The organism is Pedobacter paludis (genome assembly GCF_003173575.1).
In the GTDB taxonomy this organism is placed as follows: Bacteria; Bacteroidota; Bacteroidia; order Sphingobacteriales; family Sphingobacteriaceae; genus Pedobacter; species Pedobacter paludis.
In genome coordinates, this window is record NZ_QGNY01000005.1 from 1 (window position 1) to 230,686 (window position 230,686).

Below are 230,686 nucleotides of genomic sequence, written 5' to 3' on the forward strand. Positions count from 1 at the left end.
TTTTCCCTTCGTTTCCGTTGGGAGTGCAAAGGTAGGAATCTTTTCGCAACTTCCAAATAAAATATTTTTTATTTTTCGGCGCCTCTTTTTTCCTCCACTACTTTCAGTACCGCCCCTCCCGGGGCTTCCCGTCCCTTCCGGACAGGGTTGCAAAGGTAACAACTTTTTCCCTCTCTCCAAGAACTATTTCAAAATAATTCCCTTCCCCCTAATACCATGTAACCGTCTCCTCCGAAGCGGGATGCAAAAGTAGAAAAAATATCCGCCAAGGCAAATACTTTAAAGCTTTTTTTACCGATAAAATCGTAAGTGTATGATTTACACTAAGAAAAAAAGCAACTGGTTAGTTATTGGAAATGAATTATTGTGGAAATATTAAGGTTTTTACTTTGGGCAGGAATGCTGAAAGCTAAATTTTAGAACAGAAAGAAGTTAAATAAACCCGACCTGAATGAAAAACCCGCAGGCGAAGTATGAGCCGAGGATTTGAAATGGAGGGCGGGACTACCAAATAATAGCAGCACAGCCCCTGCTTTTCTAAACATTTTAATATTGTCCTGTACTTAAAAGCACTAGAGTACATGCTTCAATTGGCTCAATGCCGTGTTGATCTAATAATTTTTCCAGTTCATAATTTTCTGTACCTGGATTAAAAATTACGCGTTTTGGTTTTGTTTCTAGGATATAATCGTGATACTGCGCCTGAAGCGCAGGGCCTATATACAAGGTTACGGTATCTATATCATTATGTATTAGTTCGGGTTTCTCGATTTCGATCCCGGCAACCTCTCCTTTTTTAATCCCGACATTAACAATATCGTGATTGAAACGCTTTAGCATATGAGCAGCTTTATATGAATATCTTGATGGATCTGGAGATGCGCCTATTATAAGTGTCTTTTTCATGATGAATTGTTTTGGAGGTTAAAATTTGGACAGGAGCGCAATTTGTCCGGAGTGATAAGCGTGATGTTGAACTAAGCCATTTACCAGTTCTATATTAGTAACACGAATACCCAACGCTGGGTTTCTTTCATCCTTTAGATTATCATTCCATTGACTATTTGCTATAGATTCGCATAGACGAATTAGTTCTTCGTTGGCTATTTTAAAATTAAAGATAATCTTTTCCCAAGCCTGTGGTGTTTTTTCTTCGGGTTCAGGCCAATCGCCCAAAGCTGGTTTGGAGGGTAAATTGCCCAATAATCTAGAGCTTACTTCCTCTGTCCAGCTGGTTAAGTGTAGGGCAATTTCGGCAATAGAATGTGCATTTGGAATAAAATGCTCGAAAGCATTTTCTGGTTTTACATTATTAAGGGTTTGCATAACATGATTGCCATGCCATGCATCGCCATTAAAAGCTTTTTGAATTTCGTTTGTAATGTTAAGCATATCGACATAACAAATGGGGCGATGTAAAGTTTTTTAGCTGGTTGCCAATATTGCGTTGGCACAGTTTATTCCGTCGATAGCGGCCGATACAATTCCGCCGGCATAACCCGCTCCCTCTGCACAAGGGTACAAACCGCCAACTTGTGGGTGCTGAAAAGTTTCCTTGTTTCTAGGAATTCTTACTGGAGATGAGGTACGGCTTTCTACTCCAACCAAAATGGCTTCGTTGGTGTAATAGCCTCTAATTTTTTTCCCGAATAATGGTAAAGCTGCTTTGAGACTTTCGGATACAAAATCTGGCAGAATATTATCGAGCATGACACTTTTAGTACCCGGCAGATAAGAGTTTTTTGGCAAATCGAGAGATAGCTTATTGTTCACGAAATCCATCATCCGCTGTGCGGGTGCGACAAGGTTACCACCACCGGCTTCGAAAGCAAGCTTTTCTATTTCGGACTGAAAATTTAGCATTCTTAACGGATCATAGCCCTGAACATCATCCAAAGTAACCTGAACAACGGTACCGGAATTTGCGAAGGGGTTATTTCTTTTGGAAGGCGACCAACCATTAACAACAATTTCGTTCTCTCCGGTTGCACAGGGCGCAATGATTCCGCCAGGACACATACAGAATGAGAATACACCACGGGGACCGACCTGTTCTACCAAACTATAATATGCTGGTGGTAAAAATTCTGAACGGATATCGCAATGGTATTGAGCTGAATCGATTATTTCTTGTGGATGTTCTATGCGTACACCAAGAGCGAATGGTTTAGCCTCGATTAGTATGTTTTTTTTATTTAATAATTCATATACATCCCTAGCGGAATGGCCAGTGGCAAGAATAATATGATCGGCATATAATTTATCTTCAAAATTGATCTCTACACCTTTTATTTTGCCAAAATCAATAAGAATATCGGTCATTTGGCTATCGAACATCACTTCTCCGCCTGCATTTAATATGGTATCTTTTATAGATGTTATAATTTGAGGAAGCTTGTTTGTACCGATATGTGGTCGGGCATCGATTAAAATATCCTGCTCGGCTCCATGATCTACAAAAACCTGAAGCACTTTATTAATATCGCCACGTTTATTTGAACGCGTATAGAGTTTTCCATCAGAATACGTACCAGCTCCGCCTTCTCCATAGCAATAATTAGATTCTGTATTTACTACGCCTTCTTTATTTATAGCGGCTAAATCTCTTCTGCGCTGTTTTACATCTTTTCCGCGTTCAATAATTATTGGTTTCAATCCATTTTCGATGCATTGCAAGGCGGCGAATAGGCCTGCTGGACCCGCTCCAATAATAAGAACGGGTTTACTATTCCTTACATTTTGATATTTAACATTATGGATTTCTGGAACAGGGTCTTCATCAATGAAAACCTTTATCTGGAGGCGAAAAATAACCTTCCGTGAGCGTGCATCGATAGAACGTTTCAGAATCTGGTAAGCTTTAATTCTGTTTTCTGGAAGTTTTAAGGCTTCGGCTAGTTTCTGATTGATCACCTCAGTTTGCTCAACCTGGTTTGGGAGCAGAGTAATTTCGATTTCCTTTTGCATGTTATGTCAGGTTTTTATCCCGAATGGTACAAAGGTACATTCAAAATTATAAATATGGTAATTTATGAATGGGGTTGCACAAACTGGCAGAGATTTTGCAAAATGTAACAAAGGCATACAATTTGATATCTAATTTGTAAATTGACCATTATTCAATTTGATTAACATAAGACAAAATCATAAAGATGAAAAAATTAGTATTTGGAATTTTAGCTGCTGTAATTGCAGTTAGCACCTTAAGTTCATGCGGATACAATAGCATGGTTAAACTTGATGAAAATGTAAAATCTAAATGGGGAACCGTACAAACTCAATATCAACGCAGGGCAGATTTGATCCCGAATTTAGTAAGTACTGTTAAGGGAGCCGCTAAATTTGAGCAGGGAACACTAACAGCAGTTGTTGAAGCCAGAGCGAAAGCAACTCAAATGACGGTTAAAGCAGATGATTTGACTCCAGAAAATATTCAAAAATATCAGGCAGCACAAGGTCAGTTAAGTCAGGCTTTGGGTAAATTGTTATCAATTACAGAAGCTTATCCAGAATTAAAGGCTACTCAACAATTCAGCGATTTATCGGCTCAATTAGAGAGTACAGAAAATAGAATTACAGTTGCCCGTAAAGATTTTAACGATGCCGTACAGGAATACAACGGAAAAATAAGATCGTTTCCGACAAACTTAACAGCAGGAATGTTTGGTTTTAAGGCTAAAGGCTATTTTGAAGCTGATGCAACTGCCAAAGATGCACCAAAAGTAGAGTTTTAATATTCTAACGATAACATTTAAGGGTAGTGGGTGTTTATTTAACTGAACACTTATTACCCTTTTTACTTCATATAAAATAAGACATGTCGTTATTTTCAGAGATTGAACAAGACAAGATTGCTAAAGCCATTTCGGATGCAGAAAAAGCAACTTCTGGTGAAATTAGAATTGCCATAGATAAACACTGCCCAGGCGACCCTTATGAAAGAGCAATAGAATATTTTGCAAAACTGGATATGGATAAAACCGCACAGCGTAATGGCGTATTGATTTATCTGGCGCACGCCGATCATAAATTTGCAATTATCGGCGATGCCGGAATTAATAAAGTAGTACCTGATAATTTTTGGGAAACTACAAAAGTTGCCATGACAGCCCACTTTGCAAAAGGCGATTTGGCAGATGGCATAGTTGCAGGCGTTTCCCTAGCAGGAGAAAAATTAGCTTTATTTTTTCCTTATCAAATGGGAGACATTAATGAATTGCCAAACGATATTGTTTACATGGATAATCAGGATAACTAATAAGCAATGAAAAAATTATTCCTTTTATCGTTTTTAAGCTTAATTTATGCATTTGCTTTTGCACAGGATTTCCCTGAGAAACCCACTACACTTGTTAATGATTATTCGGGTGTACTTTCATCCACTCAAAAGCAATCTTTAGAAACCAAACTGGTTGCTTTTAACGATTCCTCTTCTACCCAAATAGCCATAGCAATATTAAAATCGGTTGGCGATTATGATATAAATGAATATGCAGTAGAGCTTGGCAGGAAATGGGGCGTTGGCCAAAATGGCAAAAACAATGGAATTATGATTGTTGTGGCTGTTGGCGATCGGAAAATATCCATTCAAACAGGCTATGGGGTTGAAGGTGCCTTGCCTGACGTTTATGCCAAAAGAATAATAGAAAGTGATATTAAGCCGTTTTTTAAAGCTGGCGATTATTACGGTGGCTTGGATGCGGGTACAACATCTATTATTAAGTACACCAAGGGAGAATATAAAAATGATAATCCAAAAACCTCTGCAAGTAAAAAAGGAGGTACTGGAAGCATTGCCATAATCATTATTATTATTGTGATCATTATTATATTTATGAGAAAAGGCGGAGGTGGAAATAGTGAAGTTATAGGCGGAAGAGGTGCATCAAATGCATTATTCTGGGCAATGCTTTTCGGTAGCGGAGGCGGTGGCCGAGGTGGAGATAGTGGCTGGGGAAGTGGTGGCTTTGGAGGTGGTTCTTCTGGTGGCGGTGGTGGATTCGGAGGCTTTGGCGGAGGAAGTTTTGGCGGTGGCGGATCTAGCGGAAGCTGGTAATTTGAATTACGATTTTAGATGGATGAATTACGATTTTAACTGCAGGCATTTTAAAATTAAAACCCTTTCACCCAAATGGAACCAATTTAGTGAGCCAATTACCTAATGAATATATACTAAACGATGTATAGAAAAGATTTAATTACAGCAGAGATTCAAAAACTGGCAGAAGTTTTAGCCAAAATAATGGGCTTAAAGTTGGAAGGTAAACTTAAAGAAGCTGAAAGCATTTTTAACGAAACGATGGAAAAGAGTTTCGTACTTCCACAAGAAATACTGTTATCTAATGATCCATTAGTATTTGAAAATTGGCTTAATGAGAATGATTTATCTCCTGAAAAACTCGATTCTTTAAGTGAGTTTTTATATTACGAACTTGGTGTAAGCGAGAACAGGAATGAAATTATTGCTCCAAAACTTAATCTTATTTATCAGCAATTGGCCGATAAGCATAAAATTGTTCACTTGGTAAATCTGCATCGCCAGAAAACAATCCAACAGTATTTAAAATAAAATTAATAAAAAATCGATTATAGATGATTATAGAGAAGTGGCGAAAACTTGCCTCTAAATATTTAGTGAGAGAGAAATGGGCAACTTTAAGGGTTGATACCTGCGAGTTGCAGGGTGGCATTATTAAGGATGATTATTATGTTTTGGAGTATCCAAATTGGGTAAATGCCATCGCTTTAACTGAAGAGGGCAAGGTAATTATGGTTCGGCAATACCGCCACGCGGCAGATATAATTTCTCTAGAAGTTCCTGGCGGAGTAATTGATGGTGACGAAGAGCCTGAATATGCCATTAAACGCGAACTTTTAGAGGAAACGGGTTATAGCTTTAAAACCTGCAAATTTGTTGCAGAACTTTATCCAAACCCTGCCACCTCAAACAATAAAACCTTTACTTACGTGCTTACTGGCGGAGTAAAAACACATCAACAGCATTTAGATGAGCATGAAATTTTAAATGTAGAGGAATACTCGGTTGAAGAAGTTAAACATTTAATAAGGGACAATAAAATTGCTCAGGCTTTACATGTAGCGGCTTTGCTTTATGGATTGGCTGAGGTAGAAAAGATGTAATTAGCGTTTGCCATCAATATGTTGCCTCCAAAAAAGCACAAGTTATCCCATCATAAAAAGGCCTGATTTGAAAATCAGGCCTTTACAGTTTTAAGATCATTTTAGATTAATGGCTATAATTTGCCATCTAAACGCTTCTTAGCTCATTTTCAATTTCTTTTGAATATCGTGCACGTAAGCTTTAAACTTTTTATCCGTATCGATTAAATCCTCTACCGTTTGGCAAGCATAGATTACCGTACTGTGATCGCGGCCACCAAAGAAAGCACCAATGGTTTTTAAAGATGATTTGGTGTGGCTTTTTGAAAGATACATGGAAATCTGGCGGGCCTGAACAATTTCTCTTTTGCGGGTTTGCGATTTAACCATATCAACAGGAACTTCGAAATACTCGCAAACCAATTTCTGAATGTATTCCATCGAAATCTCTTTTGAAGTATTTTTGATGAAGTTTTTCAGCATTTGTTTCGCTAGGTTCAAATCGATCTCCTTTTTGTTCAAAGTAGCTTGGGCGAGCAAAGAAACCATTGCACCTTCAAGTTCACGAACATTATTATCGATATTGTGTGCAACGTATTCTACAACTTCTCCCGGTAACTCAATACCATCGGCATACATTTTCTTTCTTAAGATGGCGATACGGGTTTCCAAATCAGGAATCTGCAAATCGGCAGATAGGCCCCATTTAAAACGACTTAACAAACGCTCTTCTAAACCAGCTAAATCTTTCGGTGCTTTATCAGACGTTAAAATAACCTGTTTTCCCGATTGATGCAAATGGTTAAAAATATGGAAGAAGATATCCTGAGTTTTTTCTTTACCAGCAAAATTGTGTACATCATCCATAATGATCACATCCATTGCCTGATAAAAGTTAACGAAATCGTTAATGGTATTGTTCTTTAATGAATCAACAAACTGCTGACAGAATTTCTCACAGCTTACATAAATAACCAGTTTATCTGGCATGCTGCGTTTTATCTCGTTTCCAATCGCCTGCGCCAAGTGGGTTTTTCCCAAACCAACGCCACCATAAATCATTAATGGGTTAAAAGAAGTACCACCTGGTTTTGCTGCTACCGCATAACCTGCAGAGCGGGCCAAACGATTACAATCTCCTTCTATATAGTTTTCGAAAGTATAATTAGAGTTTAATTGTGGATCTACATTTAATTTTTTTAATCCAGGGATAATAAATGGATTTTTGATGTCCTTATTTATCGAAACAGGAATTGGCATGGATTGAACCTTTGCCTCTGCCCCATTTCCATTTGAAGGCATATTTGTTGTATACGGATTACCGCTGTTAGATGATTTATCTACAACGATGTTATATTCCAACCGGCCATCCTCTCCAAGTTGTTTTTTTACAGTTTTACGTAATAAGCCTACATAGTGCTCTTCAAGCCATTCGTAAAAGAATAAACTCGGTACCTGAATGGTTAAAACCTTACCTTCCAATTTAAGGGCTGTTATTGGCTCGAACCAGGTTTTAAAACTTTGGTTCGGGATGTTATCCTTAATAATTTGAAGACAGTTCTTCCACACTTCTGTACAAGTTTTTTCCATTGCGATTTCTATAATTTATTGGTTTTCAGTGCCGATTCGAATTTACGGGATGGTCCGTTTCGGGACTACGAATATTGACAAAATTATCAACATTTTAAACAAAAATTTCAAATAATTTGTAACTCATTCATAAGCAAGAACCTATCTCGTTTAACCTGAATTTTTAGTGTGGATAACTATTTATTAACATGATTTTAATATTCTCCGAAGGTATTTCGAAGTACATCGGCTATTTCACCTAAGGTTGCATAATGCTCAACAGCATCAATAATTAATGGCATAAGATTAATATCTGCCTTAGCGCCCTCTTCCAAAAGATTCAACGCATTTTCTACCGCTTTGTTATTTCGCGTTGCCCTTAAATCTTTGAGTTTTTCTGTTTGTAATATACGAATTGAATCATCTATATTAAATACCTCTGTAATCCCCTCTTCCGTTTGAGTAAACTTATTAACACCCACTAAAACCCGTTCGCCACTTTCTACCTCAGTTTGATACTGGTAAGCGGCGTTAGCAATCTCGTTTTGCATGTAATCGCTTTCTATCGCATTTACCGATCCGCCCATTGCATCTATCTTATCAATGTAAACCCAGGCTGCTTTTTCTACTTCATCGGTAAGGTTCTCTACAAAAAAAGATCCTGCCAGGGGATCAACTGTGTCCGTTACGCCGCTTTCAAAGGCAATGACCTGTTGCGTACGCAACGCGATTTTTGCAGCTGATTCGGTAGGAAGAGAAAGCGCCTCATCATACCCATTGGTATGTAATGATTGTGTCCCGCCCAAAACGGCTGCCATTGCTTGGTTACTAACCCGGATTACATTGTTTAAAGGTTGCTGCGCAGTCAAGGTAGATCCACCTGTTTGAGTATGGAAGCGAAGCATTTGTGCTTTTTCATCTGTTGCGCCCAGATCTTTGGTAATTTTAGCCCACATCCTTCTCGCCGCTCTAAATTTTGCAATTTCCTCAAAAAAGTTATTATGGCAATTGAAGAAGAACGATAATCGCTTAGCAAAAATATTAATATCCAACCCTTTATTTAATGCGGCCTTTAAGTATGTTTTGCCGTTTGCCAACGTAAAAGCCAGTTCCTGTACCGCCGTAGAACCTGCCTCTCTAATGTGGTAGCCTGAAATAGAGATGGTGTTCCAATTTGGAACTTCTTTGCTACAATATTCAAAAATATCAGTAATTAAACGCATTGAGGGTTTTGGTGGATAAATATAAGTTCCTCTTGCTGCGTATTCTTTCAAAATATCGTTTTGAATAGTTCCGGAAATTTGCTTTAAATCTGCACCTTGCTTTTTTGCCAATGCGATATACATGGCCAGCAAAATAGAAGCGGTTGCATTAATGGTCATTGAGGTTGTGATGTTTTTCAGCTCAATACCATCAAATAAAATCTCTATATCCTTTAGTGAATCTATGGCAACGCCAACTTTCCCAACTTCGCCATCAGACATTTCGTGGTCGGAATCGTAACCAATTTGAGTAGGCAAATCAAAAGCAACTGATAAGCCTGTTGTACCCTGAGCCAATAAATAATGATATCGTTTATTGGACTCTTCAGCGGTCGAAAAACCGGCATATTGCCGCATTGTCCATAAACGCCCCCGGTACATATCCTTCTGAATCCCTCTGGTAAATGGAAATTCGCCGGGTTTTTCTTCCATCGGCTTTGCAGAAGTATAAAGTTCTTTTATTTCTATGCCAGATGTGGTGGTACGTTTTTTATCGCTCATGTTTGGTTAGTTCATTGGTTATTTGTTCGTTAGTTGCGCTCATAAAGGTTGCGAACTATGCAATTAATCAATTTAAACAATTACCGATTAATCTTTTTTAAACTTAGCCTATTAAAACAGTTTCTGAATATCCTTTTTAACCAGCTCTATTGTCAAATCGTAAGGATTTTCATCAATACTGGCCATGTGCTGCAGAATTGCTTTGCTCAATTCTATTCCATTGGCATCTGCAGGCAATCCTTTAACAGCATTATTAATCATTGCAATGGTATCATCTTTAAGTTTGCGAACCACACTCCAGGTTACACTATCAACATAAAGTTGTTGGGTAATGTTATGCTGGTATTCTGACCGAACTTCATTTAAAATTCCCGCCTGCAACGTCGATATTCCAATTCCCTGCTGATGAAGCCGAACAAGTAAGTTTGCTGGATTAATTCGATCGGTAAAAATAATTAGCCTTTCATGCGCCTGTAACCTCAACGGCAGTAAATGCGCCCTACTTTCTTTATTTAATTCGATGGTTTTTAAGTTGAAGAAACGATGGATATCATTCTTTAATAAGTAATAAATAGCGAAAAGGGCTAAAAAAACGCCTAAAAATAAGACAGCTATATCAATAACGATTTGTTGGACATTCATTTGTATTGTTTTATTAAGGTAATATTAACGAGTAGATAAAAGCAAAAATGTGCATTATTATTTATATTTGTAACAGTTAAAATTTAAATAACATGAGCACAACAGTTGATACAGCATTTGCACCGGTTACTTTTTCAGAAGGAGCGGCAAAAGAGTTATATAAATTAAAGGATCAGCAAGAAATTGGTGAGGATTATGGTTTACGTGTTGGCGTAGAAGGTGGTGGCTGTGCCGGGATGAATTATATTTTAGGTTTTGACCAGAAAAAAGATGGAGATCAGGAATATTTTATCGATGGAATTAAAGTTTTCATGAACAAGGCGCACCAAATGTACCTTATGGGCATGATGATCGATTGGCAAGATGGCTTAAACTCTCGTGGCTTTACCTTTGTAAACCCTAATGCAACCAGCACTTGTGGCTGTGGTACCAGTTTTTCTGCATAAAGAAAATAATATTGTAACATATCTAGTAGTCCCCTTGTCTAAACATCGGGACTTTTTTATTTTTATAGGATATGTAAGTTTGGGCGGTATCTTTCGCTCCGAAACAACTATTTCATACAAACGCTTAAATGAATTACAGAGAAAACATCAGGCTTGCACTAGAATCGATTAAGGGCAATAGACTTCGTACTATGTTAACTGCTTTAATTATTGCCATTGGTTTAATGGCTTTAGTGGGCATTTTGACAACGCTTGATGCTGTTAAAAAAAGCATGACCGAAGCTTTTAGTAGCATGGGTGCCAATTCATTTACAATAAGAAATCGCGGAACGGGAATCAGAATTGGCGGACAAGGAAAAAGACCAAAACCTTTCAAAGCCATTAGATATGAAGATGCTGTTAGATTTAAAGACAGCTTAAACACCCCAGCAACTGTTGCGGTAAGCGTTTTTGCAAGTGGGGGCTCTACAGTCAAGTTTGGTAGTTTAAAGACCAATCCAAATATTAATGTTCAAGGTATTGATGAAAATGGCTTAGCGTCTCAAGGATTGAATCTATCAGAAGGGAGAAACTTTAGTGTTTCCGAAATCCAGCTTGGAAGTAATGTTTGTATTGTTGGTGGTGAAGTAGTTGACAAGCTTTTTAAAGGTTCTGATCCAATGGATAAGCTCATTAATGTGGGCAACAACCGGTTCAAAATTGTTGGTATTTTAGCTAAAAAAGGATCTAGTATGGGCTTTAGTGGAGATAGGGCGGTTTATGTACCACTCCTAAAAGCAAAACAGATTAATGCAAATGCAAATCCATCATATACCATTACCGTGATGGTTCCTAATAATGATATTCAGGATAATGTTATAGGCGAATCAACTGCTTTATTTAGAAACATCCGCAAGGTTAAGGTTGGAGAAACAAATAATTTCGAGATTACTAAAAGTGATGCAATTGCCCAGACTTTATTCGAAAATTTGGCATTTGTGGCTATTGGCGGTGTCGCAATTGGGATTATAACCCTAATTGGAGCATCAATCGGGCTGATGAATATTATGCTTGTATCGGTTACCGAAAGAACCAGAGAGATTGGAATTCGGAAAGCAATTGGAGCAAATCCTCAAGTTATTCGTCGCCAGTTTTTAATTGAAGCTGTTGTGATTTGCCTTATGGGCGGAGCGCTGGGCATATTTTTAGGAATTTTGCTTGGAAACTTAATATCACTAGCAATGGGAGGTTCATTTATTATCCCTTGGTTATTTATTTTGGGTGGCTTCGTTTTGTGCGTATTAGTTGGGATTGGTTCTGGATATTATCCTGCAAAAAAAGCATCGAAATTAGATCCAGTTGAGGCATTACGATACGAATAAAGGTTAACTGGTTAATTGTGGTAATCTATTTCTATAGTTAAAATTGGTTAATTGTCCATTTCACAGAGTGAACAATTAACCGATTAAACATTTCGAACACTTAATCCTTTTAAAGCAGTACGTTATTTAATTGATGCTGGGTAAGCAATTGATGCATCCCTGGAGTTGTCAAACTGTCTTCTAAAGCGATGGCATGTTTTAAGTGGTGCATATCGCTTCCGATAAAATCTACCAGATGATTTTCTACCATTTCCTCTGCTACTTTTTTTGCTCCTGCGCCATAGTAACCCGTTAAAGCAATGGAATTGAGCTGAAGCAAACAGCCAGTTTCTCTTATCTGCTGATAATTTTCTACAGAATTATAAAAATATGGATAACGCTCGGGATGTGCCAAGACTGGTTTATACCCAGCATCTTGCATAATTTTAATAAAATCAAATAGGTTTTGGGGCGTATTTATATAAGATAATTCGAAAAGTAAATACTGATTGCCAAAAGTGAGTACTTCTTTTTGTTTTACTTTCTTCTCCAACGTTTCATCAAGATAATATTCAGCAGCTGCGCTTACCTCTAAGTCTAACTGAATATCCTCCAGACCCTTTCTTAAAACATCTAAAGCCTTATTGATTGTATCTGGAGTATTTCGATAATAATCTGCCATAATATGTGGCGTAGCAATAAGTTTTTTAAAACCAAGTGCCTTAAATTTTTTCGCTAAAAGTAAAGAATCGTTTATGGTTTGTGCCCCATCATCAATGCCGGGAAGTATATGCGAGTGCATATCGGTTCCAATATTTGAGAAATTAAATTCGGGCAATATTTTTTTCTTTTTAAATAGTCCGAACATAACGACGGGATCTTGGCTTAACTTATTTCCTTAGGCAAATTTGATGCCTCGGCTTCAACAGCTAATTTAGAAGAATAAATCCTGTCTAACAAATGATTTAAGTTTTCTGAAAGATCGAATTGTAAATCTTCGTGAAGCTTTTTAAATTTATTAATGGTAACCGATACAGTTTTAATGTAATAAGCGGAGAACAAAAAACTAAAATCCCGATAGCCAAAAATAGATCTTTTGTATTCTATCGGGATAATGTTTAAAATATAAATCTTCAGTTCTACTTCTCCTAGAACATCCTTGGTTACTTTATAAAAGTGATTTACCGAAGTAATCATCTTTCTTACCTTAACCAAAGCTTCTTTAGCATTTAGCTTTTTAAGCTCAGAGATTTGCGCTTCAGCATCTGCTTTTATTTTTTCTTTTCTTTCTTCTAAATCGATTTCACTTTCCAACAATTTATAGTGAAGATGTTCGGTGAGCACTTTATCTTTAGCAACAAGCCTTAACAACAACCTATCTTTTTCTTTGACAGGAAGATCTGTTATAGCAACTTTTAAATCCTTGTGCTCCGCTAGCTTCATTTAAAATGGATTCGCTTTGATGTACTTTTCCCATTCCCAAGCCGATCTCATCATTTCATCGATATCAAGATCTGCTTTCCAGCCCAGCACATCGTTCGATTTCTGAACATCGCCGTAAACCTTTTCTACATCTCCGCTTCTTCTCGGGCCGATCTTGTAATCCAGCTTTTCTCCGGTTGTACTTTCAAAGGCAGAGATAATTTCAAGAACCGATGATCCCTTTCCGGTACCGATATTGAAAACCTCGTAATTGCTTTCGGCCTTCTTTTCTTCCATGCGCTTAACCGCGGCAACATGTGCCTTGGCTAGGTCTACTACGTGGATGTAATCGCGTACCGCAGAACCGTCAACCGTATCGTAATCGTTTCCGTAAACCGTTATCGGTCCGCGTTTGCCAATGGCCGACTGGGTGATAAACGGAACCAGATTGGCCGGAACCCCGTTTGGAAGCTCACCAATCAGTGCGGTTTCGTGTGCGCCAACCGGATTGAAGTAGCGCAGTGCAATTACGTTCAGGTCTGGTGTTACCGCAGCGGTTTCCTCCAGAATCTCCTCGGCAATCTGCTTGGTGTTTCCATAAGGCGACTCGGCTTTCTTTACAGGTGCCGATTCGGTAACGGGCAAACTGTCTGGCTGGCTGTAAACCGTGCAGGACGATGAAAACACAAGATCGATCTTTCTGTTGAAAGAGGTAAGCAGATTGATCAGGCTGTAAAAGTTGTTCCTGTAATATTTCAGGGGCTGGGCAACCGATTCTCCAACAGCCTTATAGGCCGCAAAATGGATAATCCCAGTGATGTCTGTATGCTGCTCCGCAAATTCCTGAACAGCGCCGGCGTCCTGAAGGTCGATTTCCTGAAAATCGAACCATTTTCCGGTAATCGCGTGGAGCTGAGTTAGGATTTTGATGTTCGAGTTGGAAAGATTATCAACGATAACCACTTCGTAACCCGCATTGTGGAGTTCTACAACCGTATGCGAACCGATATAACCCGTACCTCCGGTAACTAATATTTTAGACATCTTAACGATTAAATGTTGTAAAGTCTTTATGCTCAATCTTTGCCAGAGCTTCTTCCGGTAAAGATTTGAAATAATCATAAGTAATTTTCAAACCTTCTGCACGCCCAACTTTTGGTTCCCAGTTTAACAACGCTCTTGCTTTAGTAATATCTGGTCTTCTTTGTTTAGGGTCATCCTGTGGAAGTTCTCTGTAAACAATTTTTTGTGATGTACCTGTAAGTTTGATAATCTCTTCACAGAATTGTTTAATCGTAATTTCGTCCGGATTGCCAACATTAACGGGCTGAGCATAATCAGACATTAACAAACGATAAATTCCTTCAATCAAGTCATCAACATAGCAGAAAGATCTGGTCTGACTTCCGTCTCCGAAAACAGTTAAATCTTCGCCTCTAAGTGCCTGACCGATAAATGCAGGAAGTACCCTTCCGTCATTTAATCGCATTCTCGGACCATAGGTATTAAAAATCCGCACGATTCTGGTTTCAACACCATGGAATGTGTGGTAAGCCATAGTAATGGCTTCCTGAAAACGTTTAGCCTCATCGTAAACGCCTCTTGGGCCTACCGGATTAACATTTCCCCAATATTCTTCTGGCTGTGGATTTACACTTGGATCTCCGTAAACTTCAGAAGTAGAAGCAATTAACATCCTGGCACCTTTAGCTCGAGCCAAACCCAGTAAATTATGGGTACCCAATGATCCAACTTTTAAGGTCTGAATTGGAATTTTTAAATAATCTATCGGACTTGCAGGAGATGCGAAGTGAAGGATATAATCCAGTTGACCTGGGATATGTACAAATTTCGAGACATCGTGATTATAAAACTCGAAGTTTTCTAAGCTAAAAAGATGTTCGATATTGGCTAGATCTCCTGTGATCAGGTTATCCATTCCAATTACATGATAATTTTCCTTTATAAATCTATCGCACAAATGAGAGCCCAAAAAGCCGGCTGCTCCAGTAATCAGTATTCTTTTACGTTCCATCTTAATCAATTAGTTTTCTTCCGATACTGTTATAATAGTAGCCCAAGTCAATCATTTTCTGAAGATCGTATAGGTTACGTCCATCAAAAATTACTTTGTTTTTTAAAATATTCTCAATTTTATCAAAATCAGGATTACGGAATACAGACCATTCAGTCGCAATTAAAAGCGCATCTGCACCTTCCAAGGCTTCGTATTGGTTTTGTGCATATTTCACCTTATCGCCAATAACACCTTTTACATTTTCCATTCCTTCTGGATCGAAAACAGTAACGGTAGCGCCATTTTTAACAAGTGCATCTATAATATATAGTGCTGGTGCTTCACGGATATCATCTGTTTCAGGTTTGAAAGCTAAGCCCCAAAGCGCAAAGTGTTTCCCCTGAATATCGTTTTTATAATATTTTAGAACTTTATCTACAATGATGGTTTTTTGTCTTTCGTTAACTTCCATTACCGATTTAAGGATCTGGAAATCATACGTATTTTCATCTGCAGCCATTACCAGTGCCTGAACATCTTTAGGGAAACATGAACCGCCGTAACCAATTCCAGGAAAAAGGAAACGTTTACCAATTCTATCGTCTGATCCGATACCTTTTCTTACTGCATCTACATCCGCACCAACAAGCTCACAAAGATTTGCAATCTCATTCATAAAGGTGATCTTAGTTGCAAGGAAAGAATTTGCCGCGTATTTGGTAAGTTCAGAAGAACGTTCATCCATAAACAAAATCGGGTTTCCTTGACGTACATAAGGGCCGTAAAGTTCTGTCATAAGTTTTTTGGCACGCTCACTGGTTGTTCCTAAAACCACGCGATCCGGTTTCATGAAATCCTCTACAGCTACACCTTCACGCAAAAACTCTGGATTTGAAACCACATCAACTTCTATTGAAGTATTGGCAGCAAAAACAGCTCTCACTTTATCCGCAGTACCCACAGGAACAGTAGATTTATTTACAATAATTTTATATTCTGTAATCAGCTTTGAAATATCCTTCGCTGCACCTAAAATATAAGAAAGATCTGCAGCACCGTCTCCACCTGGAGGCGTTGGAAGTGCCATGAAAATGATTTGCGCATCTTTAACCGCATCAGCAAGATTTGTAGTGAAGGTTAATCTTCCTTGTTCAATGTTCCTGTGAAACAATAGATCAAGACCTGGTTCGTAGATTGGAACCTCGCCATTCTGCATTTTTTTTACTTTTGCATCGTTAATATCAACGCAAATTACATCGTTTCCTGTTTCAGACAGACATGTTCCTGTCACTAAACCAACGTATCCTGTACCAACTACGGCTATTTTCATATATTTAATTAGGGAGTTTTAAATATTTTCGTTTTATCTTGCGACGAAGATAATAAATTACATTCAATGCTTTGGCTTTACTTATTAGGAATTAGATTATACTACGTAATTATTTGCTTTTTGTCAATTTTCCATGCCAAAGCAAAGCTATTTGTTAATGGACGAAAAGATATTTTTAAAAAGATTGCAAAAAAAGTAAATCCGTTAGAAAAACACATTTGGTTTCATTTTGCATCCCTGGGTGAATTTGAACAAGGAAGACCTGTATTAGAAGAACTGAAAAAGAAATTTCCAAGCAAAAAGATTGTGGTTACCTTTTTTTCACCTTCGGGTTACGAAATTAGAAAAAATTATGCGCTTGCAGATGTTTTCTATTTGCCAATCGATACCCCTAAAAATGCAAAGCGATTTATTGACAGTATAAATCCAGAAATGGCAATTTTTACCAAGTATGAATTTTGGTATTTCTATTTTACGGAACTTAAAAAGAGAGAAATCCCATTATATCTAATCTCAGGCATTTTTAGAGAAAATCAAGGATTTTTTAAATTGTATGGCGGTTTTTACAGGGCAATGCTAAAATGTGTTACTTATTTCTTTGTTCAAAATCAGGAAAGCGTAAATCTCTTAAATTCTATTGGGATTGATAACTGTACGCTTAGTGGCGATACACGTTTTGATCGAGTGTTTGAAAACGCCCAAGCGCCAAAAATACTCCCAGAAATTGAAAGCTTTATCGGTAATTCTCCGGTATTAATTTGTGGCAGTACATGGCCCGAAGATGAAAGAATATTATCTGCTTTGCCAGAAAAATATCCTGATTGGAAATTTATAATTGCTCCGCATGAAATTGATTCCAATCATATAGAAAGCATAGAAAAGCAGTTTTCAGGTAGTTTAAGGTTATCGACTCTAAGTGCAACAGAAAATACGCAAGCACAAATCCTTATCATCGATAACATCGGTATGTTATCTTCTTTATACCGATATGGAAAATTGGCTTATATCGGTGGTGGATTTGGTGCCGGAATCCATAATACTTTAGAGGCGGTAGCTTTTGGATTACCAGTAATTTTCGGACCAAAGTATGAGAAGTTTCAAGAAGCAAAAGATTTAATTGCTTTAGGTTCTGCACAGAGCATTTCCGATACTAACGGGCTAGAGGTCGCTTTTAATAAGTTTAAGGATAATACTTCTGCATCCGAAAAGGCTAAAAAGTATGTTCAGGAAAAAAAGGGATCAACGGATCAGATCATTGAAATGATCACAAAACCTGATCAGATTTAAGAATTTCGTTGGTAATTTCGGAAATGCTTTGGTTAATTTCAACTGTTACAACATCAGTTTCTTCACTTCCTGGTTCTTCCAAAACATCAAATTGACTTTTCAATAATCCGGAAGGCATATAATGCTCTTTTCTGGATGCTAATCTAGACTCGATTAATTGAAAGCTTCCTTTCAGATAAACGAACATTATATTCTCATTTTCTGCCCTTATAATATCTCTATAAGATTTTTTCAAGGCTGAACAGGCAATGATACAATTCATATTATTCTCAACACCCTTTTTCCCAACTCCACCAATCAGTTTAAGCCAATCATATCTATCTGTATCCGTAAGGGGAATTCCAGAAGCCATTTTATCAATGTTATGTTGAGAGTGGAGATGATCACCATCAATAAATTTTGCATCTATTTTTTGAGCTAGTGCTTCACCGATTGAGGTCTTACCACTTCCAGAAACGCCCATCAAGATGATTAATTTCGTCATTAAATTATTTGATCATCCCAGCTAATGCCTCAATAAATACCGGACTATCATTTAAGCTTTCAACCAGCTGAACGTGTTCACCTCCTAGAGCTTTAAATTCTTCGTGGTATTCTACAGTAATTTCATACAAGGTTTCCAAGCAATCGGCCACAAATGCTGGACTAAAAACCAATAAGCGTTTTTTGCCTTCGCCGGCCAATTTCTTTAAAACATCTGTTGTATAAGGTTGTACCCAAGGTTCTTTTCCCAATCGCGATTGAAAACAAACCGTATAATTTTCTCTAGATAAATTTAGTTCCTGGGCGATTAATCTTGCTGTATCATGCCCTTGGGCTGAATAACAAAATTTATTTGTATCGTTAAGGGTTTGACAACAATCTGCATTTTTCAAACAATAGCTTCCAGTATGATCGCATTTTAACAACTGTCTTTCCGGTAATCCGTGGAAACTAAACAGAACATGATCATAACTTTCTACATTATGCTTTCTTGCATTTTCAGCAAAAACTTTGATCATTAACTCATTCTCATGAAAAGAGTTAATAAATGAAATTGGAGGAAGTGTTGGCCATTTGCTTACCAATTCCATTACCAATTGCATTACCGAACCTGTACTCGCCGATGCATACTGCGGAAACATTGGAATCACCTGGATACTTTCTACCAAGCCAGCTTTTAGGTTTGCCAAAGCCGAGGCTATAGAAGGGCTCTGGTAACGCATTGCCAATTCTACATGGTAATCTTCTCCAAGTCTTTCTTGAAGCATTTTGGCTTGCAATTGGCTATAAAACAAAAGTGGAGAGCCATTTTCATTCCATATTTCTTTATATAGTTTCGCTGTTTTCGGGCTTCGAAAAGGGACAATAATACCTTTTACTAATAATGTACGATTAAAAGCAGGAATATCGATTACCCGTTCATCCATTAAAAACTGATCTAAATATTTTTTAACATCAGATACTGCAGGACTATCGGGTGTTCCTAAATTAACCAGTAAAATTCCCTTTTTGCTCATTTAAATAAAGAATATGTTTTGTGGTGCAAATATCGCTTTTTTATTGTTTTCAACCTATCTGAAAAACATGACAGAAAACATTTTTAAGTCAAATTTGAATCAGATTTAGTTTTATACAATTGCCACCAGGGCATTTTTGGTTGTTGATGGTGCTCTAAATGATAACCAAAAAAATAACAGGTTATGAATGCCACAAAGTGATTTTTATTTAGAGTTGAAGCCTGATATTCATTATCGTGCTCACCCTTATGCGGAAGATAAGTACCAAAATAGAATAATTGGAAAGTGCTCAACAGTGAGGGCAAAACCCAAAACAGCAATAAGTTTTTTTCGGCAACCCAAACTTTTAAAACATTATAAGCAATTGCCATAATTACAAGTTGAATAACAGTTACATAATTCATCATAAAACTGAAATACCATTTCCAAAATCCATGCGGTGCAAAATCAGGATCATCTTCGGTATGTACGTGTCTGTGATGCTTGTGGTGTTTATCGTAAAGTTTATTGTAAAAAAAGCCTGCATAGAGAAACACAGACAGGTATCCGAAAAAATTATTCAACTTTTTATCAGATGAAATTGTTCCATGCATGGCATCGTGAGCAGTTATAAACAAACCCGTGTATAAATGCATTTGAATAAAAATCATCAGATAAACCAATGGATTACTCCATTCGAAATTCCAACGCAATAAGAAATAAATTGAGGTAAACCAGCAGATGATTACGGCTGAGGCAACAAGTATTCCAATATGTGATTGGTTAATTTTCAATTGGCTTTTTCTTATTAACAGTTTTAATAGAAAATTGATTTGCCTATGGAAGATTAATATTGTTCTAAGGCTGATTTTACTTTTTCCATCAACCACATCGGTGTAGATGTTGCACCACAAATTCCAACCTTATCATTTTCGGAAAACCAAAATTGATCTAGTTCTTCTACATTGGAAATGAAGTATGAATTATCATTATACTTTTTGCAAACATCATAAAGTACTTTTCCATTAGATGATTTTTTACCTGAGACAAAAACAATTTTATTATAATTTGCTACAAACCTTTCCAACTCATCGTAACGGTTAGAAACCTGTCTACAAATGGTATCATTTGCTTTAACATCGTAACCCCGACTTAATAATTGATCTTTAATGTGATAAAATTTATCGGTACTCTTGGTAGTTTGGCTATACAACGTAAATTTCGAAGGCAGTTCTATTGTATCCAGTTCGGCCAAATCTTGGAAAACAATTGCTTTTCCATCAGTCTGTCCTTGCAAACCAATTACTTCAGCATGGCCATGTTTACCGAATATTAAAATCTGTTCGTCATCATCATGCGAATTCTTAATGCGATTTTGAAGCTTCAAAACCACTGGACATGATGCATCAATAAGAATTAAATTATTTTCTAAAGCAAGTTGATAAGTAGATGGTGCTTCGCCATGTGCTCTAATTAAAACCTTTTCGTTTTTAAGCGTTTTTAAAACCTCGTGATCGATAATTTTTAATCCTCGGGCAGTCAATCTTTCTACTTCCTCGTCATTATGAACAATATCACCCAAACAATATAGATAACCTTCGTTATCTAAAATATCTTCGGCCATTTCTATAGCGTAAACCACACCAAAGCAAAAGCCTGATGATTTATCTATGGTGACTTGTAAGTTGTAACTCATTGTGTTGCAAAATTAAGCAAAAATATTTGTTCGGGTTGTCATGTACAAGACAACAAAAAATATTAATTGGGCTAAAAACATTGCGCTTCCTATATATTTTTGCTGTTTTAAGCCCAATGCGTAATAAAATTTTAATAAGATAATGGAAACTATAAACCAGGCTATATAATTTTGAAGGGGAATTATATGCCAATCCCAATGCCAATAATCAAACTTCATGGCTACCGGCTCTAAAAAGAAATCGAAAATTACCAAAGCTATTGAGCCTAAAAAAGAAGCTAGAATACTATTTCTGATTTTAAGGTTTTTCATCATTTGCCCAATACTGAAAATTAAGATTACCCAGTTTACGCCCATCAACAGTGGAACCGCAGCAATTTTATATCCCAATGTATTTCCATAATAATAACTCCCAAAAATCTTTCCGGTATGAATGCCCAGCACTTCTACTAAAAAACCACAAAGAAAAACGCCTGAAACGAAGAGTAACAGTCTTTTAATGTCTCCATTATAGGAGAACACGATAACGGCAAACATTAAAAGGAGGTGGAAAGGAACTAACCTAATAAAATAGGGTTGCGCAGCAGGGATTAGGAAACCCAATAAACCAACCAAATGAAAAACGATAATTACAGCTACTGCTGTTTTTTTAACTTTTAAATCTGTTTGATCGTTCTGCCCTTCCATGTGCCGGTTTTAAAGATGTACTTTTTTATAGAGATTAAAGAAATAATTAGGAAGAACAACATTTGCAATGGATGCAAAATCAGATTCATCAGAACATTTTGTCCCGATAAAAAAGAGATCATTATTCTACCTAACACAATTAATGTAATTGGTAATACAAGTAGAGCTATATTAAAGTTTAAAATTAAAATAACTGGCCCTACAATTACCAAAAGCAGGTAAAGTAATAATATTATGATGTTATTACCAAAACCTGCAAGTAAATTTTTACTAAAGCCATTTAAACTTTCGTTTAAGTTCTTGTACATTCTACAGTAAATCATACCATTAGCCAGCAAGGCTTCAGCATTATATTTTTCCTGCTTAACAAGTTTCATAACCTCAACGTCTTCTACAACTTGATTTTTTACACGTTCATGCCATAAATTTTCTTTGTAATTGGAAGCATTAAAAAACATGCATTGTCCGCTCGCTGCGGAAAATGCAGGGTTAGCAGAAATCTTAACCAATCTTAGCGGAAGCAAATTCAACAGAATAAAATGCATTAAGGGAACAGTAAGCTTTTCCCCTATGGTGCTCATTTGTTGATTGGTAAAAACGCTAAGTAAGGCCAGGTTACCAATCTCCATTCTGTTTATTAAACTGTTTATTAGTCCCCGTTTTATGGATTCATCAGCATCAATAAATAAAAAGTATTTGCCTGTTGCCATTTTACTCAGCTGATGACAGGCAAAGTTTTTGCCAAGCCAACCAGTTGGAAGCTGATCTCCTTTTACAACCCTAAATCCTATATTTTTTTCACAGAATTTTTGAACAAGAGAAAACGTATTATCTGTACTATCATCATCCAAAACAATCACTTCATAATTAGAATAATCCTGTTCTTTTATAGATTGAAGCAGGGAAATAATATTTTCTTGCTCATTTCTGGCAGGAATTAAAATGGAGACTTTATCGTGAAAGTGCTTAATTACCCTTGGAAGTTTTGGATTGGAAAGAAAGTTAAAAACGGTAACCGAAAACCTAATCACCAAAAAGATAAGAACTGCGTATATAAAAATGGTCATTCGGTAATATGGCTTTGTTTTATAACCGAATTTTCATAATGTTTATTGTACGCACTTTTTAATAACTGCAAACTTACATACTCTTCTGTTTCCCAATTTTGAAGATAAGTATACGCAGATGCTTTTCTTTTGCCAAAATAATCTATAAATGTAGATGAGAATACAATATTGATTTTTTTCTGGCTGGAATTGATCATTTGCATTACTCCTTTTTCAAAATTTATGCTTTTGACATGATTGGAATAAAGTTTTCCCTGTGGAAATACCAAAACGAGATTCTGAGAATCATTCAGCAAATTGCCGGCATAATTTAAAGTATCCAACACGTCTTTCCCCTTATTTTCCGCTGCAAAAGCCCCAAGATATTTTAAGAAAAAAACCTTCTTATAGTTATCTGCATTTACCAAAACATGAAAAGTTTTTTTGAATACTTTTTTGTTGATGTAAAATAGAAAGAAACCATCCCACCAGCTAAAATGATTGGCCAAAACAAGAATCGATGAATCTTCTTTGAGTTCTATTTTATCGTAACTAAAAAGCGAGAAATCTTTTTTGATAATGTATTGAATGTACCAAGAGAAAAAGTTATAGATTATTGTATTTTTTCGGGGCTGATACATTGTGGAAAATTGCAAAAAAATACCATCATTTGCAAGTGGAGGTTTCTTTGATAGGTTAACTCAAATAAACGCGATCTTCTTCTCCATCAACATCCATAACTACATCTACATGCTCCTTTAAAACGGTAGCAAGTTCTAGTCCTACAAAATCAGTTGCAATAGGAAAAATTTTATGGCTTCTATCAACCAACACCACTGTACGAATTTTTTTATGTGGGGTATTTAAAAAAACGCCCAAACCATAAGCCAATGTTTTTCCACTGTTTAAAACATCATCCACAAGAATAATAACCTTATTTTTCCAATGGCTTTCATCAAGATCTGTTGATGCGATAAGCTTACTACTTTCTCTTTCCAAATCGATTCGAAGTAGGGTAACCTTCAAAGCGCTTATTTTCTTTAAAACTTTTTCAAGTCGTATTGCAAGTTTATAACCACGATCCCAAATACCGGCAAGTACAATTTCTTTCTCGTTTAGGTTATCTTCCAAAATTTGGTAGGCAATACGATCTATTTTTTGTTGAATCTGCTTTTTGTTAAGAATGAGTAATTGCGATGTGGCCATTGTAAAACGATTGAATACAAAAAGAACGATTTTAAGGATGAAATTCAAACTATTTTAAAAATAAATTCAGTTTTCTGCAACGTTTTTGGCCAGTTTGCGTCTAATCAATAACCTAAATACAAAATCATGAAAAATTTAATCAGATCGTTCGCTTTACTATTTATAGTTACGAGCAGCTTAATGGTCAAAGCTCAAGAAACTAAAAATGTTTCCGTTAAAAATTTTAGTCGCATTGGAATAAGCAGTGGGATAGATTTATACTTAACGCAAGGAAATAGCGAAAGTGTAAGCATTAAAACCGATGCAGAAACAATGAAAGATATTGTTGTAGAACAAAAAGGCGACAATTTAACCATCAAATTTAAGGATGGTATTAACTGGAGTGGCTTATTTAAAAACAGAGTAATAAAGGCTTATGTGAATTACAAAACATTAACAGGTTTGGCCGCATCTGGTGGATCTGATGTTTTTACACAAAATACGATGAAAGTGAGTAAGCTTGCAATTCAATCATCAGGCGGATCAGATTTGAAACTGAACATCATTTGCACAGATCTTACGATTCAATCTAGCGGTGGAAGTGATTTGGATTTAACTGGTAAAGCAGAAAATATGACCTTACAATCTAGTGGAGGAAGCGACATTGATGCTTATGGTTTAATAACTCAATATGCTAAGGTTTCAGCTTCAGGCGGATCGGATGTAAACATTTATGTAGAAAAAGGTTTAGAAGCTAGTGCAAGCGGCGGCGGTGATGTAAATTACAAAGGTAATGCTTCACTTAAGAAAACATCAAACTCTAAAAGTGGAGATGTTAACCACGTAAAATAATTTTTAGTTTAGTTAATGATAAACGCTGTTCTGTAGATTCAAAACAGCGTTTTTTTTTAAAATGATTACACTGATTTAAAAATTGCACAGATTTCCAAACCTGATTTCATCTTTGTTTCTTGTTCTTTTATCTTTAAACTTTCTTATAAGGATAATATATAAAGTTTGCTCCTTCTGGAACGATTACAAAAACACACATATAATTTTCGGGCTTTTTATAAACCTTCAAAAATGGCTCGTATTTTTCTTTATTGATAATACCTTTTTCTACAAATTCTTCTAAAGTAGAGGCTTGAATGGTCCAATCGGTATTTAATTCCTCCTTATTTAAAATAATTTCGCCAATGCTCACTTCGTGTTGATGTGCGATAAATATTGGATGCGAAGAAATTCCTTCGACCATAATTTCTATCGCTACTTCTTTAATTGCATCTGCATAAAACTCCAAGTCCTTTTCTAAACTAACCAGCGGACTCTGCTGTTTTTTTTGTGGCTCACCACTACCTTCTGGTGTAGCGCTTAATAATTCTTCTCTATCCATGTTATTAAATTATTGAATGATTGAGTGAATGAATGTTTAAAGGCGCTTGCCATATTCTATCATTCGCTCATTCAAATTCAATCATTGTATTCTTTCAATCTCAACAAAACAACATTCTCCACATGCTGCGTGTGCGGGAACATATCCACAGGTTTAATTCGCACAACATTGTATTTTTCATTAAGTAATTCTAAGTCTCTTGCTTGTGTAGCCGCATTACAGCTTACATAAACAATTTTTTCTGATTCCATTTCCAACAAACGCTTTACTACATCTGCATGCATACCTGCTCTTGGTGGATCGGTAATGACAACATCAGGTTTACCATGGGCCAAAATAAATTCTGATGTTAGAATATCTTTCATATCGCCTGCATAAAAGATCGTATTATCGATTCCGTTCAATTGTGAATTGAATTTTGCATCTTCGATAGCCGTTGGAACGTACTCAACCCCTACCACCTGTTTTACATTTTTGGCTATAAAATTTGCAATTGTTCCTGCGCCGGTATATAAATCATAAACCAGTTCATCGCCTTTAAATTCTGCGAAATCCCTTGTTATTTTATAAAGTTCAAATGCCTGTTCAGAATTGGTTTGATAAAATGATTTAACACCAATTTTGAAACGGATGTCATCCATTTCTTCAAAAATATGATCGCGACCTGCAAATGTGATTACATCCTGATCAAAAATTGTATCGTTTTTCTTTTGATTGATGATGTATAATAGTGAAGTGATCTGTGGAAATTCAGCTTTTAGGAAATTCATCAATCCATCTACCTGTTCTTGATCTGGATAAGCAAAAATCACCGCCACCATCACTTCTCCAGTGGTAGAAGTACGGATAATTAGATTACGCAAAGCACCTTCGTGGTTTCTTAAATCGTAAAACGACAATCCATTTTCCAGTGCGTATTTACGAACAGAATTTCTAATTGAATTAGATGGTTCATCTTGTAAATAGCAATGCTCGATGTCTAAAATTTTATCAAAACGTAAAGGAACATGAAAACCTAGGGCATTCATATCGAAATCTTCGTCGCGTTCTACATCTGTTCTTTCCAACCAACGTTTATTCGAAAAAGTAAACTCAAGTTTATTGCGGTAATATCTATTTTTTGCTGATCCTAAAATAGGTTCTGCCGATGAAGTATCGATTTTACCAAGACGCTGTAAGGCAGCCTCCACATTTTTCTGTTTAAATTTTAATTGAGAATCATAGCCCATGTGTTGCCACTTACAGCCACCACAGGTACCAAAGTGAGGACAAAACGGATCGGTACGCAGTGCAGATTTTTCATGAAGTGTTTCTATTATTGCTTCGGCAAAGTTTTTTTTCTTTTTAGTCAATTTAACATCAACCACATCACCAGGAACGGCTTTATCAACAAAAATAACCAGTTCATCGGCTTTGCCAACGCCCTTACCTTCTTCAGCAATATCAATTATGTGTACGTTTGGAATTATAGTTACCGTACCGGGTTTTCTTCTACTCATTATGCCACAAAGATAAAAAAAAGAGGCTAAAGCCAAGCGTAGAAAGACTGAGGGCTTAGAAAGCTAGTTTTAGGAAAAATTAGACACTATACTTTTACTCGAACAAGAAATGCCCGGCAATAAAAACTTCGATTTAAAAATTATTTTCCAAAAAATTTAAATGCTGCGCCCCAAAAGCCGTCTAACCAATTAAAATTTAGGTCAAATTTTTCATCTACTTGTACAGAAAACTCTAATATTTCTTTGCTCATGATAAAAAACCTATCTATTTGTACAATAATACAAAATTCATACCGAAAACCGAAACGGTACATATTAAATTTAAGTTAATTTTACATCAATTAAGCATAAGAGTTTCTTCAACATTAAAATTATTTAAAAGACATTGATGATCAGATTGTTATTTGAATAATCGATATATAATTGTAACTTAATATATCATTTCACATAAAAGAGGAGGTTCATCATGAACGTAATCCGTAAAATTGAACATTGGGGAGATGTTCATCATTCAAAATGGCTGGATTTTCTTAGAATTTTACTTGGCCTAATTATTTTTGCTAAAGGTATTTCATTTATAAGTGATACCTCGGTTCTTCAAAATTTAATTACACAAAACAATGTCTTCGGTTTTTCCAGCGTAATGATTACCGTTGGGATTCATCTTGTAGCATTTGCCCATTTGGTTGGTGGCTTACTTATTATTTTGGGCTTGGTAACACGGTTTGCAGTTGTTATTCAGATTCCAATTTTAGTATTTGCCGTGTTTTTTATTAACCTAACGCCGGGTTTCTCCATGCCTAATTCAGAATTGTGGCTATCTGTGCTGGTTTTATTTTTACTCATTTTATTTTGGGTAATTGGTTCTGGTCCGCTTTCGGTTGATGAAGGATTAAAAAACAAAACTGGAAAGCGTTACGCCTAACCAGATTAATTATTCTTAGTATCTTTCGGCTTGATATTTTGTACATGAAAACGAAGATACTTTTTGCACTGCTTTTGGCGGGATTAGCAAGCTACGCCCAAAGTCCAAGCGACCAATATTTCAATTTAACAAGAGCTGGTTTCAAGGAAAAAAATGCTTTTGAAACTACTGCGTTTGTAGAGAAGTATTTTCGGGTTCCAGGCAATACAGGCTTTAATGCCAGTATTCATTATGTAGAAAACCTTTTAAAAAAAGCAGGATTTGTAGAGCAGAAGCAAAATGAATCAGAATTGCCACTTACTTATCGAATCGAAAAAAGGGCGATGAAGAATAATACCTGGGAGCCGGTTGACGCGAACATTGACATTATTGGGGAATCAAAGCCATTAATCAGCTATAAGACCAACCGCAACATGATTCCTATAAATTGCGGTTCTACCCCTGTTTCTGGAGTAACGGCAGAAGTTGTTTATATAGAAAAGATTGTTCCATCGGAACTTGAAAAAATGGACTTAAAAGGCAAAATTCTTTTTTCAGAAAACAACCCTTCAAGATTATTATCGATTGCGACAAAAGCTGGTGCTCTAGGTGTTTTAGGGTATTCAATGCCGAAATATACACAGCCAGAAAAACATCAGACTTCAATTCAATTTGGAAGCATGAAAGCCAATAGCGAAGTTTGGACTTTACTCCTATCTTACGCAGCAAAAGAAAAATTAAAAGCAAATTGTTTAAAGGGTATAACCAAACTTAAAGTTAATATAGAAACTAAAATTTATCCCTCTGAAGAACTCACCATAGTTGCAAACGTTAAGGGAAGCTTAAAACCTGATGAAAGATTTGTTTTTAGCGCACATGTGCAAGAACCAGGAGCCAACGATAATGCAAGTGGTGTTGGAACTTTGGCAGAAATGGCTCGGTTAACAGCAGAACTTTATAAATCAAAGAAAATTGACCCTCAACGCACTCTTACTTTTTTGTGGGGAGATGAGATTGTTTCGACCAGGCGCTACATTACAGAAGACACGCTTCGATCAAAAGGGATTTTATGGGGCATGAGTTTGGATATGGTTGGTGAAGACACAAAAAAAACTGGCGGATCTTTTTTAATTGAGAAAATGCCAGATCCTTCTGCAATTTGGACAAGAGGTACAGATAAGCATACCGAATGGGGCGCTGGCGATGTTCAGGAGAAAGATCTTTTTCCTCATTATTTTAACGATTTTATATTTGACATCTGCAAAGCACAAGGCAAGTTTGCCAATTGGACAGTAAATTACAATCCATTTGAAGGCGGAAGCGATCATACTCCTTTCCTTCAAAATAAAATTCCAGGATTATTGATGTGGCATTTTACCGATGTTTTTTATCACACGGATAACGATAGAATAGATAAGGTATCTCCAACTGAAATGAAAAATGTAGGCGTAAGTGGGTTAACTGCAGCCTATACTCTAATTTCTGCCGATGAAAATACGGCTACAGCAACAGTTACTCAGGTTAAAAATGATGCCTTGGTTCGACTTAAAACAGAATTTGAATTAAGTAAAAAGGCAATATCTCAAGGAAAATCTGCTCCAGAAGAAAAACACATTGTAGAGGTTTGGAGCAAATGGTATGTTAATGCACTGGCTACAATTGCTTCAATGCCTGTGAAAAAAGAAACCACAAAGGTTGGCTCTGCAATTAAACTTGCAATTCTGGAAATTGAAAAGCAAACAAAGTTGTATTTGGATGAGTTGAAGTAATTTTAAGTTTGTTAGTTTTTATAATTAATCAAGTTGACACGGTGTTTATAAGCTTTACAACCTGTTTTAATTCCTCTAACTGTTTACTTTGTTCTTTAAGTTTCTTGTCGTTTAAAACATAACCATTTATCAAATAATCTTTTAAAATTTTATTAGCCCATATACGAAATTGTGTTGCTCTAGCAGAATTAACTCTATAGCCAATAGATAAAATCATATCAAGATTATATACTTCAACTTTTCTTTTGATGTCTCTTTTACCTTCTTTTCGAACTATTTCCAAATTGGAAATAGTTGATTCATCTAGTTCCCCACTATGAAAAATATTACCAATATGTTTGTTGATAGCAGGAGTTTGAACTCCAAACACAGTTGCAATCTGCTTCTGAGTTAGCCAAACTGTATCGTTTTGCAGCGCAACATCAATAGCTGGCTGGCCATCTCCTGTTTTATAAAAAATAATTTCACCCTTGTTCATTGCTTTAAGATACTATAATATTTGAAATAATTTATTTATCCTATTTTAGTGCCATGCCTAAACCTAAAGCAATAATTATCGGAGCAGGAATTGCTGGAATCGCTTCTGCAATAAGAATGGCAACAAAAGGTTTTGATGTTGATATTTTTGAATCAAATGCTTTTCCTGGTGGTAAGCTTGCCCAAATAAAGTCTGAAGTATTTAGATTTGATGCCGGCCCTAGTCTTTTTACGATGCCTAAATATGTTGATGAACTTTTTGAATTGGCGGGTAAAAACCCTATTGATTATTTTAAATATGAAAGATTAGAGGAAATCTGCAGATACTTTTATGAAGATGGCTTAAAACTTACCGCAAGCGCAGATTTGAATAAATTTGCCGATGAGATTGAAGCCAAAACAAATTCTACAGCCAAAGAGGTAAGTGCCTATCTAAAAAAAAGCGAGACCATTTATGAAGTAACACATAAGGTTTTTTTGGAAAGAACGCTTCATAAAATAAAGAGCTATATCCATTGGGATACTTTAAAATCTGTTTTAAAATTTGGGCAGATTGATGCTTTTAGAACTCAGAGCAAAGCAAATAGTTCATTTTTTAAGGATGAAAGAATTGCACAGCTTTTTAATCGATACGCTACTTATAATGGCTCAAATCCGTATCAAGCCCCAGCAACACTAAATGTAATTCCTCATTTTGAATATCATTTCGGTGCATTTTTGCCAACTGAGGGAATGTATAGCATTACAACTTCTTTGGTAAAACTGGCAGAAGATCTTGGTGTAAAATTTCACTACAATAAACCAGTTGATGAAATAAAGTATTCAGCAGAAAGCAAACTTAAGATTGAGGGAATTATCTGTGATGAGGAATTAATAAAAGCAGATGTTGTGATCTCAAATCTGGATATTTGGTTTACCTACAAAAATCTGTTAAAGAATTTCCCAGCTCCTAAAAGACTTCTGCAACAAGAGCGAAGCAGTTCTGCCTTGATTTTTTATTGGGGGATAAAAGGTATCCATCCAGAACTGGGATTGCACAATATCCTTTTTGCCGAAGATTATAAAGCCGAATTTGATTCTATTTGGAAAGAGAAGACCATTTATAAAGATCCTACGGTTTACATTAACATATCATCGAAACATATTAAAAATGATGCGCCAGAAAATTGCGAAAATTGGTTTGTGATGATTAATGTTCCGTCCAACAGTGGGCAAAATTGGGATATATTAATTGCTGAGGCAAGACAAAATATCCTTAACAAAATGGAACGAATATTAAAAAAAGAGATTGCCAGCTCCATTATCTTCGAACAGATTCTAGACCCTAGAAGTATTGAAGCTAAAACCAGTTCCTATCAGGGCGCTCTATATGGTAATAGTTCAAATAACCAATTCGCGGCTTTCTTAAGGCATCCTAATTTTAGTTCCAAAATAGAAAATCTGTATTTTTGTGGCGGAAGTGTTCATCCTGGTGGGGGGATTCCGCTTGCATTGCTTTCAGCCAAAATTATTGACGAGAATTTGAACATTCCTAAATCTATAAAAGATACATTTGCCAATCATCACATTTAAATTAAAACTATGAATTTTCACACACGTAAATGGATCAAGCCCGAAGATCTCAATCCTAATGGTGGATTATTTGGCGGAAGCTTATTAAAATGGATTGATGAGGAAGCCGCAATTTATGCAATCGTTCAACTGGAAAATCCGAAGGTTGTAACCAAATATATGTCTGAAATTAATTTTGTAAGCTCAGGGAAACTTGGTGATATTATAGAAATGGGCATTACAGCTACTGCTTTCGGCACAACTTCTATTACCATGTGCTGTGAGGTTAGAAATAAAATCACCAGAAAAAGCATTTTAACAATTGATAAAATTGTTTTCGTAAACATTAACGATTATGGTGATCCAACGCCACATGGAAAAACAAAAATTAAGTACATAGAGGAACAGTTTGCCCAAGAAGCCGAGAAAGAATAATTCGATTAAAGTTCATATTAGTGAACTAATGATCAATAAACTACTGACTAATTAACCAATTTAGCTTCGAGCTTTTCAGCATCTAAATCGAATGCATTAACAACTACTCTTGCCTGTGTGTAAAAAGGATCACGTTCAAGAAGTTTTAATTTTATAAACTCCAAAAGTTGTTCATCATCCATATTGGCAATTAATGGCCGTTTTTGTCTGTTATGTAATCTAGAAACCAATTGTGCCGGTTCCATTTGTAGATAAACAGTTTCGCCATTTGCATTCATCCATTCCATATTATTAAAAAAACATGGCAAGCCCCCTCCGGTTGCGATAACGCAGTTTTCTGGATAAGGATAGGTTTTAAGCATTTCGCTTTCGTAATTTCTAAATCCAGCTTCGCCAAATTCGGCAAAATATTCGGCAATGGTTTTACCTGTTTTTGAAACAATTTCCGCATCCAGATCGATAACCGGGCAATTTAACCGATGTGCCAATTGTTTCGCTTTTGTGCTTTTACCGCATCCCATAAATCCGATTAAGAAAACTTTCATAATTGATGCTCTCGTTTTAACATAATATAATCTGTTACCGGCGGATAAATTCCACTTCCCTTAAATAAGGTTGCAATTTGCGCCCGGTGATAGGTGGAATGATTGGCTACATGAAACAAAATATCCTGTACAAGGTTGGTAAATTCGCCTCTAGAATTTCTGTAAGTTATTTCTTCATCCAACGGAACGGTATCGAATATAGTTTCAAATAATTTAAAGTTTTCTTCAGAAATCTTTGCAAAAAGACTAGCCTCAATTTCATCCCAAACACCAAATTTCGGCTTTTGATTTAAAATTCTATTTGCCCAAATGTGCTGTGCATTTAAAACATGACTGAAAAGAGCAATTGCTTTTAAAGAGATATCTTGCTCGCTCTGAAAAATTCCGATCAGTTTTTTATCTGCAACTTGAGTATAATGTAAAATTTCCCTTAACATAATTAAGCCAATTTAACTCTTGGATCTACATAGGCATATAAAATATCGACCAAAATGTTGATGACCACAAACACAAAAGCTATAAATAATATGGAGCCCATTACCACAGGAAAATCGGACATTTCCAAAGCAGTAACTGTTGTTCTGCCCAAGCCATTGTAGCCGAAAATATATTCAACAAAGAAAGAACCTGCAAGTAAAGAGGCAAACCAACCAGAAATTGCGGTAATAACCGGGTTCATTGCATTTTTCAGAGCATGCTTGTAAATTATAGCATTTCTACTCAATCCTTTTGCTCTGGCTGTACGAATATAATCTTGCGCCAGAACATCTAACATTGCACTCCTGGTAAGCTGAACAATAATTGCCAAGGGTCTTAAGCCTAAAGTAATCATTGGCAACCATAAATTTCTGAGGGTTAATATTTCGCCATTAAAAGGATCATAACTGTACAAACTTCCACTCATTTTTAATCCTGTATAGTTACTTAAAACAAATCCGAATAACCAGGCAATGATAATCCCTGCAAAAAAAGAAGGGGCAGAAATACCTAAAATTGCAAATGCGTTCGATGCCTTATCAATCCAGCTGTCTTTATAAACGGCAGAAACCACACCTAAAAATACCCCAATGATTGTAGCAAAAATCATTGCAGTTAAAGCAAGGATAAAAGTATTTGGAACAGTTTCAGACAGGATTGAGGTAACATCTCTTTTGGTTTGGTAAGAGCTTCTCAAATACGGCCACTTCAAAACCAAAGCTTTTTTATCAAATGAAATGAGTTTAGCGAAGTGATATTTATTTTGAGTTGTACTATCGTTATTCAAAACACTAATTGGCGATAAATCATTAACATACAGCACAAACTGTACAGGCTTAGACTTATCCAATCCAAATTCTTTTCTCACAGCCTCTAGCGATTGAACATCAGCTCGTTGACCCATTGTCATCCTCGCCGGATCGCCTGGTAAAATATTAAAAAGCACAAAAACCACGAATACCACACCGGCCATAACCAGCAAACCGTACAAAAGTTTTTTTAGTGCGTATCCTAACATTTATTTACTGAAATATTTTTTCGATAGTTGATCAAAACTGGGCACATTATGAAAGTGCCACTTATTAATTACGACGCCGTTTTTCAGAAGCAAAACACCTGGATTTGCCCGGACCATACTTTTTAACGGAACGGCATCAGCATAAAAAACTTCAGAAAAAAGGTTGTTTTTCTTGATAAACACTTCAGCGTCTTTAGCAGAATTGGAAGTTAAAAGCACACTTCTAATGTTAAATTGTTGTGTAGCATTTAGGGCAAGCGCATTCAAATTACCTATGACATTTTGATTGGCATCTTTTAAACTATAAGCAACAAATACAAAATTATAGTATGGGTTTTCGATAATTTCTTTCGTATAATCTGTACCAGAAGCATCGGTAATAATTAAATCTTTGATTTTTGGCTCAAAACCTTTTTTTACCAGTCGCTTGGTAGGTTCACCGATGATTTCCCAATTATTATCTTTCCAGATTTCCGTTTTTAGGTAATCCTTATCGCTCATGTCTTTTTCTTCCTTGGTTTTTTTATTTTTAAGGTGATACATGATTTCGAATTCATCGGGCTTTTCTCCTGGAGGAATTACCATTAAAGAAGGAATATGTGCGCCAACTTTGTAAGGAAGAAAATCAATGATGGGGAGAAAATTGTACGTGTATAATCCGAAAACCAATGAAATTATGGTTACCGTTATGGCAATGTTTTTTTGAGCCAGTGCGTGATTGGTAACAGGCTTAATTAAATCTTTCTTGAGGAAAATATAGATAATCAGTACCAGTAGAATTAAATCTTTAGTAAAAGATTGCCAAGGTGTTAACGGAATTGCATCGCCAAAACAACCACAACTTGTAACCACCTTAAATGCGGCCGAAATAAATGTTAAAAGGGTAAAAAAGATGATTAGCAATAATAAACCCCAGGCAACTTTTTTGCTCCAAAATCCTAACAACAGTAGGGCACCGAGAATAATTTCTAATGTACAAAGCAAAATAGCGATGCCTGTGGCTATTCCATTAAGAAAATCCATATGGAAAACCTCAAAATATTCTTGAAGCTTATAACCGAATCCTAAAGGATCGTTCGCTTTTATTAATCCAGAAAAGATAAATAATGCCCCAACAAAAATTCTTGCGAAACTTAAAAGTTTATTTTTCATCTATTATTTAACGCCTAATTTAATTAATGCAAAAACAGAATAATTTAACATGTCTTGATAATTGGCCTTAACACCTTCTGATGCCAAGGTTTGCCCCTCATTATCTTCAATTTGTTTAACCCTAAAAATCTTCATCAAAATTAAATCAGTTAAAGAACTGATTCGCATATCTCGCCAAGCCTCTCCATAATCGTGGTTTTTGGCAAACATCAAATCTTTGGTTTCTGTAACTTTTTCTTCAAAAATCTTCTCTACCAATTCGTATGGCATCTCATTTGCGTCGCGATCCGATAGTTCCAACTGCATCATTGCAATAACGCAATAGTTCACAATACCGATGTATTCTGAAGTAATGTTCTCTCCTACTTTGCTCACTTTTTTTTCTTCGAGTGTACGGATGCGCTGAGCCTTGATAAAAATCTGATCGGTGATGGAACTTAGCCGTAAAATGCGCCACGCGGTGCCATAATCTTTAGTTTTTTTTAAAAACAATGATCTGCAAACCGCAATCACTTCATCAAATTCTGTAGAGGTATTTGTTTGTGCCAAAGCCAATATTTATTTAGTTTTTAGTGTATTTTTGTGTCTAAAAAACAAAAGCTAAAGATACATCTTTAAAGCGAAACTCAAATCCCGAATGGGTTTATTATGGCAGAAAAAACCTTTTTTGAACTAAAAAAAAGCCTGAATGTTAAAGGCAAACTTATTGATTTGAGTACCCCAAAAGTTATGGGGATTTTAAACATTACCCCTGATTCCTTTTATAGCAACAGCAGAACAAATTCCATAGATCAAGCCCTAATAAAAGCCGAACAATTTATAAATGAAGGCGCAACCTTTATAGATATTGGTGGTTATTCATCACGACCTGGTGCCAAAGATATTTCTGAAGAAGAGGAGCTTAATAGATTGGTGCCTGTAATCGAAAGGCTTAGTCGTGAGTTTACTGAAGTTATAATTTCTGTAGATACTTTTAGGGCGAGGGTTGCCGAAGAAAGTATCCAGGCCGGCGCTCACATTATAAATGATATTTCTGCTGGAGATATGGATCGAAACATGTTTGATACCGTTGCTCGCTTAAACGTCCCATACATTATGATGCACATGCAGGGAACTCCACAGACGATGCAAAATCAACCTTTTTATAAAAATGTCTTGCTTGATGTGATTGATTATTTGGCTAAAAAAATATCACAATTAAAAGCATTGCACGTTCATGATGTAATTATTGATCCTGGTTTTGGCTTTGGAAAAACAATTGATCACAATTACGAACTTTTAAATCAATTAGAAGATTTCAAGATTTTTAAATTGCCCGTTTTAGTTGGCTTTTCAAGAAAAGGAATGATCCATAAAGTACTGGAGACATCTGCAGCCGAAGCATTAAATGGAACAACAGTACTTAATACCATCGCTCTGCAAAAAGGAGTTTCTATCTTGAGGGTTCATGATGTTAAGGAAGCCGTGGAGTGCATAAAATTGGTAGAGCGGTTGTTTGTTTAATTGTAGAATTGTTTAAATTGGTTAACTGTTTAAAATGGTTAACTGTAAATCGACTTAAAATCTCTGTTGTTAAAGACTGAACATGATTAAACCCAACGTTTAATTATATGCACATTTATTCTTTTGAAAAACTAGAAACCTGGCAAAAAGCACGAGTGTTTAGAAAAGAGATTTATATTCTAGTAAGAAAATTCCCCAAAGAAGAAATCTTCGGATTAACGAGTCAGATTAAGAGATCGGCAAGCAGCATTGGAGATTGCCTAGCAGAAGGATCAGCCAGAATTACAGCAAAAGATAAGGCACACTTTGTAACAATGTCTTATTCAAGCGCTATTGAAACTGTAAATCATATTATTGGCGCACATGATCTTGGATATATTGATTCAGACGATTATAATTCCTTCAGATTAAAGTTAGATGAATTGACAAATAAATTAAATGCTTTAAGAAAATCAATTTTAAAATAGGTTTTCCAAAACAGTTAACCAATTTATACAGTTCAAACATTTAATCTGGCAGAATTTAACGAACAGTTAACCGGTTTGAACAGTTAACCCAATAACTTTACGAACAATTAAACATTTTAACGTTTCAAACCCTTAACCTTTAAGCAAACATTTCTTATCTTGCCCTAAATGAAAGGTTTTGATTTCGATTTCTTAAAAATTACCGTTACAGATGTTGTAGATATTGTATTGGTAGCCTTATTAATCTACTATGTTTACACTTTAATCCGGAATACACTTGCTGTAAATTTATTGGTGGGTATGTTTATCATCGCAGTTTTTTACTGGGTTGTAAAGATGTTGCACATGGAATTGTTAACCGCAATCATAGAGAAATTTATGAGCGTAGGGATTATTGCCCTAATCATAATCTTTCAGCAGGAAATTAGAAGATTTTTACTGCTCATTGGAAAAAATGCGTTTCTGCAGAAAAACAAGGCCTGGTGGGGTTATTTATTCGGAAGAAAGGAAATTGAGAGAAATAATCTTGCCCGTATAAAACCCATTATTGATGCTTGCAAAAGCATGAAAAAAACCCGTACCGGAGCATTAATGGTTTTTGTTAAATTCTACGATGAACAGTTCTTTGCAAATAGCTGTGAAGTTGTTGATGCTAAAATTTCTAAGCGATTACTGGAAAGTATTTTTCAAAAAAACAGCCCATTACATGATGGTGCAGTGGTTATTTCTGAGAATAAAATAAAAAGCGCTAGCTGTATTTTACCTTTAACCGATAACGACAAGCTTCCTTCACAATTCGGATTAAGGCATCGTGCAGGAATCGGTGTTTCTGAAACCACAGATGCAGTAGCTGTTATTATTTCGGAAGAAACCGGAGAGATTTCTTACGCCAAACAAGGGAGGGTAAGAATGAACGTTTCTTTTGGTGAGCTGGAGAAACTGTTGAATAAAGACTTTTAGCAGGAGCAAAGAGCAAGGATAAAAGAACAAAGATAGAGAAACGAAGAATAAAGAACTCTTTCTTAACAAATTCTAGATGGAAAATTTCCAAATAAAAAAGGAGCAAGGAATTAGACAAATTGTCTTTATTCTTTGCTCCTTATTCTTTTATCTAATCCTATTAGCAGTATTGCTCAAAAGCACCAATTAGGTTATCAGCAATCATTTGTGCTGGTCTGCCTTCAATTTGATGACGTTCGATCATGTGAACCAACTTACCATCTTTAAATAATGCCATTGCTGGTGATGATGGAGGAAAAGGCATCATATAATTTCTAGCTTGATCTACCGCTTCTTTTTCCATGCCTGCAAAAACTGTTACCAATTTATCTGGATGTTTTTCGTGGGCTGCCGCTGCTCTTGCTGCCGGACGAGCATTTGCTGCCGCACAACCACATACAGAGTTTACGACAACTAAAACTGTTCCTTCACCTTTTATAGCTTGATCAACCTCTTGTGCATTTTTTAATTCTTCAAAACCTACGTTGGTTAATTCCTTACGCATTGGCTCTACTAAATATTCTGGATACATTATCTTGAGTTTTTTATTTACAATTTGAATGCTACAAAAATAAGAAAATCGAATGGCTCACCGCCATTCGATTTATATTTTAAAGGTAAAATTAATTACTGCAAGCCTTTCTCTCTCAATAACTCTTTCATTAATTGAGGATCTCTTAATGCTGCCCATCCAAAAAATGCAATCATCGCAATTAAGCAAATAATATAAAGTAAACTTAAAATTGCGCCAATGATACCGCAAATTTTACCCGCTTTAGTGTTCTTATAAGATGATATTGAATAAGCATTTGGATCCAAATTATATTTTTTGATATCGCTACCTGCTAAAACCCAGGCAATAATTCCGAAAATTAATCCTATCCCGTAGCAACAGCAGGCCGGAATAGAAAGAATCCCTAAGATTAAAGCAATTGTAGCATTCGGCAAATTTGGCTGGGCCATACCTCCAAATTGCTGAAAAGGTGGCGCTGGCTGAAATGGAGGTGGTGTGCCCGGAGTGTTATAAACAGGCTCTTTAGGCGCATCATCTTTTTTCGAAAGATCTATAGGTTGATTTTGCTGAGGGGTTTCTTGTTCTTCGGACATAGTCGATTTAGATAAGTTGGTGATTGTATATTTTGTAAATGTAGTTGATTAAGATAATTGATGCAATACCAATAAAAACGATTTTTATTAATGATGCCCCAAATTTAAAATCTACTTTTAAATGGATGATTGTAAATAGCACAATAAATATTAATGGAATTGTTGCTGGATAAAATTTAAAAGAATCTATAAAATCTCCTTTTAAAAGCGATAAAATCGAACGCTGTAATCCACAACCCGGGCAATCAATCCCAAAATAAGATTTAAATGGGCAACTTAATAAATGGTGACTAACCCAATCAAAAAAACTATTGTGCTGTTGAGCCATCTATATCTTCAATAAGTTTAATTTGGCTCTCTTTCCATATTTTATACTTCTCCAAATCTTTAAGCACTTGCTTATAAACCAGGTTAAGAACAAAAATATCATCAATAAAGCCCAAAACGGGCACAAAGTCAGGTAAAACATCAATGGGAGACAAAAAATAAACCAAACCACCAACAATCGCGATGATAGATCGTTTTGGAATTTCAGTGTAATCACCATTTACATAATCCTTAGAAACCGCAAAAAGCAAGAGCAATTTAGACCAAACACCTTCCAGCTCGCCTTTATTGGTTACCGCTTTTCCTAAAGCATCTTGTATGGTTTCGCCAGCCTTAGTTTTATCGTTAAGAATTACTGTAGCTCTATTCTGAGATTTTTTAAAGAAATCCAGTATTTTTTGCCTGTTTAATTTCATAGTATGATTCTAGCAAATTACCGACCAAAAGCATCATAATTGTCTTCTGCGTATTTCACAAAGCGATCTATTAGTTTTATGTTTTTATTTTCAATGGAAGTTAAGTCATTATCAACATTGCCCGCAATTGGAACATACCATTCTACCGGATCAAAAAATTGCCTGTAAGTACTCTTTTTAAACGCGTAACCATGTCTGGCGAATATGGTATTCTTTATGATCTGTAAATCTAATTTCCTTAAGTTTTTCAAATCTTTTTCTTTAAGAATTGTCGTCGATGCATTTAACTTAAAAATTTCATCTGATGCACTTCTGTAAAAAGGATTTCCAATGGTATCAATTTTACCATTTTCAAGCGTATCATACTGATCTACATTTTTTGATTTGCTCCAATCCACATAGCTTGTCTCGGTAGGGAGCATTAAATTCGCATTATAAACAAACTGTTTTTTCAGCAATTTATATTCTTTTGCCGGCCATTTTAATTCGGTTTTGTAAGCTTTCCATTTTCCTTTTAAAGTGTCGTTATTTAACTCCATTTCAAAACGTCCATCGTATTTATCTGAACCGGGTTCATCCAAAACGAAGGTTATTTTACCACCATCATCTGATAGTTTACCTAATAAAGGACGACTATTTCCAGATACTACACTTTGAGCAATAACCGTATCCTTGGTTATTTTTTTGATGATGATGTTGAGTTTACTCGGTGCATCAACCATATCGCCTTCATATTCTTCTGTTCCCTCTTCTATAAAATCGCCAACCCAAAAACCATACAATTCCTTATGAATTTCAGTTTGGGCTGGAACAGTAGAATTTCCAGAAGAAGCTTTTTTCTTATCCTTACAAGAAAATATAAAAAGGGAGATTAGAGCAATTAGAAAGATTTTTTTCATTGAATAGGTTTTCTTTTGATGAGCCATTCGGCAATTAATAAATTTGGTATCCACCCCAACCACGCTATAATTTGATAGACATCCATTGGAGCGGGATGAAATAAATATACTAAAATTACTTTCCACAAGCGCAAGGTAATTGCTGATGTTGCCAAAGCAAAACTCCGATACATAAATTTCTTATGTTCTGGAATATCCCTTTTAAGAATTAATAATATTGCTTTCAACGTAAAAAGAAACCATAAAATCCCGAGAATGATGAATGAGGTCTTTGCGATTAATCCTCCGTTTGCGAACCAACCAATAAAAATTCCCGATGGAGAGGCCAACAATAAAACGAAGCCCACATACAAGTAGCCTAAAGTTTTATGCACTCTTGGATAGTTTACTAAAATTTTGGAGTTGAATTGCGTAAAACCAGCCAGCAGAACAAAAATTGCACTGTATACGTGTGTGTAGAAAATTGGCAGATAAGCCTTGATTTCTGAGACTTCGGTCTGTTTGATTTGTAGAAATGAAACTTCGCGATCAAAAGGAATATAACGCAAAGTAATTTGAAGCATTAAGATAAAAAAGTAAGCAAAAAATAAAAGCCAAGCAAGGCGTTTGTAGTTTAAGCTTTTCATTATTTCTTACTAAATATCGCAAGCAGTTTTTTATCAAATGCAATCGGAATCAATTTATCGTTAGCGGTATCCTCATCGTATAACTGTTTTTTTACTGGATCGAAAACGAATCGAGCTATAATCGGCATCCTATCTGGATAACTCTCGTGAAGGTTAAAATTATAGGTTTTAGAATAGCCTTGAGAAAGGTCTTTTTTAGGGTCTGGACTAGTTTCTAGCATAATCCCATATGATGTACCCCCATTTTTTATGACTCTTTCATATAAACCTTTAGTGTATTGTTTACATTTTGGAGCAGTTTCTACAATTTTATAGGCTACCTGTGCCTTTTTACTTTCTTTAATTTGAGCAAATGCAAAATTAACCTTAAAACCTAAAATAAGAAAAATGAGGATTTTGTTTTTCATAAATCAATTCGATATTTTAAGACGCTTTCATCATTTCCAGAATATCATCCACGTATTTCCGTTCGTTGGCTAAACGAGGTACTTTATGCTGTCCGCCTAATTTATCCTTCGCTTTTAACCAATTGTAAAAAGTATTTGCAGGTGCATTGTGAACTTTTGGTCTACATAGCGCCATATCTTTAAAACGCTTGGCATCGTAATCCGAATTTACTTCACGCAAGGTTTTATCCATTACATCGATAAATTTTTCAAAGTCGTTAGGCTGTTTATCAAATTCTATAATCCATTCATGCCCACCAGCCTTTTCGCCCTTAAAATAAATTGGCCCAGCGGTGTAATCTTTAATTTCAGCGCCTGTTTCTGCACAGGCTTTGGTTAATGCCTGTTCTGCATTGTCAATAATCACTTCTTCGCCAAAAGCGTTTATAAAATGCTTGGTACGGCCTGTAATTTTGATTCGGTATGGAGAAAGTGAAGTAAATTGGATGGTATCGCCAATCATGTAACGCCACAAACCGCCATTGGTAGAAATTACAATAGCATAATTTTTATTCAACTCCACCTCACCCAATAAAAGTGCTTTTGGATTTTCATCTCCAATATTTTCCATTGGAATGAATTCGTAAAAAATGCCGTAATCCAACATTAAAAGCATTTCTTCAGAATTATCCTGATCCTGAATCCCAAAAAAGCCTTCCGATGCATTATAGGTTTCCAGATAATACATGTCATTGGATGGAATGAGCTGCTTAAATTGTTCGCGATATGGCGCAAAGTTTACAGCACCATGCACATACAATTCCAAATTTGGCCAAACTTCTAACAGATTTTTTTTGCCGGTTAGTTCTAACACCTTTTTAGCCAGAACGATTGTCCATGTGGGTACGCCAGAGATACTGGTTACGTTTTCCTGAATAGTAGCTTCTGCCATTCTATCCATTTTGATTTCGTAATTATCCATCAAGGCGATAGACATGTCTGGAGTACGATAAAATTCTGCCCAAATCGGTAGATTCTTAATCAGCACAGCGGATAAATCACCGTAAAAGCAGTCTTCGTTAAGTTGATTAACCTGATGACTCCCGCCTAAAACCAATCCTTTCCCGGTAAACATCTGATTATCGGGCCGATTGTTGCAGTAAATGGAAAGCATATCCTTTCCACCTTTAAAATGGCATTCTTCTAAAGATTCTTCTGAAACCGGAATAAATTTACTTCTATCGCTTGTAGTTCCTGATGATTTTGCAAACCACTTTATATCAGATGGCCAGAGAATGTTCTGTTCGCCATTAAGCATCCTTTCGATATATGGTTTGAGCGTGTCGTAGTTTTGAATAGGAACACGTTCCTGATATTGTTGGGTAGTTAAAATAGATTTGTAATCATACAATCTGCCCCATTCGGTATTTTCTGCACTGTCAATTAAAGTATGAAACCATTCTTGCTGAACATCATGAGGATATTTCATGAAAAGCTCAATCTGATGGATTCTCTTTTTCATTAACCACGTAAAAATTGAATTTACAAATGCCATAAGTTTTCGGGAAGATTAAAAATTCTTACGCTTTAAAACGAAGTTAGAACCCAAATAAACTTTTCTAACCATTTCATTTTCTGCCAAAACCTCTGGAACGCCTTGTTCTAAAATTTTCCCTTCGAAAAGTAAATAAGCTCTATCGGTAATGGAAAGTGTTTCCTGCACATTATGATCGGTAATTAAAATACCAATATTTTTGTGTTTGAGTTTGGCAACAATACTTTGAATTTCTTCTACTGCAATTGGGTCAACACCCGCAAAAGGCTCATCCAGTAAAATGAAGTTTGGGTTAGCGGCTAACGCACGGGCAATTTCTGTACGACGACGCTCGCCTCCAGAAAGTAAATCGCCCCGGTTTTTACGCACTTTGTGTAAACTAAATTCATTAATCAATTCCTCTAATTTATCTTTTTGCTCTTCTTTGCTCATGGTACTCATTTCCAAAATGGCCAAGATGTTATCTTCAACTGTAAGTTTTCTAAAAACTGAAGCTTCCTGAGCTAAATAACCAATTCCCTTTTGGGCCCGGCGATACATTGCATCTTCGGTAATGTCTTCATCTTCCAAATAAATCCGACCTTCATTAGGCTTAATTAATCCAACAATCATATAAAATGAGGTTGTTTTGCCTGCACCGTTTGGTCCTAAAAGGCCAACGATTTCGCCTTGACTAACGTTGAAGGAAACATCATTTACAACAGTGCGTTGTTTATATTTTTTAACCAGATTTTCGGCTCTTAAGATCATTCTGTATATTTTATAGATTAAGGAATATAGAACAAGGATAAAAGATAAGGCTGCCATATTTTCGGTTTCCCACTTTGCCCCTTTTTCTTTGTTCTTTTATCCTTGCTCCTTTATCTTTATTCCTTTAATATTTAATTGCAAACGCTTTTTATCTCTCCAAACGTTTTCTTCTATGGTATAACAAACAGAAAACGGCACTTTTGGTTGCAAAAGATTTTCATATTCTGCCAAGCCAAATGCAATGCCTTCAAAAATAGGCGAATTTTGTTGTTTTATATTAACTTTCAAATGATTTGCTCCAACCACCATTGCGTGTTGCGCCAAATATACATTGTGTGTAACAAAAACCGGGGCCATATTTTCTGGTCCAAATGGTCCCATTTGAGCTAACACCCTATGAAATTTGCCATCAATTTGAGCCAGCTCTATTTCCGAATCAATTTTAATCATAGGCGTTAAAAGCTCTTCGGTTATTGTTGCAGAAACAATTTCTTCAAATTTATCTGCAAGAGCTTCTACATTATGTTGTTGCATGGTTAAACCTGCGGCGAATTTATGACCGCCATACTGATCCAGTAAATCGGCACAGCCACTTAATGCTTCATATAAATCAAAGCCAACAACCGATCTGCAAGAACCTGCAACTAAGCCATTTGATTTGGTTAAAACAATTGTTGGGCGATAATACTTTTCGGTTAAACGCGAAGCTACAATACCAATTACACCTTTATGCCAGTTTTCGTTAAAAACAACCGTTGTTTTTTTGTTGATCAAAATTTCACTTTCGCCAATTAAAGCCAAAGCTTCGCGGGTAATGTCCTGGTCGTATGTTTTACGTTCTGTATTTTTTAAATTGATTGATTCACTTTGCTCTGCAGAATTTCCATCCACCTCGCATAGCAACATCGCTACCGCATGTTTGGCATGGTCTATCCTGCCCGCAGCATTAATCCGCGGACCTAAGGTAAATACAACATCGGTAAGTGTATAGGTTTCTTTTTTGCCCGAAACCTCCATTAAAGCCCGAAGGCCCTCGCAAGGATTGTTGTTTAATTTCTTTAAGCCGTGATAAGATAGGATTCTATTTTCTCCTACAACCGGAACAATATCCGCCGCGATACTCACCATCACTAAATCAAGATATTGCAGATAAGTATCTTTAGGTAAATGGTGTTTTTGAGAATAGGCCTGCGCCAGTTTAAAACCAATTCCGCAACCTGCCAACTCCTTAAACGGATAATCGCAATCGCTTCTCTTAGGATCTAAAACAGCAATGGCTTTTGGTAGTTCATTACCAGGCAAATGGTGATCGCAAATGATAAAATCGATTCCAAGAGTATTTGCATAATCAATTTTGTCAATTGATTTTATACCACAATCTAAGGCGATAATTAGCGAGAATCCGTTTTCGTTGGCGTAATCTATACCTGTTGTGGAAATTCCATAACCTTCCAAATAACGATCTGGAATGTAATATTCTATGTTTTCAGTAAGCAGATGAAAAAAACTATAAGCCAATGCTACAGAGGTTGTTCCATCTACATCATAATCTCCATAAATCAAGATTTTTTCGTGAGAAGCCAGTGCTTTTTCAATTCTTTCCACGGCTACATCCATATCCTTCATTAAAAAAGGATTATGAAGATGATCCAAATCTGGCCGAAAAAAATCCTTTGCCTGATCGTAATTACAAACGTTTCTCTGCACTAGTATTTGAGCAAGCGAGCGATCTATATTGAGTTGTTCTGCTATTGTTGTTATGGTATCATCATTGCAATTTGATGCCTGCACCCATCTTTTTTCCATTATCTTTGTTTCCGAACAGTAAATATACATTTTAATTTTAATCCCCTGTACAGTGCAAGTTCATACCTTATTTGAAGGAACCTATTCTGTTGATGCAACGAAAAAATTTGTTCCTTTTGATTCTACAATTCATAATTTTAAAGATAGGCCGGCTTCTTTATTTATAAATGTTCAGCCTTTTTTGGTTGAGCTGAAAAATGATTTGATATTATTTGATACCGGCTTGGGATTCAGCGATGAACAGGGTGAATTGATTTTGCACAAGAACATCCGTAACGCTGGCTTTGATCCAACTGATGTGACGAAGGTTTTGATGTCTCACTTACATTACGACCATTCTGGAGGCATGATTCATGAATGTGGAAATGATAAGGTAGAATTGAGCTTTCCAGATGCTGAGTATATAATTAATCGAGGGGAATGGGAAACCGCTTTTAGCAGCACTTCATCTTCCTATCATACCGATATTTTTGAACACCTGCAACGCAATGCTCAAATGAAATTTGTGGAGGGTAATGGAAATTTAGATGAAACTATTGCCTACCAATTTACTGGTGCACATTGCCCAAACCACCAGGTTTTTCTGTTAACAGAAGGTAATCAGAAGGTATTTTTCGGTGGTGATGTTTTACCAGAACCCGAAGAACTGGTTAAGAATTTTATTGCAAAATATGATTTCGATGGTCGCAAGGCGATGGAGTTGCGAAAAGAATTCGGCAAAAGAGCTACCGAAGAAAATTGGGAATGTTTATTTTATCATGGCAAGAGCGCTGCAACAGGTTTTGTAGATGCTGTTGAAGGCGGATTTAGGATTAGGTAAGGGTAACCTATAACCGTTGACTGAAGTCAACGGCAATGAAACTAACCCTCCGCAAAAATATTTCGCCAATACGATCGCTATATTCTTTGCCTTCTGCTTCAGCAGACGGAGGATAAATAAACACAGAAATTCTGCATTTTACAACCCCTGTTTCTTATTGGTGAGAAGTTTCTAAACCCGATAGCAGTGGCAGCCTCCGATTTTTTTTATCGGAGCTATAACGGATAGCGGGAACAAACTTTAATTGTTGAAGTGCCCCTGCTTTCCAAAAACTTGATAAACTGATACCATACATTCGTGGCAAGCGCATTGAGATTGCTTTATAATTCGAAATGACTGAATACAAAAATAGGCTTGCTCAAATGAGCAAACCTTTCTTAATTCCGAGACGGGAATATTTATTTTTTAGCTACTAATTTAACTGCAAGTTCGAATTCATCGTAGATTGCTTTGTCGCCAATGCTTTCGAAGAATGATTTTGAACCATATTTAATGTCATATTTAGTTCTATCTACTACAATTTTAGCTGCAGTTGCAGTGATTGTACCATCACCATTTACCGCTACAGTTGCAGGGAAAGTTAATGGTTTGGTAATACCTTTAATGGTTAAGTTACCTGTAACCGTTACGTTTGCGCCTGAACCAGCAACTTTAGTAATTACGAAATTTGATGTAGGAAATTTATCTGCACCGAAGAAATCGTCTGCTTTTAAGTGACCTTCTAATTTTGCACTTCCATCAGCATCTTTAATTGAAGTCATATCGATGATGAAACCACCACCTGTTACACTTTTACCATTAACATTTAATGTTCCTGATTTTAAAGCAATTGTTCCATTGTGCGATCCTGTTACTTTTTTACCAACCCAAGTAATGGTAGATTTTGAAGCATCTACAGTGTAAGTTACTGGCTTAGTAGAGTTTTTAAAAGCTGACAATGCTACTACTGCCACTAATAAAAAAATTGAGCTAATTTTTAATTTCATTTTCTGGTTTTTTAAATTATGATACAAAGATATAATTAAGGCCGACCCTTTGTTATTGACCTATGTTAAGTTTTTCAAAAATAATCGGATTTATTTAATATCGTTCTATTGACAAAGAAATTATATCGAAGGTTTAATTTGTTTATGTTTTTTGTGAGATGCATTTAAACGTCTTTCCAGGTTTCTAGTATAGCGAATTATTTCAGACTCTATTTTCAAGGTATATGTTTAAATCAAAATGAATAATTTCACTAAAAACTGCAGTAAGTTAAATAATTATTTATTTTTAGCATTACCAACATTCTAAATCAAAAACAATCTTAAATTCCACATGAAAACCAAATCTTTTATTTCTCTAGCCTTGTTATCTTTATTATTCGCCTTATCGAGTTGCAATTTCAACAGCACTTATTTAAACCGAGAAGAAGATAAAAATGAAGCACAAAAAGTTGCCGATAGTTTTTATAAACTGTTGCAGAAAAACGAATTTCAAAAAATAAATCCTTTTCTGAGTGAGCAATTCAAGGCTGTTACAAGCTCTGAAAAATTAAACGATTATTTAAGAGGTGCTTTGAACAAATTAGGCGAAATAAAAAGCGAAAAACTTGATCATTGGGAATCTAAAATAGTAAAAGGCACAAACCCTTCGGCTATTTATGTACTTTATTATATTGTGGAGAGAACAAAATATAATTCGAAAGAAACGGTTACCCTAGTTGGAGAAAACAATCAGATTAAAATTCAGGGTTACAATGTAAATTCTGATGGTTTGTTTAAGTAGCAAAATCTTTAACTGCACATTAACTGAACGTTAATCTTATATCATATGCGAAGATTAAATACGAACATCAATTTGATTATAAAACAAACTGTAGATCAAATGATTTCCATACTCATCTTTTCGCTTGAATCCATAAATATTCTTTAAAAAAAATCTGCAAGTTTTTGTGCTATAAATTCACAAAAACTTGCAGATAATTTGGTCTCACCCAATGAAAGTTCGTGGGGTTGGCAAGTACTTTATAATACCTCTTCAGAAGAGAGGATATTTGAGGGAACAACATTAAACTTAATGGTTCAAACCACAATCCTTTGTTTCCCTCTCCTCTGGAGAGGGACTTGCAAAAAACAATTACCTCAAACTTTAATAGGGTGAGGCTCCTTTAAGGAACAATTTCTTCCAAATAACTTTCAACCGGTGGACAAGCACAAATTAATGATCGATCTCCATGGCTGTCGTTAACACGACCAACTGATGGCCAGAACTTGCGCTCCAACACATAAGGAAGTGGGAAAGCAGCAGTTTGGCGGCTGTAAGCATGATCCCATTCGTTTGCCGTAATTACCGCAACAGTATGTGGTGCATTTTTTAAGGGATTATCAACCTTATCTAAAGTACCGTTTTCTACTTCGGTGATTTCATTTTTAATCGCGATTAAAGCATCACAAAAACGGTCTAACTCGTGTTTAGGCTCAGATTCTGTAGGCTCAACCATTAAAGTTCCTGCAACCGGGAATGAAACCGTTGGAGCGTGGAAACCATAATCCATTAAACGTTTTGCGATATCCGTTACTTCGATTCCGAAAGCTTTGAATGAACGGCAATCTAAAATCATCTCGTGTGCACAACGACCCTGAGCGCCTGAATAAAGCACTGGATAATGTTGCTCTAAGCGAGCTTTCATATAGTTGGCATTTAAAATCGCATATTTTGTTGCATTGGTTAAGCCTTCGGCGCCCATCATTGCGATGTAAGCATGAGAAATAATCAAGATTGATGCAGAACCCCAAGGCGCAGATGAAACTGCAGAAATTGATTTTCCTTTATCGATATCTACCACTGCATGACCAGGAAGATAAGGAACTAAATGTTTCGCCACGCCAATTGGGCCCATACCAGGACCACCACCACCGTGAGGAATACAGAAAGTTTTATGCAAATTTAAGTGGCAAACATCGGCCCCAATATTGGCTGGGCTTGTTAAGCCAACCTGAGCATTCATGTTTGCCCCATCCATGTAAACCTGTCCGCCGTTAGCGTGAATGGTTTCACAAATTTCTATAATGCTTTCTTCGAAAACACCATGCGTTGATGGATAAGTTACCATCAAACAAGAAAGGTTGTCTTTGTGTAATTCTGCTTTTGCTTTTAAATCTTCAACATCGATATTACCGTTTTCTAAAGATTTTACCACAACAATTTTCATATCGGCCATTGCTGCAGATGCAGGGTTTGTACCATGAGCAGAAGCAGGAATTAAAGCTACGTTACGGTGGAAATCGCCTCTATCATGGTGATAAGCACGAATAACCATTAAACCTGCGTATTCGCCTTGCGCTCCCGCATTTGGCTGTAAACTCATCGCAGCAAAACCGGTAATTTCGCTTAACCATTTATCCAATTCGTTAAAAACCGAATAATAACCTAATACTTGATCGGCTGGAGCAAATGGGTGAATGCGACCGAAGTGAGACCAAGTAACCGGAATCATTTCTGCCGTTGCGTTTAATTTCATGGTGCAACTGCCCAGAGCAATCATCGAATGGCAAAGCGATAAATCTTTTGCTTCCAAAGATTTAATATAACGCAACATTTCATGTTCTGAATGGTGCGAATTAAAAATTGGGTGCGTTAAATATGCCGAAGTACGCTGTAATTCCGTTGGAATAACAATTTCTACATTTTCTACAACTTCAACCTGATCTGCAGCTACGGCTTTAACTTTAGCAAAGATTTTAGAAATTAAAACAACATCCTCAAAAGTAGTTGTCTCATCAAGAGAAATGGTAACTACGCTACCGTTATAATTTAAATTGATCTCGTTATCAATACAACCCGATTGAATGCCACCTTTTAAATCGCCCAATTCGAAACGAATGGTATCGAAATAAACTGAACTCAATTGTTCGAAACCTAAATTTTTTAAAGTGCTGGCTAAGCTTACTGCCAAGCCATGGGTACGTTCTGCAATTGCTTTTAAGCCTTTCGGACCATGGTAAGCAGCATAAAAACCAGCCATAATGGCCAATAAAGCCTGTGCTGTACAGATGTTCGAAGTTGCTTTATCTCTACGGATGTGCTGCTCGCGGGTTTGCAAAGCCATACGTAAAGCATAATCGCCATGGCTATCAATGGTTACACCAATAATACGACCTGGGATTGAACGTTTATATTCTTCTTTAGTTGCGAAAAAAGCTGCATGCGGACCGCCAAAACCCATCGGAATACCGAAGCGTTGAGTCGTACCCACAACAATATCTGCACCCCATTCGCCTGGAGGGGTTAATAAGGTTAAGCTTAAAATATCAGCAGCAACTGTTAATTTAATATTTTGGTTATGCAGTTCCGAAGCAAAGTTTTTGTAGTCAAAAACCTCACCATTGCCAGCCGGATATTGAACAATTGCGCCGAAGAAATCTTCTGTTGCAACAAAATCCAAATGACTTCCGATAACCAATTCAATACCGTAAGGATTGGCACGTGTTTTTAAAATATCTATCGTTTGAGCGAAAACCAACTCCGATACAAAATACTTTTTGGCCGCTTGGTTTTTACGCGTACTGTACTGCATAAACATTGCCTCAGCTGCCGCTGTTCCCTCATCCAATAAAGAAGCATTTGCAATTTCCATCCCGGTTAAATCGATAACCATTGTCTGGAAATTTAACAAAGCCTGCAAGCGGCCCTGAGCAATTTCTGCCTGATATGGCGTGTATTGCGTGTACCATCCCGGATTTTCGAATACGTTACGCAAAATTACTCCAGGTGTAATTGTATCATAATAACCTTGACCAATAAAGCTTTTAAAAACTTTATTCAACAAAGAAGTTTGTTTTAAAGCATTAAGATATTCGGTTTCTGATTTTGCTGCAGGCAAATTTAAGGCCTGTTTTAACCTAATTGTTGCCGGTACAGTTTGTTCAATTAATTCATCAATCGAATTTACGCCAACGGTTTGCAACATCGCCTCAGTATCTTCCTGATTTGGCGCAATATGTCGGTTTTGAAACTCTTCTTTGTAATGGATGTTTAAGCTCATGCGGTGTGAATAATAAGATGCCGCAAAGGTAGGAAAAACGAACCTGTTTTTTACTATAAATCAATGTAAAAAAGGTGTCTTATTTATGCTTAAAAGCGACTAAAAAAGTAGATTTTAAGCTATGGTTTCAAGACAAACGCTTGAATAACATCCCGAAGAATTTAATTTATTTGGAAAGCAATGACTGTATAGAAATTAAAGTCTGTTCCCGCCATTTGCTACAATCTTTTTGTTGGCTAGTGTGATATTTAGGGCTATTGCAAACAAAAAGTATTTTCGCGGCTGTCGGGTTTAGAAAATCAGGAAACTGCAAAAAAACATAGTTTGCAAAGCGCCAATTTTGGCTAAAGCCTAACGTGCTTTATTTATATTCCGTCAGTTGAAACTGACGGCAATGACAAACAAAATGGCTTTTGAAATTCATGCCCGTTCGGCTTTAGCCAACGGAAACCTAAAGCAGACAGCATGAATGTTAGTGAACCTAACCAAATTAAGCCTAAAGCACAATGCTTTTTTTATTTGCACTTAGATCTTAATTCTTTACTCCTTATTCTTTGTTCTCTAACCTACTTCTGCACCTTCCATCCTTCATCTTTACTCAACTTTAATTTATACGTTTTGGTAATGAAGTTGCTGTTTTCGTTTGCATCCTTATCAAATGGAGCAAAGTCGGTGTTTACCTTTTTTAATGATACGGTAACTTTTGCCGTACTCGAATTTACCTGAGAAAAATCTACAGGTTTTTCATCTGATAAAAGATATTCGACAACTTTAACAGTAGCTTTATCATCATCCTGCTTTAAAACCAGTGGGCTAGCCTTATCTGTTAAAGTAATTTGATAAACAAAACTGCTGTCTTTAGAAAGGAACTTTTTTTTCGCCTCTTTTAAATTGATTGAAACCACGCCTTTGCTTTCTAGTGTTCTGTATTTTCCCAGTTCAACCTTATCGCTTGTACTGCTAAATTTCATTTCTCCAAAATTAAAGCGTGTGGTTTTATATTCAGGATTCGCTTTCAGATAATCTGTAATCACTTCACCAGCCTCACTTTGGTTAATGGTTGTTTTATTTTTACATCCGGCAAAGCCGATAACAATTATAGATAAAATATAAATGGTAAGTTTTTTCATGTCTTTATGTTAAGCTTTTTAAAGATATTTAATTTTTTTATAAGTCCGAAGCCTGGAGTCCGAAAGTCGGAAGATATTAGTCAATTAAAACCTTACACCCTAAACCTCTTACCTTAAACCCTTCTTCAAACACTTTAAATTGGGCAAAACCATAGCGGATAAAATTACGGCAACACCAACCCAGCGCAAAAAAGAAACCTGTTCTTGTAATACAAAACCAGCCATCATTACGGCAACAGGCAATTCAGCGGCGCTTAAAATAGAACTTAAAGCCGTCCCGATTCTTGGAACACCTTCTGCATAAAATAGCGGTGGAATTACCGTTCCGAAAACTGCAATAATTAATCCCCATTTTAAGAGCGATCCATTAAGTGCTCCATCAAACAAAAATGTGGGCGGAAAAATGATAAATATTAAAACGCAAGCACCCGTAATCATTAGCGCACTTTTCTTTAACGGTGGATATTCATTTCCAATTCTTCCGCTCAGCATTAAAAAACCCGCATAAGATAGTGCAGCCAATAATCCAAAACCAATTCCCTTTAAACTGATGGATTGAATGCTTGCTTCTACCATTCCACTGGCCAAAACCGTTCCGCCCAAAACTAAAAGAATAGCCATGAATTGCAGGCCCGTTGGTTTCTTTTTAAAAATGATGAATTCCATTAAAATGCTCATCCATATAAACTGCATCAACAAAATTATGGCAACTGAATTGGGTACAAGTTTTACGCATTGATAATAAAACACACTAACCAAACCAGTACAAGTTCCGGCTAAAATCATTTTCCACCAAGGTGTTTTAATTTCGATTTCTTTAATCTTGTATTTTGAGGTTCGACTTTGAAAGAAGAATAAAATCCACAGGATTACAGCGCCAAAAAAAGCCTGCGCTCCAGTTACATCGCCAAGTGTATAGCCATCGTGGTAAGCCAGTTTTACAAAAGTAGAAAGGATGCCGAAACTACAGGCACCGAAAAAAACAAGGAGAATTCCTTTTAACATAATAAAGTTCAGAGTGAAAAGTTTAGAGTAAAAAGTTAATTGTATAAAGTGTCCAGACGTGTACCAAAACTTTCAACTTTATACTCTAAACTTTTCACTTAAATAAGTTGTTGTAAATATTTCTGAACAGTAGTCTCCAAACCCAAATAAAGTGCGTCGCTAATTAGCGCATGGCCAATAGAAACTTCCAACAAACCTGGGATGCTCTGCGCAAAGTAATGCAGATTATGCAAATCTAAATCATGACCAGCGTTTATACCCAGGCCTAATTTATTGGCATGGTGCGCAGCCGCAATGTAACTCACTATCGCTTTCTCACGGTCGGCAAAATAGTTATGCGCATACGTTTCGGTATATAACTCAATTCTATCTGTTCCGGTTTCGGCAGCACCTTCTACCATTTCAACTACAGGATCAACGAAAATAGAAACACGAATGCCTTCCTTTTGGAAAACAGCAACCATTTCTTTAAGATAATCTTTGTATTTTAGGGTATCCCAACCATGATTGGAGGTAATCTGACCTTCAGCATCGGGCACCAAAGTAACCTGAGCGGGCTTGTTAGCCAAAACCAGATCGACAAATTTATCTTCTTTACAATTGCCTTCAATGTTAAACTCAGTTGCAATTACTGCCTTTAAATCGTAAACATCCTGATAACGAATATGGCGTTCGTCTGGGCGAGGATGTACAGTAATTCCTTGCGCTCCAAAACGTTCGCAATCTAATGCAACTTTAACTAAATCAGGATTATTACCTCCACGACTGTTACGAAGCGTAGCAATTTTATTGATGTTAACCGATAATTTTGTCATACAGCAAAGATAATGCTTTGGGTTTGTTAATCGGAAACCATAAATAAATTTGACTTTTTTTTGCTCATATTTGTTCAGACTTTAATGAATTTGAAAGATCAGCTTTTATATAAAATCCTCCTAGTTTTAATTGTTGCCGTAAGTGCCTTAGCGCTATTTGGCGGAATTATGGAACCCGACTCGGCATTGTACGCTTCTATAGCTAAAAACATGGTATTGCGAAACGATTATATAAATATTTATGTTCGCGGTGCAGATTGGCTAGACAAACCACATTTAACATTTTGGTTCGCAGCGATGTCTTTCAAGCTCTTTGGGGTTACAGCTTTTGCCTACAAACTTCCATCCTTTTTATTCGGATTATTGGGTGCTTGTTATATTTATAAACTGGCAAAAGATATCTACAACAAAGAAATTGGATTAATCAGTTCGTTAATTTTTTTAAGCTCGCTCCATGTATTGATTTCTACTTTTGATGTTCGAGCGGAAGTTTACATCACCACTTTTACATTCGCAGCCATTTACCATTATTATAAAGCACATCAAGGTTCTTTTTGGCATATTGTTGCCGGATCATTGTTCGCCGCATGCGCCATAATGATTAAAGGAATTTTTGTTTTGATTCCTGTTTTCGGTGGCTTTATTATTTATTGGCTATCCACCAACCAATGGAAACAGTTGTTGAAACCAAAATGGTGGCTGGCCATTGTTTTAATTTTCATTTTCATCATTCCGGAACTTTACACACTGTACGTTCAGTTTGATTTACACCCAGAGAAAATAGTATTTGGCAAAACTCATGTTTCAGGGTTAAAATTTTTCTTTTGGGATAGCCAATTTGGACGTTTCTTTAACAATGGCCCGATAAAAGGCAAAGGCGATATTTCATTTTTTCTGCACACTACGCTTTGGGCTTTTTTACCCTGGTCTATTTTATTTTATACGGCAGTATTCAACCTTTTCAAAAGGGAAAACAGAATAAATCTACCATCAGAAAGCATTTTTATTTGGGTAAGTGCGGCGATTACTTTCCTATTGTTCTCGCTTTCCAAATTTCAGTTACCGCACTATATTCTTATTATTTTGCCACAATTTGCAATAATTACGGCCATCTACATACAGAAACTAAAAGACAGAAGCCTGAAAATTTTTATTACGATTCAAAACGTATTGGCCATTTTAGTAATCTTAATTCTTTCTTCAATAGCTGTGTTTTTTAAGTTTGATTATAATTACATCGCATTGGTTATTTTAGTTGGATTATTAATTATCTCATTTATATTTTTTAAAGGATTAAGCACCAGAATACTTTTGGCTAGAAGCATTTTTATCTCTATTGGGATGATGATCTTTCTATCAGGGTTTTTCTATCCCTCGGTTTTAAAATATGAAGCGGGAATGGAAGCTGGAAATTGGTTAAAGAAAAACTATCCAAAGGCAAAAGCATCCGTTTTAATGTATCCTGATACTTATTCTTTTGATTTCTACGCCAATGGTGAACCGAAATATTTCTGGAGTTACGAGGAACTTACCAAGGTTAAAAATAAAGAAGATTTAATTATTTATACGCCAGAGGCTGAACTGGCAAGATTACAAACCGAATACCATACTGAAGTGTTAAAATCATTTGAGTATTATCACATTACAAAACTGACCGGAAAATTTATCAATGCTAAAACACGCCCTCAGGTTTTAGAACATTTCTATTTGGTTAAAATACATTAGCATGGAGTTATTCTTCCGCATTATAAAATTTGGATTAACCGGCCTACTGGGTATGGCGATCGATTTTGGTGCCACCTGGCTTTTTAAGGAAAAGATAAAGGTAAATAAGTATCTGGCCAACGCCATTGGTTTTACCCTAGCGGTAACCAATAATTATTTAATTAACCGAGTGTGGACTTTTCAAAGTACCAATGCACATTGGGGCACAGAATTTACTAAGTTTTTGGTCGTAAGTTTAATCGGCTTGGGTTTAAATACCTTTATTATTTATCTTTTCCATCAAAGAAAAAATGGAACTAATTTTTACATAGCTAAATTCTTTGCTATTGTAATTGTTTTTATTTGGAATTTCTTAGCGAATATGCTGTTTACGTTTAAATAAGCGGTTTTGAAACACTTTGAGAAAGATCAAGCCTAATGAACCAATAACCAGTGAACAAATAAACGATCTAAGTAACATTTTTGCCAATAAAATAGAACACCACAAGCCAAATTATCCCTTTAATCAGGAAGAATAAAAACCCAACTAGCCCTACCCGCTTAAACCATAATTTTACTTTTTCTTTGTTCATTGCGCCGTTTGGTAAAGATAACGGATTTGAACTTAATTAGAAAGATTTTAAATAAGGAATTTTATTTTTTTGCTTAAAACTGATGCTACTGATACTACCTTTTCCATCCTTATTATTTGCAGTAACAATTTTAGCAACGATCTGATCATTGGAATAGATATCGGTCTTAATTGTTTGATTAACAGCCAACTTCCTTTGTTCTAGTTTAAAGTTGAAATTCTTAATGAGATCTTCTTTTAGACTCGCAACTTCATCTATTTGATTGGTTAGGCAGGTTAGCTCGGTAATATTGTTTTCTACGGCTTTTAGCGAGATCAAACGATCACCTTCAAATTCGAGCATGGTTATACTTTGCGGAAGTACTTTATTTTCTATTTTACGACTTAGTTTATATCCTTTTTGAATTAAAAAATTAGCACCATCAGAAATTGATTTTGCCTGATAAGCTTTTAAAAGGATAGAAGAAATAGATTCTGGTTTGCTAGAGCCTGTATCGCTACAACCAATAGATAGAAACAATAAAAAGAAAAAATAGAGCGATTTTTTCATAGAATATCTTAGCTTCCTAATTCAAATATAAGATTATTTTTGACTGTTGAAACTTTCGTATTATTTTTAACAATATGAGATACAAATTTCTACTTCTTATAATCCTTTTAGCATCAAGCAGTTTTGCACAAAACTTCGAAATAATTAAGCGATATAAAGTGAGTTATGCTATGGCATCTCAGAATCAAGAAAAACTGATTGCTTTAAGAAGTTTTGTAAGTAACAATCAGAAATATCTGCTTTTAGTAAACCCAAACAGCTTAGAAACTAAAATAGAAGTTGCCAATAAATACACCTTAAATAGTTTAGAATATTCAAATGTATTGGCCATTTTTAAAAGCACAGCATATGTGAAATCACTGGAAGCTGCATCAGCAAAAGATCTGCAATTGCAAAATGCAGGTATAGATCATGCCATTCCAAACGAAAAAGGCATTACCCTAACCATCGATCTTTGTCCATCGCACAAAGGTTTGGACAGAATTATTTTTCAATCTGTTTTTGATGAATTTAAAAAGATAGAACAACCTGCGCCATTGGCCGTATCAGTTTCTGGGAAATGGATGCTCAAACATCAGGATGATCTGAATTGGTTGAAAAGTTTGGTTGATAAAAAAGAATTGGATATTACCTGGGTTAATCATTCTTTTAATCATGAAGTAAACAGTTTGCCCTTGGCTGAAAACTTTTTGCTTGCCAAAGGAACAGATTTGGACGTTGAGGTTTTGGAGAATGAAAAGTTGATGCTGAAAAATGGATTAACGCCATCGGTGTTTTTTCGTTTCCCGGGTTTGGTTTCCGATAAAACAATAGTTCAAAAAATTGACGCGTATGGCCTAATTCCAATTGGCAGCGATGCATGGCTGGCTAAAGGTCAACAACCGAATGCGGGAAGTATTGTCTTGATTCATGGTAATGGCAATGAAGAAATCGGCGTTAAGGATTTTATCAAATTGTTAAAATCCAAGCAAGCGGATGTTATGAATAAGCAATGGCTTTTGTTTGATTTAAGGCAGGGTTTGGAAAAGGAATTTGAATAATTTTCCGGAGATAAAAAAAGCAGATTTATATTGGTTCTTCATTTCCATCGGAGTGCAATGATGTGGTGAAACCTACCTTCAAAGATTTAGCGTCATTGCTTAGCACTTGGTTTTCCAACACAAGCGAAATGACGAAGTATCGCAATGACGCTACTTTTTTGTTGGCAACAACTTTATCTCCTTTGCCTTAAAGCGGTTATTTACAATTTCGCCGGTTACTTCTGCTTTGCTTACGGCGTTGCAGAAACCGTGTTCGCCATGGGCATCACCAAAATCATCGATGCTTTTACCATCAACGAAATAAGGCTTGCCATCAATTTTCACTGCAAGTTCACAATCTTTACCCTTCATTTTAAATTGACATTCGCCACAAGCAATATCAACAACTTGTTTAGTAACCACTTTTGATGATGCCGCTTTTTTAGGTGCGGTTTGTGCGCTTGCACCAATTGCAAATACACCAAAAACCAAAGCCAAAATTATATTTTTCATGATTGTAAATTGTTTATATACTTGCCACATATCCTAATGTATAACTTTGCCTAGAGATAAATGGGATGAACAAATGTAGGTTTTTTGGTTCAAAAGCGCTTCAATTCTTTTTAAATAAACCTGATTGTAGTGAGCACGAAATGCAATGGAGTAAAACGGAAAGCAGGACTACAGTTAACCAAGCATTACAGAACCAAGATTTTCAAAAACTTTTTAAAAATATGTTTCCTTAACACAACAATCAAAAAACCTAAGCTTGAGTATGTTTCTTCTTTTTGGGAAAGATGAGTGATGCCACAATACTAATAACCAATATGCTTAGAATTACAATTAAGGAATGTTCTGTGGTGAAACCCCATTTTTCTAGGTATACATGCCCCAGCATTTTAACGCCAATAAAACTTAACAAAACAGCTAAGCCCGTTTTTAAATAGTGGAATTTATGGATGATGTTGACCAATAAAAAAAACATGGAACGCAAACCCATAATGGCAAAAATATTGGAGAAAAAGACGATATATGGATCTTTGGTTACTGCAAAAATTGCGGGGATGGAATCCACTGCAAAAAGTAGATCGGTAAATTCTACAATTAACAGAACCAAAAATAGCGGTGTAACCATCCGTTTGGCATTAATTTTTACAAAGAAGTGCTTGCCTTCGTATTTGGGATGTATGGAGAATATTTTTGATGCCCACTTTACTACAGGGTGATTTTCGGGATCAATCTTATCATCGCCTTCCTTACTAAAAAACATCCTTATTCCGGTAAAAACCAGAAAAGCACCAAATAAATAAAGAATCCAGGCAAACTTTGCAATTAAGGCGGCGCCAACAAAAATGAAGATGAATCGCATAACAATTGCGCCTAAAATACCCCAGAATAATACACGGTGATAGTACTTTTCTTCGACAGCGAATGCGGAGAAAATTAGAACGATTACAAAAATGTTATCTACAGAAAGTGCATATTCTATAACATAGCCGGTAAGAAATTCGAGGCCAAGGTTTTGCTTGTAGAGCATTAAGCTCTCTTGAAAATTATTTGGTATAAGGCTAATGTTGTGCTGATGCCTAACTACGATTTCTTTTAGATGCGCAAAATCTTTAATTCCGTGGAGTTCTTGCCCTTCGGTTATTAGGATGAAATAAAAGCCGATGGCCATTGCCACCATAATTAAACTCATTACGCCGGCTTGCTTTAAGCTTACAACATGCTCTTTCCTGCTAAAAAGACCTAAATCTAATGCAAGAATAAGGGCAATAAATAAAAGAAATCCGATGCTGAAGATTAATTCGTTACTCATTTATTTTTTACGTTCCGTAGTGTAGAGTACGAGTTGTTCTAATCCCGTTCTTGCTTCTCCGGCTTCAAATTGGTGTAAAATATCAAAGGCATCTTTTTGATACTCCTGCATTTTTTTATTGGCGTAAAAAACACCTTCTTTTTCGTTAACAAAATCTATTATCTGCTGAATTTTAACTGGATCATCCTGATGGTTCTTAACCAGGTTGATGATTTTTTTCCGTTCAGATTTTTCGGCTTTGTTAAGTGCATAAATTAATGGAAGGGTTACTTTTTTCTCCTTAATATCTATACCCAGAGGTTTACCAACATCATCGGTTCCAAAATCGAAAGTATCATCTTTAATTTGAAAAGCGATACCTACTTTTTCTCCGAATAAACGCATTTTTTCAATCGTTGCATCGTCGGCGCCGGCCGATGCCGCACCCGCAGCGCAACAAGATGCGATTAAAGAAGCTGTTTTCTGCCTAATTACATCGAAATAAAGTTCTTCGGAAATATCCATCCGCCTAACTTTTTCAATCTGCAAAAGTTCGCCCTCACTCATCTGTTTAACTGCTTCTGATACAATTTGTAACAAACGGTGCTCGTTATTGTTTACCGAAAGCAGTAAACCTTTGGCTAAAAGATAATCGCCTACCAAAACGGCAATTTTATTTTTCCAAAGCGCATTAATGGAGAAAAAACCACGGCGCTCATAAGCGTTATCCACCACATCATCGTGCACCAAAGTAGCCGTATGTAAAAGTTCTACCAAAGCTGCCCCGCGATGGGTAGACTCGGTAATGCCACCGCACAGTTTTGCTGCAAAAAACACAAACATGGGGCGCATTTGTTTTCCTTTTTGTTTAACGATATAATGTGTAATCCGATCGAGCAGTGGTGCATCGCTGTGCATAGATTCTTTAAAGGTTTTTTCAAACGCTTTAATGTCAGTTGCTATAGGTTTTTTTATTTGTTCGATTCCCGGCATTATTGGAAAAAAAATTGATTGCAAACTTAGGTTAAATTCCTATAAAACTTTACATTTAATAAAAACATTGCATTGAAAAAACGCTATAAAATCTTAATTGGCCTTTCTGTTTTAATTATCGGGGTTTATTTGGCCGGACCCAAGCCAAAAAAACCACTTTACAGCGATGAACCGAGCAAGGTTCCAGATTTAAAGGACCTAGATAATTATGTTCAAACAATAGAAAGTGCGCATAAGCTAAAACCAGGCAATGAAGCTGAAATTATCTGGGCAGATTCTACCCACCGGCAAACTGAATATGCAATTGTTTATTTACATGGCTTTTCTGCATCAAAAATGGAAGGAAATCCCATCCATTTAAACCTAGCTAAAAAACTTAATGCCAATTTATATTTAGCCCGTTTGGCTGATCATGGAATTGACACCATTTCGCCGATGCAATATTTTACGGCTGACAAACTTTGGGAAACGAGCAAGCAAGCTTACGCTATTGGAAAAAAATTAGGCAAAAAGGTAATTTTGGTCGGCACTTCTACCGGTGGAACCGTTGCCCTAAAGTTGGCTGCAACGTATCCCGAGATCAACAGCTTAATTTTATTATCGCCAAATGTAGCAATCAATGATAAAAATGCCTGGTTGCTGAACGATCCATGGGGATTGCAAATTGCCAGAAAAGTTGTGGGCGGTGATGAGCGTAAAGTTGACGGCAGAACTGAAGAATATAAAAAATATTGGTACACCAACTATCGCTTAGAATCGCTTGTAGAACTGCAGGAGTTTATAGAGAGCACCATGTTAAAAAGCACCTTTGAAAAAGTAAAGCAACCCGTTTTAATGCTGTACTTTTATAAAAATGAACTCGAACAGGATCCAGTTGTTCGGGTTGATGCTATGCTCAAAATGTTTAATCAGCTGGGAACTCCAATAGATTTAAAACAAAAAATAGCCATTCCAAATGGCGGAAACCATGTTTTGGGATCTTACATTACTTCAAAAGATTTACCAAGCGTTGAAACTTCTATCGATAGTTTTGTAGGAAATGTTTTGAAGGAAAATATTCATAACCATTAAAAACGCTCAGTTAATTTTTCAGATCATTATTTACATACTCTTTATAAATGAAATATTTTTGCTCCCTTTGCTTCCTTATCATCAGTTTTAACTTATTTGCACAAGAGCCTTTTACATTAGGAAAAATTGAAAAAATACAATCTTCTGTTTTAAAAGAAAGCCGAACATTGAATATTTATCTGCCAGAGGGTTATGCTGTAGATTCTGCGAAAACATATCCAGTAATTTATCTTTTGGATGGCTCTGCGAATGAGGATTTTATTCATATTGTTGGTTTGGTTCAGTTTTTAACGATGATTGAAACCATGCCAAAATCGATAGTTGTGGGCATTGCAAATGTAGATCGCAAAAGAGATTTCACTTTCCCGACAACTATTAAAGAAGATTTAAAAGATTACCCGACTACGGGAAAATCTGAGAAATTTATTTCGTTTATAGAAAAAGAACTCCAGCCCTTTATCCAAAATAATTATAAAACCAACGAAAGTAAAACCATAATTGGGCAATCGCTGGGTGGTTTATTGGCAACAGAAATTTTATTAAAAAAACCACAACTCTTTGACAATTATATGATTATCAGCCCGAGTTTGTGGTGGAATAATGAATCGCTTTTAGGCGAAGCTCCCAAATATTTAGAACAACAGACCAAAACAAACCTAAGAGTTTATCTTTCGGTTGGCACAGAAGGAAAAGTAATGGAAGGTGATACAAGAAAACTTGCAGAAATTTTAAAACAGCGCACAAATTTAAAATTGGATTTTTTGCCTCTACCGGATGAAAGTCATTTAACTATTCTACATAATAGTATTTACAAAGGCTTTGGTATTCTTTGTCAAAAAAAGAAATAAGATTTATAAGTCAATGCAAATTAATTATCAAACTAACGAAGTTCTGTCCTAACAACACCTTAAGAAACTTAGCAAGTTGATTAATTTAGAATATTCTTAACAATCATCTCGGCATGCACTCTAGAGTTTTCGATAAAAAGCTTGTGCGTATCTAGTCCACCGCAAACTACCCCGGCGAGATATAAACCTTCAACATTGGTTTCCATGGTTTCTTCGTTGTAAACAGGGCAAAGACTTTTAGGCAATTCAATTCCAAATTTTCTAAGCATCGAAAAATCGGGTTGGTAGCCCGTCATGGCGATAACGAAATCGTTTGGTATGGTAACGATTCCCTCAAGTGTTTTAATATCAACTTCTCCAGCTCTGATTTCAATCAATTCAGCATTGAAAAGTGCTTTAACTTCTCCTTCCTTGATTCTATTCTGAATATCCGGTCGCACCCAATATTTTACATGCGGACCAAGATCTCCACTTCGTACTACCATGGTTACATTTGCGCCTTTTCTGTAAGTTTCTAGAGCAGCATCTACGCCCGAATTATTTGCGCCAACCACCACTACATTTTGAAATGCATATAAATGTGGATCTTTATAATAATGTGTAACTTTTGGCAAATCTTCTCCCGGAATATTCATCAATAGCGGAACATCATAAAAACCTGTAGAAACAATAACGTTATTGGCCGTGTAGCTGGTTTTTGAAGTTGAGATTTCAAAAATATCATCATCTTTTTTTACAACCTGATTAACACTTTCGAATAGATGAATATTTAAATTAAACTTTTCTGCAACGCGACGATAATACTCTACAGCTTCATTCCGATTTGGTTTTGGGCTTATGGTTACAAAGGGCACGCCACCAATTTCGAGTTTTTGAGATGTAGAAAAGAAAGTCATAAACACTGGATAATTGAATAAGCTATTAACCAATGCGCCTTTTTCTATGATAACATAAGAGAGATTGGCTTTCTGTGCTTCAATTGCACAAGCCATGCCGATTGGGCCAGCACCGATTATTAAGACATCGTAATGATTTTCTTTCTGAGGCATTCTAAAAATATTTAATAACTTAAGAGGTAAATATTCACCACCTTAGACATCTAAGATCACCTAAGTTATTTTAATAATGCTTTAATGAACGTAGCCTAAGATTTTCTAAGGTTTCTCAGGTGGTTAAATTATTTAAACTTTCATCGCTTTACTTGGGCAAGCGAAGTCGGTTCTTTTTAAACCTGTATTTTTAATTGCACCATACCCACCAGCAATATCAATTACGTTTTCTACACCCCGGGATTTTAAAATTGATGCCGCAATCATAGAGCGATAACCGCCTGCACAATGAATATAATAAGTTGATTTTGGATTGATCTCCCCTGTCCATTCGTTAATAAAATCCAATGGCCTACTTAAAGTAAACTCCAGATGTTCAGATTCGTATTCTCCAGGTTTACGGACATCAAGTGCAATAATTTCCGAATCGTTTGCAATTGTTTCAAAAACCTCGGCAGAAATAGATTCAATGGTATCAATTTCTTTTCCTGCATCTGTCCACCTTTCGAAACCACCATCTAAATAGCCGATTGTACTATCGTAACCAACACGGGTTAACCGGGTAATGGTTTCTTCCTCCTTACCCTCATCGGTAATCAGCAAAATGGGTTGTTGTAAATCTGTAATTAAGGCTCCAACCCATGGTGCAAACTGTCCATTTAATCCAATGTTTATTGAATTTGGAATAAATCCTTTTGCAAAAACCTGTGGATCACGGGTATCTAGCATAATTGCTCCAGTTTGGTTCGCCGTATCTTCAAAAGCTTGAGGAGTTAAAGCATTTAAGCCTTTTTCGTAAACCTCTTCAATGCTTTCTACACCACCTTTATTTATTGCGGCATTCTTAGCAAAATATTGTGGCGGAGGCAGAATCCCATCTGTCACCTCTGCAATAAATTGTTCTTTGGTTTCGGCCTTAAGAGCATAATTCACTTCTTTTTGATGACCTAAAGTATCGAAAGTTTCTTTACTCATACTTTTACCACATGCAGAACCCGCACCATGTGCAGGATAAACAATTACATCGTTTGCCAAAGGCTTTATTTTATCATTCAATGAATCGTAAAGCATTCCGGCTAAATCTTCCATTGTTAAATTTCCCTTTTGGGCTAAATCCGGACGGCCAACATCGCCAATAAAAAGTGTATCTCCACTAAAAATGCAGTGATCCTTGCCATTTTCATCGGTTAACAAATAGGTTGTAGATTCTAAAGTATGACCAGGAGTGTGTAGTGCGGTTATGGTTACCTTTCCAATTTTAAATTGTTCACCATCTTTAGCAATGTGCGATTTAAATTCTGTTTTAGCCGTTGGACCATAAATAATTTCAGCTCCAGATTTCTCGGCTAAGTCTACATGACCAGAAACAAAATCAGCATGAAAATGAGTTTCGAAAATATATTTAATTACAGCTCCGGCCTTTTCTGCTTTTTTTAAATAAGTAGAAACTTCTCTCAGTGGATCTATTATTGCCGCTTCGCCATTACTTTCTATGTAATACGCAGCTTCTGCTAAACAACCTGTATATATTTGTTCTATTTTCATGATTTTCTCTGTTCGTCACCCTGAATTTATTTCAGAGCCTTATTAAATAGATGCTAATCGAGTTCCGTTCCAAAGGAACCCCCTTGGGGCATGACGAATATGTTTAACAAAAATAGAGCTAAATACGAATAACCGAAATGATGATGGTCATAATTGCAGAAGTTTTACCAACCGAGGAGCTTTGCGAAGGATTAAGACCCTAAAATTATTTTGAAAACGAAAGATTGTAGCGTTTGGCTAGAATAGTCCCGCCATTTACTTCAATCTTTTACTGCACCATTTTGGTTTACCTTTCTAACGTATCATTAAAACCAAAAGGTTTGCAAAAGGATTTTCGTTCTGTCGGGTTTATTAATGAAAGGCAGTTTTGCAGGGTTTAATAAATAACCCAGCAGGTTTTAAAAACTTACGGAGTTTCTTAAACATTTTAATCTTTTGTAAGTTCTCCACGAAGCGATTCTTCCATGAGCTGGCGATTTTCTTCATTGCTTAAACCTAAGCCCATTACAAACATCAATTTGGTTACGGTTGCTTCAAAAGTCAAATCATAACCACTTAAAACACCCATTTTTTGAAGTTCTCTACTGGTTTCATAACGCCCTAACTGAACCGATCCTTTTTTACATTGAGAGATATCGATAATGATTTTCCCATTGAGAATTGCGTGCCTCAAACTGTCCAAAAACCATTGTGCAGTCGTGGTATTTCCCGAACCAAAAGTTTCCAAAATTATGGCATCAACTTTCGAATCGGTTATCGCCTGTACCGCCTGTGGTGTAATTCCGGGATATAATTTAAGTACGCCAATGTTCGAATTGAAGTTGGTATGAATGGTTAATTTACCTGCTGTAGGTTTCAGAATATAATTTCTATGGAACTGAAGGTGAACACCCGCTTCGGCCAATACCGGATAATTTGGCGAACGGAAGGCTTCGAACTTTTCGCTGTTGTATTTAATTGAACGATTTCCTCTAAACAACTGGGCATCAAAATAAATGCATACTTCTGGAAACAAAGCTTTACCATCTTCTTTAGTTGCAGCGATTTCCAGTGCTGTAATCAGATTTTCCTTAGCATCGGTTCTAATTTCACCAATGGGCAATTGAGAACCTGTTAACACCACTGGTTTATCGAGATTTTCCAGCATAAAACTCAATGCTGATGCCGTGAAAGCCATTGTATCTGAACCATGGAGGATTACAAAACCATCATAAAGATCATATTTGTTATACACAAGTTCTGCCAAAGTTTTCCAAATCTCTGGGTCCATGTTAGAAGAATCCAAAACCGGATTAAAGGAATGCACATCTAAGTGATAATCTAAACGGGCCAGCTCTGGAACGTTTTCTTTAATCTGTTCAAAATCAAAAGGAACTAACATCCCATTACTGGGATCGTTAACCATACCGATGGTTCCACCAGTATAAATTATTAAAATCTTAGTCATTTGGTTGGTAAAAGTTGCTCACCGCAAAAGAACGTAAAAGATTTGTATTTCTACGAGGCTTTTACCACAAAGGCATGAAGAACACTGAGAATTAACTTTAAAATTTGGAGTAGGTAAGAAAACATATATGAACGGTCGTCATTGCGAGGCACGAAGCAATCTTAATGCGATCGCCATAAAAGCCATAGTTGTAAGATTGCTTCGTGCCTCGCAATGACGATGAGGCGAGAAGAACTTTATATACCAAAAACCTTTTTAGAATTTTCAGTAGTTACATTTGCAATTTCTTCAACTGAAACATTGTAAATATCTGCCAGTTTTTGAGCAATGTAAATGAGGTAACTGCTTTCGTTCGGCTTACCTCTAAACGGAACGGGCGCTAAATATGGTGAATCGGTTTCTAATACTAAATGGGCTAATGGAATTTCGGAAAGTACTGCATCTAAGCCAGCTTTTTTGTAGGTAACTACTCCACCAATTCCAAGATAAAAATTAAGATCGATGGCTTGATTGGCTTGAGCAACATTTCCGGTAAAGCAATGAAAAATACCCCTCAGTTTTTCGTCGCGTTCGCTTTCTAACAAGTCGAAAACTTCATCGAAAGCCTCTCTGCAATGGATAACAATTGGTAAGCCTAAATCTTTCGCCCAGCCGATTTGTTTTCGAAAAGCATCCTGCTGAATGGCCAACGTGGTTTTATCCCAATATAAATCTATTCCGATCTCTCCAATTGCATAGATTTTTCTTCCAGAAATGCTTTTATAAATTTCATCTAAATTCGACAGGTAATCTTCCTTAACATCGCAAGGATGCAAACCTGCCATTACAAAACAATTCTCTGGATACTTAGCCACCAAATCATCAATCATTGCAATTGATTTTACGTCTACATTTGGCAAAAACAAACGATTTACATCATTTTCAAAACAACGCTCCATTAACAGCGCTTGCTTTTCGGCGTCTTGCTCGTAATATAAATGGGTATGGGTATCGGTGAATAACATGGGTTGTGATGTAAGATGGGTGATGGAAAATGGAACTCTATAAACTTGCCATGATTGCCAGGCAGGCATGAAGCAATCTTTCTATCAAATTAGATTGCTTCGTGCCTCGCAATGACGATAGCCTAAGTTTTTGGTTTATCTTTTTTTTCTTTTTTCGGCTTTTTAACTTCGGTCTTCAGACTTCCAACCTCGGACTCTAAAGCCATTTCCTTTTTCAAAAATTTTCCGGTTAAACTAATTGGATTCTGAATCAAACCTTCGGGTGTACCTTCAAAAAGAATTCTTCCTCCGCCTGCGCCACCTTCTTCTCCCAAATCGATTACCCAATCGGCAACCTTAACAACATCCAAATTATGTTCGATGACCAAGATGGTATTGCCTTTATCAACCAATTCCTGCAATACGCCCAACAACACATTAATATCTTCGAAGTGAAGCCCAGTGGTAGGTTCATCTAAAATATAAAAGGTTTTTCCTGTATCCTTTTTCGAAAGTTCTGTGGCCAGTTTAACACGTTGAGCCTCGCCACCTGATAGAGTTACCGAAGATTGCCCCAAAGTGATGTAACCTAAACCAACATCTTTTAAGGTTTTAATTTTACGATATATGATTGGAATATTCTCAAAGAAATCGCAAGCATCCTCTATACTCATATCCAAAACATCACTAATCGATTTTCCACGGAAACGAACTTCCAAAGTTTCTCGATTGTATCTCTTACCACCACATTCTTCACAACGTACCTGAACATCGGGCAAGAAATTCATCTCAATTACCTTCATTCCACCACCTTGGCAAGTTTCGCATCTTCCGCCTTTTACATTGAAAGAAAAACGACCGGGTTTGTATCCACGGATTTTCGCCTCTGGCAATTGAACAAAAAGGTTTCTAATATCAGAGAAAACGCCAGTGTATGTTGATGGGTTCGATCTCGGTGTTCTTCCAATTGGCGCCTGATCAATCTCGATCACTTTATCAATCTCTTTTAATCCGCTTATTTTCTCGTATGGTAGTGGTGTTTTTTTCGCTCTAAAGAAATGATGATTTAAAATGGGATACAAAGTTTCGGTAATTAAACTCGATTTTCCAGAACCTGAAACACCGGTAACAGCAATAAATTTGCCCAATGGAAAATCAACAGAAACTTCTTTTAGGTTATGCCCCGTGGCTTTGAGTATAGATAACTTATGTCCATTCCCTTTTCTACGAACCTTCGGGGTTTCGATGCTTTTCTTTCCGTTTAAATAATCTGCTGTTAAGGTATTCGAATTCAGAATATGGCTTGCAGTTCCCTCGGCAACAATTTGTCCGCCGTGAATACCTGCTCCCGGACCAACATCAATTACCCAGTCGGCCTCTAAAATCATATCCTTATCGTGCTCCACAACCAAAACGGTATTGCCTAAATCACGAAGATTTTTCAAGGCGTTAATCAATCTTTCGTTATCGCGTTGATGCAAACCAATACTTGGTTCATCAAGAATGTACATTACATTCATCAATTGCGAACCAATTTGCGTAGCCAAACGAATCCGCTGTGCCTCGCCACCAGAAAGTGTTCGAGCAGTCCTATCTAAGGTTAAATAAGTTAAACCAACATCCGTTAAGAAGCCGATCCTGGCATTTATCTCTTTTAAAATTTCTTTTGCAATAATATTCTGGCGATCAGAAAGCCGCTCATCAACATGCTCAAACCAGGTATGAAGATTGGTAATATCCATTGAGGCTAAATCGAAAATATTTTTTCCATCAACCTTAAAATGCAGACTTTCCTTTTTCAGCCTGGCACCGTGGCATTCGGGACAGGTTTTTAGTTTCCTAAAAGCCTCCATATCATCAACCGCACTTTCCGATCTTTTCTCGTTCTGCTCTTCCAGCATTTTAATGATACCATCAAAAGTGATGTTGTAATTCTGAACGTTCCATTTATTGTATTCAACCTCAACCTTGATCAAATCCTGAGCGCCATTTAAGATAATATCGATTACCTCATCGCTTAACTTTTCAATCGGAGTTGATAGAGAGAAACTGTATTTTTTGGCCAGGGCTTTTAACACCTGAAACATCCAGGTATCTCGGTATTCGCCAAGTGGAGCCAAACCGCCATTTAAGATGCTCAGTTTTGGATTCGGCATTACCGATTCCTTATCGACCACGAAAATATACCCCAAACCATCGCAACGTTCGCAGGCACCATAAGGCGAATTGAACGAAAAGCTATTGGGCTGTGGTTCATCGTAAGAAATCCCTGTAGTTGGGCACATTAAAAACTTACTGAAATGCGCAACGTTATTATCCTTATCGCTGATTTTGATCACGCCCTTACCCATTTTCATGGCCGTTTGCACGGAATCTAAAAGACGTTTTTTATCCTTACCATCAACAATTAAACGATCGATAACTACTTCGATATCATGGATTTTATAACGATCTACCTGCATTTTAGCGGTTATATCCTTAATTTCTCCATCTATACGAACCTTTACATAACCTTGCTTGCGAATCTGCTCAAACAATTCGCGATAATGCCCTTTTCTACCCTTAACAACAGGTGCAAGAATATTTACCGCCAAACCGTCAAATTTGTTGAAGATATTTTGAAGAATCTGATCTTCACTCATCCGCTCCATTTTCTCGCCTGTATTGTACGAATACGCATCAGCAACACGAGCATAAAGCAAACGCATAAAATCGTAAATTTCGGTAATGGTACCAACTGTAGAGCGTGGGTTTTTGCTGGTGGTTTTTTGCTCAATGGCAATAACCGGACTCAAACCCGAAACCTTATCCACATCAGGACGCTCCATACCGCCCATAAACTGGCGACTGTACGCACTAAACGTTTCCATATAGCGGCGTTGCCCTTCAGCGTAAATGGTATCGAAAGCTAAAGAAGATTTCCCGCTACCACTTAAACCCGTTATTACAACCAGTTGGTTTCGCGGAAAACTTACATCAATATTTTTTAAATTATGTACCCTTGCTCCGTAAACTTCTACTTCTTTCTGCTCGCCAAGGTCGATAGATTTGTTGCTCATATTTTATTGAAAATTGGATGGAATTTTGGCGAAAAACAGGCCCGAATTCCAATCTGCAAAAATGCTAAAAATTTTATCAAAAAGAAAGTGTAATTCAATCTGTATTAAGGATTAATTGTCATAATGTCGGCTTCTATTTCTAAGGAAACCTGAAGAAAATCCGAAACGCATATATCCATAATGATCCTGAAAATAGATATTGTAATTATCCTCCCCATAATAGCCAACCGCTGCCATTAAAAACACATTATTCATAAATGGAAAGCTGTAATTAAAATTGATTTCCGCATTTAACCTTTTACCAATATTTACAAAATTTTTTGATGGGATTTTATTTACCGCATAAGAAAGCTCTGTATTTAAACGCCATGTTTCTTTTTCGGTTTTAACTTTTGGTTTATTTCGTGCGTTTTTTTCAATTTCGTCATATTTCCTCCAGGAGAAATTATACAATACTCTTGTAAAGCCAAAACCCATATCGAGCGCTGGTTCATATCTAAAAAACTTAAACCATTGCAACCCTACACGGTGGTTAAATGAATAATAACTTTCATCAGGATGGGTTGGTGTTAAATGGCCAAAGCGGTAAGACGCCGTTAAATAATTGGCGTTGAAGTTTCCGGTTAAAGTATTAATCGATCCATCATCATTTATCGCATTCTGATCTTGCCCATTAGAATGATGCGTAAAAGCCAACTCCCCATATTTATAATTTTCTGGATTCGTATTTAACCTTGCATATGCAGCAAAACCCAGCCTATAGCTTGGTGTGCGTACACCTGCTGAAAATTCATTCCGAACGCGGACCGTAAAATCGGGAATGATGGAAAAAGCAATCGGCGATTTATAAGTGCCCAATAACATATAGGTTGTGGTCAATCTTCCATTGATTACATATTTTGATGGGGCACCGATTTCTCCAGCGGGAGCAGTATAAGCCAAATCTGAATTTTCTTTGTAAAGATTGATGTATTCTTTATTTGCAAATTCTCTTTTTTTAGCGAGAGAATCTGGATTATTTTGCGCAAAAACAGTAAACGAAAGGATTGCAAAAAATAGGAATGATAGAAATTTCTTCATGCTAACATTAACGTTGATTGGCTGATAACGGTTTTATGTTTTTGGAGAAAATTTAGAGTCGTGATTTTGTGCTTAAACATTTCTATATTTATCATAAGCAAACCATCCATCATGATTAACAAACTCAAAAATCTAGGCAGGCTAAACATCACAGTGCTTTTAATTGCAATGTCCTTATTTTGTCTATTTATATCGATCGCCCGATACTTTATTACCGACACTAAAGTTTTCTTATTCTTAAACTGGAATTTGTTTTTGGCTTTCATACCATGGGTGATCAGCTCTTTTATGGTATTAAATAATTTAAACAAGAAATTTTCTTTGATTATCTTAATAATATCTTGGATTTTATTTTTCCCGAATTCCCCATACATTCTTACCGATTTATTTCATTTAAGATTACACGGTTCGGTCCCAATTTGGTTTGATCTTATCCAGATTCTATCATTTGCCTGGACAGGATTAGTTTATGGCTTTATTAGTTTGATGGATATTGAGAAGCTTTTATCTAGCCGTTTAAATAAAAAATGGGTTAATTCCCTAGTTGTTTCATTTTTATTTTTATCAAGTTTTGGAATTTATTTAGGAAGATATTTAAGATGGAACAGCTGGGATATTATCAGCAATCCGCTCGGATTGGCCGGCGATATTTTTGATCGATTCGTAAATCCATCAAGCCACCCAAGAACCTGGGGAATGACGCTATTGATGGGCGTTTTACTTAACATGATGTACTTTTCGATAAAGTTTATTAAACCAAGTATAGAAACGAAAGAAATTTAATTTGAGTTTAGATTGAGGATCTTGGCTCAGTTTATATTTTTTCACAGCGCTTTGCCTTTGTAGGTATTTGTTATAGATTTGCATTGCTCTTCATTGATGTAGCATCCTAAAAATCTCTAGCCATCACATTCCATTTTCAGTACACCACTATTTTAAGTTAAACAACAAAAAATTAAAATTATGGCAACAGTTAATCCTTACCTAACCTTTCAAGGTAATTGCGAAGAGGCATTTACATTCTACAAATCTGTTTTTGGCGGAGAGTATCTTTACATTGGAAAATTTAAAGATATGCCCCCTGCAGAAAACTGCGCCCCTATTTCAGCAGAAGAAGGCGAAAAAATTATGCATGTGTCCCTTCCAATAAGCAAAGAAACTATACTTATGGGAAGCGATAGTTCAGAAGCTTTCGGTCATAGCACGGTTATCGGTAATAATTTTTCAATCTCGATTAATACTGATAGTGCTGAAGAGGCAGATAAACTTTTTAATGGCTTATCAGCGGGCGGAACTGTAAGCATGCCAATGGACAATACTTTTTGGGGTGCTTATTTTGGAATGTTCACCGATAAATTTGGCATTAACTGGATGATCAATTTTGACGAGGCACATAAATAACTTCTAACAGAATTGATTAAGTTAAAATTTCAAAATTTAATTTATAAATAGGCAAGGCAGGGGCACTATTAAGGCTTTGGTTTTGCCTATTTTTAATTACCATTCTATCGTCGTACCATTCTCTGTTGGATGGCCTGTACAAACTAAAATCCTACCCCTTTCAATTTCATCATCGGTTAGCACCTCATTGTAATCCATTCGAACGCCACCTTTTGTACAATTGGCTACGCATGTACTGCAAACACCTCCACGGCAACTATACGGAAGTTTAATTTTATGCTCAAGTGCAACATCTAAAATTCTTTTAGGCCACGGGATTTCTAGATTATGAATTTCTCCCTTAAAATTTAACACAACAGAATAGGTGTTTTTATCCACTACTTTTTCAGAACTGTCATCTTCATCAACCTCATCTTCTGGCAAAACAAAGGTTTCTCTTTTAATCTGCTTCATATCAAAGCCCATACCGAGCAGGGTAATCCTGCAAAGATCCATATAAATGATTGGCCCGCAGGTATAGAAAAGAGCATCCTTACGATCAAATCTCAAATGTTCCTTTAATAGTTTTTCTATATAAAACTTATTCAGCCTTGCCGTTATTAAGTTTTTACTATTGCTAAAAACCCAAACAATTTTTAGGCGACCGGGATATTGTGTTTGCCACTCAATCAGTTCATCATAAAATAAAGCATCTTCTTTTGAGCGGTTACTATATATTAATGTAATCAACGAGTTTTTTTCACGAACTAAGGCCGTTTTCATTATCGAAAACAGAGGTGTTATCCCTACTCCGGCAGCAAAAAGGAATAGATCTCTTTCCAGGTTTTCATCAGGAAGATAACTGAACAATCCTTGCGGTTCTTGCGCAAGAAGCACATCCCCTGCTGCAGTTTTATGATGAAGAAATCTAGAAATTTCGCCATTTTCTAAACGCTTAACAGTTATTGCCAAAGGTTCATCAACATCGGGCGAACTATTAAAAGAATAGGATCTTCTTATTTCTTTGTGCTTGCCTTCAAAAACCAACGAAACAAATTGACCAGCCAAATATTTTGGATAAGGCACTCCAATTTCTTTAAATTGAAGAGTGATGTTATCCCCTGGCTGATTAATTATTTTATCGATTCGCAATTTGAACATATTGCAAAGAAAGGGAAAAAAGTCCGAAGAGAGTAGTGAGAAGTCCGAATTCGAAAGTACGCAGTATGCATAATATAAAGTAAAATCCGTGAGTCAGTGGCCAACCCTTACATCTGTAAAATCTTATCAACTGTGTAATCATCAAAAAAAAAGCGTTCCGATTATCTCGGAACGCCTTACCAAATGCTTGTCTTTATTTAATTATTATTCAGCGTTATACGCCAATAATTGTTTCGGTTTATTATAACCGTAACGTACAGGGTGCTCCATAATCTGTTTCATGGAAATTAACTTATAAACGTAGCCACCAGTTTCGCGGTTCAGCTTCATTTTATAATAATTATCCTGATTTTGATTATTGATTTGCTTGCGAAGGCGCCCATCGCCAACATTATATGCCGCAGCAACCAATGTCCAGCTTTCTAAGCCCTTATACATTTCTTTAATGTACTTGCAAGCTGCGATAGTAGATTTACGCAAATTGTAGCGTTCATCTGTTCCGCCGTTTACTTTTAATCCATACATACGAGCTGTACCCGGCATAAATTGCCAAATTCCGGCTGCGCCTTTTGGAGAAACTCCGCCCTGCATACCCGATTCTACTAATGCAACGTATTTAAAATCGTTTGGAATACCATAAGCGGCCAAAATAGGTTCGATAATCGGAAACCACTCTGCTGCTCTTCTATGTAAACGATGTGTTTGCAGGTTATCATAAGAATGTGCTGCAAGGATTTTTTTCATTTTGCGTTCTACTCTTTTATCGCCCAATGGCAGAGTTTCTTTTGCAAAATTTAACTGAGCCATTAAAGAAACAGGTTCTTCAATTCGGGTTTCAGTTGGGGGTATTGTAGTGCTTAATTTTTCTTCTTTTAAAAGACTTTTTTGTGCTAAGGGCATTTGGTAAGCGAACACTTTTGCCATCATAAATAATGCTGCCATTACTACAAATGGTACTATGTGTTTCTTTAACATCTTCCTCCTTTTTTTGGTGAACTTATATAAAAACGTCGGCAAAGCTAAAAAATAATAACCACATTATCAAATAGTTACAAATTTAACCCCAAAAATCGGGCTCTAAAGTGCTTTAAACGTGGATTTTAAATTTTGATTTCTGCGTCAATTTTTCTATTTTAGAGGCTATTTTTTGATCAAATTTTTACGCTCTATAAAATTGTATTGTTCATCAATTTTGCCTAAATTTGCAACCCGCATTTTAGGATGTGGTTAAAAGCGTATCATGATAAATAAAAACAATAGGAACAGTCGGGATGACAAGTCCAAACCGGGCAGCCGGAAAACGGAAGGCAGAAGTAATGCTGCTGGGTCTGATAGAAAAAGATCAGACGATAGAGACAGTAAATTCAAAAAATCATCCGACTCGAAAGAGGGCTTCAGACCTAGAAGCTCAGATAATAAAGATTTCAAATCTAAATCTTTCGGAGATAGAAAAGACTCCAGACCAAGAACAGGCGGACGCGACTTTAAATCGAAAGATGAGGAACCGAAAGGATTTAAGTTCGGAGATCGTGAATTCAAATCAAGAGATTCAAACTCAAAATCAGAAGAACGCAGTTATAAGCCAAGAGAAGGTGGATCTAGAGATTACAAACCTAGAACTGGCGACAGAGATTTCAAATCTAGAGATGCTAAAGGTGGCGACCGTGATTTTAAACCAAGAACAGTAGATAGAGATTTTAAATCAAGAGAAGGCGGATCTAGAGATTACAAACCAAGAACAGGAGATAGAGATTTTAAACCGAGAGAAGGTGGAGCAAGAGATTATAAGCCAAGAACAGGCGAACGCGATTTTAAATCTAAGGATGGAGATTCGAGAAATTTTAAACCGAGAGAAGGTGGCTACAAAGACTTCAAATCAAGAGGTGGCAAATCAGACGACTTTAAGCCAAGCGCTGGAAGTTCAAGAGATGTAAAACCAAGAGAAGGCGCAGATAGCAGACCATTTAGAAGTCGTGAAGAAAGCCAGCCAAGAGATACAGAGTTCAATCGTCCGGAGAGAACCGTAATTACTCAAGGCCGTAGAAACACAAACGAAGACAAAGGCTTAATCCGCCTAAACAGATATATTTCTAACGCAGGAATTTGTTCTCGCCGTAAGGCCGATGAACTTATTGCCGCAGGTATTATTACCGTAAATGGCGAAGCCATTACGGAATTAGGGCACAAGGTTGATCCATCGAAAGACCTAGTTCGTTATAACGGCGAATTACTTAAACGCGAGAAAAAAGTTTACGTTTTATTAAACAAACCAAAAGATTACATCACCACAACTGATGATCCACAGGAACGCCGTACGGTTATGCAATTGGTTGATAAAGCTAGCCGTGAACGCATTTACCCGGTTGGTCGTTTGGATCGCAATACTACAGGCTTATTATTGATGACCAATGATGGTGATTTAGCCGATAAATTATCGCATCCAAAAAATGGAATTACCAAAATTTACAATATCGAATTAGACAAATCTTTATCACAAGGCGATTTAAATAAAATTGCTTTTGGTTTGGAACTGGAAGATGGACTGATCAAACCTGATAACATTTCTTATGTTGCTGGCGGAACGAAAAAAGAAATCGGTATTCAGATCCATAGCGGTAAAAACAGAATTGTTCGCCGTATTTTCGAACACTTAGGTTATACAGTAGAAAAACTTGACCGTGTAGTTTATGGCAATTTAACTAAAAAGGATTTACCAAGAGGAAGATGGCGATACCTTGAAGAGCATGAGCTTGTTCAAATTAAACATCTAATTAAATAGAAAAAAGGGCCAATCGTTTGATTAGCCCTTTTTGCATTTAAAAATCTTACACAATTAAAAAAAGGGAGGGTCTACAATCCCCCCCTTCAAAATTAACTACCCATTATCTCCAACCTGCGTTAGAAGTCCCTATTCCATCAGCTTTCGCTGTTGTACCAAAAGTATAAAATGGCGCAGATTCACCTAAATTCTCCATAACCTTAGCAGGTATTGGCATTTGGAGAGGTGTACCTTTTTGTAATAAATCCAATTTTCTCATTTCATAGAATGCAATATTTGCACCTGTAAAAATCAATTCAATACAACGTTCATGATGGATCGCATCAACCAAAGCCGCTGTAGTTGCCGCTGCAGGTGTCATTTGTCCTCTTGTTACCCTTGTACCGGCATTAATTATAGTTTGTGCCCCAGCTAAATCATTTAAATACAATCTGGCTTCAGCTTTTAGCAAATCGTTTTCGGCTTTCATAATTTCAGGCTTAATTCCTGTAAATGTAGAAGCGTAAATAAAATCGTACCGCTTGTTTCTGTAATTAGAAAAATGGTAATAACCCCTTGCGGCAATAAAGCTATTTGAAGATAGGTAGGTAAAATCGCTAAGAAGTCTTTTATCCTGAGGATTAACCGAAGCTGGAGGTGCCGGAAAAGTTGCCGAATCATCCCAATGTGCCGGTTGAGCAGAATCCATCATGTGTACAACATACATATCAGTACGTCCCCAAGTGGAGTTACCAGCACCTAAGTAATATGCAGAATAATCATACCAGATGTTATCATCCAACACAACATTAAAATCTGTTGTAATCCCAGCATCGGCATAAGTTTTAACTTTTGCCCAGTTTACAGCAGCATTTTGTGTTTTGTTTCTTGGAAGGTAAGCCAATAAAGATGCCGCATATGTATTACACAGTTGAGCAAGTTTGGCACTAGAATAATCGGCATCACTTCCTAACCAAGCTTGAGGGATGGTAAATGAATTTGCTGCAGAAAGCGCAATGGCTTCATCAAGATATTTCAAGGCAGCCGTTGCAACAGCTGTATATGGAACAGCGCTACTTAATTTACCTTCAACCGTCGATGCTTCATCAACAATAAATGCACGATCGAATGTTAAAGCCAAATTTGCATAGCCAACACCCTGAATAAATCTACAATATGCCTTAACCCTGGCATTACCTGCACCACCTGCTATGTTAGTGCCGTTATTTATCGCCTTGATGATTAACGATGCGGTATTAATTGCGGCATACTGTCCGTTAAAATAAGTATTGGTTTGAGTATTATACGTATAAGCAGGTGTATTTGTCCAAGCAAAATCTCTAGGCTCCCAAGACATGTCTCTCATGCCAAAGTTACCATAAGAGCATGTAGAATTATCCGCCGCGACTGCCAACATTGGCTGCAAACCACCTTCGTAATGTGAATTATAAAAAATGGTATTGTACAAACTCGCCGCCTGCGAAATTAAGTTATCTCCATTCGCATACACCTTTTCAAAATCTGGATCGTTAACATTGGCAACATCCAAATTATCTTTCTTACAACCATTAGCAAGTAATAGCGCAACAGAAAGCGTTAATATTATCTTTATCTTTTTCATTTTAATAGTATTTAAATCAACCCCTAGAAATCAACTGAAAGTGAGAAACCGAATGATCTGTAATTTGGATACTTGTTAATTCCATCATATGGCTGAGCAACAGAACCAACTTCCGGATCGTAACCCGAATAACCCGTAATGGTAAATAAATTGCGACCAATAAGTTTTGCTGTAGCACCTTTTACCACACCTCCGAAAGCATTATTTAAAATCTTTTTAGGAACGGAGTAGCCTATTGCCAATTCTCTGAATTTCAGATAGCTTGCATTTTCTACCCAATAACTGTTAATGTTGTTTACATCGTAAAAGTTTAAGTAATAATCTACCGTTTTTTTCGAGCCATCTGCTACACCACTTTGATCAACGATACCATTACGCAAATCTCTTGTGCTCCATTGCGCTTTTGAATTGTAGATGTCTCCACCTTGTTTCCAATCCAACAAGAAATACAAGCTAAAACCTTTGTAATTAAAAGTGTTTGAGAAACCGACGTTGAAATCTGAGTTACCATCACCAATTTTACCGTACCAGTTGTTTCCAGATGCATCTTTTAGTTTAATAGCTTTTTCCGTAAGCAAGCCTTCAGTGCCTTTATCAACAACAAATCCTTGCGAGTTTACCACATAATCATTAATGGTTTTGCCTGCAGGTAATTGCGCAGCCATTTGATCTAACGAAGTTACCCAAGTATTACCGTACATTGCGCCATAGACTTCTCCTTCTTTGATATAAAACATTTGAGCACCACCACCATCAGTATCACCATATAAATAAGGTGTTCTTGGCAAAGAGGTAATTTTTTGTCTTACTCTAGTAAAGGTTAAATTTGATGTCCAGGTAAATTCTGGATTTGTAATCCACTTAGCAGCCATATTTGCTTCGAATGTATTCGATTGTACCGTTCCTGCGTTAATGTATTTGCTCGTAAAACCATCACTTAAGAAAGCCAAAAGCGGCGAGTTAAGAAATTGATCTGTAGTTTTTGATTTAGCGTAAGTTGCATCAAAAGAGAATTTCTTTAAGAAATTTACATCAAGCCCAACTTCATATTCTGTTGTTTTTGATGGCTTTAACGCTTTATTACCTGCTTGAGAAGGTGAAGCCAAACCAGAGCTTAAAGTATAAACCTCATATTGCCAGTTATAACCCGGACGAATACCGGCCGTACCGTAAGCACCTCTAACTTTCAGTTCATCGATTCCCGGAATTTCAACATCCTTACTAATCCGATAGGCACCAGAAACCCTAAAATAAGGATTCCAACGAGAATCAGGACCGAATAAAGACGAACCATCATAGCGGAACATACCATCCAATAAATATCTGTCTTTATAATCTAATGATAAGATTGCAAAGTAATTCTGCGCACGTTCTATCTCTTGAGATGATCTTGAGGTAGTTGTAATAAAGTTTGTCAGTTGAGGAATATCGGCATAAGACATTCCGCCAGATCCATCTGCCCTGGAGTAATCATACTTTCTATTTTCATATAGATAGGATAACTTACCGTTCAGGGTTAAATCTTGAACTTTTCCGCTAAAGTTTAAAGTAGCTTGGGTATTCTGGTTATTTGTTTTTGAATTGTCTATCCTTAAACCTCCGTTGGTGTAAGCAGACGCATCAACATTCCAGGTATCCTTTGGATTATAATTTCTATAATCGTAGTTCTGAATTTCAATGGTATGAGAAATATCAGCATTTAACCATTTGGTGAATTTTACATTGGCAGAATACGCACCTAACCATGTACTATAAGTTGTTTTATTTTGATTTTTATAGTTAGGATATAATGGATTTGTCTGTTCACCGCTAAATTGATTCAAACGGATATAATAAGGCTGTCCATCGGTATTCAACTGAAATAGATCAGCATCTGGCTCTGCGATAATTGCGGTCCAGAAACCACCGTTAGAGCTGTTGCTTGTATTGATATATAAGTTTGAAGTACTAACTTTTAACCATTTTGCCAATTGATAATCAGCATTGATCCGAAAGTTTTGTCTTTTGTAACCAGGCGCATCAAAAACAACACCTTTTTGTTGATTATTTTCAAATGAGGCAAAAACATTTCCTTTCTCTGACCTCGAAGCAACTGCCGCATAATTGGTAAAGTTTGTTCCGGTTTTGAACAAGGCATCCTGCTGATCGGTAACTACACCAAAATCGTTATCTGCATAGTGATCGGTATCGTAACCTCTTGTGCCTGTTATAGCGGCGTTGTAGCCAGATCCCGTATAACCCGCTGGATACGTTACCCCAGCGTACTTGGTATATTGACCAATGAAATTTCCTGCATCTGGAGCCAATTTATAAGCATGGTGAGTAGCTAAATCCAATTTCTTGCTGAGTTCTGATAAGGTAAGCTCATTCCGAACAGTAATTGTGGTAGAATTAGGACTTAAATTATTGCCTCTTTTAGTTGTAATTGCTAAAACGCCATTACCCGCACGAGAACCATATAAAGATGCTGAAGCCGCTCCCTTTACAATTTCCATTGATTCAACGTCATCCGCATTAATCGAACTCAAATCACCATTGTATATAATTCCATCTAAGAGAATAAGTGGGCTTGATGTTACGCCAGGTAAATTGTTATTTCCACGAAGTTGAATTGTTGTAGAAGTTCCTGGAGTTCCGGCAGATTGACTTGCTCTTACGCCCTCAACCTTACCAACCAAAGAATTACCTATTGAAGATGCTGTAACTGCATTTAATCGCTCTTCGCCGATTTTAGTAACAGAAATCGTTAATTTTTCTTTGCTTGTTCCAGCAGCTACACCAGTTACAATAACATCACTTAATGTTTTGGTATCTGCAACTAGGGCTACATTTAGAGTTGAAGTAGCATTAAGCACTTTCGATTCTGATAAATAGCCTAAATAAGTAAATTCGAGAGTAGTTGAACCAGAGGGAACTCTTAAAGAGTATCTACCATCAGCACCTGTAACCGTACCGCCTTTGGCACCTTTGATTTTTACACTTACGCCGGGAAGAGGGAGTTTGTCTTCTTGTGCTGTAACTGTACCAGTGATCGTTCGATCTTGAGCATACGCACTGAGCGAAATGCATAGGATTACGAACAAACTTTGTAGAAGTTTTTTCATAAAAATTAGTTTAGTTTAGTAATATATTGACCTGAATGGCAGTAAATATATTGTAAAACATCAACTTTAACAATTTTTAAGAATAATTTAACAGTTAAAAAGCATATAAAATTAAAATAACTCTAAAAACACCAATAAATAAACCAAATCAGACCAAAATTTTACCAATTATTCCAAATAAACTAATCAAATAGTTGTTTTCAAAGAATTTTTTTAGCTTAAAAATAAATAGTTTGAAATATTTTCCTGTTTATATTAAAAAAAATAGTGCTTAAACAAAAAAACATAAACAAATAATCTAAGAAAAACATAGACATCAAATCCTACATACAAATTCGTTTATTTAATTAATTCGATGTTTTTCTCATATTTGCTATTCAGCAAAAACACATTCCATGAAAAAGTATTTTCTAACTATCCTGTCTTTAATATTATCGACTTTGGCATTTTCTCAACAGACTAATTACAATCTCTTAATTGGCACCTATACTTCTGGAGGGAAAAGTGAGGGAATTTATGATTATAGTTTCAGTACATTAAAGGCAACAACAAAATTAAAAGCCGTGACTAAAGATCTGGCCAACCCTAGTTATCTGACCATTTCACCTGATGGAAAATTTGCTTATTCTGTTAATGAAACTGGAAATACAAGTTCAGTTAGTGCATTCAAATACAACTCAGTTTCTGGAGAATTGGTTTTCTTAAATAAGGTAAATAGCGAAGGCGCCGATCCATGTTATATTACGGCTGACGCTAAAAATGTTATCATTGCCAATTATAGTGGGGGCAGTTTAGCTGTCTTTAGTCGCAAAACCGATGGTTCACTAACTAATGCCACACAAATTATAAAACACAGCGGAAAGAGTATAGATCCAAAGGGAAGGCAAGAAAGTGCTCACGTTCATATGGTAAAATTCACACCAGATCATAAATATTTAATCTGTAACGATTTGGGCGAAGATCAAATCTATATTTACAATTACAACCCAACAAGCAAAACACAAATTTTAACGATTAAAAATGTAATCAAAACAAATGCGGGCACCGGCCCAAGACATATAACTTTTTCGCCAAATGGAAAATTTGCCTATTTAGCCCACGAATTTAATGGTAGCGTAACTGCTTTTGCATACTCTAATGGGACTTTGAAAAAAATACAGGAGATTACAACAACCCCTAAAGAGTTTATCGGAAAAATAGATGGCGCAGATATTCATGTTTCTGCTGATGGCAAATTTCTTTATGAAAGCAATCGTGGAGATGCAAATTCAATAACTGTATTTTCGATTTTGCCTACTGGAATTCTGAAGTTTGTAGAACATGTAAGCACTTTGGGAAAAGGACCCCGGAATTTTACGATTGATCCAAGTGGTAAATTCTTATTGGTTGCTCATCAATATACAGACGATGTAGTTATCTTCAAAAGAAATAAGTTGACTGGAAAATTAACCGATAGCGGTAAAAGAATAAGTGTTGGCGCTCCAGTTTGCTTAGTCTTTACGAAATAAATTTTATGGAAAATTTCGATTGGTCAGAATTTACGTTAAAAATTGCAATTAAAGCCGGTTTAGAAATTGTTTATAATGCTTGGACAAAAGCTTCTGAATTGGAAAAATGGTTTTTAAGTGAAGTTGAGTTTTCTGACGAAAATAAAATCTTACTTAGCAAAGAAAGTAATGTTTTAAAAGGTGATCACTATAAATGGAGCTGGTATTTATATCGTGAAATTGAGCATGGCAGATTTACCGAGGCAAACGGATTAGACTTTTTGCAATTCACATTTGCTGGAAATTGCCTTGTAGACATTAATCTCCGCAAAGAATTTGAGTATGTAATTGTAGAACTAACCCAAAAAAATATCCCCACGGATGATGATTCGAAACGGGATATCCGATTGGGATGCCATAACGGATGGAGTTTTTATTTAATCAACTTAAAGTCCGTTCTCGAAGGAGGATTGGATTTAAGGAATAAAGACAATCGGTTTAAGCCGATGCTAAATAATTAGAACAAATGATTTTATGAATTATAAACCATTTCGAAGAGGCTTAAAAGCATATAGATGCTGAATCAAGTTCAGATGAGGCTGAGCTTAAAAAAACAAATCAAAAAAAATAGCTCGTCATAAACGACGAGCTATTTTAATATTTTTAAATTCATTTAAGCTGTTTCAGCTACTCTTGCAACATTTCTATATGGAAAATCGCTAAAAATATGTCTTCTTGCAAAACGACCAGGAGAATCTGCATTAACTAATTTCACATATATGGCTCTAGGAACATCAAAGTATTCGTAGCTGCTTCCATCAAAGAAAGTAACATTTAATACCTGTTGCTTAAATTCAAAATCCTGAATATTAGAATTGGTAATGGTTTGAGTGTAAGTTTCAAGATTTTGTTCGCGTGTTTCTGGCGCAATACTTACTAAAAAATGATAAGCCTCAATAATTTCCTTACTTCTTGCTTCTGCATCCAACTTCTCCTCTTCCTGCTGAAATTTGTCAGGGTGACAATCTTTCATCAATGTACGGTATACTGTTTTAAGCTCTTTTAGCTCAGCATTCTTATCAACGTTTAAAAGCTTTCTATAATCAACTATTTTTTTCATCTGGGCAATCTTGTTTTTTTAATTTGATGAACAGATTGTATTGGTTAACTGCTCATTATGAGAATACAATCTTTTCAAGGCGGCAAAGATACGATTTATAATGAATTGATTTTGAGAAAGTTTCAAATTTAATATTAGGGTAATTCTAAATTCTTTTTAAACAAAAAACACCTATTAATTGCTTAATAAGTGTTTCAATAAGACCATTAAAGCCTTAATATCTTGCTTGTAGAGAATTCTCTATAACTTCTTTATAGTAATCAACATATGATGGCAAAATCTTTTTTAAATCGAAATCCTTCGCTCTTTCGTAAGCATTATCCTTAAATTGTTTAAGAGTAGTGTCATCCTTTAAAATTTCTATCGCATGTTTTGCCATTCCATCAATATCGCCAACGTTATCTAAAAATCCGCAATAGCCATTTACATTTAGCTCTGGCAAGCCGCCGGCATTAGTAGAAATAACCGGAACTTTGCAGGCCATGGCTTCAAGCGCAGCCAAACCAAAGCTCTCAGATTCGGAAGGGATTAAAAATAAATCAGATACTGAAAGAATTTCTTCGATTGCATCCTGCTTACCTAAAAAGCGGACGCTATCGCAAATATCCAAAGTACGGCAAAGCTGTTCATCGTATGCACGTTCAGGCCCATCTCCTACCATTAATAGCTTAGATGGAATTACAGATTGTACCTTTTCGAAAATCCTAATCACATCAGCAGTTCTTTTTACCTTGCGGAAATTACTGGTATGGATTAAGATACGCTCATTGTTAGGTGCTATCGCTTTTTTAAAGTGATCTTTAGCCTGTAAACTAAAACGGTTAAAATCTATAAAATTTGGGATTACCTTGATGTCTTTTGTAATTTCAAAATGATTATAAGTATCATCTTTTAAATCCTGAGATACTGTTGTAACACCATCACTTTGGTTTATGGAGAATGTAACAACCGGCTTGTAAGTTGGATCTTTACCCACCAAGGTTATATCTGTTCCATGCAGGGTAGTAACTACGGGGATATGAATACCGTAACTTGCTAGAATTTGTTTTGCCATAAATGCTGCAGACGCATGCGGAATAGCATAATGCACATGCAAAACATCCAATTGTTCGAAACGCACAACATCTACCAGTTTACTTGCTAATGCAGATTCGTATGGAGCGTAATCAAACAAAGGATAATCCCTAACTGAAACTTCGTGATAAAATAAATTCGCCGAAAAAAAATCTAATCTTGCCGGTTGGCTATAAGTAATAAAGTGAACCTGGTGACCTTCGTTAGCAAGTGCTTTACCCAGTTCTGTTGCAACTACTCCACTACCGCCAAAAGTGGGGTAGCAAACAATTCCTATCTTCATTTATAAATGTATTGTTGTTACGCAAATGTACCCCATTTATATCTAATATATGTGTAAGCCAATTGCAATAAAAACTAGAGAAGATTGAGGGAATAAATAATAAGATTAAGACAGATATTTGTCTACTAAGGCTACTTGTTTAAACCGAAGCAGTTCTTCGTAAAAGTTAATGGTTAAGCCCAGTTTTGGCTTCGTTACAATGAGCTGTTTAAATACATCAACATAATTGTATTCAATTTTTTCTGGAATTGATCTAACCTCAACGATGATATTTTCCTCAATTACAAAATCTGCTGAAAACTGTTGCTCCAATACTACGCCATAAAAATTTACACCAAATTTCTTTTCCCTTTCAAAAGAAATCCCTTTTAACTTTAACATTTTGCTAAATGCCTCTTTATACGAGGAATCGTCAAAACCTTTTCCTAAAGATCTATGAACTTCCATGGCAATTTCTATAATAGTATTGCAAACGGTTTGAAATGGAAATTGGTTTAAAGATTGGTTGTGGAGCATAGCATTTTTTTTTGAGCGGTTGAGGTAAAAACGCTCCATAAGGAGCGCATTTAAAAACGAGACTAAAATTTATTTGTATGTATAAACGATTAAGGGTTTTTTATAAGTGAGTTTACGTTCCTCGCCTTGTATTTGCGTACGAATGTCTTCTACTTTTGCAATCTGTTTGTTATAACGATCCAATGCCTTTTTAGCATCCTCGTCATCACTTTTTGCTTTTTTGGAGAGTTTTTCTACAGCTTTAGGATCTACAATGGCACCATTACTATTGATGTTACCGCTATTTTTTTCTGAAGATGCTTTGGCATTACCATTTGCTTCGAGCAGTTTTAACCTTAGCTTTTCTACATCTGCTTCTTCTTCAGATTCTTTAATCTTAAGCTCCAAAACCTTAATGCTAGATTTAAGTGCTTCCATTCGGGCATTCAAAATCCCTAAAGAATCTTTAGAAACCTTTGGATTATAAGTTTGTGAAAATACGGGAAGCGTGGCGAAAATTGAAAAAAGGATAAGTATTGATTTCTTCATTATAATCTGTTTGCAGACTATAATTCAATTTAAATGCCTAATAAAAAAACAGCCTTGATAGGCTTAATTTAGTGGGTGGGATTTTTACGGGATTTATGTGTTGAAATTTGGGGAAATAATGCCCCGTTCGATTATTTCAAATTCCTCATTTCTTCTTTAATAACTAAAAATAATTCGTTAGGTCGCTGTGTACCAATAAAGTATTCCAAGCCATCCCGATCGGTTAAAACAACGGCATCCTTACCCGAAGAGTAAAAACGAATGGTGCCTTTGGTATGAAGATTATATACTGGGTTGTTAAAAAAATACCGGCTGTAAGTTGCTTTGCGTACATCAACAATGCTATTCAGATCTATCTTAACCCGCTTGGTTGTCCAAAGTCCATCTAAGATCAAGCTTTTATTATCTACAACTATTTTGTACTGTATCAGGAAGAGCAAAAGCATGGAAACGCCAATGATGCCAAAGCCAACTACCAAAAATAAATCTTGGGTATTATCTCGGTCGCGTTCATAAACATAAGCGGCAAAACAAAATGCAGCCATAATAAGCCGAATGAAAATGCGAACATAATCACGACCGATGTATTGTTTTTCTATGTAGGCGTATCTGCTTTCCACTTAATTTATTTTGAGTTCGAATATAGCAACTTTTTTTGTTGTGGCTGTTAACTTATAACGGTTATCCTGACGCATCCCTGCAATCCAAATTACATCCCCGTTTCCATTAATTAAAATCGGGATACTTGTTTTTAAATGCAAAGGCACTTTTTCATCAATAAAAAAATCACTTAATTTTTTAAAATTCCGCATACCCAAAGGGATAAATTTATCGCCATTTTGCCAATTTCGAATAATTAAAGGGAAAATCAATTTGCTTAAATCTACAAATGCCTTAAACTTATTTACCTCAAATTTTAAATCATCGGTAAAAGCCTGGGCAATCTCACTTTCGCCAAATTTGATGGTTTTTGTAACGGGATGAAAGTATTGATTTGCGATAACCCCTTCCTGTATTTCTACAATAACCAAGTGATTTCTGTTAATGATAGCCTGATGACTTGCACTAAAAAAGTGCGTACCGGTTAAACCCTTTAAACTGGATAAAATTTCTGAGATCACGGTTTCTGTAAAACCATAAGGCTTCAAAAGTTCAAACAAAAGCAGTTTCTGTGGATTTAAATTTTCAATTTTATTTAAGGCAATATAAATTCCATCACCTTTTTTTATGATGATCTTCTCTGCTATTTTTTTCAGCCTCAACGCTAAAAAATCTTCAATTTCTGCAAATCGGGCAATATTTTCAGCAAATGTTTTTTCAAGATTTGGATTAATCTCCTGCAGATGGGGTATTACTTCTAACCTAATTTTATTTCTTGTATAGTTGGTGCTTAAATTCGAACTGTCTTCTACAAAGCTTAAGTCATTTTTATTAACCACCTCATTAATCTCTTGGCGATTTAAAAAAAGTAACGGCCTAATTAATCGATCTCTTTTGGGCAAAATACCATGCAAACCACTTATTCCAGTTCCTCTTGTTAAATTGATAATTACCGTTTCAACGGCATCATTTTGATGTTGGGCCAATGCGATATAATCGTAATTTTCCTTTATTCTAATTTCTTCGAACCACGCATAACGAAGCGAACGTGCTGCCATCTGTGTAGAAACTTTATTTTCGGCAGCATATTTTTTTGTATCAAATTGCGTTACATAAAAAGGCAGGCTTAAGCTAGCAGCAAGCATTTTAACAAAATTCTCATCACGCTGTGCTTCATCTGCCCTTAAATTAAAATTACAATGCGCAACGCCAATCTCAACCCCAATCGCTTTAAACAGATGCAGCATTAATACCGAATCTTTACCACCGCTTACGGCTAAAAGAATCCTGTTACCTTGATTGAAAAGCTTGTGGTGTTCAATAAAATCCTGAAATTGCGTTAAGGGTAACATCCACCAAAAATATTTAATTTTAACTGGTATTCCGAACGTTCGGAACAAAAAACTAACTTTGTAGAGTGCATAAAATATTTGTCTTTTTATTTTTATTGATTTGCCCCGCAGTTTTGTTCGGTCAGCAAAAACCTTCTATTATTAAAATTATATCCTTCGAACAGATAACCGGTGCCCCTAAGGCAAAAGTATCTTATCTCCGCAAACCTGTTTTCCAGCAAGATAATGCCACATTAAGTTGTGATAGTGCAGTTTATTACAGCGAGCGAAATTATTTCGAAGCTTATAAAAACGTACATATTAATCAGCTAACTACCAATATTTATTCTGATCAACTGGAATATGATGGAAATAAAAAACATGCCCATTTAACCGGAAATGTTCGAATGGAGGATCCAACTTCTGTTTTAACCACCAATATTTTGGATTATAATACACTGAGTAAGATAGGCACCTACACCAGTGGCGGTAAAATTGTCAATCAGGATGTTACCTTAACCAGTAAAAACGGATACTATTTTAGTACAAGTAACGATTCTTATTTTAGGTATAACGTTGTGGTTGTTACTCCTCAGGTTACCATTAAATCAGATACGCTTCGATATAATACGCAAACTAAATGGACCTACTTTTATGGCCCTACCAATATTAAGGGAAAAGATGATAATCTTTATACTGAAAACGGCGCTTATAATACCATGACCGAAGATGCCTACTTTGGAAAGAAAAATTTATATACACAAGGTACCCGATCTTTAAAAGGCGACAGTTTATACTATTTTGGAAAAATCGGCTATGGAAAGGCTGTTAAAAATATCGTTTTTTCTGATTCGAAGGATAAAATGAAAATGTTTGGCGATTTAGGGTTCTATTACAAAATAGACCAGCGAACATTAGTTACTCGGAATGCTTATCTGGGTATCGGCACCGAAGATTCAATCATGGTAAAAAATAAAAAACGCCCCGATAGTTTATGGCTTGGCGCAGATACACTGGAAACGCAAATGGTTTTGCAAAAAACCTTAAAACTGGTTCCAAAAATCTCGATTAAAGCAGATAATCAGGTAGGAGAAGATGATGAGGATGGCGGAACCAAGGAAAAATCGGGCGGAGGTGAAAAAATCGGGGCGCCAAAACGTGGTACCAATGCTGATCGATCTACGCCAATAGATAAAGTTATCGATACTAAAAACCCAAAGAAAAATAAAAAAGGGAACAAGGCTGAAGACAATAAAACCAATTTACCGGAGAATATTCCCGACAGCTTAAAAACCAAGGTAGATTCGCTTTCCAAGAGTTTGGCTCTTAAGCCAGACAGCTTAATTAAAGCTAATCTTTTAAAGGCGAAAGCAGATTCCATAATTAAAAACCTGCCGAAAATAAAGGCGGATAGCTTACAGCAACGTTCTACAGCTAAGGCCACAGATTTATTAAAAAAAACACCAAAAGTAGATTTGGACAGCTTAAATAAAAGCATGGAGAAAAATCTGCTTAATTCAAACAAAAACAAGGTTGTTTCAAAAGCGAAAGCAACATTAACCAAACCAGATACCGTACAATTTAATCCAGCTGATACCGTACAAGCTCGGGTAATTAGAGCTTATCACGGCGTTAAGATCTTTAAAAGCAATATTCAGGCAAAAACCGATAGTTTATTTTATACCAGTGCCGATTCTACTTTACGCTGTTTCATCAATCCGATTATTTGGTCGGAAGGCTCACAGCAGATTGGTGATACAATTTATGTGCAGTTTAAAAAGAACAAGCTGAATAATCTACAAGCCATTCGCAATGCATTTTTGGTTAATACACCTAAGGATTCGCTTCGTTTTAACCAAATTAAGGGAAGATTAATGACTGGTTTTTTTAATGATGGAAAATTGAAAAATCTATATGTTGATGGCAATGCAGAAAGTATTTATTACACTCAGGATGACAGCACGAAGGTTTACAAAGAGATGAACCAAACGCTGAGTAGCCGGATTAAGTTTATTTTTAAGGATAACGATATTGATGATATTGTTTACATTAAGGGAGTTGAAGGCGCATTAAATCCTGAAGTTAAGGTAGCTAAAGACAATGTGCTGAAAGGATTCTCCTGGAAACCAACTGAAAGACCGAAATCTAAAAAAGATGCAATAGGCTCTGCGGGTAAAACCAAACCAAAGGCAAAGCCAAAAACGCCTGTTAACGCGACAGCCACAAAAGGAAAAACCCCTTTGCAACCTTTATCTCCAAAGAAAGAGGTGCTTAAAGACAGTCTGATCAAAAAAATAGAATCAACAAAACCAATCTTAAAATCCGACACAACAAATTTCGGTATTAAACCAATTTTGCCAAAAAAAGATTCTCTGAACAAGATGGAGAAAGTGATTGAAAAGCAATAGAATGATTTAACTATCGTATTTTTCTTTGATGGTATTTGGAAACACGTACAGTAGCTTAGAAACAATAGATATTTAAGCTTTCAAAAAAGCAATCATTTTGCTTAGTGCAATTGCTCTATGGCTAATTTTATTTTTCTCTTCCATGCTCATTTCTGCAAACGTAATATCGTATCCATTTGGCTGGAAGATCGGATCATAACCAAAGCCTTTTGTACCACTCAATTCCTCGCGAATTGTTCCCTCAATTATACCTTCAAATAAGTGGTTTTTTCCATCCTGCATTAAGGATATAACTGTTTTGAATCTAGCTTTTCGATTGCTATTTCCTTTCAGTTTTTCCAAAACTAGATTTATGTTTTCTAAACTGTCACGGCTTCCCGAATATCGAGCCGAATAAACTCCCGGCTCATTATTTAAAGCTTCTATTTCCAAACCACTATCATCTGCAAAACAATCTAAATTATAATGCTCAACAACGTAATTGCTTTTTAATGTTGCATTTCCCTCGAAAGTATCGGCAGTTTCAGGAATATCTACAAAACAGCCAATATCTTCCAAATTTAGAACTTCATACTGTCCTTCTAAAGCGAACCGGATTTCTTCTGTTTTATGTTGATTGTTTGTTGCAAATACCAGTTTTTTCATTAAAAAGATTACGTTTAGAAATTGAAACCATTGATGTTTTCTGGAAATTTATTTTAATTTTTGAAGATTGCCCCAAAGTAATTTCTTGGCACTTATATCACCATCTAAATCGTGAAGGTTTGGAGCAAAAATCATTTTTGTTGTTTCATGAAGGATAATTTCGTTTTGCCAAATTAAATTTAACTTTAAGGTTTGAGTTTCTACTCCGAAAGAAAGCATAATCTGGGGTTTAAAAAATTGATGAAGTTCGATAAAATCAGTTCCCAAATAATTCGCATAATTCAGCAAGGCAAAATCAGGCGTTCCAAGATCTACAGCTTTTACAATTTTACGAAGCAATTCTCTTCCCTGTTCAGTACTTACATCATTGGTTTTATCATGAACCAAAATCAGTACCGATTTCTTGTTTCCACCTAAATATTTAAACACTTTTGGGGCAACAGGTTCTTCCACAATAAGCGGAATATCAGCAGGTTTGGGGTATTCTTTAACTTCTTTTGAAAGAATATCTGCTTCAATTTTAGGGATTTCTTGAGCTAAAGGAGATTCTAAATGCTCTTTTACAAAAACTGGCTCATCAGCAAAAACTGGTTTTTCGATATTCCCAGGTGCCATTTGTATAGATTTATCCTCAACAAGAAAAACATCTTCGGTAAAAAATAAACGTAAAGCATGCTCATTGTTGGTAACCTGGTTTTCCATTCGTATTTTTGCAGTATAATAATTTCTGTTAAAATTAGTTAAATATCTTATAATAGCGTCGCTAATTGTTACTTTTATCCCTTAAAATTTACAGACTACTCAGCGTGAGAAAGGCTTATTGCTTATTCGTTTTTTGCTTTATTTACAGTATGTCGTTTGCACAAAACGTAGCTGTTATAAACGGTAAACCTTTAAGCAGCAAAGAGTTTCTTTGGGCTTACAAAAAGAGCCACAATGGGAGTACAACTGCAGATTACAACAGTTTGGAAGCTTATTTAAGTTTGTATGTGAATTTTAAATTGAAGGTTTTAGACGCTCGCGAAATGGGTTTGGATAAAAATCCGATCTATCAAGAAGAAGTTAAAACTTATGAAGATGCGCTTACAACCCATAAAAAGGTTAGCAATAGCGGAAAAGACCATGATTATTTGGTAAACGAATACCGAGAAGGTGTTTTAATGTTTAACGTTTCTGAGCAAAAAATTTGGAATAAAGCACAGGATGATGAACAGGCAATAATCGATTTTTACAATAAAAACCAACAGAATTACAATAAACCTTTGAGTGAAGTTAAAGGCCAGGTTATCGCCGATTACCAACAAACATTAGAAGAAAACTGGCTTAAAACCCTTAAAGAAAAGTATCAGGTTAAGATTAATGAAAACGAATTGAAAAAACTGGCAAAACAGTAAATCAATGTTATTAACATAATCTGCCCATTAATATTAAATTTGCAAAATACAATAAATAGAATGAAGAAAGTTTTTTTAGTAGCAACCGCTTTAATTTGCTTGTTTTTGAATAGTTATGCCCAACCAGGGAAACATAACATCGATAAAGTTGCTGCTGTTGTAGGTAATAACATTATCCTACTGTCAGATTTGAACCAACAATACACACAATATCTTTATCAGGGAAATCCTGCAAATCCAGAAATTAAGTGTAAAATTTTACAAAATACCTTAACGCAGAAATTGCTAAAACAACAAGCAGAGATTGACTCCGTAATGGTTGAAGATGGACAAGTTGATGATGAGGTGAATAAGAGAATGCGTTATAGCATGCAACGTGCCGGAGGACAGGAACGTTTAGAGCAATTTTTAAACAAGTCTCTTCTTCAGTACAAAGATGAGATTAGGCCATCGGTAAAGGATGAGCTAATTGCACAAAAAATGCAGGCTAAAATTACCGAAAACATTAACGTTACGCCAATGGAAGTAGAGAAATACTTTAAAACACTTGGTGATAGCATTCCAGAATTTAATACGGAAGTAGAAGTTGGTGAGGTTATTTTAAATCCTCAGTTAACCAGAGCCGAAAAACAAAGATTTCACGATAAGATAGAGGCTTTACGCTTAAGGGTTAAAGGTGGTGATGATTTTGGCGTATTGGCAAAAACATATTCTGAAGACCCAGGGTCATCTGCTGATGGGGGTGATTTAGGTTTCTTTGATAGAAGCACCATGGCTAAAGAATTTACCGCCTGGGCATTTAAACTTAAGGCCGGAGAAATGTCGCCGGTTTTCGAAACTGAGTTTGGTTTTCACATTCTGCAAGTAATTGAACGTCGTGGAGAACAAGTTCACGCTCGCCACATTTTAATTAGACCTGCTACAACTCCTGAAAGTTTAGTAAGGCTAAAGGCACACGCAGATAGTATTTACAACAATTTAATTGCGAAAAAATTAACCTTTGCAGCTGCCGCAAATTTATATTCTGATAATAAGGAAACAAAGTTTAACGGTGGAATGATGTTGAATGCTGAAAATGTTCAGGCAAGAAGTACTTTTATTCCGGTTGATAAATTAGACCCTACAGTATTTTTGGTAATTGATACCATGAAAGTTGGTGGTATAGCTAAACCAGATTTATTCTCTTCGCCAGATGGAAAACAAGGATATCGCATTTTGTATTTGAAATCGAAAATTCCGCCTCACAAAGCAAACTTAGCTCAGGATTTTCCAAAAATTAGGGATGCTGCACAAAGTGACAAAATTAATCGTACTTTGAGCGAGTGGTTTGAGAAACGTCGTGAAAGCACTTACATTAAAATTGACGACGAATTTAACACCTGCGATGAATTAAAAATTTGGACTAAAACTACAGCCGCAAAATAATACGAATGCAGTACAAGAACGAAGTAGAAGCTGTTGATGCACTTCATCAATCTTTCAACAATATTAAAGCCGAAATAAGCAAAGTTGTAGTTGGACAGGATGATGTAATTAAATCTGTTCTTATCGCCATTTTCAGTAACGGACATTGTTTATTGGTTGGCGTACCAGGTTTGGCCAAAACGTTGCTGGTACAAACTGTTGCTTCGGTTCTTGATTTAGACTTCAATCGCATTCAATTTACACCAGATTTAATGCCCAGCGATATTATTGGTGCAGAAATTTTAGGAGAAGACAGACACTTTAAATTTATTAAGGGACCTGTTTTCTCTAATATAGTTCTGGCCGATGAGATTAACCGTACCCCTCCGAAAACACAGGCAGCCTTGCTTGAAGCGATGCAGGAGAAATCGGTAACAGCTGCAGGCCAAACCCATACCTTGCCTAAACCTTTTTTTGTTTTAGCAACTCAAAATCCAATTGAGCAAGAAGGAACTTACCCTTTGCCCGAGGCGCAATTAGACCGTTTTATGTTCAATATTCAGTTAAATTACCCTGCTTTTGCAGATGAACTGAACATTGTAAAAAACACCACAAGCAATAAAACTGTGCAACTGCAGAAAATTATTCATGCAGATGATATTCAATATTTTCAAAAACTTATCCGCGATATCCCGGTAACTGATAATGTGCTCCAATATGCTGTAAAATTGGTTTCAAAAACCCGTCCGAACAGCGAATATTCCACAGAGGCAGTAAATAAATACATTAGCTGGGGCGCCGGACCGCGTGCATCACAATTTTTGGTTTTAGGCGCAAAATGCCATGCAGCTGTTACCGGAAAATATGCTCCGGATATTGAAGATGTTCAGGCCGTTGCCGAGGCAATTCTTCGCCATCGTATCGTGAGAAACTATCGTGCAGAGGCTGAAGGCTTATCAATAGAAAAGATTATTAAGGATCTTCTTTAAGCTAAATTTCTTAATCTTTAATCGATAGGACGTCACCCTGAATTTATTTCAGGGTCGTTCATGCTAAAAAGATGATGAAATAAATTCAGCATGACGATGCGCCTATGCAGAATAATAATCACTAATTATCTCGAAATAATAATCCAGCTAAGATTATTTGCCTTAAGAAATTATAATTTTAAACCAACTCCCCTTTTAGATCTTTCAAACCCCAATCCTGCATTACCCAAATCACGGGCATTAACGATAAGCCATATTCAGTTAATTTATATTCTACACGAGGTGGAATTTCAGGATAGATAATTCGTTCCAAAATCTTATCTTCTTCTAACTCCCTTAATTGGTTAACCAGCATTTGTTTACTAATTAACGGCATTGCCCGCTGTAAAGAGCTAAAACGGTTAACATTTTGGCTAATTCCATACATAATTATAATTTTCCACTTGCCACCGATTCTATTTAAGCAATGTGTAACAGGGCAATTATTTGGATTAAAATCTTTGTTTTTTCTAATATTGGCCATTAGTCTAAAAAAATGTACTATGAATTAAAATATTGACTACTTGTTAAAATTAGACTAATATAGCAGTTTTGTATCAACAGAAACAATAAGAAATGATGTACTGAAAGCACCTATTGAGTATATTTTTTTCAGCACTATAATCAAAATCTCAAACTGCAAAAACAATGACTTTAGATCAGATCAAGCAATCCCTTTTAGGAGATTGGAAAAGTATAGCAACCGAAATTCGGCCAAGCCTTAGTAAAAATGCAGATGGTAGTATGAAGCCATTTTATTTAAAAAGAGAATTTAAATATTTACCCAATGATAAATTTGAATTGGAGGTAACAAACTTTGCCGATACTTTCGGAAAGTTACCTTTGGCCAAAATTTTACTTAAAGGCCATATTGTTTGGCAAGGTGAACATGCAGTTGCTGTAGATGCGCAAAAGGTAAATTTTATAGCAGATGAAGCTTATGAGGTTACACCATTGCTCCAAGGCTTTGTTGATGTTTTAAATCAGATCGCATCTGCTGGATTTAAAAAATGGGAAATTGGAGTTATGCAAAATATTTTGGGCAAAGCATTTGTTCCCTTCGGATTAGCAGAAGGACAAATTTTCGGAGAGTTTGATCTTATCTATTTACATGACAATATGTTGTTCTGGGGCGCCAGAAATGTTGATGGCAGAGGTTTCGATACAGAGGAAAACAGACCAACAAGTCTTCAAATCCCATTAATCAGAAAATAAATAAATGATTTTTTAAGTATATGAAGCAGAGACTTTTGCCGTTTCTGCTTTTTTCGTTTTAATATCTGATGGCTAAAATTTATATTAGCTGTTAATGGGTAATTCTAAACTAACAGGGGCAATTGCCGCACTCTTGGATGAATATAAAAAAGCAATTGATGAATTGGTTATTGTGATAAAGCAAATATCGAAAGAAAGATTGCTTACCATTATCGATCAAAATAGTAAAGATCCAGATTCCAAATCTATTCAGGCAATCTTAACCCATGTTGTGGCTTCATGCTTTAGTTATTCCGTTTATATTGAAAATCACATCGGGTTAAATACAATAAGGCCAGAAAGATGCTTTTTTGATCATGTTGAACCATATATAGAAAAACTGCATCAGGCGTTTAGCTATTGTAAAAATGTATTTGAGCAAAACCCTAATTTACCATTGGAAGAATTGGAAAATTCTGAAAAGATAAATACAAATTGGGGCCAGCAATATGATGTTGAGCAATTATTGGAACATGCCATTGTTCATATTTTAAGGCACAGAAGGCAGATAGAGAATATAATAAAAGAGTAGTTATTGTTCTTATCATAGAAATAAAAATTTGCAATTCACTGAAAATAAATATATTTGCATCAAATTACAGAACAATGCTACGTCAACTACATATCCAAAAATTAAGCTTTAGCCCATCTTGTTGGCTAATTGGCTCGGGTATGATTTAGGTTTTCTTCCTAGCCAAAAGGCATTTTACTTTCAATAAAAGGTAAAAGCCGAATTCAAAAAATCAATTATTTATCAAAACACGACGAGGCTTTTTTCAAGCACTTATCAAATTAATTATATCCGTTATGGACATATATACAACTGTAGAGGAAAAATATCTACAGGCCGTTGAAGAATTGCAATGGGGCGAATTGCCCAAGGCACTTCAATATTTTAACGAGATTATCGCCTTTGATGCAACTTATGCAAGAGCGTATTTTCATTTAGGAAATATTTATCATTATCATTTTAAAAATTACCAAACAGCGGGTTACTACTATAAAACATGCGTGGAATTGGATAATGCATTTCCCGATGTTTACGAATGTTATTTAAAATTGGTTATCACGCTAAAAATGCACAAGCTGGCTAAGCAACTTGCCGAAAAAGCATTAGCCGTACCAGGTGTTTGCGAAGCTCGCATTTACGAAACCCTGGGTTTGAGTGCCGAACAACAGCAGAATTTTGCAGAAGCAAGTAGCCATTTTAAAAAGGCTGCATTGCTAAATGCCGATCAAAATGATGAAACCCTTTTGCTAGAGCATCAGAAACGGGTAGAAAATAAAATGAACAGCGAAAAAGCAATGATTTACAATTTACAGGGATAAGGGCCTAGCCCTTACCCTATTTATTTAAAGACAGAAAACATCAAATCAAACTTTTAATTTTAAACTTTGTTAGTATCTTTATTGCAATTTTAAAGCACAAAATTTTTAACTCAAAATATTTAGATATGTCAGGTCACGACACACACGCACCAGTTCAACAAACAAAAGGCATTTGGGCATTACCATTAACTGCTTGGATTATTGTTTTAATCCTTGTTGTGGCTTTTACCAGACCAATTTTTCACCATGAGGAAGAATCTTCATCACACGAAAAAACTGAGGCAAAACATACATCACAACCTGAAGGAGCTCATCACTAGGCAGATGGTTTATTCTTAAAAAAGAAATGCGCTGAATAACTCAGCGCATTTCTTTTTTAGTTGGATTTCTATTTAAGTTGCCCCATCAAGTTTGGATAATCGGTAATTACACCATCTACACCCAAACTCATAAAATACTTAATCTCCTTTACCGTGTTAACAGTCCAGGGAATAATTTTAACACCCATCTCGTGGCAACGATCTACTAAACCCTTCCCTACCAAAACAGAATAGGGACTATAAATTGTTGGTGTAAAGCCTAATTTTTCAATATAACCCTCAAAAGGTTCTTTCTCATCAATTAATAATGAGGTTTGTATTTTAGGATATTTCTCGTGTAGATATTGTAAAGTCCGCATATCGAAAGACTCGATGATTACGCGTTTAGAAATCTTTTTAGCATTTACAATATCCATTATCAAATCAACAAATTCGGCAGGCTCCGGCTGGAACTCGTTATCTCCGTTCTTAATGGTTTTTGTTTCAATACTGTAAACGGGCTTGGCCAATTTATGTTCTTTGGCATAGGCTTCAACCTTATCAATCGTTTCAGCAAGCAATGGTTTATAAGCTTTAAACTTCATCTGACCAGGAAAGCGTGCGTGCACCTTGCTTCCTACATCAAACTTTTTTACTTCATCATAATCCATTTTATAAATGTTGTATTTCTTCTGGTCCTTAAAACTAATCGGCTTGCCATTTGGCATTAAAGAAATCTCGTTATTAAAATATGGCTCCTGAGACAACACCACCTGCTTATCTTTAGAAATAACGGCATCCATTTCTAAAGTGGTTACACCTAAATCCATAGCCTTTAGCATGCCTTCTATAGTATTTTCTGGCATAATACCTCTGGCACCAGCTTTTCCTTGTATATCGAATTTTTGCTTCTGAGCCGAAACACTTAGAAAAAACAAAATAAGCGTTGAAAGTGTGAGTAATTTTTTATGCATATAATTCATTTTAGGAATAAACGTAAAAATAGGAATTAAGTTATTAACCTGTGCCGTTTACAAAAGGCTTATTTAATAATGATTTGGGCGTTTTAACACGCTGTCCGCTGTATCTTTCTGGCTGTCCTTCGACTTGGCTCAGGATGACAGCCAGAAAGGATGCCGCTCCCATCGTTAACGCTAGCAAATTTCTTAAAGCAATAAAATAATTACGCTGTAAACATTAGTGATAAAAAGTTGAAGTTTCTCACCTGTATTATATCGTGAATTAACATTTTTATATACAAGCGTATTTGATTGGATAATATTACCAAAAGCTTTAATACAAAAAAAGGGCTTCTCTATTACGAGCGCCCTTTTTTCGAAATTCACATTATAATTATCTTTCAGCAGGAACAAATGCCTGTACAACTAAGTTCCAGGTATGGTCTGCCGCTTTCTCGTAAACAAAAACATAATTAAAGCTTTCTCTTAAATCTGCCTTATAATCAATAGTTGCAACGCCATAAGTGTATGCTAAATCGCTGCCTATTGCTTTATCTACACCGTTGGTTTTTAAGCTAATTTTACTAATCATTCCGTTGAAATAGGAAATGATTTTTCCCTTACCATTTATTGCATCATTACCCGGGAAAAGTAATCTTGCATCTTCCGTTAAGAAACCTCCGAAAGCTGCAATACCATGGGTTTTCAATAAGGTATTTAAAGTTTTTTCAGTTGTTAAGATAATATCTTTACCGGCTTTAACTTCTTTTTCATTAAGAAATTTGGGTGCAACATGGTCTTTGGGTTCAACAAATTGTGTAGTTACCTTATTTAATGGTTTGTTGCTAGATGTGCCCAAATCGATGGCCAACTTCCATTTTCCGTTTTCTACTTTCCAGATGGATAAATACTGACCGTATTTTTTATCGTCTCCTCCTACCGCATATGGACCAGTTGTAAAACCTAAATCGCCACTGCGAGAAACTTTAGCTAAGTTTGGTTCCCAGGTAACCTCATTCATGCCTTTGGTTTGGCTTGTATAAAAAGTCTTTGCATTAACAGGGTTTGGTCTGAAAACCAAAGCGCTATTTAAAGAATATTCCAAATATGAATCTTTATCGCCATTTTTCGCGATAGATTTGGCAAATTCCTTTTCTGCGTTTACTAATGATTTTGTACTTCCATCGCTTTTTTGTGCAACAGCACTTAATGTTAAAGCAATAGCTATTGTAGTTGAAAATAATCGTTTCATTATGGTTTAGATATATGTTTGGCGAATATAAAATATTCTTCAATTCATGCACTTAAAAGTAATTAACAATTGCACATTTAAGAATTAGAAGTCTTACAAATAAGCAAATTAAGCCTTACTCCAAGTTGTACCTTCCTTACCGTCTTTTAACTGGATTCCCAATTCCTGCAAACCAATTCGAATCTTGTCAGAAGTTGCGTAATCTTTGTTTTCCTTTGCTTCCTTACGAAGTTCGATAACCATTTCTAAAACGCTGTTCAACTCTAGATTTCCTGTTTCTTCATCTTTTAAGCCTAAAATGTCGAAAACGAAATCATTCATCAACTGCTTTAGTTTTTCTAATGCCTCTGCAGTGATCTTACCTTTTCCATCGTAAACGGTATTGATAATTCTTACCGCTTCAAATAATTCGGCTATTAAAACCGGACTATTAAAATCATCGTTCATTGCATTAATGCATTTCTCTTTCAAGACATCTAAATCAAATTCGTTTTGATCCGAAACCGATAATTTATCTAAGAGATTTACCGCAGCCATTAATCTTCTAAAACCTTTTTCTGAAGCATCTAAAGCATCATTGGAGAAATCTAATGTACTTCTATAATGTGCCTGCAACATAAAAAACTTAACCGTCATTGGGCTGTAGCCTTTCTTCAAAAGCGGATGATCTCCGGTAAATAATTCTAAAGGAAGAAAACCGTTTCCTGCCGATTTGGACATTCTCGTTCCGTTAACCGTAAGCATGTTGGTATGCATCCAGTAACGGGCAGGCTGATGGTGGCTACACGCTTCTGATTGTGCAATTTCGTTGGTGTGGTGTGTTGCCGCCAAATCCATTCCGCCACCATGAATATCAAATTCGGCACCCAAGTACTTAGCGCTCATTGCCGAACATTCTATATGCCAACCCGGAAAACCCATGCCCCATGGCGATTGCCACTGCATTAAAGTTTCTGGCTTAGCTTTTATCCACAGTGCAAAATCCAGTCGACCACGTTTTTCATTCTGTCCGCCCAGTTCTCTGGTATTGGCCAGCATATCTTCCAAATTACGATTGGTTAATATGGTGTAGTTATACTTTTCGCTGTATTTTTCTACATCAAAATATACGTTTCCATCTATTTCATAACCATAGCCATTGGCGATAATTATCTTGATCATTTCAATCTGTTCGATGATGTGACCCGTTGCGGTAGGTTCGATGCTAGGAGGCAAGGTATTGAGCATCCGCATTACATCATGGAAACCCAAAGTGTACTTTTGTACAATTTCCATTGGCTCTAACTGCTCTAGCTTTGCTCTTTTTGCAAATTTATCATCACCCTCATCCCTATCGCCCTCTAAGTGCCCGGCATCGGTAATATTACGTACATAACGAACTTTATAGCCCGAATATTTAAGGTATCTAAAAATTAAATCGAACGACATAAAAGTGCGGCAATTGCCCAAATGCACATCGCTATAAACAGTTGGACCACAAACATACATCCCAACATTGGGTGCATTTAAAGGTTGAAAAAGTTCTTTTTTACGAGAAAGCGTATTATAAAGCTGTAAGCCAGTATTCATACTGCAAATGTAATATTTAGCATCGGAAAGTTTGAGTAATGGTTAATTGTTTAATTGTTCAGATTGGTTAATTGACAATTATTCAATGAATAAACCAGCATTGAAGGACTAATCATGTTGATTAGCCTAAAATAGAATTTCATCAAATATGGCTTAATATATTAACAAGCTTGCCGAATGGATTTCGGGTGTAAAATCTACGTACGCCCCATGACTCATCAACTGGCCCATATTCAATGGTGAAACCTGCAGATTTGATCTTTTTTAAAACTTCTTCCAGATTATCCACCTCAATTGATAAATCAGGTGTCTGTGTTCCCGAACCACCTTCGCTTGCAAAGCTAATTTGAATATCCATTTGTTGATGAGCGAGTCCGTAAGTTGCTATCCAACCATGATCCATTAACAAATCCAAACCCAAAATATTCTGATAAAAAGATGTGGCTTTGGATATTTCTGGGGTATTAACATTTAAAACGATGCGCTTTACCATAACAATAGTCTATATTTCTAAATTACGTTTTAAAACAAAAAATCCCGTGGTTTTAGCACAGGATTTTATGTAACAATCAATTCCGGTCAATTAGTTTTTCAACTTTGCCTTAAAAACTTTTTCAAGTTTTTCTAGCTTGGGCAAAATTACCAATCTACAATATGGAGCACTTCCATTTTTTAAATAATAATTCTGATGATAATTTTCGGCAACATAAAAAGGTTTGGCAGATTCTATAGCGGTTACCACCTTTTTGCCATAAGCATTGGTTTTGTTCAGCTCTGCTTTATATTTTTCGGCCAAAACTTTTTGCTCTGGCGTATGATAAAAAACTACAGAGCGATATTGCGTTCCGCTATCAGCGCCTTGACGATTTAATGTTGTTGGATCATGGCTTTTCCAAAAAACTTCCAGTAAATCCGAATAGGTAATCTCCATCAGATTATAAGTGATTTCTAAAACCTCCGCATGTCCAGTTAAACCTGTACAAACTTCTTCGTAAGTAGGATTATTCAACGTACCACCTTCATAACCTGACTTTACCGATACCACGCCTTTCAGTTTTTGAAATATAGCCTCGGTACACCAGAAACAGCCCATTCCAAAAGTGGCCTTTTCGGTTTTTTTTCCTTGGGCATTCGCTTGATTTAAAGCCAATACCGATAATAAGATTAAAATTATTTTTTTCATATTGTGTGTTATGTTTCCTTGCAAGCTTTAACTTGAGTCTTTTAGCTTGGTCTACTATATTACGAAATTAAAGCGCCTAAAGTTTCTGGATGATTAATAATGGATTTTGGATGACAATCTAACATTTTGGTGAATCAGTTGTTATTGTTAATAACTTAAATTACTGATTTTTAATTTATTGAATCTATAATTTTTACCTAAAACACGCTTATTAACAATTCTTTTTTAAATTCGTATTACATTAAAATTAAGAAACATGTCTACACCGTATATTCCCTGTTTAGATTTAGGCTCGTACATTAACGGAACTGAAGAAGAACGCAAAAAATTTTCTGATGAACTTGGAAGAGCATTCAACGATTCTGGTTTCGTAACCATCACAAACCATGGCTTGAGTCAGGATTTGATTGATAAACTTTACGAAAACATAAAAGCAGCCTTCGCATTACCAGTAGAAACAAAAAGAAAATACGAAAAGCCAGAACTGGCCGGACAGCGTGGATATACAAGTGCAGGAAAAGAAACTGCGAAAGGTGCTAAAACACCCGATTTAAAGGAATTTTGGCAAATTGGTCAGGAAGTTACAGACGGTGATCCTGTTAAAAATGAATATCCTGATAATGAGGTTTTAGAAGAACTTCCAGAATTTAATAAGGTAACTGGAGGAATTTATAAAAAACTCGAAGAAAATGGAACGCACTTATTGCGTGCCATTGCAACTTATTTAGAATTACCGATTGATTATTTTGATCAACATGTTCATAACGGAAATTCTATTTTAAGAGGCATTCATTACTTCCCGATAGAAAATCCGGAAACCATTCCTGATGACGCAGTACGTGCTGGAGCGCATGAAGATATTAATCTAATTACTTTATTAATTGGCGCAAGTGCTGATGGTTTGGAAGTTTTAACCCGAAGCAACGAATGGTTGCCAATTAAAGCACACCATACGGATATTGTGGTAAATGTTGGCGATATGTTACAGCGCTTAACCAACAACAAGTTAAAATCGACAACCCATAGAGTGGTAAATCCACCTCGCGAACTAATGAAAACCTCTCGTTTCTCGGTTCCATTTTTCTTGCATCCAAGAAGTGATATGGATTTAACAAGTCTACCATCAACCATCGATGCTGAACACCCTAAGGTTTACAGCGATATGACTGCTGGAGAATATCTTGATGAAAGGTTAAGAGAAATTGGTTTGAAGAAATAGAAAATATCCTCATTCGAGCTTCGATACTACATCGAAACATAACAATCTAATTTAAGCGCCGAATTAATTCGGCGCTTTTTTATTGCTTTTTTAAGCTACGCACAGCAGTTTTAAATGGTAAAATCTATTGAAGTTATTGTTATGTTTTTAACCATAATTATATATTTGAATATTCTCCCTGTTTCTGGATAACATCCCGTTATAATTTTAGCTATGCCTAACGAAACATATCCAGCTCATTATCAGGGAATATTTGCAGTTTTTAATTCAATTTACCCGCTTAGCGAAGAAATAAAGCATGCCATAATCAAAAACAGCGAGGTTATAGAAATTAAAAGGAAAACCATCATATTAAATGCAGGAGAAAACAGCAATACTATTTATTTTATAGTAAAGGGTGGCGCAAGGGTTTATTATCTTGATAAGGAGGGCAAGGAAACCAATACCTGGTTTCTGTTTGAAAACGAACTGCTTATTTCTGTTTTTGGCTTTTTTACTGGTCAGCCAAGTTTTGAATATATTGAAACGCTTGAAGATTCTACATTGATTGCTGTAAAGCGAGAGCGGTTGGACGCAATGTATCTTCAGTTTATGGAGTTTAATTATTCGGGCAGGAAACTCACTGAATATTATTACATCCGCAACGAGAAACAAACCAATAATTTAAGAATGTTGAGCGCCAAGCAACGCTATGATCAGTTAATGTTGCATAACCCACAATTATTCCATAGAGTGTCTTTAGGACATATTGCTTCTTATCTCGGCATTTCCCAGGAAACGCTGAGCAGGATTAGAAAGCAAAAATGATTTTTTGACTTTTGTCAAAAGTTGGAAGCCATAAACCACATAGATTTGAAAAGCAAATTCAATACCTATGAAATACCTCAAAATAATCTCAATTACTTCATTCTTATTAATCAATGGCTTAGGCCCACACGGAATCCCAAATTTTGCCGGCATTCTTTTATGTTTGTTATGTTTAATAGATAGTTTATTATCACAAACATTTTTTGGGATATCATGGGGGTTGGGAATAATTGGTGTTTTAAGCCTTGCTAGCCTAATCAGCATTAGCTTCTCTAGACCACATAAAGATCACTTTCTCTTAATTTTTGCTTTTATTGCGTTAACGGGTTTTGAAGTATTTTTATCCGACATATTGCATCATCAAAAATTAATATTTTGGTTCGTATTTCCTTTATTACTATTTGTGGTAAGCTCAATTTTACTAATAATTAAAAGTTTTGAGAGCCAGAAAGAATTAACCACTTTCTAATGTCTGTTTCTAATATTTCTAAATTGCGGTTTCAAGAGCTGACGATCAATCTTCAGCTTTTTTGTTTTTTGACTTTTGTCAAAAGTTGGGCGATTTAATGGATGTAGTTTTGTTTTTCACCAAAACACTTATTAAACAATTGAGATTCCCCAAAATGAAAATAGATAAGTCAACAGAACAAAAGCTAACTTCCATATTAATTATTTTGTTTTTAATTGCTTCAACTTTTATTGGTGTTCCACTTAATGGAGGCGACAAGGGATGGATTTACGGTTATTCCATGTTTTTAAGCACCTTGTATTCCTTAACAGACACGGCAAATTTATTTGCATTTATTGTTAGCCCTTTTGGTATATTGACCCTGTTGGGAGGAATAGGAGTTTGTTTACTTCCCTTAATTATTTTTACAAAATACGAGAAATGGTTTGTTCTGTTCATCCCTCTAGTTTATATCTTAACCAACTTTTTGGTAATTCCATTATTGATTCCTTTCATCGTTTTTTGGATTATACTATGTTGTAACACAAGTAAGAGCTTACAATGATATTTTTGTGTTTGCGAATATTCTACAGTTATTTTATTTTCCATAAAAAGCATTTACTAGATATGCTTAAATTTAAAGATGTACACAAAAGCTGATTCTGCCTAAACATCATTATCTTCAACTATTAATTTAATTATGAAAAACATTCTATTATCCACTTTTTTCGCAGTCTTGATTACCCAGTTTGCTTATGCCCAAAAACAGGATATAAAAGATCTTTATTTTGATTATCTTCAAGTTAGAATGGATGCAGATGAAAAACCCGAAGCAAAAACTAAAGCCATTGCTTTGCTGCAACGTTCGTCGGAATTGACAAAAACCCAACTCGGAAACGTAAACTACCACCTTGGAAGATTGTATGAAGAAGATGGTGAAATCGAAAAAGCTGTTCCCTATTACGAAGAATCTATAAAAATTACGCCAGGTTACTACGTTCCCTACCGGGCGTTGGGCTTTATGTATTATAAAAAATGTGCGGAGCTGGGCAAAAAATTAATCGAAATTGATAAATCTGTAAATGGAAATTCCTACAAAAAAGCTTTTGATGAACTTAAAGCGCTAAGTTTAAAAACAGCAAAATATTTGGAAAAATCTCAAGCTTGCGATCCTGATGATGAAACTTTAGACATGATTAAAGTGCTCTATAAAAACTTAAAAGATGATAAAGCTTTAACAACAATTAAGGATAGATTAAAAGCTTTGAGTGCAGATTGTGTGACTTTGTTGGAGGATTAGACAATCCGAATAAGATTTGACAACTATCTTGCGCTCCTGTTATAAAAGTTGTCAAATCTAAATTCTTTTTAAAACTGACGAAGTTCTTCCAACGCTTCCGACTTTTGAAACTTCGTAAGTTGATCAGAAAAACCGACTTGCGAAGTTTTGGTGGATTATGAAGCGGGAAACTTCGACAGTCTATAAATAAAAAAAATTGCTATTCTAAAAACTGACGAAGTTCTTCTAACGTTTCCGCCTCTTGAAACTTCGTAAGTTGATTATTTCTTCGAGTCGTCAATCGCTTTATTTACTACATCCTGAATGCGGCCTCTAATTTTTAAATTGGATAATTTATCGGTTACGGTTGGGTTTACCCGATTAGACAAAAACACATACACCAAACCTCGAGATGGATCTACCCAAATACATGTTCCCGTATAACCCGTATGCCCGTAAGTTTGTGGCGAGGCTAAGTTTGATGGATAATGTTTCGTACTATCAGGATCCCATCGATCGAAACCTAAGCCCCTACGACTAACATTCGATTGTTTCGAAGTAAACATATCAACTGTTGAGGTTTTGAAATATTCATGTCCGCCGTATGTACCTCTATTTAAAAGCATTTGATAAAAAATAGCCATATCATTACTGCTTGCAAATAATCCCGCATGACCGGATACACCACCCGCAAGTGCAGCACCCTGATCGTGAACATAGCCAATTAATAAGGTTTTTCTAAAATATTTATCATCTTCCGTTGGAATAATCTGATCTTGCTTAAATCTGTTTCTTGGCAAGAAACCAGCCGTTTGCATCCCCAAAGGTTTATAAAAATTCTCGTAAGCATATTGGTTTAAAGGCTCCTCGCTAATATGTTCAACAATATCTTTCATTACATACATGCTGATGTCGCTATAAACATATTGTCCACGGGTTTTAATTGGCGAATTGAGCATTTTAGGCCACATAAAATCCTTAAAAAACCCTTTTTTGATGTAGTAGTTATCTGCCACCTTTGTTGGATAGGCGGCGGAAGAATCGCGACTGTAATCTCCGGTTTTCACATAATCATGAAAAGGGATGTATGGAATAAAACCAGCTTGGTGCAACATCACTTCCCGAACCTGGATATTGTTCATCGGCGTTGTACGGGCTTTAGGAATGTAAGCGCCAATATTGGTATCGAGCTTTAATTTGTTTTCTTCGAAAAGACGCATAACTGATGGCGTTGTAGCAGTAACTTTGGTTACAGATGCCAGATCGAAAATATCGGTAACCTTATCGGGAATGTTATCATCATAAGTATGATTTCCGTAAGCTTTATTAAAAATTACCTTTCCATCTTTAGCTACCAAAACCACCAAACCTGGTGTAGCTTTTTGGCTAATGGCTTCAGCAGCAATTGCATCTATTTCTTTAAGGTTGTTTGAGTTTATGCCAGCATCTTCTGGAACGGTATATTTTAATCTGGTAACTGAAGTTGTAAAACCCGAACCCATAGTATAACGAGGCGAAAAATTAGTCTTAAGTTTACTGGTTGCTGCAATTCCGCCAAAAATATATTGCGGAACCACAGCCGCTGCATCTACATTGTTTTGTGCTGTCCAAATTAAGGGCGCACGTAAAACATCAAGCGATTTTAAAGCTGTTCCATTACCAAAAAGCGTAACGATGACCTCTTTATTTTTGCTAATGCTATTTATAAAATTAATGTATTTGGCTTTGTTAACATTCTGATCATCTATGGAAATAATTACCGTACTAAAATATTTCAGGTCATCTTCCAAATCGTTAAGGTTAACACTGTCTTTATAAGAATCGGCGGAGAAGGATGTGATTTTATCGTACTTATTTGCCAGGCTATCAAAAACAGAACTATAGGCAAAACTTAAGCTTACAGATGCCACATTTTTTTTTTCCAGTCTTTTTAAGGGAATGATAGAATCCTGATTATTCAGCAAAACTGTAGTTTGGGTAATGGCATTGGTTATTGATAATTTTTTCTCGTTGGTTACATGTTCTTGTGCACAGGCCATTAAACATAAAACATTAAAGAAACTGGCAACGGCCAGAATAAATAATCTATTTCGCTTCATATACTTTTTCTCCGTTCAGATAGGTTTTTAATACTTTGGTTTTTAATATGTTCTGTGGGGTCGACTTTAAAATATCGTGATCTAAAATTACAAAATCGGCCAATTTGCCAACTTCTAAACTCCCTTTTTCTTTTTCTTCAAAATTTGCCTTAGCCGCCCAAATGGTCATTCCACGTAAAGCTTCTTCTGGTGTAAGAGCGTTTTCTTTTTGAAAGCCTCCTTTTGGAAATCCTTTCGAATCTTGACGAACCGTTGCTGCATAAAACGTTAATAATGGATTAATGTTTTCGACAGGAAAATCTGTTCCCAAAGGAATCCAACCGTTTTGCTTGAGCAATTGCTTATAGGCATAAGCATCCTTTAGTCTAGCTTCGCCCAATCTTTGCCCTGCCCAATACATATCTGATGTGGCATGTGTTGGCTGAACCGATGGAATAACATTTGATTTTCCAAATAAATGGAAATCGTTTTCGTTTACAACCTGAGCGTGCTCTATTCTCCAACGCTTATCGTTTTTGCCTTTTAAAACATTATTATAGATCTTTAAAATTACGCGATTTGCAGAATCGCCGATGGCATGTGTGCACATCTGAAAACCGCCAGAAGCAATTTTTGTGGCCACTTCTTCATAGTGTTTAATATCCTTTAAAAGAAAACCGCTTTTATTTGGCATATCGCTATATGGATGCAATAAGCAAGCACCGCGAGAACCCAAGGCACCATCTGCGTAAACCTTAAATGCCCGAACATTTAACCGAGCCGTTTTTATTGCCCCACGACTAAAAAGGTAATTGTAGTTATCTGGGTTATCGGAAAGCATAATGTACAATCGCATTTTCAGCTTATTTTCCTTTTGTAATTTTTCTACAAATTCTACTGCTTGCCAATCCAGGCCACAATCATCAATAGTAGTTAAACCCGCTGCAAAGCAGTTTTTCTGTGCATCGGTAAAAATCTTTTCCGCAAGTTTGGCATCAGGCGATGGAATTTTGCTATCTACCAAACTAACTGCATTATCTATCAAAACCCCGGTTAATTTTCCATTTTGAGTAAGCATGTCGCCTCCAACCAAAACCTTTGCCTGTTTAATTCCAGCTTCATCAAGTGCTTTCTGATTTGCAATAGCCGCATGTCCATCAATTCTGTTTAAGAATACTGGTCGATCTGGAAAGAGCGCAGTGAGTTGTCCGTTGGTTGGAAAAGCTTTGTTTTCCCAATCGTTTTGATCCCAGCCGTTTCCGATTAACCAGCCATCTGGATGCGATTTAGCAAAATCAGAAAGTCGTTTTAAAACTTCTTCCCAAGATTTTGTTTCTCTTAAATCGGCTGCTTGAAGACTTTGTCCATAGCCAAAGAAATGTGCATGCGCATCTATAAACCCCGGATAAACAACTTTCCCGCTTGCATCAATTTCTTCTTTAGCAGTATAATCGCCTTTTATTTCGTCGGTTTTACCAAGTTCTAAAATTTTTCCATCTTTTACCGCGAAAGCCTCAACAGTATCGAACTTCGTATTAACGGTATAAATCTTGGCATTGTAAACAATTACATCAGCTTGCTTTTTATTGCTACAAGATGCAAGGCTTGCAATTATAACTAGTGCGGTTAAAAAGGATTTCATGTTGATAAAGATAGAAAAATGTAATTACTCGTGTTTGTAAATTCGACTTTACAAAGGGCTTAAGAATAATTGTGAAATTTTTGGTTGTTATGGCGTAAAATAACCACCCCCAACTCCTCCTAATTAGCAGGGGAGCTGTTTGTGCGAAAACATGGAATACTAACATGAATTAGCGTGCAGTAATTAAATAATAGTACAAATCAATATTCCTGCACTACCGAACTCCCCTCCAAGGTAGTGCCTTGGTACAGGACTTTCAGAACCGACAGCACAGAACCCTGCTTTTTTAAAACAAATATTTGATTATTCAAAGCAAAGAAAATCACAGCTATTTGCGAGAATATACAGTCATTTACATGTTGAGTTTTAAACAAATCAGCTTCATTAAGCTTATTTTGCATAATTTAGCACATTCACATTGCCACATTACATGACTGATATTATTCACCTATTACCTGATGCTGTTGCCAACCAAATTGCTGCCGGAGAAGTTGTTCAAAGACCTGCTTCTGCGGTAAAAGAATTGCTCGAAAATTCGATTGATGCTGGTGCAGACAAAATTCAATTGGTGATAAAAGATGCGGGCAAAGCTCTGATTCAGATCATTGATAATGGCTGTGGCATGAGTGTTACCGATGCAAGAATGTGTTTCGAGCGCCATGCAACATCGAAGGTAAAAAAAGCTGAAGATTTGTTTGCCATTCGTACCATGGGTTTCCGTGGTGAGGCCATGGCTTCTATTGCTGCAATTTCTCAGGTCGAAATGAAAACCCGCAGGCATGAAGACGAAATCGGAACATGTATTACGATAGAAGGTGCTCAGGTAACTGCCCAAGAGCCTGTTGCCACTTCTCCCGGAACGCAGATTGCCATTAAAAACCTATTCTTTAATACACCAGCCAGAAGAAATTTCTTAAAGAGCAATCCTGTAGAGATGCGTCATATTATTGATGAATTTCAACGCGTGGCGCTTGCTCATCCAACCGTTTTTTTTAGTTTGCACCATGATGGACTGGAAATCTTCAATCTCCCTAAAGGCAATTTAAAACAACGGATTGTTCATCTTTTCGGAAATAATTACAATGAACGATTAGTTCCTGTTGAGGAAGAAACAACGATTATTAACTTAAAGGGATACATTGGGAAGCCTGCCTTTGCAAAGAAAACCCGTGGCGAACAGTTCTTTTTTGTAAACAATCGATTTATAAAAGACCCCTATTTAAACCATGCAGTAAGTTCTGCTTTTGAAGATTTATTGCCCGATGATAGCTATCCGCTTTACGTTTTGTTTATCGAAATTGATCCTGCAAAAATTGACGTAAACGTTCATCCAACAAAAACCGAAATCAAATATCTGGACGAAAAATCTATTTATGCCATTCTAAAATCAGCTGTAAAAAGATCAATCGGGCGCTATAACATTTCGCCGACTTTGGATTTTGATCAGGAAACTGGTTTCAGCAATATGATTACCCAAAAGGCAGTTGAGGATATTGTTCCGCCAAGCATTAATTTTAATCCAGATTTTAATCCTTTTGCTACAGATAAAAGTTCTACTTCCGGCTATTCATCCTCACCTAGAAATTACGAAGCAAAACCGAGTGCAAAAAACTGGGGCTCGCTTTATGAAATTACCCAAGAACCTGTTGTCGAGCAAACTTCTTTTTATAACGATGATGCTGTTTTAGAAACGAAGCAAAAACAATATATGCAATTGCACAATCGTTATATTGTTTCGCAGATAAAATCTGGTTTAATGGTAATCGATCAGCAAATGGCACACGAGCGAATCCTTTACGAACGTTTTCTCGTACATCTTGATGATCGAAAAGGCGCTTCGCAACAGAGTTTGTTCCCTCAAACGGTAACCCTTAATGCGAACGATTTTGAATTGGCAAAAAGTTTATTGGATGATATAAAAAGTTTGGGATTTGATGTTCGTGAGTTTGGCAAAAATACTTTGGTTGTAGAAGGTATCCCTGTTGATTTGGGCAGCAGCAACGTAAACGAAACACAGTTATTTGAGCAGTTAATTGAGGGTTTTAAAAACTCGCAACAAGAGTTAAAACTAAGTAAACGCGATGGCCTGGCAAGAAGCCTGGCGAAAAATGGCGCCATTAAAGCTGGTACAGCTTTAGGTCAGGAAGAAATCAATACTTTAATTGATGAGCTTTTTGCCTGTAAAACACCTAACTTTAGCGTAACCGGAAAGCCGATTATCCAGACCATTACTTTGGCCGAGCTGGACAAAAAGTTTGAGAAATAAGCTAATAGCATAAATAGAAACTTAATAAATGAACAATATACATTTGCCCCCAGTAGTTAAAAATCTACTGATTATTAATATTTTATTTTTTATAGGAACATTAGTTTTCCACCCAGGCGGAGGTTATCCATTGATAGATTGGTTTGCTGTTTATTATTTCGGATCTGAAAAATTTAGAATCTGGCAGCCCATTACCTATATGTTTATGCACAGCCCGGTTGATTATTTTCACATTATCTTCAACATGTTTGCCTTATACAGTTTTGGAAGTGTTCTAGAATCAAAATGGGGAGCGAAAAAATTTCTGATTTTTTATTTTATAACTGGTTTAGGCGCTTTAGCCTTGCAATGGGCAGTTCAAACTTTTGAAATTTATCATTCAGTTGGGCATTTAATATCTGATATTTCCAGTTATGCCCCAAAAACAAAAGCTGAATATGATTTATTATCGGATATTTATTTTGGCCCGATGCTTGGCGCCTCGGGAGCCATATTTGGATTACTCGTTGCCTTCGGAATGCTTTATCCAAACGCCGAATTATTAATTATGTTTATTCCTATTCCAGTAAAGGCAAAATATATTATTCCAATCTATATTTTAGTTGAATTATTTTTGGGTGTTAAACAATTTGAAGGAGATTCGGTTGCGCATTACGCCCACTTAGGTGGAGCCTTAATTGGTTTTATCTTGGTTAAAATTTGGAAAGATAAGGACGATACATTTTATACACTGTATGAATAATAACTTTTTTAAAGATTTAGTTTACAAAGTATTCCGTTCGGGCAATCCACTGTACTTTTACATAGGCTTAAATACCATTGTTTTCTTATTGGTTGCCATAACTTCTGTTATATTTTATCTCGGTGGCAGAGTTTTAAGTACCGAGGTTTTGATTGCTGATTATGTGGCCTTACCTGCAGCATTCACAGAGCTGCCTACGCATTTTTATACCGTGGTTACCTATATGTTTTTCCACGCTGGCATTTTCCATATATTTTTTAATATGCTTGGACTATATTGGTTTGGAAGCATCTTCATGAACTTTTTAAAAAGCAGGCAATTTCACTTTGTTTATTTGGCAGGTGGCATTTTTGGTGGATTATTTGCTGTTGCTGCATTAAATTTATTTCCGGTATTTAATGGAAGTTTAACTGATGCAACCATTATTGGTGCTTCTGCTGCGGTTATGGCTATTATTACGGCTTCGGCAACTTTAGTTCCAAACTACACGATAATGCTTTTCCTTTTTGGCGAAGTAAAAATTAAGTGGATCGCGATTGTTTATTTCGTGCTAGATTTTATCAGCATTGGATCTGGAAATGAAGGTGGTAATTTTTCTCATATCGGAGGCGCAATATTAGGTTTCGTTTTTATAAAAAGCTTACAAAATGGAAATGATTGGAGCAAAATATTTGAGCAGAAGCCGAAATTAAGAGTAGTAAAAAATGAACAACCGGTAAAAAAACCAACATTTAAAGGTGTTTCGCAACAAGAAATTGATGCTATTTTAGATAAAATATCAAAATCCGGATACGATACCTTAACCGCAACAGAGAAAGAAAAATTATTCAAGGCAAGTAAAGATTAATGGCAAAACAGAAATACAATTTCTTTGATAAAATAATTTTACCAATTGCAATTATATTGGCGATTGCTCTTTTTATAGGAACTTTGGCGGCAGGCATTGATCCTCGAAAAAGTATTCTTGTTGCCTATTTTGGCCTTGCCTACCCCTTCATGCTTTTCTTTAATATCGTTTTTTTATTCTGGTGGATTTTAAGCAAAAAGTGGGGTTTTGCATTGGCAACCTTCTTAATTATTGCGATCGGCTATAAAACCATTTATTCTACTTTTGGATTTGGTGGTGATAGGGGAACTTCAGAAAAAGTTGAAGGGAGTATAAGAGTCATGACCTACAATGTCCACAGCTTTAAACTTTTTGGAGAAAATAATACGGTTTCTGCAAAAGAAAAAATGCTCCAGGTTGTAAAAGATCAAAACCCGGATGTAATCTGCTTTCAGGAGTTTTACACCCGTTATAAGGGCAATTTCAACACAATTGATAGCTTAAAGCGTTTGCTCAACACCAAATACTATTATTTCCGTCCGGCCAACAAAAACGATTACGAAGCTTTTGGTCTTGCAATATTTTCTAAATATCCCATTAAAAATAAAGGTGAAATTGTTTTTAAGGCCAATGGCGATAACATGAGCATTTACACCGATATTGATATTAATGGTAGGGTTATGCGAATTTTCAATGTTCATTTTCAATCGATTAGTTTTCAGCCTCAGGATTACGAATTTATTGATCAATTGACCAAAAAAACGAGGGGAAAACTCTTTGCATCGAAACGTATTCTGGGCATGTTGAAATACGCTTTCGAAGAACGAAGTGGCCAAGTTGACATTATGAAAAAGGAAATGGCCGATTGTAAAATCCCCTTCTTAATTGCAGGCGATTTTAATGATACGCCAGCCTCTTATGTGGTTAATCAAATTACAAAAGGCCTGAATAATACCTTTACCATTCAGGGTTCAGGCTTTGGAAAAACTTACAATGGTAAATTTCCAAACTTCCAGATAGATTACATTGCCACCAGCAAAGACCTCGATGTTCTAAATTATAACATTACACAGGCAAAATTATCAGATCACTTTCCGGTAAGAAGTGATTTAAAGTTTAAAACTCCATAATCTATCCTTAATTCTTACCATACATCAACAAAGGCTATTAAGTTAATGGTGATATTTGTTTCATAAAATAATTTGAAACATCACAAACATGAGTTTAATAGATGCCCTAAACTGGCGTTATGCCGTTAAAAAAATGAATGGTCAGCCGGTTGACCAAGATAAAGTTGATAAAATTATCCAAGCTGCCTTATTGGCACCAACTTCTTCTGGTTTACAGCCATTTAAAGTTATTGTTGTAACCAACCAGGAGCTTAAAGAAAAAATTGCTCCAATTGCTTTTAATCAATCGCAAATTATAGATTCATCGCACTTGTTAATTTTTGCCGCACAGGAAAATTATTCGGAAGAAGGAATTGATGCTGTTTTTAATAGAATGAATACCGAACGCGGATTGCCTTTAGATGCCACAGATGCTTATAAAGCACAATTAAAAGGAATGATTTTATCAAGATCGGCTGAAGAAAACTTTAACCATGCCGCCCGTCAGGCTTATATTGGTTTTGGTATTGCAATTGCCGAAGCAGCTTTGCTTAAAGTTGATGCTACGCCAATGGAAGGTTTTAATGGACCAGCTTTAGATGAACTTTTAGAGTTGAACAAGCAAGGGTTGCGCAGTGTTACCTTATTGCCTTTGGGTAATAGAGACGAAGCGGGAGATTGGTTGGTAAATCTTAAAAAAGTACGCACACCATTAAACGAATTCGTAATCGAATTTAAATAAGAAATTTACATCCCAAAGTACCATTTTTAAACGGGCCAATTTATTGGCTCGTTTTTTTTGATTAGCCTTTACAACTTTCCAGCGCTTTGGTGGTTAATTTGTCGAAGCTGAACATTTTAAAAACTGATGAAGCTCTTCCAACACCTCTGGCTTTAAAACTTCGTAAGCTGATAAACTGACCTCCGAAATTTTGGTGGGGAAGGGCATAGGAAACTTCGCATGTCGCATAATAAGATTTGGTTAAAGCTTTCTAGCAATATGGATAGTAAAATTGTCAAAACAGAAAAGCCAATTCTTTATGAATTCCTATATCTGTGTTCATCCTTCTTATCTGTGGTTAATATAATTTAGATTATAAAATATTGTAAAAATGTAACAGATTGTTATGTAAAAAAATGTTAAACATCGGTACATTTTAGGCGCTCTATTTTTAATTGGATATATTTACATCCTTAGTATTTAATTTCCAGTTCATGAAGATTTTTAGAATATCGTTTATAATACTTTCTCTTTTATCTGTACTAAACTTTTCTTCTTCGGCACAAACCGATACCATTAGCATTAACTCGCTAATAGCAAAAACCAACAAAGTTTTAAACGACTATCCGGCCGAGAAAATTTACCTTCATTTTGATAAACCCTATTATGCCGTAGCCGATACTGTTTGGTTTAAAGCGTACGTTACCGAAAATCAAAATTTTCTATCAGGCATCAGTAAAATTGTTTATGTTGATGTAATTAATCAGCACGATTCGTTGATACAAACCTTAAAACTGCCAATTGTGGGCGGTATGGCTTATGGCAATTTTCCAATAGATCAGGTTAATTATAAGCAAGGCAATTATCACATCAGGGCTTACACCTTATGGATGCTTAACTTCGAAAATCCAGCTTTTTTTAATAAAACCTTCTTTATTGGGGAAGCCATTGATAAAGAATTAAAAACACAGATTTCATATAAAAACACCTCTACGGATAAGCAGGAAAAAATTGATGCCAGAGTTCAGTTTAAGGATGCAAATAATAAACCTTATGCAAATAAAAACGTAACCTGGCAGGTGGTTACCAGTTATACTGTTATTGCCAAGGGGCGTGGAACTACCGATGCTAATGGATTTTTAACAATCTCGATGAGTGCGGCCCAAAAGGCAGAATATCAACTGCAAAAGGGTGAGTTGGTTACAAGTATTAATACTACCGATAAAGATGTTGCCACCACAACTTTCCAACTTAAAAATGCAATTATTAATAAAGATTTTCAGTTTTTCCCCGAAGGTGGAAATTTAATTGCCGGCCTAACAACTAAAGTGGCGTTTAAAGCGATAAAAAGCGATGGACTTGGAATAGCCGCAAAAGGAACTGTAAGCGACAATGATGGAAAGCAGGTAGCTACGTTTACGGCTCAGCATTTAGGTATGGGCTCCTTCTCCCTCTTAGCAGAAGCGGGAAAAACGTACAAAGCCAGCGTTACCTATAGCGATGGCTCTACACAAAACTATACCTTGCCAGCCGTTACAGAAAGTGGTATTGGCATTAACATAGATAATAGCAATCCCGATAATATCGCGGTAAAAATTGCTTCCAATGATGTTTTCTTTCAGCAAAATCAGGGCAAAAAATTCTATCTAGTGGCACAAAGTAAAGGTGTAATCTGCTACGGAGCGCAAACAGCCTTATCAAACAAAGAATATAGCACAACAATTTTAAAATCTAAATTTCCGGCGGGAATTGCACAGTTTACTTTATTTACAGAAAATGGCAAACCCCTAAGTGAGCGAATTGTATTTGTACAGCACAAAACAGGTTTAACCATTGGCGTTACAAGTCCGGTTGCAAGTTATGGAATTAAGAAAAAAGTTAAAATTAACTTTTCTGCCAAGAAAGATGGTGCGCCAGTAGAAGGCAATTTTTCGGTCGCTGTTATAGATGAAACCAAAGTTCCTTTTAATGATGATGCCTCGACCACAATTTTAACGGGCCTATTGTTAAGCAGTGATGTTAAAGGTTACATAGAAAAACCAAATTATTATTTCAACGCACCTGATGCAAAGAAAGTATCTGATCTTGATGTACTTTTGCTTACACAGGGCTACCGAAGCTTTGCCTATACAGATGTTTTAGCCAACAAATTGCCGAAAATAGATTTTTTACCAGAGCAAGGCATTCAAATTTCTGGAATTTTGAGAATGGCAAACGGAATTCCGGTTAGAAAAGGTGCTTTGTTGTTAACCATTCCAGATAAACGCTTTAATTTGGAAGGAACTACAGATCCTGTTGGAAATTTTAAATTTCAAAACCTGGTTTTCAATGATTCTTCTAAAGTAACCATTTCGGCCAAGTATAACGTTAACTATAAAGCTATGGTTCTCAGCCTTACCGGCTCTCCTGTACCTTCTATTAGTGGAAATTTCAGTGCTGCCGATGAGGTTCTGAATATTGATAGTGCACTTAATACTTATCTTGATAATAGTAAAAGACAATATGCATACCTACACACGCTTAAAGATGTAACCATTAAAGCGGCGGTAGTTCCAAAGGTGAGCCACAAAGATTATCCGGCACTTTCTGGTTTGAGCCAAATGGCCGATCATGAAATATCTGGCGATCGTTTACAGGGTTGTAATTTGCTAATTAATTGTTTGCAAACCATGTTGCCTGGCGTTACCTTCATGGATAATGTTTTTTATGTAACCCGGGATTATAATGCTGGTGGACGGGTTCCGATGGGGGTTTTCATTAATGGGATGAATGTTGATGTTAACCAGATAAACACCTTAAATCCGAATGAGATAGAATCGATAGAGGTATTTTTGAGAGATGAGCTGGGTTTAGTAAATAGAGCCAACAACATCAATGGGGTAATTGTAATCAACCAGAAAAAAGCACCTAAGGGAACAAAAATTTCTAAAGCACAGTTGATGGATATGTTGCCTAAAAACTACGAAGTTACTTTCTCTCCACAAGGTTATAGTAAGGAAAAACAGTTCTATTCGCCAAAGTACGATGTGCCAGCCAGCATGAACAGAAACGATTTGAGAACAACAATTTATTGGAATCCTAAAGTAGTAACGGACGCAACAGGAAATTCATCTTTCGAGTTTTATAATGCAGATGGGCGTGGACAGTATAAAGTTATTGTAGAAGGTATTGATACCAACGGAAACGTTGGAAGATCTATTTTTAGATATACAGTGAAGTAAAAAAAATGTCACGTTGAGCTTGTCGAAACGCTTAAATTAATGAAGTTCTTCGACAAGCTCAGAATGACAGTCCCCTTATCATCATTCCTGTAAAGGCTTAATAATTCGGTAATGAATATGATTTATCTATCCAACCTGATGTGGAAGTTCCTCTCCGTTTAAACCAGCCACAATATTTTTTACAATAATTTCGGCCATCGCATTTCTGGTTTCGACAGTAGCAGAACCAATATGTGGCAATACCGCGACATTTTCCATGTTCAGCAATACATTATCCGCTTGCATAGGCTCCGGATTGGTTACATCCAGACCAGCACCCCAAATAAAACCCTCTTCCAAAGCTTCGATTAAATCCTTTTCGTTATGAATTCCGCCTCTTGCCGTATTGATAAAGATAGCTTCTGGTTTCATTTGCTTAAAAACATCCAGATTAAATTTATCCTTGGTTTCATCGGTTAAAGCGGTGTGGATAGAAAGTACATCACTTTGTGCCAAAAGCTCTTCGAACGAAACATATTTTGCTCCAATTGCTTTTTCGGCTTCATGGTTTTGGCTTCTATTGTGATAAATAACCGGCATTTGATAAGCTCCAATACACTTTTTGGCCATTTCTAATCCAATTTTACCCATCCCGAAAATGCCAAGCGTTTTTCCATTCAACTCAATTCCAAGTTCTGGAGTGGGTTCATAGTTTTTCCATTCTCCTTTTAAGATTTTCTTATGAAGATAGAATGCCTTTCTTGATACCGATAACATTAACAAAAAAGCTGTATCGGCAGTTGCCCCGCTTAAAACGCCCGGTGTATTGCCAATAGCAATATTTAACTTTTTTGCTTCCTTAATATCTACCTGATCAAAACCTACCGAATGCAAAGCAATTACCTTTAAATGTTTGCAGGCATTTAAAAAATCTGCATCAAGTTTATTTGGCCCAACACTAATTAAACCATCCTGATCTTGGCAAGCCTGAATCAATTCATCGGCTGTAATCTGTCTGCCCTCTTTCCACTGTGTTATTTCGATATGATGTTCTTCCAGTTGCTTTAATCCAATTGGAGCTATATTTCCACTTATAAATACTTTCATCTTTAACTAACAATGCAATTTTTAAGGAGTTTTTAATAATCTGAGATTGCTTAAAATTAGGGGTTTGAGGAAATGAGCTAAGGCACTGTAGCATTTAATTTCTGAAATGTATGTGCACTAAAATATCCTAATGCGTTATTTGAGATATTTGAGGTTGGATTGGCAGGTGTGGTACCTTGATTTGGCCCACGGCCAGATTGCTGACTCAATGCATACCAATAATCAAAAATGTTGCTATCGATGCATTCCATTTCGATACTGATCTTATCGCCCGTTTTTAAGCCTTTATCATCATCGTCGTTTTCCTCATAATATAGTTGGGTTCGAAGTTTATTCCCATTTGTTAACCGATCATTGCTAACATAAATTCGCTTAGAAAATAAATTGTTCACGTACAAGTTAAAATGATAATAATTGGTTTCGTTAGCTGGATCGACCAGATAAGCGGCGGCAATTTTACGCTCATTGCCAAAGAAAGAATTTAAGGTTACACCAATAGAATCGAGCTTAACGTTGTTTGGCATTTTAGAACTTGCAGTATAAACTTTACCATCCACATTAACGTTTAAATAATAGGTATTACCAGGAATCCCACGCATGGCTTGAGTGTAAACCCCAGGAGATTTTTCTGTAAATGTATATTTGCTTCCTTTATCATCCGTAACCATAACAACTGCCCCCGAAACTTTTGGAAAAACATTTTGATCGCTATATCCAACGGTTTTGGTAATCAGAATCTGTTGATCAGCAAGCTTATCTGTTATCTTTCCTTCAATTACAATTTGAGCCTCGGCGTTATTGGTATCTACTTCGATAATCTTTTTACAAGAAATAAAGCAACAGCTTAAGATGGAAAAGTATATTATTAATTTTTTCATTTCTTTTTAAAATTTAAAATTCCAGGTTACTGATGGAATTAAACCGAAGAGTGAGGTTTGCTCTGCTACAGTTCTACTTGGATCTTTAGGGTCATTAATAAATTCTATAGAATAAGGATTTTTGCGAGCCAGTGCGTTGTAAACGCCGAAATTCCAGCTGGATTGGAATCTACCTGTATTTTTCCCCTCTAATGTAGCACTTAAATCTAAACGCATGTTATAAGGCATTCTTCCTGCGTTTCTTTCTGTGTAGTAATATGCCGTTTGGTTATTAATTACATATTTCCCTGCCGGAAAAGTAACCGCATTTCCGGTACTGTAAATAAAGCTAGAAGAAAAAGTCCAACGCTTATTTAAGTTGTAAATACCCACTACAGATATGTCATGAGTTCTATCCTGCCTTGCAGGAAAATAATTGCCGTTATTGAGTTCGGCAAATTTACGTTCTGTCCGGGAAAGTGTATATCCAACCCAACCATTCAGTTTTCCAAACTTCTTTTTAAAGAATAACTCCAAGCCATATGCTCGTCCTGAGCCATAAAGTAATTCAGATTCTACATTAGAGTTGGCCAACAATTGTGCGGCATTTTTATAATCGATCTGGTTTTGAAGCCATTTATAATAGACTTCGCCAGAAAATTCATAATTGTTTTCATCTAAATTTTTAAAGTAACCCAAAGCGATTTGATCTGCAATTTCTGGCTTGATGTTATTGCTGCTCAATACATACTGATCTGTCGGCGAGCTTGATGTGGCATTGGTTAATATATGGATGTTCTGAGTATTTCGGTTATAGGATGCTTTAACGGAATTTTCTTCATTAAACAGGTAACTTACCGAAAAACGGGGTTCTAAATTGAAATAGTTTTTATAAAATTTTCCTCTGGCAACATTCTCTGTAGAAACGATATTCCCGGCAGTGTTGTACTGACTAAAACTACCCGGACCCAACAATGAGAATGCAGCCAAACGAACACCATACAAAAAGTTAAGCTTATCTGTAACCGCCCACTCATCAGAAACATAAGCGGCAGTTTCCAAGCCATAACGTTTTTCTTGGGTTAAGGAATTTACCTGAGATTCTTGGCTGGTTGTAATATCTATGGGAGATATACGATGATGTGTGGCATTTAAACCGAACCGGAGTGTATGCTTATTGCTAAAATACTGAAAATCTTCCTTAAAGTTAAAATCGCGAACCAATGATGTTGCCTTAAAATTGGTTACATCGTTTAGTAAACGAACGGTATAATTATAGTTGTTGTAAATTAATGAAGTGTTTGAAAATAAGCGATCGCTAAAAATGTGGTTTAATCGAATGGTTGTGGTTACATTTCCCCAATTATTCTCAAATAAATCTTTTACGCCTATGTTATCCTTCCCAAAATAACCAGAAATGTATATTGTATTTTTATCGTTTATTTTATAGTTTGCTTTTGCATTAATATCGTAAAAATTTAATGTGCTGCCGTTGATGGATGAATCTGGCGAAGCTCTTAAAAAAAGATCAATATAAGTTCTTCGGAAACTCACCATAAAAGATCCTTTATCTTTTACTATAGGTCCTTCTGCCTTTAACCGTGAGGCAATTAGACCAATCCCACCCTGAAATTTAAATTCCTTATTGTTTCCATCATCCATTTTAACATCTAAAACGGAAGATAACCGACCACCATATTGAGCTGGCATTCCACCTTTATACAAGCTTACATCTTTAATCGCATCGGCATTAAAGGTAGAAAAGAAGCCCAATAAATGAGATGAATTATAAACCACGGCTTCATCTAAAATGATTAGATTTTGATCAGCCGCACCCCCACGAACGTAAAAACCGGTGTTTCCTTCTCCTCCAGATTTTACTCCAGGCAATAACTGAATGGTTTTAAGAATATCCTTTTCGCCCAACAACACTGGGATGCTGTTCAGCGATTTCATATCTACGCGCTCCAGTCCCATCTGCGCACTCTTTACATTTTCATTTTTGCGATTATTGGCGCTAACGGTAACTTCTGCCAAATCATTTGCAGTCCTTAGCTCTTCATTTAGTTTGATATCCTTTATTAAATTAATTGTTTTACTGATGGAAACATAACCGGTATAACTGATGGTAACGGTATAACTTCCTTCGGCTTGAGTTAAGGCAAAATAACCATAAGCATTTGTTAATGTGCCTGCCCCCGTAGAACCACTAATTTTAACTGTGGCACCAATTAAGGTTTCGCCAGTGCCCGCATCGCGGATTGTACCGCTTAAGGTATATTTATTTTGAGCTGAGACAGAAGTAAAAAAAAATAATAACAGAAAAAGGGGAAAGTAATATTTTATGGGCATACCAGCTAAAATCTATTTAAGAGTTGGATTCCAAATGTACAAAATACAATCTCTTTTGTGTCAACGACTTGAAATCTTAACACAACTTCACTTAATGTTGTCGTTATTCTTTTTTCCATGTTGATTGGGAATCGTAGTATTATCGCCCTCAATTGTGCGGAAAAACAATGGTCATTTAGCTTTCACCAATTGAAAATAACTAAAGTTGTAGCCACCATCTATCGCATTAAAACGGATAACCTGTTTGCCAGCCTTTAGTGAAACATTTTGAAGCGTTATGACTTTAAATTTCTTTAAACCTTCAGTATTTGGAATGGCAACACTTTTTTCTACCTCCGCATCATTTACAAAAACTGAAACACTTCCATCATTTGTATCAGAAGCAACATTTAATTTTAAGGTATAGATTCCACTTTTAACAACTCGAAGGCTGTATTGTAACCATTCTCCTTTTTCTATACTATTTACGTAAAATCTATCTTCCTGAAGAGAATCTTTAGCAATGTCTACCCCATCATTGCGATAGATTCTGCCTTTATTGCCTACACCTCTTTTATTAGTTGCTACATGATAATCTGCTGTATCCAAATCAAAATAAGCTTTCCCATTTCTACCGAGGTCATAATCAACAGCATAAACAGTTGTATTATTTTGAATTGGATTTTCTTTGAAGGGCTTGGTCTCCTTGGTTAAGGGCTGACGGATCATGGCATCAATTACATCTTTATGAATGATGTTGTTTTCTACTTTTGCATCTTTTGCAAGCTCCATCAAACCTTCATATACATCATTCGTACTGGGTTTTTCTCCGCCATTATTCAAATAATTAACCAAATGGTTGTATTTGGGGTTTGATTTGATTTCCATCGGATTATTAAATCCAATCTTTTTTAAAGGCCACCAGGACCAACCGATATTGTTCTTTTCTAAAAGTGCAATGGCATCCGTAAACCAAACATTAGAATTTTCGCCAGTTTCACCCAACCAAATCGGAACGTTTTGTTCTGCTCTCGCCTTAAGCATTCCGGCTATTGAAGCCTGATCGTTATAATTCCAGTATTTGTGATAACTCAAAGTCATGTTTTTATCCCAAAGTGGAAAAATACCATTGTAATTATTGCCCCAACCATTTCCCTCAATGATGATAATATGTTTTTGATCTACCCTACGAATGGCTTTTGTAATATCAACCATCAATTTTTTTAGGGGTTCGTTTAATTTTTCCTTGGTTCCATTTTTATCTGCCTCTGGGTTTTGAAAGCCATAATTTGGTTCGTTCAAAATATCATAAGCGCCTATGTAGGGTTCGTTTTTGTATCGTTCTGCCAGCTTAACCCAAAGTGCTATTGTTTTTTCCTTATTGGCCTCACTATCCCAAAGTGATGGTTTTGAAGCATCTCGATCTGCGATGTTGGTATCGTTCCCCTGTCCGCCCGGCGCTGCATGTAAATCCAAAATCAGGTACATTTTATTCGCTTTACACCAAGCAAGTAAACTATCGGTTAAAGCAAAACCTTTTTCCAACCAGGTATTTTTCCCGGCAACGGGCTCTTGATCAACCGATAAGGTGTACAGATTATAATGCATTGGCAAACGAACAGAGTTAAATCCCCAGCGTTTTAATGAATCGAGATCTTTTTTGGTGGTGTGATTGGTTAACCAGGCATTGTAAAAAGCAGAAGTTTTTTCAGCACCAATAAGCTGTTCTATGCGCTCGCGAATTTTATATTGCTGGCCATCTTTGTTAATCTTTAGCATATAACCTTCTTGCAGCATCCATCCGCCTAAACCAATACCCCGAAGCAAAACATTTTCTCCCTTTTCGTTTACAATTTGTTTTCCTTCAGCTTTTAAAAATCCTTGAGAAAAGCTGCTAAAAGAAATAATACTAAATAAAAAAATCCACAAAATGGATTTGAATTTGATTTGCTCGGTTATCATTTGGATTAGAGATTTAATTAAAGCCCAAGATAGGTAAACCTAAATGTGGATTTATTCTGTAACTCAAATTTTATGATACGTGGGAAAAGTAGAATCGTTGTGAGAGTGAAGTAAGAGTCGTAGCGAGACGCTACGACCAGGATTTTTTCGGGCTTCTTGAACGCTACTTATTGTTCATTTTCAACAAATAAGGCTCAACGGCTTTTCGCCAGATGGCATAGCCTGTAGCGTTCATGTGCAGCATATCGCCCACAAATAGCTCTGGCCTAAGTTTGCCATCTTTTGTAAGCATTAATGGAAATACATTTACAAAAACAGTATTTTTTTCGCCGGCTAGAAATTTCTTTATCAATAGGTTGGAAGCTACAGCCTTTTCCTGAAACCTGGCTCTGCTTGGGCTTGGTTTGATAGATATATAAACTATTGGAACTTCTGGCAGTTTAGCTCTAATTCCTTGATAAAGCCTTACTGTTCTATTTAAAACGCTGTCGGCGGTAGTTTTTTCATCGGTCAGATCATTTTCTCCTACATAAATTACAATTTGGCGAGGTTGATAAGGAAATACCAAATCGTTTAAATAAAAGGTAATATCGTTGGTTACTGCGCCTCCAATTCCTCTATTTAAAGCATTGTATTTTGCAAAAACCTGAGTTAAATCATCCCATTTTCGAATGGATGAACTGCCGATAAACAGAACTGGATTTACGGGCGGCTTGAACATTTTATCGTAATTCTTGATGGTTTGTACATCATCCCAAAAATTCGGTTTGTTTTGGGCAAAAGAACCAATAAAAAAAAGTTGGAAAAGTATTAAAGCTAAAAAGTATTTTTTCATTTTGATTTTATGTTATGATAGGCTAAGTATGAAATTAATAATTTTCCCCCAAATATTGTTTACTTAAAAACCCTATCAAATATTCAATTTCGGAAGTAAATTGCTCAAAGAGATTGCTCCCACTCAATTTTTGTAAAGTTTCTACTTTCTCAATTTCGGCTGCTATTTTAGAAAGCTTTGTTAAACCTGCAGAAACAGATGTACCGTAAACTTTGTGCCCCAACAAATTGATACTTTCTAAGTTTTTATCAGAGATATCGGTTTCTAAAAGGGCAACAGATTCTTTAAGCTGTCCAATTGTTAAAGTAACTATTTTCTTGAGCTTATCAGCATTTTGGCCATAATAACTTCTTAGTCTTCCTGGATCAAAATGAACATCATTGCTTGGCTGGAACTGAAGTACAGCTACATTTTCTTCAACATCTCTAAGCAACCATTTGTTTAAAACTTGCCCTACAGTATCTTCCATAATGGGTTTTGTAATAAAATCATCCATTCCGGCATCTAAACACTTCTCTTTTTCGCCCATTACATTTCCAGCTGTTATGGCAATAATCGGTGTTTTTTTTGCATCAATTTTTCTAATTTCTCCGGTAGTTTCATAGCCATTCATAATCGGCATTTGAATATCCATAAAAATAAGATCTGGTGCTTCCGTAGCGAAAAGCTTTAATCCTTCCAATCCATTTTTTGCCTCTATAATTATATTTCCCGGAGAGATATTATCGATTAGTGTTTTGGTTAAAAATCTGTTTACTTCATTATCTTCCACAATCATTATTTTACGTGGATTTGTTTTTGGAAGGATAAAGGTTGATTCGTTTTCATCAACTTTAATTTCTGCATTTGTTTGGTGAAGCCTGCTTAAAATCCGATAAATATCGGGCACTTTGATTGGCTTAACCAAACGATGATTTACCTGCAGATCCTGACAGGATTTAATTAAAGTTCCATCATCAGATGAGCTATGCAAAAGAATAATCGGTTGCTTTTCATGCGTATTAAAAAAGCTATTTCTAATTTTAGAAATCGTTTCCAAACCATCCATGTATGGCATATGATAATCCATTAATATGGCGTCGTAACGTTTACCTTCTGATAAAAACTGAAGCGCTTCGAAACCACTTTTCGCCTCATCGGTTTTAATATTTTTGAGTAAAAGAATCTGGTTTAAAATGGTTCTGTTGTTATCGTTATCATCAACAATAAGTACGCTTTTAATGCTTTCTAAATTTTGCCATTCAATTTCAGGCCCGTCTTCGGCCTTTAATAAAACATCAAAGTAAAATGTGCTGCCCACATTGGGTGTACTTTTTAACTTTAAGCGGCTGTCCATCATCCGCAAGAGTTTATTCGAAATGGTTAAGCCTAAACCTGTGCCACCGTATTTCTTGGTAGTTGAGGAATCTTCCTGAGCAAAGGCTTCGAATATTTTCTCTTGTTTATCTGGTTTAATGCCTATTCCTGTGTCGCGAATGCTAAATCTTAATAAATTATTTTCTTCATCTTGGCTTAACGATTCGATTTTTAATTCAATTTCTCCAGTTTCGGTAAATTTAGATGCATTACCTAAAAGATTAATTAGAATTTGCTTTAAACGAACTGAATCTGCCCAAACAAAGCGGGGTAAATCTGGAGCAATATTCAGTAACATTTCAAGGTTTTTAGCCTGAATTTGGTAAGTCGTAATATCAGTTGCCTGTGACGCAATTTCATACAGATCACATTTATCTATATCGAGTTCGAACTTGCCTGCTTCTATTTTGGAGAAATCCAAAATATCATTTATAATACTTAATAAAGCATTTGCAGATTGATTTACTATGGTAAGATATTGAAGTTGAGTTTCGTTCAACTTTGTTTTTAAAACTAAATCTGTAAATCCAATTACACCGTTTAAAGGTGTACGAATTTCGTGACTCATATTTGCCAAAAACTCAGACTTGGCCACATTTGCCTGATCTGCCTGAATTTTTGCGACCTTTAGTTCTTCTCGCTGGTGTACCAAAGGCGAAATATCTTGAGTAAACATCATCATTCCACCAATATTTCCATCCAATTGGTACCATGGCCGCATTTCCCAGGTGATGTAATGTGTTAAGCCTGTCTCTGGATTTGTGAAAATGTCTTCTTCCCTACGATCTATTTCTCCTGATAGAATTTTTTTATGCCGTAGTTTTCTGCTTTCGTCTAAATTAGGAAATACATCATAATGAGAGGCTCCGATTACTTTCTTGGCCTTTAAGTCATAGTCGCCAAGCCATTTTTGGCTAACTGCTAGGTAGGTCATATTATTATCTAACATGGCCACCGCAGCAGGTGTATGCTCTATAAAAGCTAAAAGCCTAGCCTTTTCTAAGGCTAAGTTCTTTTCTGTTTCTTTTCTTTGGGTAATGTCTGTAGAGATTCCTAAATATCCAATTACGTTGCCTTCTTCATCTTTTATAGCGGTCGCATCAATAGAAACCGTTAACCGGGATTTGTCTTTTTTCACAAAAGTCCAGTCTTTTTTCTCGATTCTACTTTTATTTGCGTAACCAACCAAAATACCAAAACCATCTACTTTATAGCCAAGTTCTGCACTTAGTTTATTACCATAGGCAGTCATTTCCGCTTGATCGTGAATGATGGCCGGAGTATGTTTGCCGATCATTTCCTTACAATCGTAACCGAGCATTTTTTCGGCACCCTTGTTAAATACAGTAATTATTCCATTAATATCTGTTGCAATAATCGCGATTTCTGATGCCGCATTTAAAACATCATCTAAGAGTTTTTTAGATTCGTTTTGGGCGATATCTGCTTTTTTATACTGATCAATATCTTGGAAAGTGCCATAGGCACGAACGCATTTACCTTCTACAAAATCGCAATTTCCTAAAGATCTAACCCAAAGTTCGTTACCCTTTGCGGTTACTACCTGCAGTTCCAAATCCCATCCGCCTCCATTTAAAATGGCATTATCTACAACTTCAGTTATTTTATTACGGCTCTCGCCTTCTTTATAAAAATTAATTGCTGTAGCCAATTCGGGTTTGTAATCTGCACTTACTTCATGAATTTGCTTGGTCATGGATGTCCAATAAAGTTTGTTCTTTACTAAATCCAGTTCCCAGCCCCCAACTCTAGCTACGATATTGGTCTGTTCTAAAACATCTTTGGTATGTTTTAAATCGATTTCTAAATTATATTGATCCGTAATATCAACAGCGTTTCCAATTACATAAGCGTCGCCATTTATATCCTGTTCCAAAACATTGGAGAACATCCAGATTCGTTTCGATCCTTGTTTGGTATTGGTGATCATTTGGCCTCGAACATGACCTACGTTTTTTATTTCGGCTAAATAAGCTTTAAGATAATCGTGTCTTTCTTTTGGAACGATATCAAATAATCCTTTTGCATCCAATTCATCTTTTGTGAAACCTAAAATTTTAGCTCCGGCAGTATTTACAGAAATGAAATTGCCGTCCAAATCGTGCGTGCACATTAAGCCCTGAGAATTTTCAAAAAAAGTTTTAAACTTTTGTTCGCTTGTAAGCAAAAGCTGTTGTTGCTCTATTTCTACAGATATATCTCTACCGATTGCAAAAATATTACCCGTTACCTCTTCTATTGTAGCAACCCAGTGTACCGTTTTGAAATCGGCACTTCTGGTTCTAAAACGATGGGTAAAGCTTATGCCCTTGTTATCGTGCTGCAGGTTGTTTAATTTTCGCTTGGTAAGCGATAAATCATCCTTATGGATATAATCGTAAAATGATTTGCCTAATATCTTATCATGGTTCCAGCCCAGAACTTTTTCAAAACTTGGATTAATCTTTTTTAGTTTGCCATCTAAGCCTGCAACACAGATTAAATCATCGGATAATTGAAAAAGCTTGGCGAAATTTTTAAATTCTTCTTTTTCACGTCGTTCAACAATTAAAGAAATAGCTTCATCTGCAAGCATTTTAAGCGCTATTTTCTGTTTTTCGTTTAAAACTTTTGTTGTGCCATCTACAACACACAAAGAACCAATGGCAAATCCATTCGGATCAATTAAAGGATATCCAGCATAAAATTTAACTTTGGGATCGCCTGAAACAAATGGATTATCCTTAAAGCGATCATCTTTTGAAGTATCGCCAACCTCAAGTAATTTATCCTCTAAAATTGTATAGTTGCAAAATGCCAAGTCTCTATTAATTTCAGATATTTCCATCCCAACTTTTGATTTAAACCATTGTCGATTTTCATCTATTAGGGTAATTAAAGAAATTTCTGTCTCGCAAATTATAGAGGCAAGTTGGGTAATTCGATCAAATTCTATCTCACTTAACGAATCTAGTACTTCATAGCCTCTTAACGCGGCTATTCTTTCTACTTCATTTTTATTCATTTACTCAATAAGTAATAATTTAATAAGGATAATTCTTGCAAGATAATTGATAATTAAATAGACAATCGCATTGCTCGGTTTTATATCAGAGCTAATCGGAGTAAAAATTAAATCCTCTATTAAGAACGGTGCAATTAAGTATAATTTAATTAAAATAAAAAAAGGTTGATGTATAAATACACCAACCTATATAAAAACGAAATTTTTAGCTTCTTAGTTTTCGGAGAGCTTATTACTTATGCCTTCAGTTAAAGCCTTAATTTTCAGATAGCTTCTCAGCGAACTTCCTTTTTTATTGAACAAAATTTCTAAATGACCTTTTGTTGCTCTCAAATTAAATTTTTCGCTTCCATTATAATTCACAGACAAATCGATGTTCTGATCTAACGGCAGATCATTATTTAATTCATGGTCTAAATATTTTTCCAGCTTCCCTGTTTTTTCTGCAGGATAATCTGCCTTATATCTAAAGTCTTTATTGGTATCGGAAGTAGAGAGAGATAAATTATGACCTTTAAAATTACAGCCAAAACTTAACAGAATAAATGTTAGGGCGATTAAATAAGTTAATTTGTTCATTTTTTTTTAGTTTAAAGTCTAAGATTAATTGCCTCCGGCTCTATTTTTGATATCATCGGTAGCGGTATTTCTAGATCTCGCCGATTTTACATTCTGGTTTCCGAAACTGTAGCTCACACTAAAATTTGCCCGTCTACTGGTATATCGATTAACTACATTCATATTGATGTTTTGATAAACCAACTTTCCTTCCCAACGATTGGTTAGTAAAATATCATCCATGTTTAGCCTAAGTTTAAGTTTCTTGTTCAGCATACTTTTTTGAATTCCGGCATTTAAAGCACCCTGATAAATTGTTGTTTGTTCTACACCAGAAATTCTTGGAGAATTTAACCAGAAACTAACTTCGAGCAAAATGTTGCTAGGCAATGTAAATGAATTTGAGGTGTATAAATTTACAGCTACTTTGCTTGCACTGTAAGCTGCGCCTTCTATATTTCCATCTTCAAATTTATTGTAGTAAACGCTTACGTTATTCTGTAAGTTCCACCATTTGGTAAGTTTAACAGGATAATTTAAATTGGCAGAATAGTTTTGAAACCGACCCAAATTCTGACGAATTACGCTGATAACCCTTGTTGCATCATCTTGCTTACTAACTTGAGTAATCATATCACGGGTATCAGAATAGTTTAAACTTATTGATGCTTCTTTGTAACTGTAACTCACTTCATAATTAGTTGTAAACTGAGGTTTTAAATAAGGGTTTCCTTGATCTACTGCTAATGGGTCCATATAAAAAACGAAAGGATTTAACTGCTGATAGTTTGGACGATCTACTCTTCTTCCATAAGAATATCGAATGTTGTTATTTTCATTTAATTTTTGGTTTACAAAAACGGTTGGAAACAGGGAAACATAATTTCGATCTACTTCTTTATTATCTGTTATCGACTTTCCGTTAGAATGCGTTTGTTCGGCTCGCAAGCCCACCTGAATCTGCCACACCTTCCATTCTTTTGAAAAATTGGCGTAAGCTGCATTAATGTTTTCCTTGTAGACAAAGTTGTTGGATTTGCCCAAATCGTTTTGCCAAACTCCAGATAGAAACTGCTCAGAAAGGAAATCGTTATTGGTAACTACGTAACTGCTTTTTAAGCCGGTTTCTATTTTCATTGTTTTAGACAGAGGCCAGGTAAAATCTGTTTTAGCTGCATAAACATTAATTTTTGCATCCGTATTATTTCTAAGGTTGGTTTGGTTGGTCGAACTACCTGAAGCATTTAAATAGTTAGCCAAAAAATTCTCATCTTTTTTATTGCTGAAACCAGAATAATCAACATCAAAGGTTAAACTTTTTCCTTCCTTATTGTAATCGTGTTTTATGTTAAAGTTTGCGGTTAAATTGCTTGCCGGCGAGCTCGAATTTGCATCCTGTAAAATGTAGCTCAAATTGGGTGCTCCATTTTGAATGGCATAAATATTTGTATTGCTAAAATTGGTCAGCTTGGTATTCACAGTATTTGCATCCACCATTACTCCAAATACCGTTTTTTCAGAAGCATAATAATCTGCCCCCAATTTCCCCTGAAAACCCACGCCTTTATTTTTACGATCGAAATTTTGAGTTAATGAGCTCGCAATTCCGTTTGACAATGTTGTTCTATCTAAATACGTATTATTGAAATTCGATTTGCGAGCGATGGCGCCGTTTCCAAAAATATTCCATTTCCCTTCTCTATGGTTGAGGTTTAAGTTTAATCCGGCACGGTATAAATCATTTGGCGAATCGGGCATAATGCCTTGTCCACCATTAAAAGAAACCGTTCCGTTTGTACCGTAAGCTTTAATTCTTTTTAGTTTAATATTTATAATTCCGGCATTTCCGGCAGCATCGTATTTTGATGATGGGTTTGTAATCAATTCGATTGTAGAGATCTGATCACTGCTCATATTGCTTAGCAAAGTGGTTACATCGGCGCCAGACAGAAAATTTGTTTTCCCATCAATCATCACCATTACACCAGTTTTGTTATTTAGCTTTATTTGATCATTTTGACGATCAATTTGTACCCCAGGTGCCTTTTCCAATACCTCCAATGCTGTGCTTCCAGTAGCGGTAATGCTGTTTTCAACATTTAAAACCGTTTTATCAATCTGATGCTCGATAAAGGGTTTTCTGCCTGATATGCTTACCTCTTTAAGTTGTTTTGTACTGTTTTCGATGGTTATTGTAGGCAATACCAAATCGCTTGCAATTGAAATTTTAGCCGTTTTTTTGCTTTTGAATCCAACCATAGAAATTGATAGAATATAATCTCCATTTTTTATCTGATCAAAAGTAAAAGTCCCATCAGGCGTTGTGGCTATGGTTTTAACCAAAACCGTATCTGGAAAAGTGAATACTTTAACAATTGCAAATGGTACAGCCTCGGCTTTTTCATCTATAATTTTACCCGAAATTTTATTTAATTTTTGGGCAAAGGAAACCCCACACACCAAAAGGCATGCAATTAGCATTAATAACTTTTTCATGTTTTTTTCCCGTAATGCCTGTTAAGGCGATTTGTATGCTATTAGTTATTCAACATTGATTCCCAACTCAGCCCTAACTTCTTTTATTCTATTGGATACAGAATCCTGATAAACGGAATCGGTGGATTTATTTTTCTGCAAAAATTCTAGATTTAGAAGCTCCTCTTTTAGCTTTTGGTTTTTAATGGCCTCTTCTTTTAATTGCGCTACACATTTTAGTCCCTCTTCAGTCATTATCCAAACACTGTAATTATTGCCATCGTTTTCAATTTCGCCACAGTCCCAAGTTCCATAGTTGTTAATGTACCTATAAGAATCATCTTTCAAAATCAGCCGAGTGCCAACAGGAACTTCCAGGGTTAACCACACTTCTTGATTTCTCCATATGGTTCCTTTTCTTAATGTAAACCGTGGGCTAAAAATAATGGCCGAATCTTTTAAAAGATATTTGTAATCGATATTTTGAGCATTTTGCAAAGCACCTGGGAAGGTTTTTCCCTGCGACTCGTATTTCTGCGTCAACCGACTAATTCCATTCTCGCTTTTCTCTATATTGATACGAATATTGTTTGGAGAAACAAAAGGTCCATTTTCAAAGTCTTCGGTAACAATTTGCCTGCGCTGGTTGGCATCAATATGGTAGTTAATGCTATCTTCTTTGCTAAAGTATTTACTCCTGTCGATATCAATTACATAGGTTTTATACGATTTTAAATCGGCAGTTTGTGTGAGTTCGGCATGTTGCTTAAACTCTGAAGATATTTTAGCAGCATGATAACCTGTAGCCGCAACGCCCACTAACCAAATAATTAATAAAGCGAAAGACAGTGTTTTATTTATGGCCTGTTTGTTAAATGCAACCCTGATAGAGAAAAGAACAAGGGCCAAAATTGGAATGAAGCAAACAACAAAAGCACTAAGTAAAATTACACCTCTACTGCTATCATTAATAACCGAGAATGGGAAATATTCATAGATGCTCTCGTCCCAAAACCCTTGAAAAGCGGCAAAACCTATAATTAAAGAAAGCAGGAAGAGCACGCCAAAAACGATAATGATGCCTGCAATTACTTTAAAGATTACTTTTCCGGTTCCGCCAATAAATCGGCCAAGCCATTCAAAAAATTCTCCAATAAAGATTCCGAAGCGGGCAAATAAGGGTTGTGCATGTTTGTTTACTTCAGATAAACGCTCTTTAACAGCTTGCAACTCCTCATCTAGGTTTTTCTGGAAACCCTGTAAGTTGGCAGGCTCGCCTTTCATCTCCATTTTCTCGATCCGGGATTTTGCTTTTGGCATAATTACCCAGAGAATGGCATAAACCAAAACCCCAGCGCCGCCAAGAAAAACGATCAACAGCATGGCCAGTCTGATCCACTTTGCCTCGGTATTTACATAATGTGCAATCCCGGCACAAACGCCTGCAATTACACGTTCGTCCATATCGCGGTATAATTTTTTCTCTGCGTATTGGTGTTGATAAGCGGTATGAATCACAGGTTCTTCTTCTTGTTCTTCATTCGAGTCGAAATCCTGCACTCGTCCCATTTGCCCAATTACCGAATTTACATTGCTCGAATCAACAACTTGTTTTTTCTGTTCTTCCAATTGTTCGGTAAGCAATTCTGCAATTCGGTTTTCTATATCGGTTACAATTTCCAAATCATCTGCATGGTTTGCAAAATGCTGTTTAACTTCAATTAAGTAAGCCTTTAAGAGTTCGTAGGCACTTTCCTCAATGTGAATGATGGTGTTACCTATATTTATGATGATGGTCTTTTCCATTTCCTTTTTGCTAATATTTATGAATTGGCTCCTTTTTGTGAAACACCTACAGCATAAGCCAGCTCCTGCCAGGTTTGATCTAATTGAGATAAAATGCCTTTGCCTACTTCGGTTAAGGTATAATATTTACGCGGTGGGCCTGAGGTAGATTCTACCCAGTTGTAGCTTAACAAACCATTGTTTTTAAGCCTGGTTAATAATGGATATAGTGTGCCTTCAACCACCAACAGCTTTGCCGACCTTAATTCGGCAATAATATCAGAGGCATATATTTCGCCTCTAGAGATGATTGATAAAACACAGTATTCCAGAATCCCCTTCCGCATTTGTGTTTGCGTATTTTCTGCTATCATAAAACAAAGATATATGTTTTATACAATACTATGCAATACATAGTACTAAAATAAATTTAATATTTGATATAACTAATTGTATTTCAGCTAATTAATTTTTATAGGAAATTTTACTTTTTGATAAATAAGGTTATGAAACCCGATAATTTCTATTTTTTGGAAAGCAATTGTAGTAGCTTTTCGGTTGCAATAGTCCTGCTTTCGCCTATAGTCCCGATAGAAAATATCGGGCGCTATTTGGCTCTATCAGGTTTAGATTACTTGCACTTGTGCTGGGTTTTTCGGTCGGTGAGGCACCGACCGAATATCAAAAGCTAAAACACTGCACACTTTAAAAACAAAAACCCTACAAACACCATAGAATTAATATATTTTAATAATTTTGCAGTACCCTAATTTATTTTCATGAAAAAATCTATTGCGAGCATTGTTGCAGAGGCAAACCAAAGTGGCGAAGGCACGCTCAAAAGAACACTCGGCCCAATTAATTTAATTTTAATTGGTGTTGGTTTAACCTTGGGCGCTGGTCTATTTTCAATCACGGGTTTGGCAGCGGCCAATCATTCCGGTCCGGCGGTAACACTATCTTTCGTCATTGCAGCTTTGGGTTGTGGTTTCGCAGCGCTATGTTATGCTGAATTTGCTTCAATGATTCCAGTTGCTGGTAGTGCTTATACCTATTCTTACGCCACCATGGGCGAACTTTTTGCCTGGATTATTGGATGGGATTTGGTGCTCGAGTATTCGGTCGGCTGTGCAACAGTCGCCATTTCATGGTCGCAATATTTAACAAAATTCCTTGGGAGCCTGGGTCTTTATTTGCCTCCACAACTTACGCTCTCGCCTTTCGAAAAAGCCAAGCTTGCTGATGGTTCAACCGTAAATGGGATTATAAATATTCCAGCAGCTTTAGTTGTTGTTCTTATGACGGCCATTCTTATCCGAGGTACAAAGGGATCGGCAATTGTTAATGGAATTATAGTTTTCTTAAAAGTTGGAGTGGTATTGGTTTTCATTGCATTGGGCTGGCAATACATCGACCCTGCGAATTACCATCCCTACATTCCAGAAAACACCGGAACATTTGGTCAGTTTGGTTGGAGTGGCGTTTTGCGTGGTGCTGGCTTGGTATTTTTTGTTTTTATTGGTTTCGATGCCGTTGCAGCATCAGCCCAGGAAACTAAAAATCCAGCTCGGGATTTACCCATCGGAATCATTGGTTCTCTTGTAGTTTGTACAATCTTATTTGGTTTGTTTGGTCACGTTATGACGGGTTTGGCAAACTACAAGGAATTTGCAAATAGTGGCGCTCCTGTTGCAATCGCAATTGAAAAAACACCGTATGCTTGGTTAAGTCAGGCTATAATTCTAGCTATTCTTATTGGATATACTTCAGTTATTTTAATCGATTTAATGGCACAATCGCGAATGTTTTATTCGATTAGTAAAGATGGATTATTGCCAAAAATGTTTTCTGATGTACATTCGAAGTTTAAAACTCCATGGAAATCGAATATTATCCTGTGTATTTTTATTGCCTTGTTTGCGGCTTTCGTACCCATGAATGTGGTTGGCGAAATGACCAGCATTGGAACCCTGCTCGCGTTTTTAATGGTTTGCGTAGGCATTCTAATTCTTCGTAAAACAGATCCCGATGCAAAACGTCCGTTCCGAGTACCGTTGGTTCCCTTAATTCCGATATTGGGTATTTTAACCTGTATTGCAATGATGGTTTTCTTACCATTGGAGACCTGGCTAAGATTAGCTGTTTGGCTAATTATTGGACTGGCAATCTACTTTTGGTACGGAAAAAAGAACAGCAAGCTTAATGGAAAAGCGTAAACTAATTTAAAGCTAACTCACTGTAAGCTATACACATACAATTTTTATATTGTTGGCTTTTTTATACAGCTTCATTATCAATGAGTTGTATAAACCTGCTTTTATAACCGTATAAATATCAGTTATTTAACAAAAAACAAAAGTTATCCACAATTTAACATTTTTTTATTTTTTTGGCTTGGGATTTGTCTTAAGGATATTACCTACTTAAAAACATCTACCTATGATTATTAAATTAGACACATCCGTTTTCAGGCTTGCAAGACCTAAAACAGAAACCATTAGAAGCGTATCTGAACCCTTAACCAGAGCACAATGGATTAATGCGGATAGAATTGTAATTGCAACCATGTTCATTGCAACAATTGCTGGTGCTATTTTATTCTAAGTAACCGAATGTTAAAATTCTTCTGCAATCATTTCTTTATTTAAAACAACGCCGGCCATAGTACCCGCTGCGGTTACAATAGATAGCGATCTGAATAATGAAGCGCAATCTCCAGCAGCATAAACACCATTAGTAGTCGTTTTACAAAATTCGTCAACTTTTATCGTATTTAAATCCGTTAGCTCGCAATTTAAACTTTCATGAATATTTGAATGTTGTTTAATTTCTGGGCGAGCATAAATGGCTTTTAAGTTTAGCTTTTTACCATTACTGAACACAACATTTTTTAAATATCCATTATCGTGTTCCATTTCTTCAATTTCATCTTCTACAATCACAATAGATTTTAACTTAAGTTTAGCCAGCTGAAGATCTGTAAACTGTGATTTTCCATTCGTTAAAATGGTTAAATCTTTATTCCAGTTACATAGATTCGAAGCCATTTCAAAAGCATGATCGCCATTCATTAACAATCCAATCTTTTCATTTTTCACTTCGTAACCATGGCAATATGGACAGTGAATTATAGAGATTGCCCAACAATCACCGAAACCCTTAATGTTTGGCATTACATCTTTTAAGCCTGTTGCTAATAGAATTTTTCGAGATGTAAAAATTGCTCCAGATTCTACAACAGTACTAAATCCTCCGGGAATTTGTTTTGCTGAAATTGCTTTACCTGTAAAGAATTGTATGGTTGGATATTTTAAAACCTCAGCTTTCGCCTTAGTCGAAATATCTGAAGGTTTTTCACCATCATGTGTTAAAAAATTATGCGAATGTGGCGTTCGTGCATTGCAAGGCTTATTATCATCAATGATTAAAACCTTACGTAAAGCTCTACCCAAACTTAAACTTGCAGATAAGCCAGCATAACTGCCTCCTATTATAATTACATCAAAATCCATGTTAATATCTTTTTAACAAAAGTGTTATTTTAATTTTTAAACGCAACATTATTGCATTAAAATTTTGTCATATTTTGACTAGTAATTATTTCTTATAAACTGACGCTTTAATAAATCCGCTATAATAAAGTTTCTCTTCTATAAGCATATATTCACTTGTTGAAAAATAAGGTTTCATTTCTATAAGTTCAGACGCCTCTACAATTGATAAAATTTTAAAAAAGCGATACATTATACTTAGGAGAAAAGACTTCCACCATTTTCCTTTTCCATTACTTAGGCTAAAATCGACTAAAAACCACAGCCCATTAGGTTTTAATAGGCCATCTAATTTTTCAAAAACTGTAACGGCTCTTTGTTTAGAGAAATTATCAAACAGAAATGGAGTAAGAATTACATCAAAAACATGGATTGAATCGAAGTCTTCGATAGCTTGATTTACAAATTGCACTTCATTTTCGGCCCATTTTCTTTCTTTCGAAAGCTGAATCATCTTTTGGGAGATCTCTATATATATGATTTTTAATCCGTTCGAATGAATTCTGGCAATTTCTTCGAGAATCCAGCCTGTACCCCCACCAACAATTAATATTGAGCTATTTTTTGGAAGATAATGTAACTGATTGATTTGTGCATTTACCTGCGATTTAAAAAATACCAACCGGCTTAGGGTATCGTATTGATTGGCTATTATATCGTAGTTATTAAACAAGGTTTTAGTATTAGATTAATTTTTGAATTGTATTAATCGGTGAATGGGAATTTGCAATTAACAATTTATACATTTAACCATTAGTGAACAAACTGCATTCCAATAATTCCGCAAATGGCCTTAAACAAAATCAATCCATCAATTACCATTAAATAGTATAAAATATTTTTTCTGTGGTGCATAGAATAAGCCACATAAATTGTGAGAATGAAGGGTAATACATTAAAGAAAACCTGTGGAAGACCAAAGCCTTTAAAGTATGCAAATATGGAAAGTGAGATTAATCCAATAATCAACAAAGGAATTAAAATACTAAAAATTGTTCGGCGCAAACCGTAACGAACCACAAAAGTGCGAAGGTGTTTATTGCTATCGGTTGGGTAATCTTTAATATCAAAAATGATGGCATTTACCGTACAGAACATCCAATTTTTAATGAACAGCCAGGTCCACAAAACAGAATCATGATATCCAATTCCAGTTTCTATTTTGAGCATAATAAGAGGTAAAACATTGGCACAACAAGCCCAGACAAAACCAATAACAAATGCTTTGAGCCAACCTGTATTCCGCAAGTTGAATTTTAAAAAAGATTTTGGTAATAACCCGTAATATAAACCACCTGCAATTATAATTATCACAATCGCGATCCAATAACTTGAAGGGAGCTTTAAAATATTATCGAAATTACGACAAAGCAGGTTTATGGCAAGCGCCATACAAATGGCAAAAAGTATACCTTGACTCCAGTTTATAAAATTCTTATGTGTAAAATACCACTGATTACGGGGATTGGTTGCAGATGGTTTTGTTGATACTCGATTATAGGCGTAGGTGTAATATATGGTCGGTGCAAGAAAGAGCAATAGAAAATAATTTAGAGAATTATAAGGCAAACGCAATTGTTGGGTAGCTTCCAAAGTAAGTGCTACCGCCAGCAGGCCCACGAAATAATTTCCAAAAAAAATGAATCGGATAATTTTATTTACCATTTAATCCACCAAAAATTTATCTGCCAATTTCGGATATAAAATTGAATAAGAAACGATCTTTTCATATTCAAGAACATCTGGCATCAATTTGCGTTGTTTATAAATATAATCCAAAACGATTTGAATATGTTCAACAAACTTACAACAGTTAATCGCGGAGAAGGCAAAAATTTCTCTGTTGTTGGCGATACTTATAGAATTATTATCTCCGGAAAGGAAACCAATGGCGAATATGCGGTAATAGATATGCTTGTTCCATCAATGGGCGGACCAGGTCCGCATGCACATGCGGAGGTTCAGGAAGCATTTTACATTTTGGAAGGTGAAATTGAAATTACCACTGAAGAAAGCACTTATACCGCAACAGCTGGCACCTTTTTAAACATCCCAAAGGGAGGCTTGGTTCATCAGTTTAAAAACTTAACAGATAATTTAGCCCATATGTTATGTGTTGTTACACCTGCGGGAATGGAAGATATGTTTGAAGAAATCGGAACGCCAGTAGAAGCAAATACATTTTTACCTCCATCAGAAATGAACACTGAACTGATGAAAAAATTTGAGGCAATAGCCGAAAAATATGGGCAAAAGTTATATCCGCCCGATTATTTAAAACATAAGTAAACAACAAAGCCTTTCAGAATTCCTGAAAGGCTTTGTTTCTTAGTGATCAAATTCGCCAACGTTCTTTGCCGAATCTTCATCAGAAATTATTTTTCTTACTTTCTTTTTATCTAGCCATAAAACCAGAGCAGGCAAAAGAGTTAAGTTAAAAATTAACGCTACAAATAGGGTAATCGAAAGCAGTAATCCAAGCACTACTGTTCCGCCAAAGGTTGAAGCTGTAAAAATTCCGAAACCAAAGAACAAAATTAATGCAATGTGCGTCATACTTACCCCGGTTTCGGTAATGGTATCTGTAATTACTTTCGGAACGCTAAAATTGGTTAAATTTAGCTCCTGCTGATAACGGGTTAAGAAATATATGGTTTGATCGGATGCTAAACCAAACGCTATGGTAAAAATTAAAATGGTTGATGGTTTTAACGAAATTCCAAAATAACCCATAATTCCTGCAGTTATAATCAGTGGAACAATGTTTGGCAACAAAGAAATAAACATAATACCCAGGCTCTTAAACTGCGCAAGGCGAAGTAATGAGATTAAGATTATAGCCAAGCCGATACTTTCAAACAAATGCTTCAGCATGTAATCCGTTCCTTTAGAAAAAATTACACTCGAACCTGTTAATTCAACATCAAATTTCGATGGAGGCAAAATACTGTCTATTCGAGGTTTAAGTTCTTTCATAATTGCATCCAAACGCTTAGAACCTACATCGGCCATTTGAAAACTAATCCTCGTACTTTGATTTCCTTCACCTACAAAACTGGTCAAGAGACTTGCGTTGCCTTTTCCACCATTGGCGATGTAAGCCAGAATGAAGTTTTTCTCTAAATTATCGGGCAACCTAAAAAATGTAGAATCGTTATTATAAAATGCCTGAGTTGCATATTTTAAGCCCATATTTACAGAAATAGAACGTGAAAACTCTGGATAAGCAGAAATCATTTTTTCCATTTTCTCCATCCTTTTTAGGTTGGTCAGATTAAAAACCCCGTTCTTTTTCTTGGTATCTACACTAACTTCTAAAGGCAAAATACCTTCGAAGTTTTTCTCAAAGAATTTTAAATCTGTTAAAATTTCGGAGTTTTTTGGAAGATCATCAACCACATATCCGTTTACATTAATTTTCAACACCCCGATAAACGCAATAATGGAAATAATGATTGTACCAATATAAATTAATGAACTTTTCTGCTGAACCAAAACATCGGTTTTAACCAATAGTTTATGTAAAAAGCCTTCCTCTACATATGTTTGTGCTTTAAGTTTCGGCGCTGGCAAGTAGCTGAAAATAATTGGAATTAAACATAGGCACATTAACCAGGTGATCATTACGTTAATAGATGCTACACTTCCAAATTGCATTAAAAGTTCACTGCCCGTAAAGTATAAAACGCCAAAGCCAATTGCCGCAGTAATATTCGCAATTAGTGTGGTAACCGCAATTCGCTCAATTGTTAGGCTTAGTGCCTTTTGTTTATCACCATGTTTTCTTAACTCATTTTGATATTTGTTGAGCAATAAAATACTGTTCGGAATACCGATAATTACAATAAGTGGCGGAATTAATCCAGTTAAAATGGTGAGTTCAAAACCAAATAAAACAAGCGTTCCGATACTCCAGATTACACCCATTACCACCACCAAAATCGGGAAGAAAACAGCGTAGAATTTTTTGAAGAAAATAAGCAAGATAATGGCCGAAACCAAAATGGATAAGCCCAGGAAAAGTACAAATTCATTGCTCACCAGTTTACTAACGGCAGTACGGATATAAGGTAAGCCAGAAATATGAACATGGATTTTGGTAGAAGCCTGAAAGTCTTTTGCTTTTTGTTCGATTTGCTTTAGAATTGGATTCCGTTCAGCTGTATTTAAAATTTTGGTATCAAACGTAATCGCCATTAGCGTGGCATTTTGTTTATTGTAAACCAGTCCTTCAAAAAATGGTGTATTGTATAATGTTTTCTTGATCGAATCCATTTCTAAATCAGATTTTACCAAACCATTCGGGATTGCTTTTAAAGTAAATTTCTGATTAACGGTATCTTTTTCCAACTGAAAAATCCTACCCGAAGATAAAACCTGTTTTATTCCTTTTAGCTTTTGAATATCGTTGGAAAGCTGAACCCATTTATTGTAAACATCTTTTTTAAAAATATCGGGCGATTGAATACCCACAACCATTACGCTTCCATCTTCTCCAAACTGCTTCTTAAAAGCGTTGTATTTTATAAAAGCACTGTCGGTAACAGGCAAAATTTTACTGCCTGTGTAGGATAGTTTTACATTCTTGGCCTGATAAGCCATGAATATGGTTCCAAGTAAAAAAAATACGATGATTGCGATACGGTTCTGAAGAATAAATCTCGATAGCTTAACCCACATGTGCAGCTTAGTTTTAATAATAATATTTAAGGGCAAAACTAATCTTATTTATAAATGGTGATTACTTTTTACGCATTTAAATTTGCACAAATAACATACTTTTGAAAAAATTGTTTTATAAGAATGCTACACAAGGTTAGAGGAATTGTTTTAAAGACGACCAATTATAGCGAAAGCAGTGTAATTGTACAGGTTCTCACCGACAAATTTGGGATGCAGTCTTACTTGATTAATGGTGTTAAAAAGCCCAAGGCGAAGATTAAGATGAATATGTTACAATCGCTTCATCTTTTGGATATGGTGGTTTACCATAAAACCAATACCAACATTCAGCGGGTTTCTGAAGTTAGGCAAACCCCGGTTTTTAAAACGATTCCATACGATATTGTAAAAAGCAGTATTGTTATCTTTTTGAATGAGGTATTATATAAAAGTATCCGCCAGCAATCTGCTGATGATAGTTTATTCGATTACATTTTTAATTCAGTTGCCTGGTTTGATGAAAGTGAAGAGTTTAACCCTAACTTTCACTTATCCTTTTTGCTAAAACTAACTCGTTTTTTAGGCTTTTCGCCTAACGATAAAAGAAGAACCGATCAGGTTTATTTTGATTTACAGGAAGGAGAATTTGTTTCACGACCACCGATTCACTCCAATTATTTAGAATTGGATGATGCTTTAAGGTTTATTTCATTGTTTAATACCCCATTGGAAAAAATTTTTGAAATAAAATTCACCAACACTCAACGAAGATTTCTCTTAGATAAGATCTTGGTTTTCTATACCTTACATACTGCTTCATTTGGCGAAGTGCAATCGCATAAAATTTTGGAGACCTTACTGGGTTGAAAAAAAATAAAAAAGATTTGCGAAACAAGATTATAGCGCTATATTTGCATTCCCAAAAGGAGAAAGGGAAATTAGCTCAGCTGGTTCAGAGCACCTCGTTTACACCGAGGGGGTCGGGGGTTCGAACCCCTCATTTCCCACAAAAGCCTTTTAGTTTTAACTAGAAGGCTTTTTTATATAATACATAGTCCTTTTAAAAAGGGGAAATTAGCTCAGCTGGTTCAGAGCACCTCGTTTACACCGAGGGGGTCGGGGGTTCGAACCCCTCATTTCCCACCACCAAGCCTTTCAGGAAACTGAGAGGCTTTTTTTTATGATTAAAATTTCAAGATATTCTAATACTATTTATTTTCTATACTTACATTTTATATTCCAAAAACAGACTTGAATAAATTGTATTTCTTAAAGCTAAAGTATAACCCCCAAGAAAATCAACCATAAGGCATTTAAGAAAATATAAGCTAGACAGATAGGTAAATTTTACCGAAACTTAAATGAACTTATATTTCTATATGGTAGAGAGTAAAGTATTATTCCCTTAGAAAATTAACCATATAAGGCATTTAAGAAAATATAAGCTAGATAAGATTAAGTAAATTTTGCTGAGATTTAAATGAACTTATATTTCTTATACGGTAGAGAGTAAAGTATTATTCCCTTAGAAAATCAACCATATAAGGCATTTAAGAAAATATAAGCTGGATCGATTAGGTAAATTTTACTGAGACTAATGAACTTATATTTCTTATATGGTAGAGAGTAAAGTATTATTCCTTTAGAAAATCAACCATATAAGGCATTTAAGAAAATATAAGCTAGACAGATTAGGTAAATTTTGCTAAGACTTAAATGAACTTATATTTGTTATCTGGTAAAACACAAGCTCAAACGAGACTAAAATTTTGGAAAAGGAAATTACTCGGTTGCCGGTTTTTTATCCTCCTCATCTACCGGAACCTCTACCGTTGGATCAGTTATAATTTCGGCCTTACCATCACCGTCGCTTTTTTCAAATAAAATTGGATATAGAAGCCAAAGCGCACCAATAATTATAAGCACACCGGCAAGCATCTCAAAGTATATACTTCCCTTAACCTCGTTCGCATCTAAAATTTTATAAGCGATAAAAGAAAGCACACCCAAAACAAGAACGAGAACTGCTTTTTGTAACTTAAGGAGCTTTATCATAGGGTCTTCTTTTTTAATGTAATAATATGGAATAAAACAATGATTAATCCTATAAGTTCTAACAAACCAAAAAAATAAAAACCGTACAGCACAAAATCCGTATTTGCAGCGCTTGAAACAGCAAAGATTGGGAGGGCAACTACTGCTACAATCATTATCGTAAGCCCGATATTAAATAATTTCATAGCAAAAGTATTTACACCAAAACTACCAAAATTCAGTCTATTTTTTTAACTTTGCATCCTTAATTTTTTGAGGTACTTGATTGATGTATAGCGAATTTAAACAATTAGACCTTGCCAAAATAGGGCAAGAAATACTGGATTTTTGGAAAAAAGAAAACATCTTTGAAAAAAGCATTTCTTCTCGCCCAAAATCCAATCCGTTTACTTTTTACGAAGGACCGCCATCTGCCAACGGCATGCCTGGTATTCACCACGTAATGGCTCGTGCTATTAAAGATATTTTTTGTCGCTATAAAACCATCAAAGGTTATCAGGTTAAAAGAAAAGCTGGCTGGGATACGCATGGATTACCTGTTGAATTGGGTACCGAGAAAGAACTTGGCATTACCAAAGAGGATATAGGTAAAACCATATCTATCGAAGACTATAATGAAGCCTGTAAAAAAACAGTAATGCGTTACACCGATGTGTGGAACGACTTAACTGAACAAATGGGCTATTGGGTAGATATGGATGACCCATATATTACCTATAAGTCTAAATATATGGAATCTGTTTGGTGGCTTTTAAAACAGATTTACGATAAAGGCTTAATCTATAAGGGTTACACCATCCAACCTTATTCACCGAAAGCGGGAACGGGATTGAGCTCACATGAGGTTAATCAACCAGGTGCATACCGCGATGTTACCGACACAACAATTGTTGCTCAGTTTAAAAGCCTCACCCCAACCCTCTCCGAAGGAGATGGAGCTAATAGCGTTAGTAAGGCATTTCGGCTTTCCTCTTCTATTGGAACATTAGAAGATGTCTTTTTCCTGGCTTGGACGACAACACCCTGGACTTTACCTTCGAATACAGCTTTAACTGTCGGACCAAAAATCGATTATGTTTTAGTTAAAACTTTTAACCAATATACTTTCCAGCCAACAAATGTAATTCTGGCAAAAAGCCTGGTCGGGAAACAGTTCAGCAAAGTTTTTTTTGAAAGTAATGAGGCTGAAGATTTTAATAATTTCAAAGCCGGTGATAAGAAAATACCTTACCAAATCCTTGCTGAATGCAAAGGTGCTGATTTGGTTGGCATCAGATACGAACAACTTTTAACCTACGCTTTACCGTATACAAATCCCGAAAATGCTTTCCGCGTAATTTCCGGAGATTTTGTTACCACAGAAGATGGTACCGGTATTGTACATACTGCGCCTACATTCGGTGCTGATGATGCTAAAGTTGCAAAGGAAGCTGTTCCCGAAATCCCGCCAATGCTGGTTTTGGATGATAATGACATTCTTGTCCCATTAGTAGATTTACAGGGGAAATTCACCAAACATGTTGGTCCTTTTGCAGGCAAATATGTTAAAAATGAATATTACAACGCTGGTGAAGCACCTGAAAAATCGGTCGATGTAGAATTGGCAATTTTACTAAAGGAAGAAAACAAGGCTTTTAAAGTTGAAAAATATGTTCACAGTTATCCGCACAGTTGGAGAACTGATGAGCCACTTTTATATTATCCTCTAGATTCATGGTTTATCAAGGTAACTGATGTTAAAGACAGAATGTTCGACCTTAATGAAACCATCAACTGGAAACCAAAATCTACAGGCGAAGGCCGTTTTGGAAACTGGTTAAAAAATGCCAACGACTGGAATTTATCGCGTTCAAGATATTGGGGAATTCCTTTGCCAATCTGGAGAACTGAAGATAAAAAAGAAGAAGTTTTAATCGGTTCGGTTGAAGAACTTTACAATGCCATTGAGAAATCTATCGCAGCAGGTTTCCAGAAAGAAAACCCTTTCAAGGGTTTCGAAATCGGCAACATGTCTGAAGAGAACTACGACCTGATTGATTTACATAAAAACGTTGTTGATCAGATTACCTTAGTGTCTCCATCTGGCAAACCAATGATTCGCGAAACCGATTTAATCGATGTTTGGTTCGATTCTGGTGCCATGCCTTATGCTCAATGGCACTACCCTTTCGAAAACAAACAGAGCATTGATGAAAATGAAGATTTCCCTGCAGATTTTATTGCTGAAGGTGTAGATCAAACGCGTGGTTGGTTTTATACTTTGCATGCTATATCTACATTGGTTTTCGATAAAATTGCCTACAAAAATGTAGTTTCAAATGGATTAGTACTGGACAAAAACGGACAAAAAATGTCTAAACGTTTAGGAAATGCTGCAGATCCTTTTAAAACCATTCAAGAATACGGCGCCGATGCAACGCGTTGGTATATGATTTCTAACGCAAACCCTTGGGATAATTTAAAATTCGATATCGAAGGAATTGCTGAAGTTCGCCGTAAATTTTTTGGTACGCTTTACAATACTTATGCATTTTTCGCTTTATATGCCAACATCGATAAATTCGAAATTGATAAAAATAATTTAAGTAAAGTTGAAGATAGAACGGAGCTAGATCGTTGGATTTTATCTTTACTACAAAACTTAATCAATGAGGTTGATGAAAGTTACAATACTTACGAGCCAACTAAGGCAACTCGTGCTATACAAGCTTTTGTTGATGAGCACTTGAGTAACTGGTACATCAGGTTAAGCCGCCGCCGTTTTTGGAAAGGCGAAATGACTGATGATAAACGTTCAGCTTACGAAACACTTTATACCTGTTTAGAAACTTTGGCACAGCTGATGAGTCCGGTTGCGCCTTTCTTTGCCGATTGGTTGTACAAAAATTTAACCGTTACCGATAAAACTGCTGAACAATCTGTTCACTTAACATTGTGGAATGAGGCGGATCAAAGTTTAATCGATAATGCCCTGAACGAAAGAATGCTTTATGCACAGCAGATTTCATCGATGGTTTTATCGCTGCGCAAAAAATCGAGCATCAATGTTCGCCAGCCTTTAGAAAAAATCTTAATTCCATCCTTAAATGGAGATTTTGAGCAGAAAATCTCAAAAGTTGCCGATTATATATTAAGTGAAACAAATGTTAAGCATATCGAGTTTATAACGGACACACATGGAATTGTTAAGAAAAAGCTTAAGCCTAATTTTAAATCGTTAGGTAAAAAAGTGGGCAAAGATATGAGCCTGGTAAAAGAAGCTTTAGAAAATGCCAATCAAGAAGATATTCAACGCTTGGAAAGTGAAGGTTTCTTAACTGTTTCAGGAAGTAATGATACAGAATTTACCATCGATTTAAATGGTGATGTTGAGGTTTTTGCCGAAGACATTCCGGGATGGCAGGTAACAAATCTTGGCAATTTAACCGTTGCTTTGGATGTAACCATTACCGAAGAATTAAAACAAGAGGGAATCTCTCGAGAATTGGTTAATAGAATTCAAAACTTGCGTAAAGAATTGAATTTTGAAGTGACGGACAGAATTAAAGTTAGGTTACAAAATGATAACTTAGTAGCTGATGCAGTTGCTAAAAACAAAGCTTACATTTGCGCCGAAATACTGGCCGATGAATTTGAATTAACAGATGAAATGGAAAATGCAAACAAAATCGTCATTGATGAAGTTGAACTAAACATTTCGGTAAATAAAATATAAAGAAATCCATAAATTAGAAAATTAGATAAAGAAAATGGAAAACAGCAACAAAACACGCTACTCAGACAGTGAACTACAAGAATTTAAAGAATTAATTCAAGATAAATTGCGCAGTTCTAAAGAAGAACTTAACTCATTAACAACTTCTTTAAGCAACCCTAATGCAAATGGAACAGAAGATACATCGGGTGCATACAAAACATTGGAAGATGGCTCTGCAACAATGGAAAAAGAGCAAATTAATCAATTAGCGGCTCGCCAGAAAAAATTTATTGATAATCTGGAGAATGCATTGGTTCGTATCGAAAACAAAACTTATGGCATTTGTCGCGAAACAGGTAAATTAATTCCAAAAGAACGTTTACGTGCAGTTCCTCATGCAACTTTAAGCATGGAAGCTAAATTAAAGCAGAGTTAATGAAAGGCTACACAAAACCTTTACTCTTAATCTTTTTGGTTTTACTGGCCGATCAGTTGGTAAAAACCTGGGTTAAAACTCACATGTACTTAGGCCAAGAATTCAACATTATTGGTAAATGGTTTATAATCCATTTTACCGAAAATAATGGAATGGCTTTTGGGATGGAGTTTGGTGGCGAGTTTGGCAAATTAGCTTTATCCTTATTCCGTATCGCAGCGGTGGCTGGAATTGGGTATGGATTACATTATTTAATTAAACATAAATATCATCGTGGTTTAATATTAAATGTTGCCTTAATTTTTTCAGGTGCATTAGGAAACATCATCGATTCTGTCTTTTACGGCAAAATATATGGTTACGAAAGCTGGTTTCACGGTCGTGTGGTAGATATGTTCTACTTCCCTATCGCCGAGGGTCATTTCCCAACATGGATTCCAATTTGGGGCGGTGACGAATTTGTATTCTTCAGACCAGTTTTTAACCTTGCTGATGCTGCGATCTCCGTTGGGGTGATCCTTATTCTGATCTTCCAGAAAAACTATTTTAAAGAAGATGTAAAGGATGATGTTAGCATTAACAGTGAAATTGTAGAAGACTGATAAAATTACGATTTTAGATTTCCGAATTACGATTTAGCAGAATGTGTAGATTCTAACTTAAATATTATCGGCCCGTTTCTTAATTGAAACGGGCTTTTTTTTTCGATAAGTCGTCATTGCGAGGTATGAAGTTCCAAAGGAGTGACTATGTTACAATCTTAATGCGTTTGTTTTATATAAGTATAGTGACAAAATTCCTCAGTCCTTAAACAACAAACAAAGTAAATATCCTACAAAATAAGCCAGCAGGTCATAAACAGAAAAATAAGTTCCCAAAACAATAGACCAAAATTTATTATCCTGTAAGCCGAGCCAATTTACATAATGAACGGCTTGCAAAGCTTCTATTAAGAAAGAGAACATAAGCACGCCGAAAGCAAGCATTTTGTTATTCGTTTTCAAGAATATTCGGAGAAAGGCATACATCAATACCACTACCAAAACATCTCCGCCAAAAGGGCGAATATATGGGTCGTGAAGGTATTTGGCAATTAAGATTTCTACGATAAAAATTGCAAGGAAAATGAGAAGGAATTTTAAATTGAATGTTAATTTCATGCTCAAATATATAATAGATATGTCTTCATTTCGAGCGTACCCGAGAAATCTTTAAACCTTATAACAAAGATTTCCCTATTACGCTTTAGTAAGCAGAAATGAAGCGTCATAAACCAACAAAAAAAAGCCTCAACAAAATATGTCAAGGCTTTAAGTATGAGGTTTCCTTTAAAGGATTTATGGGAATTATACGCCTAATAATAACCTAGCAGGATCTTCTAATAACTGTTTTACGCGTACCAGGAATCCAACCGACTCACGTCCATCGATAATCCTATGATCATACGATAAAGCAACATACATCATCGGACGAATTACAACCTCGCCTTTTTCTGCAACAGGACGCTCAACAATATTGTGCATACCTAAAATAGCCGATTGTGGCGCATTAATAATTGGAGTAGACATCATTGAACCGAACACTCCACCGTTAGTAATCGTGAAAGTCCCGCCCGTCATTTCTTCGATGGTTAATTTGCTATCGCGAGCTTTTAATGCCAATTCTAAAACCGATTTTTCAATCTGAGCCAAAGTCATGCTTTCTGCATTTCTAATAACTGGAACTACTAAACCTTTTGGTGCAGAAACAGCAATCGAAATATCAGCAAAATTATTGTAAACCAATTCTTCGCCTTCTATACGCCCATTAACGGCCGGGAAATCTTTTAAAGCTTCGGTTACTGCTTTGGTGAAAAAGCTCATAAAACCTAAACCTACACCAAATTTTTCTTTAAACTGATCTTTGTACTTTCCGCGTAAATCCATAATTGGCTTCATATTAACCTCGTTAAATGTGGTTAACATTGCGGTTTCATTTTTAACGGCTACTAAACGTTTTGCAACAGTTCTACGTAAAGGAGACATTTTTTCACGGCGCTCTGTACGGCTTCCTGCTGGAGCTGCCGCTGCAACTGGAGCAGTCGCTTTTGGTGCTTCTGGTTTTTTACCAGCTTCAGCTTTTACCGCATCATCTTTAGTAATACGACCATCAACACCTGTACCTTTCACAGTTCCAGCCTCAATACCTTTTTCTGCAAGAATTTTACCTGCTGCTGGAGATGGCGTTCCAGTTGCATAACTGTCGCCAGATTTTTCTACTACCGGAGCCGAAGTTTTTTCTTCAGCTACAACTGCTTTTTCTTCAGCCTTTGGAGCATCCGCTTTCGCAGGAGCTGCTCCACCATCTTCAATTTTGCAAACTACTGCACCGATTGCTAAAGTATCACCTTCAGCCGCTATGGTTTTTAAAGTTCCAGCTTGTTCTGCGGTTAATTCGAATGTGGCTTTGTCTGATTCTAACTCAGCAATAACCTCATCCATTTCAACAACATCGCCATCGTTTTTTATCCAACGCGATAAAACAACTTCGGTTATCGACTCACCAACTGGTGGAACTTTTATCTCTAAACTCATAATGTTTAATATGTCTTTACTAGATTCTAAATTTTATTTCTTAACAACCAAATTCAATAGTCAATTACCAAATCCTAATGCACATTTTAAATGTATGAGGATTAGAATTGTTTGTTGATTATACCTTAATCAGCTTCAGCTAATTTTTTGCTTGCTTTTTTAGTGGCATCTTTTACCTCTTCCTGTTTTACAGGCAACTCTAGCGCTTTGGCTAAAATATAGGCTTGTTGGTTGGCATGTTGTTTCGCAAAACCTGTTGCCGTACTGCTGCTTTCTCTTCTCGAAATTACATCAATACCTTTTAAGCCGGTTTTATATAATTTACGGAACAAATATGGCCATGCGCCCATGTTTTCTGGCTCTTCCTGTACCCAGAAAATTTCATCGGCATTTTTATATTTTTTCTTAATCGCTTCCATTTGATCAACAGGAGTTGGATATAATTGCTCAACACGTACAATTGCAACATGTTTCACTTTATCCACTTGCTGTTTTTCCAACAATTCGTAATAAATTTTACCGCTACAGAAAACGATACGTGTTACATCTGCAACTTTAACATTTACATCATCAATTACTTCTTTAAATCCGCCTTCTGTAAATTCTTCTAATTTAGAAACACAAGCTGGGTGGCGTAATAAACTTTTCGGTGTAAATACAACTAATGGTTTACGGAAATCGCGTTTAAACTGGCGACGTAAAACGTGGAAGAAGTTTGCTGGAGTTGTACAGTTTGTTACCTGCATGTTATAATCAGCGCAAAGTTCCATAAAACGCTCAATTCGTGCCGAAGAGTGCTCAGGGCCCTGACCTTCATAACCATGAGGCAATAACATAACCAAACCATTTTCGCGTTGCCATTTTGTTTCAGCACTTGCAATGTATTGATCGACAACAATTTGAGCACCGTTAAAGAAATCGCCAAACTGTGCTTCCCAAATGGTTAAAGCATTCGGGTTGGCCATAGCATAACCATATTCGAAACCTAAAACACCATATTCCGATAAGTGCGAATTGTAAATATCAAATGGCGCCTGTTGATCTGAAATATTGGCTAATGGTACATATTCTTCTTCACTATCTTCTAAAGTTAAAACTGCATGGCGGTGAGAGAACGTACCACGTTCAACATCCTGACCACTTAAGCGAACACGTTTACCTTCTGATAACAATGTACCATAAGCCAATTGTTCGCCCATTGCCCAATCGAAAACGTTGGTTTCATTAACCATTTTAGTACGTTCGACAAATAATTTTTCAATTTTTTTGAAGAACTTTTTATTCGCAGGCAAGGCAGTAATACGCTTGCCAATTTCTAGTAAAGTAGATTTTTTAACAGCAGTAACCGGAGATGTTTCAAAATCTTTTGGAGTTGCCATCCGCAAATCGGCCCAGGCGCCACCGAATTTAACTTCGGCATTTCCTGCTACATATTCTTTCGCTTCGTTTAAGCGTTGTTGCAAAATTCCACGGAAATCTTTTTCCATTTCTTTTGCCAAGCCTGCTTCTAACTTCCCCTCTTTAGTTAACTGTTCTATATATAATTCCCTTGGATTAGGGTGTTTTTCTATTGTTTTATACAATAAAGGCTGCGTGAATTTTGGTTCGTCAGATTCATTGTGACCGAAACGACGGTAACATAAAATATCAATAAAAACGTCGTTTTTATATTTCTGACGATATTCCATTGCTAAATTAATGGCATAAACCAAAGCTTCAGGATCATCTCCATTTACATGGAAAACCGGAGATAAGGTTACTTTTGCGATATCTGTACAATAGGTACTGGTACGGGCATCCTTATAATTTGTAGTAAAACCGATCTGGTTATTAATTACCAAGTGAATTGTTCCCCCAGTTTTATAACCTTCGAGGCCTGCCATTTGAATCACTTCATAAACAATTCCCTGACCAGCAACTGATGCATCGCCATGAATCAAAATTGGTGCTAAACGACTGTTATCGCCACCATATTTAAAATCGATTTTTGAACGGCTCATGCCTTCAACAACCCCATCAACAGTTTCTAAGTGTGAAGGATTTGGACATAAACTCAAGTGAACACTTTTGCCTGCAACCGTGGTTACATCTGTAGAATAACCCAAGTGATATTTAACATCTCCACCAAAAGGTGTTTCTGGATTGTAGCTCTTACCTTCAAACTCAGCAAAAATATCTTTGTAAGTTTTTTGCATGATATTTGCCAACACGTTTAAACGACCGCGATGCGCCATACCAATTACAAATTCTTCGATTCCCAGTTCAGCACCTTTTTCGATTACCGAATCCAACGCAGGAATTAGAGCTTCTGCTCCTTCTAATGAGAAACGTTTCTGACCCAAAAATTTGGTTCCCAAGAAATTTTCGAAACTTACGGCTTCATTTAACTTTTTAAGAATTCGTTTTTTCTCCTCGATAGAAAAATTAGGTGTATTACGTGCACTTTCCATTTTGCCTTGAATCCAGTTCAAAACTTCTGGTGTACGTAAAAATTTAAACTCCGCACCAATAGAATGTGCGTATGTTTGTTTTAAAAAGGCAACAATATCTTTCAGCTTGGCTGCGCCAATACCAATTTCTACACCAGAATTAAAAACCGTTTCTAAATCTGCATCAGACAAACCAAAATTGGCTAAATCTAAAGTTGGTAGATGTTTACGTCTTTCGCGTACCGGATTGGTATGTGTAAACAAGTGACCGCGACTGCGATAGCCGTCGATCAAATTTAAAACACTAACCTCTTTTAAAAACTGTTCTGGAGTTTCTGCAGTAACTGCCGGAGCTTCTGATCCTCTTCCAAAATCAAAACCTTCAAAAAATTTCTGCCAACCAAATTCAACTGACTCTGGGTCTTGTTGATAAGATTGGTATAAAGACTCTATATATTCGGCGTTTGCGCCATTAAGATAAGATAAACTACCCATTATTAACTGTTTACTATAAGCATTACAAAATTAGAATTTTACCTTATATAAATGGCAAAAATCTCGATTAAAAATAGAATGAGCGAATTTTGAATTATTGATTCGGTGAATGATTGCCATTGAATAAAATTCAATCATTAAAAATTCATTAAATCAAACATTTTTTAGGATGCCCAGGTCAAGGCATAGTTTCCTTTCGGATCAAGATTCTTGATGTTTTTATCTAAATCGAATACACTTTTCGTTTTTTGATCATTGCCTACACCAGCCATATTAGCCCAATTCCCCCAATTGCTTGCCGGATTATAATCAATTAACTTTTCTTCAAAGTAGGCTGCTCCAAAAATCCAGCTCACTTCCAGATTATTAACTAGATACAAGGCGGCTGTTTGGCGTGCAATATTAGAAATGTAACCTGTTTGGTTTAGTTCTGTCATTACCGCATCCACTACCGCAAATCCAGTTTGAGCATTCTTCCATTTATTAAAATTCTCTTTTTCGTTTTCAATGTCAACCGGTCCCTGGCTTCCAAAACCATCTGGATTAAAAAACGTGTTGCCATATTTTTTAAACATGAAGCGGAAATAATCTCTCCAAAGCAAACCCAACAAAATATGGTTAAACATTGCCTTAGTGTTTGGCGTGGTTTCCATTTTCTTAATTTCCCAATAAACTTTACGAGGAGATAGGCATCCCATGGCTAACCATGCCGATAACTTTGAAGCAAGAATTAAATTTTTGGCGGTAGCAGCCTGCTGCATCGCCAAAATAACCTTATGCAAATGGGCTATTCCAGAAGCCTCTCCACCAACAAACTCAAAATCAGAGCGTTGATCTTTAAGTTGAGGAACTAGGCTAAAATCGTTAAGCGTAGATAACGTACCCCAGTCTATTACTTCGGCAACATTAATTCTATCAGGCGCTAAAAAACAAGGTTTTATAATAGAATCGCGTTCTATCTTCTTTTTAAACTGATTAAAGGCATCAGGAATATCCTTAATGGGAAAAGGTAAATCTTCTTTATTGTATAAAGTATGACCAATAAAGTGTTTTAGGTTAATTCGAAGTTTCCAAAGCGCATTTTCCAACAAGGTTGAAATATGGGTTTCTTCTCTTGCAACTTCTCTGTGATGATATACCTCTGTAATCTCATACTCTTGCACCAACTGGGGGATGATATCCTCTGGATGGCCTTCGGCAATTAGCAGATTACCCCCTATTTGCTTTAAAGAGGTTCTTAAAGAAGCCACACTTTCCAAAATAAACTGTCCCCGTATATTCCCCGTCTTTAAGGTATCGTATTTTGTTTCACCAAAAAGCCTTGGATCAAGAATATAAACGGGTAAAATAGAATCAGATTTAGCAATCGCCTCTACAAGCATTTCGTTATCGTGCAGGCGGAGATCATTTCTAAACCAAACTAAAATTTTTTTGGACATTTTTTATCTAAAAAGGGGGTAATAAGAACGCTATACAAAAATATCGTATTTTTCTTTTGCTACAAAAACATGAGGAATTCTTTACAAATACCCAACAAAGCAAATTCTATTATGGAATATGTTACATCTGTACATCCTCCATTGAAACTGATGACACATAATAAGAAAAAAATATGAAAAAGCTGATAACAATTTTACTATTCCCTATGAGTGTATTGGCTCAACAACAAATAAAAACCAAAGCAGTACTAGAAAGTGCAACGGTTTACAATAATGGGGCGCAGCTTACGCATATAGGAAAGGTTAATTTACCAGCTGGAACATCCGAAGTTGTAATTAATAACATTTCTGGTCGGGTAAACGAAAATTCGATTCAGGTTGGTGTATCAAATGGCGTAACCATATTATCTGTTCAGTTTAATAAAGATTTTTTAAACACAGATGCGGCCAATCCAGAGATAAAAAAACTGAGCGATAGTGTTAAAATTGTTTCTAGTGAGCTTATTAAAACCAAAAACGCCAGAACAATTGAAGAACAGACTTTGGTTTTACTGGATGAGAATAGAAAATCGGGCGGTACAAATTCTGGAACAAACGTTGCCGAACCGATTAAACTGGCAGATTATTATCGTACCAAAAATACTGAGGTTAGAAACACCATTGCTGCACTTACCATAACGGAAGATAAGCAGAACCAAAAATTAACAGCTTTACAGCAACAGATTGCCGAATTAAGAAACAATCCAAACCAACAATTGGGGCAATTGGTATTGCAGGTTATGGCAAAAGAATATATCGATGCCAGTTACAACATATCTTATGTAACGCCAAATGCAGGCTGGTTAGCCAGTTACGACATTAAAGCTATGAACATTTCAAATCCGTTAGGAGTTGTTTATAAAGCAGCAATAACTCAGAACACTGGTTTAGATTGGAAAAAAATAAAACTTGCACTCTCAACCGGAAATCCCAATTATAATATTACGGCGCCAACTTTAAATCCTTGGTTTGTATCAACATATTCATTGCAAAGCCAATTGGCTGGTAGAGCCAGGGGTATGGCGATAGCGAGAGATGAGAAAATGCTTGAGGAAACTGTTGTTGTGGGGTATGTCAAAGCGAAAAAGGAAAACTTAACTGGCGCTGTTTCTACCATAAACAATTATACTTCGGTAAACGAATCTCAACTTGGTGTAACCTTTAACATCGATATTCCTTATGACGTAAATAGCGACAACAAACCACATACGGTAGCTTTTAAAGAATACGAAGTACCTGCGAAATACAAATATTATGCTGCACCGAAATTGAGTACTGATGCTTATTTATTAGCGGATGTTACGGATTGGGAGAAATTAAATCTTCAGGCTGGAGATGCAAATATTATTTTCGAAGGAACTTATACAGGGAAATCGTACATCGATCCCGCAAACATTTTAGACACCTTGAGTTTGAGCATGGGGAAGGATAAAAAAATTATCATCACCAAAGAAAAACAACAGGATTTTAGCAGTACCAAGTTTGTCGGAGTCAACAAAAAACAGGTATTTACATATTTGATAAAAATTAGAAATACGAAAAAGGAAAGCATTGATTTATCGTTGAAGGATCAATATCCATTATCTACTGAGAGCGATATTGAAATTGAGTTACTTGAAAATAGTGGTGCTGAGGTAAACAAAGAAAACGGAATGCTTTCCTGGCAGTTAAAAATTGCCCCGAACGAAACCAAAACCATTAAACTAAGTTACTCTGTCAAAGCACCGAAAAGCAAAATAATAGCTGGACTTTAAATTAGGATTGGTCATGAGTTGTTGGTCATTGGTCATTGGTCATTGGTCATTGGTCATTGGTCATTAAATAAAACCCTTTCGTATCTTTCGTGTTTTAAAAACATGGCAAAAAAAATTCTGATTACTGGGGCGACTGGGCTTGTTGGCACTGAACTTAAAAAGCATTTGCTTAAACAAGGTTATGAGGTAAATACGCTTTCTCGAAAAAAAAGTAACGATCCAAATAGCTTTGTTTGGGATGTTTATAAAGGAACAATCGATGCCAATTGCCTAAATGGTGTAAATTCGATTATCCATTTAGCGGGCGAGCCGGTAGCAGATAAAAAATGGACTGAAGAGCGTAAAAAACAGATTATCGATAGTCGCGTAAAATCTACAGAATTACTTTTTAAAACGATTAGATCAAAACCCGATCATCAAGTCAAATCCTTCATTTCTGCATCTGCAGTTGGATATTATGGCGATTGTGGCGATGAAATCTTAACCGAAGAAAGTCCAAACGGTTACGGCTTTTTGGCCGTGTGCTGTAAACTTTGGGAAGATGCTGTTGATGAAGGGCGAAAACTAAGCTTGAGAATTGTTAAGCTTAGAACAGGAATTGTGTTAAGTAAAGCCGGTGGTGCGCTTCCACAATTGGATTTGCCCGTCCGTTTATTTGCTGGATCGGCAATAGGAACGGGAAAACAATGGACACCCTGGTTGCACATAAACGATATGGTTGAAATGTATATATTCGCAATCGAAAATATAAAAACCGAAGGAATTTATAATGCCTGCGCTCCCTTTCCGGTTACCAATAGTGCTTTAACAAAAGCCATAGCCAAACAATTGCACCGCCCGTTTTGGCCCATTAAAGTGCCCAAATTTGCTCTAGGCGTATTACTTGGGGATAGAACTGAAGCTGTACTAATGAGCAATAATACATCAGCACAAAAACTTTTAGATGCTGGTTTTAAATTTAAATTTACTCAACTAAAAGAAGCTTTGGAGGATCTCTACTCCACCACCTCCAGAAAGGAAAGCTAGAAGCTAAAGTATCAATCAGAATAAAATTTTTATGCAACAAGTATTGAACGATAAAAAGTCTAAATCTCATTCTGGAGATTTAGAAATTAATATTTTTTGGTTCCGCAGAGATTTACGCCTTGAAGATAATGCAGGTTTATACCATGCCTTAAACGATGGCACTCCTGTACTCCCTCTTTTTATTTTTGACGAAAACATACTCGATAAATTACCAAAAGACGATACTCGTTTAACTTTCATTTATAATACCATCAAAGATTTAAAAGATGAGCTTCGTAAATACGGCTCAGATTTATTGATAAAATATGGAAAACCTGAAAAAATATGGCCGGAAATTTTAAAGGAATATAATGTTAAGGAAGTATATACCAATCATGATTATGAGCCTTATGCAAGGGAACGTGACGATAACTTATCTGAATTTTTAACAAGCGAAAAAATTGCTTTCAGGACTTTTAAGGATCAGGTTATATTTGAAAAAGATGAAATTTTAAAAGCAGATAAGACACCCTATACAGTTTTTACGCCATTTTATAAACAATGGCATTCAAAGCTTAATGATTTTTATGTAAAGCCTTATCCAACTAAAAAATACTTTAAAAACCTCTACGAAACCAACCATTTGAGTATTCCTACATTGAAGGAAATGGGCTTTGAAGAAAGTAGTTTAAAATTCCCAAAAATTAGTTATAAAGATAAATTGGATAGTTATTCAAAAGAAAGAGATTATCCTGCCTTAGACGGAACTACACATGTTGGACTACATTTAAGATTTGGGACTTTAAGCATCCGTAAAGCCGTAAAAGATGCAATTGAGGCAAAATCAAATGTTTGGCTTTCGGAACTTGCTTGGAGAGAATTTTACATGACTATTTTATGGCACTTTCCGTATTCAGCTTACAATTCATTTAAGAAACAATACGATAAAATTAAGTGGCGAAATAACGAAGACGAGTTTAAAGCTTGGTGCACGGGAAATACAGGATATCCGATAGTTGATGCTGGTATGAGGCAACTTAATCAAACCGGATGGATGCATAACAGGGTAAGAATGGTTGTTGGAAGCTTTTTATCCAAACACCTGCTGATTGATTGGCGCTGGGGAGAAACTTATTTTGCCGAAAAACTTTTGGATTACGAAATGGCCAGTAATGTTGGTGGCTGGCAATGGGCAGCAGGATCTGGAAATGACGCCGCTCCCTACTTTAGGGTTTTTAATCCTGAACTTCAAACCAAAAAATTCGATCCAAAATTTGAATACATTAAAAAATGGGTTCCAGAGTTTGGCACAAAAAAATATGCCCAACCTATAGTTGAGCATACATTTGCAAGGGAAAGAGTTTTGAAAGCTTTTAAAGAAGCTTTATCTAGTTCGTAGCGCTTACAATTTCTATATCGAAGTCTAATGTTGTATTTGCTGGGATAACTGCAATTCCTGTTGATGAATCAACACTTCCAGCAGGGCCATAAGCCAAAACCGATGGAATAAAAAGTCTAACTTTTGCACCTGGAGCAAAGTTTTTCAAAATTCCCCAGCCCTTGATTACGTTATCTAGGGTTGTAGAATAAGTACCATCTGTAGAGGAATCGAAAGTAGTTCCATTTAGAAATCTACCTGTATATTTAATAACTAACGTAGTTTGATCGTTAATTACTGTTCCTGGTGTCCCGGCACTGTTAACCACATAATAAATTCCAGTTGAGGGATCTTTTGTGGCCGTTACTTTATTGGCCGTTAGATAAGTATTGATATAATAATCATCTAATTGCCATTGCTTCCTAAATGTAAGTGTATTGATGTATGTATCCAAAACAGCATTTGATGGCACATTAAGTGCTGCATATCCATTTTTGCCATAAGCCAAATGCGATGGTACAAGAATACGAACCTTGGCACCATACTTTAATCCGTTTAGCGCTTTACCCCAAGTACCGTTAAAGGTATTACTCATATAACCGTAATAAGTACCACTTACTGCATATGTAGAAGTAGTATTATATACAGTACCATCAGTAATCGATTTTTCCTGATAGTTAAAGAAAACTGAATCTTTATTTGCGAAAACATCGCCACTTCCACCGTCTATAATTTGATAGTATGATCCAGCACCATCTGGTTTCATTACCGAACCTAGATTGTTTGCCTTAATATAAGCCTGAATTGCAGCCTCATCAACGCTTTCAATAGTTTCATACTCTTTTTTGCAAGAGCTGAAAATGGTTGTAGCCAATAAAAGGGCAGCCAGACTTATTTTAGAAAAATTATTCATTATATATTATTGTGCGTTTGTTAACTGTATATTAAAATCTAATACCGAATTGGCAGGAATTGGTCCAGCGTTTCTGCTTCCGTACCCTAAAGTTGGGGGAATAATTAATCTGATTTCACCACCTTTTTGAATTTTTGGAATTCCAATTTTCCAACCTTCTATTAAATCTCCCAATCTAAAAGTATTTTCTTTGCCACCGCCGTTATCAATCACCGTTCCATCAAGTAATTTACCTTCGTATTTAATGGTGATGCTGGTATTTGAATTAATTGTTGTCGTTCCAGAACCTGGTTTAATTATTTGATAATACAAACCTGAAGGATCTTTAACGGCATTGATGTTATTCTGTTGAATGTACTTTGTAATCTGCTTTTCGGCATCTTCATCCTTTTTACAAGAAGATAATGCAAACACAAACAAAAGAATTACTGACAAATATTTAAACTTAACCATTATCCGCAAAAATAAGCTTTTAATACGGATGCCACAATTTTTAACCAAATTTAACATTAGAGCTAAAAGTTGAGCGTTATAAGTTGAAGGCTCCAAGTCAGGTTCGTTAACCAAAAAGTTTGGAATTGTGAGTCATCCTACCCAAACTTTCAAACATCAACTAAAACGTTAAGCAAAAAGGTTTAAAATTTGAGTTAAGCACCCAAACTTTAAACCTTTAACTTTCAACTTTTAACCCTTTACTTTTAAAAGATATACTTATTCGCTTCAATTAATTGTTGTGCAACTCTTTGGCGGGCATCTTTAACATTAAATGGCTCTACTTTTGTAAAACGGCGTAAGCCAACCAACATCATACGTTGTTCGTCGCCTTCAGCAAATGCCCAAAGCGCTTCTTTACCGGCTTTAGCAATGCCATCAACTGCCTCAACCAAATAAATTCTTAATAGATCTAACTGACCAGCAGAAGTTTCTTCACCTTTGGTTGCAACCAATTTTTCGGTCCTTAATAAGGCAGATTCAAGCACATAAACATAACCTGCCATGTCAGCGATATTCATTAAAATTTCTTGCTCTTTACTCAAAGTCATCATTAACTTTTGAACCGCAGCGCCTGCGACCATTAAAGTTGCTTTTTTAAGGTTTGCCAAAACTTTTTTCTCTGCAGCAAACAATGTGGTGTCTTCTTCGCCGAAATCAGGAATGCTCATTAATTCTGCCGCAACAGCTGTTGCCGGTGTCATTAAATCCAACTCCCCTTTCATGGCACGCTTCAACATCATATCAACAGTTAACAAACGGTTAATTTCGTTCGTTCCCTCAAAAATTCTGTTTATACGGGCATCGCGATAAGCTCTGTCCATTGGCGCATCGGCACTAAAACCCATCCCTCCGTAAATTTGAACGCCTTCATCAACCGTATAATCCAATGCTTCAGAACCCCAAACTTTTAGAATAGCGCATTCAACAGCAAACTGTTCAACGGATTTTAATCTTGCTTTACCAGATTCCATTCCGCCTGCAACCAATTGGTCGTAAGTATCATCGATATTTTGCCCGGCACGATAATTTGCGGCATCAACAGCATAAAGTTTCGATGCAATTTCCGCAATTTTAAAACGAATAGCGCCATATTTCGATATCGGACGACCGAACTGAATCCGTTCGTTTGAATAATTAATCGCGGTATTTAGTGTTGCTTTCGATGCACCAATTGCTGCAGCAGATAGTTTTATACGCCCAATGTTTAAAATGTTTACCGCTATTTTGAAACCATTTTCTCTGTCGCTCAACATATTTTCAACCGGAACTTCGCAATCATTGAAGAAAACCTGACGGGTTGACGAACCTTTGATTCCCATTTTATGTTCTTCCGGATTCATGGTAATGCCTCCAAAATCTTTCTCAACAATAAAAGCAGTTAAGTTTTTATCATCATCAATTTTTGCGAAAACGATAAGGATATCTGCGAAACCACCATTGGTAATCCACATTTTTTGCCCTGTGATGATATAATGCTTTCCATCATCACTCAACTTTGCTTTAGTTTTGCCGGAGTTTGCATCCGAACCTGAGTTTGGTTCAGTTAAACAATAAGCTGCTTTCCATTCACCGGAACCTAATTTTGGAATGTACTTTGCTTTTTGTTCTTCGTTACCATAATAAAGGATGGGCAAAGTACCAATTCCTGTGTGCGCAGAAAGTGCCACAGCAAAAGAATGTCCAGCGCCAACTACATCAGCAACCAACATTGAAGTATTGAAGTTTTTGCCGAAACCTCCGTATTCTTCTGGAACGGAAACGCCAAGAATTCCCAATTCACCGGCTTTAGTTAAAAGCGTTGGCATTAATTCAGGGTCTTCCTGTTTATCAATTTTATCTAAATTCGGATAAACTTCAGCTTCCAAAAAATCGCGACAGGTTTGCGCAATCATTTGTTGCTCCTCATCAAATTCTTCAGGAATGAATACATCCTGGTAAGTGGTTTCTTTAATTAGGAATTCGCCACCTTTAATTGTTTTCTTTTCAGTTGTTTCCATTGTTATAGTATCTAGTTGCGAGTATCAAGTATCAAGACAGGGCTCGAGAACCAGATATCTCTAAGTTTTAATGTTATTAAGTGTTGATGCTATTACCCAAAGAATAAACCATTTTCTGAATTTCAGTGGTTTTTTCTATTAGATTTATCGCAAGGCTATCATCCAAAAGCTGAAGCCTGTTTGAAATAATTAATTGCGTTTCTAATTCAAAAGCTGAGCCTTGGCTTATCGTTAAAAAGTGCTTAAATTGACCATTACTTCCCCTGCCTGAACCCTCTGCAATATTCGAAGGAATTGAAATTGAACATCTCTTCAATTGCGAAATCAAGCCATATTTTTCATTATTTGGTAAAAGTGAAGCTGCTTTATAAACTTCAACCGCAAGGTCAATTGATTTTTGCCAAACCTTTAAATCTTTAAAATTGTGCATCTGTTTTAGTGTTAAGAATTGAGTAAAATATTTGGGATGATTTTTAAAGATATATTTTTTACATACTGCTTTTCATCTTGATACTTGATACTCGTATCTCGATACTATTCTACAAAAGCTCAAAAATCCCCGCCGCACCCTGGCCTGTACCTACGCACATCGTAACCATGCCGTATTTTTTATTTTGTCGTTTCAGCTCATTCATCATTTGCACCGAAAGTTTTGCACCTGTACAACCCAGCGGGTGACCTAAAGCAATCGCCCCACCATTCACATTAATGATATCAGGATTTAAATCCAACGTTCTGATTATAGCTAAAGATTGTGATGCAAAAGCCTCATTCAGTTCAATTAAATCCATATCATCCTGTTTTAACCCCGCTTGTTTCAATGCTTTTGGAATAGCCTCAATTGGTCCGATACCCATAATTCTTGGCGGAACACCAGCCACGCCGTAACTTACTAATCTTGCAATTGGTTCTGCGTTCAGCTCTTTCATTTTCTTCTCAGAAACCACCAAAACAAATGCTGCACCATCGGAAGTCTGCGACGAATTACCGGCAGTTACACTTCCAACTGCATCGAAAACAGGTTTTAATTTTGCCAGTTTTTCTAAAGTCGTATCTGCACGAGGTCCCTCATCAGTATCAACCACGTAAGAACGTGTTTTCTTTTTCAGGTTCTCATCTAGGTAGTTTTCATTCACCGTGATTGGCAAAACACCATCTTTCAAATGACCGTTTTTAATGGCATGAATTGCCTTTTCATGAGATTTTAAAGAAAAAGCATCCTGGTCTTCGCGACTAACATTGTATTCTTTAGCAACCGCTTCTGCAGTTAAGCCCATTCCCCAATACCAATCCGGATTGTTTTTTGCAACCTCCGCATTCGGAACCAATTTCCAACCGCCGAAAGGCATTCCGCTCATTACTTCCACACCCCCGGCGATGATACAATCGGCCATTCCGGCTTTAATTTTCGCAACTGCTGTGGCAATCGTATCTAAACCAGATGCGCAATAGCGGTTCACCGTAACACCTGGAACTTTATCGGTATCCAAGCCCATCAGCGAAATCATCCGAGCAATATTTAAGCCCTGCTCTGCCTCCGGAGTAGCATTACCTACAATTACATCATCAATTTGTTCTTTATCTAAATTAGGAACCGATGCCACCAAAGCTCTAATCACTTCTGCGGCCAAATCATCAGCCCTCGTAAAACGGAATACGCCACGGGGCGCTTTGCCCACTGCTGTACGATATCCGGCTATAATATATGCTTCCATTTTTTTTTGAGATTTGAGATGTGAGATTTGAGATATGAGACTAGCCCTACTCAAAAATCAAATCGTTTATATTTTAGAGAGGTGAGATCTGAGAAGTGAGATTTGAGACAAATTGCCTATTGTCAAATCTCATTTCTTGTATCTCACATCTTTTTATTATTAATTTTCTTTTCTAACATTTGCTGAAAACCATAAGTCATTTTTTGTAGCTCATCAATTTGCATCAATAGTGGATTTAATAATTCGATGTCCAACATCTCTAACTTATTAGCAATTACGAGTTGAGTTTGTAATTCATAAGATGAGCCATTTGCAATACCTAAAAAATTATTGAATTCTTTAAAAGAATTTCTTCCAGCACCTTCTGCAATATTAGATGGAATGGAGACTGCAGCTCTACGAGACTGGCTTGTTAATCTGAAACGCTCATCAGATGGAAAACTTGCTGTAGCTTTGTAAACATCAACTGTTAAGTCAATTGCTTTGTTCCAAATTTTCAGTTCATTTAACTTATTCATCTTTATTATTTTCTTTAAACGTTTTGCTTCTCATATCTCACATCTAACCTCTCACATCTACTTATTAATTCCTCAACGGTTTTCCTTTTGTAATAATCGATTGAATTCTTTCCAGCGATTTTCTTTCCCCTGCAAGCGATAGAAATGCTTCTCTTTCCAAATCCAATAGATATTGCTCGCTTACTTCTGTTGGAGACGATAAATCGCCACCGCACATTACGTATCCTAATTTTTCAGAGATTTTTTTATCGTGTTCAGAAATGAAATGACCCGCATACATGCTGTTAGCTCCCGCATAAACAATTCCTAATCCTTGCTTGCCTAACACTTTAATATCAGTTCTTTGAACCGGCTTAGTATAACCTGCATCAGCCAATTCAATTGCTTTGGCTTTTGCATCGGCCAATAAGCGATTGAGGTTCATCGAAATTGAGAATTTGTCTTTTTGAAGATAACCCAACTCATACGCTTCGTAACCGGAAGTGGAAACTTTTGCCATTCCGATGGTTAAGAAACGGTCTTTCAAAGCATTTTGAACAATTTGGTCGTCTTTATATTCATCAGATGCTCGTAAAGCAAATTCCTTTGTTCCGCCACCACCCGGAATAACACCAACACCAAACTCAACTAAACCCATATAGGTTTCTGCTGATAATTGAACATGATCGGCGTGTAAGCTGAATTCGCAGCCACCACCTAAAGTTAGATTATGTGGCGCAACAACAACCGGAATTGAAGAATAGCGAATACGCATAGAAGTATTTTGGAACATGCGAATAGCCATATTCAATTCATCCCACTCCTGCTCTACCGCCATCATAAAAATCATCCCTACGTTTGCACCTGCAGAGAAGTTAGCACCATCATTACCGATTACCAAACCACGGTAATCTTTCTCAGCCATATCAATAGCTTTATTAATTCCCGAGATTACATCGCCACCAATCGTATTCATTTTGGTATGGAACTCTACATTCAGAATACCATCGCCTAAATTGATAATCGAAACGCCTGAGTTTTTCCAAAGGGTTTTATTCTCTCTGATATTGTCTAAAATGATAAACTCATCCGTTCCCGGTAAGGCTTTGTATGATTTAGATGGAATGTCGTAATACTTTTTAACGCCACCCTCTACTTTATAGAATGAAGTATTTCCGGCATTAAGCATTTCATGCACCCAAACCGCAGCTTTGTTTCCGTATTGCTCCATTCCCTCAATCGCTTCCTTCACGCCAACAGCATCCCAAAGTTCAAAGGGACCTAATTCCCAACCGAAACCTGCACGCATTGCATCATCAATACGGTATAATTCATCAGAAATTTCAGGAATCCGATCTGAAACGTATTCAAATAAACCAAAAGAAGAATGGCGGAATAATTCTCCTGCCTTATCTTTTCCTTTAGCAAAAATCTTCATGCGTTCGCGAAGATTTTCAACCGGTTTGGTCATTTCTAAAGTGGCCGATTTAATTTTTTGCTGAGGCTTGTATTCTAAAGTTTTTAAATCAAGCGCAAGGATTTCTGTTTTTCCTTCGGCTGTCTTAGTTTTTTTATAGAAACCCTGTTTGGTTTTATCGCCAAGCCATTTGTTCTCTTCCATTTTTTGCACGTATGCAGGAAGTTTAAACAGTTCGTGTGCTTTATCGTCTGGGCAATTATCATAAAGGCCTTTGGCCACTTTAATCATGGTATCTAAACCCACAACATCCGACGTACGGAAAGTAGCCGATTTTGGTCTGCCTAAAGCCGGACCAGTAAATTTATCAACTTCCTCAACCGTTAAATCAAGCTTATCTACTAAATGCAACAAGGCCATGATTGAATAAACGCCCACACGGTTAGCAATAAAAGCTGGTGTATCCTTACATAAAACGGTGGTTTTACCTAAAAATTTATCGCCATAATGCATCAAGAAATCTACAATTTCTGGCTTGGTATGTGGCGTTGGAATAATTTCCAACAATTTTAAATAACGCGGGGGATTAAAAAAGTGCGTTCCGCAGAAATTTGCCTTAAAATCTTCACTTCTACCCTCAGCCATTAAATGAATCGGAATACCAGAAGTGTTTGAAGTAATTAAAGTTCCTGGCTTGCGGAATTGCTCCACCTGCTCAAAAACCTTTTTCTTAATGTCGAGATTTTCAACCACAACTTCTATCACCCAATCAAAACCGGCAATCTTTGACATGTCATCTTCGAAGTTTCCGGTTTTAATTTTATTCAATACTTTTTTAGAATAAACAGGCGATGGATTTGTTTTTACAGCAGTTTGCAAAGCTGTATTTACAATTCGATTTTTTACCGCGGGTTTATCTAAAGTTAATCCTTTTGCTTGCTCTTCTGGTGTCAGGTCTTTTGGGGCGATATCTAAAAGCAAAACCTCTACACCAATATTGGCGAAGTGGCATGCAATACGCGAACCCATAATTCCTGAACCTAAAACAGCAACTTTATTTATGCTTCTTTTCATGTTAATCAACAGTATATGCTACAGTTATATCATTTAGTTTTATCAATAGATTAATGAAAGTCTCTTTTTCCTTTTTAGAGAAATGCTCGTCGAGATATTCATTAAATTTTCGAACAACGCCTTTAGCCAAGTGTTTTTTTTCCTTTCCAAAATCAGTTAAGAAAACCTTTACCGAACGCTTGTCTCCAACAGAAGTTTCGCGGTAAATAAGATTAGCCTCTTCCATGTTGTTTAACATTCGAGATAAACTCGTTGCTTTTACACCAAGCAAGCCAGCTAAGTTTGAAACAGCAGTACCTTCATCATCGTTTATATTAATAAGCATGTAACCGATAGCTTGAGTTATCCCAAAGCTCGATGCCATTTGATTGTACTTATTAAACATATTTTGCCAGGCAAACTTTACATGGTAATCTAATGTTTGTTGTTGCTTCATTTGGTTAATTTTATTATGCTTGCATAACAAAGCTAATGAATGTATTTTGTTAATGCAAGCAGAAATTAATTATTTTTTGTCACAAAAAAAGCGCCCTGATTTTCATCAGGACGCTTAATAAACATTATAATTTTATCTTTCTTTATTTGTTGTACTAAAACGTAAATTGGTATAAATGAATTCGCTTTTTGTACCAGAATATTTAGTAATAAAAGTTAACTTTCCCTTGCGCCAATCATAAGTGTAAAGGAAATTAGTACTTGCATATTTCCCAAAGCCTAAGTAATTTTCTATTAGCTCATTGAAATTATTATTTTTTATAGTTATAGAAGTTCTTTGTCCATCCCTATTATAAAGGTAATAATTACCATTTTTTGGGGCTTTTATAATACTTACATTATATTCATCATAACGTTCAAAATTGGGCTCCATATTTTGCTTTAGCCACTCATCTATTTCTTTTTTGCTTTTTTTATTATCAATATAGTTTTCTACAACTACACAGAGCTGTCTTTGCACTTTAATTTCATCGTTATTAGCACCTTGTAGCGTAGTGTCTGTTTCAGACATTATATCAACTTTTGTAAACTTTAAGGGTTTTACCTGTGAGTAACCGCTAAAGCATAATAACAAAAAAGCAACAAATATTAGCCATAATTTATATTTCATATAATTAGTCTTTTGTTTGAATTGCTATCCTAAATTTTATTTTTGTACGAAAAGGTACATAACCATATCTATGTTGCAATAACCACCATGTTGCAAAACCACCATTATAATCTTGATAACTAACCGCATCATTTCTATCTAAGCCAAAATGATCATATATAATTACTTCTAGGTAAGCATAGAATTTTTGATATGGGAAAGCTTTACGAGTAGAATAATGCAATAACTTTATTTCTGTTTTTTCAGTATCATTTATCAAAATTTGTGTTCCTGAAAACTTATCTCCTAATCTATTAAAAATTGGACGACTCTTAATTATAAAATCAGGTAATTGATTAATATTATAATTTATCTTATTCAATTCTTCATCTAGTTGGTATGCATATTCTTCCAATATCCATTTCCTAAAAGTTGTACTTTTTTTAACCTCAGTATTTAATGTTTCATTTGAGTAAGTAGACGTGTTTGATTTATTATTTAAAAATGTATTTTGAAAACTCAAAGCGACTCCTTCTAGATTACCAGCAGAAAAGAAAGTGAGTAAATCTCTCATTCTCCCTATTAATTCAGATTTAGGGGCGTTTGCAAAATAAATTCCATTTGTATTTCCATCAGTTCCATAAGTTAAATTTTCATAATTTAAACGCCCAATAGTTGATCCAATTGATTTATAATATGGGATAGAAAGCGAGCTATAAGGATCTACCGCGATCTCAAATCTAGAGTTTATTATCTCACTTGATGGGGAGTATTGTTATTATTATAAGGGTTGTAATCGAAAAAAGGTTTATCATCAAATACAAAAGAATTGCCCATTTGAAACTGGGCTAAATCAAGACCTTCTTTTACAAGCATATACTTGTCTTCTAATACAAGATCAGCCGTATCGGGCTTTTTAATATCATCAACTTTTATGATTTCCTTTTTACAGCTTAAAAAAAGCGATACTAAAATTAGGGCTAACGAAAATAATTTTGTTTTAATCTGTTCCATAGATATAATTGCTTTTTGTCTTAAATTATAACATGGGATGATTGTAACGAATATACTACTTATTACGTGATAACCAAAGACTTATTTAAAATACATTTTGTTTTAGGGGTATATGTATGATATTTTAAATTAGGATTGATTAAAATTATTTTTTGTCACAAAAAAAGCGTCCTGATTTTCATCAGGACGCTTAATATCAAGACTAGAATAATCTAGTAAATTGTAAACTCTACACGACGGTTTTGTTGACGGCCAGCTGCAGTTTTGTTAGTTGCAATTGGTTGACCCATTCCATAACCAGTAGCTTCGATACGAGACGCATTTGCACCTTGAGAAACTAAATAAGCTTTAACTGATTCTGCTCTATCTTTAGATAAACGCAAGTTTAATTCTTTTGAACCTGTATTATCTGTGTGTCCAGCTAATTTTAAGCTGAAGTTTTTCTCGATTAACAAAGCAGCAACTCTATTTAATGAAGCAAAAGATTTAGAACGGATGGTCGCTTTACCTAAATCGAATTCTAAGTTTTTAATTGCATCTTTAACTACAGCACGGTCTGCTTCTGTTACGATAACTTTTTCAGTAATTTGAGGAGCTGGAACTTTTAATGGACAACCTGCACCATCAACAACTGTACCTGCTGGTGTACCTGGACATTTATCCAATTTATCAGCAACACCATCACCGTCAGCGTCAGCCAATAAGTTGTTTAAATCTGAACGTAATTTAGCATTTTCAGCTTTTTGAGCATCTAAATCTGATTTTAAAGCGTTAGCAGTGTTTTTTGCCGCTAAAGCCTCATCATAAGTTGCTGCAACCGGATTGTGGAAAGCCAACTGTTTTCCGCTTCCTAAAGCAAACTCCAAACCTGCATAAGCATAATTATATTTATCGTTCGATCCTCTGTAGTAACCATCTAAGTTATCTCCATCAACAAAGTTGATAGTCCAACCTAAATCAAAGTTTACTGCATCAGAGATTTTGAATTTAGCACCAAGACCTACTGGAATAATTAATTCGCTAATGTTTTTACCACCAGCATACGCAGTTGTACCTGTAGCCGTTGTAATGGTTGGTTTATAACCTGCTAAACCTGCACCTGCAGAAGCATAAAGTTGTAATGCATTTTCTTTTTTGAACATGTCTATGTTAAACATGTTAACAACAGCACTTAATGTTCCAGAATATTCCAATTGAGTATCAAAAGCTTTAACTGGCGAATTGTTTATAGCGCCACTTTCGAAAGCTTCTGTATTATCACCTTTCAATTTACCTCTAACTCCATCTAAACGTAAAGAGAAATAAGGGGTAAACTGTTTTTTGATATAAAAACCATAGCCTAATCCAGATTTGTTATTGCTAAAGTCGTTTTTACCACCTAATGGAGAAAGTGGAGTAAGTACGCCTGCGTTAACACCAATAGACCATGTTCTTAAAGTAGTTGTACTTGTTGTTGCTGGCTCCTGAGCCTGCGCTACTGATCCAATAAATAAACCAGCTAATGCAACCGGTAATGCTTTGAATAATTTTGATTTCATAATTTCTTAAATAACGTAAGTAAGCGTTTGACCACACTATGCAATCGTCATACCAAAATTATGCAATGTCTAAAATACTTGTTAACTTTTTCACATTAGTAACCAATAGCTTTATCATCTCCACGTGGATCAGCCCCACCTTGGTAATAGCCCCATTTGGTTTTAAGAATTGCATCTACACGTCCAATTGGTCCGCGGGGACTTATAATATATCCTTTAGATTTTAATTTCTGTGTAGTCAAACTGTCTAAAGCGTCTTTTTCTACATACACCTCATCTGGCAACCATTGGTGATGAAATTTCTTTGCGGCTACTGCAGATTGCATTGACATATCAAAATCGATTACATTGATTATCGTTTGAAAAACCGAAGTAATAATTGTTGAGCCACCTGGAGTACCCACGACCATAAATAGTTTCCCATCCTTTTCCACAATACTCGGAGTCATTGAGCTAAGCATTCTTTTATTAGGTGCTATGGCATTTGCTTCACCACCCACTAAACCGTACATATTTGGCGCACCTGGTTTAACAGAAAAATCATCCATTTCATTATTCAGTAAAAAGCCTGCACCCTTTACCGCAACTAATGATCCATAAGAACCATTTAAAGTTGTAGTTATTGAAACAGCATTGCCTTCTCTATCTACTATAGAATAATGTGTGGTTTCTTCATGTTCTTTTCCCTTAACCTCTCCAGCTAAAACAGCACTGCTGGGTGTTGCGGCTGCCCAATTAAAATTGGCCATTCTATTTTTATTATATTCGGGATTAGTAAGTTCCATTTGCGGAACTGCATAAAAATCAGGATCGCCTAAATGTTTTGCCCGATCAGCATAAACTCTTCTTTCGGCTTCTACAATAACCTGAACAGTAGAATCTGCATTATGCCCCCACTTTTTTAAAGGATAAGGCTCTACAGACTGGAGCAATTGAACGAGTGCTATTCCTCCACTTGATGTTGGAGGCATCGTGATTATTTTATAACCTCTATAGTTCCCAGTAATCGCCTTGCGCCAAACTGCGTGATAATTTTTTAAATCTTCTTTGGTAATCAATCCTTTGCCAAGTTGCATTTCCGCAACGATAGAATCTGCAACCGCTCCCTCATAAAACCCTGCCCTTCCTTTTTCCTGAATAAGCTTTAATGTATTTGCCAGTTCCTTTTGTACAAGTAAATCGTTTTCTTGCCAAGTACTTTCCAAGTTTACAAAAGCTGTTCCATTAGGATTAAACTGCATAAATTTATGGTGGAGACCGTTTAATTCGCCTGCTTGTCGCTTGGTAATTTTGAACCCATTTTGAGCAAGATCTATAGCAGGTTGCAAAACCTGAGCCCAAGAAAGCTTACCGTATTTTTTATGCGCTTCAACCATTCCATCAACCGAACCCGGAACACCAACGGCTAAATGTCCATACAAACTTTTATCAATTATTGGATTTCCTGCTGAATCTAGATACATATCCCGGCTTGCAGATTTAGCCGCTTTCTCTCTAAAATCTAAAGCATTAACTTCGCCATCGGCAGAACGATAAACCATAAAACCGCCACCGCCAATATTACCAGCATTAGGATAAACAACGGCAAGTGCAAATTGAACCGCTACTGCGGCATCAATTGCATTACCACCCTTTTTTAATATTTCTATTCCAACTTCTGAGGCTTCTGGATGGGCAGATACCACCATTCCGTTTTTATATTCGCCGCTATTGTTTTTACCCAATTGGCCACTTGCACAACCTGATAATAAAGCTACCGTGACAAGGTAAGCTGATAATATTTTGTAACTAGTTTGGCGCTTTATAGTTTTCTGCATCCTTATATATTTTTTCGATTACTTCGGTATTTTTTTCAGTAATTACTTTTCTCTTCAAACTTAATTTTGGCGTGAGTTCTCCCCCATCAATACTCCATTCTTTAGGCAACAGCGCAAATCTTTTAACCTGCTCCCATTTTCCAAAACCAACACTAGCCGCTTCAATTACTTCATTATACTTAGTTAAAACCTGTTCGTTTTTTATAATTTCTTCGTTTGTGGTAAACGAAATGCCTTTTCGTCCAGCCCAGGTTTTAAGTGTTTCAAAATTAGGAACAATTAACGCCGATGGAAATTTTCTATTTTCACCCAAAACCATAATCTGCTCAATAAAAATAGATTCCTTATATTTATTTTCAAGCATTTGTGGTGCAACATATTTTCCGCCAGCCGTTTTAAACATTTCCTTTTTACGATCTGTAATCCTTAAAAAGCGACCATCAACCAATTCCCCAATATCTCCTGTATGGAACCATCCATCTGCATCAATGGCCTCATTAGTCAAATCTGGTCTATTGTAATAACCTTTCATTACCTGATGCCCACGGGTTAAAACTTCCCCATCTTGTGCAATTTTAACTTCAACACCTTTTATCACTTCACCAACTGAGCCGAACATTGTTCCGCCGAAGTGGTTTACGGTGATTACTGGTGAAGTTTCGGTTAAGCCATAACCCTCAAAAACCGGCATACCAGCTGCCCAAAAAATTCGGGCTAATCTTGGATTTAATGCGGCTCCACCAGAAACAATCACAACAATTTCGCCACCCAAGGCTTCTTGCCATTTTTTGAAAACCAGTTTCCTTGCAATGCCCAATTTAAAATTATACCATGCACCGGCATCTGTGGTATATTTTTCTGCCAAGCCAACCGACCAAAAGAAAATCCCTTTTTTAATGCCCGTTAGAGACTTGCCTTTCTCCATTATCTTATCATAGACCTTTTCCAAGAGCCGAGGGACCGTTGAAAATGCATTTGGTTTAACATGTTGGATATCTGCAACAATAGTATCCATACTTTCGGCATAATAAACTGCAGTATGGTTAAACAGATATAAGTAAATAATCATTCGCTCGAAAATGTGCGAAAGTGGCAAAAAGCTTAAACCTTTATGTACACCTTCTGGCATTACAACTGCAGAATTAACAAAATTTGCCACCAAGTTATGATGGGTTAGCATTACACCTTTTGGGGTTCCGGTGGTACCTGAAGTATATATTAAGGTAAGAATATCTTCAGGTTCAATTTTATCACGATATTCATCCAGATTTATTTCGCTGCTTGCTTTTCCTTCATCTATCAGTGTATGCCAATGTTCTGCCCCTGCCGTTTCATCGAAACTATATATTTTAATTTTGGGATTTATGGCATCCACGCATGGTTTTACTTTTTTGTAGATTTCTTCATCCGCAACAAAAATTATAGAAATCTCTGCATCCTTTAAAATAAACTGAATATCGTGCTCGGCAAGTGTTGGATATAATGGAATTTGATAAGCACCAATTTGATTGGCCGCAAAATCTGCAATATTCCATTCTGGTCTATTATGCGACATTACCGCAACTCGACCACCCTTGCCTATTCCTTGTTTTATTAATCCACGGCTTAGAAAATCTACCGCGGCACAGAAATCCTGTGTACTATAATTTATCCACTTTCCTTTAGCTTTACCGCTGATGAATGCTGCTTTAGGCTGCTCAAGGCTAAATTTTAAGAGATCGAAAACCCGTTTAATTTCTGTGGCCATATAGTTTTTAATATTTGGTTAAGTTAAAAAAATCAAACATAAAGATGTAATTCATTATGCTTTTTTTGTAATTGATTATATGTTGTTTAGCTAAAATGAAATAGAATAAATTGAGCCAAACGATATTTTAAATAAACTTAGCAATTACAAAATTACTATGCAAGCATTGTTTTTATCTATCTGGATTTTTACCTAAAAAACATAAACGGCATAAAAGTTGTTTAGTTGCAAAACTTAATAAATACATCTATTAATTTACAAATTATGAAAAAATTACTCTTTACTATTTTTGGTTGTGTAGCATTGTTTGCGATGACTACAACAAATGTTAAAGCTCAAAATTACAAAACAGGTTTAGGCTTGGGTATAGATTTTGGCGATGGAGCTACCTTAGTTGGCCCATCCATTAGACATCATTTTAGCAGAAATGCAGCTTTACAGGGAGAGGTTCTATTTGGCGGAAATTCTACAATTCTACAGGCTTTCTTACAATATAACGCTCCGATTCCAGGTGCAAAAGGACTTGATTGGTATGTAGGCGGTGGTCCATCGGTACAGCTTTATGATGGTGGATCGAGTTTTTATTTGGTACCAATGGTTGGTTTAGATTATAAATTTAGTGGAGCTCCTTTAGCATTGGCTTTAGATTGGAGACCAAGATTATACATTGGTAGTAACGATAGCGACTTTAATGCTGGAAGATTCGGCTTGGGCTTTAGATATACTTTCTAAGCTAAAAACAAAACTTAAGTATAAATCCTGCGAGAATTTTCTCGTGGGATTTTTTATGTACAGGTTTTAATTGTCACCATTAAAAATAGCGCTTCGGAATTGCACTAACGGAAAGCTTATACAAACCTAACGCTACCTAATGATGAATCTAAATAACAAACAGTTTAAGCTTTGGGATGTCAAACTGTTTTGCGCCAAAGTCAAATTACACTCTCAAGAAAAAAAACCCTGGCAATATTAGCTATCCAAAAACTAAGCCAATCCGTTTAGACAGTCTATTACAACATTATTATCGGTTTTTAATGCAAAACTGGGTAATTGCGGTTAGCATAAAGCTTAACCATGCTGAAAATTCTCCCCAAAAAACCACAATAAAAATTTTCTTCAATTGGTATACCAATAAAAAAGTCCTGTGAGTTTTACCTCAGAGGACTTTATATTACAAACAGAAAACCGATAAGGCTTATTTACCTGCCCATTTTTGAAATACAGCTTTTTGAGCCGCTGTTGCATTTTCGTTAATGGTGGCTTTTAAACGAACACTTGGGTTTTCTTTTAATGTTAATGATAATTCTTTGTCAATTCCATCACGTTTAATTTTTACTTTTAAAACTTCGCCAATGTTCTTTTTAGCCACAACTGGCAAAATATCTAATGAAAGCATCGGACTTCTTAATCTAAGGGTAGATAAAGCATCGTTAATCGACACATCATCCAATGATACAATTTCATCGTTAACGTTTAATCCATCTATCCAGGCTGCAGAATTTCTGGTAACAGAAGTAACCACTAAACCACTGTTGCTTAACTGGCCACTTGCGCCCGTAACCGGTTTTCCTGGTGTTGCGTTTTCCGTAGAAACATCAACCCCAGCATAGCCGAAATATTTAACATATTCAGCATCATCTACACCATTAACATATTTTGCCCAGAAATTGGTAAAACTAATTCCAGATATTTTCTCAACCATTGCCTTAAATTCTGCATCGGTATAACCGCGTTTTAAAGTTTTGCATTGTAAATACATGGCTTTCATAACATCATCTAAACTTTTAGCGCCTTTTGTAGCGTTAATAATTTCCAAATCCATCAAAATCCCAATCACCTCACCCTTATTATAGTAGGAGATAGAGTTGTTTTTAGAGTTTTCATTTGGACGATAGCCGATAATCCAGGCATCGTAGCTAGACTCTGATGCAGATTGATACTTAGAGCCCGGGGTATTTAAAACCACAGCAATACCACCGGCTAAATCATTTACAAAAGTATTTGCATCGTTAAAGCCGGCTCTGTGCATGTATTTATTTTCATAATATGAAGTAAAACCTTCTGCTACCCACAAATTAGTTGTATAATTTTCATTATCATAATCAAATGGGCCCAAAGCCACGGGGCGCAAACGTTTAACATTCCAAAGGTGATGGTATTCATGTGCCACCAAACCTAAAAAGCCTTTATAACCAGCCTCAGTATTATAAGCTGTTCTTGTAGCACCTAAGGTTGTTGAGTTTAAATGTTCTAAGCCACCGCCACCACGTGCAAAATTGTGAACAATAAAAAGATAATATTTATTTGGATTTTCGCCATAAACTGCAGTTTCTTGTTCTACAATTTTAGCCATATCTACTTTTAGTTTTTCCTTATCGTAGTTTCCACCACCGTACATGGCTACTTCATGGCGAACACCAGAAGCCATAAATTCGAACACATCCTGATTGCCTACTTCTATAGGGCTATCATAAAGAATATCAAAATCAGTAGCCTTATATGTAAAGTTTTCGCCAGCTACCGGGGTTAAACCTGTAGAAACTTTGCTCCATGTTTTAAATGGAATAATTTTAACCGTACTTGGTGATTTAATCATTCCATCTGGGTGCATAAAAATTCCTGTTGGAGATAAGAAAGCATGGGATTCATCAATGAACGGTGTACGTACTGAAATTTCAAATGCATAAACGCGGTAGTTAATCTGAATATTTGCCGCCTTTGCCGAGAAAATTCTCCAAGTATTTTTTCTTACTTTTTCTACCCTAACGGCTTTGCCTGATGCGGTTGCTTTAAATTCTTCTACGCTTTTTTCAAACTCACGCACCAAATAAGAACCTGGTGTCCAAACTGGCATTTTTACATCTACATAATCTTTAACCAAACCAGAAATATTCATCTGAACTTCGGCATAATGTGCCTGTGGTTCTTTAAAGGAAACCTCGAAACCTATTTTTACCTGCGCCTTCGCTGCCATAATACACGTTAGTAATAAAACTAAACTTAAAATTGATTTTCTATTAAACATATTGATGGTGTTTTGCAACAAATTTATAGTTTCTAACCATCCTTTAAAATTTAATTGATAATTGAACCTGAAATTTTACCTAATAGATTGTGAAAACTGGTTTTGCATAGCTTATTCAACATCTCCGAACTGCTGACTACCGACTTTAGAGATATTTAGTAACATCCTTAATACAACGAATTTAAGGTTAAAGTAATTGAATATTTTTACAGACTAATTTTTGGAACATTTGCTTTATATTAATGTTCTGAAAAGTAATACACACACAATACATGAAGAAAAGGTATATCTTTTACATTATTTTGGCGCTAGGCTTAGCTTATTTAGTTTACTATCGCATTAGTGCAAACAAAAAAATAGAAGGAAAAGGCGGCGCAGGTGCCGGGCAAGGCAAAGGTGCAAAGGGAGGTAAAGACGGAAAGTCTGCTCCATTGGTTGTGGATGGGATAATTGTAAAACCTGTTTCGTTTGATAACGACTTAGAAATTACAGGCGCTATTGACGCAAATGAATCTGTAGTGCTTAAAAGTGAAGTTTCTGGATTAGTTACCGGAATCTTTTTCAAAGAAGGCTCAACCGTATCGAAAGGAAGTGTTTTGGTAAAAGTTAACGACCTGGATATACAAGCTCAATTACAGGAAGCATTAACCAAACAGCGATTATCTGGAACCAATGAAAATAGAGCTAAACAGCTTCTGGCAAAAGGTGCGATCAGTCAGGAAGAATACGATACGTCTTTAGCAGATTTAAAATCTTTACAGGCGCAATCGCAATTAATTAGAGCCCAATTGGCAAAAACTACGATTCGTGCACCATTTACCGGACGGGTAGGTTTGAGAAATATTTCAGCCGGAACATATTTAACTCCAGCTACTACGATAGCAAATTTAGTAAGCACAAACCCGATTAAAGTTACCTTTTCGGTACCAGAAAAATATGCTGGCCAGATTAAAGTGAACTCGGAAATCAGCTTTACAACAGATGGTTCTTCTAAAGAAAATATTGGGAAGGTTTATGCTATCGAGCCCGGAATTAATGCCACAACCAGAACCCTACAGATTAGGGCACTCGCATCAAACGCAGATAATGCCTTATTACCTGGCTCTTTCGCAAAAATAAAATTAGCCTTAAACACTTTAAAAGATGCAATTCTAATTCCGAATGAGGCTGTTGTACCGGTTTTAAAAGGCAAAATTGTTTACATTCAAAAGAACGGAAAAGCACAAGAAGTTAAGGTAGAAGCTGGAACACGTACTGATGAAAACATTGTAATAACCTCTGGCTTAAAGGCTGGCGATACCGTTTTAACAACAGGATCGATGGCATTGAAAAAAGACGCTCCGGTAAAAGTTCATTTGGTTAAACAATAAGTATGAGTATTTCGACCACCAGTATTAAAAGACCGGTTCTTGCTATTGTTATGAACCTTTTGATTGTCCTTTTTGGGGTAATCGGTTATAACTTTTTGGGTGTCCGTGAGTATCCTTCTATAGATCCAACTGTTGTTTCTGTAAGAACATCTTATCCAGGAGCGAACTCAGATATTATCGAATCGCAGATTACCGAACCTTTAGAAAAATCGATCAACTCCATTGATGGAATTCGCAACATTTCCTCTTCAAGTAATCAAGGTACCAGTAACATTACCATCGAATTTAATCTTGATAAAAACATTGAGGAAGCAGCAAATGATGTACGCGATAAGGTTTCGCAGGCAGCAAGAACGCTTCCTAAAGATATTGATGGTTTGCCAACGGTAAGTAAGGCAGATGCCAACTCTGATGCGATTTTATCAATGACCATCCAAAGCGATAAGAGAAACACGCTTGAGCTTAGTGACTTCGCCGAAAATGTAATTGCCGATCGGATTCAAACCATTCCGGGTGTTAGTAGTGTTCAAATTCAGGGGCAAAGAAAATATGCCATGCGGATTTGGATGGACCCAAATAAATTGAGTGCATATGGCTTAACATCTCAAGATATTGTTACCGCATTAGATAACGAAAACGTAGAGTTGCCCTCAGGGAAAATAACCGGAGCAACTACCGAGCTTACGGTAAAAACGCTTGGTAAACTCACCAACGAATCGCAGTTTAATAATTTGATTTTAAAAACCGACAGCAATCAGGTGATCAAATTAAAAGATGTTGGCTATGCAGTTTTAGGTCCAGAAAACGAAGAAACGATTTTACGCGAATCTGGCAGACCAATGGTTGCAGTAGCGATTATCCCTCAACCCGGAGCAAACTATCTTGATATTAGCAACGAATTTTATAAGCGTTTTGACAAATTAAAAGCAGATATCCCGCAGGATATTAAACTTAAGGTTGCTTTGGATACCACCTTATTTATTAAGCGTTCGGTAACCGAAGTTGCAGAAACCATCGGCTTATCGCTAATTTTAGTAATCCTGATCATCTATTTGTTTTTTAGAGATTGGGCAATCGCATTCCGACCTTTAATTGATATCCCTGTTTCCTTAATTTTTACATTCTTTATAATGTATGCTTTTGGATTCTCGATAAACGTATTGAGTTTGCTTGCAATTGTACTGGCTACAGGTTTAGTGGTAGATGACGGGATTGTTGTAACAGAAAACATCTTTAAGAAAGTAGAAGAAGGAATGTCGCCTTTTGAGGCCGCAATTAAAGGTTCTAATGAAATCTTTTTCGCTGTGATATCGATTTCGATTACACTTGCCGCCGTATTTCTTCCCGTTATATTTTTACAGGGCTTTGTTGGACGACTTTTTAGGGAATTCGGGGTTGTAATTGGTGCGGCCGTATTGGTATCGGCCTTTGTATCGCTTACGTTAACGCCAATGCTTAACGCATATTTAATGAAAAAAGGCGGGCATAAACCTTCGAAATTTTACAACTGGACTGAGCCTTATTTTATTAAGCTGAACGATGGTTATGAAACCAATCTTAATAAGTTCTTAGATAGAAGATGGTTATCCATTCCAATTATTTTGGTTTGTATGGGATTGATTTTTCTTTTCTGGAAAATTCTCCCTAAAGAAACGGCCCCTTATGATGATAGAAGTGCAATTAACATAAATGTAACGACACCGGAGGGTGCTTCATTTGCTTATACGGATAAGTTTATCATGAAACTGAATCAGTTGGTGATTGATTCCGTACCAGAAAAAAATGTAAACATTACCATTACATCTCCGGGTTTTGGTGGATCGGGATCGGTAAATTCTGGTTTTTTACGCATGGGTTTGGTAGATCCTGAAGATCGGGATAGAACGCAGCAGCAAATTGCAGATCAGTTAACCAAAATCACAAAAAAATATACCGAAGGCAAAACGATTATAAATCAGCAACCGACAATTTCTGTTGGCCGTAGAGGTGGCTTACCCATCAGTTATATTATTCAGGCTCAGAATTTTGAAAAATTAAGAGAGAAGGTGCCGTTGTTTATGGATGAGGTTTCTAAAGATCCAACCTTTACAACTTCTGATGTAAATCTTAAATTTAACAAGCCAGAAATTAATTTAACGATTGATCGCGATAAGGCTAAAAACCTTGGCGTTTCCATCGCCGCGATTGCACAAACTCTAAATCTTGGTTTAAGCGGACAGCGTTTTTCTTATTTCTTTATGAATGGAAAACAGTATCAGGTTATCGGCCAATTCGATCGTGGCGACCGTAAAGATCCTTTAGATTTAAGTTCAGTTTATGTTCGAAATGATAGTGGCGAATTGGTTCAGTTGGATAATCTGGTTACAGCGAAAGAAGAAAGCAGTCCGCCACAATTGTACAGAAATAATCGTTTTATCGCAGCAACAGTTTCTGCAGGTTTAGCTCCGGGCAAAAGTATTGGCGAAGGAATTGATGCAATGGATGCAATAGCCAAAAAGGTTTTGGACGAGAGTTTTTCTACAGATTTAAGTGGAGAATCTAGAGATTTTAAAGAAAGTTCTTCCAATACATTTTTCGCCTTTGGTTTAGCGCTTTTGTTGGTTTATTTAATTTTGTCGGCCCAGTTCGAAAGTTTTAAAGATCCAATTATTATTATTTTAACCGTTCCAATGGCGGTTGCCGGAGCATTTTTATCGCTCTGGTTATGTGGCCAAAGCTGGAATATCTTCAGTCAGATTGGTACGATTATGTTAATCGGTCTGGTAACCAAGAACGGAATTTTAATTGTAGAATTTGCCAACCAGCTAAAAGAGAAAGGTGTTCCAATTCCAGAAGCTATCCGCGAAGCGGCAGTTTCTCGTTTACGTCCAATTTTAATGACCAGTTTGGCCATTGCAATTGGTGCATTGCCTATTGCCCTAGCTTTGGGTGCAGCTGCAAAAAGTAGAATGAGTATGGGAACCGTTATTGTAGGGGGAACATTATTTTCATTGATTTTAACGCTTTTTGTAATCCCGGCGATTTATTCCTACTGGGCAAAACCTTACAAACCAAACAAGGATTTAAAAGAGGCAGAACGTTTTGAACACGAAGCATTAGAAGGATCAAAATAGATAACATGAGCAGAAGATTAAATCTTTTTATACTATTACTGAGTTTAAGTTCGCTTTCGGCTTTTGCCCAAGAACAGCTCAGTTTGCAGGAAGCAATAACCATTGCCCTTCAAAATAATTACGACATTAAAATAAGTAAGAACAACATTGATATTGCAAAAAATAATGCAACCATCGGCAATGCAGGTATGTTACCAAATGTTGCGGCCAGTTATACTAATGGCGGAAGCATTCAAAATACCAGGCAAACACCAGTAACCGGAGAAGACCGTGTAATTAAGGGCGCAAAAAGTACAAATAACAGTTTGGGTGCCGATTTAAACTGGACAATTTTTGATGGTTTTACCATGTTTGCCAATTACGACAGATTAAAGGAGTTACAAAAGCAAGGCGAATTAAACTCACGTTTAACCATTTTAACCACAGTTTCCGATGTAATTACGGCTTATTATGATGTGGTGAGGCAACAACAACTTGTAATTGCCGCAGATAGTGCTATGGATGTTTCTGTTTTGAGAACACAAATTGCAAAAACAAAGCTGGAGTTAGGTAGAGGCTCTAAACTTGATGTATTAACCGCTCAGGTAGATTATAATACTGATACATCAAACTATCTTCAAACCAAAAATGCCTTACAAGTTGCGAAAGTACGCCTGAACCAATTAATGGTTAGAGAAATTAGCACCGACTTTACTGTAGTTAATGCTATAGGGGTTGACGGAAGTTTAGTTTACAGCCAGCTTGCAGAAATTGCCGAGAAGCAAAACCCGAATGTTCAAAATGCTTTTATCAATCAGAGAATTGCATCGCTAACGTTAAAATCAATTCGTGGAGCACGATATCCAGCCGTTAGCTTAAATTCAGGCTACAGCAGGGCAAACAGTACAAGTCCGACGGGGTTTAACCAAAAGTTTGCCGCCAATGGTTTTACTTATGGCGTAACGGCAAGTTTAAATATTTTTAATGGTTTTTTACAAAGGCAACAGGAACGAAATGCTAAAATAGATATAGACAATTCGTTGCTAAACTTAAACAAAACCAAGCTAGATGTGAATGCGCAGCTACTTTCTGCGTATCAAAACTACAGTACGTATTTAGATTTGGTTAAACTTGAACAGAAAAATGTGGATATAGCAAAAGAAAACCTGGATATTACACTTGCAAAATACCGTTTGGGCAGTATTGCCCCATTAGAATTGAGAGAAGCACAAAGAAATGCAATAGATGCGCAGAATCGTTTCATAGAAATGCAATATCAAGCCAAATTAGCAGAAACAACGCTGAAAGAAATCAGCGGAAATATAAATTTAACCAATTAATTTTTATATTTATTCTTATGATACTTGTTGCAGATAGTGGTTCATCCAAAACCGATTGGATGGGTTATTTTAATGGTGAAACCATTAAGTTTAATACTCCTGGAATAAACCCTTATTTTTTAAGTGAGCAGGACATTTCCAAACTGATTTCGAAAAATGAAACGGTTATGCAATATGCCCAAGATGTGAAAGAAATTTACTTTTTTGGGGCAGGATGTTCGTCGCCAGACAAGCATGAAGTGGTATCAAATGGATTGTCAGAAGTTTTCAGCAATGCATTTATTTCTGTTGATCATGATCTTTTAGGATCTGTTTATGCAACCTGTGGCGATGCTGAAGGTTTGAATTGCATTTTAGGTACGGGATCGAATATTTGCTATTTCGATGGAGAAAAAATTCACGATGGCCACCATGGCTTAGGCTATGTTTTAGGCGATGAAGGCTCGGGAACATTTTTCGGAAAAAAAGTTCTGCTCAGTTATCTCTATAAAAAAATGCCTTCCGATTTATTGGCAGAATTTAAGAAAGCTTTTCCTACAGAAAAAGAGCAGATTATTACCAATGTTTATCAAAGACCCTTTCCAAATATCTATCTGGCAGGTTTTAGCCGTTTCATGGCAAACCATAAAAATCATCCTTTTATCCAGGATATATTAAGAACCGGTTTTCAAGAATTTGTAGATACAAATGTTAAGGATTATCCAAGGCATAAAAAAGTTCCTTGCCATTTTGTAGGCTCTATTGCTTATTATTATCAGGACGAACTGAAACAGGTTTTGGCAGAAAACGGAATAGAAACCGGTAAGATTCTGCAAAAACCCATCGAAGAACTTTTCAACTTTATTCTACAAAAAGAAGGTGTTGTAAAGCAGGCAATTTAAGCCAAGTAACCTTTTTACGGTAAATATAAATTTATTGTTAAAATATTCTTAAGATTGTAAACATAACAACCCGCAATAGTGTTATAACTAACAACACAGAAAAATTGCACAGAATATATGAAGAGAATACTGGTAGTTGATGACGATATTGAGGTTTTAGAAACCATACAATTAATCTTAGAAATAGGTGGCTTTAAAGTATCGGCACTTAGTGATGGTGAAGAAGTTTTTAACCGAATTGAAACTTTTAAACCGGATTTATTATTATTGGATATTTCTCTTGGCCATATAGATGGCCGTGTTTTGTGTGAGCAACTTAAATCGATAGAAAGCACATCTCAAATTCCAATTTTATTGATCTCTGGTTTATATGATCCGAAAGATTTTACAACATTAAATTATGGTCAGGATGATTTTCTTTCAAAACCTTTCCAAATGGATGTGCTGTTAAAAAAAATAAGTAAAATTCTTTCCTTAGAACAGGATGAAACCTATTTGATGAATTAATTGAGAGATTTAATTCGAGATATTAAGCCGGGATTCGAAAAGTTTCTTGGCTTTTTTGATTTTATTATATGAGAACAATTCTTGCTACACTTGCATGTTGCTTCATTATTTGGCTGAATGATGCAAACGCTATATAAATGATCTACTAAATATATGTTTCATGTTTAGGTGGGGACACCAACCGATAGCTAGAGCACAGCATCTTATTTCTTAAACCCGATTGAAGCGACAGCCCCCGATTTTTTCTATCGGGGCTACAGCGAACAGCGGGACGAACATGAATTGAAATACAGGTTTTGCTTTCCAAAAAAAGATATAAGTTTTAGTCGGCGAGGAAATCAACCAATAGGCTTATTAAAATTTTCACTATGAAACTTTCTGTCAATTTGGCAAATAAAGCGCTTTGGAACAAGCCTTGTTATGCAGGATATAGATTAAACAATTTATTTACATATGAGCATACAAGAAAAAGGAAACATCTCGATACATACCGAGAATATTTTCCCGATAATTAAGAAGTTTTTATACTCTGATAACGAGATTTTTCTTCGTGAGTTGGTTTCTAACGCAGTAGATGCCGTTCAGAAAATTAAAAGACTAGGTTCATTAGGTCAGTTTAATGGCGAAGTGGGCCAGCCTTTAGTACAAGTTGCGGTAGATAAAGAAGCAAAAACCATAACCATTAGCGATAATGGCTTGGGTATGACTGCCGAAGAAATCAAAAAATACATCAATCAAGTTGCATTTTCTGGCGCAAGTGAGTTTGTAGAGAAATTTAAGGATGCTAAAGATGCCAACGAAATCATCGGTAAATTCGGTTTGGGTTTTTACTCGGCCTTTATGGTTGCTGATTTAGTTGAAATTCAGACTTTATCTTACCAGGATGGTGCAGAACCTGCACGTTGGATTTGCGATGGCAGTACAGAATTCGAAATTACCGAAGGTACAAAAACTACCCGTGGTACCGATATTATTCTTCACGTAAACAAAGATTCGGAAGAGTTTTTAGAAGAATCTAAGCTTCAGGAAATTCTTGATAAATACGCTAAATTCTTACCTGTTCCAATTAAGTTTGGTACTAAAACAGAATCAGAAGAAGACGGCGAAGATGAAGAAGGAAAGAAAAAATATAAAGATGTTGTAGTTGATAACATTATCAATACCACTAACCCAATCTGGACTAAAGCTCCTGCAGATTTGTCAGACGAGGATTATTTGAACTTCTACCGAGAATTATATCCGTTTAGCGAAGAACCATTATTCTGGATTCACTTAAATGTAGATTACCCATTCAATTTAACTGGTGTATTGTATTTCCCTAAGCTGAAAAACGATTTCGAAATGCAACGCAACAAAATCAAGTTGTATTCTCGCCAGGTATTTATTACCGATGAAGTGAAAGACATTGTTCCTGAATTTTTGATGTTGTTACATGGTGTAATCGATTCTCCAGATATTCCATTAAACGTTTCGCGTAGCTTCTTGCAGGCAGATAGTAACGTTAAAAAAATCAACAATTACATCACTAAAAAAGTTGCTGATAAATTATCTGAGCTGTTTAACAAAGACCGTAAATCTTTCGAAGATAAATGGAAAGACATTGGCTTGTTCGTTAAATACGGAATGATTAGCGAAGAGAAATTTTACGATAAAGCAAAAGATTTCGCGTTGTTTGGAAATACTAAAAACGAACTTTTCACTTTAAATGAATACAAAGAGAAAGTTGCACCACTACAAACCGATAAAAACGGAACCGTAGTTTATCTATATTCAAACGATGCTTCTAAACAAGATGCTTTCATCCAATCGGCGAACAAAAAAGATTACGATGTTTTGGTTTTAGATTCTCCGATCGACAATCACTTCATTAATCAGTTAGAGCAAAAATTAGAGAAAACTTCAATCAAACGGGTTGACTCGAGTGTTGCTGATAAATTAATTGAGAAAGATGAAGTTAACGAGCATGTTTTAAGTGAAGACCAAGTTAAGGAAGTAACTACAATTTTTGAGAAAGCAATTACCAAACCAGGTATGCAGGTAGAAGTTGTAGCCTTAAATCCTGATGAACTACCGGTAACCATTACCATGGATGAGTTTATGCGCCGCATGAAAGACATGGCTGCAATGGGCGGTGGAATGGGTTTTTATGGCCAAATGCCGGATAGTTATAAAGTTGCCATTAACGGAAACCACAAATTGGTAAGCAAAATTTTAAAAACAGAGGGCGAAGAGCAAAGTAATTTGGCTAAGCAAGCTGTAGATTTAGCTTTATTGGCTCAGGGCATGTTAACGGGTGCTGAATTAACAGCATTTGTAAGCAGAAGCGTTGAATTAATTTAATTCAAAAAATCTGGCTAACTCGTTACCAGATTTTTATAAATAAAAAACCCCTCAAATTAATATTTTGAGGGGTTTTTCTATATTAGGTTAGATAAAGCCTAGCTTGCAATTTGATCATCCTTAGCTTCAACATTAAAATAATCTTTGTGTTCCTCAATCATTTTAGCAATAGTTGCTGCTTTGGTATCTGTAATTTTAAACTCGAACAACGGTTCTGAATTCTTTTTACTGTTGACCATTTTCTCTGTGTAGAAACGATAAACCAAACCATTGGTTAATAAACCGTATTTGGCTTTTGTTTTACGGAAATATTTGGATAAGCGAGAATCGTGAATATCAAGGTTTTCATCATGATGTTTGCACTCTACTAAAATAGTAGGTTCGCCATCTTTCATAATTGTATAATCTACCTTTTTGCTTTTCTTAACACCAAAATCCAAAACAGCTTCTGATTGAACCTCTGAAGGATCAAAACCTAAAATTTGGATAAAAGGCATAACTAAAGCATTCCGAGTAGAATCTTCTGTTTGAACTGTAGGAAGCATTTTCTTAATTCTTACGGCAAATTGCCCGATTTCGTCTTTAAGTTCCATGATGATAATATTTTAAAAGTGACCTTGTTTTCAAATCCGTTTGCCATTAAAACATCAAGTAAATAACCCAGTATTGTATGGCCCGTTTTTATTTTTTTATAACAGGCTACACAAGATTGGGCAGGTAGATGTTTTTTTTAATCTAAAAATTTTACGTTGTCTGATAAATCTTAAGATTATTTGTTTTTGGCAAACAGTATAAAGATTAATAAAATCAATTGCAACAATTATTTTTTTACATCAACCATAGGAATTTTTACACGAAACCGCGGTGATTATTAGACAAAAAGGATTGAAGATTTTTTCTAACACCTAGTTGAAGAGATTCTTTTTTTATTTAACTTGCATTAAAATCATTCCAAACATACATATTAATTAAAAACATGAATCTAAAATGCGTTGTTATTGACGATGAACAACATGCGATCGAGGTTTTAACAGATCACATAGCAGAAATGCCTGGTCTGAATTTATTTAAAACCTTTACCAGTCCGATACAGGCGTTAACTGAAATAAGTACAGACGATGAAATCGACTTGTTGTTTATGGATATTGATATGCCTGGAATTAACGGGATAGAATTGGCTAAAAATATTAGGGAAAAAGCTAAATACCTAATATTTACAACAGCTCACCCTGATTATGCCCTTCAGGCATTTGATGTTCAATCTGATCAATATTTGTTGAAACCCATCTCGTTTGCAAAATTTGCCCTTGGTATTGATAGAATATTGAAAAAAGAAGCCAACAATGCTAAAAGTGCAACCAAAGAAGCAGATCAAGTGGCAGCCTTGTATATTAAAGGTGATCACAAGTATGCGTTTTCTAATATCGCCATTGATGAGATTCTTTATATAAAAGCCTTACAAAACTATATTCAGATTATAACTAAAGGAGAAACCCATACAACCTACCTTACATTAAAAGAGATTGAGAAAGCTTTAGAAACACATGCCTTTATACGTGTAAATAAATCAAACATCGTAGCTAAATCGGCAATTAAGAAAGTTGACGGTAATATTATTCGATTGGTAAATAATGAGATGATTCAGATTGGCGAAGGTTACAAAGAAGCATTCTTCGCTTACGTTCAGAATAGTTTGCTAAAATCTAACAGAAGTCAGTAGCACTAGAAATTAAGGATGAAAGTGCCGTTGGTAACCATTGTCTGACTTTGATCAGAAATTGGATTGGTAACGAAGTTACTTTGAGCTTTAATGTTTTTATAAATAAAAACAGTTTTTTTGGTGAGTTTAGATGGTTGAGCTTTCATAATATATCGACTAATATATTATAAATATTCTATTATTCTAAAAATTGATGTTAAAAGTTCCGTTAGTTACCACTGTTTGGCTTTGATCAGAAATTGGATTGGTAACAAAGTTATTTTGGTCTTTAACGCTTTTGTAAACAAAAACAGTTTTTTTAGCAAGTTTATTAGTGTATTGAGCTTTCATGAAAAATCTACTTAAAAGTTAACTATGAATGTACCGTTGGTTACCACTGTCTGGCTTTGATCAGAAATTGGATTGGTAACAAAGTTATTTTGATCTTTAACGCTTTTGTAAACAAAAACAGTTTTTTTAGCAAGTTTGATATGTTGAGTTTTCATGATATAAATCGACTTAGAAGTTAACTATGAATGTACCGTTAGTTACCACTGTTTGGCTTTGATCAGAAATTGGATTGGTAACGAAGTTATTTTGATCTTTAACGCTTTTGTAAACGAAAACAGTTTTTTTAGCAAGTTTATTAGTGTATTGAGCTTTCATAATATGAGTCGATTAAAAGTTAACTATAAATGTACCGTTGGTTACCACTGTTTGGCTTTGATCACTAATTGGGTTGGTAACAAAATTATTTTGATCTTTAACGCTTTTGTAAACGAAAACAGTTTTTTTAACAATTTTATTAGTGTTTTGAGCTTTCATGATAAATTATTTTAATATTTTAATGTCGTTGTTGTTATCTGATGTAAAGGTGCAACTCCTAGACAGACGTTACCATTTTTTTACACAAACACCTAGTTTTAGGAGATAAAAGCCCTAATAAAATAGATAAAAAGCAATAAAATGAATATTTCTACTTTCAGCGATTTCTTAAAACAATACAAGCTACATTTCCTAATTTGGGGCATTTATATCTTTTATGAGGTAGTTGTTTTGGGCTTGGGCTCGAGATCCTTTAAACCTCTAGGAGTTTATTTATTAATATACATTGCAAATGTATGCGCCTTTTATGCTCATGCATATTTGCTAAATAAAATCCTGAATAATAGTACCTTTAAATTGAAGTTTTTAGCAATCCCACTACTTATCGTTTTTATATGTTTTGCTTATACACTTCTCACTTTTACATTAGGTATTCTATTTATAAAAGTTGGTTTATTTAAATCTACTAGGCCAATGAATTTAGACCATGAATTTATTTTTAGTTGCGTATATCGAGCTCTTTTGTATATCGGTATTGGCACAGGATATGTCTATATTTTAAAATCTTTTGAGGATAGAAAAAGAGTCGAAGCCCTTGAAAGACAAAGCCTTGTTACCCAGATAGAAAAACAGGCCCTAGAAAACGATTTGGTACAATCGCAAAATAATTTTCTAAGAAGTCAGATTAATCCTCACTTCTTATTTAATACATTAAACTTTATTTATAATGATGCTCGTAAAAAAGCACCTATGGCTGCAGATGCAATCATGAACTTATCAGAAATGATGCGATATGCTTTAAAACGCCCAGAGGCTTCTGAGCTGGTTCCTTTGAGTGAGGAAATTGAGCAAATAGAACATTTAATTAACCTGCATAAACTCCGTACGGCCAATTTACTAAATGTAGAATTAGAGATTAATGGCGATTTATTTGGACTTCGCTTTCCCCCATTAATTATGCTCACCTTGGTAGAAAACATCTTCAAACATGGCAATATTGCACACTCTACCCAACCGGCTATTATTTCGGTAGATTATCACGGCAACCATTTAAGTATTAAAACGATAAACATGGTTAACGATGTAAAAAGCAAGAAAGTTGAAAGTCATCATGTTGGGATAGAAAACATCGAAAAAAGGCTGAATAATTTCTATAAAGATAATTTCGAGTTTAAATATTACACCGATCAGCAGAACAGATACATTACAGAAATCAATGTAACCGTAGTTAATTTAATGGCTAATTTAAATGTTAGCTAGCCATTGCGTTTCTCCGCTGAACATCTTTGAAAAGGTAATAATACATAACCATTTCATGTGTACGTTGATCTTTATTAAATAAACGATTAACATGCATGTGCATTAAATCACTAAACAAACTAACCACTTTACCAGAATTTGCCTGCCTTAAAACCTTTAAGAAAGATTGGGCAAATAATTCAAATTTCTCTAGCTGATCTGGAGAAAGTTCAAAAGAATCGGCTTTACGGTAGAGCTGATACTGTGCATTGAGTTTTTTAAAATCCGTAGCATCCAATTTATGTTCCTCGTTAAATGAATCGGAGAACATTTTAATAATTTTGGCAAAGTCTTTACTGTCAAATATCCCCGAATCTTGAATTTTATTGGCTACATCCGAGCATAGTTTATACTTTGCAAAAGCTTCTGGCCGGCTTTGCAAAAGCGATAAAACATAATTACTGTCTGCTCCAAAATGGGTTTCAACCTGTTCAATTAAAGCATTGCCGTAACGCTGAGTTTCGCGTTTGTATGTTCTAATCTGAAGATCAGAGACTAAACCTACTTTTAAATCCTCATCCAAATAATTAGATAAAGCGGCGGTTAATTCTTGCCCCTTGGCAACATCCTTTAGCAAAATCCTTAGCCTTAAATGGTTTCCGTTTTCGTTGTAACGGATAAAAAACCACGATTTAATATCATCATGGTGGGTATCTAAAAAGTAGTTAATCACACCAGCAAGCATTTCATCCGATCGTTGCTGGTGACAATAAATTTCAAAATATAACCATTCGCTACCTGGAGGGAAATACTGTTTAACCTCGGTTAATTCTGGCGTTCCGACAAAATTAGCAGGCGAATAAATTTGCGCTTCCTGATACAGATTTAAAATAAATTGAGCCAAATAGGGTTTGCCATTTTCATCTACAACTGTGCTGTTTTCGGGTAAAATAACCTCCTCCAGATACACACTTTTTTGCTTTTGCATGTATTGAATAAATGCATTTAAATCATCGTCATTATCTAAATGAAAGCATAATGTTTGATCAGATGCACCTGTTTTAAAGCATTTGCTTACACCTAAATCAGCAAGAAAAACACGGCATTGTTTTACGCTAAGCTTTTCGTTTTTTGATGGAAAAATTGATTCTTTTTTTACTTTCCATTTGGCTCTGCTCAGCGAAATATTATGAAATTGAAGTGGAGGGTAATAGTCTAAATTTGGGAATAAGGATTCTAAAGAAATGGTCAGGTTGGTTGCGATATCCTGATGCTGTAAATCGCACAGCAAGCGAAAAATAGAAAGATCTGACCGGGTATAATTGTAGGCTGATGCCATTTTTGGCACCATGCGTTTATTCAATTTTTTGGATCGCAGTATAATTTCCGAACCTTGAACTGAAATCATAATGTCGTTTAGCGATAGCGGATCTTCAGAAGTATCGTAGTTTAAAATAGAGAGCTGATGACCATAAATTATTTTACGTCGATTAATGTTATCTACTGTAGCTTCGACCATGTAGGCTACATCAAAAAACAATATATCCGGATTTGCTTGTTGCTCTATTTGCGCAATTATTTTACTTTGATTTTCAACTTCTGTATTTGCCATGGTAAAACGGCCACTTAAACCATTTGCAGTAATTCCACCAATTTGATCAACACACAGCATCTCATCACTTACCGACATTAACATACTAAACGTATTGGGCAGTTTGGTTGGTTTTTCGTTTAGACTCAAAGCCAGCTTATTAAGATAAATGGTTTTATCTTTTTCGAAAGATTCTTGATTTAAAGCTTTACTTAAAGCCGTTTTTACAGCTTCTTTATCTTTGGTTTGATCTTTTTTATTATGGCTAAATTGAGTTACAAAATCATCACTTTGTCCGGCTTGCTCCAGTTCATCGTAACCCACGCCCATTTCAGGATCGAGTGCAATTAATAAAGAAACTTCCTTTTGTTCGAACTTCTTTTTAAACCTATCTGTAAACTTTTTAATTGCCTCTTTCTCGTTGTAAGGGATAATCTGCTGTAAAAGACTGATCAAATTTGGTACATTTTGTAGCAGCCGTTCATCTATCTGGCCAGATTTGGCTTTTCGCTCTGCGATAATATATTTTGGCAAATCGGTATCTGGAAATCCAATTCGTTTAAAATAATCTTCACCCAAAATATTTGGATCGTGATCGGTAAAGAGCAGTTGAAGATCGTGCATATCGCCTAAAAAACTAAAAAACGATTCGTGCTCATCATCCGCAATGCCAATTATACGAATCAGATTTTCTACACTTATAGGCTTTAAACAAGCTTCCAGAATTTTTTGAACAAAAATATCCTGATCAATTTCAGCCAGTTCGAATAAGCCATCGGTACAGGCAATGTATCTGAGGCTGTTAGAAGTAGGATAATAACTGCTGTTGCTAAACAACATACAATTTTTAGAAAGCAATTCCCCTATCGGGAATTCTATATTATTTTTTTGAGGCCAATCAATAAAAGAATGTTCCAGCTGATGTTCTTCTATTACAATTTTATCGGCATTGAATTTAACCGAATCTTTTAAAATACTAAAACTTGCAAAGGTGCCATATGGTGTTGAACGGAATTTTGCCCGATTAAAATATTTCCAAACCGTAAAGAAGATTTTTGGTGGCAGGTTTTGTATTTCATCAGCTTTTACATCTTTAATGGTTTCGTAAAAAGCTTCTGATGAAATGGCTATTGCTTCTTTAAGTTCATCCCAACAGGCCGAAATATCAGATTGATAAGAAAATTTCGGTGTTCTAAAAATGGCTGTCGGGTGGATATGTACTTTCATGAATCTTATTGAATAAGCGAAAATTACAAAGATTAATTTAAATTCTGCTATTTGCCGATAGCAAAAAAGCCATTCTCAAAAGAGAATGGCTAACCAATCCAACCAAATAAATTTTATTTTTTTGTAACCTTAAATTCTGTTCGTCTATTTTTTGCTCTTCCTTCTGGGTTATCTTTTCCCTTTTTAAATGTGTTTGGAGCAATCGGCATTTTTTCGCCATAGCCTTTAGAGGTCATTCTTGAAGCAGAAATTCCTTTGGTTATAAGGTAATCAACACAGGATTTTGCTCTTTTTTCTGATAATTCCTGGTTGTATTCATCTTTTCCAATGTTATCGGTATGTGCACCAAGTTCGATTTCCATTTCGGCATTATCTTCCATAATTGTTGCCAATTCATCTAATACTTTTTTTGATGGTTCCGTTAAATCTGCACTATCGAATTCATAGTAAACATTATCCAAAACAATCGGAATGTTAATTTTAAATGGACTGACGCAGTAATCTTTATAAATTAATGTATCGGCTTTGGCCATCTCTTCGAAAGGATAATTCTTTGTAATGGAGAAATAACTATCTTTTGAGAAGGTAAGCTTAATAGGCCTTTTTCTATCTACTTTAAAGTTATACATACCCGACGCATTGGTTATCAATTTTTGCTCGCCCTCATAATTTGAAAACATTACGGTTGCATCAGACAAAGGTTTTTTTGTTTTACAATCGGTAAGTAAACCGCTTACAGAAAAGTATTCTTTTTTAACTTCAAAAACTTCTAAACAGCAAGATGATTCTCGATCTGAACTGATGTAACCATGATTCCCTTCAGAATCTATGGCTGTAAAATAAACATCGTCTTTTGATGAATTAAAAGGATAACCCATATTTTTTGGCTTGGTCCAGGTAATTAAATCACCTTCTGATTCAAAGAAATCCAGTCCGCCCAAACCTATTCTTCCATCTGTACTGAATAATAGTTTTTTAGTAGTTACATTATAGTATGGCGCTCTTTCATCATCTTCTGAATTAATGGTATCGCCCAAATTTACGGGCTGTCCTAAAGAGCCATCATCCCTAATGGCGCAGTACCAAAGATCAAATTTGCCATAACCACCAGTACGATCGGAAGAAAAAAGCAAGAACTTTCCATCGCTGGTTACAAAGGGCTGCATGGTATTAAAATCTTTACTGTTAACCTGCAAGCCCAATGGCTGTGGATCTGACCAATTGTCGCCAGTTTTTTTAGAACTATAAATAGCATATTTTTCCTTATCTCGCCATGCGGTAAAATAAACCGTATTGCCATCTGGACTAAAAGATGTTGCAGCAACCTCCATATCTTTTGGCAGATTAATGCCCATCATCTTAACCGAAATTTCTCCATCGGCGGAGGCATTTTTTGTAAAGTAGATGTTATTGATGAATGGATTTGCTTTGGTTGAAACCTGCACCTGACCACCCTCTGTTTTAACAATATCCTTTTTTCCAGCTATGGCGATGGGTCTAGATGAGGTGAAATAAATTTCGCTATAGAGCTTAAACGGTGCATAATTAGATCCAAGTCCGTTTACGTTGCTAGGCATTTTTTTGATCTGCACCATTCTTGGAAACCGCATTTCTTCGATTGCAAACTTGCTTGATGAAATTGCCTTTTGGGCATCTTTGGCCAAAACATCGCTCTTGTTTTTCTGTATAAATTTCTCGTAAGCATCTATAGCCTCGTTAAATTTTTTATTTGCCCTTAAACTTTCCGCATACCAAAAAAGCGCTTTTCTATATCTGGTATTGGTAAAAGTTATCGCTATGCTGTAATACTTTTCTGCTTCGGCAAATTCTTTATACATCCTACTAGATTCTGCCAGATTATAAATTGATCCTTCATAATCTTCAATTACTTTATCATCTGTATTGGTTTTACGCTCCTTACCATAAGGCAAAATGGCCTGTGTACTATCTCCAGTAATTTTCAGTGCTTTTTTATAGAAAGTTGAAGCTGCATAATAATCCTTATTTTCAAAATAGGTATCGGCAACTTTTTTATAATTTACCACATACTGTGCACTAGCCAAGCTACTGTATGCAAACATTAAAAAGGTTAATATTTTTTTCATCTCTATAAATTTGTTTTTTGAGTTGATGAAGTGATTTGATTAATCTATAAATCATACTTTTTCATCAGATAATGATTATAAACGTGGGCAGAAAAAATTAGGCCCAATTATCCCGTTTCTACCGATTAGCGATATGGAAAGTTCTAACCCGCCGTTACTGTTGGAAGCACGCTGAAAGGTTGAAGTATTTACATCGTAACTTAAACCAAAAACCATGTTTTTTAATTGTAAACCTACAAAAGCAATTGCAGCATCCTTAACCCGATAATTGCCCCCAAATAAAATATTTGACGAATTATTAAGATTAAGTTGTGCATAGGCGCCTAAAGAAACCTCGTTGGTATTTCCCTGATACATCACCAAAGCATTAGGCACAATATCCAACAATTCGGAAGCGCGAACTCTTGCGCCTCCATGTGCTGTAAAACGAACAGGTGTTTTACCATTGTAGCCAGAAAAGCGTTCTGTTGGGCGATTTAAATGTGCTGCACTTACCCCGGCAAAAATATTTACGCTCTGATTTGGGTTGCCATCAAAGAACATTACGCCAGCATTAACGTCGGGTACAAAAGATGAAGTTGATGAGAAGGTTTCCCCACTCATCATACCACCATCATAACCAGTTATGGGATTAAACTGATTACCAAAACGAGCCTGAGAGAAATCAAAACTCCTATTAACAAAACCAGCCTGCAAGCCGAAACTAAACATCTGCAATCCTTCTACGCCAAATCTTAACCGGTAAGAACCCGAAACCAATGCAGTTAAGTAGTTAAAATCCAATTCTCCTGCTCTTTGATTGAGCACCGTTACTCCAAAGGCAAAATTCTTTATTGGCGCTAAATCAAACGATGCTCCTCCCGTTAAAAAGGAACTGTTTAATGCACTCCATTGTTGCTTAAAGTTTACCGAAGCTCGATAATCTCCATCTATTACACCTGTTAATGCTGGGTTTAACCAAAGTGGATAGGCATAATATTGTGAAAAATGCGGATCTGTTTGCGCTATTGATTTTGATGCGAAAAGCATTAAACCGAACATTACAGCGTATATTTTTATGGCCGATATTATTTTCATGGTATTTGATTTTAGCTATTTATAAATTAATCCGATCTTCATTATCTCACTAAGGTTACTGTTCCTTTTTTCATTGTAGTTGTTCCATCCGAAAACTGAACATCAACCACGTATACGTATACACCTACCGGTTGGTTAACACCTTTGTAGGTTCCATCCCATCCGTTGGCAACATTATCAGATTGATAAATTAATTGTCCCCATTGCGTGTAAATGCTCATTCTTGCAGTAGCAATGGTGTTTCCATAAATCAGGAAGATGTCGTTCTTACCATCATTATTAGGTGTAAAAATGTTTGGAATGTAGATTTCATTACCCAATGGATTAGCAGCCTTGCCTACTACTGGAGTAGAGTTTGCACTGGTCTGGCAATCAATCTGACCTTTAGCTCGAACAATTACAGTTACACTTTGATCTGGTTTTAAGCCTGAAACCAAGAAGGTCGTTCCAGCTGATCCTGAAGTTGGAGATTGCCAAGTGACACCATTATTTGTAGAAACTTCGTAAGCCGTTGCACCTGGAACTGCCGGCCATCCAAAAGTTACACTATTAGAGGTTGTAGATTGTACGGAAACTACAGGTCTTGCTAAAACTGGCAACACATTAACAGTTACAGCGGTTCTTGTTGGACTCGAGCATCCACCAACTGCAACACTTTCTACATAATATGTTGTAGTTGTGGTTAAAGCTGGAGTTGTAAAGGTTACACCTTCTGCAAGTGATGCACCTCCTGAACTCGATGCATACCATCTATAAATTAAGCCAGCAACAGGATTATTTACAGTTATCACTGCTGTACTGCCTGAGCAGATTGGTGTATTATTCGCCGTTACCGAGCTTGGGGCTACCGGTACCGGAAGTGGAGAGACATTAACAGCTGTACGAGATATCGATGTACAAGAACCTGATGCACCCTCTACATAATACGTTACGTTTGCAGTTACGGCAGGCGTTGTAAATGTTATTCCCGTTCCAACAATGGTTCCTCCTGATGATGTAGCGTACCAATTATAAACAATTCCTGTTTGAGGATTTGACACACTTAATACAGCTGGACTACCCGTACAGGTATTTACATTATTTGATGAAACTGTAGGCACATTTGGTTTAGGGTTTACAACTACCGTAACTTTAACTCTGCCACCTGCATTGTTACAGCCAGTAGCATTAACTGCGGTAACGTAGTAATCTGTAGTTGTATTTAAGGCTAAAGTATTATAGGTTGTTCCTGTAAATAAGAGATTTCCACCGGTTGCGGCATTATACCATTCGTATGTAACGCCCGTTTGTGGGTTTTGAATGCTAAGAGCTGTGGCATCGCCCGCACAAATATTTGTTCCCGTTGTTGAAACCACAGGATTTAATGGCAGTGTATTAACTGTAATGCCAATCACTTTTGCATTAGCAACAGTATTTTCACATCTATTATCTCCTTTTACAGTTACATAATAAGTTGCATTTGATGTTAAAACAGGGGTTGTAAATGTTGCCCCAACAAAGGCTACGTTTGTTAAGTTGGCATCTGTATACCATGTAAATGTTGGGTTTATAACTGTTGTGCTGCTTGCTGTAAGTGTTGTAGCAAAACTTCCACAAATTGAGGTTGAGCCACTTACTGCAATATCTGTTGCAACAGCCGTTGGATTAACAACTATTGTTATCGTTTTTACATCCGCAGCGGTATTCTCACATTTGTTTGCTCCTTTAACCGTAACATAATAAGTAGTAGTTGTAGTTAATACCGGAGTTGTAAAGATTGGGCCGGTAAATGCAACACTTGTTAATGATGCATCATTATACCAAGTAAATACCGGACTTGTTACCGTTGTTGAACTTGCATTAATAACAACTGAACCAGAACCGCAGATTAAAGCTGGAGTTGATAAGGTTATATCAGATGCTGTTGCAACTGCATTTACATTAACTGTTACAATTTTTGCTGTGGCAGCAGAATTTTCACACTTATCATCTCCCCTAACTGTAACATAGTATTTGGTTGTTGTTGTTAATGCAGGTGTGTTAAATGTTGGTCCCACAAATGCTACAGTTGTTAAACTGGCATCGCTGTACCAGGTAAATATTGGGTTTACAACTGTTGTTGTTGTGGCACTTAAGCTAGCCGATGAGCTTGCGCAAATGGTTGCATCTGCTACAGTAATATCAGAAGCCGAAGCCAATGGTCTGATGTTTACAACCACCACTTTTGCGTTGCCTGGTGCGTTTTCACATTTATTATCTCCTTTTACAGTAATATAGTAAGTAGTGTTGGCTGTTAAGGTTGGGGTTACAAATGATGCTCCTATAAACGACACATTGGTCAATGCAGCATCTGTGTACCAAGTGAATACAGGATTGGTAACTGTTGGAGAACTGGCCGTTAATGTTGTAGAAGAAACTGCACAAATTACTGCGCCATTGGCAATAATATCCGTGGTTGTAGCTAATGGATTAACGGTAACGGTTACCATTTTCGCGTTTGCAGCGGTGTTTTCGCATTTATTTGTACCTCTAACCGTTACGTAATAATTTGTAGTTGTGGTAACGGGAACTGTAAATGTTGGCCCAGTGAAAACCACATTGGTTAAAGATGCATCACTATACCAAGTAAATACAGGTTGCGTTACCGTTAAACTTGATGCCATTAGCACAGCTGAAGTGCCTGAACAGATTTGGGCATTATTTACGGTAATATCCGCAGCAGTAGCAAAGTCTTTTACGGTTACCGTTACAATTTTTGCATTCGCTGGAGCATTCTCGCATTTGTTATCTCCTCTTACCGTAACATAATAAGTAGTGGTTAAATTCAGAACCGGGGTGGTAAAAGTTGCTCCAATATATGCTACCGTTGTTAAGCCTGCATCACTATACCAGGTGAAAACTGGATTGGTAACTGTAGTTGTTGTTGCTGATAACACTGTTGATGAGCCCTGGCAAATGGAAGTTGCTCCACTCGCAGCGATATCAGAATCTGTTGCCGCAGGATTAACCGTAATGGCTACCGGTTTTGCAGCAGCAGCGGTATTTTCACATCGATTATCGCCTTTAACAGTTACATAATAAGTTGTATTAGTTGATAATACTGGGGTTAAGAATACCGGACCAACATAAGCAACAGTTGTTAAAGCCGCATCGCTATACCAGGTAAAAATTGGATTTATTACAGTGGTAGAACTTGCAGTAAGCGTAACCGAAGAACCTCCACATATGGTTGTAGTTCCAGATAAATTGATATCTGCAGCCACAGCGACAGGATTTATTGTAATGGTAACTTCCTCTGCACTACCAGGTATATTGGCACATTTATTTGTTCCACTTACGGTAACATAATATTTGGTAGTTGCAGAAATTGCCGGCGTTGTAAAAACCGGACCAGTAAAAGCAATGGTGGTTAGGGCAACATCGGTATACCAAGTAAATATTGGATTGGTAACTGTTGTACTGCTTGCCGTAAGTATAGCAATACCCGAGGTACATAATGATGTATTCCCTGTTACAGCTAGGTCTAATGCTGTTGATGAAGGATTAACTGTGATCGAAATTTTGGTTCGAGCTGAATTTGAACAACCATTTGCGCCAGCACTCACAGCCTCTACATAATAATCATAAGTCCCTGGTGCAAGTGATGCAGAAGTTGTAAAGCTGCTGTTGTTGTTTACCAACATGTTTCCAGCAGTAGGCGCATCGTACCAGTTATAAATTACACCAGCAACCGCTTGTACACTTAATGTTGCCGGGGTATTGATACAGGTTGTTGCAGGATTTCCTGTTGATGGAACTGGAGAAGCAGGTGGCGCCAAAACCGTAATGGTAATTGCTGCGCCTTTGGTTTCGCAGCCATTAGCCGTTGCTGTTACACTATAAGTATAACTTCCGGCAGGTAAAGCAGCATCAGATGTAAAGGTTGGCCCATCTTTTCCAGTTTGATAAGTTGTGCCCAAGTACCATTTATAAGTTACATTACTTTGTGGGTTTTGAACATTTAGCACAGCCGAAGTACCTTGGCAAACACTTGTTAAAGATGCCTGCACTGTTGGAACCGGAATGGTTCTTTGCGCATAATTTAAGTTAACGGAAGTTAAGGCTCCCAAAATACCCGAGCTCAATCTTAATTCTACCCCATCAAATTTAACTGAAGGCACAAAGGTTAATATTGCTCCGCTTCCATCGCTCAATAAATTAAGACTGATTAACGGATTGTTTATGGTAATTCCATCATTATTGCTTACCGCACCCTGGAAAGTTGTTACAGTTAAGCTTGGTAAAACCGCAAGAGACAATAATTTTCCAGGTGAAGTAATACTTACTCTTAATGTATCACCAATATTTGATAATCCTCCAGTAAATCCCAATTGGTGATAAACTGATCCGCCAAGTAATCCTACCGGAATTACCAAACTAGATCCAGTACTCACATCATTATCAACCGCTAAACCAGGACTAACAACCGAAGCACCTATAGCTCCAGCAGTTGCGCCTGCTGCCACAGAAACCGTAGCCGCACCGCATGGTGTAGGAACAGGAGCACCATTCGGAATTACAGTTACCACAACTGATGCTCTGGTATTTGTTGAACAGCCACCAATTGTAGCTTCTACATAATAAGTTGTTGTACTTGATAATTGAGGGGTTACAAAGGTATCACCTGTAAATAATGAAGTCGTTGAGGTGGGACTATCATACCAATTAAATACAACACCACCGGTTGTAGAGGTTGCTTTTAACACCGCAACCGAACCGCTGTTTATGGTAACCCCAGATGGTGTAATAACCGGCGTATCTAAACCGCCACCTGTTTGAATAGTCGCTGTTGCTTTTGCTGTTGAAACTCCACATGCATTTGTAGCCTCAACTGAGTAGGTTGTTGTTCCTGCCGCAATATTTGTAATGGTGAAAGTATCTCCATCTTTTCCTGTTTGATAAACATTGGCAGCATCATACCATTTATACACGGTACCTGCGATAGGATTTTTAACCTGAAGCACAACAGTTTGACCTGCACAGGTTGAAACTGTTGGCGATAACAATTCTGGAGTTGCGGGCAATGGATTAGCCGTTACATTGACTGCAGTTTTTGCACTAACGCAACCTGAAGCCGAAACTGCAGCAACAAAATATTTTGTATCGGCTGTTAAAGCTGGGGTTGTAAAGCTTACGCCATCTTTTCCAGTTAAATAATTTCCAGAAGCATCAAACCATTGATAGGTAAATCCAGCGGTTGGATTACTTACTTCTAATAAAGCCGTAGATCCGATACAGCCTGCAACATTTGCCGAAACAACTGTTGGTGCAACCAGAACACGTTGTGCGTAATTTAAATTAATCGATGTTAAAGCACCAAGTACGCCAGAATTTAATCTGAGTTCAACACCGTCAAATGCAACTGTTGGAACAAAAGTGATTAAGGCTTGTGTATTTCCGCTTAATAATTGAACGTTGAGAAGATTGTTATTTAAAAATCTTGAATCTGCATTACTCGTTGTTCCATTAAATGTAGTTATTTGAGCATTGCCTAAAAGTGCTAAAGAAAGTAGTCTGCCTGGAGACGAAACCAATACTTTTACAGTATCACCAACTCTCGAAAGTGAGCCAAAGCCTAAGTACTGATAAACGGAAGCACCTAAGGCACCCACAGGCATAACCAATGAAGAGGCAGTTTGGGTATCGTTATCAATTGCTAAACCTGCATTAAAAACACCGGATAATAGCGCAACTCCTGTTACTCCATTGGCTTGAGAAATTGCAGCTTCACATGGAACGGGATTTGGTGTAACTGTTCCATCAACTGTTACCGTAATTTGAACACGACTGGCAGAAGAACATCCATTTGGAGAAACAGATTCTACATAATATGTTGTTGTTGCAGATAATGGAGGCGTAACATAGGTTGCCCCCGTATAAACCGAACTTGTAGAAGTTGCAGATGTATACCAGTTAAAAGTAACTGTTGGATCTGTAGAGGTTGCAGTTAAAATTGCCGATTGCCCAGCGTTGACTGTTGATGATGATGCCGTTACCGTTGGTAAAACTGGACGGGGATTTACCGTTACCGTTGCAACTGCACGACTAGCACTTGTACAAGATCCTTGGCTAGCTTCAACATAATAGCTTGTTGTTGCGCTTAAAGCTGGCGTAACAAATGTTGAGCCCGTGAACAATAGTGTTCCACCAGTAGCAGCATCATACCAATTATAGGTTACAGCAGGATCAGGATTATTTACAGCAAGTGTAGAAGTTGATCCCTCGCAAGCACTTACAATTGGCGCCAAAACCGGAGTAGACAAAACAGGTGTCACCGTTACCGTTACCGGAACGCGAGTTGCATTTGCGCAACCGCCTTTACTTACTTCAATATAATATGTTGTAGTTGTTGTTAAAGCTGGTGTAGTATATGATGCTCCAGTTGCTAATAATGTTCCGCCCGTTGCTGCAGAATACCAATTAAGCGTTGTACCGCCATTGGCTGTTGCAGTTAATGCAACTGTATTACCTGAACAGATGGTTTGCGAACCTGAAGTTAAAGTTGGATTTGGATAAATAATTGTTGCGCCATAAACATCCAAACTGGTAACCGCAGAGACCAATCCGTTTATTCGAACTTCTACCCGATCGTAAGCACCGCCAGCAACCAATGTAGCCACAAAACGACTTCCCCCTAAAACCTGAAGATTTAAAACCGATGAATTTAGTTGAACTGTTCTAACGATTGTAGTTCCATTTAAAATATTTACAGTTACACCGCTCAGAACGCCTAAATCTAATAATCCAGATGGTAAGCCCAAATCTAAACGAATACTATCTGTTGCTAAACCTACAGATGGGAATATTAATTGCTGATAGCCTGCTGAACCAACACCAACGGCCAAGGTAATTCTGGTAAAATTATTTGGATCTGCATCTGTTGAATTTCCAGCATTACTGATGCCACACAAAATACAAAGTCCGGTTATTCCGCTGTTTTGAGCATTTGCAGCATTACACGCTGTGCCGCCTCCGCCATTAATTACGGTTACAGTTACCGGGACACGGCTTGTACTTACGCAACCATTTGCGGTAACAGTTTCGGCATAATAAGTTGTTGTTGTATTTAAAGCCGGAGTAGTAAAACTTGCGCCTGTAGCCAACTGTGTTCCACCGGTTGGGGCATCAAACCACCTAATGGTATTTCCAGCATCTGTTGTTGCTGATAATGTAGTAGTTTGACCACTATTTATAACCTGATTATTTGTTGTAACAACAGCTAAATTTGCCGATGGATTTATAGATACCGTAACAGCAGTACGCGGACTAACCGCTGTACCAGAAACCGCTTCTACATAAAATACGGTTTGGGCATTAACAATTGGAGTAGCAAATACTCCTGTATTATTTGTGGCTAAAGCCGTGCTTCCAGTTGATGCATACCAGTTATAAGTAACTCCGGGTTGCAAATTACTTACGCTTAAAGTGGCCGAACTCCCTGCGCAAACTGTTGCTGCAGCTACAACCGGTGCATTTACGGTTACAGTAATGCTATAATCTGTATTTACTTTATTTCCGTTTGCATCTGTTCCCGTTAACGAAACAATATAGGTTCCACCTAATGTTGGTGTGCCTGTAATTTCTCTTGTTGCGGTATTAAAATTTAATCCCGGTGGAAGATTTGTTGCCAGGTACGTATATGGTGCTGTTCCTCCCGTTACCGCAGGTAAAGTTTGTGTTGGATAGGAAGTTCCAACAATGCCGTTAGCTAAAGTTGCCGGAGGCAATGATAAAACTCCATTAACTTTAATCGGATAAGTATTACTGGCTGTTTTTCCTTGGCTATCTGTAACCGTTACAGCAACTGAATAATTTCCGGCTTGAGTTGGTGTGCCAGTAATTGCTCTGGTTGTTGGGTCAAAATTTAATCCTGGAGGAAGATTTGTTGCAGCATAGCTATATGGGCCAACTCCTCCAACTGCAGCAGGTGTTGTTTGTGTTGGATACACAACTCCAGCAGTTCCATCGGGTAAACTTGCACTTGGCAACAATAAAGGATCGGTAACAGTGATGGTATAGTTTGTTGTAACGGTTTTTCCAGCATTATCTGTAACTGTTACAGGAATTGTAAATGATCCTGCAAGCGTTGGCGTTCCTGTAATTTCTCTCGTTGTTGGGTTAAAGCTTAATCCGGCAGGTAAACCAGAAGCCGAATAGGTATATGGAACCGTACCGCCAGTTGCAATCGGAATAATTTGAGTTGTGTAAACCGTTCCAGTTGTGCCATTAGCTAAAGTAGCTGGTGGTAAAACCAAAGGATCGATAACTTTAACCGTATAATTTGAAGTAACGGTATTTCCGTTTACATCAGTAACTGTAACTGGAATGTTGTACGTTCCACTTTGGGTTGGAGTTCCAGTGATTTCTCTTGTTGTTGGGTTAAAGCTTAATCCCGGAGGGAGCGAAGTTGCCGAATAAGTATAAGGCCCAGTTCCACCAGTTGCCACTGGAATAACTTGCGTTGGATAAACCGTTCCAGTTACTCCATCAGGCAATGTTCCTGGTGTTAAAGCTAAGGTAGCTGTTACAATTAGCGTGTAGCTTGCAGTAGCTGTACAATTTTTCGTATCGGTTGCTGTAACCGAAAAACTATAGGTGCCAGAAGCTGTTGGTGTTCCTGAGATTAAACCAGCAGCTGAAAGTGTTAGACCAGCAGGTAAAGCACTCCCGTTAGTTAAAGCATAAGTATAAGTTGGAGTTCCACCGGTTGCAACATTCAATTGTTTCGAATATGCAAATCCAACTGTTGCATTGTTCAGCGTGGTGGTGTTGAAAACAATTGCTGGATTTACAGTTACCACAACAGGTACTCTAACCGATTCTGCAATACAACCCAATTTACGGGCTGCAACATAATAAGTTGTGTTTGCGGTTAGACTTGGCGTATTATATGTACCATTGAATGCTACGGTGGCTAATGGTGCGCCACCTTCTGCCGCAGCATACCAGATTAATTCATTTGTGCTTGGCGTAGTGGCGGTTAATGCTGCCGAAGAATTGTAACAAGCTGTAAATGCATTGCTTGCAGGTGAAGTAAAGGTTGGTCTTCCTGCAGACCTGGTTATTCCGTAAACTTGAATGGTTTGGGTTAAATTAACATTCAATAAAGACGATAATGATACTCTAACGCGATCAAAAGGCACACCCGGAGAAAATGGAATATTGGCAATTTGTCCATTATTTAGCAGTCCCAACAAATCTAAACCCAATAAATTAGATGCGGATTGTGAATATACCTGAGTATTTCCATTGTAAGCCGTAACGGTTATATTATTTAAAACCCCAGCATTTAATAAGGCTGATGAGGTGCTCAATCTTAGATTAAAATCATCGCCTGCATCTGATAAGGTGTTATAGTAAAAGTTTTGGCCAATAGAACCAGCAACGCCCAAAGCGCCCAAGCTAATTTGAGAAAATGTAGTTGGATCGCTATCAATTGCCGTTTCAGGATTTGTAACTCCTGCACCCCCTAGCCCCAAGGCATCTACAGTTATACCTGTTCCATCAAAACTTGTATAAGCCGCCTGCGCACAAACATCCGATCCCGAATTATAAAATGCATAATAAACTTTAGTATTATTTGCAGTGCTCAGCAACAAAGCTGCCGTTCTATCTCTAACATAAATCCGATCGTAAACCTGATCGGGTGTAATGGCAACATAAAAATATCCATTAGCATCTTTAACCAAACGTAAGTTGCTGCTCGAAAATGCAGCAGAACTTGTTCCGCTTAAAACGGTAGTACCAACGGAATTTCTTGCACCAATTTCAAATGTGTGATCTCCCAAAGCCACATTACCTACAACATTTGCCAATAACCCGCCCAGATTACCACCCAAAAGTGCATTCAAAACATCTGCATTAAAATCAATTCTTACATAAGAAGTTTTTCCGGCCGGAACATCTGTTGGGAATTTAATTTCCAGTTCGCCACTATATCCTGCAATTCCTAATGCCGCACCTCCGTATGACTTAACCGTAGCAAAAGTGGCATTATCTGCCGTTAATGCATTATTGGCATTTTCTACAGTAAGTGTATTGTAACACGGCTGAAGATTTAGCAAACCACAACCTGTTAACGTAGAAACCGCATTCGGGCTGGTCGCACTAACAGCATTTGCATAAATTTTTGTTTGTGAATACGATTTTGAGCTGAACAGCGTTACTAAGATAAGAATTGCAATAAAAGGAATTTTGCAAATTATCCTTCTTAGGGATGGAGAGGTAAAATAATTCATCATATCAGGCGTTTATATAGGGGTGATGGGTTTTAACCACAACCTCAACCGAAGTTGATTTTGTACAGTTACATGACAAATCTACATTTACACAGATAACGAATTTTATCCATTGCTATTCATTCTCTTGTTATAAGTTTCCGTTCATTTCGTTCATAGAATTGTTTCTTATCAAAATAGTTTCGCTGATTGTGAAATTATGATGACATTAGCGTAAGTCATCATCTATATATTTAATGAAAACTAACGAACTCCTCATTGAACTCAGGAAGTTTGTGCTTATAAAGTCTGGATTGAGAAATATCGATCCCGGTCATTGTAAGATAATTTCTGAGTATGTGTTTCAAGAAACTAAAAACTACGTCAGTGAGACCACAATCAAACGTTTTTTTGGCTTTGCTAATACTTTGCACAAATTCTCGTTATTTACACTAAATAGTTTATCTCAATATATTGGTTATCCCAATTGGGAAGCTTTCTGCCTTGATAAGGAAAGTGAAATTTCTGATGTTCAAAGTGTGTGGCAAGATTTGAGGTTAAAAACACATGCCTTTACGGAAGTTTCGCTAATCGCAAAAAAAAATAATTCTGGGGTACCCTTTAATGCAACAGCAAACAGAAGCTTCTTTTATCCCGATTTTGATTACTTTTTAAAGAACAATTATCAATTTACAACTATTAGTGCGCAACCCGGACATGGAAAGTCTATTTTACTAGCACACATGGTTGAGCATTTTTTCTATGCAGAAAATGCACTTTACAAAAATGATATAGTTTTACTAATCAATTCCGCAAGCATAAATGCCATAATTCAAAACGGACTTAGTCTGGGCGATTGGTTTTTAAAGGAATTTAAATTTGGCAGCGTTAGCGAATTAATTGGTTTCTTTAAGAAAAATCCTGATAAAAGGGAAGGAAGATTTGTTTTAATACTTGATGGGATTGATGAATTTCTGTTAAAAAGCACCTATTTTAAGGTATTTATAGATTTTTTATATAGCATAGAAGAGAACAATTTCTTTAAAATAGCCATTAGCTTAAGGTCAAATACTTGGGTAAATCTTCAACCCGTAATTACGGGATCAGCTTTTTTAACAAAAACCTGGTACACTGGCTTATTTTATGATTCTGATATTTTGAGCAATGTTCCTTATCTAAATACAGAGGAAATCCTGCACACCCTCAGCCAGATCGAAGGCAAAACGATGACTAAGAATGACATTAATCCATCACTTCTTGAGCAGTTTAAAACACCTTTCTGGTTACAGGTTTATTTTAAAATTAAATACGAAAATGAATTCTTAGATCTTAAAAATCCATTATTACGATATGAGCTAATTAACTATTTCTTAGAGAAAAAAATATTTCTGGCGAAAAACAGCACCGAAAAAATATTCATACTTAAGAAAATTAGCGATGCCATTTCTGAGGGGAACAAAGGACTGAGAGTATCGAAAGAGAAAATTTTAAGTTACGCTACACTTTACCCCGAAATTTACGAAGAGCTTATTTTTAGCGGAATAATTGTTGAAGAAAAAAGATTTACAACATCTATCCCAACAGAAGTTGTTCGTTTTCTGAACAACGATATTTACACTTATTTTATTTTTATTCAGCTAACGGAGAAATTTGAATATAAAGCTTGCAAAGGATTTTTTGAACACATTTTGCAAACATTTACCAATACAACCTTAAGAGAACATATTCTAAACTGGACAATCAGATTCTGTATCAATAGAAATGAAATTACTGCCTTAAAAAACATCTTAAAACTTCCGTTTTCAAACGAGGAAAAAAATAAATCGCTTGATTTTATCTGTTATGTAGCCAGATACGAACTCAGCAAACCCTCATCAAACTTTAATAAGCAAAGTGTTGGTTCTGAATTTATAGACATTATGGCCATGGGCAGAACCATGAGCACGTTGTATAAAGACACGATTAAAACGATCTCAGATAATGTGCTCAACGAAGATGCACAAATCATGCTTCACATTATTGAATGTAACATCAACCTAATAGATATTGACAGGGCCGCCTTAACGAATACGATGCATTTGTTAAAAAGGAACTATAAGCGGCTAAATGAGCTTTTCCCAATAAATCCGTATGATCTAATCCTTTATTTTTACAATAATTTATCCAACAAACCTAATGAAAGCAAATCGCTGGAGGAAAAAATTATTAAGCTTTGCCATGTAATTGATAAGAGCCCTGCACATAAAAACGAAGACTTGACCACAGCAGAAATGCTAACTTTTAGGCTTGTATTAATCACGCTGTTCTCTCAGAAAAATTATGCTGAGTCGCACAGGTTTACAATGGCAATTCTGAATAAGTATCCAAATATATTTTACATTCGTCACTCCGTGTTCTCGCCATTTTTACTCATCCACTTGGGTCAAACCTATCTTAAATTAAATTATTTTAAAAAGGCCCAGCGGATAATTCAGTTCTTAGATAAAATCATCAGTAGTGAATACACCTACTTTACAAATTTCATTAGCACATCTTTTTACGTTTTTAAGGCTAATTTTTACAACTACACTGATAATTATGACCAGGCCTTAACCGAGGTGAAGGAAGGAATAAAATTTGCTTCCAAAAACGATTTTAAAATGTTCGAGGTATCGTTGATGCTGATAAAAATAGATGCCTTAAAACATACTGGGGCTACTGAAGAGGTTTCAAATGTAATAAAAGAGCTTTTACACTTTTTGGCTGTTAATAAAATATCGATGCCGGATTACACCAATTTAAACGATGGTGAATTTGAACATACTTTTAAAATCTTAAAATCCTACAGAAAACATCAATAAAAAAGTCCTACAAATTGCTTCGTAGGACTTTCAGAATTGTATCTTTTTAATTTATTTTATCAAATTGTACAGTTCGTCTAGTTTCGGAGAAAGTACAATTTCTATTCTTCTGTTTTTACTTCTTCCATCTGCACTTGCGTTAGAACCCAAAGGCTGAAACTCTCCCTTTCCGGTAGCGGTCATTCTTACACTTTCTACTTTCTCGTTTTCAGTTAAATAACGAACCACCGAAGTTGCTCTTAATACACTCAAATCCCAGTTGTCTTTAATCTGACCCAAATTGTTAATCTTCTGATTATCTGTGTGGCCTTCAACAGCAATGTTAATTTCTGGTTGTTGCTTTAATACGTTCGCTAATGATGCTAACGCTTGCTTACCTTTTTCATCGATGATTATACTTCCAGATGGAAATAAAAGTTTATCTGTTAACGAAACGTAAACCTTTCCATTTTTAATTTCTACCGTTAAACCATTTTTAGTAAATCCTAATAATGCCTGCTGTAACTTTTCCTTTAATGAATTGGTGGCTTCATCGCGTTTTCGTAAAACTTCCTCAACCTCTTTTAAGCGTTTCTCGCGAGCGGCCAGATCACCAGAAAGCTTAGTAATTTCAGAAGAAGAGTTGTTTTTAAGCTTTTTGTAATTTACATCCATCTCATTGTAATCCTTTTGCAAATCGCGAAGTTCTTCTGCCATCATCGAAGTATCTTTTTTAAGCTTGGCAACTTCGCCTTCCAGGTTTTCAATTTTAATCAAACCCTCGTTAAAGGCAGTATATAAAGAATCTTTTGTGCCCAATAAAGCCTTATATTTTTTAGGTGAAAGGATTACACACGATGAAACGGATGATAGGAATAGGAGAATTGCAAAAGCTAGAAAGGTATTTTTCATGTTTTAATATCGAAGTTTAGGATCTGGTACGCTGTGGTTTTGGTTATTGATAATTGGTAATTAACTTGATTATTGATTTATTGCGTTTCGTAAAAATACAACTAATGGTTGTACTGTTTTGAATGAACTTATTAACTTATTAACGAGTGCTGGCTTAAAAAATTCTGCATCGCTTAAAGGCATTGTAGCTTCAAAGCTTTTTAATTTCAAAAATTCTATATTCGGATCAGCCGGATCGTAACCTTTTGGTGCGTTTTTTAGTGCATTACCAACACCAAGCTGGAAATTATTCTTGAAATCCTTATCGTTTATAATTCCTTTAAAATCGTCAATATTATAGTCAATTTCCTGACGGATAAGCTTTACATGTGGTGCATCTGGCATCCAGTATCCACCTGCTATAAAACTTTTTCCGGGTTGGATATGCAGATAATAACCTGGTTCGTTCCCTCCTTTTTTGGTAGAAAACCACATTCCAAAGTTATTTTTATAAGGATCCTTATTTTTGCTAAAACGGATATCGCGATAAATTCGCATTAAACTTTTCTTTGGATCAGCATCGGCAGAAAGTGCGGGATCTACCTTTGCCAATTCGGGAATAATTGAAGCCACTAATGTTAAAACATCTGTTTTTGCTTCTTCATATCTCGATTTATTTTCAGCAAACCATTCGCGGTTATTATTTTCCGCAACATCTTTAATAAAATTAAGGGTTTCTTTCTTTAACATTCGGTGCTCAGGTTAATCGGTAGTTGTTAAACTGGTAAAATGTTTGCCAACACAATTTATACAGTTTGAACTCTAAATTTATTGATCGTAATAAGGCTTATACTTTATATTTGGAGATAATACATGAAGCAAAATTATTCTCGAATATCGATAATTGAAGGGATAGAGTAAAAAACATCCGACAAAAATTACGATTAAATAATTCCAAAAAGTATTATCCTCTAGCGGGCCACAAATTAGGTATGTAATAAAGCTAGCGAACAGCATTTCTATTACATTCATGGCGTAGCTCACGTACATGGCAGCATAAAAATATCCGGGTTCGATTTCTATTCTCTGTGCACAGTGACTGCAAATTTCTTTGGTATGCTGAATGTTCCAACCGTACATACTGCCTGTAAAAATATTTCCCCTACGGCAATGCGCACATTTTGCATGTACGATAGCATATAGCTTTGAGGTTTTACCAGTCATGCTTTAGTTTAGGTTGATCGGCTCATTCTTCATATTAAGATGAATATTTTTTTTGCGGTATTTTTTATACCAAATTATGCCAACAACCATGGCCATTAGGTAAGGTATAGCCAATAAATACAAAACGCCTGTATTTAATCCAGCTGAAACTGTGTTGCCGTTTTTAACGCCTTGTTCTGCATTAATGCTACACATGGCGCATTGTGCATTAACACTTGGAGAAATGGCAAAAGTTAAAGCGAATAGAAATAAGATAAAAATTATTTTCTTCTTCATCGTTACAAATATACTGATTTAACGAACGGAGCGGTTTAAAAATTATGTCATAAAAAAACCTCACTTTTAAGGTGAGGTTTTTAAGAGGGTTAATTTATATAAAATTTAAAATATCGGAACTAATTTTAAAGTACCTGCTACATTTGCATAATACCCATTCGGGTAAGTTGCTGTTGCGGGCATAAGAGTTAATTCTTTAAATGTTATTCCGTTTACGGTTACTGTTTGATAAAAGTCTAAACCTGTTGGTGTCACTCTGAAAGAGTAAGTATCGGTAAGCGAATGGAGTTCCATGTAATCGTAAAAATTCAGCGCAATGTTTCCTGTTGGCGTTTCAAATCTATAAGAATTTGGTGCATAATAGGTATTAAAAGCAGTTTTATAAGTGCTAATGACAGTAGCTGGGTTAGCTGGCATAGGCACCATTACAATACGGTTACCTCTTTTTCTGCTTTTTAAAATTACAGAATCAGCAGTGGCTTTCATAACTAAAAACTCGATATCGCCACCAAGCCCCACATCATAATTAACGTAACCTGATATTGCGCCAGGAGCAGCAAACATCCCGAAAATAGGATTGTAAGTATCAAATGATAAAATTGGACCTGCACCAGGGTATACCTTATAGGTACTTGTGGCATTGGTATTGGTATAATCTGCTTGTACATTTACAGCAGTTGCGGATGTAAAGTTTACGAAAAAGTTATTGCCACCATACTGGGCACCATCACCTGCATAATATTGCATAATCCAACCATTAGGTTTACTAACTAAAACAGCCTGTGCATTAGCCACTGCAGTGTTTAACCGATCAGTTGGGCTTTCGTCAAATATCCTATCTTTCTTTTTATCGCAAGCGGCAAACAGAAAGCAGGATGCAATTAATATTAAATAATAATTTCTTTTCATAATATAATAAATTATAATGTCGTTTGATCAAAAGAAGCTAAGTTGGCTTTCCTATTTACAATGTTTGCTCTTAGTACATCCATATCAATGTTCCATACACTTAACATGTAATTTTTCACAACTATAAGCTTGTTGTTAATAATTGTTCTTCCAGCAGCAGTGCTTCCAGTCGAATTTAATAAAGCATTAAATTGGGTGGCTGAAAGTGTGATGTAAAAAGAATAAAGCTCAGCAAAATCTTCCTTAGCACCGCTGCTTGAATAAGGTGAGATAAAGCCTGCTGCAACTGCAGCACCTGTTGAAGTGTAAGTCGTATTCCACACATCATCTACATAGCTATTTCCAGAGATGGCATTGAAACTTGTAGGAAATTCAGTAGTCTGATTTAAAATATGCTGGAATTCATGGTGTATTGTATGAAAATAACTATCGGTTAAAAAGTCTGCATTTACCCCTGTTGTTGCAGTAAGTCTATTAACCTCATAAAGTGTTATTTTTTTTGCACCCTCGGCAGTACCCAGAACTTTGGTACCATTATTTCTATAAGCTGCTTCCCCTATGTAATTAATTAATTTTGGAAAATACCTTTTAATAAAAGCTTTACTACCTGTTACATCATCATAAGGTTCGAAGCCCAGATACTTAAACAATTTGGTTAAACGAATTGAACTATTATAACTTGCAGGAATCAAATTATAATTCAAATCTGATTCTTTATCTACATATTTATATAAAATATCTACATTATAATTTAATATAAAATTATTATATATATAATTATCTAAAGGGTTTTTTTCAATTGTTGAATCAACAAAAACGCTGTTTGATTCCAATTTTTCTTTTTTACATGCACTTATTGCCAAAGCACCTGCAAAAAGAGCTAAATAAAATTTTGAAAATTTCATATCTATCTTGGATTTGGGGTTAAACCAGAATTTATTACATCTTGTGGCAACTGTATTGCTCTTCTATTATCTCTAACTACTAGTGTATTTGTACTTATGTTGCCAACCGCACCAGCAGTAATCGTACGTCTTGTAATTTCAATACCATAGCGTTTCACATCAAACCAACGTAAACCCGTATGTAAAGTCTCTACTCTTCTATAAAATAGTACTGCATGTAGCATATTTTCTTGCGTACCGGCTTCAATTGGAAATTCTGCATTAAATTTCTTTTTACCAGTCGACACCGCTGCTGTTGAGTATGCTCTTCCGTTTGCCCATGCATTAATCGAAGCTTCGGTTAGAACAGGATTCGTATTATATGTATTGTTTACAAATAGTTGCATATCTGCAATTGCTGCAGTATAATTTTTTAATTGGATATTTGCTTCAGCTCTGGTAAGTATTGCTTCCTCAGCTGTAAATGATGTAAAAACACCATGCGAATAACCAATTTGCGCAACAGGATCTGTATATTCAAATTGATATGAATCATGGGGCAACAAAACTTTATCTAAGTTTGCTCCTGAATAAGCGTATGTTCTTATCCTATATCCAGCATTTGTAATTCCATGAGGAGTTGGAGATCTCAGTGTTTCTTTATCAGCAATGTATGCACCATGCGAATATCTACTTCCAGTATAGTAATTACCAAAGTTAAGGCCGATAGAAGAAGCCGGGGTGTTAATCAAAAAGTTAGCTTTAATACCACTACCATTATACTCTCTTGTTATATTTGCAAAAGTTGCGTTGAAAGTTGCTATGTAAGCCCAATCTCTTAAATAAGAGGCTGGTGCATTGTTAAAAGATGCGGTCGCATACGTTACAGCTTTTGCCCAATCTCCCTTATAAAGGAACAATCTAGCCGCAAAAGCATTTGCAGCCGACTTGTTGAAATGATATTTTGCAACATTTGCATTAGCATAAGACGCATCGTTAATTAATGGTACGCCTTCCTCCAAATCCTTAATCATAAAATCGTATACCTCGGCAACAGTATTTCTCTGATATTTAGGATTTAATGTAGTTTCTGGCTTAGTCATATAAGTTACACCTAAATCAGTAGTTGATTTTGTAGGCGAATAATGCTGAGCAAAAACATTCACTAATATGAAATGACTATACGCCCTTGCCACTAATGCTTCACCTCTTTGTGCAGAAAGAGAAGCAGGATTTCCTTGCGCCTCGATTGCCGCAAGTGCAGCATTAGCACTGGCAATGGCACTATAACAAGCACTCCATAATCGGTCAATACCATCATTAGTGGTTTCGGTAACATCTTGCCAATTAAATAACTGTGTTGTAAATCTATCACTATATGGATTAGAATCCCCATAATCGTCAACATTATCTGATGATAGTTCTGTTGCCATTACATACGTACTTTGGGGATATGCAGAAACTAACATCTTAGCGATTTTATCGGTATTGTTTAGTTCTGCTCTATTATCTGGCAATTCATCCAAGAATTTCTTACACGAAGAAATGCTTAAGATAGTAATTGCGCTAATGGCTATAAATAAAAATTTATTTTTCATCTTAAATTAATTAAAATCCAACTCTTAAAGTTAAAGTGTATTGTTTTGGTAATGGTAAGGCTACCCCACCAGCATTTACAAATTCGGGATCTTGTCCGTTTAGTTTTTTATCAGCATAAATAAACCATAAATTCGTTGCATTTACACGCAATCCTGCAGAGGCAAGTCCTATTTTAGCAAGCTTCTCTTTTGGAAAATCATAAGATAAAGAAATATCTTTTAGTCTTACAAAATCTCCTTTGGCAATGTTTGCACTAGAATAATTATAAGAATTGTAAGCAATGCGATAGTCAGCATCATTTCTAAGATATCTAGTATCCAAAATCACTGGAATATTGGTTTTCAGCTCATCGCCTGGAACCGTCCAAGCATCAAAAAATTCTCTAGTATTTGCATCTAGGTCTGTATAACCAGTCTTAAAGGCTGGGTCTAATCGAACTACGTTACCAAAAGAATAAGTAACAAAAACATTTAATTTAAATGCTTTGTAAGCAAAAATATTTCCAAAACTTCCTAAGTCTGTTGGTTCCAAAGTTCCCTCATATTTAAGGAAATCTACCTTATCTCTATTTTGAAGATATACACCTGATACGGTTTCTGTTCCATCACTATTGATAAATACAGGTAAACCATCGTTCTGTATTCTTACAAAAGGAATTGAAAATAATGATCTTGCAGCATAACCTTCTAATCCATAACCGGTTCCTGTAATCAAGTCAATGACTCTAGCGTTATTTTCAGATTTTGTAACTTTATTTTGCGTGTGCGTATATATTAAACTCGAAGTCCAAGAGAAATCTCCTTTTTTGAGAACTGTGCCTGCAATACTTACTTCTATACCGCTCGATTTCATGTCTGCAACGTTACCATATTTGGTAATTTCGCCACCTAAACCTTGAGTATTGACTATACCGATTAAATCGAAGTTATTTCTTTTATACCAATCTACATCTACAGCCAACCTGTTTTTAAATAGTGAAAAACTTGTTCCTAAGTTTAACTCATGTTTTTTCTCATAAGTTAATCCCGAATTTTCTAAAGTTTGGAGTTCTAATCCTGTTTCTCTATCTCCAGTTGCCGGTCTCCATGGATTGTAGCTACTATAAATTGCCAGGGAATTGGTTACATAGTTTGGCCCTCTATTTGCAGATAAACCATAAGAACCTTTGAAAGATAAACTAGAAAATGGGGTATTTAAATCTTGGAAAAACTTCTCTTCCATAACATTCCATAAACCCGAAACGCTCCAAGTAGGCATCCATCTTGCAGAAGTTGCTTTACCCAAACGGTTAGATCCTTCATACCTTCCTGTTGCTTTAATGGTGTATCTATTGTCATAAGTATATGCACCTTCACCAAAAAAAGCTACTTCTCTGCTTCTAGTATTTTCTACAGAAAAATAGTTTGAATTTTCTTCAGCTCCTCTTTTAAAGATACGATAATCGGTAAAAGGAATTTCGCCTAAGCCATATTGTAAACCCCATCCTCTATTCCAGTTATTGTTTCTATTGATAGAACTAAGAGTTGATCCACCAACAAAGTCAACAGTATGTTTTTCTTTAAAGGTTTCGTTGTATTGTGCCGTTAAACGGAAATCATTACTGGTTATTTTATAATCAGTACGGTTATAAATACCACCTGAGGGTAATATAGAAACTGGAACAGCATATAATACACTTGGATCAGTATATAGATAAGGATTTGCATCTCTAATTATGGTAGTACCCATGGCTCTATAAGCCATCGCCTGATTAGATTCATCCATTATATAATGTTGTTGCGATGTTTGTTGATATCTGCTTGAAGCAAGGAAACCAAAATCTAATGTTTTTAGGGCTTTCCATTTTAACTCTCCCTGAAATTTAACATCAGCTACATTCACATCCATATAATTATTTTCCATTTCTTTTAAGATATTAAATGGAGCATAATTTCTGGTGTAAGTTTCGTTTGGATCCAATGTTCTAGATGAATTTAATGCATAAGAAAAAGGATTGATATCAAAATCACGGCCTACTGTTCCATAAACCACATCTTTAGATTGACCTAAAGTGCCAGGTGCTCTTTGATCCCTATATGATCCATTAGAAAGGAGAGTTAATTTTAGATTGTCGCGTAAATTATAAGTAGCATTAAAATTTGCTGTGTATCTTTTGAATTTACTTTGTTTAGACCAGCCAGGGTCAAAAATAGCACTTATAGAAGAATAATATTGCGCTTTCTCACTTCCAGAACTAATACTAACAGAGTGGTTTTGAGCTATATTAGGACTGAATAATTCTTTAAACCAGTCGGTATTTCTATATTCTGCCTCTCTTAAATAAGCATTTTTTGAAGCTTCTGTGTTTAGTAACTGTCCAGAGTTGATCAATTGATACATCTTTCCATAAACCCCACTATTTGCAGCATTTGATACACTGGAATTATTTAACCAACCTCTTTGCTCTAACATTTGATAAACGCCCATTTGCTCTTGAGAGTTCATGATATTAAAGTTACTGTATGAAGGTGTTGCCCTAGTGGTAAATTCTGATACATAGTTAAAAGAACTTACACCATTTTTACCCCTTTTGGTAGTTATTACAATAACCCCTCCCATACCTTTAGCACCATAAATTGAAGTCGCAGCACCATCTTTTAAAATTTGAAAAGATTCGATGTCATTTGAGTTTAGACCACCAACAGCTGAACTAATTAATGTTAAAGCATCTCCAGAAGATAATGCATCAGAGCTAACATCAGCAACATCTTCTAAAATAACACCATCAACAACCCAAAGTGGTTTAGAGCTACCATATATAGAAGTAGCTCCACGGACTCTAATTTTAGGGGCTGTACCAAATGTACCGGTAGTATTTTGAACAACTACACCAGCCACTTTTCCGTCCAGCATCCTGCTTGGATCGGGTAAACCTCCAATTTCAGCATCAGCAACTTTTAAGTTCGATGTAGCTCCAGTAAATGTTCGCTTATCAACTGTAGTCCCCATACCTGTGATTACTACATCATTTAATTGTCCAGCATCTTCCTCTAATGAAACTTCAATTGAAGTTCTACCGTTTACAGCTACATCTATTGTTTTGTACCCAATAGAAGCAACAGATAATGTTGCACCATCTTTTACTGTGATTGAAAATTCACCCTGACCATTAGTTGATGTTGCATTAGATGTTCCTTTTTCACGTATACTGACACCGGGCATTGTCGAGCCATCCTTCTTATCCTTAACGCGACCCTTAACAATTATATCCTTTTTCAAATTAGACTTAGCACCTTCTTGAACTTTAAGAATTACTTGATTTCCAACAAACCTGTAACCAATGTTTTTTTGTTTTAATTGATCTAATGATTCGGTAATTGTTGTAAGCTTAGCTGGAACATCTAAAACCATTGATTTATTGATCTCCGCCGCATCGTATACGAAACTTACTTTATAAGCCTGTTCGATTTTCTTTAAGTAATTGTCTAATCTTTCGGGTTTTGCACTGGCTTGCTGAGTATCAGCATGTGCCAAAATGCCCCAAAAGATTGCACACAGAAGTAAGGCCATTCGGCGCAAACTCATTCCCGCATTTCTTTTGTAGAAATTTCTCTCCATAGTTTGATTTTTGTTTGTTTGATTAATTAGTTGATATTAGTTGTTTTAAGGATGATACTGTCTTTATCTTTCTGGATAGTTAGTCCATAGGTTACTTCCAATACTGCTAAAACCTCATCAAGCGAGTTATGCTTAAAAGTTGCATTCAACTTCTTCACCATTTGCTGATTGGTTTCTAATTTTATATCTGTTTTATAATAATCACTAAGTTGTTTACATACATCTTCCAAAGGGGTGTCTACAAATACGAGTTCATTTGTAAGCCACGAATCTGAGTTCTGAGATAATCTAGCTGTAAATTCCTTTTTCTGAATATTGTATGTTAAGGCTTGCCCCGCTGTTAGTATGGATGAGGTTCCATTTTGATAGGGAGAAAAAATAACCCGACCCGTTTTTACATCCAGATCTATCTTACTCGGAGAATAATCAATGTTAAATGAAGTGCCAAGCACGCTCACTTTTGATTCGCCCATTAAAACTCTAAATGGATGTTTAGGATCTTTTGCAATTTTAAAAAATGCACGGCCCTTACTTAGGTATATTTCCCTCGAATCAGAATTAAAGGCTTTGGGATATTTAACAATACTGTTGGCGGATAAAATTATTTTAGATCCATCAACTAGCAACACAGAGTCCATTTGATTTTTACCGGTTTGTTTGGTAAGTAAGGTAGAAGAATCTGCCGACTGATATAACCAATAGCTAACACCAACAATTAAAATTGTTGCCGCTGCAGCGCTTAGCCATTTCAACAAGCCTGAAGAATTTGGGGCAATATTTTTCAAAGCCCTTTTAAATCTTATTTCAGCTTGTTTATTATTTACGCCCTCAAGTTTAGATGATTTTGCCGATAAATTCCATACTTTCTCTATTTCAAGAAAATATTTTTCCTGATCCGATGATTCTGTACGAAATGATTCTACGGCACGACAAAGGTTTTCATCCTGCGGATTGTTTAAATACTGAACAATTAAGTCCAAGTATTCAGGTTTGTTAAGCATTAGTTTGTTTAGGTTTGTACTATAAGACAAACAAACTCCACAAAACCCCTAGTCTTTATGAAAAAAAAGTTAAATAAAGTTAAAACTGATAAAATATTGAGTGAAATTCTAAAGGGAAGGGTATAAACTCAATAGAGAAAGACGCTCATAAGCATTAAATAACTTTTCCCCTGTCTATTTAAGTGTTCATCATTTAAAAAGCGTTCTCTTAAAATTTTCAATGCGTTTCCAATATGATTTTCGACGGTTTTTTCTGAAATATCGAGCTGGATTGCAATTTCCTTATATTTTAAACTCTCGAAACGGCTTAACTTAAAAACCTTTTTGCATTGAGCAGGAAGTTTTTCTATTTCACTTCTCAGCAGAACAATCATTTCGTTTTCCTCATCAAGATTCATCAAATATTCATCCGAAAGTTCTGAGGCCAATTTTAAATGGTGTTGCTCAATATTTTTTTGTCTGTTAAAGTAATTGATTGAAGCATTAATTACTGTTCGGTACAAATATGATTTGATAGATTTTACTTCTGATAGATTTTCGGGGTTTTCCCAAACCTTAAGGAAAACATCTTGAACAATTTCTTCTGCTTCATGAATATCCTTAAGATATTTATCGCTGGCTAAAACAAGTTTCTCAAAATAAGACGTGTAGAATTGGGTAAAGGTAGCTGTTTGCCCCTTCTCAATTAAAGAGATTAAATCTCTTCCCGTTTCTATATTTAAAGCATCCATTAATAATGACAAACGTTAGCATTCGCGAACTATAAATCAATATTACAAATTAATGTGCAATAAATTATTGCATTTGGATGGTTTTCACCCTTTTAAACTAAAAATATAGGTTAATAGATATAGTAGGGCGAAATCATTAAGTAAACAATCACGCCGGTGATGGCCACGTACAGCCACAATGGAAAAGTAATTCTTGCGATTTTTCTGTGCTTGTCGAATCTTTGTGCCAATGCCCTAACGTAGGTAACTAATACTAAAGGGATTATAGCAATAGATAACAAGATATGGGTTAGCAGAATGAAAAAATAAACATATCTAATAGCGCCTTCTCCACCAAATTTTGTTGAAGGCGTTGTCATATGATAAGCAATGTACATTAGAAGAAACATTAAAGAACATGCTATTGCACTTTTCATTAAGTTTTGGTGTAATTGTATTTTGCCATTTTTTATCGCCCAAACGGCTATACCTAATAATACAGCGGTAACGCCATTAATAGTTGCGTAAATAGGTGGCAAAAAAGGAAGCGGTTTGGCATCTATTCCCAAATCTTTTAATTTAACCACAAAAAGCAAGGCCACCGCAACCGGTATGAAGATAGACAGGAAGATGATCCATTTATTATATTTTTTTTCTATCGGTGCGCTCATATTCGTATTTTAATAATGACTGCTTGCAAGTCAATTTTTACTGAAATTTTATTAATTATCTCCCGTCCTTTATATTCCTTAAATCTTCCGCTACAAGTACCTTAATTTCATCCGTTAGTTTCGATTGTGCATCGGCGTTAGTCGCGTCATAATATCCTCTAATTCTGCGTTGATTATCTAGAAGAATCATCTGGTTGCTATAAATAAATTTAGATCCATTGGTTTCTTCGCTATGAATTACATCTAGCATTAAGCCCTTTCTAATAAATGGATAAATTTTAGTTGTATCTCCTGCAAGTAAATCCCACTTTCCAGCTTTTGCGTTTTCTAAACCGGAATAGTTCGAAATCTTTTCTGTATCCTTTGGATCAACGGAAATGCTTACAAATTTTATTAAATTGTTTTTCTGATATTCTTCTACAAGTACCTTAATATTTTTAGCAACATCTTTTATAGGAGATTCGGTATAGAATAAATTAAGGATAACGATTTTGTTTTCTAAAGATTTCCAACTTATAGAATCCTTATTCTGATTAATCAATTTAAAATCTGGAACAGTGTAGTAAATCGTATCTGGAATCTTTTTCCCTTTTACACTATGAAATGTAGAAGCTATTTTCTTTTCGCCATAAATGGGAAGACTTTTATACCTGTTTTTGGCAAAGTGGGGCAATAAGTAAAAAAACAAAAATCCCGGTACGGCTAATATGCTTACCAGGATTAATGTTTTTGATATCGAAAATGATTTCATTAAAAGTTTTGGCTGTGGTGGAAAATAAATCCACCTTCAATCAACATCAATACAATAAAGTAAATAATGAAAATGAATGATACCGTTAAGGCCAATTGCAAACCAAGTTTCTCGTACTTTAAGTGCATAAAGTAAGCAACAATATAAAATGCTTTTAATAAGGTTAAAACGATATAAACGTAATTACCGATATGCTGGGTCATTAGTCCTTTCGGAATCATGATCAACGCAATGATAAATTCGATTACCGTAATTAACAATAATATTCCGAATACCTTCCAGATTTTTCCTTTAGATAAACCTGCATGTTCCTCGTGCCCGTGTTCTGATGTATGTACGTTATGTTCTGACATGATAATATTTTTAGATAATGATAAATTAAACCAAATAGAAGAATGTAAATACGAACACCCAAACTAAATCTACAAAGTGCCAGTATAAACCAACTTTTTCTACCATTAAGTAATGTCCCTTTCTTTCGAAAGTTCCATTAATGGTCATAATTAAGATAATGATATTAATGATTACTCCAGTAAATACGTGGAAACCGTGGAAACCAGTAATGGTAAAAAATAGATTGGCAAATTGTTGTGCCGCTACCAATGAAACTGGTCCGTTGAAGAATTGTTGCAACTCTTCTGCTGATGGAATTTCTCCCCATCCAAATCCTTCGTGGAATAAGTGTGTCCACTCTATTGCCTGACAGCCTAAGAACATGAAACCACCGATAATGGTTGCAATCATCCAGCCGATAACTTCTTTTTTAGAACGTCTGTGTCCTGCTTCTACAGCCAATACCATAGTTACCGAACTCATAATTAAGATAAAAGTCATAATCCCTACGAATACCAATGGCGCACCGTGTTCTACAACACCTGGAATAGATTGGAAAACTTTATCTGGAGCTGGCCAGGTTAATTTAGAAAAACGCTGAGCGCCATAATAAATCAAAAGTGATGAAAAGGTAAAAGCATCTGATAAAAGGAAAAACCACATCATTATTTTACCATATTCTACCGACCAGGGAGAACGACCACCATTCCATGGTCCGGTTTTAACTTGATCTAATTGTGATACTGTATTCATTTGGAAATAGTATAATAGTTTGTTAACAAATTTAACGGTTCAAAAGTAAAAAAACATACAGATATATCCATAATATATCTATAAAATGCCAAAAAATAGAAGCAATTTCCATACGGTATTGGCTCTTGGCAAGTGGAATATTTCTATAGCTACCAATTAAGCTACTGATAATTAGCGCAACACCTGCAATAATGTGCAATAAGTGCATTCCGGAAACGATATAAATAAAGGAAATTGCCGCATTGTTGCCAACTAAGGTTGCGCCCGTTTTAACCATGCTTCCCCATGCATTAAACTGCATAAAACCAAAAGCAATAGCCAGAATAACGGTTATCCAGAGCATATTTCTCTGTAAACCAAAGTTTAATTTTCTCAGTGCTCGAGAAGCCAGCATTAAAGTGATACTGCTTGCAATTATAACTATGCTGCTATAAATAAAAGCATCTGGTAAAACCAAGCCATGTCCTTTGCCTTTTGAGGCTGCAAACACCAAATAATAACTCGTAAAACCACCAAACATGATGGTAGAGGATACAACAAATAACCAGACGATAAACTTCCTGGGTTTTGGATCAAATGTATCTGGAATATTTTCCATTGCTAAAATCATAAATTATTTCGCGATAAAATTTAATAATAAGCCCAACTGCACTGCTGGGATGTAAAAAAATGAACAGAACATCAAACGTTTCGCATCTACCAATTCTCTGTTCAATAAAAGTTTAAGCGCCAACCAACTAAAAATTAAGCCACCAATTATCGATAATCCTGCAATATAATAACCGCCGAACCCATAAAAGGTTGGCAACAAACTCACTGGGATTAATATCAACGTACTTAAAAATGTAAGTAATGCAGTTGTTTTATCTCGCTTCTTAGTGGGCAACAATCTAAATCCTGCCTTTTTATAATCATCATCCAAAACCCAGGCAATTGCCCAAAAATGAGGGAATTGCCATACAAATTGAATCAGGAATAATATTCCAGCGATGTAATAATCTATCTCATGAAACATTTCGGCCTTCAAACTTCCAAATGCGGCCAAATATCCTATAAGTGGAGGTAATGCTCCAGGAATGGCACCAACAAATACGGCTATTGGCGACTTTCTTTTCAATGGTGTATATGCAAAAGCATACAATAAAATCGAAAATACAGAGAGCAAGCCTGTTTCTAAGTTCAGTTTACCCAATAACCATGTGCCTAAAAAAGCCATAAATACACCGAGTATCAATCCTTGTCCGGTTGTCATTCTACCGGCAGGCATTGGGCGATCCTTAGTTCGAGCCATTAACTTATCCAAGTCTTTCTCTATAATTTCATTAAAACAGTTTGCTGCTGCTGTAACCAAAAATCCTCCCGCAATAAGAATAAGCCAATTTCCCCAATCAATTGAAGGAATATTGCCTCTTCCTACCTGCATCTTCTGACCAATCAAAAATGATATTGAAGCAGAAAACACAACGGTAAAGCTCAGTCTGAACTTTACAAGCTTAGAAAAATCAGAAATAAATTGTTTCAATTCCCTTTATATTATTGTTTATAAGTACTTGTTCGGTAAACCAACAAATACAGATAAAACTGTAAACTAAATAACAGCGTAGAAAACAAAATATGCAATGCTTGCGCTGCAGGTGGAAATGCTATATATGCTAAAGCAAAACCACTTAATAATTGGATAAGCAATGTTATCAATATAAACCTTGCGGTTAATAATGGCGCTGCCTTTCCACTAAATCTATCAATTACCATTTTGTAAACGATGGCATTTGAAACAACAACCAATATGGCTAAATCTCTATGGTAAGAAAATACAGATCCAACTTTTGTAATCCAGGTTGCCTTACTTCCATATAGTAATGATTTTGCAATCACATCTATTGATTCTCTTACTTCAGTGCCCAAAATAATTTGGGCGATGCTTAATAGTACTGTAAAAAACAAAAAACCTTTTAACCATAAAATGCGGTACATAATTACCGATGGTACCTTATGTAATTGTTTTGCGTAGTTGTAGGTATAAATGGATATCGCCAAAATTACCAGCGCTAAAAGCATGTGAACGGTTACAACCCATTGTGCCAAATTTGTAGAAACAACTATTGAACCTAACCAAGCCTGATATCCTACTACCAAAATATTGATGATGCTTAGAACAATTATTCTTTTCGCTGTTTTTTTATAAACAAATGAATAAATAGCCGTGAGCAATAAAAATATTCCTGCCAAAGCACCTGCTAAACGATTAAGATATTCGGTCCATGTTTTTGCAGGATTAAACTCTTCGGGTATTGTAATGCTTTTATCGTTTCTAATACTATCTGCCAATGCAACCTTACCCATACTTTCCAAATACTTTGCAAAGCGTTCGTTTTTCTTAATCCGACCAGCAACGTATTTTTCCTTATAATTAGCAGGAAGTTCAGATGCATTCGTTGGCGGAATATATCGATCAAAGCATTTCGGCCAATCAGGACAACCCATGCCCGAGCCTGTACTGCGTACAATACCTCCAGCTAAAATAACCAATAGTGTAACTATAATGGTTATCAGATTTATACGAATGAAACGTTGCTCTGATCTACTGATCATATAATTATAAGATGAAAAGGGGCATCTGGATAAGCAGAAACTTAATCAGATACCCCTTTTTAATTTTGTTAAAGCTTTAAACTAGCCTTTATTTTCTACAACTGGATTTGCCAATTCCCAATCTTGCTGTATTTTTTCAGCTTCGGCATTCCCTTCAAAATCATGAGGTAAATTAGAGCTCATTGTTTGTGAGAAAGGAACCGTTTGAGGAATAAAATCTGCATCATGACCAGGTTTGCTATAATCATATGGCCATCTGTAAACAGTTGGAATTTCTCCTGGCCAGTTTCCATGTAAGTGCTCTACAGGTGCTGTCCATTCTAAAGTATTTGATTCCCATGGATTTTGAGGTGCAACCTTTCCTTTGAAAATCGAATAGAAGAAGTTGAACAAGAATGCTACCTGTGCTAAAGCTGCCAAAATAGCTGCCCAAGTTACAAATATGTTTACTGTTAACCATTTCTTCATGAATTCAAATTCAGTGAATGCATAGTAACGACGAGGAACGCCATCCAAACCTAAAAAGTGTAATGGGAAGAATACTAAATAAGCTGAAATAAATGTAAGCCAGAAGTGTAAATATCCAAGTTTAGCATTCATCATTTTACCAAACATTTTTGGATACCAGTGATAAACACCTGCAAGCATACCAAAAATAGCTGCTGACCCCATTACCAAGTGGAAGTGGGCAACAACAAAATACGTATCGTGTAAGTTAATATCTAGTGATGCATTACCTAAAAAGATACCTGTTAAACCTCCGGAGATAAAGAATGATACCAAACCAATTGCAAATAACATTGCTGGTGTAAAACGAATATTACCTCGCCATAAAGTAGCTAAATAATTGAAGGTTTTTACTGCTGATGGTACTGCAATAATTAATGTAGTGATCATAAATACACCACCCAATAATGGATTCATGCCCGTAACAAACATATGGTGCCCCCATACAATGAACGAAAGTACTGTAATACCTATTAATGAATAAACCATTGCATGGTAACCGAAGATTGGTTTACGCGAGTTTACCGAAATTACTTCTGATGAGATACCCAAAGCTGGCATAATTACAATATACACCTCAGGGTGACCTAAGAACCAGAACAAGTGTTGCCATAAAATCGGAGAACCACCTTCGTTAGGTAAAATTGTAGTACCCATTACGATGTCAGACAAGTAGAAACTTGTTCCAAAACTACGGTCGAATACCAATAATACCACACCAGCAACTAATACTGGGAAAGATAAGATACCTAAAATTGCGGTTAAGAAGAATGCCCAAATTGTTAATGGCATTTTCCAAAGGTCCATACCTTTAGTACGCATATTTAAAATTGTACTTACATAGTTGATACCACCCA

Annotated in this window: 203 protein-coding genes and 2 tRNA genes (1 of these 205 cut by a window edge); 69 read left to right on the forward strand and 136 right to left on the reverse strand. The window is 36.1% G+C overall.

Features of this window, described 5'->3' with window-relative positions:
• Positions 1 to 546: 546 nt before the first annotated feature.
• From DF947_RS14165 to DF947_RS14175, 3 genes are read right to left on the reverse strand one after another with little or no spacing between them, the layout of a single operon-like run.
• A complete protein-coding gene (locus tag DF947_RS14165) occupies positions 547 to 906 on the reverse strand; it encodes a CoA-binding protein (RefSeq protein WP_109930710.1) in 360 nt (119 codons plus the stop codon).
• Positions 907 to 924: 18 nt separating this feature from the next.
• Positions 925 to 1,392 carry a DinB family protein gene (locus DF947_RS14170; RefSeq protein WP_109930711.1) on the reverse strand — a complete coding sequence of 156 codons (468 nt, stop codon included), beginning with the start codon at positions 1,390 to 1,392 and terminating at the stop codon, positions 925 to 927.
• Positions 1,393 to 1,425: 33 nt separating this feature from the next.
• Positions 1,426 to 2,967: an NAD(P)/FAD-dependent oxidoreductase gene (locus DF947_RS14175; RefSeq protein WP_109930712.1), complete on the reverse strand. Its 1,542-nt coding sequence runs from the start codon at positions 2,965 to 2,967 to the stop codon at positions 1,426 to 1,428.
• A gap of 185 nt (positions 2,968 to 3,152) precedes the next feature.
• On the opposite strand from DF947_RS14175, the gene DF947_RS14180 reads away from it, so the two are divergent.
• From DF947_RS14180 to DF947_RS14200, 5 genes are all read left to right on the forward strand, one after another.
• The gene (locus DF947_RS14180; protein WP_109930713.1) at positions 3,153 to 3,734 is read left to right on the forward strand and encodes a LemA family protein; all 582 of its coding nucleotides are present in this window, start codon (positions 3,153 to 3,155) and stop codon (positions 3,732 to 3,734) included.
• 83 nt (positions 3,735 to 3,817) lie between these two features.
• Complete coding sequence (locus DF947_RS14185; RefSeq protein ID WP_109930714.1) at positions 3,818 to 4,258, forward strand: TPM domain-containing protein; 441 nt, start codon at positions 3,818 to 3,820, stop codon at positions 4,256 to 4,258.
• Between the two features lie 6 nt (positions 4,259 to 4,264).
• Complete coding sequence (locus tag DF947_RS14190; RefSeq protein WP_109930715.1) at positions 4,265 to 5,056, forward strand: TPM domain-containing protein; 792 nt, start codon at positions 4,265 to 4,267, stop codon at positions 5,054 to 5,056.
• 123 nt (positions 5,057 to 5,179) lie between these two features.
• Positions 5,180 to 5,569 carry a hypothetical protein gene (locus tag DF947_RS14195; RefSeq protein ID WP_109930716.1) on the forward strand — a complete coding sequence of 130 codons (390 nt, stop codon included), beginning with the start codon at positions 5,180 to 5,182 and terminating at the stop codon, positions 5,567 to 5,569.
• A gap of 23 nt (positions 5,570 to 5,592) precedes the next feature.
• Entirely contained in the window at positions 5,593 to 6,141 is a 549-nt protein-coding gene (locus tag DF947_RS14200) for an NUDIX hydrolase (protein ID WP_109930717.1), read from the forward strand.
• Positions 6,142 to 6,279: 138 nt separating this feature from the next.
• On the opposite strand, the gene dnaA is transcribed toward DF947_RS14200, so the two are convergent.
• From dnaA to DF947_RS14215, 3 genes are all read right to left on the reverse strand, one after another.
• Positions 6,280 to 7,710, reverse strand: a complete 1,431-nt coding sequence (dnaA, locus tag DF947_RS14205; RefSeq protein ID WP_109930718.1) for a chromosomal replication initiator protein DnaA — start codon at positions 7,708 to 7,710, stop codon at positions 6,280 to 6,282.
• Between the two features lie 194 nt (positions 7,711 to 7,904).
• Complete coding sequence (locus DF947_RS14210; RefSeq protein WP_109930719.1) at positions 7,905 to 9,452, reverse strand: acyl-CoA mutase large subunit family protein; 1,548 nt, start codon at positions 9,450 to 9,452, stop codon at positions 7,905 to 7,907.
• A 111-nt stretch (positions 9,453 to 9,563) separates the two neighbouring features.
• Entirely contained in the window at positions 9,564 to 10,094 is a 531-nt protein-coding gene (locus tag DF947_RS14215; protein WP_109930720.1) for a DUF7935 family protein, read from the reverse strand.
• Positions 10,095 to 10,186: 92 nt separating this feature from the next.
• Between DF947_RS14215 and DF947_RS14220 the strand changes: the two genes are divergently transcribed.
• Positions 10,187 to 10,540, forward strand: coding sequence for a HesB/IscA family protein (locus tag DF947_RS14220; RefSeq protein ID WP_109930721.1), 354 nt, complete (start codon positions 10,187 to 10,189; stop codon positions 10,538 to 10,540).
• 128 nt (positions 10,541 to 10,668) lie between these two features.
• Positions 10,669 to 11,901, forward strand: a complete 1,233-nt coding sequence (locus DF947_RS14225) for an ABC transporter permease (RefSeq protein WP_109930722.1) — start codon at positions 10,669 to 10,671, stop codon at positions 11,899 to 11,901.
• Positions 11,902 to 12,010: 109 nt separating this feature from the next.
• On the opposite strand, the gene DF947_RS14230 is transcribed toward DF947_RS14225, so the two are convergent.
• From DF947_RS14230 to DF947_RS14250, 5 genes are read right to left on the reverse strand one after another with little or no spacing between them, the layout of a single operon-like run.
• Entirely contained in the window at positions 12,011 to 12,748 is a 738-nt protein-coding gene (locus tag DF947_RS14230; RefSeq protein WP_109930723.1) for a tyrosine-protein phosphatase, read from the reverse strand.
• A 17-nt stretch (positions 12,749 to 12,765) separates the two neighbouring features.
• The gene (locus DF947_RS14235; protein ID WP_109930724.1) at positions 12,766 to 13,323 is read right to left on the reverse strand and encodes a hypothetical protein; all 558 of its coding nucleotides are present in this window, start codon (positions 13,321 to 13,323) and stop codon (positions 12,766 to 12,768) included.
• The gene (gene galE, locus DF947_RS14240; RefSeq protein WP_109930725.1) at positions 13,324 to 14,346 is read right to left on the reverse strand and encodes a UDP-glucose 4-epimerase GalE; all 1,023 of its coding nucleotides are present in this window, start codon (positions 14,344 to 14,346) and stop codon (positions 13,324 to 13,326) included. It lies immediately after the preceding gene.
• Position 14,347: 1 nt separating this feature from the next.
• Positions 14,348 to 15,337, reverse strand: a complete 990-nt coding sequence (locus tag DF947_RS14245) for a UDP-glucuronic acid decarboxylase family protein (protein ID WP_109930726.1) — start codon at positions 15,335 to 15,337, stop codon at positions 14,348 to 14,350.
• Position 15,338: 1 nt separating this feature from the next.
• On the reverse strand, positions 15,339 to 16,649 hold the full coding sequence (locus DF947_RS14250; RefSeq protein WP_109930727.1) for a UDP-glucose dehydrogenase family protein: 1,311 nt from the start codon (positions 16,647 to 16,649) through the stop codon (positions 15,339 to 15,341).
• Positions 16,650 to 16,769: 120 nt separating this feature from the next.
• Here DF947_RS14250 and DF947_RS14255 point away from each other — a divergent pair, with 120 nt between their 5' ends.
• The gene (locus tag DF947_RS14255; RefSeq protein ID WP_317046769.1) at positions 16,770 to 17,936 is read left to right on the forward strand and encodes a 3-deoxy-D-manno-octulosonic acid transferase; all 1,167 of its coding nucleotides are present in this window, start codon (positions 16,770 to 16,772) and stop codon (positions 17,934 to 17,936) included.
• On the opposite strand, the gene DF947_RS14260 is transcribed toward DF947_RS14255, so the two are convergent.
• The 8 genes from DF947_RS14260 to DF947_RS14295 all read right to left on the reverse strand — a co-directional run bounded on the left by DF947_RS14260 (position 17,914) and on the right by DF947_RS14295 (position 24,049).
• Positions 17,914 to 18,420: a gluconokinase gene (locus DF947_RS14260; RefSeq protein WP_109930729.1), complete on the reverse strand. Its 507-nt coding sequence runs from the start codon at positions 18,418 to 18,420 to the stop codon at positions 17,914 to 17,916. The genes DF947_RS14255 and DF947_RS14260 overlap by 23 nt on opposite strands.
• Before the next feature lie 4 nt (positions 18,421 to 18,424).
• Positions 18,425 to 19,435 carry a ferrochelatase gene (gene hemH, locus DF947_RS14265; RefSeq protein ID WP_109930730.1) on the reverse strand — a complete coding sequence of 337 codons (1,011 nt, stop codon included), beginning with the start codon at positions 19,433 to 19,435 and terminating at the stop codon, positions 18,425 to 18,427.
• Between the two features lie 83 nt (positions 19,436 to 19,518).
• Positions 19,519 to 20,208 carry a fatty acid desaturase gene (locus tag DF947_RS14270; protein ID WP_109931078.1) on the reverse strand — a complete coding sequence of 230 codons (690 nt, stop codon included), beginning with the start codon at positions 20,206 to 20,208 and terminating at the stop codon, positions 19,519 to 19,521.
• 53 nt (positions 20,209 to 20,261) lie between these two features.
• A complete protein-coding gene (locus DF947_RS14275; RefSeq protein ID WP_109930731.1) occupies positions 20,262 to 21,110 on the reverse strand; it encodes a 4-hydroxy-3-methylbut-2-enyl diphosphate reductase in 849 nt (282 codons plus the stop codon).
• 12 nt (positions 21,111 to 21,122) lie between these two features.
• Positions 21,123 to 21,797, reverse strand: coding sequence for a carotenoid biosynthesis protein (locus DF947_RS14280; RefSeq protein ID WP_109930732.1), 675 nt, complete (start codon positions 21,795 to 21,797; stop codon positions 21,123 to 21,125).
• Positions 21,767 to 22,864 carry a glycosyltransferase gene (locus tag DF947_RS14285; protein WP_109930733.1) on the reverse strand — a complete coding sequence of 366 codons (1,098 nt, stop codon included), beginning with the start codon at positions 22,862 to 22,864 and terminating at the stop codon, positions 21,767 to 21,769. The genes DF947_RS14280 and DF947_RS14285 overlap by 31 nt, the downstream gene beginning before the upstream one ends.
• Positions 22,861 to 23,484: a 1-acyl-sn-glycerol-3-phosphate acyltransferase gene (locus DF947_RS14290; protein WP_109930734.1), complete on the reverse strand. Its 624-nt coding sequence runs from the start codon at positions 23,482 to 23,484 to the stop codon at positions 22,861 to 22,863. Before DF947_RS14290 ends, DF947_RS14285 begins: the two co-directional genes overlap by 4 nt.
• 55 nt (positions 23,485 to 23,539) lie before the next feature.
• Complete coding sequence (locus DF947_RS14295; protein ID WP_109930735.1) at positions 23,540 to 24,049, reverse strand: phosphoribosyltransferase family protein; 510 nt, start codon at positions 24,047 to 24,049, stop codon at positions 23,540 to 23,542.
• Positions 24,050 to 24,175: 126 nt separating this feature from the next.
• On the opposite strand from DF947_RS14295, the gene DF947_RS14300 reads away from it, so the two are divergent.
• Positions 24,176 to 24,880 (forward strand): head GIN domain-containing protein, encoded by a 705-nt coding sequence (locus DF947_RS14300; protein WP_109930736.1) that lies wholly within the window; start codon positions 24,176 to 24,178, stop codon positions 24,878 to 24,880.
• Positions 24,881 to 25,013: 133 nt separating this feature from the next.
• Here the strand turns inward: DF947_RS14300 and DF947_RS14305 are convergent, their stop codons facing one another.
• From DF947_RS14305 to DF947_RS14315, 3 genes are all read right to left on the reverse strand, one after another.
• Positions 25,014 to 25,421, reverse strand: coding sequence for a hypothetical protein (locus tag DF947_RS14305; RefSeq protein ID WP_109930737.1), 408 nt, complete (start codon positions 25,419 to 25,421; stop codon positions 25,014 to 25,016).
• Between the two features lie 77 nt (positions 25,422 to 25,498).
• Positions 25,499 to 26,920, reverse strand: coding sequence for a 23S rRNA (uracil(1939)-C(5))-methyltransferase RlmD (rlmD, locus tag DF947_RS14310; protein WP_109930738.1), 1,422 nt, complete (start codon positions 26,918 to 26,920; stop codon positions 25,499 to 25,501).
• Positions 26,921 to 27,060: 140 nt separating this feature from the next.
• Positions 27,061 to 27,171 (reverse strand): phenylalanyl-tRNA synthetase subunit alpha, encoded by a 111-nt coding sequence (locus DF947_RS14315; protein WP_109930739.1) that lies wholly within the window; start codon positions 27,169 to 27,171, stop codon positions 27,061 to 27,063.
• A gap of 215 nt (positions 27,172 to 27,386) precedes the next feature.
• On the opposite strand from DF947_RS14315, the gene DF947_RS14320 reads away from it, so the two are divergent.
• The gene (locus tag DF947_RS14320) at positions 27,387 to 27,845 is read left to right on the forward strand and encodes a DoxX family protein (protein WP_109930740.1); all 459 of its coding nucleotides are present in this window, start codon (positions 27,387 to 27,389) and stop codon (positions 27,843 to 27,845) included.
• Positions 27,846 to 27,889: 44 nt separating this feature from the next.
• On the forward strand, positions 27,890 to 29,593 hold the full coding sequence (locus DF947_RS14325; protein WP_109930741.1) for a M28 family peptidase: 1,704 nt from the start codon (positions 27,890 to 27,892) through the stop codon (positions 29,591 to 29,593).
• A 28-nt stretch (positions 29,594 to 29,621) separates the two neighbouring features.
• Here DF947_RS14325 and DF947_RS14330 read toward each other — a convergent pair whose 3' ends face one another.
• Complete coding sequence (locus DF947_RS14330; protein ID WP_109930742.1) at positions 29,622 to 30,071, reverse strand: virulence RhuM family protein; 450 nt, start codon at positions 30,069 to 30,071, stop codon at positions 29,622 to 29,624.
• 53 nt (positions 30,072 to 30,124) lie between these two features.
• Here DF947_RS14330 and crtD point away from each other — a divergent pair, with 53 nt between their 5' ends.
• Both crtD and DF947_RS14340 read left to right on the forward strand, forming a co-directional pair.
• On the forward strand, positions 30,125 to 31,642 hold the full coding sequence (gene crtD, locus DF947_RS14335; protein WP_109930743.1) for a 1-hydroxycarotenoid 3,4-desaturase CrtD: 1,518 nt from the start codon (positions 30,125 to 30,127) through the stop codon (positions 31,640 to 31,642).
• A 9-nt stretch (positions 31,643 to 31,651) separates the two neighbouring features.
• The gene (locus tag DF947_RS14340) at positions 31,652 to 32,056 is read left to right on the forward strand and encodes an acyl-CoA thioesterase (RefSeq protein WP_109930744.1); all 405 of its coding nucleotides are present in this window, start codon (positions 31,652 to 31,654) and stop codon (positions 32,054 to 32,056) included.
• 47 nt (positions 32,057 to 32,103) lie between these two features.
• Here DF947_RS14340 and DF947_RS14345 read toward each other — a convergent pair whose 3' ends face one another.
• From DF947_RS14345 to DF947_RS14365, 5 genes are read right to left on the reverse strand one after another with little or no spacing between them, the layout of a single operon-like run.
• A complete protein-coding gene (locus tag DF947_RS14345; protein WP_109930745.1) occupies positions 32,104 to 32,601 on the reverse strand; it encodes a shikimate kinase in 498 nt (165 codons plus the stop codon).
• Positions 32,598 to 33,038: a DinB family protein gene (locus tag DF947_RS14350; RefSeq protein ID WP_109930746.1), complete on the reverse strand. Its 441-nt coding sequence runs from the start codon at positions 33,036 to 33,038 to the stop codon at positions 32,598 to 32,600. The genes DF947_RS14345 and DF947_RS14350 overlap by 4 nt, the downstream gene beginning before the upstream one ends.
• Positions 33,039 to 33,040: 2 nt before the next feature.
• A complete protein-coding gene (locus tag DF947_RS14355; protein WP_109930747.1) occupies positions 33,041 to 34,096 on the reverse strand; it encodes an ABC transporter permease in 1,056 nt (351 codons plus the stop codon).
• Positions 34,097 to 35,248: a BT_3928 family protein gene (locus tag DF947_RS14360; protein ID WP_109930748.1), complete on the reverse strand. Its 1,152-nt coding sequence runs from the start codon at positions 35,246 to 35,248 to the stop codon at positions 34,097 to 34,099.
• A gap of 3 nt (positions 35,249 to 35,251) precedes the next feature.
• Complete coding sequence (locus DF947_RS14365; RefSeq protein ID WP_109931079.1) at positions 35,252 to 35,797, reverse strand: DUF1599 domain-containing protein; 546 nt, start codon at positions 35,795 to 35,797, stop codon at positions 35,252 to 35,254.
• A gap of 99 nt (positions 35,798 to 35,896) precedes the next feature.
• Between DF947_RS14365 and folP the strand changes: the two genes are divergently transcribed.
• From folP to cdaA, 3 genes are all read left to right on the forward strand, one after another.
• Positions 35,897 to 36,751, forward strand: a complete 855-nt coding sequence (folP, locus tag DF947_RS14370) for a dihydropteroate synthase (RefSeq protein ID WP_109930749.1) — start codon at positions 35,897 to 35,899, stop codon at positions 36,749 to 36,751.
• A gap of 107 nt (positions 36,752 to 36,858) precedes the next feature.
• Positions 36,859 to 37,218, forward strand: a complete 360-nt coding sequence (locus tag DF947_RS14375) for a four helix bundle protein (RefSeq protein WP_109930750.1) — start codon at positions 36,859 to 36,861, stop codon at positions 37,216 to 37,218.
• A gap of 168 nt (positions 37,219 to 37,386) precedes the next feature.
• Positions 37,387 to 38,178, forward strand: coding sequence for a diadenylate cyclase CdaA (gene cdaA / locus DF947_RS14380; protein WP_109925079.1), 792 nt, complete (start codon positions 37,387 to 37,389; stop codon positions 38,176 to 38,178).
• A gap of 160 nt (positions 38,179 to 38,338) precedes the next feature.
• Here cdaA and DF947_RS14385 read toward each other — a convergent pair whose 3' ends face one another.
• From DF947_RS14385 to recJ, 10 genes are all read right to left on the reverse strand, one after another.
• A complete protein-coding gene (locus tag DF947_RS14385; RefSeq protein WP_056088318.1) occupies positions 38,339 to 38,749 on the reverse strand; it encodes a BrxA/BrxB family bacilliredoxin in 411 nt (136 codons plus the stop codon).
• Positions 38,750 to 38,844: 95 nt separating this feature from the next.
• Positions 38,845 to 39,324 carry a CCC motif membrane protein gene (locus DF947_RS14390; protein WP_205940795.1) on the reverse strand — a complete coding sequence of 160 codons (480 nt, stop codon included), beginning with the start codon at positions 39,322 to 39,324 and terminating at the stop codon, positions 38,845 to 38,847.
• Between the two features lie 7 nt (positions 39,325 to 39,331).
• Positions 39,332 to 39,652 carry a DUF2752 domain-containing protein gene (locus DF947_RS14395; protein ID WP_109930751.1) on the reverse strand — a complete coding sequence of 107 codons (321 nt, stop codon included), beginning with the start codon at positions 39,650 to 39,652 and terminating at the stop codon, positions 39,332 to 39,334.
• Positions 39,633 to 40,067 (reverse strand): YkvA family protein, encoded by a 435-nt coding sequence (locus DF947_RS14400; protein WP_109930752.1) that lies wholly within the window; start codon positions 40,065 to 40,067, stop codon positions 39,633 to 39,635. The genes DF947_RS14395 and DF947_RS14400 overlap by 20 nt, the downstream gene beginning before the upstream one ends.
• Before the next feature lie 17 nt (positions 40,068 to 40,084).
• Positions 40,085 to 40,966 (reverse strand): YARHG domain-containing protein, encoded by an 882-nt coding sequence (locus tag DF947_RS14405; RefSeq protein ID WP_109930753.1) that lies wholly within the window; start codon positions 40,964 to 40,966, stop codon positions 40,085 to 40,087.
• The gene (locus DF947_RS14410) at positions 40,963 to 41,592 is read right to left on the reverse strand and encodes a DUF2306 domain-containing protein (RefSeq protein ID WP_205940796.1); all 630 of its coding nucleotides are present in this window, start codon (positions 41,590 to 41,592) and stop codon (positions 40,963 to 40,965) included. The genes DF947_RS14405 and DF947_RS14410 overlap by 4 nt, the downstream gene beginning before the upstream one ends.
• Positions 41,592 to 41,999: a hypothetical protein gene (locus tag DF947_RS14415; protein ID WP_109930754.1), complete on the reverse strand. Its 408-nt coding sequence runs from the start codon at positions 41,997 to 41,999 to the stop codon at positions 41,592 to 41,594. The genes DF947_RS14410 and DF947_RS14415 overlap by 1 nt, the downstream gene beginning before the upstream one ends.
• Before the next feature lie 16 nt (positions 42,000 to 42,015).
• Positions 42,016 to 43,533: a GH3 auxin-responsive promoter family protein gene (locus DF947_RS14420; protein WP_109930755.1), complete on the reverse strand. Its 1,518-nt coding sequence runs from the start codon at positions 43,531 to 43,533 to the stop codon at positions 42,016 to 42,018.
• 15 nt (positions 43,534 to 43,548) lie between these two features.
• A complete protein-coding gene (gene lptB, locus DF947_RS14425) occupies positions 43,549 to 44,283 on the reverse strand; it encodes an LPS export ABC transporter ATP-binding protein (protein ID WP_109930756.1) in 735 nt (244 codons plus the stop codon).
• 96 nt (positions 44,284 to 44,379) lie between these two features.
• A complete protein-coding gene (gene recJ / locus DF947_RS14430; protein WP_109930757.1) occupies positions 44,380 to 46,089 on the reverse strand; it encodes a single-stranded-DNA-specific exonuclease RecJ in 1,710 nt (569 codons plus the stop codon).
• A gap of 52 nt (positions 46,090 to 46,141) precedes the next feature.
• Between recJ and DF947_RS14435 the strand changes: the two genes are divergently transcribed.
• Positions 46,142 to 46,909: an MBL fold metallo-hydrolase gene (locus DF947_RS14435; RefSeq protein ID WP_109930758.1), complete on the forward strand. Its 768-nt coding sequence runs from the start codon at positions 46,142 to 46,144 to the stop codon at positions 46,907 to 46,909.
• 398 nt (positions 46,910 to 47,307) lie between these two features.
• Here DF947_RS14435 and DF947_RS14440 read toward each other — a convergent pair whose 3' ends face one another.
• A complete protein-coding gene (locus tag DF947_RS14440) occupies positions 47,308 to 47,895 on the reverse strand; it encodes a YceI family protein (protein ID WP_109930759.1) in 588 nt (195 codons plus the stop codon).
• A 331-nt stretch (positions 47,896 to 48,226) separates the two neighbouring features.
• Here DF947_RS14440 and DF947_RS14445 point away from each other — a divergent pair, with 331 nt between their 5' ends.
• Positions 48,227 to 48,676, forward strand: a complete 450-nt coding sequence (locus DF947_RS14445) for a hypothetical protein (protein WP_109930760.1) — start codon at positions 48,227 to 48,229, stop codon at positions 48,674 to 48,676.
• 382 nt (positions 48,677 to 49,058) lie between these two features.
• Here DF947_RS14445 and gcvP read toward each other — a convergent pair whose 3' ends face one another.
• The 4 genes from gcvP to DF947_RS14465 form a co-directional block, all read right to left on the reverse strand.
• Positions 49,059 to 51,935, reverse strand: a complete 2,877-nt coding sequence (gcvP, locus tag DF947_RS14450; RefSeq protein ID WP_109930761.1) for an aminomethyl-transferring glycine dehydrogenase — start codon at positions 51,933 to 51,935, stop codon at positions 49,059 to 49,061.
• Positions 51,936 to 52,501: 566 nt separating this feature from the next.
• Positions 52,502 to 53,065 (reverse strand): hypothetical protein, encoded by a 564-nt coding sequence (locus DF947_RS14455; protein ID WP_109930762.1) that lies wholly within the window; start codon positions 53,063 to 53,065, stop codon positions 52,502 to 52,504.
• A 108-nt stretch (positions 53,066 to 53,173) separates the two neighbouring features.
• Complete coding sequence (locus tag DF947_RS14460) at positions 53,174 to 54,070, reverse strand: EamA family transporter (protein ID WP_109930763.1); 897 nt, start codon at positions 54,068 to 54,070, stop codon at positions 53,174 to 53,176.
• Positions 54,071 to 54,168: 98 nt separating this feature from the next.
• A complete protein-coding gene (locus DF947_RS14465; protein WP_109930764.1) occupies positions 54,169 to 54,885 on the reverse strand; it encodes a pyridoxine 5'-phosphate synthase in 717 nt (238 codons plus the stop codon).
• Positions 54,886 to 54,969: 84 nt separating this feature from the next.
• Between DF947_RS14465 and DF947_RS14470 the strand changes: the two genes are divergently transcribed.
• Positions 54,970 to 56,610, forward strand: coding sequence for an ArnT family glycosyltransferase (locus tag DF947_RS14470; RefSeq protein WP_109930765.1), 1,641 nt, complete (start codon positions 54,970 to 54,972; stop codon positions 56,608 to 56,610).
• Between the two features lies 1 nt (position 56,611).
• Positions 56,612 to 56,992, forward strand: coding sequence for a GtrA family protein (locus DF947_RS14475; protein WP_109930766.1), 381 nt, complete (start codon positions 56,612 to 56,614; stop codon positions 56,990 to 56,992).
• A gap of 226 nt (positions 56,993 to 57,218) precedes the next feature.
• On the opposite strand, the gene DF947_RS14480 is transcribed toward DF947_RS14475, so the two are convergent.
• A complete protein-coding gene (locus DF947_RS14480) occupies positions 57,219 to 57,731 on the reverse strand; it encodes a hypothetical protein (RefSeq protein WP_109930767.1) in 513 nt (170 codons plus the stop codon).
• A gap of 74 nt (positions 57,732 to 57,805) precedes the next feature.
• On the opposite strand from DF947_RS14480, the gene DF947_RS14485 reads away from it, so the two are divergent.
• Positions 57,806 to 58,771 carry a polysaccharide deacetylase family protein gene (locus DF947_RS14485; protein WP_109930768.1) on the forward strand — a complete coding sequence of 322 codons (966 nt, stop codon included), beginning with the start codon at positions 57,806 to 57,808 and terminating at the stop codon, positions 58,769 to 58,771.
• A gap of 150 nt (positions 58,772 to 58,921) precedes the next feature.
• Here DF947_RS14485 and DF947_RS14490 read toward each other — a convergent pair whose 3' ends face one another.
• The 3 genes from DF947_RS14490 to DF947_RS14500 form a co-directional block, all read right to left on the reverse strand.
• On the reverse strand, positions 58,922 to 59,263 hold the full coding sequence (locus tag DF947_RS14490) for a DUF6370 family protein (protein ID WP_167398020.1): 342 nt from the start codon (positions 59,261 to 59,263) through the stop codon (positions 58,922 to 58,924).
• A gap of 250 nt (positions 59,264 to 59,513) precedes the next feature.
• Positions 59,514 to 60,569 carry a TerC family protein gene (locus DF947_RS14495; protein ID WP_109930769.1) on the reverse strand — a complete coding sequence of 352 codons (1,056 nt, stop codon included), beginning with the start codon at positions 60,567 to 60,569 and terminating at the stop codon, positions 59,514 to 59,516.
• Positions 60,570 to 61,541 carry a polyprenyl synthetase family protein gene (locus DF947_RS14500; protein WP_109930770.1) on the reverse strand — a complete coding sequence of 324 codons (972 nt, stop codon included), beginning with the start codon at positions 61,539 to 61,541 and terminating at the stop codon, positions 60,570 to 60,572.
• A gap of 72 nt (positions 61,542 to 61,613) precedes the next feature.
• Between DF947_RS14500 and DF947_RS14505 the strand changes: the two genes are divergently transcribed.
• Together DF947_RS14505 and DF947_RS14510 are read left to right on the forward strand one after the other, a co-directional pair.
• A complete protein-coding gene (locus DF947_RS14505) occupies positions 61,614 to 62,612 on the forward strand; it encodes an alpha/beta hydrolase (RefSeq protein ID WP_109930771.1) in 999 nt (332 codons plus the stop codon).
• A gap of 47 nt (positions 62,613 to 62,659) precedes the next feature.
• Positions 62,660 to 63,460, forward strand: coding sequence for an alpha/beta hydrolase (locus tag DF947_RS14510; protein WP_109930772.1), 801 nt, complete (start codon positions 62,660 to 62,662; stop codon positions 63,458 to 63,460).
• 80 nt (positions 63,461 to 63,540) lie between these two features.
• Here the strand turns inward: DF947_RS14510 and DF947_RS14515 are convergent, their stop codons facing one another.
• From DF947_RS14515 to DF947_RS14540, 6 genes are all read right to left on the reverse strand, one after another.
• Complete coding sequence (locus DF947_RS14515; RefSeq protein ID WP_109930773.1) at positions 63,541 to 64,509, reverse strand: YpdA family putative bacillithiol disulfide reductase; 969 nt, start codon at positions 64,507 to 64,509, stop codon at positions 63,541 to 63,543.
• Positions 64,510 to 64,641: 132 nt separating this feature from the next.
• Positions 64,642 to 66,054: an MBL fold metallo-hydrolase gene (locus DF947_RS14520; protein ID WP_109930774.1), complete on the reverse strand. Its 1,413-nt coding sequence runs from the start codon at positions 66,052 to 66,054 to the stop codon at positions 64,642 to 64,644.
• A gap of 427 nt (positions 66,055 to 66,481) precedes the next feature.
• Positions 66,482 to 67,501, reverse strand: a complete 1,020-nt coding sequence (locus tag DF947_RS14525) for an asparaginase (RefSeq protein ID WP_109930775.1) — start codon at positions 67,499 to 67,501, stop codon at positions 66,482 to 66,484.
• 236 nt (positions 67,502 to 67,737) lie between these two features.
• Positions 67,738 to 68,505, reverse strand: coding sequence for a TatD family hydrolase (locus tag DF947_RS14530; RefSeq protein WP_109931083.1), 768 nt, complete (start codon positions 68,503 to 68,505; stop codon positions 67,738 to 67,740).
• Positions 68,506 to 68,627: 122 nt separating this feature from the next.
• Entirely contained in the window at positions 68,628 to 71,543 is a 2,916-nt protein-coding gene (gene uvrA, locus DF947_RS14535; protein WP_109930776.1) for an excinuclease ABC subunit UvrA, read from the reverse strand.
• 111 nt (positions 71,544 to 71,654) lie between these two features.
• Positions 71,655 to 72,623, reverse strand: coding sequence for a hypothetical protein (locus DF947_RS14540; protein ID WP_109930777.1), 969 nt, complete (start codon positions 72,621 to 72,623; stop codon positions 71,655 to 71,657).
• 111 nt (positions 72,624 to 72,734) lie between these two features.
• Between DF947_RS14540 and DF947_RS14545 the strand changes: the two genes are divergently transcribed.
• Both DF947_RS14545 and DF947_RS14550 read left to right on the forward strand, forming a co-directional pair.
• Positions 72,735 to 73,406 (forward strand): DUF1361 domain-containing protein, encoded by a 672-nt coding sequence (locus DF947_RS14545; protein ID WP_109930778.1) that lies wholly within the window; start codon positions 72,735 to 72,737, stop codon positions 73,404 to 73,406.
• A gap of 180 nt (positions 73,407 to 73,586) precedes the next feature.
• Positions 73,587 to 74,024, forward strand: a complete 438-nt coding sequence (locus DF947_RS14550; RefSeq protein ID WP_109930779.1) for a VOC family protein — start codon at positions 73,587 to 73,589, stop codon at positions 74,022 to 74,024.
• Positions 74,025 to 74,120: 96 nt separating this feature from the next.
• Here the strand turns inward: DF947_RS14550 and DF947_RS14555 are convergent, their stop codons facing one another.
• Positions 74,121 to 75,164, reverse strand: coding sequence for a ferredoxin--NADP reductase (locus DF947_RS14555; protein ID WP_109930780.1), 1,044 nt, complete (start codon positions 75,162 to 75,164; stop codon positions 74,121 to 74,123).
• A 204-nt stretch (positions 75,165 to 75,368) separates the two neighbouring features.
• Positions 75,369 to 76,106, reverse strand: coding sequence for a lytic transglycosylase domain-containing protein (locus DF947_RS14560; RefSeq protein ID WP_240615386.1), 738 nt, complete (start codon positions 76,104 to 76,106; stop codon positions 75,369 to 75,371).
• 298 nt (positions 76,107 to 76,404) lie between these two features.
• On the opposite strand from DF947_RS14560, the gene DF947_RS14565 reads away from it, so the two are divergent.
• Complete coding sequence (locus DF947_RS14565) at positions 76,405 to 77,943, forward strand: pseudouridine synthase (RefSeq protein WP_109930782.1); 1,539 nt, start codon at positions 76,405 to 76,407, stop codon at positions 77,941 to 77,943.
• A 103-nt stretch (positions 77,944 to 78,046) separates the two neighbouring features.
• On the opposite strand, the gene DF947_RS14570 is transcribed toward DF947_RS14565, so the two are convergent.
• Together DF947_RS14570 and DF947_RS14575 are read right to left on the reverse strand one after the other, a co-directional pair.
• A complete protein-coding gene (locus DF947_RS14570) occupies positions 78,047 to 79,543 on the reverse strand; it encodes a RagB/SusD family nutrient uptake outer membrane protein (protein ID WP_109930783.1) in 1,497 nt (498 codons plus the stop codon).
• A 23-nt stretch (positions 79,544 to 79,566) separates the two neighbouring features.
• Positions 79,567 to 82,647, reverse strand: coding sequence for a SusC/RagA family TonB-linked outer membrane protein (locus DF947_RS14575; RefSeq protein WP_109930784.1), 3,081 nt, complete (start codon positions 82,645 to 82,647; stop codon positions 79,567 to 79,569).
• Between the two features lie 395 nt (positions 82,648 to 83,042).
• On the opposite strand from DF947_RS14575, the gene DF947_RS14580 reads away from it, so the two are divergent.
• The gene (locus tag DF947_RS14580) at positions 83,043 to 84,155 is read left to right on the forward strand and encodes a lactonase family protein (protein WP_109930785.1); all 1,113 of its coding nucleotides are present in this window, start codon (positions 83,043 to 83,045) and stop codon (positions 84,153 to 84,155) included.
• A 5-nt stretch (positions 84,156 to 84,160) separates the two neighbouring features.
• Positions 84,161 to 84,655 carry an SRPBCC family protein gene (locus DF947_RS14585; RefSeq protein WP_109930786.1) on the forward strand — a complete coding sequence of 165 codons (495 nt, stop codon included), beginning with the start codon at positions 84,161 to 84,163 and terminating at the stop codon, positions 84,653 to 84,655.
• A 152-nt stretch (positions 84,656 to 84,807) separates the two neighbouring features.
• On the opposite strand, the gene DF947_RS14590 is transcribed toward DF947_RS14585, so the two are convergent.
• The 6 genes from DF947_RS14590 to tilS all read right to left on the reverse strand — a co-directional run bounded on the left by DF947_RS14590 (position 84,808) and on the right by tilS (position 89,607).
• Positions 84,808 to 85,254 (reverse strand): KTSC domain-containing protein, encoded by a 447-nt coding sequence (locus DF947_RS14590; protein ID WP_109930787.1) that lies wholly within the window; start codon positions 85,252 to 85,254, stop codon positions 84,808 to 84,810.
• A gap of 214 nt (positions 85,255 to 85,468) precedes the next feature.
• Positions 85,469 to 86,611 (reverse strand): N-acetyl-alpha-D-glucosaminyl L-malate synthase BshA, encoded by a 1,143-nt coding sequence (bshA, locus tag DF947_RS14595; RefSeq protein ID WP_109930788.1) that lies wholly within the window; start codon positions 86,609 to 86,611, stop codon positions 85,469 to 85,471.
• A gap of 105 nt (positions 86,612 to 86,716) precedes the next feature.
• Positions 86,717 to 87,166 carry a GxxExxY protein gene (locus tag DF947_RS14600; RefSeq protein ID WP_109930789.1) on the reverse strand — a complete coding sequence of 150 codons (450 nt, stop codon included), beginning with the start codon at positions 87,164 to 87,166 and terminating at the stop codon, positions 86,717 to 86,719.
• 30 nt (positions 87,167 to 87,196) lie between these two features.
• On the reverse strand, positions 87,197 to 87,655 hold the full coding sequence (locus tag DF947_RS14605; RefSeq protein ID WP_109930790.1) for a hypothetical protein: 459 nt from the start codon (positions 87,653 to 87,655) through the stop codon (positions 87,197 to 87,199).
• A 131-nt stretch (positions 87,656 to 87,786) separates the two neighbouring features.
• Positions 87,787 to 88,275, reverse strand: coding sequence for a hypothetical protein (locus DF947_RS14610; RefSeq protein WP_109930791.1), 489 nt, complete (start codon positions 88,273 to 88,275; stop codon positions 87,787 to 87,789).
• Complete coding sequence (gene tilS, locus DF947_RS14615) at positions 88,276 to 89,607, reverse strand: tRNA lysidine(34) synthetase TilS (RefSeq protein WP_109930792.1); 1,332 nt, start codon at positions 89,605 to 89,607, stop codon at positions 88,276 to 88,278.
• A 65-nt stretch (positions 89,608 to 89,672) separates the two neighbouring features.
• Here tilS and DF947_RS14620 point away from each other — a divergent pair, with 65 nt between their 5' ends.
• On the forward strand, positions 89,673 to 91,994 hold the full coding sequence (locus DF947_RS14620; RefSeq protein WP_109930793.1) for an OstA-like protein: 2,322 nt from the start codon (positions 89,673 to 89,675) through the stop codon (positions 91,992 to 91,994).
• 72 nt (positions 91,995 to 92,066) lie between these two features.
• Here DF947_RS14620 and DF947_RS14625 read toward each other — a convergent pair whose 3' ends face one another.
• Both DF947_RS14625 and DF947_RS14630 read right to left on the reverse strand, forming a co-directional pair.
• Positions 92,067 to 92,639, reverse strand: coding sequence for a non-canonical purine NTP diphosphatase (locus tag DF947_RS14625; protein WP_109930794.1), 573 nt, complete (start codon positions 92,637 to 92,639; stop codon positions 92,067 to 92,069).
• Positions 92,640 to 92,687: 48 nt separating this feature from the next.
• Entirely contained in the window at positions 92,688 to 93,341 is a 654-nt protein-coding gene (locus tag DF947_RS14630; RefSeq protein ID WP_109930795.1) for a hypothetical protein, read from the reverse strand.
• Between the two features lie 149 nt (positions 93,342 to 93,490).
• Here DF947_RS14630 and DF947_RS14635 point away from each other — a divergent pair, with 149 nt between their 5' ends.
• The 3 genes from DF947_RS14635 to DF947_RS14645 are packed head-to-tail and all read left to right on the forward strand — an operon-like array spanning position 93,491 to position 96,426.
• Positions 93,491 to 94,033 carry a hypothetical protein gene (locus DF947_RS14635; RefSeq protein ID WP_109930796.1) on the forward strand — a complete coding sequence of 181 codons (543 nt, stop codon included), beginning with the start codon at positions 93,491 to 93,493 and terminating at the stop codon, positions 94,031 to 94,033.
• Positions 94,034 to 94,093: 60 nt separating this feature from the next.
• Positions 94,094 to 95,458 (forward strand): peptidylprolyl isomerase, encoded by a 1,365-nt coding sequence (locus DF947_RS14640; protein ID WP_109930797.1) that lies wholly within the window; start codon positions 94,094 to 94,096, stop codon positions 95,456 to 95,458.
• Between the two features lie 5 nt (positions 95,459 to 95,463).
• Positions 95,464 to 96,426, forward strand: a complete 963-nt coding sequence (locus tag DF947_RS14645; protein WP_109930798.1) for an AAA family ATPase — start codon at positions 95,464 to 95,466, stop codon at positions 96,424 to 96,426.
• A gap of 178 nt (positions 96,427 to 96,604) precedes the next feature.
• Here the strand turns inward: DF947_RS14645 and DF947_RS14650 are convergent, their stop codons facing one another.
• Positions 96,605 to 96,949, reverse strand: coding sequence for a winged helix-turn-helix transcriptional regulator (locus DF947_RS14650; RefSeq protein WP_109930799.1), 345 nt, complete (start codon positions 96,947 to 96,949; stop codon positions 96,605 to 96,607).
• Positions 96,950 to 97,113: 164 nt separating this feature from the next.
• Here DF947_RS14650 and DF947_RS14655 point away from each other — a divergent pair, with 164 nt between their 5' ends.
• From DF947_RS14655 to DF947_RS14670, 4 genes are all read left to right on the forward strand, one after another.
• Positions 97,114 to 97,680, forward strand: coding sequence for a hypothetical protein (locus DF947_RS14655; RefSeq protein ID WP_109930800.1), 567 nt, complete (start codon positions 97,114 to 97,116; stop codon positions 97,678 to 97,680).
• Positions 97,681 to 97,774: 94 nt separating this feature from the next.
• Positions 97,775 to 98,251: a DinB family protein gene (locus DF947_RS22385; protein WP_167398021.1), complete on the forward strand. Its 477-nt coding sequence runs from the start codon at positions 97,775 to 97,777 to the stop codon at positions 98,249 to 98,251.
• 275 nt (positions 98,252 to 98,526) lie between these two features.
• The gene (locus DF947_RS14665; protein WP_109930801.1) at positions 98,527 to 99,048 is read left to right on the forward strand and encodes a tetratricopeptide repeat protein; all 522 of its coding nucleotides are present in this window, start codon (positions 98,527 to 98,529) and stop codon (positions 99,046 to 99,048) included.
• 125 nt (positions 99,049 to 99,173) lie between these two features.
• Entirely contained in the window at positions 99,174 to 99,368 is a 195-nt protein-coding gene (locus DF947_RS14670; RefSeq protein ID WP_109930802.1) for a hypothetical protein, read from the forward strand.
• Positions 99,369 to 99,436: 68 nt separating this feature from the next.
• Here DF947_RS14670 and DF947_RS14675 read toward each other — a convergent pair whose 3' ends face one another.
• The 6 genes from DF947_RS14675 to msrA all read right to left on the reverse strand — a co-directional run bounded on the left by DF947_RS14675 (position 99,437) and on the right by msrA (position 104,310).
• Positions 99,437 to 100,321 carry a glycerophosphodiester phosphodiesterase family protein gene (locus tag DF947_RS14675; RefSeq protein ID WP_109930803.1) on the reverse strand — a complete coding sequence of 295 codons (885 nt, stop codon included), beginning with the start codon at positions 100,319 to 100,321 and terminating at the stop codon, positions 99,437 to 99,439.
• 43 nt (positions 100,322 to 100,364) lie between these two features.
• Positions 100,365 to 100,493, reverse strand: coding sequence for a hypothetical protein (locus DF947_RS22610; RefSeq protein ID WP_262510087.1), 129 nt, complete (start codon positions 100,491 to 100,493; stop codon positions 100,365 to 100,367).
• Positions 100,494 to 100,700: 207 nt separating this feature from the next.
• Complete coding sequence (locus DF947_RS14680; RefSeq protein WP_109930804.1) at positions 100,701 to 101,558, reverse strand: nuclear transport factor 2 family protein; 858 nt, start codon at positions 101,556 to 101,558, stop codon at positions 100,701 to 100,703.
• Positions 101,559 to 101,666: 108 nt separating this feature from the next.
• Positions 101,667 to 103,127, reverse strand: a complete 1,461-nt coding sequence (cysS, locus tag DF947_RS14685) for a cysteine--tRNA ligase (protein WP_109930805.1) — start codon at positions 103,125 to 103,127, stop codon at positions 101,667 to 101,669.
• A 142-nt stretch (positions 103,128 to 103,269) separates the two neighbouring features.
• Complete coding sequence (locus DF947_RS14690) at positions 103,270 to 103,620, reverse strand: VOC family protein (RefSeq protein WP_109930806.1); 351 nt, start codon at positions 103,618 to 103,620, stop codon at positions 103,270 to 103,272.
• A 90-nt stretch (positions 103,621 to 103,710) separates the two neighbouring features.
• Positions 103,711 to 104,310, reverse strand: coding sequence for a peptide-methionine (S)-S-oxide reductase MsrA (gene msrA, locus DF947_RS14695; protein WP_109930807.1), 600 nt, complete (start codon positions 104,308 to 104,310; stop codon positions 103,711 to 103,713).
• A 256-nt stretch (positions 104,311 to 104,566) separates the two neighbouring features.
• Between msrA and DF947_RS14700 the strand changes: the two genes are divergently transcribed.
• The 5 genes from DF947_RS14700 to DF947_RS14720 all read left to right on the forward strand — a co-directional run bounded on the left by DF947_RS14700 (position 104,567) and on the right by DF947_RS14720 (position 108,084).
• Entirely contained in the window at positions 104,567 to 105,529 is a 963-nt protein-coding gene (locus DF947_RS14700; protein WP_109930808.1) for an isopenicillin N synthase family dioxygenase, read from the forward strand.
• Positions 105,530 to 105,742: 213 nt separating this feature from the next.
• Positions 105,743 to 106,336, forward strand: a complete 594-nt coding sequence (locus tag DF947_RS14705; protein WP_109930809.1) for a Crp/Fnr family transcriptional regulator — start codon at positions 105,743 to 105,745, stop codon at positions 106,334 to 106,336.
• Positions 106,337 to 106,403: 67 nt separating this feature from the next.
• Positions 106,404 to 106,805, forward strand: coding sequence for a hypothetical protein (locus DF947_RS14710; protein WP_109930810.1), 402 nt, complete (start codon positions 106,404 to 106,406; stop codon positions 106,803 to 106,805).
• Positions 106,806 to 106,959: 154 nt separating this feature from the next.
• The gene (locus DF947_RS22255; protein WP_158526275.1) at positions 106,960 to 107,349 is read left to right on the forward strand and encodes a hypothetical protein; all 390 of its coding nucleotides are present in this window, start codon (positions 106,960 to 106,962) and stop codon (positions 107,347 to 107,349) included.
• A 135-nt stretch (positions 107,350 to 107,484) separates the two neighbouring features.
• Positions 107,485 to 108,084, forward strand: coding sequence for a tetratricopeptide repeat protein (locus DF947_RS14720; RefSeq protein ID WP_109930812.1), 600 nt, complete (start codon positions 107,485 to 107,487; stop codon positions 108,082 to 108,084).
• A gap of 260 nt (positions 108,085 to 108,344) precedes the next feature.
• Here the strand turns inward: DF947_RS14720 and DF947_RS14725 are convergent, their stop codons facing one another.
• Together DF947_RS14725 and DF947_RS14730 are read right to left on the reverse strand one after the other, a co-directional pair.
• Positions 108,345 to 110,162, reverse strand: coding sequence for a serine hydrolase domain-containing protein (locus tag DF947_RS14725; protein WP_109930813.1), 1,818 nt, complete (start codon positions 110,160 to 110,162; stop codon positions 108,345 to 108,347).
• The gene (locus DF947_RS14730) at positions 110,149 to 111,783 is read right to left on the reverse strand and encodes an amidohydrolase (RefSeq protein ID WP_109930814.1); all 1,635 of its coding nucleotides are present in this window, start codon (positions 111,781 to 111,783) and stop codon (positions 110,149 to 110,151) included. The genes DF947_RS14725 and DF947_RS14730 overlap by 14 nt, the downstream gene beginning before the upstream one ends.
• 430 nt (positions 111,784 to 112,213) lie before the next feature.
• Between DF947_RS14730 and mutL the strand changes: the two genes are divergently transcribed.
• From mutL to DF947_RS14765, 6 genes are all read left to right on the forward strand, one after another.
• Complete coding sequence (gene mutL, locus DF947_RS14740; RefSeq protein ID WP_109930816.1) at positions 112,214 to 114,049, forward strand: DNA mismatch repair endonuclease MutL; 1,836 nt, start codon at positions 112,214 to 112,216, stop codon at positions 114,047 to 114,049.
• A gap of 28 nt (positions 114,050 to 114,077) precedes the next feature.
• Complete coding sequence (locus DF947_RS14745) at positions 114,078 to 114,791, forward strand: rhomboid family intramembrane serine protease (protein ID WP_109930817.1); 714 nt, start codon at positions 114,078 to 114,080, stop codon at positions 114,789 to 114,791.
• Entirely contained in the window at positions 114,784 to 115,638 is an 855-nt protein-coding gene (locus tag DF947_RS14750) for a rhomboid family protein (protein WP_109930818.1), read from the forward strand. The genes DF947_RS14745 and DF947_RS14750 overlap by 8 nt, the downstream gene beginning before the upstream one ends.
• Complete coding sequence (locus DF947_RS14755) at positions 115,638 to 116,747, forward strand: endonuclease/exonuclease/phosphatase family protein (RefSeq protein WP_109930819.1); 1,110 nt, start codon at positions 115,638 to 115,640, stop codon at positions 116,745 to 116,747. Before DF947_RS14750 ends, DF947_RS14755 begins: the two co-directional genes overlap by 1 nt.
• Before the next feature lie 88 nt (positions 116,748 to 116,835).
• The gene (locus DF947_RS14760) at positions 116,836 to 117,468 is read left to right on the forward strand and encodes a nitroreductase family protein (protein ID WP_109930820.1); all 633 of its coding nucleotides are present in this window, start codon (positions 116,836 to 116,838) and stop codon (positions 117,466 to 117,468) included.
• 473 nt (positions 117,469 to 117,941) lie between these two features.
• Positions 117,942 to 120,668, forward strand: a complete 2,727-nt coding sequence (locus DF947_RS14765; RefSeq protein WP_240615387.1) for an alpha-2-macroglobulin family protein — start codon at positions 117,942 to 117,944, stop codon at positions 120,666 to 120,668.
• Between the two features lie 126 nt (positions 120,669 to 120,794).
• On the opposite strand, the gene DF947_RS14770 is transcribed toward DF947_RS14765, so the two are convergent.
• From DF947_RS14770 to DF947_RS14815, 10 genes are all read right to left on the reverse strand, one after another.
• The gene (locus tag DF947_RS14770; protein WP_109930821.1) at positions 120,795 to 121,754 is read right to left on the reverse strand and encodes a 2-hydroxyacid dehydrogenase; all 960 of its coding nucleotides are present in this window, start codon (positions 121,752 to 121,754) and stop codon (positions 120,795 to 120,797) included.
• Positions 121,755 to 121,831: 77 nt separating this feature from the next.
• Positions 121,832 to 122,632, reverse strand: a complete 801-nt coding sequence (locus tag DF947_RS14775) for a DUF4249 domain-containing protein (RefSeq protein WP_109930822.1) — start codon at positions 122,630 to 122,632, stop codon at positions 121,832 to 121,834.
• A 6-nt stretch (positions 122,633 to 122,638) separates the two neighbouring features.
• Entirely contained in the window at positions 122,639 to 124,963 is a 2,325-nt protein-coding gene (locus DF947_RS14780; protein WP_109930823.1) for a TonB-dependent receptor, read from the reverse strand.
• Positions 124,964 to 125,134: 171 nt separating this feature from the next.
• Entirely contained in the window at positions 125,135 to 126,904 is a 1,770-nt protein-coding gene (locus tag DF947_RS14785; RefSeq protein ID WP_109930824.1) for a cellulase family glycosylhydrolase, read from the reverse strand.
• A gap of 163 nt (positions 126,905 to 127,067) precedes the next feature.
• Complete coding sequence (locus DF947_RS14790; protein WP_109930825.1) at positions 127,068 to 127,739, reverse strand: GDSL-type esterase/lipase family protein; 672 nt, start codon at positions 127,737 to 127,739, stop codon at positions 127,068 to 127,070.
• 34 nt (positions 127,740 to 127,773) lie between these two features.
• Positions 127,774 to 132,120: a PAS domain S-box protein gene (locus DF947_RS14795; RefSeq protein ID WP_109930826.1), complete on the reverse strand. Its 4,347-nt coding sequence runs from the start codon at positions 132,118 to 132,120 to the stop codon at positions 127,774 to 127,776.
• A gap of 213 nt (positions 132,121 to 132,333) precedes the next feature.
• Positions 132,334 to 132,699, reverse strand: coding sequence for a hypothetical protein (locus DF947_RS14800; protein WP_109930827.1), 366 nt, complete (start codon positions 132,697 to 132,699; stop codon positions 132,334 to 132,336).
• 24 nt (positions 132,700 to 132,723) lie between these two features.
• A complete protein-coding gene (locus DF947_RS14805; RefSeq protein ID WP_109930828.1) occupies positions 132,724 to 135,174 on the reverse strand; it encodes an outer membrane beta-barrel family protein in 2,451 nt (816 codons plus the stop codon).
• A gap of 45 nt (positions 135,175 to 135,219) precedes the next feature.
• Positions 135,220 to 136,959 (reverse strand): PspC domain-containing protein, encoded by a 1,740-nt coding sequence (locus tag DF947_RS14810; protein ID WP_109930829.1) that lies wholly within the window; start codon positions 136,957 to 136,959, stop codon positions 135,220 to 135,222.
• A gap of 17 nt (positions 136,960 to 136,976) precedes the next feature.
• A complete protein-coding gene (locus DF947_RS14815; RefSeq protein ID WP_109930830.1) occupies positions 136,977 to 137,312 on the reverse strand; it encodes a PadR family transcriptional regulator in 336 nt (111 codons plus the stop codon).
• Positions 137,313 to 137,717: 405 nt separating this feature from the next.
• Between DF947_RS14815 and DF947_RS14820 the strand changes: the two genes are divergently transcribed.
• Positions 137,718 to 139,154 (forward strand): amino acid permease, encoded by a 1,437-nt coding sequence (locus tag DF947_RS14820; protein ID WP_109930831.1) that lies wholly within the window; start codon positions 137,718 to 137,720, stop codon positions 139,152 to 139,154.
• 223 nt (positions 139,155 to 139,377) lie between these two features.
• Positions 139,378 to 139,542, forward strand: a complete 165-nt coding sequence (locus DF947_RS22260; protein WP_158526276.1) for a hypothetical protein — start codon at positions 139,378 to 139,380, stop codon at positions 139,540 to 139,542.
• 11 nt (positions 139,543 to 139,553) lie between these two features.
• On the opposite strand, the gene DF947_RS14825 is transcribed toward DF947_RS22260, so the two are convergent.
• The 3 genes from DF947_RS14825 to DF947_RS14835 form a co-directional block, all read right to left on the reverse strand.
• Positions 139,554 to 140,450 (reverse strand): NAD(P)/FAD-dependent oxidoreductase, encoded by an 897-nt coding sequence (locus DF947_RS14825; protein ID WP_109930832.1) that lies wholly within the window; start codon positions 140,448 to 140,450, stop codon positions 139,554 to 139,556.
• 85 nt (positions 140,451 to 140,535) lie between these two features.
• On the reverse strand, positions 140,536 to 141,162 hold the full coding sequence (locus tag DF947_RS14830) for a class I SAM-dependent methyltransferase (protein ID WP_109930833.1): 627 nt from the start codon (positions 141,160 to 141,162) through the stop codon (positions 140,536 to 140,538).
• A gap of 80 nt (positions 141,163 to 141,242) precedes the next feature.
• On the reverse strand, positions 141,243 to 142,154 hold the full coding sequence (locus DF947_RS14835; RefSeq protein ID WP_109930834.1) for a UbiA prenyltransferase family protein: 912 nt from the start codon (positions 142,152 to 142,154) through the stop codon (positions 141,243 to 141,245).
• A gap of 126 nt (positions 142,155 to 142,280) precedes the next feature.
• Here DF947_RS14835 and DF947_RS14840 point away from each other — a divergent pair, with 126 nt between their 5' ends.
• Positions 142,281 to 142,778 (forward strand): cupin domain-containing protein, encoded by a 498-nt coding sequence (locus tag DF947_RS14840; protein ID WP_109930835.1) that lies wholly within the window; start codon positions 142,281 to 142,283, stop codon positions 142,776 to 142,778.
• 39 nt (positions 142,779 to 142,817) lie between these two features.
• On the opposite strand, the gene DF947_RS14845 is transcribed toward DF947_RS14840, so the two are convergent.
• The gene (locus DF947_RS14845) at positions 142,818 to 145,169 is read right to left on the reverse strand and encodes an efflux RND transporter permease subunit (RefSeq protein WP_240615388.1); all 2,352 of its coding nucleotides are present in this window, start codon (positions 145,167 to 145,169) and stop codon (positions 142,818 to 142,820) included.
• A 123-nt stretch (positions 145,170 to 145,292) separates the two neighbouring features.
• On the opposite strand from DF947_RS14845, the gene recO reads away from it, so the two are divergent.
• The 3 genes from recO (at position 145,293) to DF947_RS14860 (ending at position 146,297) form a co-directional block, all read left to right on the forward strand.
• Complete coding sequence (gene recO / locus DF947_RS14850; protein ID WP_109930836.1) at positions 145,293 to 146,018, forward strand: DNA repair protein RecO; 726 nt, start codon at positions 145,293 to 145,295, stop codon at positions 146,016 to 146,018.
• Positions 146,019 to 146,083: 65 nt separating this feature from the next.
• Positions 146,084 to 146,158 (forward strand) — tRNA-Val (locus DF947_RS14855).
• A 61-nt stretch (positions 146,159 to 146,219) separates the two neighbouring features.
• Positions 146,220 to 146,297 (forward strand) — tRNA-Val (locus DF947_RS14860).
• 636 nt (positions 146,298 to 146,933) lie between these two features.
• Here DF947_RS14860 and DF947_RS14865 read toward each other — a convergent pair.
• Positions 146,934 to 147,206, reverse strand: a complete 273-nt coding sequence (locus DF947_RS14865) for an isoleucyl-tRNA synthetase (protein WP_109930837.1) — start codon at positions 147,204 to 147,206, stop codon at positions 146,934 to 146,936.
• A gap of 268 nt (positions 147,207 to 147,474) precedes the next feature.
• On the opposite strand from DF947_RS14865, the gene ileS reads away from it, so the two are divergent.
• The 3 genes from ileS to DF947_RS14880 are packed head-to-tail and all read left to right on the forward strand — an operon-like array spanning position 147,475 to position 151,941.
• Entirely contained in the window at positions 147,475 to 150,921 is a 3,447-nt protein-coding gene (ileS, locus tag DF947_RS14870; RefSeq protein WP_109930838.1) for an isoleucine--tRNA ligase, read from the forward strand.
• A gap of 34 nt (positions 150,922 to 150,955) precedes the next feature.
• Complete coding sequence (locus DF947_RS14875; RefSeq protein ID WP_109930839.1) at positions 150,956 to 151,339, forward strand: TraR/DksA family transcriptional regulator; 384 nt, start codon at positions 150,956 to 150,958, stop codon at positions 151,337 to 151,339.
• Positions 151,339 to 151,941, forward strand: coding sequence for a lipoprotein signal peptidase (locus DF947_RS14880; RefSeq protein ID WP_109930840.1), 603 nt, complete (start codon positions 151,339 to 151,341; stop codon positions 151,939 to 151,941). Before DF947_RS14875 ends, DF947_RS14880 begins: the two co-directional genes overlap by 1 nt.
• Positions 151,942 to 152,139: 198 nt before the next feature.
• Here the strand turns inward: DF947_RS14880 and DF947_RS14885 are convergent, their stop codons facing one another.
• The 4 genes from DF947_RS14885 to DF947_RS14900 form a co-directional block, all read right to left on the reverse strand.
• Positions 152,140 to 152,499, reverse strand: coding sequence for a ribosomal maturation YjgA family protein (locus tag DF947_RS14885; protein ID WP_109930841.1), 360 nt, complete (start codon positions 152,497 to 152,499; stop codon positions 152,140 to 152,142).
• 186 nt (positions 152,500 to 152,685) lie between these two features.
• Complete coding sequence (odhB, locus tag DF947_RS14890) at positions 152,686 to 153,912, reverse strand: 2-oxoglutarate dehydrogenase complex dihydrolipoyllysine-residue succinyltransferase (RefSeq protein WP_109930842.1); 1,227 nt, start codon at positions 153,910 to 153,912, stop codon at positions 152,686 to 152,688.
• A 125-nt stretch (positions 153,913 to 154,037) separates the two neighbouring features.
• Entirely contained in the window at positions 154,038 to 156,836 is a 2,799-nt protein-coding gene (locus DF947_RS14895; protein ID WP_109930843.1) for a 2-oxoglutarate dehydrogenase E1 component, read from the reverse strand.
• A gap of 164 nt (positions 156,837 to 157,000) precedes the next feature.
• Positions 157,001 to 158,275 carry a DASH family cryptochrome gene (locus DF947_RS14900; RefSeq protein ID WP_109930844.1) on the reverse strand — a complete coding sequence of 425 codons (1,275 nt, stop codon included), beginning with the start codon at positions 158,273 to 158,275 and terminating at the stop codon, positions 157,001 to 157,003.
• A gap of 173 nt (positions 158,276 to 158,448) precedes the next feature.
• Here DF947_RS14900 and DF947_RS14905 point away from each other — a divergent pair, with 173 nt between their 5' ends.
• From DF947_RS14905 to DF947_RS14915, 3 genes are all read left to right on the forward strand, one after another.
• The gene (locus DF947_RS14905) at positions 158,449 to 160,068 is read left to right on the forward strand and encodes a DUF4139 domain-containing protein (RefSeq protein ID WP_109930845.1); all 1,620 of its coding nucleotides are present in this window, start codon (positions 158,449 to 158,451) and stop codon (positions 160,066 to 160,068) included.
• Between the two features lie 102 nt (positions 160,069 to 160,170).
• Positions 160,171 to 161,094: a TIGR01777 family oxidoreductase gene (locus tag DF947_RS14910; protein WP_109931087.1), complete on the forward strand. Its 924-nt coding sequence runs from the start codon at positions 160,171 to 160,173 to the stop codon at positions 161,092 to 161,094.
• A 31-nt stretch (positions 161,095 to 161,125) separates the two neighbouring features.
• The gene (locus tag DF947_RS14915; RefSeq protein ID WP_109930846.1) at positions 161,126 to 162,472 is read left to right on the forward strand and encodes a cryptochrome/photolyase family protein; all 1,347 of its coding nucleotides are present in this window, start codon (positions 161,126 to 161,128) and stop codon (positions 162,470 to 162,472) included.
• On the opposite strand, the gene DF947_RS14920 is transcribed toward DF947_RS14915, so the two are convergent.
• From DF947_RS14920 to DF947_RS14985, 14 genes are all read right to left on the reverse strand, one after another.
• Complete coding sequence (locus DF947_RS14920) at positions 162,462 to 163,364, reverse strand: FKBP-type peptidyl-prolyl cis-trans isomerase (RefSeq protein ID WP_109930847.1); 903 nt, start codon at positions 163,362 to 163,364, stop codon at positions 162,462 to 162,464. The genes DF947_RS14915 and DF947_RS14920 overlap by 11 nt on opposite strands.
• A gap of 6 nt (positions 163,365 to 163,370) precedes the next feature.
• Complete coding sequence (locus DF947_RS14925) at positions 163,371 to 163,799, reverse strand: FKBP-type peptidyl-prolyl cis-trans isomerase (RefSeq protein ID WP_240615389.1); 429 nt, start codon at positions 163,797 to 163,799, stop codon at positions 163,371 to 163,373.
• Between the two features lie 263 nt (positions 163,800 to 164,062).
• Complete coding sequence (locus DF947_RS14930) at positions 164,063 to 165,856, reverse strand: acyl-CoA dehydrogenase family protein (protein ID WP_109930848.1); 1,794 nt, start codon at positions 165,854 to 165,856, stop codon at positions 164,063 to 164,065.
• Positions 165,857 to 165,932: 76 nt separating this feature from the next.
• Complete coding sequence (locus DF947_RS14935) at positions 165,933 to 166,286, reverse strand: four helix bundle protein (RefSeq protein WP_109930849.1); 354 nt, start codon at positions 166,284 to 166,286, stop codon at positions 165,933 to 165,935.
• Between the two features lie 109 nt (positions 166,287 to 166,395).
• Positions 166,396 to 167,571: an acetyl-CoA C-acyltransferase gene (locus DF947_RS14940; protein WP_109930850.1), complete on the reverse strand. Its 1,176-nt coding sequence runs from the start codon at positions 167,569 to 167,571 to the stop codon at positions 166,396 to 166,398.
• A gap of 143 nt (positions 167,572 to 167,714) precedes the next feature.
• The gene (locus DF947_RS14945) at positions 167,715 to 168,089 is read right to left on the reverse strand and encodes a four helix bundle protein (RefSeq protein ID WP_109930851.1); all 375 of its coding nucleotides are present in this window, start codon (positions 168,087 to 168,089) and stop codon (positions 167,715 to 167,717) included.
• Between the two features lie 64 nt (positions 168,090 to 168,153).
• Positions 168,154 to 170,559, reverse strand: coding sequence for a 3-hydroxyacyl-CoA dehydrogenase/enoyl-CoA hydratase family protein (locus DF947_RS14950; protein WP_109931089.1), 2,406 nt, complete (start codon positions 170,557 to 170,559; stop codon positions 168,154 to 168,156).
• A 1-nt stretch (position 170,560) separates the two neighbouring features.
• The gene (locus DF947_RS14955) at positions 170,561 to 170,995 is read right to left on the reverse strand and encodes a MarR family winged helix-turn-helix transcriptional regulator (protein ID WP_109930852.1); all 435 of its coding nucleotides are present in this window, start codon (positions 170,993 to 170,995) and stop codon (positions 170,561 to 170,563) included.
• A 132-nt stretch (positions 170,996 to 171,127) separates the two neighbouring features.
• A complete protein-coding gene (locus DF947_RS14960) occupies positions 171,128 to 171,664 on the reverse strand; it encodes a hypothetical protein (protein WP_109930853.1) in 537 nt (178 codons plus the stop codon).
• A gap of 4 nt (positions 171,665 to 171,668) precedes the next feature.
• Entirely contained in the window at positions 171,669 to 172,217 is a 549-nt protein-coding gene (locus tag DF947_RS14965; protein WP_109930854.1) for a DUF3289 family protein, read from the reverse strand.
• A gap of 176 nt (positions 172,218 to 172,393) precedes the next feature.
• On the reverse strand, positions 172,394 to 172,657 hold the full coding sequence (locus DF947_RS14970; protein WP_109930855.1) for a hypothetical protein: 264 nt from the start codon (positions 172,655 to 172,657) through the stop codon (positions 172,394 to 172,396).
• 212 nt (positions 172,658 to 172,869) lie between these two features.
• Entirely contained in the window at positions 172,870 to 174,195 is a 1,326-nt protein-coding gene (locus DF947_RS14975) for an OmpA family protein (RefSeq protein ID WP_109930856.1), read from the reverse strand.
• Positions 174,196 to 174,290: 95 nt separating this feature from the next.
• A complete protein-coding gene (gene ggt / locus DF947_RS14980) occupies positions 174,291 to 176,012 on the reverse strand; it encodes a gamma-glutamyltransferase (protein WP_109930857.1) in 1,722 nt (573 codons plus the stop codon).
• Entirely contained in the window at positions 175,984 to 177,759 is a 1,776-nt protein-coding gene (locus DF947_RS14985) for an AMP-dependent synthetase/ligase (RefSeq protein WP_109930858.1), read from the reverse strand. The genes ggt and DF947_RS14985 overlap by 29 nt, the downstream gene beginning before the upstream one ends.
• Positions 177,760 to 178,023: 264 nt before the next feature.
• Here DF947_RS14985 and DF947_RS14990 point away from each other — a divergent pair, with 264 nt between their 5' ends.
• On the forward strand, positions 178,024 to 178,491 hold the full coding sequence (locus tag DF947_RS14990; protein ID WP_109930859.1) for a hypothetical protein: 468 nt from the start codon (positions 178,024 to 178,026) through the stop codon (positions 178,489 to 178,491).
• 463 nt (positions 178,492 to 178,954) lie between these two features.
• On the opposite strand, the gene DF947_RS15000 is transcribed toward DF947_RS14990, so the two are convergent.
• Positions 178,955 to 180,784 carry a M61 family metallopeptidase gene (locus DF947_RS15000; protein ID WP_109930861.1) on the reverse strand — a complete coding sequence of 610 codons (1,830 nt, stop codon included), beginning with the start codon at positions 180,782 to 180,784 and terminating at the stop codon, positions 178,955 to 178,957.
• A gap of 272 nt (positions 180,785 to 181,056) precedes the next feature.
• Between DF947_RS15000 and DF947_RS15005 the strand changes: the two genes are divergently transcribed.
• The 6 genes from DF947_RS15005 (at position 181,057) to htpG (ending at position 190,314) form a co-directional block, all read left to right on the forward strand.
• Positions 181,057 to 182,154 carry an efflux RND transporter periplasmic adaptor subunit gene (locus DF947_RS15005; RefSeq protein ID WP_109930862.1) on the forward strand — a complete coding sequence of 366 codons (1,098 nt, stop codon included), beginning with the start codon at positions 181,057 to 181,059 and terminating at the stop codon, positions 182,152 to 182,154.
• 2 nt (positions 182,155 to 182,156) lie between these two features.
• Positions 182,157 to 185,267: an efflux RND transporter permease subunit gene (locus DF947_RS15010; protein ID WP_109930863.1), complete on the forward strand. Its 3,111-nt coding sequence runs from the start codon at positions 182,157 to 182,159 to the stop codon at positions 185,265 to 185,267.
• 5 nt (positions 185,268 to 185,272) lie between these two features.
• Positions 185,273 to 186,586: a TolC family protein gene (locus DF947_RS15015; protein WP_109930864.1), complete on the forward strand. Its 1,314-nt coding sequence runs from the start codon at positions 185,273 to 185,275 to the stop codon at positions 186,584 to 186,586.
• A gap of 17 nt (positions 186,587 to 186,603) precedes the next feature.
• A complete protein-coding gene (locus DF947_RS15020) occupies positions 186,604 to 187,467 on the forward strand; it encodes an N-acetylglucosamine kinase (RefSeq protein WP_240615390.1) in 864 nt (287 codons plus the stop codon).
• Positions 187,468 to 187,584: 117 nt separating this feature from the next.
• Positions 187,585 to 187,974, forward strand: a complete 390-nt coding sequence (locus DF947_RS15025; protein WP_109925170.1) for a response regulator — start codon at positions 187,585 to 187,587, stop codon at positions 187,972 to 187,974.
• A 453-nt stretch (positions 187,975 to 188,427) separates the two neighbouring features.
• Positions 188,428 to 190,314 (forward strand): molecular chaperone HtpG, encoded by a 1,887-nt coding sequence (gene htpG / locus DF947_RS15030; protein ID WP_205940797.1) that lies wholly within the window; start codon positions 188,428 to 188,430, stop codon positions 190,312 to 190,314.
• Between the two features lie 98 nt (positions 190,315 to 190,412).
• Here htpG and DF947_RS15035 read toward each other — a convergent pair whose 3' ends face one another.
• Positions 190,413 to 190,907, reverse strand: coding sequence for a type I restriction enzyme HsdR N-terminal domain-containing protein (locus tag DF947_RS15035; RefSeq protein WP_109930865.1), 495 nt, complete (start codon positions 190,905 to 190,907; stop codon positions 190,413 to 190,415).
• Between the two features lie 383 nt (positions 190,908 to 191,290).
• Here DF947_RS15035 and DF947_RS15040 point away from each other — a divergent pair, with 383 nt between their 5' ends.
• Positions 191,291 to 192,034 (forward strand): LytR/AlgR family response regulator transcription factor, encoded by a 744-nt coding sequence (locus DF947_RS15040; RefSeq protein ID WP_109930866.1) that lies wholly within the window; start codon positions 191,291 to 191,293, stop codon positions 192,032 to 192,034.
• 2 nt (positions 192,035 to 192,036) lie between these two features.
• On the opposite strand, the gene DF947_RS22265 is transcribed toward DF947_RS15040, so the two are convergent.
• Genes DF947_RS22265 through DF947_RS22285 form a run of 5 tightly spaced genes read right to left on the reverse strand, consistent with a single transcriptional unit; the run spans position 192,037 to position 192,838 of the window.
• On the reverse strand, positions 192,037 to 192,180 hold the full coding sequence (locus DF947_RS22265) for a hypothetical protein (protein ID WP_158526277.1): 144 nt from the start codon (positions 192,178 to 192,180) through the stop codon (positions 192,037 to 192,039).
• A gap of 37 nt (positions 192,181 to 192,217) precedes the next feature.
• On the reverse strand, positions 192,218 to 192,364 hold the full coding sequence (locus DF947_RS22270; RefSeq protein ID WP_158526278.1) for a hypothetical protein: 147 nt from the start codon (positions 192,362 to 192,364) through the stop codon (positions 192,218 to 192,220).
• Between the two features lie 11 nt (positions 192,365 to 192,375).
• Entirely contained in the window at positions 192,376 to 192,519 is a 144-nt protein-coding gene (locus DF947_RS22275; protein ID WP_158526279.1) for a hypothetical protein, read from the reverse strand.
• A gap of 13 nt (positions 192,520 to 192,532) precedes the next feature.
• Positions 192,533 to 192,679, reverse strand: a complete 147-nt coding sequence (locus DF947_RS22280; protein WP_158526280.1) for a hypothetical protein — start codon at positions 192,677 to 192,679, stop codon at positions 192,533 to 192,535.
• A 12-nt stretch (positions 192,680 to 192,691) separates the two neighbouring features.
• The gene (locus DF947_RS22285) at positions 192,692 to 192,838 is read right to left on the reverse strand and encodes a hypothetical protein (protein WP_158526281.1); all 147 of its coding nucleotides are present in this window, start codon (positions 192,836 to 192,838) and stop codon (positions 192,692 to 192,694) included.
• 474 nt (positions 192,839 to 193,312) lie between these two features.
• Here DF947_RS22285 and DF947_RS15045 point away from each other — a divergent pair, with 474 nt between their 5' ends.
• The gene (locus DF947_RS15045) at positions 193,313 to 194,098 is read left to right on the forward strand and encodes a sensor histidine kinase (protein ID WP_158526282.1); all 786 of its coding nucleotides are present in this window, start codon (positions 193,313 to 193,315) and stop codon (positions 194,096 to 194,098) included.
• On the opposite strand, the gene DF947_RS15050 is transcribed toward DF947_RS15045, so the two are convergent.
• The 4 genes from DF947_RS15050 to DF947_RS15065 form a co-directional block, all read right to left on the reverse strand.
• Positions 194,091 to 196,895, reverse strand: coding sequence for a lantibiotic dehydratase (locus DF947_RS15050; protein ID WP_109930868.1), 2,805 nt, complete (start codon positions 196,893 to 196,895; stop codon positions 194,091 to 194,093). The two genes, DF947_RS15045 and DF947_RS15050, sit on opposite strands and share 8 nt — an antisense overlap.
• Before the next feature lie 113 nt (positions 196,896 to 197,008).
• The gene (locus DF947_RS15055; RefSeq protein ID WP_109930869.1) at positions 197,009 to 199,000 is read right to left on the reverse strand and encodes an OmpA family protein; all 1,992 of its coding nucleotides are present in this window, start codon (positions 198,998 to 199,000) and stop codon (positions 197,009 to 197,011) included.
• A 75-nt stretch (positions 199,001 to 199,075) separates the two neighbouring features.
• The gene (locus tag DF947_RS15060; protein ID WP_109930870.1) at positions 199,076 to 200,077 is read right to left on the reverse strand and encodes a PorP/SprF family type IX secretion system membrane protein; all 1,002 of its coding nucleotides are present in this window, start codon (positions 200,075 to 200,077) and stop codon (positions 199,076 to 199,078) included.
• 41 nt (positions 200,078 to 200,118) lie between these two features.
• A complete protein-coding gene (locus tag DF947_RS15065; protein ID WP_109930871.1) occupies positions 200,119 to 210,336 on the reverse strand; it encodes an Ig-like domain-containing protein in 10,218 nt (3,405 codons plus the stop codon).
• Positions 210,337 to 210,569: 233 nt separating this feature from the next.
• Between DF947_RS15065 and DF947_RS15070 the strand changes: the two genes are divergently transcribed.
• Positions 210,570 to 213,152, forward strand: a complete 2,583-nt coding sequence (locus DF947_RS15070; RefSeq protein WP_146202929.1) for an NACHT domain-containing protein — start codon at positions 210,570 to 210,572, stop codon at positions 213,150 to 213,152.
• Between the two features lie 51 nt (positions 213,153 to 213,203).
• Here DF947_RS15070 and DF947_RS15075 read toward each other — a convergent pair whose 3' ends face one another.
• From DF947_RS15075 to DF947_RS15160, 18 genes are all read right to left on the reverse strand, one after another.
• Entirely contained in the window at positions 213,204 to 214,043 is an 840-nt protein-coding gene (locus DF947_RS15075) for an OmpA/MotB family protein (RefSeq protein WP_109930873.1), read from the reverse strand.
• Positions 214,044 to 214,112: 69 nt separating this feature from the next.
• Positions 214,113 to 214,772 (reverse strand): DUF2461 domain-containing protein, encoded by a 660-nt coding sequence (locus DF947_RS15080; RefSeq protein ID WP_109930874.1) that lies wholly within the window; start codon positions 214,770 to 214,772, stop codon positions 214,113 to 214,115.
• A gap of 78 nt (positions 214,773 to 214,850) precedes the next feature.
• Positions 214,851 to 215,246: a DUF983 domain-containing protein gene (locus tag DF947_RS15085; RefSeq protein WP_109930875.1), complete on the reverse strand. Its 396-nt coding sequence runs from the start codon at positions 215,244 to 215,246 to the stop codon at positions 214,851 to 214,853.
• Positions 215,247 to 215,249: 3 nt separating this feature from the next.
• Positions 215,250 to 215,522 (reverse strand): hypothetical protein, encoded by a 273-nt coding sequence (locus DF947_RS15090; protein ID WP_109930876.1) that lies wholly within the window; start codon positions 215,520 to 215,522, stop codon positions 215,250 to 215,252.
• A 105-nt stretch (positions 215,523 to 215,627) separates the two neighbouring features.
• Entirely contained in the window at positions 215,628 to 216,431 is an 804-nt protein-coding gene (locus DF947_RS15095; protein WP_109930877.1) for a DUF4302 domain-containing protein, read from the reverse strand.
• An 11-nt stretch (positions 216,432 to 216,442) separates the two neighbouring features.
• Complete coding sequence (locus DF947_RS15100; RefSeq protein ID WP_109930878.1) at positions 216,443 to 217,336, reverse strand: zinc-binding metallopeptidase; 894 nt, start codon at positions 217,334 to 217,336, stop codon at positions 216,443 to 216,445.
• 2 nt (positions 217,337 to 217,338) lie between these two features.
• Positions 217,339 to 218,913 carry a RagB/SusD family nutrient uptake outer membrane protein gene (locus tag DF947_RS15105; protein ID WP_109930879.1) on the reverse strand — a complete coding sequence of 525 codons (1,575 nt, stop codon included), beginning with the start codon at positions 218,911 to 218,913 and terminating at the stop codon, positions 217,339 to 217,341.
• Positions 218,914 to 218,923: 10 nt separating this feature from the next.
• Positions 218,924 to 222,511, reverse strand: coding sequence for a SusC/RagA family TonB-linked outer membrane protein (locus tag DF947_RS15110; RefSeq protein WP_109930880.1), 3,588 nt, complete (start codon positions 222,509 to 222,511; stop codon positions 218,924 to 218,926).
• Positions 222,512 to 222,537: 26 nt separating this feature from the next.
• Positions 222,538 to 223,512, reverse strand: coding sequence for a FecR family protein (locus DF947_RS15115; RefSeq protein ID WP_109930881.1), 975 nt, complete (start codon positions 223,510 to 223,512; stop codon positions 222,538 to 222,540).
• Between the two features lie 128 nt (positions 223,513 to 223,640).
• Positions 223,641 to 224,243: an RNA polymerase sigma-70 factor gene (locus DF947_RS15120; protein WP_109930882.1), complete on the reverse strand. Its 603-nt coding sequence runs from the start codon at positions 224,241 to 224,243 to the stop codon at positions 223,641 to 223,643.
• Between the two features lie 110 nt (positions 224,244 to 224,353).
• Positions 224,354 to 224,893: a DUF420 domain-containing protein gene (locus DF947_RS15125; protein ID WP_109930883.1), complete on the reverse strand. Its 540-nt coding sequence runs from the start codon at positions 224,891 to 224,893 to the stop codon at positions 224,354 to 224,356.
• A 55-nt stretch (positions 224,894 to 224,948) separates the two neighbouring features.
• On the reverse strand, positions 224,949 to 225,644 hold the full coding sequence (locus tag DF947_RS15130) for an SCO family protein (protein WP_109930884.1): 696 nt from the start codon (positions 225,642 to 225,644) through the stop codon (positions 224,949 to 224,951).
• Complete coding sequence (locus DF947_RS15135) at positions 225,644 to 225,997, reverse strand: cytochrome C oxidase subunit IV family protein (RefSeq protein WP_109930885.1); 354 nt, start codon at positions 225,995 to 225,997, stop codon at positions 225,644 to 225,646. Before DF947_RS15135 ends, DF947_RS15130 begins: the two co-directional genes overlap by 1 nt.
• A gap of 25 nt (positions 225,998 to 226,022) precedes the next feature.
• Positions 226,023 to 226,730: a cytochrome c oxidase subunit 3 gene (locus DF947_RS15140; RefSeq protein ID WP_109930886.1), complete on the reverse strand. Its 708-nt coding sequence runs from the start codon at positions 226,728 to 226,730 to the stop codon at positions 226,023 to 226,025.
• 31 nt (positions 226,731 to 226,761) lie between these two features.
• Complete coding sequence (locus tag DF947_RS15145) at positions 226,762 to 227,328, reverse strand: cytochrome c oxidase subunit 3 (protein ID WP_109931092.1); 567 nt, start codon at positions 227,326 to 227,328, stop codon at positions 226,762 to 226,764.
• A 15-nt stretch (positions 227,329 to 227,343) separates the two neighbouring features.
• On the reverse strand, positions 227,344 to 228,252 hold the full coding sequence (gene cyoE, locus DF947_RS15150; RefSeq protein WP_109930887.1) for a heme o synthase: 909 nt from the start codon (positions 228,250 to 228,252) through the stop codon (positions 227,344 to 227,346).
• Positions 228,253 to 228,263: 11 nt separating this feature from the next.
• Positions 228,264 to 229,322 (reverse strand): COX15/CtaA family protein, encoded by a 1,059-nt coding sequence (locus DF947_RS15155; protein ID WP_109930888.1) that lies wholly within the window; start codon positions 229,320 to 229,322, stop codon positions 228,264 to 228,266.
• Between the two features lie 81 nt (positions 229,323 to 229,403).
• Positions 229,404 to 230,686: the 3' portion of a cytochrome c oxidase subunit I gene (locus DF947_RS15160; RefSeq protein ID WP_205940798.1), read on the reverse strand. It continues 598 nt past the right edge of the window; only the last 1,283 of its 1,881 coding nucleotides appear in the window; its start codon lies beyond the right edge, outside the window — the gene reads right to left on this strand; the stop codon is at positions 229,404 to 229,406.

Coding starts and splice junctions, on each gene's coding strand:
- DF947_RS14165 (WP_109930710.1), bottom strand. CDS start 906: ATGAAAAAGACACTTATAATAGGCGCATCTCCAGATCCATCAAGATAT.
- DF947_RS14170 (WP_109930711.1), bottom strand. CDS start 1,392: ATGCTTAACATTACAAACGAAATTCAAAAAGCTTTTAATGGCGATGCA.
- DF947_RS14175 (WP_109930712.1), bottom strand. CDS start 2,967: ATGCAAAAGGAAATCGAAATTACTCTGCTCCCAAACCAGGTTGAGCAA.
- DF947_RS14180 (WP_109930713.1), top strand. CDS start 3,153: ATGAAAAAATTAGTATTTGGAATTTTAGCTGCTGTAATTGCAGTTAGC.
- DF947_RS14185 (WP_109930714.1), top strand. CDS start 3,818: ATGTCGTTATTTTCAGAGATTGAACAAGACAAGATTGCTAAAGCCATT.
- DF947_RS14190 (WP_109930715.1), top strand. CDS start 4,265: ATGAAAAAATTATTCCTTTTATCGTTTTTAAGCTTAATTTATGCATTT.
- DF947_RS14195 (WP_109930716.1), top strand. CDS start 5,180: ATGTATAGAAAAGATTTAATTACAGCAGAGATTCAAAAACTGGCAGAA.
- DF947_RS14200 (WP_109930717.1), top strand. CDS start 5,593: ATGATTATAGAGAAGTGGCGAAAACTTGCCTCTAAATATTTAGTGAGA.
- dnaA (WP_109930718.1), bottom strand. CDS start 7,710: ATGGAAAAAACTTGTACAGAAGTGTGGAAGAACTGTCTTCAAATTATT.
- DF947_RS14210 (WP_109930719.1), bottom strand. CDS start 9,452: ATGAGCGATAAAAAACGTACCACCACATCTGGCATAGAAATAAAAGAA.
- DF947_RS14215 (WP_109930720.1), bottom strand. CDS start 10,094: ATGAATGTCCAACAAATCGTTATTGATATAGCTGTCTTATTTTTAGGC.
- DF947_RS14220 (WP_109930721.1), top strand. CDS start 10,187: ATGAGCACAACAGTTGATACAGCATTTGCACCGGTTACTTTTTCAGAA.
- DF947_RS14225 (WP_109930722.1), top strand. CDS start 10,669: ATGAATTACAGAGAAAACATCAGGCTTGCACTAGAATCGATTAAGGGC.
- DF947_RS14230 (WP_109930723.1), bottom strand. CDS start 12,748: ATGTTCGGACTATTTAAAAAGAAAAAAATATTGCCCGAATTTAATTTC.
- DF947_RS14235 (WP_109930724.1), bottom strand. CDS start 13,323: ATGAAGCTAGCGGAGCACAAGGATTTAAAAGTTGCTATAACAGATCTT.
- galE (WP_109930725.1), bottom strand. CDS start 14,346: ATGTCTAAAATATTAGTTACCGGAGGTACGGGTTATATCGGTTCGCAT.
- DF947_RS14245 (WP_109930726.1), bottom strand. CDS start 15,337: ATGGAACGTAAAAGAATACTGATTACTGGAGCAGCCGGCTTTTTGGGC.
- DF947_RS14250 (WP_109930727.1), bottom strand. CDS start 16,649: ATGAAAATAGCCGTAGTTGGTACAGGATACGTTGGTTTAGTGACAGGA.
- DF947_RS14260 (WP_109930729.1), bottom strand. CDS start 18,420: ATGACGAAATTAATCATCTTGATGGGCGTTTCTGGAAGTGGTAAGACC.
- hemH (WP_109930730.1), bottom strand. CDS start 19,435: ATGAGCAAAAAGGGAATTTTACTGGTTAATTTAGGAACACCCGATAGT.
- DF947_RS14275 (WP_109930731.1), bottom strand. CDS start 21,110: ATGAGTTACAACTTACAAGTCACCATAGATAAATCATCAGGCTTTTGC.
- DF947_RS14280 (WP_109930732.1), bottom strand. CDS start 21,797: ATGGAAGGGCAGAACGATCAAACAGATTTAAAAGTTAAAAAAACAGCA.
- DF947_RS14285 (WP_109930733.1), bottom strand. CDS start 22,864: ATGACCATTTTTATATACGCAGTTCTTATCTTTTTGGTGATTAGGTTT.
- DF947_RS14290 (WP_109930734.1), bottom strand. CDS start 23,484: ATGTATCAGCCCCGAAAAAATACAATAATCTATAACTTTTTCTCTTGG.
- DF947_RS14295 (WP_109930735.1), bottom strand. CDS start 24,049: ATGGCCACATCGCAATTACTCATTCTTAACAAAAAGCAGATTCAACAA.
- DF947_RS14300 (WP_109930736.1), top strand. CDS start 24,176: ATGAAAAATTTAATCAGATCGTTCGCTTTACTATTTATAGTTACGAGC.
- DF947_RS14305 (WP_109930737.1), bottom strand. CDS start 25,421: ATGGATAGAGAAGAATTATTAAGCGCTACACCAGAAGGTAGTGGTGAG.
- rlmD (WP_109930738.1), bottom strand. CDS start 26,920: ATGAGTAGAAGAAAACCCGGTACGGTAACTATAATTCCAAACGTACAC.
- DF947_RS14315 (WP_109930739.1), bottom strand. CDS start 27,171: ATGAGCAAAGAAATATTAGAGTTTTCTGTACAAGTAGATGAAAAATTT.
- DF947_RS14320 (WP_109930740.1), top strand. CDS start 27,387: ATGAACGTAATCCGTAAAATTGAACATTGGGGAGATGTTCATCATTCA.
- DF947_RS14325 (WP_109930741.1), top strand. CDS start 27,890: ATGAAAACGAAGATACTTTTTGCACTGCTTTTGGCGGGATTAGCAAGC.
- DF947_RS14330 (WP_109930742.1), bottom strand. CDS start 30,071: ATGAACAAGGGTGAAATTATTTTTTATAAAACAGGAGATGGCCAGCCA.
- crtD (WP_109930743.1), top strand. CDS start 30,125: ATGCCTAAACCTAAAGCAATAATTATCGGAGCAGGAATTGCTGGAATC.
- DF947_RS14340 (WP_109930744.1), top strand. CDS start 31,652: ATGAATTTTCACACACGTAAATGGATCAAGCCCGAAGATCTCAATCCT.
- DF947_RS14345 (WP_109930745.1), bottom strand. CDS start 32,601: ATGAAAGTTTTCTTAATCGGATTTATGGGATGCGGTAAAAGCACAAAA.
- DF947_RS14350 (WP_109930746.1), bottom strand. CDS start 33,038: ATGTTAAGGGAAATTTTACATTATACTCAAGTTGCAGATAAAAAACTG.
- DF947_RS14355 (WP_109930747.1), bottom strand. CDS start 34,096: ATGTTAGGATACGCACTAAAAAAACTTTTGTACGGTTTGCTGGTTATG.
- DF947_RS14360 (WP_109930748.1), bottom strand. CDS start 35,248: ATGAAAAATAAACTTTTAAGTTTCGCAAGAATTTTTGTTGGGGCATTA.
- folP (WP_109930749.1), top strand. CDS start 35,897: ATGGCAGAAAAAACCTTTTTTGAACTAAAAAAAAGCCTGAATGTTAAA.
- DF947_RS14375 (WP_109930750.1), top strand. CDS start 36,859: ATGCACATTTATTCTTTTGAAAAACTAGAAACCTGGCAAAAAGCACGA.
- cdaA (WP_109925079.1), top strand. CDS start 37,387: ATGAAAGGTTTTGATTTCGATTTCTTAAAAATTACCGTTACAGATGTT.
- DF947_RS14385 (WP_056088318.1), bottom strand. CDS start 38,749: ATGTATCCAGAATATTTAGTAGAGCCAATGCGTAAGGAATTAACCAAC.
- DF947_RS14390 (WP_205940795.1), bottom strand. CDS start 39,324: ATGTCCGAAGAACAAGAAACCCCTCAGCAAAATCAACCTATAGATCTT.
- DF947_RS14395 (WP_109930751.1), bottom strand. CDS start 39,652: ATGGCTCAACAGCACAATAGTTTTTTTGATTGGGTTAGTCACCATTTA.
- DF947_RS14400 (WP_109930752.1), bottom strand. CDS start 40,067: ATGAAATTAAACAGGCAAAAAATACTGGATTTCTTTAAAAAATCTCAG.
- DF947_RS14405 (WP_109930753.1), bottom strand. CDS start 40,966: ATGAAAAAAATCTTTCTAATTGCTCTAATCTCCCTTTTTATATTTTCT.
- DF947_RS14410 (WP_205940796.1), bottom strand. CDS start 41,592: ATGAAAAGCTTAAACTACAAACGCCTTGCTTGGCTTTTATTTTTTGCT.
- DF947_RS14415 (WP_109930754.1), bottom strand. CDS start 41,999: ATGAAAAACAAAATCCTCATTTTTCTTATTTTAGGTTTTAAGGTTAAT.
- DF947_RS14420 (WP_109930755.1), bottom strand. CDS start 43,533: ATGGCATTTGTAAATTCAATTTTTACGTGGTTAATGAAAAAGAGAATC.
- lptB (WP_109930756.1), bottom strand. CDS start 44,283: ATGATCTTAAGAGCCGAAAATCTGGTTAAAAAATATAAACAACGCACT.
- recJ (WP_109930757.1), bottom strand. CDS start 46,089: ATGGAAAAAAGATGGGTGCAGGCATCAAATTGCAATGATGATACCATA.
- DF947_RS14440 (WP_109930759.1), bottom strand. CDS start 47,895: ATGAAATTAAAAATTAGCTCAATTTTTTTATTAGTGGCAGTAGTAGCA.
- DF947_RS14445 (WP_109930760.1), top strand. CDS start 48,227: ATGAAAACCAAATCTTTTATTTCTCTAGCCTTGTTATCTTTATTATTC.
- gcvP (WP_109930761.1), bottom strand. CDS start 51,935: ATGAGCTTAAACATCCATTACAAAGAAGAGTTTCAAAACCGACATATT.
- DF947_RS14455 (WP_109930762.1), bottom strand. CDS start 53,065: ATGAAAAAACTTACCATTTATATTTTATCTATAATTGTTATCGGCTTT.
- DF947_RS14460 (WP_109930763.1), bottom strand. CDS start 54,070: ATGTTAAAAGGAATTCTCCTTGTTTTTTTCGGTGCCTGTAGTTTCGGC.
- DF947_RS14465 (WP_109930764.1), bottom strand. CDS start 54,885: ATGACAAAATTATCGGTTAACATCAATAAAATTGCTACGCTTCGTAAC.
- DF947_RS14470 (WP_109930765.1), top strand. CDS start 54,970: ATGAATTTGAAAGATCAGCTTTTATATAAAATCCTCCTAGTTTTAATT.
- DF947_RS14475 (WP_109930766.1), top strand. CDS start 56,612: ATGGAGTTATTCTTCCGCATTATAAAATTTGGATTAACCGGCCTACTG.
- DF947_RS14480 (WP_109930767.1), bottom strand. CDS start 57,731: ATGAAAAAATCGCTCTATTTTTTCTTTTTATTGTTTCTATCTATTGGT.
- DF947_RS14485 (WP_109930768.1), top strand. CDS start 57,806: ATGAGATACAAATTTCTACTTCTTATAATCCTTTTAGCATCAAGCAGT.
- DF947_RS14490 (WP_167398020.1), bottom strand. CDS start 59,263: ATGAAAAATATAATTTTGGCTTTGGTTTTTGGTGTATTTGCAATTGGT.
- DF947_RS14495 (WP_109930769.1), bottom strand. CDS start 60,569: ATGAGTAACGAATTAATCTTCAGCATCGGATTTCTTTTATTTATTGCC.
- DF947_RS14500 (WP_109930770.1), bottom strand. CDS start 61,541: ATGCCGGGAATCGAACAAATAAAAAAACCTATAGCAACTGACATTAAA.
- DF947_RS14510 (WP_109930772.1), top strand. CDS start 62,660: ATGAAATATTTTTGCTCCCTTTGCTTCCTTATCATCAGTTTTAACTTA.
- DF947_RS14515 (WP_109930773.1), bottom strand. CDS start 64,509: ATGCCTCAGAAAGAAAATCATTACGATGTCTTAATAATCGGTGCTGGC.
- DF947_RS14520 (WP_109930774.1), bottom strand. CDS start 66,054: ATGAAAATAGAACAAATATATACAGGTTGTTTAGCAGAAGCTGCGTAT.
- DF947_RS14525 (WP_109930775.1), bottom strand. CDS start 67,501: ATGACTAAGATTTTAATAATTTATACTGGTGGAACCATCGGTATGGTT.
- DF947_RS14530 (WP_109931083.1), bottom strand. CDS start 68,505: ATGTTATTCACCGATACCCATACCCATTTATATTACGAGCAAGACGCC.
- uvrA (WP_109930776.1), bottom strand. CDS start 71,543: ATGAGCAACAAATCTATCGACCTTGGCGAGCAGAAAGAAGTAGAAGTT.
- DF947_RS14540 (WP_109930777.1), bottom strand. CDS start 72,623: ATGAAGAAATTTCTATCATTCCTATTTTTTGCAATCCTTTCGTTTACT.
- DF947_RS14545 (WP_109930778.1), top strand. CDS start 72,735: ATGATTAACAAACTCAAAAATCTAGGCAGGCTAAACATCACAGTGCTT.
- DF947_RS14550 (WP_109930779.1), top strand. CDS start 73,587: ATGGCAACAGTTAATCCTTACCTAACCTTTCAAGGTAATTGCGAAGAG.
- DF947_RS14555 (WP_109930780.1), bottom strand. CDS start 75,164: ATGTTCAAATTGCGAATCGATAAAATAATTAATCAGCCAGGGGATAAC.
- DF947_RS14560 (WP_240615386.1), bottom strand. CDS start 76,106: ATGGCAGCATTATTTATGATGGCAAAAGTGTTCGCTTACCAAATGCCC.
- DF947_RS14565 (WP_109930782.1), top strand. CDS start 76,405: ATGATAAATAAAAACAATAGGAACAGTCGGGATGACAAGTCCAAACCG.
- DF947_RS14570 (WP_109930783.1), bottom strand. CDS start 79,543: ATGAAAAAGATAAAGATAATATTAACGCTTTCTGTTGCGCTATTACTT.
- DF947_RS14575 (WP_109930784.1), bottom strand. CDS start 82,647: ATGAAAAAACTTCTACAAAGTTTGTTCGTAATCCTATGCATTTCGCTC.
- DF947_RS14580 (WP_109930785.1), top strand. CDS start 83,043: ATGAAAAAGTATTTTCTAACTATCCTGTCTTTAATATTATCGACTTTG.
- DF947_RS14585 (WP_109930786.1), top strand. CDS start 84,161: ATGGAAAATTTCGATTGGTCAGAATTTACGTTAAAAATTGCAATTAAA.
- DF947_RS14590 (WP_109930787.1), bottom strand. CDS start 85,254: ATGAAAAAAATAGTTGATTATAGAAAGCTTTTAAACGTTGATAAGAAT.
- bshA (WP_109930788.1), bottom strand. CDS start 86,611: ATGAAGATAGGAATTGTTTGCTACCCCACTTTTGGCGGTAGTGGAGTA.
- DF947_RS14600 (WP_109930789.1), bottom strand. CDS start 87,166: ATGGAGCGTTTTTACCTCAACCGCTCAAAAAAAAATGCTATGCTCCAC.
- DF947_RS14605 (WP_109930790.1), bottom strand. CDS start 87,655: ATGAAGAAATCAATACTTATCCTTTTTTCAATTTTCGCCACGCTTCCC.
- tilS (WP_109930792.1), bottom strand. CDS start 89,607: ATGTTACCCTTAACGCAATTTCAGGATTTTATTGAACACCACAAGCTT.
- DF947_RS14625 (WP_109930794.1), bottom strand. CDS start 92,639: ATGAAAAAACTGGTATTTGCAACAAACAATCAACATAAAACAGAAGAA.
- DF947_RS14630 (WP_109930795.1), bottom strand. CDS start 93,341: ATGGAAAACCAGGTTACCAACAATGAGCATGCTTTACGTTTATTTTTT.
- DF947_RS14635 (WP_109930796.1), top strand. CDS start 93,491: ATGTCGTTTGCACAAAACGTAGCTGTTATAAACGGTAAACCTTTAAGC.
- DF947_RS14640 (WP_109930797.1), top strand. CDS start 94,094: ATGAAGAAAGTTTTTTTAGTAGCAACCGCTTTAATTTGCTTGTTTTTG.
- DF947_RS14645 (WP_109930798.1), top strand. CDS start 95,464: ATGCAGTACAAGAACGAAGTAGAAGCTGTTGATGCACTTCATCAATCT.
- DF947_RS14650 (WP_109930799.1), bottom strand. CDS start 96,949: ATGGCCAATATTAGAAAAAACAAAGATTTTAATCCAAATAATTGCCCT.
- DF947_RS14655 (WP_109930800.1), top strand. CDS start 97,114: ATGACTTTAGATCAGATCAAGCAATCCCTTTTAGGAGATTGGAAAAGT.
- DF947_RS22385 (WP_167398021.1), top strand. CDS start 97,775: ATGGGTAATTCTAAACTAACAGGGGCAATTGCCGCACTCTTGGATGAA.
- DF947_RS14665 (WP_109930801.1), top strand. CDS start 98,527: ATGGACATATATACAACTGTAGAGGAAAAATATCTACAGGCCGTTGAA.
- DF947_RS14670 (WP_109930802.1), top strand. CDS start 99,174: ATGTCAGGTCACGACACACACGCACCAGTTCAACAAACAAAAGGCATT.
- DF947_RS14675 (WP_109930803.1), bottom strand. CDS start 100,321: ATGCATAAAAAATTACTCACACTTTCAACGCTTATTTTGTTTTTTCTA.
- DF947_RS22610 (WP_262510087.1), bottom strand. CDS start 100,493: ATGGGAGCGGCATCCTTTCTGGCTGTCATCCTGAGCCAAGTCGAAGGA.
- DF947_RS14680 (WP_109930804.1), bottom strand. CDS start 101,558: ATGAAACGATTATTTTCAACTACAATAGCTATTGCTTTAACATTAAGT.
- cysS (WP_109930805.1), bottom strand. CDS start 103,127: ATGAATACTGGCTTACAGCTTTATAATACGCTTTCTCGTAAAAAAGAA.
- DF947_RS14690 (WP_109930806.1), bottom strand. CDS start 103,620: ATGGTAAAGCGCATCGTTTTAAATGTTAATACCCCAGAAATATCCAAA.
- msrA (WP_109930807.1), bottom strand. CDS start 104,310: ATGAAAAAAATAATTTTAATCTTATTATCGGTATTGGCTTTAAATCAA.
- DF947_RS14700 (WP_109930808.1), top strand. CDS start 104,567: ATGTCTACACCGTATATTCCCTGTTTAGATTTAGGCTCGTACATTAAC.
- DF947_RS14705 (WP_109930809.1), top strand. CDS start 105,743: ATGCCTAACGAAACATATCCAGCTCATTATCAGGGAATATTTGCAGTT.
- DF947_RS14710 (WP_109930810.1), top strand. CDS start 106,404: ATGAAATACCTCAAAATAATCTCAATTACTTCATTCTTATTAATCAAT.
- DF947_RS22255 (WP_158526275.1), top strand. CDS start 106,960: ATGAAAATAGATAAGTCAACAGAACAAAAGCTAACTTCCATATTAATT.
- DF947_RS14720 (WP_109930812.1), top strand. CDS start 107,485: ATGAAAAACATTCTATTATCCACTTTTTTCGCAGTCTTGATTACCCAG.
- DF947_RS14725 (WP_109930813.1), bottom strand. CDS start 110,162: ATGAAGCGAAATAGATTATTTATTCTGGCCGTTGCCAGTTTCTTTAAT.
- DF947_RS14730 (WP_109930814.1), bottom strand. CDS start 111,783: ATGAAATCCTTTTTAACCGCACTAGTTATAATTGCAAGCCTTGCATCT.
- mutL (WP_109930816.1), top strand. CDS start 112,214: ATGACTGATATTATTCACCTATTACCTGATGCTGTTGCCAACCAAATT.
- DF947_RS14745 (WP_109930817.1), top strand. CDS start 114,078: ATGAACAATATACATTTGCCCCCAGTAGTTAAAAATCTACTGATTATT.
- DF947_RS14750 (WP_109930818.1), top strand. CDS start 114,784: ATGAATAATAACTTTTTTAAAGATTTAGTTTACAAAGTATTCCGTTCG.
- DF947_RS14755 (WP_109930819.1), top strand. CDS start 115,638: ATGGCAAAACAGAAATACAATTTCTTTGATAAAATAATTTTACCAATT.
- DF947_RS14760 (WP_109930820.1), top strand. CDS start 116,836: ATGAGTTTAATAGATGCCCTAAACTGGCGTTATGCCGTTAAAAAAATG.
- DF947_RS14765 (WP_240615387.1), top strand. CDS start 117,942: ATGAAGATTTTTAGAATATCGTTTATAATACTTTCTCTTTTATCTGTA.
- DF947_RS14770 (WP_109930821.1), bottom strand. CDS start 121,754: ATGAAAGTATTTATAAGTGGAAATATAGCTCCAATTGGATTAAAGCAA.
- DF947_RS14775 (WP_109930822.1), bottom strand. CDS start 122,632: ATGAAAAAATTAATAATATACTTTTCCATCTTAAGCTGTTGCTTTATT.
- DF947_RS14780 (WP_109930823.1), bottom strand. CDS start 124,963: ATGCCCATAAAATATTACTTTCCCCTTTTTCTGTTATTATTTTTTTTT.
- DF947_RS14785 (WP_109930824.1), bottom strand. CDS start 126,904: ATGATAACCGAGCAAATCAAATTCAAATCCATTTTGTGGATTTTTTTA.
- DF947_RS14790 (WP_109930825.1), bottom strand. CDS start 127,739: ATGAAAAAATACTTTTTAGCTTTAATACTTTTCCAACTTTTTTTTATT.
- DF947_RS14795 (WP_109930826.1), bottom strand. CDS start 132,120: ATGAATAAAAATGAAGTAGAAAGAATAGCCGCGTTAAGAGGCTATGAA.
- DF947_RS14800 (WP_109930827.1), bottom strand. CDS start 132,699: ATGAACAAATTAACTTATTTAATCGCCCTAACATTTATTCTGTTAAGT.
- DF947_RS14805 (WP_109930828.1), bottom strand. CDS start 135,174: ATGAAAAAGTTATTAATGCTAATTGCATGCCTTTTGGTGTGTGGGGTT.
- DF947_RS14810 (WP_109930829.1), bottom strand. CDS start 136,959: ATGGAAAAGACCATCATCATAAATATAGGTAACACCATCATTCACATT.
- DF947_RS14815 (WP_109930830.1), bottom strand. CDS start 137,312: ATGATAGCAGAAAATACGCAAACACAAATGCGGAAGGGGATTCTGGAA.
- DF947_RS14820 (WP_109930831.1), top strand. CDS start 137,718: ATGAAAAAATCTATTGCGAGCATTGTTGCAGAGGCAAACCAAAGTGGC.
- DF947_RS22260 (WP_158526276.1), top strand. CDS start 139,378: ATGATTATTAAATTAGACACATCCGTTTTCAGGCTTGCAAGACCTAAA.
- DF947_RS14825 (WP_109930832.1), bottom strand. CDS start 140,450: ATGGATTTTGATGTAATTATAATAGGAGGCAGTTATGCTGGCTTATCT.
- DF947_RS14835 (WP_109930834.1), bottom strand. CDS start 142,154: ATGGTAAATAAAATTATCCGATTCATTTTTTTTGGAAATTATTTCGTG.
- DF947_RS14840 (WP_109930835.1), top strand. CDS start 142,281: ATGTTCAACAAACTTACAACAGTTAATCGCGGAGAAGGCAAAAATTTC.
- DF947_RS14845 (WP_240615388.1), bottom strand. CDS start 145,169: ATGTGGGTTAAGCTATCGAGATTTATTCTTCAGAACCGTATCGCAATC.
- recO (WP_109930836.1), top strand. CDS start 145,293: ATGCTACACAAGGTTAGAGGAATTGTTTTAAAGACGACCAATTATAGC.
- DF947_RS14865 (WP_109930837.1), bottom strand. CDS start 147,206: ATGATAAAGCTCCTTAAGTTACAAAAAGCAGTTCTCGTTCTTGTTTTG.
- ileS (WP_109930838.1), top strand. CDS start 147,475: ATGTATAGCGAATTTAAACAATTAGACCTTGCCAAAATAGGGCAAGAA.
- DF947_RS14875 (WP_109930839.1), top strand. CDS start 150,956: ATGGAAAACAGCAACAAAACACGCTACTCAGACAGTGAACTACAAGAA.
- DF947_RS14880 (WP_109930840.1), top strand. CDS start 151,339: ATGAAAGGCTACACAAAACCTTTACTCTTAATCTTTTTGGTTTTACTG.
- DF947_RS14885 (WP_109930841.1), bottom strand. CDS start 152,499: ATGAAATTAACATTCAATTTAAAATTCCTTCTCATTTTCCTTGCAATT.
- odhB (WP_109930842.1), bottom strand. CDS start 153,912: ATGAGTTTAGAGATAAAAGTTCCACCAGTTGGTGAGTCGATAACCGAA.
- DF947_RS14895 (WP_109930843.1), bottom strand. CDS start 156,836: ATGGGTAGTTTATCTTATCTTAATGGCGCAAACGCCGAATATATAGAG.
- DF947_RS14900 (WP_109930844.1), bottom strand. CDS start 158,275: ATGTCCAAAAAAATTTTAGTTTGGTTTAGAAATGATCTCCGCCTGCAC.
- DF947_RS14905 (WP_109930845.1), top strand. CDS start 158,449: ATGAAAAAGCTGATAACAATTTTACTATTCCCTATGAGTGTATTGGCT.
- DF947_RS14910 (WP_109931087.1), top strand. CDS start 160,171: ATGGCAAAAAAAATTCTGATTACTGGGGCGACTGGGCTTGTTGGCACT.
- DF947_RS14915 (WP_109930846.1), top strand. CDS start 161,126: ATGCAACAAGTATTGAACGATAAAAAGTCTAAATCTCATTCTGGAGAT.
- DF947_RS14920 (WP_109930847.1), bottom strand. CDS start 163,364: ATGAATAATTTTTCTAAAATAAGTCTGGCTGCCCTTTTATTGGCTACA.
- DF947_RS14930 (WP_109930848.1), bottom strand. CDS start 165,856: ATGGAAACAACTGAAAAGAAAACAATTAAAGGTGGCGAATTCCTAATT.
- DF947_RS14935 (WP_109930849.1), bottom strand. CDS start 166,286: ATGCACAATTTTAAAGATTTAAAGGTTTGGCAAAAATCAATTGACCTT.
- DF947_RS14940 (WP_109930850.1), bottom strand. CDS start 167,571: ATGGAAGCATATATTATAGCCGGATATCGTACAGCAGTGGGCAAAGCG.
- DF947_RS14945 (WP_109930851.1), bottom strand. CDS start 168,089: ATGAATAAGTTAAATGAACTGAAAATTTGGAACAAAGCAATTGACTTA.
- DF947_RS14950 (WP_109931089.1), bottom strand. CDS start 170,559: ATGAAAAGAAGCATAAATAAAGTTGCTGTTTTAGGTTCAGGAATTATG.
- DF947_RS14955 (WP_109930852.1), bottom strand. CDS start 170,995: ATGAAGCAACAACAAACATTAGATTACCATGTAAAGTTTGCCTGGCAA.
- DF947_RS14960 (WP_109930853.1), bottom strand. CDS start 171,664: ATGAAATATAAATTATGGCTAATATTTGTTGCTTTTTTGTTATTATGC.
- DF947_RS14965 (WP_109930854.1), bottom strand. CDS start 172,217: ATGAGAGATTTACTCACTTTCTTTTCTGCTGGTAATCTAGAAGGAGTC.
- DF947_RS14970 (WP_109930855.1), bottom strand. CDS start 172,657: ATGGAACAGATTAAAACAAAATTATTTTCGTTAGCCCTAATTTTAGTA.
- DF947_RS14975 (WP_109930856.1), bottom strand. CDS start 174,195: ATGAAATCAAAATTATTCAAAGCATTACCGGTTGCATTAGCTGGTTTA.
- ggt (WP_109930857.1), bottom strand. CDS start 176,012: ATGCAGAAAACTATAAAGCGCCAAACTAGTTACAAAATATTATCAGCT.
- DF947_RS14985 (WP_109930858.1), bottom strand. CDS start 177,759: ATGGCCACAGAAATTAAACGGGTTTTCGATCTCTTAAAATTTAGCCTT.
- DF947_RS14990 (WP_109930859.1), top strand. CDS start 178,024: ATGAAAAAATTACTCTTTACTATTTTTGGTTGTGTAGCATTGTTTGCG.
- DF947_RS15000 (WP_109930861.1), bottom strand. CDS start 180,784: ATGTTTAATAGAAAATCAATTTTAAGTTTAGTTTTATTACTAACGTGT.
- DF947_RS15005 (WP_109930862.1), top strand. CDS start 181,057: ATGAAGAAAAGGTATATCTTTTACATTATTTTGGCGCTAGGCTTAGCT.
- DF947_RS15010 (WP_109930863.1), top strand. CDS start 182,157: ATGAGTATTTCGACCACCAGTATTAAAAGACCGGTTCTTGCTATTGTT.
- DF947_RS15015 (WP_109930864.1), top strand. CDS start 185,273: ATGAGCAGAAGATTAAATCTTTTTATACTATTACTGAGTTTAAGTTCG.
- DF947_RS15020 (WP_240615390.1), top strand. CDS start 186,604: ATGATACTTGTTGCAGATAGTGGTTCATCCAAAACCGATTGGATGGGT.
- DF947_RS15025 (WP_109925170.1), top strand. CDS start 187,585: ATGAAGAGAATACTGGTAGTTGATGACGATATTGAGGTTTTAGAAACC.
- htpG (WP_205940797.1), top strand. CDS start 188,428: ATGAGCATACAAGAAAAAGGAAACATCTCGATACATACCGAGAATATT.
- DF947_RS15035 (WP_109930865.1), bottom strand. CDS start 190,907: ATGGAACTTAAAGACGAAATCGGGCAATTTGCCGTAAGAATTAAGAAA.
- DF947_RS15040 (WP_109930866.1), top strand. CDS start 191,291: ATGAATCTAAAATGCGTTGTTATTGACGATGAACAACATGCGATCGAG.
- DF947_RS22265 (WP_158526277.1), bottom strand. CDS start 192,180: ATGAAAGCTCAACCATCTAAACTCACCAAAAAAACTGTTTTTATTTAT.
- DF947_RS22270 (WP_158526278.1), bottom strand. CDS start 192,364: ATGAAAGCTCAATACACTAATAAACTTGCTAAAAAAACTGTTTTTGTT.
- DF947_RS22275 (WP_158526279.1), bottom strand. CDS start 192,519: ATGAAAACTCAACATATCAAACTTGCTAAAAAAACTGTTTTTGTTTAC.
- DF947_RS22280 (WP_158526280.1), bottom strand. CDS start 192,679: ATGAAAGCTCAATACACTAATAAACTTGCTAAAAAAACTGTTTTCGTT.
- DF947_RS22285 (WP_158526281.1), bottom strand. CDS start 192,838: ATGAAAGCTCAAAACACTAATAAAATTGTTAAAAAAACTGTTTTCGTT.
- DF947_RS15045 (WP_158526282.1), top strand. CDS start 193,313: ATGAATTTAGACCATGAATTTATTTTTAGTTGCGTATATCGAGCTCTT.
- DF947_RS15050 (WP_109930868.1), bottom strand. CDS start 196,895: ATGAAAGTACATATCCACCCGACAGCCATTTTTAGAACACCGAAATTT.
- DF947_RS15055 (WP_109930869.1), bottom strand. CDS start 199,000: ATGAAAAAAATATTAACCTTTTTAATGTTTGCATACAGTAGCTTGGCT.
- DF947_RS15060 (WP_109930870.1), bottom strand. CDS start 200,077: ATGAAAATAATATCGGCCATAAAAATATACGCTGTAATGTTCGGTTTA.
- DF947_RS15065 (WP_109930871.1), bottom strand. CDS start 210,336: ATGATGAATTATTTTACCTCTCCATCCCTAAGAAGGATAATTTGCAAA.
- DF947_RS15070 (WP_146202929.1), top strand. CDS start 210,570: ATGAAAACTAACGAACTCCTCATTGAACTCAGGAAGTTTGTGCTTATA.
- DF947_RS15075 (WP_109930873.1), bottom strand. CDS start 214,043: ATGAAAAATACCTTTCTAGCTTTTGCAATTCTCCTATTCCTATCATCC.
- DF947_RS15080 (WP_109930874.1), bottom strand. CDS start 214,772: ATGTTAAAGAAAGAAACCCTTAATTTTATTAAAGATGTTGCGGAAAAT.
- DF947_RS15085 (WP_109930875.1), bottom strand. CDS start 215,246: ATGACTGGTAAAACCTCAAAGCTATATGCTATCGTACATGCAAAATGT.
- DF947_RS15090 (WP_109930876.1), bottom strand. CDS start 215,522: ATGAAGAAGAAAATAATTTTTATCTTATTTCTATTCGCTTTAACTTTT.
- DF947_RS15095 (WP_109930877.1), bottom strand. CDS start 216,431: ATGAAAAGAAATTATTATTTAATATTAATTGCATCCTGCTTTCTGTTT.
- DF947_RS15100 (WP_109930878.1), bottom strand. CDS start 217,336: ATGAAATTTTCAAAATTTTATTTAGCTCTTTTTGCAGGTGCTTTGGCA.
- DF947_RS15105 (WP_109930879.1), bottom strand. CDS start 218,913: ATGAAAAATAAATTTTTATTTATAGCCATTAGCGCAATTACTATCTTA.
- DF947_RS15110 (WP_109930880.1), bottom strand. CDS start 222,511: ATGGAGAGAAATTTCTACAAAAGAAATGCGGGAATGAGTTTGCGCCGA.
- DF947_RS15115 (WP_109930881.1), bottom strand. CDS start 223,512: ATGCTTAACAAACCTGAATACTTGGACTTAATTGTTCAGTATTTAAAC.
- DF947_RS15120 (WP_109930882.1), bottom strand. CDS start 224,243: ATGGATGCTTTAAATATAGAAACGGGAAGAGATTTAATCTCTTTAATT.
- DF947_RS15125 (WP_109930883.1), bottom strand. CDS start 224,893: ATGAGCGCACCGATAGAAAAAAAATATAATAAATGGATCATCTTCCTG.
- DF947_RS15130 (WP_109930884.1), bottom strand. CDS start 225,644: ATGAAATCATTTTCGATATCAAAAACATTAATCCTGGTAAGCATATTA.
- DF947_RS15135 (WP_109930885.1), bottom strand. CDS start 225,997: ATGTCAGAACATAACGTACATACATCAGAACACGGGCACGAGGAACAT.
- DF947_RS15140 (WP_109930886.1), bottom strand. CDS start 226,730: ATGAATACAGTATCACAATTAGATCAAGTTAAAACCGGACCATGGAAT.
- DF947_RS15145 (WP_109931092.1), bottom strand. CDS start 227,328: ATGGAAAATATTCCAGATACATTTGATCCAAAACCCAGGAAGTTTATC.
- DF947_RS15155 (WP_109930888.1), bottom strand. CDS start 229,322: ATGATCAGTAGATCAGAGCAACGTTTCATTCGTATAAATCTGATAACC.